Annotated in this window: 225 protein-coding genes and 1 tRNA gene (1 of these 226 only partly in view); 132 read left to right on the top strand and 94 right to left on the bottom strand. The window is 47.7% G+C overall.

Annotated elements, in window-relative coordinates:
* Positions 1-596: the 5' portion of a GGDEF domain-containing protein gene (locus ACN0RF_RS08750; protein ID WP_417438716.1), read on the bottom strand. The gene continues 310 nt to the left of window position 1, outside the view; 596 of the gene's 906 nt are visible here — the first part of the coding sequence; the start codon lies at positions 594-596; the stop codon falls past the left edge of the window.
* 202 nt (positions 597-798) lie between these two features.
* Between ACN0RF_RS08750 and ACN0RF_RS08745 the strand changes: the two genes are divergently transcribed.
* Both ACN0RF_RS08745 and ACN0RF_RS08740 read left to right on the top strand, forming a co-directional pair.
* Complete coding sequence (locus tag ACN0RF_RS08745) at positions 799-3,339, top strand: TonB-dependent receptor (RefSeq protein WP_417438715.1); 2,541 nt, start codon at positions 799-801, stop codon at positions 3,337-3,339.
* A gap of 29 nt (positions 3,340-3,368) precedes the next feature.
* Positions 3,369-5,177: a phytase gene (locus ACN0RF_RS08740; RefSeq protein ID WP_417438714.1), complete on the top strand. Its 1,809-nt coding sequence runs from the start codon at positions 3,369-3,371 to the stop codon at positions 5,175-5,177.
* 42 nt (positions 5,178-5,219) lie between these two features.
* On the opposite strand, the gene ACN0RF_RS08735 is transcribed toward ACN0RF_RS08740, so the two are convergent.
* A complete protein-coding gene (locus tag ACN0RF_RS08735; RefSeq protein ID WP_417438713.1) occupies positions 5,220-5,870 on the bottom strand; it encodes a class I SAM-dependent methyltransferase in 651 nt (216 codons plus the stop codon).
* Between the two features lie 208 nt (positions 5,871-6,078).
* Between ACN0RF_RS08735 and katG the strand changes: the two genes are divergently transcribed.
* Entirely contained in the window at positions 6,079-8,259 is a 2,181-nt protein-coding gene (gene katG / locus ACN0RF_RS08730) for a catalase/peroxidase HPI (RefSeq protein ID WP_417438712.1), read from the top strand.
* A 92-nt stretch (positions 8,260-8,351) separates the two neighbouring features.
* Here katG and ACN0RF_RS08725 read toward each other — a convergent pair whose 3' ends face one another.
* Positions 8,352-10,547 (bottom strand): TonB-dependent receptor, encoded by a 2,196-nt coding sequence (locus tag ACN0RF_RS08725; RefSeq protein ID WP_417438711.1) that lies wholly within the window; start codon positions 10,545-10,547, stop codon positions 8,352-8,354.
* Between the two features lie 294 nt (positions 10,548-10,841).
* On the opposite strand from ACN0RF_RS08725, the gene ACN0RF_RS08720 reads away from it, so the two are divergent.
* The 6 genes from ACN0RF_RS08720 (at position 10,842) to ACN0RF_RS08695 (ending at position 21,941) form a co-directional block, all read left to right on the top strand.
* Positions 10,842-11,516: an SDR family oxidoreductase gene (locus ACN0RF_RS08720; protein WP_417438710.1), complete on the top strand. Its 675-nt coding sequence runs from the start codon at positions 10,842-10,844 to the stop codon at positions 11,514-11,516.
* Between the two features lie 114 nt (positions 11,517-11,630).
* Complete coding sequence (locus ACN0RF_RS08715) at positions 11,631-13,532, top strand: cytochrome c/FTR1 family iron permease (RefSeq protein WP_417438709.1); 1,902 nt, start codon at positions 11,631-11,633, stop codon at positions 13,530-13,532.
* A 240-nt stretch (positions 13,533-13,772) separates the two neighbouring features.
* The gene (locus ACN0RF_RS08710; protein ID WP_417438708.1) at positions 13,773-16,595 is read left to right on the top strand and encodes a TonB-dependent receptor; all 2,823 of its coding nucleotides are present in this window, start codon (positions 13,773-13,775) and stop codon (positions 16,593-16,595) included.
* 3 nt (positions 16,596-16,598) lie between these two features.
* Positions 16,599-18,581 (top strand): metallophosphoesterase, encoded by a 1,983-nt coding sequence (locus ACN0RF_RS08705; RefSeq protein ID WP_417438707.1) that lies wholly within the window; start codon positions 16,599-16,601, stop codon positions 18,579-18,581.
* 79 nt (positions 18,582-18,660) lie between these two features.
* Positions 18,661-19,725: a lysylphosphatidylglycerol synthase transmembrane domain-containing protein gene (locus ACN0RF_RS08700; protein WP_417438706.1), complete on the top strand. Its 1,065-nt coding sequence runs from the start codon at positions 18,661-18,663 to the stop codon at positions 19,723-19,725.
* The gene (locus tag ACN0RF_RS08695; protein ID WP_342487642.1) at positions 19,722-21,941 is read left to right on the top strand and encodes a glycosyltransferase; all 2,220 of its coding nucleotides are present in this window, start codon (positions 19,722-19,724) and stop codon (positions 21,939-21,941) included. The genes ACN0RF_RS08700 and ACN0RF_RS08695 overlap by 4 nt, the downstream gene beginning before the upstream one ends.
* A 2-nt stretch (positions 21,942-21,943) precedes the next feature.
* Here the strand turns inward: ACN0RF_RS08695 and ACN0RF_RS08690 are convergent, their stop codons facing one another.
* Positions 21,944-22,399: a DUF3429 domain-containing protein gene (locus ACN0RF_RS08690; protein WP_110012951.1), complete on the bottom strand. Its 456-nt coding sequence runs from the start codon at positions 22,397-22,399 to the stop codon at positions 21,944-21,946.
* A gap of 273 nt (positions 22,400-22,672) precedes the next feature.
* Here ACN0RF_RS08690 and galE point away from each other — a divergent pair, with 273 nt between their 5' ends.
* The gene (gene galE / locus ACN0RF_RS08685) at positions 22,673-23,680 is read left to right on the top strand and encodes a UDP-glucose 4-epimerase GalE (protein ID WP_417438705.1); all 1,008 of its coding nucleotides are present in this window, start codon (positions 22,673-22,675) and stop codon (positions 23,678-23,680) included.
* Here the strand turns inward: galE and ACN0RF_RS08680 are convergent.
* The gene (locus ACN0RF_RS08680) at positions 23,650-24,207 is read right to left on the bottom strand and encodes a 4'-phosphopantetheinyl transferase family protein (protein ID WP_417438704.1); all 558 of its coding nucleotides are present in this window, start codon (positions 24,205-24,207) and stop codon (positions 23,650-23,652) included. The genes galE and ACN0RF_RS08680 overlap by 31 nt on opposite strands.
* Before the next feature lie 79 nt (positions 24,208-24,286).
* Between ACN0RF_RS08680 and ACN0RF_RS08675 the strand changes: the two genes are divergently transcribed.
* From ACN0RF_RS08675 to ACN0RF_RS08570, 22 genes are all read left to right on the top strand, one after another.
* A complete protein-coding gene (locus tag ACN0RF_RS08675; protein ID WP_417438703.1) occupies positions 24,287-24,955 on the top strand; it encodes a beta-ketoacyl synthase chain length factor in 669 nt (222 codons plus the stop codon).
* Complete coding sequence (locus ACN0RF_RS08670) at positions 24,945-25,781, top strand: lysophospholipid acyltransferase family protein (RefSeq protein ID WP_417438702.1); 837 nt, start codon at positions 24,945-24,947, stop codon at positions 25,779-25,781. The genes ACN0RF_RS08675 and ACN0RF_RS08670 overlap by 11 nt, the downstream gene beginning before the upstream one ends.
* On the top strand, positions 25,723-25,995 hold the full coding sequence (locus ACN0RF_RS08665) for a phosphopantetheine-binding protein (RefSeq protein ID WP_417438701.1): 273 nt from the start codon (positions 25,723-25,725) through the stop codon (positions 25,993-25,995). Before ACN0RF_RS08670 ends, ACN0RF_RS08665 begins: the two co-directional genes overlap by 59 nt.
* Before the next feature lie 11 nt (positions 25,996-26,006).
* On the top strand, positions 26,007-26,258 hold the full coding sequence (locus ACN0RF_RS08660) for an acyl carrier protein (RefSeq protein ID WP_253617159.1): 252 nt from the start codon (positions 26,007-26,009) through the stop codon (positions 26,256-26,258).
* A complete protein-coding gene (locus tag ACN0RF_RS08655; protein WP_417438700.1) occupies positions 26,258-26,806 on the top strand; it encodes a hypothetical protein in 549 nt (182 codons plus the stop codon). Before ACN0RF_RS08660 ends, ACN0RF_RS08655 begins: the two co-directional genes overlap by 1 nt.
* A complete protein-coding gene (locus ACN0RF_RS08650; protein WP_417438699.1) occupies positions 26,784-28,136 on the top strand; it encodes an AMP-binding protein in 1,353 nt (450 codons plus the stop codon). Before ACN0RF_RS08655 ends, ACN0RF_RS08650 begins: the two co-directional genes overlap by 23 nt.
* Before the next feature lie 7 nt (positions 28,137-28,143).
* Complete coding sequence (locus ACN0RF_RS08645) at positions 28,144-28,500, top strand: hydroxymyristoyl-ACP dehydratase (RefSeq protein WP_417438698.1); 357 nt, start codon at positions 28,144-28,146, stop codon at positions 28,498-28,500.
* A gap of 1 nt (position 28,501) precedes the next feature.
* On the top strand, positions 28,502-29,242 hold the full coding sequence (locus ACN0RF_RS08640; RefSeq protein WP_417438697.1) for a glycosyltransferase family 2 protein: 741 nt from the start codon (positions 28,502-28,504) through the stop codon (positions 29,240-29,242).
* Between the two features lie 2 nt (positions 29,243-29,244).
* Positions 29,245-30,189 (top strand): acetyltransferase, encoded by a 945-nt coding sequence (locus tag ACN0RF_RS08635; protein ID WP_417438696.1) that lies wholly within the window; start codon positions 29,245-29,247, stop codon positions 30,187-30,189.
* Position 30,190: 1 nt separating this feature from the next.
* Positions 30,191-31,738, top strand: a complete 1,548-nt coding sequence (locus ACN0RF_RS08630; protein ID WP_417438695.1) for an HAL/PAL/TAL family ammonia-lyase — start codon at positions 30,191-30,193, stop codon at positions 31,736-31,738.
* Positions 31,735-32,145, top strand: coding sequence for an acyl-CoA thioesterase (locus ACN0RF_RS08625; RefSeq protein ID WP_011233398.1), 411 nt, complete (start codon positions 31,735-31,737; stop codon positions 32,143-32,145). The genes ACN0RF_RS08630 and ACN0RF_RS08625 overlap by 4 nt, the downstream gene beginning before the upstream one ends.
* A complete protein-coding gene (locus tag ACN0RF_RS08620) occupies positions 32,142-32,672 on the top strand; it encodes a LolA family protein (RefSeq protein ID WP_417438694.1) in 531 nt (176 codons plus the stop codon). Before ACN0RF_RS08625 ends, ACN0RF_RS08620 begins: the two co-directional genes overlap by 4 nt.
* A gap of 6 nt (positions 32,673-32,678) precedes the next feature.
* Positions 32,679-34,901 (top strand): RND transporter, encoded by a 2,223-nt coding sequence (locus ACN0RF_RS08615; protein WP_417438693.1) that lies wholly within the window; start codon positions 32,679-32,681, stop codon positions 34,899-34,901.
* A gap of 11 nt (positions 34,902-34,912) precedes the next feature.
* Positions 34,913-36,148 (top strand): NAD(P)/FAD-dependent oxidoreductase, encoded by a 1,236-nt coding sequence (locus ACN0RF_RS08610; protein ID WP_417438692.1) that lies wholly within the window; start codon positions 34,913-34,915, stop codon positions 36,146-36,148.
* On the top strand, positions 36,139-36,732 hold the full coding sequence (locus ACN0RF_RS08605) for a DUF3261 domain-containing protein (protein ID WP_231378609.1): 594 nt from the start codon (positions 36,139-36,141) through the stop codon (positions 36,730-36,732). The genes ACN0RF_RS08610 and ACN0RF_RS08605 overlap by 10 nt, the downstream gene beginning before the upstream one ends.
* Positions 36,713-37,906, top strand: a complete 1,194-nt coding sequence (locus tag ACN0RF_RS08600; RefSeq protein WP_417438691.1) for a beta-ketoacyl-ACP synthase — start codon at positions 36,713-36,715, stop codon at positions 37,904-37,906. Before ACN0RF_RS08605 ends, ACN0RF_RS08600 begins: the two co-directional genes overlap by 20 nt.
* Position 37,907: 1 nt before the next feature.
* On the top strand, positions 37,908-38,363 hold the full coding sequence (locus tag ACN0RF_RS08595; protein ID WP_417438690.1) for a hotdog family protein: 456 nt from the start codon (positions 37,908-37,910) through the stop codon (positions 38,361-38,363).
* 4 nt (positions 38,364-38,367) lie between these two features.
* Positions 38,368-39,096: a 3-oxoacyl-ACP reductase FabG gene (gene fabG / locus ACN0RF_RS08590; protein ID WP_417438800.1), complete on the top strand. Its 729-nt coding sequence runs from the start codon at positions 38,368-38,370 to the stop codon at positions 39,094-39,096.
* On the top strand, positions 39,096-40,334 hold the full coding sequence (locus ACN0RF_RS08585; protein ID WP_417438689.1) for a beta-ketoacyl-ACP synthase: 1,239 nt from the start codon (positions 39,096-39,098) through the stop codon (positions 40,332-40,334). The genes fabG and ACN0RF_RS08585 overlap by 1 nt, the downstream gene beginning before the upstream one ends.
* Before the next feature lie 16 nt (positions 40,335-40,350).
* Positions 40,351-40,788 carry an excinuclease ABC subunit A gene (locus ACN0RF_RS08580; RefSeq protein WP_153849437.1) on the top strand — a complete coding sequence of 146 codons (438 nt, stop codon included), beginning with the start codon at positions 40,351-40,353 and terminating at the stop codon, positions 40,786-40,788.
* Between the two features lie 11 nt (positions 40,789-40,799).
* Positions 40,800-42,938 (top strand): prolyl oligopeptidase family serine peptidase, encoded by a 2,139-nt coding sequence (locus ACN0RF_RS08575; protein ID WP_417438688.1) that lies wholly within the window; start codon positions 40,800-40,802, stop codon positions 42,936-42,938.
* 119 nt (positions 42,939-43,057) lie between these two features.
* Entirely contained in the window at positions 43,058-43,972 is a 915-nt protein-coding gene (locus tag ACN0RF_RS08570) for an SPFH domain-containing protein (protein ID WP_417438687.1), read from the top strand.
* An 81-nt stretch (positions 43,973-44,053) separates the two neighbouring features.
* Here the strand turns inward: ACN0RF_RS08570 and ACN0RF_RS08565 are convergent, their stop codons facing one another.
* Genes ACN0RF_RS08565 through sufB form a run of 7 tightly spaced genes read right to left on the bottom strand, consistent with a single transcriptional unit; the run spans position 44,054 to position 50,092 of the window.
* Positions 44,054-44,467 (bottom strand): SufE family protein, encoded by a 414-nt coding sequence (locus ACN0RF_RS08565; protein WP_417438686.1) that lies wholly within the window; start codon positions 44,465-44,467, stop codon positions 44,054-44,056.
* Positions 44,468-44,511: 44 nt separating this feature from the next.
* Positions 44,512-45,045 carry a putative Fe-S cluster assembly protein SufT gene (gene sufT, locus ACN0RF_RS08560; protein ID WP_417438685.1) on the bottom strand — a complete coding sequence of 178 codons (534 nt, stop codon included), beginning with the start codon at positions 45,043-45,045 and terminating at the stop codon, positions 44,512-44,514.
* 14 nt (positions 45,046-45,059) lie between these two features.
* Positions 45,060-45,416 carry a HesB/IscA family protein gene (locus tag ACN0RF_RS08555; RefSeq protein WP_011233413.1) on the bottom strand — a complete coding sequence of 119 codons (357 nt, stop codon included), beginning with the start codon at positions 45,414-45,416 and terminating at the stop codon, positions 45,060-45,062.
* A gap of 16 nt (positions 45,417-45,432) precedes the next feature.
* Positions 45,433-46,650 carry an aminotransferase class V-fold PLP-dependent enzyme gene (locus ACN0RF_RS08550; RefSeq protein ID WP_417438684.1) on the bottom strand — a complete coding sequence of 406 codons (1,218 nt, stop codon included), beginning with the start codon at positions 46,648-46,650 and terminating at the stop codon, positions 45,433-45,435.
* Positions 46,647-47,897, bottom strand: coding sequence for a Fe-S cluster assembly protein SufD (sufD, locus tag ACN0RF_RS08545; RefSeq protein ID WP_417438683.1), 1,251 nt, complete (start codon positions 47,895-47,897; stop codon positions 46,647-46,649). The genes ACN0RF_RS08550 and sufD overlap by 4 nt, the downstream gene beginning before the upstream one ends.
* On the bottom strand, positions 47,894-48,652 hold the full coding sequence (gene sufC, locus ACN0RF_RS08540) for a Fe-S cluster assembly ATPase SufC (RefSeq protein WP_011233416.1): 759 nt from the start codon (positions 48,650-48,652) through the stop codon (positions 47,894-47,896). The genes sufD and sufC overlap by 4 nt, the downstream gene beginning before the upstream one ends.
* A 3-nt stretch (positions 48,653-48,655) precedes the next feature.
* Positions 48,656-50,092, bottom strand: coding sequence for a Fe-S cluster assembly protein SufB (gene sufB, locus ACN0RF_RS08535; RefSeq protein WP_114981736.1), 1,437 nt, complete (start codon positions 50,090-50,092; stop codon positions 48,656-48,658).
* A gap of 359 nt (positions 50,093-50,451) precedes the next feature.
* On the opposite strand from sufB, the gene ACN0RF_RS08530 reads away from it, so the two are divergent.
* Entirely contained in the window at positions 50,452-51,096 is a 645-nt protein-coding gene (locus tag ACN0RF_RS08530; RefSeq protein WP_114981734.1) for a response regulator transcription factor, read from the top strand.
* Positions 51,097-51,102: 6 nt separating this feature from the next.
* On the opposite strand, the gene ACN0RF_RS08525 is transcribed toward ACN0RF_RS08530, so the two are convergent.
* Genes ACN0RF_RS08525 through ACN0RF_RS08505 form a run of 5 tightly spaced genes read right to left on the bottom strand, consistent with a single transcriptional unit; the run spans position 51,103 to position 54,617 of the window.
* On the bottom strand, positions 51,103-51,861 hold the full coding sequence (locus tag ACN0RF_RS08525) for a CsgG/HfaB family protein (protein ID WP_181813908.1): 759 nt from the start codon (positions 51,859-51,861) through the stop codon (positions 51,103-51,105).
* Between the two features lie 12 nt (positions 51,862-51,873).
* Entirely contained in the window at positions 51,874-52,257 is a 384-nt protein-coding gene (locus tag ACN0RF_RS08520) for a curli assembly protein CsgF (protein WP_114981732.1), read from the bottom strand.
* A gap of 11 nt (positions 52,258-52,268) precedes the next feature.
* On the bottom strand, positions 52,269-52,646 hold the full coding sequence (locus ACN0RF_RS08515; RefSeq protein ID WP_114981731.1) for a curli production assembly/transport protein CsgE: 378 nt from the start codon (positions 52,644-52,646) through the stop codon (positions 52,269-52,271).
* Between the two features lie 51 nt (positions 52,647-52,697).
* A complete protein-coding gene (locus ACN0RF_RS08510; RefSeq protein WP_417438682.1) occupies positions 52,698-54,185 on the bottom strand; it encodes a hypothetical protein in 1,488 nt (495 codons plus the stop codon).
* A 24-nt stretch (positions 54,186-54,209) separates the two neighbouring features.
* Positions 54,210-54,617 (bottom strand): curlin subunit CsgB, encoded by a 408-nt coding sequence (locus ACN0RF_RS08505; RefSeq protein WP_114981729.1) that lies wholly within the window; start codon positions 54,615-54,617, stop codon positions 54,210-54,212.
* A gap of 317 nt (positions 54,618-54,934) precedes the next feature.
* On the opposite strand from ACN0RF_RS08505, the gene ACN0RF_RS08500 reads away from it, so the two are divergent.
* Positions 54,935-57,469, top strand: a complete 2,535-nt coding sequence (locus tag ACN0RF_RS08500; protein WP_417438681.1) for a S8 family serine peptidase — start codon at positions 54,935-54,937, stop codon at positions 57,467-57,469.
* An 87-nt stretch (positions 57,470-57,556) separates the two neighbouring features.
* Here ACN0RF_RS08500 and ACN0RF_RS08495 read toward each other — a convergent pair whose 3' ends face one another.
* Both ACN0RF_RS08495 and ACN0RF_RS08490 read right to left on the bottom strand, forming a co-directional pair.
* Complete coding sequence (locus ACN0RF_RS08495) at positions 57,557-59,395, bottom strand: S8 family peptidase (protein WP_417438680.1); 1,839 nt, start codon at positions 59,393-59,395, stop codon at positions 57,557-57,559.
* A gap of 286 nt (positions 59,396-59,681) precedes the next feature.
* The gene (locus ACN0RF_RS08490) at positions 59,682-60,692 is read right to left on the bottom strand and encodes an isopenicillin N synthase family dioxygenase (RefSeq protein WP_287795809.1); all 1,011 of its coding nucleotides are present in this window, start codon (positions 60,690-60,692) and stop codon (positions 59,682-59,684) included.
* A 202-nt stretch (positions 60,693-60,894) separates the two neighbouring features.
* On the opposite strand from ACN0RF_RS08490, the gene ACN0RF_RS08485 reads away from it, so the two are divergent.
* Both ACN0RF_RS08485 and ACN0RF_RS08480 read left to right on the top strand, forming a co-directional pair.
* A complete protein-coding gene (locus ACN0RF_RS08485) occupies positions 60,895-61,611 on the top strand; it encodes a YebC/PmpR family DNA-binding transcriptional regulator (RefSeq protein WP_011233427.1) in 717 nt (238 codons plus the stop codon).
* A gap of 73 nt (positions 61,612-61,684) precedes the next feature.
* Positions 61,685-62,383 carry an OmpW/AlkL family protein gene (locus tag ACN0RF_RS08480; protein WP_011233428.1) on the top strand — a complete coding sequence of 233 codons (699 nt, stop codon included), beginning with the start codon at positions 61,685-61,687 and terminating at the stop codon, positions 62,381-62,383.
* A 35-nt stretch (positions 62,384-62,418) separates the two neighbouring features.
* Here the strand turns inward: ACN0RF_RS08480 and ACN0RF_RS08475 are convergent, their stop codons facing one another.
* The 8 genes from ACN0RF_RS08475 to ACN0RF_RS08440 form a co-directional block, all read right to left on the bottom strand.
* Entirely contained in the window at positions 62,419-62,943 is a 525-nt protein-coding gene (locus ACN0RF_RS08475) for a response regulator transcription factor (RefSeq protein WP_417438679.1), read from the bottom strand.
* Positions 62,944-62,947: 4 nt separating this feature from the next.
* A complete protein-coding gene (locus tag ACN0RF_RS08470; protein ID WP_417438678.1) occupies positions 62,948-64,033 on the bottom strand; it encodes an ATP-binding protein in 1,086 nt (361 codons plus the stop codon).
* 34 nt (positions 64,034-64,067) lie between these two features.
* A complete protein-coding gene (locus ACN0RF_RS08465) occupies positions 64,068-66,170 on the bottom strand; it encodes a TonB-dependent receptor domain-containing protein (protein ID WP_417438677.1) in 2,103 nt (700 codons plus the stop codon).
* Positions 66,171-66,281: 111 nt separating this feature from the next.
* Positions 66,282-66,593 (bottom strand): ArsR/SmtB family transcription factor, encoded by a 312-nt coding sequence (locus tag ACN0RF_RS08460; protein WP_417438676.1) that lies wholly within the window; start codon positions 66,591-66,593, stop codon positions 66,282-66,284.
* Between the two features lie 7 nt (positions 66,594-66,600).
* Positions 66,601-66,819, bottom strand: coding sequence for a DUF2892 domain-containing protein (locus ACN0RF_RS08455; protein ID WP_273024013.1), 219 nt, complete (start codon positions 66,817-66,819; stop codon positions 66,601-66,603).
* 25 nt (positions 66,820-66,844) lie between these two features.
* A complete protein-coding gene (locus ACN0RF_RS08450; protein WP_417438675.1) occupies positions 66,845-68,050 on the bottom strand; it encodes a hypothetical protein in 1,206 nt (401 codons plus the stop codon).
* A gap of 2 nt (positions 68,051-68,052) precedes the next feature.
* Positions 68,053-68,853 carry an outer membrane lipoprotein-sorting protein gene (locus tag ACN0RF_RS08445; RefSeq protein ID WP_417438674.1) on the bottom strand — a complete coding sequence of 267 codons (801 nt, stop codon included), beginning with the start codon at positions 68,851-68,853 and terminating at the stop codon, positions 68,053-68,055.
* Positions 68,850-71,366 carry an efflux RND transporter permease subunit gene (locus tag ACN0RF_RS08440; RefSeq protein WP_417438673.1) on the bottom strand — a complete coding sequence of 839 codons (2,517 nt, stop codon included), beginning with the start codon at positions 71,364-71,366 and terminating at the stop codon, positions 68,850-68,852. The genes ACN0RF_RS08445 and ACN0RF_RS08440 overlap by 4 nt, the downstream gene beginning before the upstream one ends.
* Before the next feature lie 362 nt (positions 71,367-71,728).
* On the opposite strand from ACN0RF_RS08440, the gene ACN0RF_RS08435 reads away from it, so the two are divergent.
* Complete coding sequence (locus tag ACN0RF_RS08435) at positions 71,729-74,164, top strand: bacteriohemerythrin (protein WP_417438672.1); 2,436 nt, start codon at positions 71,729-71,731, stop codon at positions 74,162-74,164.
* A 133-nt stretch (positions 74,165-74,297) separates the two neighbouring features.
* Here the strand turns inward: ACN0RF_RS08435 and ACN0RF_RS08430 are convergent, their stop codons facing one another.
* The 5 genes from ACN0RF_RS08430 to narL form a co-directional block, all read right to left on the bottom strand.
* Positions 74,298-75,470 (bottom strand): acyl-CoA dehydrogenase, encoded by a 1,173-nt coding sequence (locus tag ACN0RF_RS08430; RefSeq protein ID WP_417438671.1) that lies wholly within the window; start codon positions 75,468-75,470, stop codon positions 74,298-74,300.
* 19 nt (positions 75,471-75,489) lie between these two features.
* Complete coding sequence (locus ACN0RF_RS08425; RefSeq protein ID WP_417438670.1) at positions 75,490-76,146, bottom strand: helix-turn-helix domain-containing protein; 657 nt, start codon at positions 76,144-76,146, stop codon at positions 75,490-75,492.
* Positions 76,147-76,264: 118 nt separating this feature from the next.
* Complete coding sequence (locus ACN0RF_RS08420) at positions 76,265-76,462, bottom strand: YfhL family 4Fe-4S dicluster ferredoxin (RefSeq protein ID WP_011233443.1); 198 nt, start codon at positions 76,460-76,462, stop codon at positions 76,265-76,267.
* A complete protein-coding gene (gene yegQ, locus ACN0RF_RS08415; protein ID WP_417438669.1) occupies positions 76,459-77,757 on the bottom strand; it encodes a tRNA 5-hydroxyuridine modification protein YegQ in 1,299 nt (432 codons plus the stop codon). Before yegQ ends, ACN0RF_RS08420 begins: the two co-directional genes overlap by 4 nt.
* A 136-nt stretch (positions 77,758-77,893) precedes the next feature.
* Positions 77,894-78,553, bottom strand: coding sequence for a two-component system response regulator NarL (gene narL, locus ACN0RF_RS08410; RefSeq protein ID WP_417438668.1), 660 nt, complete (start codon positions 78,551-78,553; stop codon positions 77,894-77,896).
* Between the two features lie 248 nt (positions 78,554-78,801).
* On the opposite strand from narL, the gene ACN0RF_RS08405 reads away from it, so the two are divergent.
* A complete protein-coding gene (locus ACN0RF_RS08405) occupies positions 78,802-80,106 on the top strand; it encodes a nitrate/nitrite transporter (protein WP_417438667.1) in 1,305 nt (434 codons plus the stop codon).
* A gap of 19 nt (positions 80,107-80,125) precedes the next feature.
* Here the strand turns inward: ACN0RF_RS08405 and ACN0RF_RS08400 are convergent, their stop codons facing one another.
* The 3 genes from ACN0RF_RS08400 to ACN0RF_RS08390 form a co-directional block, all read right to left on the bottom strand.
* A complete protein-coding gene (locus ACN0RF_RS08400; RefSeq protein WP_417438666.1) occupies positions 80,126-81,922 on the bottom strand; it encodes an ATP-binding protein in 1,797 nt (598 codons plus the stop codon).
* A 74-nt stretch (positions 81,923-81,996) separates the two neighbouring features.
* Positions 81,997-82,272 (bottom strand): hypothetical protein, encoded by a 276-nt coding sequence (locus tag ACN0RF_RS08395; protein ID WP_417438665.1) that lies wholly within the window; start codon positions 82,270-82,272, stop codon positions 81,997-81,999.
* A 75-nt stretch (positions 82,273-82,347) separates the two neighbouring features.
* A complete protein-coding gene (locus tag ACN0RF_RS08390; RefSeq protein ID WP_417438664.1) occupies positions 82,348-84,588 on the bottom strand; it encodes a nitric-oxide reductase large subunit in 2,241 nt (746 codons plus the stop codon).
* 370 nt (positions 84,589-84,958) lie between these two features.
* Here ACN0RF_RS08390 and nrdG point away from each other — a divergent pair, with 370 nt between their 5' ends.
* The 3 genes from nrdG to nhaD all read left to right on the top strand — a co-directional run bounded on the left by nrdG (position 84,959) and on the right by nhaD (position 88,898).
* On the top strand, positions 84,959-85,432 hold the full coding sequence (gene nrdG, locus ACN0RF_RS08385) for an anaerobic ribonucleoside-triphosphate reductase activating protein (protein ID WP_417438663.1): 474 nt from the start codon (positions 84,959-84,961) through the stop codon (positions 85,430-85,432).
* Between the two features lie 2 nt (positions 85,433-85,434).
* Positions 85,435-87,273: an anaerobic ribonucleoside-triphosphate reductase gene (gene nrdD, locus ACN0RF_RS08380; protein ID WP_417438662.1), complete on the top strand. Its 1,839-nt coding sequence runs from the start codon at positions 85,435-85,437 to the stop codon at positions 87,271-87,273.
* A gap of 191 nt (positions 87,274-87,464) precedes the next feature.
* Positions 87,465-88,898 (top strand): sodium:proton antiporter NhaD, encoded by a 1,434-nt coding sequence (gene nhaD / locus ACN0RF_RS08375; RefSeq protein WP_417438661.1) that lies wholly within the window; start codon positions 87,465-87,467, stop codon positions 88,896-88,898.
* Between the two features lie 72 nt (positions 88,899-88,970).
* Here nhaD and hemN read toward each other — a convergent pair whose 3' ends face one another.
* Positions 88,971-90,332: an oxygen-independent coproporphyrinogen III oxidase gene (hemN, locus tag ACN0RF_RS08370; RefSeq protein ID WP_417438660.1), complete on the bottom strand. Its 1,362-nt coding sequence runs from the start codon at positions 90,330-90,332 to the stop codon at positions 88,971-88,973.
* A 34-nt stretch (positions 90,333-90,366) separates the two neighbouring features.
* Positions 90,367-90,864, bottom strand: coding sequence for a ubiquinone anaerobic biosynthesis accessory factor UbiT (gene ubiT / locus ACN0RF_RS08365; RefSeq protein ID WP_417438659.1), 498 nt, complete (start codon positions 90,862-90,864; stop codon positions 90,367-90,369).
* A gap of 93 nt (positions 90,865-90,957) precedes the next feature.
* Here ubiT and ubiU point away from each other — a divergent pair, with 93 nt between their 5' ends.
* The 3 genes from ubiU to ACN0RF_RS08350 all read left to right on the top strand — a co-directional run bounded on the left by ubiU (position 90,958) and on the right by ACN0RF_RS08350 (position 94,136).
* Entirely contained in the window at positions 90,958-91,950 is a 993-nt protein-coding gene (gene ubiU / locus ACN0RF_RS08360; RefSeq protein WP_417438658.1) for a ubiquinone anaerobic biosynthesis protein UbiU, read from the top strand.
* Positions 91,951-91,955: 5 nt separating this feature from the next.
* On the top strand, positions 91,956-92,828 hold the full coding sequence (locus tag ACN0RF_RS08355; protein ID WP_417438657.1) for a U32 family peptidase: 873 nt from the start codon (positions 91,956-91,958) through the stop codon (positions 92,826-92,828).
* 105 nt (positions 92,829-92,933) lie between these two features.
* Positions 92,934-94,136, top strand: a complete 1,203-nt coding sequence (locus tag ACN0RF_RS08350) for an NnrS family protein (RefSeq protein WP_417438656.1) — start codon at positions 92,934-92,936, stop codon at positions 94,134-94,136.
* Here the strand turns inward: ACN0RF_RS08350 and ACN0RF_RS08345 are convergent.
* Positions 94,133-94,525: a YbaN family protein gene (locus tag ACN0RF_RS08345; protein ID WP_417438655.1), complete on the bottom strand. Its 393-nt coding sequence runs from the start codon at positions 94,523-94,525 to the stop codon at positions 94,133-94,135. The two genes, ACN0RF_RS08350 and ACN0RF_RS08345, sit on opposite strands and share 4 nt — an antisense overlap.
* Positions 94,522-96,066: a nitric oxide reductase transcriptional regulator NorR gene (gene norR, locus ACN0RF_RS08340; RefSeq protein WP_417438654.1), complete on the bottom strand. Its 1,545-nt coding sequence runs from the start codon at positions 96,064-96,066 to the stop codon at positions 94,522-94,524. Before norR ends, ACN0RF_RS08345 begins: the two co-directional genes overlap by 4 nt.
* A 158-nt stretch (positions 96,067-96,224) precedes the next feature.
* On the opposite strand from norR, the gene ACN0RF_RS08335 reads away from it, so the two are divergent.
* On the top strand, positions 96,225-96,764 hold the full coding sequence (locus tag ACN0RF_RS08335) for a hemerythrin domain-containing protein (RefSeq protein ID WP_110013002.1): 540 nt from the start codon (positions 96,225-96,227) through the stop codon (positions 96,762-96,764).
* Here the strand turns inward: ACN0RF_RS08335 and ACN0RF_RS08330 are convergent.
* On the bottom strand, positions 96,758-97,948 hold the full coding sequence (locus ACN0RF_RS08330; RefSeq protein ID WP_417438653.1) for a murein transglycosylase domain-containing protein: 1,191 nt from the start codon (positions 97,946-97,948) through the stop codon (positions 96,758-96,760). The genes ACN0RF_RS08335 and ACN0RF_RS08330 overlap by 7 nt on opposite strands.
* A 107-nt stretch (positions 97,949-98,055) precedes the next feature.
* Here ACN0RF_RS08330 and ACN0RF_RS08325 point away from each other — a divergent pair, with 107 nt between their 5' ends.
* From ACN0RF_RS08325 to ACN0RF_RS08305, 5 genes are read left to right on the top strand one after another with little or no spacing between them, the layout of a single operon-like run.
* A complete protein-coding gene (locus ACN0RF_RS08325; protein WP_417438652.1) occupies positions 98,056-100,722 on the top strand; it encodes a M14 family zinc carboxypeptidase in 2,667 nt (888 codons plus the stop codon).
* 9 nt (positions 100,723-100,731) lie between these two features.
* Positions 100,732-101,394, top strand: coding sequence for a potassium channel family protein (locus ACN0RF_RS08320; RefSeq protein WP_417438651.1), 663 nt, complete (start codon positions 100,732-100,734; stop codon positions 101,392-101,394).
* A complete protein-coding gene (locus ACN0RF_RS08315) occupies positions 101,391-102,761 on the top strand; it encodes a TrkH family potassium uptake protein (protein WP_417438650.1) in 1,371 nt (456 codons plus the stop codon). Before ACN0RF_RS08320 ends, ACN0RF_RS08315 begins: the two co-directional genes overlap by 4 nt.
* A 52-nt stretch (positions 102,762-102,813) precedes the next feature.
* Entirely contained in the window at positions 102,814-104,706 is a 1,893-nt protein-coding gene (locus tag ACN0RF_RS08310) for a methyl-accepting chemotaxis protein (RefSeq protein WP_417438649.1), read from the top strand.
* A gap of 26 nt (positions 104,707-104,732) precedes the next feature.
* The gene (locus ACN0RF_RS08305; protein ID WP_417438648.1) at positions 104,733-105,167 is read left to right on the top strand and encodes a DUF4399 domain-containing protein; all 435 of its coding nucleotides are present in this window, start codon (positions 104,733-104,735) and stop codon (positions 105,165-105,167) included.
* Here ACN0RF_RS08305 and dinB read toward each other — a convergent pair.
* Positions 105,164-106,234, bottom strand: coding sequence for a DNA polymerase IV (gene dinB / locus ACN0RF_RS08300; RefSeq protein WP_417438647.1), 1,071 nt, complete (start codon positions 106,232-106,234; stop codon positions 105,164-105,166). The two genes, ACN0RF_RS08305 and dinB, sit on opposite strands and share 4 nt — an antisense overlap.
* An 84-nt stretch (positions 106,235-106,318) precedes the next feature.
* On the opposite strand from dinB, the gene ACN0RF_RS08295 reads away from it, so the two are divergent.
* Positions 106,319-106,744: a c-type cytochrome gene (locus ACN0RF_RS08295; RefSeq protein ID WP_417438646.1), complete on the top strand. Its 426-nt coding sequence runs from the start codon at positions 106,319-106,321 to the stop codon at positions 106,742-106,744.
* 221 nt (positions 106,745-106,965) lie between these two features.
* The gene (locus ACN0RF_RS08290) at positions 106,966-109,566 is read left to right on the top strand and encodes a diguanylate cyclase domain-containing protein (protein ID WP_110013010.1); all 2,601 of its coding nucleotides are present in this window, start codon (positions 106,966-106,968) and stop codon (positions 109,564-109,566) included.
* A gap of 7 nt (positions 109,567-109,573) precedes the next feature.
* Here ACN0RF_RS08290 and rep read toward each other — a convergent pair whose 3' ends face one another.
* On the bottom strand, positions 109,574-111,583 hold the full coding sequence (rep, locus tag ACN0RF_RS08285) for a DNA helicase Rep (protein ID WP_011233470.1): 2,010 nt from the start codon (positions 111,581-111,583) through the stop codon (positions 109,574-109,576).
* Positions 111,584-111,693: 110 nt separating this feature from the next.
* Between rep and ACN0RF_RS08280 the strand changes: the two genes are divergently transcribed.
* The 4 genes from ACN0RF_RS08280 (at position 111,694) to ACN0RF_RS08265 (ending at position 113,706) form a co-directional block, all read left to right on the top strand.
* Positions 111,694-111,939: an accessory factor UbiK family protein gene (locus ACN0RF_RS08280; RefSeq protein ID WP_011233471.1), complete on the top strand. Its 246-nt coding sequence runs from the start codon at positions 111,694-111,696 to the stop codon at positions 111,937-111,939.
* A gap of 9 nt (positions 111,940-111,948) precedes the next feature.
* Entirely contained in the window at positions 111,949-112,689 is a 741-nt protein-coding gene (locus ACN0RF_RS08275; RefSeq protein ID WP_417438645.1) for a ferredoxin--NADP reductase, read from the top strand.
* A 67-nt stretch (positions 112,690-112,756) separates the two neighbouring features.
* Positions 112,757-113,317: a hypothetical protein gene (locus ACN0RF_RS08270; RefSeq protein WP_417438644.1), complete on the top strand. Its 561-nt coding sequence runs from the start codon at positions 112,757-112,759 to the stop codon at positions 113,315-113,317.
* Between the two features lie 245 nt (positions 113,318-113,562).
* Positions 113,563-113,706 (top strand): hypothetical protein, encoded by a 144-nt coding sequence (locus ACN0RF_RS08265; RefSeq protein ID WP_417438643.1) that lies wholly within the window; start codon positions 113,563-113,565, stop codon positions 113,704-113,706.
* 5 nt (positions 113,707-113,711) lie between these two features.
* Here ACN0RF_RS08265 and ACN0RF_RS08260 read toward each other — a convergent pair whose 3' ends face one another.
* The 7 genes from ACN0RF_RS08260 to ACN0RF_RS08230 all read right to left on the bottom strand — a co-directional run bounded on the left by ACN0RF_RS08260 (position 113,712) and on the right by ACN0RF_RS08230 (position 118,436).
* A complete protein-coding gene (locus tag ACN0RF_RS08260; protein ID WP_417438642.1) occupies positions 113,712-113,990 on the bottom strand; it encodes a type II toxin-antitoxin system RelE/ParE family toxin in 279 nt (92 codons plus the stop codon).
* Between the two features lie 9 nt (positions 113,991-113,999).
* The gene (locus ACN0RF_RS08255) at positions 114,000-114,272 is read right to left on the bottom strand and encodes a type II toxin-antitoxin system RelB/DinJ family antitoxin (protein ID WP_054488587.1); all 273 of its coding nucleotides are present in this window, start codon (positions 114,270-114,272) and stop codon (positions 114,000-114,002) included.
* A 107-nt stretch (positions 114,273-114,379) separates the two neighbouring features.
* The gene (locus tag ACN0RF_RS08250; RefSeq protein ID WP_126752205.1) at positions 114,380-114,697 is read right to left on the bottom strand and encodes a CcdB family protein; all 318 of its coding nucleotides are present in this window, start codon (positions 114,695-114,697) and stop codon (positions 114,380-114,382) included.
* Complete coding sequence (locus tag ACN0RF_RS08245; protein WP_417438641.1) at positions 114,697-114,942, bottom strand: type II toxin-antitoxin system CcdA family antitoxin; 246 nt, start codon at positions 114,940-114,942, stop codon at positions 114,697-114,699. The genes ACN0RF_RS08250 and ACN0RF_RS08245 overlap by 1 nt, the downstream gene beginning before the upstream one ends.
* Before the next feature lie 133 nt (positions 114,943-115,075).
* Entirely contained in the window at positions 115,076-115,807 is a 732-nt protein-coding gene (locus ACN0RF_RS08240) for a DsbA family protein (protein ID WP_417438640.1), read from the bottom strand.
* A 30-nt stretch (positions 115,808-115,837) separates the two neighbouring features.
* Complete coding sequence (locus ACN0RF_RS08235) at positions 115,838-116,368, bottom strand: protein disulfide oxidoreductase (RefSeq protein ID WP_417438639.1); 531 nt, start codon at positions 116,366-116,368, stop codon at positions 115,838-115,840.
* Positions 116,352-118,436 (bottom strand): protein-disulfide reductase DsbD family protein, encoded by a 2,085-nt coding sequence (locus ACN0RF_RS08230; RefSeq protein WP_417438638.1) that lies wholly within the window; start codon positions 118,434-118,436, stop codon positions 116,352-116,354. Before ACN0RF_RS08230 ends, ACN0RF_RS08235 begins: the two co-directional genes overlap by 17 nt.
* A gap of 609 nt (positions 118,437-119,045) precedes the next feature.
* Here ACN0RF_RS08230 and ACN0RF_RS08225 point away from each other — a divergent pair.
* A complete protein-coding gene (locus ACN0RF_RS08225; RefSeq protein ID WP_417438637.1) occupies positions 119,046-120,590 on the top strand; it encodes a YifB family Mg chelatase-like AAA ATPase in 1,545 nt (514 codons plus the stop codon).
* Between the two features lie 97 nt (positions 120,591-120,687).
* Here the strand turns inward: ACN0RF_RS08225 and ltaE are convergent, their stop codons facing one another.
* Positions 120,688-121,710, bottom strand: a complete 1,023-nt coding sequence (gene ltaE / locus ACN0RF_RS08220; RefSeq protein WP_417438636.1) for a low-specificity L-threonine aldolase — start codon at positions 121,708-121,710, stop codon at positions 120,688-120,690.
* Positions 121,711-121,838: 128 nt separating this feature from the next.
* On the opposite strand from ltaE, the gene ACN0RF_RS08215 reads away from it, so the two are divergent.
* The 4 genes from ACN0RF_RS08215 (at position 121,839) to ACN0RF_RS08200 (ending at position 124,913) form a co-directional block, all read left to right on the top strand.
* A complete protein-coding gene (locus tag ACN0RF_RS08215) occupies positions 121,839-122,804 on the top strand; it encodes a PLP-dependent cysteine synthase family protein (RefSeq protein ID WP_417438635.1) in 966 nt (321 codons plus the stop codon).
* 29 nt (positions 122,805-122,833) lie between these two features.
* Complete coding sequence (locus ACN0RF_RS08210) at positions 122,834-124,006, top strand: cystathionine gamma-synthase (protein WP_011233482.1); 1,173 nt, start codon at positions 122,834-122,836, stop codon at positions 124,004-124,006.
* Positions 124,007-124,221: 215 nt separating this feature from the next.
* Positions 124,222-124,452, top strand: coding sequence for a hypothetical protein (locus tag ACN0RF_RS08205; RefSeq protein WP_050731324.1), 231 nt, complete (start codon positions 124,222-124,224; stop codon positions 124,450-124,452).
* Between the two features lie 29 nt (positions 124,453-124,481).
* Positions 124,482-124,913 carry a VOC family protein gene (locus tag ACN0RF_RS08200; protein ID WP_011233484.1) on the top strand — a complete coding sequence of 144 codons (432 nt, stop codon included), beginning with the start codon at positions 124,482-124,484 and terminating at the stop codon, positions 124,911-124,913.
* An 18-nt stretch (positions 124,914-124,931) separates the two neighbouring features.
* Here the strand turns inward: ACN0RF_RS08200 and ACN0RF_RS08195 are convergent, their stop codons facing one another.
* Entirely contained in the window at positions 124,932-125,891 is a 960-nt protein-coding gene (locus tag ACN0RF_RS08195) for a threonine ammonia-lyase (RefSeq protein ID WP_417438634.1), read from the bottom strand.
* Between the two features lie 62 nt (positions 125,892-125,953).
* Between ACN0RF_RS08195 and ACN0RF_RS08190 the strand changes: the two genes are divergently transcribed.
* The gene (locus tag ACN0RF_RS08190) at positions 125,954-126,562 is read left to right on the top strand and encodes a YjaG family protein (protein ID WP_417438633.1); all 609 of its coding nucleotides are present in this window, start codon (positions 125,954-125,956) and stop codon (positions 126,560-126,562) included.
* On the opposite strand, the gene ACN0RF_RS08185 is transcribed toward ACN0RF_RS08190, so the two are convergent.
* The gene (locus tag ACN0RF_RS08185; RefSeq protein WP_011233487.1) at positions 126,510-126,812 is read right to left on the bottom strand and encodes a membrane protein; all 303 of its coding nucleotides are present in this window, start codon (positions 126,810-126,812) and stop codon (positions 126,510-126,512) included. The genes ACN0RF_RS08190 and ACN0RF_RS08185 overlap by 53 nt on opposite strands.
* Positions 126,809-127,390, bottom strand: coding sequence for a 16S rRNA (guanine(966)-N(2))-methyltransferase RsmD (gene rsmD, locus ACN0RF_RS08180; protein WP_417438632.1), 582 nt, complete (start codon positions 127,388-127,390; stop codon positions 126,809-126,811). Before rsmD ends, ACN0RF_RS08185 begins: the two co-directional genes overlap by 4 nt.
* A gap of 103 nt (positions 127,391-127,493) precedes the next feature.
* On the opposite strand from rsmD, the gene ftsY reads away from it, so the two are divergent.
* The 5 genes from ftsY (at position 127,494) to ACN0RF_RS08155 (ending at position 131,761) form a co-directional block, all read left to right on the top strand.
* On the top strand, positions 127,494-128,831 hold the full coding sequence (gene ftsY, locus ACN0RF_RS08175; protein WP_417438631.1) for a signal recognition particle-docking protein FtsY: 1,338 nt from the start codon (positions 127,494-127,496) through the stop codon (positions 128,829-128,831).
* Between the two features lie 2 nt (positions 128,832-128,833).
* A complete protein-coding gene (ftsE, locus tag ACN0RF_RS08170) occupies positions 128,834-129,511 on the top strand; it encodes a cell division ATP-binding protein FtsE (RefSeq protein WP_126781222.1) in 678 nt (225 codons plus the stop codon).
* Positions 129,508-130,497, top strand: a complete 990-nt coding sequence (gene ftsX / locus ACN0RF_RS08165; protein ID WP_011233491.1) for a permease-like cell division protein FtsX — start codon at positions 129,508-129,510, stop codon at positions 130,495-130,497. The genes ftsE and ftsX overlap by 4 nt, the downstream gene beginning before the upstream one ends.
* 145 nt (positions 130,498-130,642) lie before the next feature.
* Complete coding sequence (rpoH, locus tag ACN0RF_RS08160; RefSeq protein ID WP_011233492.1) at positions 130,643-131,503, top strand: RNA polymerase sigma factor RpoH; 861 nt, start codon at positions 130,643-130,645, stop codon at positions 131,501-131,503.
* Entirely contained in the window at positions 131,504-131,761 is a 258-nt protein-coding gene (locus ACN0RF_RS08155; protein WP_011233493.1) for a YkgJ family cysteine cluster protein, read from the top strand.
* Here ACN0RF_RS08155 and ACN0RF_RS08150 read toward each other — a convergent pair.
* From ACN0RF_RS08150 to gpmI, 3 genes are read right to left on the bottom strand one after another with little or no spacing between them, the layout of a single operon-like run.
* The gene (locus ACN0RF_RS08150) at positions 131,718-132,473 is read right to left on the bottom strand and encodes a divergent polysaccharide deacetylase family protein (RefSeq protein WP_011233494.1); all 756 of its coding nucleotides are present in this window, start codon (positions 132,471-132,473) and stop codon (positions 131,718-131,720) included. The two genes, ACN0RF_RS08155 and ACN0RF_RS08150, sit on opposite strands and share 44 nt — an antisense overlap.
* Positions 132,473-133,618 carry a murein hydrolase activator EnvC family protein gene (locus ACN0RF_RS08145; RefSeq protein ID WP_417438630.1) on the bottom strand — a complete coding sequence of 382 codons (1,146 nt, stop codon included), beginning with the start codon at positions 133,616-133,618 and terminating at the stop codon, positions 132,473-132,475. Before ACN0RF_RS08145 ends, ACN0RF_RS08150 begins: the two co-directional genes overlap by 1 nt.
* Before the next feature lie 3 nt (positions 133,619-133,621).
* Positions 133,622-135,157, bottom strand: a complete 1,536-nt coding sequence (gpmI, locus tag ACN0RF_RS08140; RefSeq protein ID WP_417438629.1) for a 2,3-bisphosphoglycerate-independent phosphoglycerate mutase — start codon at positions 135,155-135,157, stop codon at positions 133,622-133,624.
* A gap of 165 nt (positions 135,158-135,322) precedes the next feature.
* On the opposite strand from gpmI, the gene ACN0RF_RS08135 reads away from it, so the two are divergent.
* From ACN0RF_RS08135 to gpsA, 3 genes are read left to right on the top strand one after another with little or no spacing between them, the layout of a single operon-like run.
* Positions 135,323-135,754: a rhodanese-like domain-containing protein gene (locus ACN0RF_RS08135; RefSeq protein ID WP_011233497.1), complete on the top strand. Its 432-nt coding sequence runs from the start codon at positions 135,323-135,325 to the stop codon at positions 135,752-135,754.
* 42 nt (positions 135,755-135,796) lie between these two features.
* Entirely contained in the window at positions 135,797-136,300 is a 504-nt protein-coding gene (gene secB, locus ACN0RF_RS08130) for a protein-export chaperone SecB (protein ID WP_011233498.1), read from the top strand.
* Between the two features lie 12 nt (positions 136,301-136,312).
* Positions 136,313-137,314, top strand: a complete 1,002-nt coding sequence (gene gpsA / locus ACN0RF_RS08125) for an NAD(P)H-dependent glycerol-3-phosphate dehydrogenase (RefSeq protein WP_011233499.1) — start codon at positions 136,313-136,315, stop codon at positions 137,312-137,314.
* A gap of 6 nt (positions 137,315-137,320) precedes the next feature.
* Here gpsA and slmA read toward each other — a convergent pair whose 3' ends face one another.
* The 3 genes from slmA to coaBC are packed head-to-tail and all read right to left on the bottom strand — an operon-like array spanning position 137,321 to position 139,654.
* Positions 137,321-137,911, bottom strand: coding sequence for a nucleoid occlusion factor SlmA (slmA, locus tag ACN0RF_RS08120; protein ID WP_417438628.1), 591 nt, complete (start codon positions 137,909-137,911; stop codon positions 137,321-137,323).
* A gap of 48 nt (positions 137,912-137,959) precedes the next feature.
* On the bottom strand, positions 137,960-138,415 hold the full coding sequence (gene dut / locus ACN0RF_RS08115; protein ID WP_417438627.1) for a dUTP diphosphatase: 456 nt from the start codon (positions 138,413-138,415) through the stop codon (positions 137,960-137,962).
* A gap of 18 nt (positions 138,416-138,433) precedes the next feature.
* Positions 138,434-139,654, bottom strand: a complete 1,221-nt coding sequence (gene coaBC / locus ACN0RF_RS08110) for a bifunctional phosphopantothenoylcysteine decarboxylase/phosphopantothenate--cysteine ligase CoaBC (RefSeq protein ID WP_417438626.1) — start codon at positions 139,652-139,654, stop codon at positions 138,434-138,436.
* A gap of 110 nt (positions 139,655-139,764) precedes the next feature.
* Here coaBC and radC point away from each other — a divergent pair, with 110 nt between their 5' ends.
* The 3 genes from radC to rpmG all read left to right on the top strand — a co-directional run bounded on the left by radC (position 139,765) and on the right by rpmG (position 141,025).
* Complete coding sequence (radC, locus tag ACN0RF_RS08105) at positions 139,765-140,439, top strand: RadC family protein (protein WP_011233503.1); 675 nt, start codon at positions 139,765-139,767, stop codon at positions 140,437-140,439.
* Between the two features lie 182 nt (positions 140,440-140,621).
* Positions 140,622-140,858: a 50S ribosomal protein L28 gene (gene rpmB / locus ACN0RF_RS08100; protein ID WP_011233504.1), complete on the top strand. Its 237-nt coding sequence runs from the start codon at positions 140,622-140,624 to the stop codon at positions 140,856-140,858.
* Between the two features lie 11 nt (positions 140,859-140,869).
* Positions 140,870-141,025 (top strand): 50S ribosomal protein L33, encoded by a 156-nt coding sequence (rpmG, locus tag ACN0RF_RS08095; protein ID WP_006953863.1) that lies wholly within the window; start codon positions 140,870-140,872, stop codon positions 141,023-141,025.
* Between the two features lie 63 nt (positions 141,026-141,088).
* Here rpmG and ACN0RF_RS08090 read toward each other — a convergent pair whose 3' ends face one another.
* Complete coding sequence (locus tag ACN0RF_RS08090) at positions 141,089-141,706, bottom strand: 2OG-Fe(II) oxygenase (RefSeq protein ID WP_417438625.1); 618 nt, start codon at positions 141,704-141,706, stop codon at positions 141,089-141,091.
* Positions 141,707-141,863: 157 nt separating this feature from the next.
* Here ACN0RF_RS08090 and ACN0RF_RS08085 point away from each other — a divergent pair, with 157 nt between their 5' ends.
* Positions 141,864-142,331: a hypothetical protein gene (locus ACN0RF_RS08085; RefSeq protein WP_417438624.1), complete on the top strand. Its 468-nt coding sequence runs from the start codon at positions 141,864-141,866 to the stop codon at positions 142,329-142,331.
* A gap of 15 nt (positions 142,332-142,346) precedes the next feature.
* The gene (gene mutM / locus ACN0RF_RS08080; protein ID WP_417438623.1) at positions 142,347-143,159 is read left to right on the top strand and encodes a bifunctional DNA-formamidopyrimidine glycosylase/DNA-(apurinic or apyrimidinic site) lyase; all 813 of its coding nucleotides are present in this window, start codon (positions 142,347-142,349) and stop codon (positions 143,157-143,159) included.
* A 15-nt stretch (positions 143,160-143,174) separates the two neighbouring features.
* Here the strand turns inward: mutM and bioH are convergent, their stop codons facing one another.
* Positions 143,175-143,942: a pimeloyl-ACP methyl ester esterase BioH gene (bioH, locus tag ACN0RF_RS08075; protein WP_417438622.1), complete on the bottom strand. Its 768-nt coding sequence runs from the start codon at positions 143,940-143,942 to the stop codon at positions 143,175-143,177.
* A gap of 36 nt (positions 143,943-143,978) precedes the next feature.
* Here bioH and ACN0RF_RS08070 point away from each other — a divergent pair, with 36 nt between their 5' ends.
* From ACN0RF_RS08070 to ACN0RF_RS08060, 3 genes are all read left to right on the top strand, one after another.
* Positions 143,979-144,668, top strand: a complete 690-nt coding sequence (locus tag ACN0RF_RS08070; RefSeq protein ID WP_417438621.1) for a ComF family protein — start codon at positions 143,979-143,981, stop codon at positions 144,666-144,668.
* 71 nt (positions 144,669-144,739) lie between these two features.
* A complete protein-coding gene (nfuA, locus tag ACN0RF_RS08065) occupies positions 144,740-145,318 on the top strand; it encodes a Fe-S biogenesis protein NfuA (RefSeq protein ID WP_286824108.1) in 579 nt (192 codons plus the stop codon).
* Between the two features lie 115 nt (positions 145,319-145,433).
* On the top strand, positions 145,434-146,819 hold the full coding sequence (locus ACN0RF_RS08060) for a DUF4397 domain-containing protein (protein ID WP_417438620.1): 1,386 nt from the start codon (positions 145,434-145,436) through the stop codon (positions 146,817-146,819).
* On the opposite strand, the gene ACN0RF_RS08055 is transcribed toward ACN0RF_RS08060, so the two are convergent.
* On the bottom strand, positions 146,791-148,113 hold the full coding sequence (locus ACN0RF_RS08055) for an MATE family efflux transporter (RefSeq protein WP_417438619.1): 1,323 nt from the start codon (positions 148,111-148,113) through the stop codon (positions 146,791-146,793). The genes ACN0RF_RS08060 and ACN0RF_RS08055 overlap by 29 nt on opposite strands.
* A 57-nt stretch (positions 148,114-148,170) precedes the next feature.
* Between ACN0RF_RS08055 and ACN0RF_RS08050 the strand changes: the two genes are divergently transcribed.
* The gene (locus ACN0RF_RS08050) at positions 148,171-149,256 is read left to right on the top strand and encodes a polysaccharide deacetylase family protein (RefSeq protein WP_417438618.1); all 1,086 of its coding nucleotides are present in this window, start codon (positions 148,171-148,173) and stop codon (positions 149,254-149,256) included.
* Here ACN0RF_RS08050 and ACN0RF_RS08045 read toward each other — a convergent pair.
* The 5 genes from ACN0RF_RS08045 to ACN0RF_RS08025 are packed head-to-tail and all read right to left on the bottom strand — an operon-like array spanning position 149,253 to position 153,086.
* Positions 149,253-149,867: an SCO family protein gene (locus ACN0RF_RS08045; RefSeq protein WP_034818912.1), complete on the bottom strand. Its 615-nt coding sequence runs from the start codon at positions 149,865-149,867 to the stop codon at positions 149,253-149,255. The two genes, ACN0RF_RS08050 and ACN0RF_RS08045, sit on opposite strands and share 4 nt — an antisense overlap.
* 12 nt (positions 149,868-149,879) lie before the next feature.
* Positions 149,880-150,776, bottom strand: coding sequence for a heme o synthase (cyoE, locus tag ACN0RF_RS08040; protein WP_011233515.1), 897 nt, complete (start codon positions 150,774-150,776; stop codon positions 149,880-149,882).
* 13 nt (positions 150,777-150,789) lie between these two features.
* Positions 150,790-151,779, bottom strand: a complete 990-nt coding sequence (locus tag ACN0RF_RS08035; RefSeq protein ID WP_417438617.1) for a COX15/CtaA family protein — start codon at positions 151,777-151,779, stop codon at positions 150,790-150,792.
* Positions 151,780-151,788: 9 nt separating this feature from the next.
* Positions 151,789-152,334 carry a hypothetical protein gene (locus ACN0RF_RS08030; RefSeq protein ID WP_011233517.1) on the bottom strand — a complete coding sequence of 182 codons (546 nt, stop codon included), beginning with the start codon at positions 152,332-152,334 and terminating at the stop codon, positions 151,789-151,791.
* Positions 152,331-153,086 carry an SURF1 family protein gene (locus ACN0RF_RS08025; RefSeq protein WP_417438616.1) on the bottom strand — a complete coding sequence of 252 codons (756 nt, stop codon included), beginning with the start codon at positions 153,084-153,086 and terminating at the stop codon, positions 152,331-152,333. Before ACN0RF_RS08025 ends, ACN0RF_RS08030 begins: the two co-directional genes overlap by 4 nt.
* Between ACN0RF_RS08025 and ACN0RF_RS08020 the strand changes: the two genes are divergently transcribed.
* Entirely contained in the window at positions 153,064-153,279 is a 216-nt protein-coding gene (locus ACN0RF_RS08020; RefSeq protein WP_016341259.1) for a DUF2909 domain-containing protein, read from the top strand. The genes ACN0RF_RS08025 and ACN0RF_RS08020 overlap by 23 nt on opposite strands.
* A gap of 13 nt (positions 153,280-153,292) precedes the next feature.
* Here the strand turns inward: ACN0RF_RS08020 and ACN0RF_RS08015 are convergent, their stop codons facing one another.
* The 6 genes from ACN0RF_RS08015 to lexA form a co-directional block, all read right to left on the bottom strand.
* Positions 153,293-154,168 (bottom strand): cytochrome c oxidase subunit 3, encoded by an 876-nt coding sequence (locus ACN0RF_RS08015; protein WP_011233519.1) that lies wholly within the window; start codon positions 154,166-154,168, stop codon positions 153,293-153,295.
* A gap of 12 nt (positions 154,169-154,180) precedes the next feature.
* Positions 154,181-154,750, bottom strand: a complete 570-nt coding sequence (locus ACN0RF_RS08010; RefSeq protein ID WP_011233520.1) for a cytochrome c oxidase assembly protein — start codon at positions 154,748-154,750, stop codon at positions 154,181-154,183.
* Positions 154,751-154,756: 6 nt separating this feature from the next.
* Positions 154,757-156,343 (bottom strand): cytochrome c oxidase subunit I, encoded by a 1,587-nt coding sequence (ctaD, locus tag ACN0RF_RS08005; protein WP_110013040.1) that lies wholly within the window; start codon positions 156,341-156,343, stop codon positions 154,757-154,759.
* 10 nt (positions 156,344-156,353) lie between these two features.
* On the bottom strand, positions 156,354-157,475 hold the full coding sequence (gene coxB, locus ACN0RF_RS08000; protein WP_417438799.1) for a cytochrome c oxidase subunit II: 1,122 nt from the start codon (positions 157,473-157,475) through the stop codon (positions 156,354-156,356).
* A gap of 305 nt (positions 157,476-157,780) precedes the next feature.
* Positions 157,781-158,218 (bottom strand): SOS-response cell division inhibitor, encoded by a 438-nt coding sequence (locus tag ACN0RF_RS07995; protein WP_417438615.1) that lies wholly within the window; start codon positions 158,216-158,218, stop codon positions 157,781-157,783.
* Positions 158,215-158,832: a transcriptional repressor LexA gene (gene lexA / locus ACN0RF_RS07990; protein WP_011233524.1), complete on the bottom strand. Its 618-nt coding sequence runs from the start codon at positions 158,830-158,832 to the stop codon at positions 158,215-158,217. The genes ACN0RF_RS07995 and lexA overlap by 4 nt, the downstream gene beginning before the upstream one ends.
* Before the next feature lie 131 nt (positions 158,833-158,963).
* Here lexA and plsB point away from each other — a divergent pair, with 131 nt between their 5' ends.
* Positions 158,964-161,477, top strand: coding sequence for a glycerol-3-phosphate 1-O-acyltransferase PlsB (gene plsB / locus ACN0RF_RS07985; RefSeq protein WP_417438614.1), 2,514 nt, complete (start codon positions 158,964-158,966; stop codon positions 161,475-161,477).
* Here the strand turns inward: plsB and ubiA are convergent.
* Together ubiA and ACN0RF_RS07975 are read right to left on the bottom strand one after the other, a co-directional pair.
* Entirely contained in the window at positions 161,474-162,325 is an 852-nt protein-coding gene (gene ubiA / locus ACN0RF_RS07980) for a 4-hydroxybenzoate octaprenyltransferase (protein ID WP_417438613.1), read from the bottom strand. The genes plsB and ubiA overlap by 4 nt on opposite strands.
* 1 nt (position 162,326) lies before the next feature.
* Positions 162,327-162,908, bottom strand: a complete 582-nt coding sequence (locus ACN0RF_RS07975) for a chorismate--pyruvate lyase family protein (protein WP_417438612.1) — start codon at positions 162,906-162,908, stop codon at positions 162,327-162,329.
* A 78-nt stretch (positions 162,909-162,986) separates the two neighbouring features.
* On the opposite strand from ACN0RF_RS07975, the gene ACN0RF_RS07970 reads away from it, so the two are divergent.
* Positions 162,987-163,385, top strand: a complete 399-nt coding sequence (locus ACN0RF_RS07970; RefSeq protein ID WP_011233528.1) for a flagellar basal body-associated protein FliL — start codon at positions 162,987-162,989, stop codon at positions 163,383-163,385.
* Here ACN0RF_RS07970 and ACN0RF_RS07965 read toward each other — a convergent pair.
* Genes ACN0RF_RS07965 through ACN0RF_RS07950 form a run of 4 tightly spaced genes read right to left on the bottom strand, consistent with a single transcriptional unit; the run spans position 163,379 to position 166,764 of the window.
* Positions 163,379-164,203 (bottom strand): rhomboid family intramembrane serine protease, encoded by an 825-nt coding sequence (locus ACN0RF_RS07965; protein WP_011233529.1) that lies wholly within the window; start codon positions 164,201-164,203, stop codon positions 163,379-163,381. The two genes, ACN0RF_RS07970 and ACN0RF_RS07965, sit on opposite strands and share 7 nt — an antisense overlap.
* A 3-nt stretch (positions 164,204-164,206) precedes the next feature.
* The gene (gene glpE, locus ACN0RF_RS07960; protein ID WP_417438611.1) at positions 164,207-164,530 is read right to left on the bottom strand and encodes a thiosulfate sulfurtransferase GlpE; all 324 of its coding nucleotides are present in this window, start codon (positions 164,528-164,530) and stop codon (positions 164,207-164,209) included.
* A 7-nt stretch (positions 164,531-164,537) separates the two neighbouring features.
* Positions 164,538-165,563, bottom strand: coding sequence for an L-threonine 3-dehydrogenase (tdh, locus tag ACN0RF_RS07955; RefSeq protein WP_417438610.1), 1,026 nt, complete (start codon positions 165,561-165,563; stop codon positions 164,538-164,540).
* A gap of 10 nt (positions 165,564-165,573) precedes the next feature.
* Positions 165,574-166,764, bottom strand: a complete 1,191-nt coding sequence (locus ACN0RF_RS07950) for a glycine C-acetyltransferase (RefSeq protein ID WP_417438609.1) — start codon at positions 166,762-166,764, stop codon at positions 165,574-165,576.
* Between the two features lie 177 nt (positions 166,765-166,941).
* On the opposite strand from ACN0RF_RS07950, the gene coaD reads away from it, so the two are divergent.
* A complete protein-coding gene (gene coaD / locus ACN0RF_RS07945) occupies positions 166,942-167,442 on the top strand; it encodes a pantetheine-phosphate adenylyltransferase (RefSeq protein ID WP_011233533.1) in 501 nt (166 codons plus the stop codon).
* A 6-nt stretch (positions 167,443-167,448) separates the two neighbouring features.
* Here coaD and ACN0RF_RS07940 read toward each other — a convergent pair whose 3' ends face one another.
* On the bottom strand, positions 167,449-168,768 hold the full coding sequence (locus tag ACN0RF_RS07940) for a sodium-dependent transporter (protein WP_417438608.1): 1,320 nt from the start codon (positions 168,766-168,768) through the stop codon (positions 167,449-167,451).
* A 207-nt stretch (positions 168,769-168,975) separates the two neighbouring features.
* Here ACN0RF_RS07940 and pckA point away from each other — a divergent pair, with 207 nt between their 5' ends.
* The 3 genes from pckA to ACN0RF_RS07925 all read left to right on the top strand — a co-directional run bounded on the left by pckA (position 168,976) and on the right by ACN0RF_RS07925 (position 172,823).
* On the top strand, positions 168,976-170,577 hold the full coding sequence (gene pckA, locus ACN0RF_RS07935; RefSeq protein ID WP_011233535.1) for a phosphoenolpyruvate carboxykinase (ATP): 1,602 nt from the start codon (positions 168,976-168,978) through the stop codon (positions 170,575-170,577).
* A gap of 99 nt (positions 170,578-170,676) precedes the next feature.
* Positions 170,677-171,621: an ABC transporter ATP-binding protein gene (locus tag ACN0RF_RS07930; protein WP_417438607.1), complete on the top strand. Its 945-nt coding sequence runs from the start codon at positions 170,677-170,679 to the stop codon at positions 171,619-171,621.
* Positions 171,618-172,823: an ABC transporter permease gene (locus ACN0RF_RS07925; RefSeq protein WP_417438606.1), complete on the top strand. Its 1,206-nt coding sequence runs from the start codon at positions 171,618-171,620 to the stop codon at positions 172,821-172,823. The genes ACN0RF_RS07930 and ACN0RF_RS07925 overlap by 4 nt, the downstream gene beginning before the upstream one ends.
* Before the next feature lie 70 nt (positions 172,824-172,893).
* On the opposite strand, the gene ACN0RF_RS07920 is transcribed toward ACN0RF_RS07925, so the two are convergent.
* On the bottom strand, positions 172,894-174,912 hold the full coding sequence (locus ACN0RF_RS07920) for a S9 family peptidase (RefSeq protein WP_417438605.1): 2,019 nt from the start codon (positions 174,910-174,912) through the stop codon (positions 172,894-172,896).
* A 39-nt stretch (positions 174,913-174,951) separates the two neighbouring features.
* A complete protein-coding gene (fabR, locus tag ACN0RF_RS07915; RefSeq protein WP_011233539.1) occupies positions 174,952-175,572 on the bottom strand; it encodes an HTH-type transcriptional repressor FabR in 621 nt (206 codons plus the stop codon).
* A 153-nt stretch (positions 175,573-175,725) separates the two neighbouring features.
* Here fabR and ACN0RF_RS07910 point away from each other — a divergent pair, with 153 nt between their 5' ends.
* From ACN0RF_RS07910 to ACN0RF_RS07900, 3 genes are all read left to right on the top strand, one after another.
* Entirely contained in the window at positions 175,726-176,865 is a 1,140-nt protein-coding gene (locus tag ACN0RF_RS07910; protein WP_417438604.1) for a fatty acid desaturase, read from the top strand.
* 114 nt (positions 176,866-176,979) lie between these two features.
* Complete coding sequence (locus ACN0RF_RS07905) at positions 176,980-177,297, top strand: flagellar basal body rod C-terminal domain-containing protein (RefSeq protein WP_417438603.1); 318 nt, start codon at positions 176,980-176,982, stop codon at positions 177,295-177,297.
* A gap of 69 nt (positions 177,298-177,366) precedes the next feature.
* Entirely contained in the window at positions 177,367-178,137 is a 771-nt protein-coding gene (locus ACN0RF_RS07900; protein WP_417438798.1) for a putative metalloprotease CJM1_0395 family protein, read from the top strand.
* A 10-nt stretch (positions 178,138-178,147) separates the two neighbouring features.
* On the opposite strand, the gene ACN0RF_RS07895 is transcribed toward ACN0RF_RS07900, so the two are convergent.
* Positions 178,148-180,478, bottom strand: coding sequence for a Tex family protein (locus ACN0RF_RS07895; RefSeq protein ID WP_417438602.1), 2,331 nt, complete (start codon positions 180,476-180,478; stop codon positions 178,148-178,150).
* 63 nt (positions 180,479-180,541) lie between these two features.
* Entirely contained in the window at positions 180,542-181,021 is a 480-nt protein-coding gene (gene greB / locus ACN0RF_RS07890; RefSeq protein WP_417438601.1) for a transcription elongation factor GreB, read from the bottom strand.
* A gap of 361 nt (positions 181,022-181,382) precedes the next feature.
* Between greB and ACN0RF_RS07885 the strand changes: the two genes are divergently transcribed.
* On the top strand, positions 181,383-182,093 hold the full coding sequence (locus ACN0RF_RS07885) for a GDSL-type esterase/lipase family protein (RefSeq protein WP_417438600.1): 711 nt from the start codon (positions 181,383-181,385) through the stop codon (positions 182,091-182,093).
* Between the two features lie 80 nt (positions 182,094-182,173).
* Entirely contained in the window at positions 182,174-183,118 is a 945-nt protein-coding gene (locus ACN0RF_RS07880; protein ID WP_417438599.1) for a hypothetical protein, read from the top strand.
* Positions 183,119-183,185: 67 nt separating this feature from the next.
* Here the strand turns inward: ACN0RF_RS07880 and ACN0RF_RS07875 are convergent, their stop codons facing one another.
* Both ACN0RF_RS07875 and ACN0RF_RS07870 read right to left on the bottom strand, forming a co-directional pair.
* Complete coding sequence (locus tag ACN0RF_RS07875; RefSeq protein ID WP_053953157.1) at positions 183,186-183,476, bottom strand: type II toxin-antitoxin system RelE/ParE family toxin; 291 nt, start codon at positions 183,474-183,476, stop codon at positions 183,186-183,188.
* A complete protein-coding gene (locus tag ACN0RF_RS07870) occupies positions 183,469-183,690 on the bottom strand; it encodes a TA system antitoxin ParD family protein (protein ID WP_058576644.1) in 222 nt (73 codons plus the stop codon). The genes ACN0RF_RS07875 and ACN0RF_RS07870 overlap by 8 nt, the downstream gene beginning before the upstream one ends.
* 188 nt (positions 183,691-183,878) lie before the next feature.
* Between ACN0RF_RS07870 and ACN0RF_RS07865 the strand changes: the two genes are divergently transcribed.
* The 17 genes from ACN0RF_RS07865 (at position 183,879) to ACN0RF_RS07785 (ending at position 196,052) form a co-directional block, all read left to right on the top strand.
* On the top strand, positions 183,879-184,253 hold the full coding sequence (locus tag ACN0RF_RS07865) for a hypothetical protein (RefSeq protein ID WP_417438598.1): 375 nt from the start codon (positions 183,879-183,881) through the stop codon (positions 184,251-184,253).
* A 21-nt stretch (positions 184,254-184,274) separates the two neighbouring features.
* Positions 184,275-184,739 (top strand): GNAT family N-acetyltransferase, encoded by a 465-nt coding sequence (locus tag ACN0RF_RS07860; protein ID WP_417438597.1) that lies wholly within the window; start codon positions 184,275-184,277, stop codon positions 184,737-184,739.
* Positions 184,740-184,783: 44 nt separating this feature from the next.
* Entirely contained in the window at positions 184,784-185,128 is a 345-nt protein-coding gene (locus ACN0RF_RS07855) for a hypothetical protein (RefSeq protein ID WP_417438596.1), read from the top strand.
* Between the two features lie 75 nt (positions 185,129-185,203).
* The gene (gene sugE / locus ACN0RF_RS07850) at positions 185,204-185,521 is read left to right on the top strand and encodes a quaternary ammonium compound efflux SMR transporter SugE (RefSeq protein ID WP_303732060.1); all 318 of its coding nucleotides are present in this window, start codon (positions 185,204-185,206) and stop codon (positions 185,519-185,521) included.
* A 123-nt stretch (positions 185,522-185,644) separates the two neighbouring features.
* Complete coding sequence (locus ACN0RF_RS07845) at positions 185,645-186,544, top strand: lipid kinase (protein ID WP_417438595.1); 900 nt, start codon at positions 185,645-185,647, stop codon at positions 186,542-186,544.
* Between the two features lies 1 nt (position 186,545).
* Positions 186,546-186,986, top strand: coding sequence for a hypothetical protein (locus tag ACN0RF_RS07840; protein WP_417438594.1), 441 nt, complete (start codon positions 186,546-186,548; stop codon positions 186,984-186,986).
* A gap of 291 nt (positions 186,987-187,277) precedes the next feature.
* Complete coding sequence (locus ACN0RF_RS07835) at positions 187,278-188,282, top strand: sensor histidine kinase (RefSeq protein ID WP_417438593.1); 1,005 nt, start codon at positions 187,278-187,280, stop codon at positions 188,280-188,282.
* A complete protein-coding gene (locus ACN0RF_RS07830) occupies positions 188,246-188,968 on the top strand; it encodes a LytR/AlgR family response regulator transcription factor (protein WP_224797761.1) in 723 nt (240 codons plus the stop codon). Before ACN0RF_RS07835 ends, ACN0RF_RS07830 begins: the two co-directional genes overlap by 37 nt.
* Positions 188,969-188,980: 12 nt before the next feature.
* Complete coding sequence (locus ACN0RF_RS07825; protein ID WP_417438592.1) at positions 188,981-190,342, top strand: amidohydrolase family protein; 1,362 nt, start codon at positions 188,981-188,983, stop codon at positions 190,340-190,342.
* A gap of 202 nt (positions 190,343-190,544) precedes the next feature.
* Positions 190,545-191,213 carry a YoaK family protein gene (locus tag ACN0RF_RS07820; RefSeq protein ID WP_417438591.1) on the top strand — a complete coding sequence of 223 codons (669 nt, stop codon included), beginning with the start codon at positions 190,545-190,547 and terminating at the stop codon, positions 191,211-191,213.
* Between the two features lie 76 nt (positions 191,214-191,289).
* A complete protein-coding gene (locus ACN0RF_RS07815) occupies positions 191,290-192,339 on the top strand; it encodes a lipoate--protein ligase family protein (RefSeq protein WP_417438590.1) in 1,050 nt (349 codons plus the stop codon).
* Positions 192,340-192,354: 15 nt separating this feature from the next.
* On the top strand, positions 192,355-192,780 hold the full coding sequence (locus ACN0RF_RS07810; RefSeq protein WP_417438589.1) for a GNAT family N-acetyltransferase: 426 nt from the start codon (positions 192,355-192,357) through the stop codon (positions 192,778-192,780).
* Between the two features lie 44 nt (positions 192,781-192,824).
* Complete coding sequence (locus tag ACN0RF_RS07805) at positions 192,825-193,451, top strand: FMN-binding negative transcriptional regulator (RefSeq protein ID WP_417438588.1); 627 nt, start codon at positions 192,825-192,827, stop codon at positions 193,449-193,451.
* Between the two features lie 51 nt (positions 193,452-193,502).
* Positions 193,503-194,036: a DinB family protein gene (locus ACN0RF_RS07800; protein WP_417438587.1), complete on the top strand. Its 534-nt coding sequence runs from the start codon at positions 193,503-193,505 to the stop codon at positions 194,034-194,036.
* 145 nt (positions 194,037-194,181) lie between these two features.
* Positions 194,182-195,027, top strand: coding sequence for a metallophosphoesterase family protein (locus ACN0RF_RS07795; RefSeq protein WP_227016361.1), 846 nt, complete (start codon positions 194,182-194,184; stop codon positions 195,025-195,027).
* A gap of 171 nt (positions 195,028-195,198) precedes the next feature.
* Positions 195,199-195,603 carry a hypothetical protein gene (locus ACN0RF_RS07790; RefSeq protein ID WP_114982083.1) on the top strand — a complete coding sequence of 135 codons (405 nt, stop codon included), beginning with the start codon at positions 195,199-195,201 and terminating at the stop codon, positions 195,601-195,603.
* 38 nt (positions 195,604-195,641) lie between these two features.
* Positions 195,642-196,052 (top strand): nucleotide triphosphate diphosphatase NUDT15, encoded by a 411-nt coding sequence (locus ACN0RF_RS07785; RefSeq protein ID WP_011233567.1) that lies wholly within the window; start codon positions 195,642-195,644, stop codon positions 196,050-196,052.
* Positions 196,053-196,216: 164 nt separating this feature from the next.
* Here ACN0RF_RS07785 and ACN0RF_RS07780 read toward each other — a convergent pair whose 3' ends face one another.
* A complete protein-coding gene (locus tag ACN0RF_RS07780; RefSeq protein ID WP_011233568.1) occupies positions 196,217-196,948 on the bottom strand; it encodes a FadR/GntR family transcriptional regulator in 732 nt (243 codons plus the stop codon).
* Positions 196,949-197,155: 207 nt separating this feature from the next.
* On the opposite strand from ACN0RF_RS07780, the gene ACN0RF_RS07775 reads away from it, so the two are divergent.
* Genes ACN0RF_RS07775 through ACN0RF_RS07765 form a run of 3 tightly spaced genes read left to right on the top strand, consistent with a single transcriptional unit; the run spans position 197,156 to position 198,394 of the window.
* Complete coding sequence (locus ACN0RF_RS07775) at positions 197,156-197,578, top strand: DUF3617 domain-containing protein (RefSeq protein ID WP_153849525.1); 423 nt, start codon at positions 197,156-197,158, stop codon at positions 197,576-197,578.
* Positions 197,579-197,587: 9 nt separating this feature from the next.
* Positions 197,588-198,052 carry a Cys-tRNA(Pro) deacylase gene (ybaK, locus tag ACN0RF_RS07770; protein WP_417438586.1) on the top strand — a complete coding sequence of 155 codons (465 nt, stop codon included), beginning with the start codon at positions 197,588-197,590 and terminating at the stop codon, positions 198,050-198,052.
* A gap of 9 nt (positions 198,053-198,061) precedes the next feature.
* A complete protein-coding gene (locus tag ACN0RF_RS07765) occupies positions 198,062-198,394 on the top strand; it encodes a hypothetical protein (RefSeq protein ID WP_417438585.1) in 333 nt (110 codons plus the stop codon).
* A gap of 68 nt (positions 198,395-198,462) precedes the next feature.
* Here ACN0RF_RS07765 and ACN0RF_RS07760 read toward each other — a convergent pair whose 3' ends face one another.
* From ACN0RF_RS07760 to ACN0RF_RS07750, 3 genes are read right to left on the bottom strand one after another with little or no spacing between them, the layout of a single operon-like run.
* Entirely contained in the window at positions 198,463-199,770 is a 1,308-nt protein-coding gene (locus tag ACN0RF_RS07760) for an amidohydrolase family protein (RefSeq protein ID WP_417438584.1), read from the bottom strand.
* 13 nt (positions 199,771-199,783) lie between these two features.
* On the bottom strand, positions 199,784-200,521 hold the full coding sequence (locus ACN0RF_RS07755; RefSeq protein WP_417438583.1) for an ABC transporter permease: 738 nt from the start codon (positions 200,519-200,521) through the stop codon (positions 199,784-199,786).
* A complete protein-coding gene (locus ACN0RF_RS07750) occupies positions 200,514-201,239 on the bottom strand; it encodes an ABC transporter ATP-binding protein (protein WP_011233574.1) in 726 nt (241 codons plus the stop codon). Before ACN0RF_RS07750 ends, ACN0RF_RS07755 begins: the two co-directional genes overlap by 8 nt.
* Before the next feature lie 156 nt (positions 201,240-201,395).
* On the opposite strand from ACN0RF_RS07750, the gene ACN0RF_RS07745 reads away from it, so the two are divergent.
* Both ACN0RF_RS07745 and ACN0RF_RS07740 read left to right on the top strand, forming a co-directional pair.
* The gene (locus tag ACN0RF_RS07745) at positions 201,396-202,478 is read left to right on the top strand and encodes a sensor histidine kinase (protein ID WP_417438582.1); all 1,083 of its coding nucleotides are present in this window, start codon (positions 201,396-201,398) and stop codon (positions 202,476-202,478) included.
* Positions 202,475-203,071 (top strand): response regulator transcription factor, encoded by a 597-nt coding sequence (locus tag ACN0RF_RS07740; protein ID WP_417438581.1) that lies wholly within the window; start codon positions 202,475-202,477, stop codon positions 203,069-203,071. The genes ACN0RF_RS07745 and ACN0RF_RS07740 overlap by 4 nt, the downstream gene beginning before the upstream one ends.
* A gap of 25 nt (positions 203,072-203,096) precedes the next feature.
* Here ACN0RF_RS07740 and ACN0RF_RS07735 read toward each other — a convergent pair whose 3' ends face one another.
* On the bottom strand, positions 203,097-204,095 hold the full coding sequence (locus ACN0RF_RS07735) for an NADP-dependent oxidoreductase (RefSeq protein WP_417438580.1): 999 nt from the start codon (positions 204,093-204,095) through the stop codon (positions 203,097-203,099).
* Positions 204,096-204,351: 256 nt separating this feature from the next.
* Between ACN0RF_RS07735 and ACN0RF_RS07730 the strand changes: the two genes are divergently transcribed.
* From ACN0RF_RS07730 to envZ, 5 genes are all read left to right on the top strand, one after another.
* On the top strand, positions 204,352-204,606 hold the full coding sequence (locus ACN0RF_RS07730; protein ID WP_417438579.1) for a DUF4282 domain-containing protein: 255 nt from the start codon (positions 204,352-204,354) through the stop codon (positions 204,604-204,606).
* Between the two features lie 156 nt (positions 204,607-204,762).
* On the top strand, positions 204,763-207,315 hold the full coding sequence (locus ACN0RF_RS07725; protein WP_417438578.1) for an EAL domain-containing protein: 2,553 nt from the start codon (positions 204,763-204,765) through the stop codon (positions 207,313-207,315).
* A 126-nt stretch (positions 207,316-207,441) separates the two neighbouring features.
* Positions 207,442-207,741: a potassium channel family protein gene (locus tag ACN0RF_RS07720; RefSeq protein ID WP_417438577.1), complete on the top strand. Its 300-nt coding sequence runs from the start codon at positions 207,442-207,444 to the stop codon at positions 207,739-207,741.
* Positions 207,742-207,833: 92 nt separating this feature from the next.
* Positions 207,834-208,559, top strand: coding sequence for a two-component system response regulator OmpR (gene ompR, locus ACN0RF_RS07715; protein ID WP_011233582.1), 726 nt, complete (start codon positions 207,834-207,836; stop codon positions 208,557-208,559).
* Complete coding sequence (gene envZ, locus ACN0RF_RS07710) at positions 208,559-209,869, top strand: two-component system sensor histidine kinase EnvZ (protein WP_417438576.1); 1,311 nt, start codon at positions 208,559-208,561, stop codon at positions 209,867-209,869. Before ompR ends, envZ begins: the two co-directional genes overlap by 1 nt.
* Positions 209,870-209,875: 6 nt before the next feature.
* Here envZ and sthA read toward each other — a convergent pair whose 3' ends face one another.
* Positions 209,876-211,294: a Si-specific NAD(P)(+) transhydrogenase gene (gene sthA, locus ACN0RF_RS07705; RefSeq protein ID WP_417438575.1), complete on the bottom strand. Its 1,419-nt coding sequence runs from the start codon at positions 211,292-211,294 to the stop codon at positions 209,876-209,878.
* 127 nt (positions 211,295-211,421) lie between these two features.
* Here sthA and nudE point away from each other — a divergent pair, with 127 nt between their 5' ends.
* Both nudE and cysQ read left to right on the top strand, forming a co-directional pair.
* The gene (gene nudE / locus ACN0RF_RS07700; RefSeq protein WP_417438574.1) at positions 211,422-211,979 is read left to right on the top strand and encodes an ADP compounds hydrolase NudE; all 558 of its coding nucleotides are present in this window, start codon (positions 211,422-211,424) and stop codon (positions 211,977-211,979) included.
* 11 nt (positions 211,980-211,990) lie between these two features.
* Positions 211,991-212,803, top strand: a complete 813-nt coding sequence (cysQ, locus tag ACN0RF_RS07695) for a 3'(2'),5'-bisphosphate nucleotidase CysQ (RefSeq protein ID WP_417438797.1) — start codon at positions 211,991-211,993, stop codon at positions 212,801-212,803.
* Here cysQ and ACN0RF_RS07690 read toward each other — a convergent pair.
* Together ACN0RF_RS07690 and ACN0RF_RS07685 are read right to left on the bottom strand one after the other, a co-directional pair.
* Positions 212,775-213,011 carry a YheU family protein gene (locus ACN0RF_RS07690; protein WP_011233587.1) on the bottom strand — a complete coding sequence of 79 codons (237 nt, stop codon included), beginning with the start codon at positions 213,009-213,011 and terminating at the stop codon, positions 212,775-212,777. The two genes, cysQ and ACN0RF_RS07690, sit on opposite strands and share 29 nt — an antisense overlap.
* Positions 213,008-214,921, bottom strand: a complete 1,914-nt coding sequence (locus ACN0RF_RS07685) for an ATP-binding cassette domain-containing protein (protein WP_417438573.1) — start codon at positions 214,919-214,921, stop codon at positions 213,008-213,010. The genes ACN0RF_RS07690 and ACN0RF_RS07685 overlap by 4 nt, the downstream gene beginning before the upstream one ends.
* An 81-nt stretch (positions 214,922-215,002) precedes the next feature.
* Here ACN0RF_RS07685 and ACN0RF_RS07680 point away from each other — a divergent pair, with 81 nt between their 5' ends.
* The 12 genes from ACN0RF_RS07680 to ACN0RF_RS07625 all read left to right on the top strand — a co-directional run bounded on the left by ACN0RF_RS07680 (position 215,003) and on the right by ACN0RF_RS07625 (position 226,650).
* Entirely contained in the window at positions 215,003-215,206 is a 204-nt protein-coding gene (locus ACN0RF_RS07680; protein ID WP_011233589.1) for a YheV family putative zinc ribbon protein, read from the top strand.
* Between the two features lie 20 nt (positions 215,207-215,226).
* On the top strand, positions 215,227-216,747 hold the full coding sequence (locus tag ACN0RF_RS07675; protein ID WP_417438572.1) for an NAD(P)H-hydrate dehydratase: 1,521 nt from the start codon (positions 215,227-215,229) through the stop codon (positions 216,745-216,747).
* Positions 216,740-217,198 (top strand): tRNA (adenosine(37)-N6)-threonylcarbamoyltransferase complex ATPase subunit type 1 TsaE, encoded by a 459-nt coding sequence (gene tsaE / locus ACN0RF_RS07670; RefSeq protein WP_011233591.1) that lies wholly within the window; start codon positions 216,740-216,742, stop codon positions 217,196-217,198. The genes ACN0RF_RS07675 and tsaE overlap by 8 nt, the downstream gene beginning before the upstream one ends.
* Complete coding sequence (locus ACN0RF_RS07665) at positions 217,195-218,505, top strand: N-acetylmuramoyl-L-alanine amidase (RefSeq protein WP_417438571.1); 1,311 nt, start codon at positions 217,195-217,197, stop codon at positions 218,503-218,505. Before tsaE ends, ACN0RF_RS07665 begins: the two co-directional genes overlap by 4 nt.
* Positions 218,505-220,238, top strand: a complete 1,734-nt coding sequence (mutL, locus tag ACN0RF_RS07660; RefSeq protein ID WP_417438570.1) for a DNA mismatch repair endonuclease MutL — start codon at positions 218,505-218,507, stop codon at positions 220,236-220,238. Before ACN0RF_RS07665 ends, mutL begins: the two co-directional genes overlap by 1 nt.
* Positions 220,231-221,181 (top strand): tRNA (adenosine(37)-N6)-dimethylallyltransferase MiaA, encoded by a 951-nt coding sequence (gene miaA / locus ACN0RF_RS07655; protein ID WP_417438569.1) that lies wholly within the window; start codon positions 220,231-220,233, stop codon positions 221,179-221,181. Before mutL ends, miaA begins: the two co-directional genes overlap by 8 nt.
* Before the next feature lie 177 nt (positions 221,182-221,358).
* Positions 221,359-221,616: an RNA chaperone Hfq gene (hfq, locus tag ACN0RF_RS07650; protein WP_011233595.1), complete on the top strand. Its 258-nt coding sequence runs from the start codon at positions 221,359-221,361 to the stop codon at positions 221,614-221,616.
* A gap of 24 nt (positions 221,617-221,640) precedes the next feature.
* Positions 221,641-222,930: a ribosome rescue GTPase HflX gene (gene hflX / locus ACN0RF_RS07645; RefSeq protein ID WP_034818792.1), complete on the top strand. Its 1,290-nt coding sequence runs from the start codon at positions 221,641-221,643 to the stop codon at positions 222,928-222,930.
* A gap of 44 nt (positions 222,931-222,974) precedes the next feature.
* Positions 222,975-224,129, top strand: coding sequence for an FtsH protease activity modulator HflK (gene hflK / locus ACN0RF_RS07640; RefSeq protein WP_417438568.1), 1,155 nt, complete (start codon positions 222,975-222,977; stop codon positions 224,127-224,129).
* Positions 224,129-225,022, top strand: a complete 894-nt coding sequence (gene hflC, locus ACN0RF_RS07635) for a protease modulator HflC (RefSeq protein ID WP_417438567.1) — start codon at positions 224,129-224,131, stop codon at positions 225,020-225,022. Before hflK ends, hflC begins: the two co-directional genes overlap by 1 nt.
* 102 nt (positions 225,023-225,124) lie before the next feature.
* A complete protein-coding gene (locus ACN0RF_RS07630; protein ID WP_417438566.1) occupies positions 225,125-226,423 on the top strand; it encodes an adenylosuccinate synthase in 1,299 nt (432 codons plus the stop codon).
* Between the two features lie 151 nt (positions 226,424-226,574).
* Positions 226,575-226,650 (top strand) — tRNA-Thr (locus ACN0RF_RS07625).
* Positions 226,651-226,746: the final 96 nt, after the last annotated feature.

Raw genomic sequence — 226,746 nt, 5'->3', positions numbered from 1 at the left:
CCCATTTCATGGTTATACTGGGCGAAGTTCTTGAAATTAACGCTAACCAATACAGTCGACTCTGCTTCGGTGCTGCTTTGTAACGCTATTTCCCGCTCAACCAGCTTGATAAAATAAGGAGTGGTGTATAGCGAGGTTAAAGGGTCGACCCACTGATGAGACCGCAGGTTTTTTTCGCGTACCATAAGTTGTCGCGACAGCATTTTGTTTTCACGCCGCCATTCAGCTGCAGCAAAACTGATGATGATAAGCCCCACAGGGAGCGGAAAGGACTCCAGCCAGCTTAGTAGCCGCAGGGTATCCGGATAACGAAAAAATTCGTCTAATACGTCCAGCGTCATGGAAAAAATAAGCAGTAGACCACCGCTGTAAAAGAGGTTGGTTACATTTCCCCGTGGCCGGTCAGTAACCGTAAAGATAACAATTAAAATGGTCAGGAACAGGGTCGAGCCCTCGCCAAGAATGTCCAACGGGTCAATGATTTCATAGGGCTTAACGACACCCAGTTGACTGCTAAGCAGCAAACAAAGCAGAACCACTACGGCAATGAGCAGAACTCGCCAGTTGCTGATATAGCGTAAATTAATCAATCGCATTGAAGTCTCCGCCTATCCCGGCATTAGAACAAAGACACTCTAACCTCCGGTTGTGACAGTTTGGTGACGCTGACTTCACTTTCTGAGCTTAACTGACCCGCATCAAAAGAGCTCATAAGTGGGTGATATGCATCCTCATATTGTCACTTTTTGCTTTTAAGGTATGTCGCATCAATCAAAAAACGACAGGGTTTGAATGATTATGAAAAAGACATATTTAGCTTGGCTTATTGCCGTTTCATGTGGTGCAACATCGCCACTTATGGCTCAGGAAGCGCAGGACGAGAGCACCGATAAAACAGCCGAAGAAAAGCGCATTGAAGAGGTGCTGACGATTGGCTACAGCGACTCAATAAAACGTGCCGTGCAAGAACAGCGCGAGTCCGGCGGTATTATCAATGTCCTGAAAAAGGACGATATGGGTAACCTAAAGGACGACAGCGTTAGTGACGCGTTGCAGCGAATTCCGGGTCTATCTGTAGAACGCGACCAGGGTGAAGGACGCTTTATTCGCATTCGTGGTTTGGCTCCCGACTTAAACTCCGTTTCATACAATGGCACTTCACTGGCTGCTCCTGAAGCTGGCACCAGGGCGGTAGCATTAGATGTTATTCCCGCAGATTTGCTGGAATCGGTTGTGGTTAACAAAACGCTGACCCCTGATATTTCTGCAGGCAGCCTTGGTGGGAATATTGAACTGAAAAGCATGACAGCCTTTGACCGCGAAGGCTCGTTCTACTCTTTTACTACCGATATTGGTTATAACGAGCAGGCCAGCGAAACGAACCCGAAAGTTTCGGGTGTTGTCAGCAACACCTTTGATGTCGGCGATAAAGCGGACAGTTTTGGTATCGCCTTTGCTGGTAGTTATCAGGACCGTTCTTTTACCACCGACAACGTTGAAACCGGCGGTAACTGGGACCTGGATGAACCGGGCCTGGAAGAATTTGAGCAACGCGCCTACTCCGTTACCCGTGAGCGAACCGGCTTAGCCTTAAACCTGGACTATCGCCCTTCTGATGATTCTGAATTCTACCTGCGCTCGCTGTACAGTGAATTCGCGGATACTGAAATTCGTCAGGGTATTGTGACTGAGTTCTCTGATCCAATTGGCGCAGAAGCTAGTGCCGGCGGCGAAATTGTACGCGAGCTTAAAGACCGTAAAGAAACCCAGGAAATTACCGCAATTGTACTGGGTACCAAACAGAAATTTAACGACTGGGAAGTAACTCTGGAAGCCGGAACGAGCGAAGCCAGTGAAGACCAGCCTTTTGCTATTGGTGGTGCTAAATTTACACAGGAATTCGATGACGGACTGGGCTATAACGGCGTCAAACGTTTAGGGTTAATTGCCCCGGACAGCGCATACCAAGCGTCAGAATATGAAATTGACGAAGTGGAAGTGAGTGACGCCTACACCGAAGAGACTGAAAAGAACGTTAAGCTGGATGTGGCTTATGACTGGTTACAGCCCAGCTACCAGGTCACTTTTAAAGGCGGTATTAAGTTAAGCCAGCGCGAAAAATCAGCAGAAGAAAACATCTTTATTATGGAGGATTTTGCTGATCTGGGTGTTACCGGGCTAACGCTTGCTGACTACGAAACTTCGTCAAATGTTGAGTATGGCCTGGATCAATTTGGTCCCGGAGCTTCCGCCGACAAACTTTGGGATATGATTAATACCTTCGAGTTACAAAACTTCCGAGACGAAGTTGAATCGAGAATTGCCTCTTACGAAATTGATGAAGACATCAGTGCTGGTTACCTGATGGCCGACATGGGCTTTGGTAAATGGCAGGTTATTGCTGGCGCGCGCTATGAACATGAAGAGCGCGAAGGGCGCGGTAACCGTTATGACGACGAGCTGGAAACCTTTACACCGGTGTCGGATAAATTCAGCGATGCAAACTGGCTTCCTAGCGTAGTGACTCGCTACGACTTAAGCAAAGACACTATTGTTCGTGCGGCCTACAGTACAGGTCTTGTCAGACCAAACTTCGAACAGGTTAGATCCAGCTACTATCTGGAAAATGACGACGGCGACCTGAAGGCTGAATTCGGTAATCCGGATCTTGAACCATTAACCACTCAGAACCTCGACTTCGGTATTGAACACTACGACGAAAATCTGGGTGTTATTTCCGCCATGGCGTTTTACAAAGACATTAAAAACTTTGTTTATGAAGCCGATGTTGCCGGGCGTCCGGGTTACGAAAACTTCGATGAAGCCGTCACTTATATCAACGGTGATGACGCTTACGTTTATGGTTTAGAAATCAACTTTGTGCATCAGGTGTCTGGTTTTAATAACTGGCTGGATAATTTCTTAATCAATACCAACCTGACTCTAACCGACTCGGAAGCAACCGTTGACTGGACTGATGATGGTCAGCTTGTGTCACGCGATATTACGCTGCCGAGCCAGTCTGATACCACAGCAAACTTTGCGCTTGGCTACGAAGTTTATGATGTCAGCTTACGTCTGGCAGCTAACTACAAGTCAAAGTATCTCGCCGAGCTTGGTGACGTCGAAGACAGCCGTTACGACATTTACGAAGACGACAATCTGACTCTGGATTTCTCCGCGAAATGGCTAATTAATGACTATGTCAGCCTGAGCTTTGCGGCCAACAACATTACCGACGAACCCTACTATGTTTACACCGGCCAGAAACGATACAACGCGCAGTACGAAAGTTATGGCCGCAGCTTCACTCTGGGTGTGCAGTTAATTAACTGGTAATACGAAATAACGGTATTTAAAGGATAACTATGAGAAATAAAATGATTTTAAGCGCAGTAGCATCAAGTTTGATGCTACTTGCCGCTTGCGGTACGTCAGCGTCAGAAACGAATATTCGTCATAAAGTCGCACTGAATAATGACTACCTGAAAGTTACTGCTGATGGACTAAGCCTGGGCGATAAACGTGTTGCCGAAGGTGACTTTTTCCATCTACGAACTATGCCGTTAAGTAATGGTGAAACTCTGGTTGGCGCTATGGATGGTAACACTCAGGAGCTTTTTCTATGGCGTGCCAGTGGCAAAGATGTACAGCCGGTGTGGAAGGGCGAAATAACCAGTCGCGTGATAGAGGATATCTGCTTTTATGAGAGTAACGAAAACCAGCAGCTGTCTGTATTTCTACTTGGCGGCCGAGGTGGTGCAGAGCAGCGATTGTTAAAGCAGGACGAGCAGTGGTTAAAAGAGCCGCTGGTTGTCCGCAATATGAACGTACCTTTTGACAGCACGGCTTGTGTTGTATCGAATGCGGAACAAAAGCTGTACGTTGCCGAAGCGGATCAGGCTGTGTGGGCTTATAACGCAGAGCCGGAAGTTGATCAGGGGCGCGACTTAATTGCAGCAGCCAAACCTTTTGGTGTTATTGAAGGCGAAGTGAAAGCGCTGGAGCTGCTTGATGATGGCAGTTTGCTGGTGCTTGAAGAAGAGCTGCCGCGGTTGCTGGTGTATCGCCAGAATGAGCAGGGTTTTAAGTTTGATAAAGCCTTTGCAATTGACGGCGCTGAAGCTTTTACCGATGTGTCTGATTTAGGCAATGGCGAGCTATTGCTGACAGAAGAAGACATGACGGCAACGAGCAAGCTGACAATTGATACTCTGGAGTCAAAAAAGCGCTCGGTTAAAAAGCCGGTGTCTCAGGTTGAGGCAACACTGCAGACTGAACCCTCACCGTTACGCGGCGATGCGATTGATGATCCTGCTGTTTGGGTACATCCGGAAGCCCCTGAGAAAAGCCGCATTTTGGCTACAGACAAGCGCACAGGTCTCTATGTTTATGACATGTCCGGTAACATTGTTCAGGAACTCCCTGTAGGCCGGCTGAATAATGTCGATGTCCGTGGCTCCTGGGCAGTTGCTTCCTTGCGTGACAACAACAGCCTGCAATTGTTTGATATTAACGAGGACGGAGAGTTTTCGATTGGTACCAATGCGCTTACCGATATTGAAGAAATTTACGGTCTTTGCATGGGTTATAACGAAGCGACAGAACAGGCTTCCGTTTATGTAAACGGCAAATCTGGTGTTATTCAGCAGTTTGTTATAAGCAACGAAGGCAAGATGGAAAAAGTCAGAGAATTGAGTGTTCCATCTCAGCCTGAAGGTTGCGTGGTGGATGACAAAACACAGCGCTTATTCGTTGGTGAAGAGGACGTCGCGGTATGGTTATTTGATGCTGCAGCGGATGGTTCAACCTCCGGTGAAGCCATTATTAATGTTGACCAACATGAAGAGCTGGTTGACGACATTGAAGGTGTTACCTTCGCAAATGTTGATGGCAAAGATTTATTGTTTGTCTCAAGTCAGGGCAACGACAGTTACATTGTGTTTGAAGGGCAGGCACCCTGGTCGTTGCTTTCGCACTTCCGTATTCGCACCAATACTGAGTTAGCTATTGATGGCGCATCAGAAACCGATGGCATTGACGTAACAACTCAGTCTCTGGGTAAAGGGTTTGAGCAAGGCGCGTTTATTGTTCAGGACGGACGTAACCGTATGCCGGAAGCGGGTCAAAACCTTAAACTGGTGCCGTTAGAGAATATTCTGAAAACCATTAAGTAAGTAGTTACTTCTTATACGCTTACTGATAAAGCCGCCCGGTAGTTAACGCTGCCGGGCGGCTTTGTTCTTAAACAAAATGACTCGGTCGCTAACTACTTCAATGCGTAACTGGAAGCGTTGTGCTATCCATTGCATGGTTTTTGGTGTGTAAAAGCTGATATGGGTGGGGTCCCCTTTGTAGCTCCACAGGTTAAAGTCGTCAGCCGTTTCTTTTGTGAACATGCAGGTCATTACTCCCAGCCAGCCGCCGGGTTTGATCAGGCCAAATAACTGCGCCCAGCTCTTATCGGGCTCCCGAAAATGTTCTGCTACTTCGGTGCAGGTGACAAAGTCATACTGACGACTCAGCTGACCGATATCCGGCGCGTAATAGATGTCATAAACAGACATCTTCATCCCCTTTTCTTCAAGCATCAAATTCAATGTCGGACCCGGGCCGGAGCCAAAATCGAGCCCCTCCATACCCGGAGACAGTTTATCAAGTAAAGGGGTTGCCAGGTTATTTAAAAACTTACGGTAGCCAACATCGTTTGGGCCATTTTCATGATAGTCGTAAATGAGCTTCTCTTCGGCTTGAGACAGCAGGGTGTCAGGGTCTGCGAAAATAAGATCGCACTCCGTGCAGCGAAAATACGGACGCTTTTTATCTGCACAAAAAGGCTTGGATATTGAGGAACATAGAGTACATTGCATGGGGGTATGCTACCTCAGGTCCTCAACCTATGCTAGATCCAAAGATACTTCACCAATCTCGGGGGCATTCCGATCTTTCCCTCTATTTTTCGTGTATCTATAAAACCTATCAAAGCAAACGAAATCTTACCTTTGAGTAAATAACCGGGCGTTGCTATAACTTACATAACGAATATTCAAATTGAGCACAGAAAATAAGGAAGGCTAAATGACTAAATCAAGTGGTGGCGGTAAATGCCCTATCATGCACGGCAGCATGACCTCTGAGAAAAAGACGAACACCCATTGGTGGCCAAACTCGCTGAAGTTGGAAATTCTGCGTCAGCACGACACCAAAGCGAATCCGCTGGATGAAGATTTTAATTACGCGGAAGAGTTTAAAAAAATTAATTTAGAAGAGTTAAAGCAAGACCTGAAAAACTTTATGACCGACAGCCAGGAGTGGTGGCCGGCAGACTGGGGTCACTATGGTGGCTTAATGATTCGTATGGCCTGGCATTCGGCGGGTTCATACCGCTTAGCCGATGGTCGCGGTGGTGGCGGTACAGGTAACCAACGCTTTGCGCCGTTAAACAGCTGGCCTGATAACGTAAGCTTAGACAAAGCGCGTCGCTTATTGTGGCCAATTAAGAAAAAGTACGGCAACAAACTGTCATGGGCAGATCTATTCATTCTGGCCGGTAACATGGCCTATGAATCTATGGGTCTTAAAACCTTCGGGTTTGCCGGTGGTCGTGAAGATATTTGGCATCCGGAAGAAGACACTTACTGGGGTAGCGAGAAAGAATGGCTGGCGGAAACGAAAAACCGTTACAGCTCAGATGAAGAGCGTGATTCACTGGAGAACCCACTGGCAGCAGTGCAAATGGGCTTAATTTATGTGAACCCAGAAGGTGTTGACGGCAACCCGGATCCGCTTCGCACTGCAAAGGATGTGCGTGAAACCTTTAAACGCATGGCAATGAACGATGAAGAAACCTGTGCGTTAACTGCGGGCGGGCATACTGTGGGTAAGTGTCACGGTAATGGCAAAGAAGAAAACTTAGGTCCGGAACCCGAAGCTGCAGATGTTGAAGAGCAGGGCATGGGTTGGCGTAACAGCGGTGGTAAAGGCGTTGGTCGCGATACCGTTACCAGTGGTATTGAAGGTGCATGGACTACGGAACCAACCAAATGGGATAACGGTTACTTTTACTTGCTGTTTAATTACGAGTGGGAGCTGAAGAAAAGCCCGGCTGGTGCGTGGCAGTGGGAGCCTATCGACATTAAAGAGGAAGATAAACCGGTCGATGTGGAAGATCCGTCCATTCGTCATAACCCCATTATGACTGACGCTGATATGGCGATGAAAATGGATCCGGACTATCGCAAAATTGCGGAGAAGTTCTACAAAGACCCAGAGTACTTTGCTGACGTATTCGCCCGTGCCTGGTTTAAACTGACGCACCGCGATTTAGGTCCAAAAGACCGCTACTTAGGTGCCGATGTGCCGGAAGAAGACCTGATTTGGCAGGACCCAATTCCGAAAGTGGACTACACCTTAAGCGAACAAGAAATTGCTGATTTAAAAGAGAAGTTATTAAACACAGAGTTAACGTCTTACGAGCTGATTTCTACCGCATGGGACAGCGCACGTAACTTCCGTTGCTCAGATTTCCGTGGCGGCGCCAATGGTGCTCGTATTCGTTTAGCACCACAAAAAGACTGGCACGGTAACGAGCCGGAAAAACTGCACAAAGTCCTTCGTGTACTGGAAGAGCTGCAGTCGACGCTGGACAAGAAAGTGAGTTTAGCGGACCTGATTGTTTTAGGTGGTACGGCTGCCGTTGAAAAAGCCGCAAAAGATGCCGGTTATAACGTAACGGTTCCATTTGCGCCGGGCCGTGGTGATGCAACCGACGAACAGACCGATGTGGAGAGCTTTGAGCCTTTAGAGCCATTGCATGACGGTTACCGTAACTATCTGAAAAAAGATTACGCGGTACCGGCCGAAGAACTGATGCTGGATCGCACCCATTTGATGGGCTTAACGGCACCAGAAATGACGGTTCTTGTCGGTGGTATGCGTGCTTTAGGTGCGAATTATGGTGAATCTGAGCACGGCGTATTTACTGACCGGGTTGGTACATTAACTAACGACTTTTTCGTTAACCTGACTGATATGAACAATGTCTGGAAGAAAGCGGATGACCACTACGAAGTTCGTGACCGCAAAACTGACGAACTGAAGTGGACAGCAAGCCGCATTGACTTAGTCTTCGGTTCAAACTCTATACTGCGTTCGTACTCAGAGCTGTACGCTCAGGACGACAACCAGGAGAAGTTTGTAAAAGACTTTGTGAAGGCCTGGACGAAAGTCATGAACGCAGATCGGTTTGATTTAGCTTAAAGCTTAATTAGCCGGTTAATGAGAAGGGGCGCATATTTTTAAGCGCCCTTTTTTATAGCGGATTCAGTTTTACTGGATATGCTTTTAGCCTATTAAAACTCAGCCTCGAAACCAACACCAACCACTCTTGGTGCGCCGAATATTGCGTACGGGAGATCCGGGCGAGTGTATTCGATGTAGCCTTTGTCGAAAATGTTGTTCGCAAAAATATAGGCCGACCAGTCGAACTTGTCATAACTGATCTTGGCGTTAACTAAGGTGCGTGATGACACTCTGTTATCTGTAGCGCGGGTTGCCATATTCATGGAGTCGCGATAGTTAGCGTTTACATTCACCGTCCAGTCTCGTGCCGGATATAAGTTCACGCCGAGTGCAGCTGTATGCTTAGGGGCGAAGATGAATTCAGTACCCGCATAGTTTCGGACCTGAGCCTCGGCAATGGCTTCAAACTGATCGTACTGGGTTCTGGAATATGAATACGAGCCGTACCAATCCAGGTATGAATTGACGTATTGGCGCGCTTCAAGCTCAACCCCGTACAAGTGCGCTTTGCCAGCATTCACTGTATGGTTATCAAAACTGTTAAGGCCGAATTCAGCGCTGACTTGTTTATCTTCCCAGTCAATATAATAAAGGTTGCTGCTGACAAAAAGCTTGTTGTCTAACAGCTGACTGCGCCAGGAAAGCTCGTAGTTGGTGGTAAATTCCGGGTCGTAAGCGAAGACTTCGGCACGCGCTATATTGTACGAGCTACCACCGGAACGGTAGGCCCGCTGTACCGTTAAAGCCAGCGAATCGTTGTTATCGTAGTCCCAGCGCACCGCCAGCTTCGGCAAAAAGGCATTAAAGTCGCGGGTACTTTCGGGAACACTGTTACCTGCGCGAGCAACCAGGTTCAGTACTTCCTGATTGATGCCGCTGATAATGCTATGAGGGGCGGTGCCGGGCTCGCCGTAATTTGTTGGGTCGGGTAAGGTTCCGGCAAATTCAGCTTCAGTTAACGACTCGTAAGTATATCGCTCGGTGTCGTAACGAAAACCAGCGATAAGTGCAACATCGTCGGCTAAAGCATACTCAACGTCGGCGAATAAAGCCTGGTTGGTTGAACGGTCGGCAACATCATTACCGTAATCAACAGGGATAGACGGCAGAGCCTGTGAATAACTGTTAGCAAACTGAGTGGCGGTGGCCTCATCTAATCCCATATTTTGTAATGCGCTGACAATAGTTGCTACTGGTGTTGCGACACCACCTAGTTGGTTATCAACGCTGTCTTTCTGACGATCAGACCAGTACCAGCCGAGCAGCCCATGAAAATCGGGGTAGTCAAAGTGTAACCGTAATTCCTGAGAGCGATTTTGATAGTCATGATCCATTCTGCCGTACTGATTATCTTCTGCTATTAAATCAACATCGTATAAGCGCAGGGAGTCCGAATCAGATTGAGACGTGATGGACGATAACGCCCAGTTTTCGTTAAATTGATAACTTAAGTCCAGTGACAAAATATCCGTCGTGATATCAGTCACATTTTCCCGGTTGGAGGTGTTTTCGCGGTTATCAAAATAGTCTTCGATATCGGTGCGGCTATACGTGAAGCGATACGGGTCTTCACGGTCGTCGCGCATAAGTGTTAGTTTTGCGGTAAAGTCTTTCAGTGCTTTGGGCTTCCAAAGCAGCTTGAACCGGCTGGCCATGGAGTCGACAGAGTCTTCCATATCGTTACGCGTGGTGTTTTTGATAAAACCATCAAAATCACGCTTTTCTACTGCAACCCGAAAAGCCAGTTCGTCGGCGATCAATGGGCCACCACCGGCAAAAGCTAAGCGTCTGTCGTTTGGATCTGACCAAATAGCTCTGGTTTTCCAGTTCCAGTCCATAGTCGGATCCTGAGTGCTGATAATAATCGCGCCGGCTAGTGAGTTTTCACCCTGCACCGTTGACTGCGAGCCCCGGAGAATTTCAACCTGAGAAACGTCCCATAAGTCCGATGGACCGGCGTCGTTAATTTCGCTGGGAAGGGCAACTCCATCGACATAGACAGTGGATAATGGGTTAGCTGAATTGCTTTCGTCACTAATGCCCCGAATGGTAAAGCCTGAACCGCCGTACATTTTGGATACATTGGCTGTGTTGTCTATGATATCGCCGAGGTCGAGCAAGTTTTCCTGATCAATTTTTTGTGCTGTTGTTACAGCGACACTACTGGTGGTTTCTGACAGTGATCGCTCGCGTTTTTCACCCTGAACTTTAATAATTTCCAGGCCGTCTTTTTGCGACTGATCCATAGCGTCTTCTGCTGAAACAAGGGGAGGGGTAAAAGCAGCTCCAACAAAAATGAATGCACATAAGCCTGTTATTATTCTTTCATTTTTTCCGGTCACTTTTTTGTTCTCCTTGGTTTCGCTTGTGAGTCAGCTTCAATAAGAACGCTACCTTAATGTAAATGCGAATCAGTATCAGTAGCATTTTGGTTTTTTCATCGAAAGGGTATAAAGCGCAGTGCGTTATTATGCGTCGTTGATCGCTAAGCAAAGTAGAAGAGTACAATAGAAATAGAAACACAAACTTAAGGAGGAAGTATGTCCAAAGTATTATTGATAACAGGTGCTTCAAGCGGCATTGGTGAAGCTACGGCCCGAAAAGCGGCGAAAGAAGGATTAAAACTGATATTAACGGCGCGCCGGAAAGAAAAACTGGATGCGCTGGTTAAAGAGTTTGGTGCGGATAATGCCATTGGCATAGCTGCCGATGCCGGAAACTATGACGAGCTAGCCGAGGCTGTAAAGCAGGGCGTAGATAAGTTTGGTCAGCTGGATGCGGTATTCGCTAACGCCGGAACTGGGGTTTCGACCGCCGGAACAGAAGAGGGCGATCCGGACGAGTGGAAGTCTATGGTGGATGTGAATATCAATGGTCTTCTGTACACGGCGAAACTGACCTTACCGCATTTACGTAAAACCACCGGTCACTTTTTAATGACAGGCTCTGCCGCCGGGCGAATTACGCTAAAAGGTTCGGTGTATGGTGCGACTAAGTGGTTCGTTCATGGCTTTGCTCAAAACCTGGCCGAAGAAATGAAAGAGTGGAACGGACGCTGCACAACTATAGCACCGGGTATGGTCAATACGCCGTTTTTCGACGAACCTAAGCCGGACAAACTGGCTCCTGAAGATATTGCCGATGCGGTATTGTATTCAATCAATGCGAATCCGCGTAATTGTGTGCGCGAAGTGTTCTTAATGCCGGCGTATTGATTTAGCTCAGATTAAGAGACTTTAAAGACAAACAACAATAGTTATCATTTAATACTTCTCAAGGTTCCTGTATAATTTTAAGCCTGATTATGACATGAGCCTTGAGGAGTACTCGTGTTTTCCCGATTCTTGTTTCCTATTGCCTTAATAGGCACATTACTTTTCTCCGGTCAGACTTTGGCCAGTTCTTCAGCGGATACTCAAAGTTCTGACATGCGTCAGTTATTACAGTTGGCGGAATACGTTGGTGTAGATTATTCCGAAGCGGTAGCCAACGGTAAAGTTATTAACCCCGACGAATACAGCGAAATGACCGAGTTTGCCGGCCTTATTGGTGAAAAGATTGAACAGGCGCCGCAGGCGGTGCAACCCGAAATGCGCCAGTTGGTGGACAAGCTCAAGCAGCTGATTAATGACAAAGCCGACCCGGAAGCGGTTGTTGCGCTAACCAGTGAGCTAAGAGATACCCTGTTGTCGGCTCTGCCAAAATTAAGTCTGCCGTCAAAATTGACAAGTGAAACGCAGGTCAAACAGCTATTTCAACAAAACTGCTCAGCCTGTCATGGTGCGAGTGGCCAGGGCGATGGCCCTGCTGCAGCCGGACTGGAACCTGCGCCGACTAACTTTACCGACCGTGAACGCGCCAATAACCGCTCATTACTCGGGTTGTTTGACGCTGTTTCCGATGGCATCGACGGCACGGCAATGGCGTCTTTTAGTCATTTAAGCGAAGAAGAGCGGTGGGCGTTAACTTTCTACGTGGGCAGTCTGGCGTTTAATGACAGCGCTGACTCTGAGCAGAAGGTGGCTTTGAGCGAGTTGATTAATTACAGCCCGAATACCATATTGCAGCGCGGCATTTCGTCTAACGCTATTGATTACTCGCGCACTCACGCCCGTGATTACTTTTCTGAAAGCTCAGTAAACAGCCCTATTGCAATTGCCCGCACAACCCTTGGTCAGGCTTTAAAGGCCTACCAACAGGACAATTATAGCGAAGCTAAGCGGTTGGCTATTTCGGCGTATCTGGACGGTTTTGAGTTAGCTGAAAACTCCCTTAATGCCAAAGCTCCGGAGCTAATGCGAACCATAGAACGTGACATGATGGCGTTGCGTGGGGTTATCAGTAAACCCGGCAAGCTGGAGCAGGTAGAACAAATGACTGCGCAGTTGCAACAGGAACTGGACGTCGCGGCGAATACTTTGTCGGAAGATCAGTTGTCAGAATCCGCATTGTTTGCGGCAAGTGCCGTTATTCTGTTGCGCGAAGGGCTTGAAGCCTTACTCATTGTTCTGGCAATTGGCACAGTACTGGCGCGCTCCGGACGCAAAGACGGCCTGCGTTATGTGCACGCCGGATGGATCACGGCACTAATTGCAGGTGTCGGCACCTGGCTGGTGGCGGAATACTTCATCAGCATTAGTGGTGCCAGCCGCGAGATTATTGAAGGTGGGGCTGCCTTACTAGCCGCCGTCATATTGTTCTATGTGGGTTACTGGATGCACAGCAAAACCCAGTCGCAACAGTGGCAGCGCTTTATTCAGGAAAAAGTGCAGACTCAGCTAAAACAGGGCGCCTTATGGGGTCTTGCCGGTCTTGCCTTTTTAGCTGTGTATCGAGAAGTGTTTGAAACTGTCTTGTTCTATCAGTCTTTACTATTGCAGGCGCAGGACAATGGTAGCAGTGTCGCTTACGGTTTTGTCTTCGGTCTGGTGGTTCTGGCGGTAGTGGCTTGGGCTGTCATTAAATACTCAGTCAAACTGCCAATGAATACGTTTTTCAAGTTCACAACGTACATCATTCTGGCTCTGGTCTTTATTTTGCTGGGCAAAGGCATTAGCGCCCTGCAGGAGGCTGCCTGGTTTAGTCATACGGCGTTTCCAGTGGATGTAACCTTTGACTGGCTGGGTATTTACGCCAGTTGGGAGACCTTAGGTGCGCAACTAGTGTATTTGATTCTTGTGATGGTTTTATTTAAACGACAGATTTCATCAAAATTGAATAAAGTCGTCTAAAAACTGTCATATTTAATCTTTAACATGCACCACAACTTAACATTGTTTGGTTATACTCCCTGGTTAAGTTTTTATGCCCCCAATATTTGGGGGCTTTTTTTTGGCTGTTAGTTGTCATTATATAAGCTTCATAAAACTGTCAGTTAAACGAAATCCTATTGAAACACTACCACACCTATCATACGTGCTTTCGTTTGGTAGCAACCCTGGCAGTCACTCACTATTCATAGGATTTTGTTAATGAAAGCACGAAAATATCGTAATAAAAACTCAGTCAGTAAAAAAACAAAACTGAGTCAGGCAGTACAACAGGTTTTACTGGGTATGGCATTAAGTTCATCGGCCTATGCGCTTCAGGCTCAGGAGTTGAACGAAAATGATAGTGCTGAAAAAGACGATATTGAAGTGATTGCAGTTAGCGGGAGCTACGTTAAAAGTCTGGAAAAAGCGGTTGATATCAAACGCTCCAACATCAGTTTTTCTGATTCGATAGTTGCGACAGATATTGCTGACTTCCCTGAACAAAACCTGGCAGAAGCTTTACAGCGTATGCCAGGGGTGACCATTGAGCGTAACAAAGGGCTGGGTTCAAGAGTCAACGTGCGCAGCTTGCCGACAGAGTTTACCCATGTATCCATTAACGGCCTGGCTACGGCCTCGGGCAGTGGCGGCCGTGATGTCGAATTTGATATTTTCGCATCGGAAATTATCCAGTCAGTAACCGTGAAAAAGTCGCCAACGGCGGCTGATGAAGAAGGTGGTATTGCAGGCTCTGTGCTCATCTCCACTGCCAGACCTTTTGATTACGATGAAACACAGCTTGTGGCCTCGGTAGAAGCCGCTCACAACTCTATTTCAGAAGAGGTTGACCCGAAGTTCTCTGTCCTTGCCAGTGACACATTCGGCGACTGGGGCGCGTTGGTATCGTTTTCGCACAGCGAACGCACCAACCGAACCGATTCTAACTCCGGCATTGATTTCCGCCCACTGTCACGCTGGACCGAAAAATCCGGTGATTCGCAGTGGCAGTCTGACCAGTCGATAGCGGTATTAGAACGGGATACAGGCGTAGTCATTAATGACCCGTTAGATAAAGACGAAACCGGCCGCGTGGTTTTTATGAATAAGGTCGGTGATCGTGCTTATTTAAACGAACAGGAAAAGTGGGGAGCAACAGCTTCGTTGCAGTACAAGCCCAGCAATGAATTTAGCTTAACACTGGATGCCATGTTAGGCGGGTATGACAATACCGAAGACGAGTACGACGCAGCTGCTTATTCTGCCTCCAGCGTCAGTGCTTTAGAACGTATTCACGAATACGATGACACCACCTTCTCTGAGTACGGCATGGTGGTGCTTTCAGATGTGTCTTATGCTGCAACGCAGCACGAATTTTTGAGCAAAGAGAACGTACACGAAACGGACTACAGCCAACTGAGCCTGTCGCTGGACTGGCAGCTTGGCGAATGGACTGTGACCGGGTTGCTGGGATATTCCGGGGCAGAAAAACTGTCTGACCGAACCAACTTAAAACACACTGCTTATGCGCCATCCAGAACGCGTTACACCAGCACGGGCGGTGAAACTATTCCGAGCGATAATCCCGATACTATTGATATGTATAATTCGCCCGGCTCGTATTTGTTTGACTTCTATAATGTTGACCTTGAAGAAATTACCGACGATAAGTACGCCGCACAGTTTGATTTCAGTCGCGGCATTTTCTGGGATGCCTTCCCTGCCTTAGCTAAGGTTCAGTTCGGTGCGCGTTACACAGATAAGTCTAAAGAGCGGAACCTGGGCAATGTTCAGGTAAAAGGACCAACTGCGGATGATAGCTCCTGGAGTGGTGAGCGAACGTTAGAGGACAGCGAGTTGACGCTGATCTCAGATTTAGTACCAGGCGGTGCTTACTTGCCGGAAGTTGAAGGAAAAGGTGGCTGGAGTCAGGTCTCTAATGGCTATGCGCGTAATGAATTTCGTTACGACGGCTTTAATGTACCCTTCCAGGACAACCAGTTTTATCGTGTGGACGAGGAAGTGCTGAGCATATACGCAATGGCGGACTTTGAATTTAATGTCGGCCAGTTCCCGGTGTCTCTGAACACAGGCGTACGAGCTGTCGACACCTCTGTTTTGTCTTTTGGTTACCATCAGGTTCAGATGCCTGACGGCAGCACGGGTTACACAGATGAGCCGATATCCAAAAAAGGTAGTTATACCGACATTCTGCCCAGCCTGAATATGGTGGTTGAGCTAAGCGACAGCGTGTTACTGCGAGCCGCCGCTTCTGAAACCTTTATTCGTCCGGCACTAGGCGATATTGCTTATAAACGAACAGTGAGTGTGAACGAATTCAAATACTTCGATGGTAACCCCGATCTGGAACCAACTTATGCCGACCAATGGGAACTTGGGGTAGAGTGGTACTTAGACAACGGCGGTATTCTGGCCGCTTCCTATTTTGATAAAACTATTGAAGGCGTCGTTCGTGAGTCTTTAACCGGGGTTGTCAAAGACGTTACCAAATACAATGACAACGGCACGCTAGATGGCGTTTATGACTTTGACGTGTACCAGAAGGTGAACGATGAAGGTTCTTACGATGTATCGGGAATTGAATTAATTGCCCAATTCCCGTTAAAAGCGCTGCACTCGTCGTTAGAGGGTTTTGGTATTAACTCTAACTACACCAAGTTGGACAATTCGTTAACGGGGTCGTCTGATTTGGGCATTCCAACGCCACCTCCAGGGTTGGCTGAAACCACCTATAACTTTACCGCTTATTATGAGAATAATAGCTTTGATGCACGGGTTTCATACAATTATAAAGACGAATACGTGGAGCGTGTTGAGCGCAGTATGTATCCAGTTTACCGCGACGACTACGGTCAGGTTGATGTCTCTTTAGGTTACAAAATTAACGACTCAATTAAAGTTGTGGTTGAGGGAATTAACGTGACCGACGAAGCAACCAAAGGCTATACGATGGATCCTAAATTCCCGACCATGTATGAGTTTTCAGGGCGTCGGATAAGCCTGGGCATTCGCGGCAGTATCTAAGCTATGAAGTGTTTATTAAGTACGATGTTACTTGCGCTGCTGTTTATGGCAGCGCAAGTCAAAGCTGACAATAAAGACATTCCGGCAGTTGCTTTTATGCCGGACATTCACTTTCACGATGTTTATGCCGACTTTAACGACGGTTCGTTCAAAGGCTTGCCGAACTCTCGTAGTAAGGATAACGCGACTATCCGCACTATGCAGGCTCAACTGCATTCTACCCGTCTGTTTAACGAAAACTACTTCGCACTGCTTGCCGCGCTAGATGATGCGGCAGCCAGAGGGATTAAACTCATTGCGCTTCCCGGCGACTTCAGCGATGACGGACAACAGGTGCACTTGCGCGGGCTGCAGAAAATACTCAAGCACTATCAGCAGAAGTACGATATGCGATTTTTTGCGGCACCGGGAAACCATGACCCGGTTCGTCCTTTCAGTCGTCCCGCCGGTAAACCGGATTATTTGGGCACAGACGGCCACCGACAGCGAATATTCAGCAAAGGTGCCGCAGAATGTACCGGGTATAAAGGCAAGCAGGCGGTTATTAAAACCGAAAACCCGCTGCCGACCATTTGCACAGAAGAAGTGCAGGAACTCGGGTATAAAGGTGTTTTATCGATATTGGGCGAGCACGGATTTTCGCCGCAGCCGGAATATATCTACTGGGAAACGCCGTTTAGCGGTTACAGCTACGAAGATTATGACTTAGCTAAGGGAAAAGCCAGTGCTGAACTCACTGCAAGACAATACGAAATTTGCAGCAACGGCAGCGGTGGCGAATTTAAGGCTGAAAACGCGGTTAACTGCGGGGAAATTACCGATGCCAGTTATCTGGTGGAGCCGGTTGAGGGTTTGTGGTTACTGGCCATAGACGCCAATGTTTATATTCCTAAAGCGCAGACAGGCAAGAAGTCGTTATCGGCTAATGACTTTCATGGCTCCGGTAACGCTGGCTATAACAAAGTGTTGACGCATAAAAAGCATTTAATGGGCTGGATAAAGGATATTGTAAAACAAGCCGATGAGCGGGGAAAAACGCTGTTAGCTTTTAGCCATTTTCCTATTACAGAGTTTTATGATGGACAGTCTGACACGATATCTGAATTATTCGGTGAGGCGACGTTTCAACTGGCGAGGCGGCCAGATGACTCTGTTAGTAAACTGCTAGCCGAAACCGGGCTCAAAGTACACGTGGGCGGTCATATGCATATGAACGACACCGGCGTTACCCGCAGCGGCGAACAGTTTTTAGTGAATATACAAGCACCGTCACTTGCGGCTTATGTGCCTGCGTATAAAGTTTTAAGGCCTGGTAAGTCGGGCTCGCTAGCAGTTGAAACCATTGTTATTAAAGAGGTTCCGCGTTTTAACGAACTGTTTGAGCACTATAGAGAAGAGTACCAGCAGCTGCTGTCGACAGAGGCGGATAAACTCTGGGACAAAGAGGTTTTAACGGCAAAAAATTATCAGGAATTTACCAGTTGGCATATTCGCGAACTGACCCGTCAGCGTTTTCTTCCTAAGGACTGGCCGGCTGATTTACGTGACTGGGTGTTTTCTTTAAACGGCGAGCAACTGTTGTCGCTATCGCAGCTTACTGAGCAAAGATCCTGGCCGGAGGCCAAAGCCGCGGGCGAGTCTTTAGCCCGCAGTAAAGGCTTCAGGCCGTCAGACTTTTCGCAGTGGACGGGCTTTGAATTTGCGGTCGATTTCTACCGTATTCGTAATGCTGGCCGGTTAGCACTCAAGGACATTTCGGAGTCCCGTTTGCGTCAGTATCAGTTACTTGCCGCTAGCCTTAGCGAGCTCGCGAAAAAGGTTAACGCGCCTGAACAGGTGGTTCAGGAAACCGAGAGTAAACACCGGTTGGCGGCTGCTCTGGCGCATCGTTTCGGACCTGTGCTGGATATTTTTCTTGCGCTGCAAGACGGCGAGCCTGACGAAAACTTTACTATAGACTGGCAGTCGGGTGAGTTAAGGCCCTAATGTAAGGTTTTTGACATCCCCTCCCCACGACTCCATAATCCTTAATCTTTAGGCTTTGTGGGGAGTAAACGGCAGCAAGATGACAGCTTCAGCGGAAGAAGAAAAACAATACAAAGCCTCATGGAAACGCTTAACACTCTTTAGTGTGTTATTTGTTTTACTCACGGCTGCCGGGTTTTACGCTATTTATGACCACTTTTCCGGTCGCAGCCTTACCTTCGATTTTCGTTTATTTGCCCCTGAAGTTTTAAGTGCCGCAGTCTTGCTGTTACTGGTTTACTTTGCCGCCGACGGCTTGCGGCTTTACTACACTTTGCGTGCTCTGGGTTACCGTATTCCCAAAAAAGCCATGGCTAAACTGGTCTTTATTAATATCTTTTTCTCCAATATTACGCCTATGGCCACGGGTGGCGGTTTCGCGCAGGTGTGGTTCCTACATGAGCACGGCGTGCCTATTGGGCGGGCGACGGCGGCCACAACTATTCGTACGGTACTGGCTATTTTCTTTATTTTTTCGCTGACACCGGTGTTCTTGCTGATGCTGGAACCACTGCAGGATAAAGCCATTATCGGTGAAATTGGTACGGCGCTTGCTGTTTTCATTGTGTTGTATCTGCTCTTTTTCGCGGTGGTTTTGCTGCGGGCGCATTGGTTAATTGTGCCGCTAAGCTATTTATGCAAAGCGGTGCATAAACTGAAACTGATCAGTACCGGGCGTCATCTGCGCTGGCAATACAAAACTCGCCGCGAAATGCTGCGTTTTTCCCGTAGTTTTTCGGAGTATTGCCGCGGCTCTAAGGTGGCTATTGCGTTGTCGGTATTGTTCACCTTTATTTTCCTGCTCAGCTTATTCAGCTTTCCCGCGTTGTTAATGTGGGGCTTAGGATACGACGTTGATTACCTTGTCAGCCTGGGACTGCTGGTGGTTACCACCTTTATCATGTACTTCGCGCCGACGCCTGGTGCTTCGGGTATTTCCGAAGGTGTATTTGGTAGCTTTTTCAGTGACATTCTAGCCAGTAGCCATTTACTGTTAGTCACCTTTAGCTGGCGCTTTTTGACCATTTATCTTGGTATGTTACTGGGGCTTTTTATTTTGCAACGTTACTTAGTTCAGTCGGCTAAAGCGCAGGACATACAATGAATAAAACCAAGTTACTGAAAGTCCTGTTTTACCTCAATATTGCGGTTGTGGTTGGGCTTATTGGCTATAAAGTTTATTTGAATCTGGTCACCTCTGAGTTTGAGGCTGAGCATACTGAACAACTCTCAGACATTAGTGCCCGGCTGGAAGGACAGGACAGCTACAGCTTTGCTGTCGTGGGTAATATTAATAATTCGGTGGGTATTTTTGAGCGTCGTATTATTCCTATGTTGAACGACACCGATATTGATTTTTTAGTGTCTGCAGGAAATGCCGTTAGCAGCGGCGGGGAAGACAAATACCGGGCAATAAAAGGTACGCTGTCGCGGCTGGATATGCCGTATTTACTGACCTTCGGTAACAATGAGTACGAAGAGTTTGGCAGCTTTCGCTTTTATGACCATTACGGTCCGCATTTTTTCAGTTTTACCGCCGATGACAGTCGCTTTATTTTCTTAGACAGCACCGGGAAAACGCCATGGCAATGGCAGTTACGCTGGTTAACTGACATTCTTAAAGCCGACGATTCAAAGCATCGCTTTGTTTTTATTGGTCACCCACCTTTAGAGCCGGAAGAAGAGTTCTTTTTAGCCCAGGAGGACGATTTCCTGCAACCTCTGGAGTTTCGTCATGCGTTACTGCAGACAATAAGCAACTTCGGTGTCGATCGCGTATTTTCATCCAATATTTCTATTTACTCAGAGCGTGAGCACGACGGTATTCCCTATATCACTACCGGTGGTGCGGGTGGTCTGGTACTGAATCAGGACGAGAGCTTTTATCATTATGTAAAAGTAACAGTGAATGCCGATGGCTCGGTTCAGCATTCTGTTGAAGAGCTGGAAATTGGTCAGCACCCCATTCTGAAACAGCTGGAAAGCCTGTGGTTCTTTATTCATTCGTTATTTTACGTGGGGTATCTGAATTTTATTCTGCTGGTGAGCCTGTTTTTGGTTATTAGCACTAAACTGTACAATGCGGTATTCGTCGGTAAAGATTACTACCCCGACTATGATATCGACCCGCAGCCCTGGTTCAAAAAGCCGCTGCGCGTGGCCATGTTCACGAATAACTATTTGCCTTTTATCGGTGGTGTGCCAATTTCCATTGAGCGCCTGCGCCTAGGGTTAGTTAAGCTCAAAGATAAGGTATTAGTTGTAGCACCGCGTTATCAACAGAGCAGTGAAAAAGAAGAACATGTTGTGCGTATGCCGTCGCTGTTTTCTTTTGGCGAAAAGAGTGAGTTTCAGTTTGCCAATATCTTTTCCGGTGCAGTGCGTAAAAAGGTTAAAGCCTTTAAACCGGATATTATTCACGTTCACCATCCGTTCTGGATAGGTTCGCTTGGGGTCTTTATTGCGCGTCGGCTGAAAGTGCCGGTGGTGTACACCTATCACACGCGGTTAGAGCACTACGCGCACTTTGTGTTCCTACCCGGTTCGTTGTTCCGCAATATTATTGCGCACTTTTTGGTGCGTCGCTTCGCCAATAAATGCGACGGCGTCATTGTGCCGACACAGTCGACGGAAGAATACCTGCGCATGATAGGGGTTAAGAAGCCGACATTTGTACAGCCAACGGGTATTGAATTTGAGCGTTTCCAGCAAGTTGACGACAAGCAAATAGAAGATCTACGCCAGCAACAAAAGCTAGTCGATGAAACAGTGTTTGTCAGTGTGTCCCGGTTGTCGAATGAGAAGAACATCGACTTTATGATCGAAGCTGTGGCGCAACTGAAAGAGCAAACCGATAAGCCGTTCCGTTTGCTAATTGTGGGAGATGGTCATCAGCGCCATCGGTTACAGCAGCGCATTGATAACATGAAACTGCAGCAGCACATTACCTTGGTTGGCGCCGTTCCGCCTGAGCAAATGGCTGCCTGGTATCAGCTAGGAGACGCTTTCCTATTTGCCTCGCAGTCAGAAACTCAGGGTATGGTGATTCTGGAAGCTATGGCGGCGGGTTTACCCGTGATTGCGGTGCGCTCCAGCGGTATTGACGATGTTGTTGAAGACGGACACAACGGTTATAAAACCCCGGCTAAGCAGGCCTTGTGGTGTGAGCGGGTGAAACAGTTACTGGATGACGAGGCGTTACGCCAGAGCCTTGCGGAAAATGCTCTGGCTTTTGCCCGTGATTACTCGGTGGAAAAGTTCAGTGATGACGTGCGCCACATTTATGCAGAAACTTTGGCGCGGTATCACGAGAAAAAATAGCGCTACAAAATGTGGTTACCAAAGACCAGTAATTGGCAGACAATGACAATGGTCGTTAATAATACCCGTATACGGTAGTAGCCCATATAAGACGTCATAGCCGAACTGCGAGCCAGCTTTTGTTCAAAGTAGAGAACTAAGGCAAAGCCCGCCATCTGCATACCTAATGACCAGGCTGGCGCGTTAATTAAAATTGTAAACCAGGCTGCCAAAGCGAAAACATTACTTAATAACAGTAAACCCGTAGTTTTTTCGCTTTCCGCGCGGTGCAGTGCCCGGCCCCATAAAGTTCCACCCAGAAAACTGAGAATAACAGCACCGTAAGTAATTAAAAATTCTAAAGGTGAAATGCCCCACCAGGTTCCGGTATGCATTAAAGCCGCAAGCGATGATGCCAGAAAGGGAATAAGCCCTAAAAAGCCCAGAGTATAAATTAGCCAGTTTTTACCTTTGTTCATAAAAAATCAGTCCACCAGAAGTCAGTTATTATTATTTTACGGTCATTGTGCAATTTACGTTTAGTCCAATTCTAAATGACTGACGTAATGAATACTAAACAACAACTCGTATTCATTATGGCAGATTATCGGCTAGGCCTATTTGTATTTCGGAATGATTTCAGGGTTGAAGACAACCTGGCGCATGAGTTTAAGTTGCCTTAGGGAAAGTCAGCCGATACTATTTCGGCCCTTTGATTTATAACGGCGTTACGGTTTTTGGGCACATCACCTATGAAGAAACAGATATTGGTTACCGGAGGTTGCGGATTCATTGGTTCGCATACGGTAATTGAGTTGATACTTAGCGGATACCAGGTGATTGTGGTTGATGATCTGAGTAACAGTAACGCCTCGGTAATTGATAAGATTCATAGCGTTACGGGCGAGCGACCCGACTTTCACCAGATTGATATCTGCGATCGGAATGCGTTGACTAACCTATTTAAACAATACGCTTTCGATGCCGTTATGCATTTTGCTGCACTTAAAAATCCTCAGGAAAGCTACCACTTAAAAGAGAAGTATTTTCTGACCAATGTGGAAGGAACTCGAAGACTGCTAGCGGTAATGGAAGACTGTTCAGTTAATCACTTAATTTTTTCCTCATCAGCCGTTGTTTACGGCAACCCGTCGTGCGTCCCTGTTGCTGAATCGGCTTCGGCCGGAGCTACAACCAATCCCTACGGCGAGACCAAATACCGATCCGAGTGTGATTTGGCTGAGTTTTGTGAGAAAAACCCCGCTTTCTCGGCTATAAGTTTGCGTTATTTTAATCCGGCAGGAGCTCATCCGTCGGGAGTTATTGGTGAGCAACCCATTAAACCTGCAGCTAATTTGATCCCGGCCATAGGCAATGTAATAACCCGAAAAACTGACTCTGTTCAGGTTTATGGTTGTGACTATTCGACCTGTGATGGCACAGCAATACGTGACTACATTCATGTTTGTGACGTAGCAAAAGGTCATGTTGCGGCATTGGAAGCGGGGTTTGCCCGCACCGGACACCATATCTTTAACTTGGGAACCGGCAAGGGCGAGTCGGTACTGGGCGTGATCCATGCGTTCGAACAAGCAAGTGGGCAAATTATTCCGGTTAATTTTTCAGAACGTCGCCAGGGCGATGTGGCAAGCTGTTACGCTCAGGCTGATAAAGCACTTCAGGAATTAAATTGGAAGGTCGAACATGATCTGCAGACAATAGCCCGGGATTACTGCCATTGGTTATCGTTATCTAATTGATACAGCAATACAGCGTCTTCTCTCTCAGATGAATCGCTCTGATAAGCACAGAGTAAAAAAGGCTCTATCTGAAAGTATTTTGCTGAGTGCTTTTGTCTGTGAAGAGGCCTCTCTAGTACGCTAAGTAAAGGTACACCCGAGGCTTTCGCGAAAGCTTCAGCCAGAGTCCAGTGATGAAAAAAATCACTTTTAGTTAAGGTACTGCCAGCCAGAAAACCGTCCTTATAATAGTCGCGAATACGATGGTAGTCTTTTCGCGTGTGCACATTCTCCAGGTCAATGCCGATACTACTTATCGTCGAGTAAGCCGCAGCGATACACCCAGATTTATGAGACAAAGAGCAGTAAACAGGGTGCCCATTCACACTTAATAACGGCGCACCTGAATCGCTGTTCTCAATAGAAATTAGCTGAGGTTCAGTCGCAGGCCAATATTTTTTGACAAGCCGCAGCAGCAGATCTTTAGCGGCTGCCGAGACCTGTTTCGTCGATGCTGCTTCGTTGTAGAGTCTATATCCGATAACCATATGCGATGTTATATTTTTGAAATGTCCGCTGAGATTCTGTACTATTCCGCTTCTTTTTTGAGTATCTGCTTAGAATCCTATGCAAGCTTTTGTAGCTGATAGTACATTAGTCGAAACCGAATGTCGTGAGCGGCTGAAGCAAATACCGGCTTCGACCCGGCGGCGACTGAGTTCGTATGCAAAAGTCATAATGACAGCCATACTGGAACTAAGCGACCGGCATCCGCAGTTAAAAGAGACGCCAGTGGTTTTGGCAACACGGCATGGCGACTTGCACCGTACTGAAAAGTTACTACGGGAGTTGGTTCGTGGCGAGGTTTTATCGCCAACGCAGTTTGCGTTATCGGTGAATAATGCTGTGCTGGGGCAATACAGTATGGCAGCAGATAATCGACAGGCTATGACCACTTTGTCTGCTGGTGAGCAAACTTACCCTCTGGGGTGGCTGGAGGCTTTAAGCCAAGTACAAAGCGAAACTAAGCAAGTACTGTTGGTTTATGCCGATGAAGTACCACCGGCTGTATATTCTGGTCAAGTTCATTCGCCAGTGAGAAGCTTTGCGCAAGCGGTTTTGCTCGATAGAGAAAACGGACAGAAACTGATTTTAGATCGCCTTGTTGAAAAAGAAAGTCAGTTACAGGATGACGTCTGGTTAGTTGCCAACGGCGTTCAACAGATGCTCGACTCCTGTAGCGGCAAGGTGGTTAAAGACTATAACGGAGTACGGTGGAGCTGGCATGTTGCTTAGTCTCTGGCAGATAATCAATCGTACCTGGCGGCGTTTTGCGACCGGGCTATGCTTTGCCGTTTTTGGGTTGGGCGGTTTGTTGCTGTCTATTACGGCACTGCCGGCACTGGCGTTACTATCCAATGGTAATGAGAGACAGCGCGAAGTAAGAGCCAGATGTTTGGTGCAAATGACGTTCCGCTGGTTTATTGGAATAATGAAGTGGACTGGCGTGTTCAACTTCGACTTTAACGCCACTGAACAACTTAAAGGAACCCGGGGTCACGTTATTATTGCGAACCATCCGTGTTTGATTGACGTGGTAGCATTAATCTCCTTTGTACCGAATCCGGATTGCGTTGTTAAGTCCCATCTATGGAAAAATCCCTTTATGCGCGGTGTGATCCGCTCAACAGGTTATATCAGCAATGAGGATCCTGAAGGTTTGGTTGCGGATTGTGAGCGCTCATTAGCGCGCGGTAATAACCTAATAATCTTTCCCGAGGGGACACGAACGACACCGGGAAAAGGAATAAAGTTCCAGCGCGGAGCGGCGCATCTGGCATTACGTACCAGGGCAAAAATTACGGCATTGAGAGTAGATTGTTTGCCGGTGACATTGATTAAAAATGAAGCATGGTATTGCGCGCCTGAACGGAAACCGACTTTGTCGGTGCGTTATCTCGGTGAAATCGACTCAGCTTCTTACTGCGATGCTGAAAAGCTCAGTATTGCTGCGCGTCAACTGACTCGCGATTTACAGAATTACTATGAAAAGGTGTTAGAAGATGACGGAAAACCTGAAGCAAGAGATCAAAGTCTTGATTATCGAGTCGCTGGATCTTGAAGACGTAGAGATAGTAGATATTAATGATTCGGCGGCGTTGTTCGGAGAAGATGACGATGGCTTGAATCTTGATTCTATTGACGCGCTGGAGTTAGGTCTGGCGATAAAGAAAAAATATGACGTGAAGCTGGACGCTAATTCAGCAGAAACAAAAAAGCATTTTTACAGTGTCGATACGTTAGCGGATTTTGTCGCTAATAACCGTGGTGAGTGAACGAGGGAACGATGAAGACAAGAGACGAAGTATATGCGCGGTTGACTCAAATTCTGGAAGAAGATTTTGAAATCGATTCTGACGACATCTCTCTGGACGCTAACTTGTATCAGGATCTCGACCTTGATTCGATCGATGCGGTGGATTTAGTCGTGAAATTACGCGAAATTACCGGCAAGAAAATTAGTCCGGACGCGTTTAAAGCTGTGCGCACAGTCGAAGATGTTGTCGAAGAAGTTTATAAACTCGTTCACAGCGACTAATGAAAAACGGTCTGCGCTTATTAATCAGTGGTTTACTGATTGCCTACCCGCTACTGGTTTGGTGGCTGGCGCAGAATGGGCTAACTAACTGGTTACTGCTGGTTCTGCTGGCATTACTGAGTTTAAGTATTATTTCCCAGGGAATTCGTCACCCCAGAAGCTGGCTTACGCTGGCAGTGCTTCTGGTGGTTTCAGTGACAGCTATTTTCGCAGACCAACTGACTGGCGTGCTGTTTTATCCCGTCTGGATGAACAGTGCCTTGTTGCTGGTTTTCCTTGCATCATTATGGCGCAAACCAGCGGTGATAACTCGCCTTGCCATGCTTATGGAAGGCTCATTGCCAGATAAAGCGGTTGCTTACACTGAAAAAGTGACGCTGGTCTGGGCGGTATTTTTCCTCGTGAATGGCACTATTTCACTGGTAACTGCAGTGCATGGTGACCTCAAACTCTGGACGCTATACAACGGTTTTATTTCCTACGTTCTGATTGGTTTACTCTTTGTGATTGAGTGGAGTGTGCGACGTGTTGTTAAACATAAACACTGAGCAATGGCAGTTGCAATGGCAACAGGCAGATACTGAGCTGGCCGTAGTGAAAGAGCAGTCTATAAGCGCATCGGTGTGGCTTAAGGATATTGCGGCAGCAACCCACTGGCTAAGTGAACAAGACGGTGATGCGCTGCTTTATCATCGCGACTGGTATCATTTTAGTGTCTGGCTGTTCGCTTTACTCAATAGTGAAAAGAGAACTGTTCTGCCAGCCAATGATAAGCCGGCAACGTTGTCAGAGCTGTCGTCGCACTATTCGTTCAGAGTCCCGTCTAAATTACCTCAACACGTGAGTTCGGACATACCTGCTTTAACACTGAAAGGCAGCTTAAATTCTCAACTGACATTTTTCACCTCGGGCAGCAGTGGCAAACCCAAAGCCGTCAGAAAAACGCTCAGGCAGTTATGGTTAGAAGTGATTACGCTGGAACAAACCTTTGCGGAGCAATTAGGGCCGGCCAATATACTGACAACGGTCACACATCAGCACATTTACGGACTGTTATTCACGGTACTTTGGCCGCTTGCTGCGCGCCGTCCGGTGACTTTGCCTTTGGTCGATTATCCTGAGCAGTTGCAGCAAATATTGGCGAAAGCTAATTGCCAGCGTTACGCTTTAGTAAGCAGCCCTGCGCATTTGCAGCGGCTGGATAATTTACCTCAGCTTGCTAAGTACAGCCATTCTTTGGCCACGGTCTTCTCATCGGGCGGTCCGCTATCCGATTCTGTTCCTGAAGATTTTGCTGAACATGAGTTAAACGCGCCAATTGAAGTGTATGGTAGTACGGAGACCGGAGGTATAGGCTGGCGTCAGCGCAACCCAGGCTCTAATGAAAATTTTCAGACTCTGGCGGGAGTTGATGCGAGCTGCAATCACAACGGGTTACTGGTTATTCAGTCACCGTATCTGAATAATCCGCAAAAGCCTTACACAACAGAAGATAAAGCCCGGCTTCAGGGACAGGGGAATTTTCAGTTGTTGGGGCGGCAGGACCGAATTGTAAAAATTGCCGAAAAACGAGTGGCTCTGAACGAAGTAGAACAGTTCATTCAGCGCCATGACTGGGTCGAATTAGCTAAAGCTTGTGTGTTACATAGCCCGCGTGTTGAACTGGGCTTAGTTTTAATATTGACGCCTGAAGGCGTTAATCAGCTTAGCACTCAGGGGCGATTTAAAGCGCGACAAGAGTTGAGACACCACTTACTGCAGCGATTCGAAAAAGTGGTTGTACCTAAACGTTTCCGTTATGTGCAGCAGTTGCCATATAACGGTGCCGGTAAAGTGACACAAACCGATTTACAGGCATTGTTCGAAGAGGAAAAGTAACAATAGCATGCAGACTCAATTACCTGATTTTATAAGTTTCTCCGAAGGGCTCAGTGACAAAGAAAAGCCTCTACTCTGCGGTCGGTTTATGCTGGCGGCGGACTGTATTTATTTGCAAGGGCATTTTCCTTCAACCCCGATTCTTCCCGGGGTTGCTCAAATGGACTGGGTCATTCAGTTAGCGGGGCAGCATTGGTCGACACCAACATCCATTCAGCGTATTGAAGTGCTCAAGTTTAACGACATGATTTTGCCTGGTGCGACAGTCGATTTGGTAATTGAGAGAAAGCGCGAAGACTGCGTTACCTTTAAATACTCTGACGGTGATAAAGCGCTGTCTTCCGGACGGCTGGTGTTTAATTAATATGTCTCAGTATTGCTTTCTTATTCCTATTTATAATCACGATAAAACCATTACGGCAACGGTTGAGCGACTGCTGTCTTACGAGTTGCCAATTATTATTGTTGATGATGGCTCAAATGAGCACACCAAGGAAGTTTTAGCGACTTTGGCGGAAGAGCATAAGTCGCTTGTCTTACTGCACACGCTTCCCGAAAATAGCGGCAAAGGTGGGGCGGTTATGGCTGGGTTCCATTTGGCCGCCGAAGAAGGCTTTACTCACGCATTGCAAATAGACGCTGATGGCCAGCACGACAGTAACGATATTCCTGAATTTTTAGCCTTATCAAAGCAAAACCCGGGCGCGCTGATAAGTGGGTATCCGCAATACGATGAGAGCATGCCGACCAGCCGACGCATTGGGCGCAAGATCACTCATTTTTGGGTACATATCGAAACCTTATCGATGCAGATAAAGGATACAATGTGTGGTTTTCGGGTATATCCCTTGTACCAGACGGTCGGCTTAACAAAGCGTCGTCATATCGGCACACGCATGGATTTCGATATTGAAATTATGGTGCGTCTATACTGGGCGGGTACACCGGTTTTGTTTATTCCAACCAAAGTAATTTATCCACAAGACGGACAGTCACATTTTCGCGCGCTGCAGGACAATTTGAAAATTTCCTGGCTGCATACGCGCCTGTTTTTCGGCATGTTGCCGCGCATACCACTTATATTACTGCGCAGGTTTAAAAGCTAATTATGGTGGAGAAGCACTGGGCGAAAAAGAAAGAGCGCGGCAGCTACTGGGGCATCGTTATTGTTCTTCGAGCCTATCAGTATGGCGGCCATTGGCTAATGCGGCTGATTTTAGCGCCAGTGATCACTTACTTCTTTTTGACCGGGGGCGATCCTCGTAGGGCGTCTCTGAACTTCCTTCGTCGGGTACATTCATATGCTGCTGAACGGTCTCCTTTTACTGCTGCGCCGGGTTGGCGCCAAAGTTGGTACCATTTCTGGCAATTTGGTTTGCACGCTATGGCAAAAATTGATGCCTGGGTCGGTAAGGTGTCTAAAAACCAGGTGCGTAACTGTGGTGATACCCACTTTGATGACTTAGAGAAACAGCCTCAGGGCGGCATTCTTATTGGTAGTCACCTGGGTAATCTGGAGGTTGCGCGGGCGCTGGCTTCAAAAAAGTATACCCGGCGTATGAATGTACTGGTATTCACTCAGCATGCGCAGTCGTTTAACCGTGCATTGAAAGACGTAAACCCCAAAGTCGATATCGACCTGATTCAGGTTACCGACATTGATATGGGGTTGACTATCTTGTTGAAAGAGCGCATTGAACAAGGCGAGTTTGTGGTCATTGTCGGCGATCGCACTTCGGTGACTCAGCCGGGACAAACCATAGAGCAGGACTTTTTAGGTAAACCTGCCTCATTTGCCTTAGGGCCTTGGATATTAGCCAGTGTGTTAGAATGCCCGGTGTACTTTTTGTTCTGCTTAAAGAACCCCGACGACGGGCATTACGATTTATATCTCAACCACGCGTGTGACCAACTCAAACTCCCTCGAAAAAACAGGCGGGAAGCTTTGCAGCCAGTGTTGAAAGCTTACAGTGAGATGCTGGAGGAGCTAGTGATGCGCTATCCTTATCAGTGGTTTAATTTTTTTGATTTCTGGAAGAAGGACAGTCAGTAGTATGACGACATCGATTATAGCCTTTGGTGGCCGCCCGCTGACCATAGAAGACGTGGTAGAAATAGCCAATGGCAAAGCGCAGGTTGCGTTAAGCGACGCGCCGGAGTTTGTCGAAAAAGTCGATGCCGGTGTCCGTTTTCTGGATGAATTACTTGAGCAGGACGGTGTTATTTACGGCGTAACAACGGGGTATGGCGACAGCTGCACCGTATCGGTGCCGGAGAATTTGGTTGACGAGTTGCCCATTCACCTGACGCGTTTTCATGGTTGCGGCCTGGGTGACACCTTCGATGAACAGGAAACCCGCGCTATTCTGGCAACGCGCTTAAGTTCGCTGGCTCAAGGTTATTCAGGTGTCAGTTGGGAGTTGCTGGAGCGCCTGGTGGTGATGCTGAACGAAAACATGCTACCGCTTATTCCAAAAGAAGGTAGCGTAGGTGCCAGCGGCGACTTAACGCCATTGTCATATATTGCTGGTGCGCTTATTGGTGAGCGAGATGTGCGTTTTCGCGATAAAGTGATGAACAGCGCAGAAGCCTTTGAGCAGATTGGTATGTCGGTTCACAAGCTGAGGCCAAAGGAAGGCCTGGCTATTATGAACGGTACCGCCGTGATGACGGCTTTGGCTTGCCTTGCCTGGGACAGAGCGGAGTATCTAACCCGGTTATCCAGCCGCATTACTTCTTTGGCGAGCATCGCTTTAGAAGGCAACAGTAACCATTTTGATGACCTGCTTTTTGCCGTGAAACCTCATAAAGGGCAGCAACAGGTCGCCAGCTGGATCCAACAAGATCTGAACCATGTGGAGCATCCGAGGAATTCATCGCGTCTGCAGGACCGGTACTCCATTCGCTGCGCGCCTCATGTTATCGGCGTACTTAAAGACAGTTTACCGTGGTTTAAAGAAACCATAGAAAATGAATTAAACAGCGCCAATGACAACCCCATTATTGATGGCCTGGGAGAACACGTTCTGCACGGCGGTCACTTTTATGGCGGTCACATTGCTATGGTGATGGACTCGATGAAAACTGCTGTAGCGAACCTGGCAGATTTACACGACCGGCAAATGGCGTTGTTAATGGACACAAAGATGAACCACGGTTTGCCCTCTAACTTGTCTGCGGCAGAAGGTGAGCGTAAGTCTATTAACCACGGCTTTAAAGCGGTGCAAATTGGTTGCTCAGCCTGGACCGCTGAGGCATTGAAACTAACCATGCCCGCCAGTGTTTTTTCGCGTTCAACCGAGTGCCATAATCAGGACAAAGTGAGCATGGGTACTATTGCTGCCCGCGACTGCATCCGTATTCTGGAATTGACCGAACAGGTGATTGTTGCCACTTTGCTGGCAGCTTACCAAGGTGTTGAGTTGCGCAAGCGTATTACAGACAAACCGATGAAGCCATCGGCCGGTGTCGTAGAAATGCTTGGAAGTCTGACTGATCAGTTTGAACTGCTGACAGAAGACCGCCAGTTGGAGCCGGAATTACGTTATTGGCTTACCCAGTTGCGGTTAAAAGCATGGAATTTGTATCAGGAGCCAGCATGAAACAAGCCAGTTTAATTATTGATGTTCCCTTTTTTGATGTCGACGCTATGCATGTTGTCTGGCACGGTCATTACATAAAATATATTGAAATGGCGCGTAGCGAGTTACTGCGTACTTTCAATTATGATTACCCCGACATGGAAGCCAATGGCCATTTATGGCCTATTGTCGATTTGCGCTTAAAGTACGTTGCGTCGGCTACATACGGACAACACATTCGGGTGACTGCTACTTTGGTGGAGTGGGAACATCGGCTGAAAATGAACTATGAAATTCGCTGTGTTGAAAGTAACGAGCTATTAACCAAAGCCACCAGTGTTCAGGTAGCCGTGTGCAAAGAAACGCGGGAAATGCTGTTTGAATCTCCTGACATTGTGTTTGAAAAGCTGGGAGTTGAGCGCTCATGATCCGCTTACTTGTAACGACGATTCTATTGATGCTATCAGTAATAGCCGTTGCAAACGACGATGCGACAGCAGAGGCGCTGTCGGCACTTGAAAAGCAATCAGAACCTTTGCCGTTGTCGCTGGAGTTCAGTCAGAAAAAGCAGTTATCGGGGCTGCCAAGACCTTTGGTGAGTGCAGGCCAACTGGATATTAGAAAAGACGAAATAGTCTGGACAACAGAGCAACCACAGCAGCAACAATTGACCATTAACCGTCAGGGTATTTTTGAGCAAGGTAATGAAGACTCGGTCAGTGGCAGTGACACCATTGCGCAATTGTTACTGGCTATTCTGCAGCAGGATGAGGCCGTATTGAAGCAGCAGTTCAGGCTTTCTCTAGAGCAGAATTGCGTGGTGATGGTTCCGGAAGCTGACGCTTTAGCCAGTGTGATTGAAAAAATACACAGTTGCGGTACTGATAGCGTTGAGCTTATAGAGCTGTTTGAGCAAAACGGTAACACCACCCGTATAGAGCTCGACAAAAGGTAACCGCGGATGAGAAGGGTAGGTGGCGTCAACCGTTTAGTACTGCTGTTTGCTTTTATTGCTGTGGTGATAGCCGGGCTTTTGATTCAGCTGTCGAATACCCAGTGGAGTAGTAGCCTGGCCGATGCTCTGCCTAATGAAGTATCCGATTTACAACGCAGTTACTTAGAAAGTCAGCAACCTAATGCGCAGCAACTGTTGTTGGGCTTTGAGTCAAAGCAGTATTCCGACACTGAAATACTGCCTATTGTGCAAGAACAATTAAACTTACTGACTAAAGCTGAGCCGACCATTAAGCTGGCGGAAATGACAAACCCGAAAGCGGTGTTGTCATTTTACCAAAATCAGGCCGGTCGTTTAGCCACACAGAACGACATGCAAGCGCTCCAGAGCGGCGACTACGCAACACTAATAAGTGACGCACAAAAAGCCTTACAAAGCCCCGCTCCTGTTTTAATGCCTTTAGAGCAGGATCCACTATTGCTGACACAGCGTTTTGTACAGCAATTACCGGACTTAATGCCAGGATATAAGAGTCATAATGGACTGTATACCCGCACTTCGGAGTCTATTCATCAGGTATTAGTGCCGCTGCGTATTGAGAGTGATGCGTTAAGCGTGACTCAGTCAGGGCAGTCAGTTCTGGTTATAAATGACTTTATTGCCAAAGTAACTGATCAGTTACCGGGAATTAATGTTTATCGAAGCGGCTTGCTATTCCATTCCGATGCGGCGGCAAAGCAGGCGAAGCTGGAAATGACCTGGTTTGGCGGGCTGTCCCTGCTACTGGTATTAGCTTTATTACTCTGGGTGTTCCGCTCTGGTCAGCAATTGTTTTATACGTTGCTACTACTAAGTGTGTCGGCAGCGACCGGGCTATTAGTCACTTTGTTATTAAGCTCCCGGCCGCATGTGCTGATGTTGGTGTTTGCCACCAGCTTTATTGGACTGTGCATTGACTATGTTATTCATGGCTTTATCGCCCGCAGTCATGGCGCTAAGGCCTGGTCGGCACTGAAGCCGGCTTTGTGGCTTAGCGGGCTAACCACCATTTTCGGTTATATTTTGCTTCTGTTGCTACCGCTACCGCTGTTACAGCAATTAGGTATTTTTATGGCCGTAGCTTTATTCACTGCCATTGTTCTGGTGGTTGTTACTTTACCCTGGTTGCCGCAGCCAGGGGCGTCGCGGCCCGGCTGGCAGCGATTTTGCCATAGCATGGCGCAGCTTTACCGACAGATGCGTCAGCCAGGCACTACTGCATGGTTGAGTGTTATGGCGGTAGCAACACTGGGCCTGTTGCTTTGGTCTTTTACGGCCAATGACAATGTTCGTTTGCTGGCCAGCTCACCCGAGTCCATACTACAACAGGAAAACCACCTGCGAAAAACCACGGACTTTTATTTTCAGCCAGATGTCCTGTTAGTTTCGGGAGAAACCCAGCAGAAAGCATTGGAGCGCACGGGTGAACTGCACGAGATTAAAGGTAGCATCAGCTTCTACGACTATGTGCTACCGGTGTCAGAACAACAGCAACTGCTGCAACAGCAGCAAGAATTATTTAAAAGCCCGCAAGGGAATACTTATCTGCAATGGTTAGGCCTTGGACAGCCGGTATTCGCCAGTGAGCCGCAAGAGCACCCCTTACAGAGTCAATTTTTATATCCAATGGAAGACGGCTGGATGAGTGTTGTTCGGCTAAAGCAGCCCTTTAGCCATGATGATGTCACCGAGAGCCTGGGGAAACTGGAACATTTTAACCCCATTGAGCACGCATCAAACGCGCTTGCCGAGTACCGACATTCTATGCAGTTGTGGCTTATCGCTTTGCTGCTTGTGTCGTTGCCTATACTGGCAATGTTTTTGCGCAATCAGCAAGCTAACAAACGGCGGATTCAAGCTGCGTGGCAGGTTACCTGTGTGATGACATTGTCTGTGTCGACAGCGTTGCTGTTGGCACAGCTGATACAACCACTGAACTTGTTTCATTGCATTGGCGCGATGTTCGTACTGGTGCTCAGTATTGATTACGGCGTTTTTTGCGCCGGACGGTTGAAGCGCGAGCATGCGCTGCAAGCCATTTATTTGTCAGCTTTCACGACTATGGTAGCTTTTGGCGCCTTAAGTTTCAGCTCGACGCCAGCCATTGCGGCTTTTGGAGTTATTGTTTTAATTGGGGTTTTTATGAGCGCCCTGTTCAGTCCGTTGATAATAGAGTCACCTGATAACTAAGGAAAAGAATCATGGAAGAGTCAATTTATGATGTGCTGATTATTGGTGCCGGACCGGCAGGTTCGACAGCAGCAGCGATGTTGGCGAACGCCGGGAAAAGTGTGTTGGTAGTTGAGAAACAAGAGTTTCCAAGGTTTTCTATTGGTGAAAGCTTACTGCCTCAGTGTATGACCTTTATTGAAGAAGCCGGGCTATTAGATGCGGTACTGGATAATGCAGAGCGCCTTGGGTTTCAGTACAAAGAAGGTGCTGCTTTTTATCATAAAGGCAATAAAGTGGACTTTGATTTTCGCAAAAAATCGAGCGAAGGTCCGGGCACAACCTATCAGGTGAAACGCGAACATTTTGATCAGCTATTGGCGCAGGGTGCAGCAGAGAAAGGCGCTGAAATCAGACATGGTGTTGCGCTAGAAGCTATTGATTTTAATGACCCGAATACGGTCAAATTGAGCTTAACCGGCGCCGCAGGAAGAAGTGAAGCAAAGGCACGTTTTGTGCTCGACGCCAGCGGTTTCGGTAGAGTGCTGCCACGCTTGCTGTCGTTAGAATCGCCGTCGGACTTTCCTGTGCGTCAGGCCGTTTTTTGTCATGTAAAATCTGAGCTGGCGGGCGGGAACTTTGACCGCAGCAAAATTCTTATCACTGTGCATCCACAGAACCCTGAAATTTGGTACTGGTTAATTCCTTTTGCCGATGGTACTGCCAGTATTGGTGTGGTTGGTGCGACTGAGTATTTTGCAGAAAGCGACAGCGAGAAAGAAGCATTGTGGAAACTGGTGGCAGATGAGCCTTACCTGCTTGAAGTGTTAGGTGAATACCAGGTCAGTCGTGCTGAGCAACGTATTACCGGCTACTCAGCTAATGTAAATTGCTTGTTTGGTGACCGCTTTGCTTTACTAGGGAATGCTGGTGAATTTTTAGATCCGGTTTTCTCATCAGGTGTGACCATTGCAATGCAGTCTTCATCGCTGGCGGTGCCGTTAGTATTGAAAGAGCTGAATGATGAGCCTCAGAACTGGCAGAAGCTTTACAGTGACCCTTTACGTGTGGGTATTACCACCTTTCGCACTTTTGTTAAGGGTTGGTATGATACCCGCTTTCAGGATGTGATTTTTTATCCACACCAGCAGCAACAGGTTAAAGAAATGATTTGTTCCATTTTGGCAGGTTATGCGTGGGATACAGGCAACCCTTATGTCCGCGAAAGCGAACGCCGCTTGAACGTATTGGCAGAATTATGTGGATAAAGTCGCTAAGAGTCGTGAGTGGCTTAATGCTGGTGTTAATGGTTGCCGGTTGCCAGTCTTTAGGCGGACAGCCAGCTCAGGTTCCTATCGCGGATGGTAGTTACCAGTTGCAGCATAGCTGGCCGCGAGAGCCGGTGCAGCTATGGCAAAAAGTTGAATGGAAAAAAGGCGAGCAACAGCGCATTTTCATGGTGTCGGCAGCTTTTGATAATGAACGATTACTGCTGGTGGCATTATCTCCCTTTGGCAATGAGCTGTTTCGGAGCGAACTCAGTCGTGCAAACGGAGTCACCTTTAAAGGCAGCGAAGCTTTTGACGACTCGCGGCTGGCTATGCAGGTCTGGTCAGATTTACAAATGGCGTTGTGGCCACTTGACAGTATCAATGCCAATTTGAGTGGTGTGAGTTTGCAAGCTACTCAAACCGGACGCGAGTTATGGCGTAATGGGGAATTGCTGTGGTCATCGGTTAGTGAAGATAAGAACCAGCAGCGAGTGATTCAGAACAAACCTATGGGTTATCAATTGACGATAACCACTCTCGAGTACGAGCTATTAGAAACTGATGAAAATCACCTTAAGTGAACCGGGCGCAATTTGCGCGCTGGGTCATAATTGCGAAAGCCTATGGCAGGCTGCACTGGCAGGCGATCAAGCCGGGCTGAAGCCTGCAGCATTCAATACCAACGATGGTACGTCTTTGTTTGCCGGTTCAGTTGCAGATAATAAGTTGCCCGACATTGGTAGTCTGCCGGCAGCCATGCGCACCCGTAATAACCAACTGGTTGCGGCTGCCTTACAACAAATTGAAGAACCCTTGCTGGCGCTGATAGATAGGTTGGGCTCAGATAGGGTGGCGGTCGTGTTGGGGACTAGCACGTCCGGTATTGCCTCTGGTGAATCGGCGTTAGCACATGACGAATCCGAAGGCGGTTTACCCGATACCTTCTATTATGCCATGCAGGAAATGCTGGCTCCGGCAGAGTGTGTGGCCGCGCTAACGGGTATTACCGGTCCGGTTTACAGTATTTCAACGGCTTGTTCGTCCAGTGCCCGAGTTTTTATGAGTGCTCGCTCTTTATTGCGTTTAGGCGTCGTCGACGCGGTGGTTGTCGGCGGTGTTGATTCTCTTTGTCGGCTAACATTAAACGGTTTTAAAGCGCTGGAATCGACCTCGGAAGGGCGCTGCAATCCGTTCAGTGCGAATCGCGACGGCATTACCATTGGGGAAGCTGCTGGGCTTTTTATTGCTACCCGCGAAGAGGACAACCTACAGCCGTCGGAAGTGACTTTAACCGGTGCCTGTGCAACTTCAGACGCTCATCATATGTCGGCTCCTCATCCACAGGGACGAGGGGCGTTGGCGGCAATCCAGGGGGCGCTGACCGATGCTGGTATTACTGCACAGCAACTCGGTTACATTAATTTGCATGGCACTGCGACGCCGTTAAACGATTTGATGGAAGCTTATGCGGTCAATGCATTGGGCGCTGACAAAGTGCCCGCGAGTTCAACAAAAGCGCTGACCGGTCATACCCTGGGAGCGGCAGGAGCAATTGAAGCGGTGTTCTGCTGGCTGACGTTGGCGAAACAAGACGGCTTACCAATGCACGTCTCGGATGGCGTTAAAGATTCTGATTTGGCAGATATCCATTTGTATCAAGGTGGGTCACTGCAATATCCAATAGAGCATTGTCTGAGTAATTCTTTCGCGTTTGGCGGGAACAATGTCTCTCTCGTTTTTAGTAGAGGAAAATAACATGGGGCATGATTTGGCTGAGCTTATCAAACACGAACCGCCGATGCGGTTGATTGATAAGCTGTGCTCGGCTGAACAGGGAAAGGGACAGTGTTGTCTTACGGTGAGCAGTGACAACCTGTTTTACAGTGAGCAGCATCAGGGTCTGCCGGCGCATGTTGGAATTGAACTGATGGCGCAGACTATCGCTGCTGTTGCCGGTTATCAAAGCAAAACCGACGGTGGAGAGATAAAGCTGGGCTTCTTGCTGGGCAGCCGAAAATATCAATGTGATATTGATAGTTTTAAGCTGGGAGAAAGATACGATATTCTTGTTGAAGAACTGCATTTTGAGTCTTCGGGGCTGAGTGTTTTTGAATGTGATATTCGCCATAACGACACGGTCGTTGCACAGGCTCGGCTAAATGTGTATCAACCGCCCGACGAAACAGCATTTATAGAGGAAAATTATGGTTGAAGGTATGGCTGAACGAGTTCTTGTCACGGGTTCCGGTAAGGGAATAGGACGTGCAATCGCCCTGCAACTGGCAAAAGATGGTTTTGATTTGGCCATTCATTGTCGCTCAGACAAAGCTTCAGCAGAGCAAGTTGTGGATGAAGTGAAATCACTGGGTCGACAAGCGTCTTTGCTGGTTTTTGATGTCAGTGATCGCGAGGGCGCACGCAACGCAATTGAGCAGGATATTGCTGATAATGGCGCTTATTATGGTGCGGTTTGTAATGCAGGCATTACCCGTGACGGTGCCTTTCCATCGTTAACCGAAGATGACTGGGACAGCGTTTTGCAAACGAATCTGGGTGGCTTCTATAACGTGCTGCATCCGTTAATTATGCCGATGATTCAGCAACGCCGGGGTGGCCGTGTGGTGACTATTGCTTCAGTTTCCGGTATCGCCGGTAATCGCGGGCAGGTGAATTACAGTGCGTCTAAAGGCGGTGTGATTGCTGCTACTAAAGCTTTATCTCTGGAGTTGGCTAAGCGAAAAATTACTGTCAATTGCGTAGCGCCGGGGCTCATTGAAACGGACATGACTGAAGAGCTGGAACACGGTAAGGAAATTTTGTCGATGATACCCATGCGCCGTGCAGGTAAGCCGGAAGAAGTGGCTGGTTTGGTCGGTTACTTGTTTCAGCCTTCGGCCGCATACATTACGCGCCAGGTTTTCTCGGTTAATGGTGGGTTAGTTTAATGAAACGTGTGGTCGTAACCGGTATGGGCTGTCTGACGGCTTTTGGTGACAACTGGCAGAGCTTCCGCAGTCAGTTGGAAAGTGGCAAGAACGCCGTGGTTAGTATGCCAGAGTGGGAGCGCTTTGATGGCCTGAACACACGCCTGGCGGCACCCATTCGACCGGCGTTTAAAAAGCCTTCGCACTACTCCCGCAAAGCGGTACGCTCAATGAGCACGGTAAGCTTAATGGCAACACGAGCAACCGAGTTAGCATTAACCGATGCGGGGCTGCTAGAGCACCCTTGTATTAGCGACGGGAGCTGTGGCGTTGCTTATGGCTCTTCGACCGGCGATACCGAGCAAATGAAAATTTTCGGCAATATGCTGGAAAGCGGTGATATGACTGGCCTGAACGCCACGACTTACATAAAGAGTATGGGTCATACAACCGCTGTGAATCTGGGCGTCTTTTATAATGTGAAAGGACGGGTTCATACCACCAGCTCGGCCTGTACATCCGCATCTCAAGGGCTGGGGTATGCGTACGAAGCTATTCGTTATGGTCATCAGAAAGTGATGATTGCTGGTGGTGCAGAGGCGTTGTGTCCGTCCGAAGCGGTAGTATTTGATACCTTATTTGCCACCAGCACTCTTAATGACGAGCCACAGCTGACGCCAAGACCCTTTGATAAAAAGCGCGACGGACTGGTTATTGGCGAAGGTGCTGGTACCTTTATTCTGGAAGAGTTGGATCATGCTCTGGAACGTGGCGCGCACATTTATGCTGAACTGGTCGGTTTTGGTACTAACTCTGATGGCGCCCATGTGACTCAACCTACGGCCGATACCATGGCTATTGCTATGAAGCTTGCGCTGCAGCAGGCGCAACTTGAACCGGAGCAAGTAGGCTATGTGAACGCGCATGGCACTGCTACAGACCGGGGCGACGTTGCCGAGTCTCTGGCCACAGCAAGCGTATTTAAACGCTCGGTACCCATCAGTTCATTAAAAAGCTACCTGGGGCATACGCTGGGCGGCTGCGGTACAATTGAAGCCTGGGCCAGCATTAATATGATGCGGGAAAACTGGTTTGCGCCCACACTTAACCTAACCGATATTGACCCGGAGTGTGGTGATTTGGATTATATAACCGAACAGGCACGTGAGCTTGATACGGACTATGTCATGACCAATAATTTTGCTTTTGGTGGCATTAATACTTCATTGATTTTTAAACGCTGGAATGACGCTAACTAATATAAGGAAATAGAAAATGAAAAACCTGTTTGTTGCTACTGTGGTTTTATTGAGTTCGTTTTTGTCACTGCAAGCCGAAGCGCGTGATGACCTGGTAACTCTGGAGCTTAAGCCTGTTATGGAAAGTAGTAAGGCGAAAGAGGCGTTGCTTGATGTTCCGGTTTATTTTGCCGGCCAGTCGCACCCTGAAGTCGCGCAGTCAATGGGGGTTATTACCACCAGCCGTAAAACGAATGCGGTGAATAAGTCCGACCGTGAAGCTTGTGAATGGGTACTGCTTTCGGCACTTAAAGTGCTGCAAGACAACGCGCGTGATAACGGTTACGATGCAGTAATCAATATTAAATCGAATTATGATCATAATGAGTTCAGCAGTGCCGAGGAGTTTCAGTGTGGTGCTGGCTTTTTAATGGCAGGTGTTGCCTTGAAGGGTGAAGTGGTTAAATTCAAATAAGGATAATAACAATGAAATATCTACTGGGAGCAGTTGCAGTCAGTTTGCTGACAGCCTGTTCACAAAATGCTGAAACAGAACAAGAGGCGAATACGCAATCTATGTCGTATCCGGAAACGCGTAAAGGCGATGTGGTTGATACCTACTTTGGTACCGAAGTAGCGGATCCATATCGCTGGTTAGAAGATGACCGTAGCGAAGAGACCGAAAACTGGGTTAAAGCGCAGAATGAAGTTACTTTCGCACACCTTGAGTCCATTCCCTATCGCGAGAAAATTGAAACGCGTCTGACCGAGCTGTGGAACTACGAGAAAATTAGCGCGCCGTTTAAAGAGGGTGATTACACCTATTTCTACAAAAACGACGGTCTGCAAAACCAGTACGTGGTGTACCGCCAAAAAGGTGAAGAAGAACCGGAAGTATTCCTGGATCCGAACACCTTTAGTGAAGACGGAACAACCTCGCTGGCGCAGTTAACCTTTTCTGACGACGGTTCGTTAGCGGCATATTCAATTTCTGAGGGCGGCAGTGACTGGCGTAAAATTCGGGTTATTGACGCCGAAACCAAAGAACAGCTGGAAGAGCCGTTAGTGGATGTGAAGTTCAGCGGTATTTCCTGGGTAGGCAATGAAGGTTTCTACTACTCCAGTTATGATAAGCCAGAAGGCAGTGAGCTTTCTGCAAAGACCGACCAGCACAAGCTGTATTACCACGAGCTGGGTACAGACCAGTCTGATGACAAACTGGTGTTTGGTGGAACGGATGCTGAGAAGCACCGTTACGTTGGCGGCTACGTTACCGATGACGACCGTTACCTGATGATTTCGGCGGCAAACTCCACCTCTGGCAATAAGCTCTTTATTAAAGATCTTACAGAAGAAGACAGTAAGCTGGTCACCGTTCTGGATCATACCGACTCTGATACTCGCGTATTAGATAACGATGGTTCAAAGCTTTACCTTGTGACTAACCTTGATGCGCCAAACCAGCGTGTTGTGACGGTTGACGCGAGTAATCCAGCGCCAGAAAACTGGGAAAACTTTATTCCAGAAACGGAAAACGTGTTGAGCGTATCAACCGGCTCCGGTTATATCTTTGCCGAGTATATGGTGGATGCTGTGGCTCAGGTGAAGCAATACGCCTACAACGGCGATATGGTGCGTGAAGTTCAGCTTCCGGGCGTAGGCAGTATTGGTGGCTTTTCAGGTAAGAAAGAAGCGGATGAGTTGTACTACACCTTTACCAACTACAGCACACCGTCAACGATTTATAAGTTTGACCCGGACCAGGGCGGATCAGAAGTTTATGCTGAGTCTGGTGCCGATTTCGACCCGGCAAACTATGAATCAAAGCAGGTGTTTTATACATCTAAAGACGGCACCGAAGTGCCTATGATCATTACCTACAAAAAGGGCACTAAGCTGGATGGCTCCAACCCGACAATTTTGTATGGTTATGGTGGCTTTAATATCAGCCTGACGCCTTCGTTCAGTATTGCTAACGCAGCCTGGTTAGAAATGGGCGGTGTTTACGCTGTTGCTAACTTACGCGGTGGCGGTGAATACGGCAAAGACTGGCATAAAGCTGGTACCAAAATGCAGAAGCAGAATGTGTTTGACGACTTTATTGCCGCAGCTGAATACCTGATTGATGAGAAGTATACGTCATCTGATCATCTGGCTGTGCGTGGTGGTTCTAACGGCGGTTTGCTGGTTGGCGCAGTCATGACTCAGCGTCCTGAACTCTTTGCAGTTGCATTGCCGGCAGTCGGTGTTCTGGACATGCTTCGCTATCATACCTTCACCGCTGGAGCGGGCTGGGCGTATGACTACGGTACTGCCGACGACAGTAAAGAAATGTTTGAATACTTAATTGGTTACTCGCCTGTCCATAATGTGGAAGAAGGCGTGGCTTATCCGGCAACGCTGATCACTACGGGTGACCATGATGACCGTGTCGTTCCTGCACACTCATTTAAGTTTGCGGGGGAGCTTCAGGACAAAGCGGGCGGTGAAAACCCTCAGCTTATCCGTATTGAAACCAATGCTGGACACGGTGCTGGCACACCGGTTTCAAAAACCATTGAGCAGTATTCCGATATCTTCGGTTTTACTTTGTATCACATGGGGTTTGAAGAGCTTCCTGAGTAACTACTGACCGGTAAAGGCTTCGCCGTTTATGGCGAAGCCTTTGCATCATTCTTTCGATATTTTTCTCGTTTCCCGTTAATCTCTTTGCCCTCCCATTCTCGTACTATGAGGATTCAATAATGAACAATGATTTAAATATTATGTGGGTAGTTGCCGCTGTAGTTGTTTTACTCTTACTGATAGCTTCGGTGCGCATTGTGCCGCAGCAGAACGTGTACTTGGTGGAACTGTTCGGGCGTTATCGGCGTATGTTGACGCCGGGGCTTAACTTTATTATCCCGCTTATTGAGCAGGTTGCTCACAAACAGTCAATGAGAACGCGGCAGCTGGATGTCGATGTTGAGACCAAAACAAACGATAACGTGTTTGTCATTGTCCGGGTGTCAGTACAGTATCGCGTGAGCAATGAAACCTCGGTTTATAATGCGTTTTATCAGCTGGAAAACCCCGAGTGGCAAATGCAGTCTTATGTGTTTGATACGGTACGTGCGCAAATTCCTAAGCAGAATCTGGACGCAGTATTCGACAACAAAGACTCTATTTCTAAAGATGTAAAAGAGCAGTTGCGCGATACCATGGAAGAATATGGTTTTGAGATTATTGCGTCGCTGGTGACAGACATTGACCCGGACCAGTCGGTTAAAGATTCAATGAACCAAATTAACGCCGCAGAAAGAGAGCGTCGTGCAGCAGAACATAAGGCGGAAGCTGAAAAAATTATGCTGGTGAAGCAGGCTGAAGCCGACAAAGAATCGAAAATTTTGCAGGGTCAGGGTATTGCCGGTCAGCGTTTAGCAATAGCTGAAGGTTTGCGGGACTCTATTGCCATGGTTACCGATCAGGCAAACGATATATCCTCTAAAGATGTCATCGATTTGCTGAAATTTACTAACTACGTGGATGTATTGGGTTCTTTCGATACTGCCGCCAGTAAGGTAATTATGTTGCCACAACCAACGGGTCAGCTTGACTCTTTATCCTCGGATATTTTAAGCGCAATGGAAGCGGCTAAAGACACTAAAAAAGATGGCTGAAACCTTTCCGCTGTTGGCAGCTCAACCAATCTACGATAATACCAATCGATTTTATGCGGTTGAGCTGCTGTTTAATACCATTTAAGCCTGGCTGTGTTTCGCTAGTTGCTGAATTTTTCCGACAATAGCACGTAAGCCGTTTCCACGAGTCGGTGTAATGTGGTTTTCTAAGTCCAGCTGAGCAAAATAGCTATCGATATCAAAGGCAAGAATTTGTTCCGGAGTTTTGTCGTGGTAAGCCGCCATAACTAAGGTCAGCAACCCCTGAACAATGACGGCGTCGCTATCAACGTGAAGTACCAGTTTGCCGTCTTTTTCTTCACTAATAAGCCAGACATTACTTTGGCAACCGCGCACCAAATACTCATCTTTATGCTGGCTTTCCGGTAGGCCCGGTAAAGCTTTACCTAAATCAATGATGTACTGGTAACGTTGTTCCCAGTCATCTAAAAACTCTAAGTCATCAATGATTTCATCTGTGCTGGGTAAATTCATGCTTACCAATAACCTTCACTTATAAGTTAAAAGGACAACTAAAGTTAAAAGAAGACGCCTGCTTCAAGCTGAGCTTCTTCGCTCATCATGTCACGTGACCAGGGTGGGTCAAAAACCAGCTCAACCTTCACCTTTTTAACGTGTGGTACCAGAGAAACCCGATATTCAACATCACCCACTAATACCGGACCCATACCGCAGCCTGGTGCGGTTAACGTCATATCAATAGTAACTGTGCCGGAATCTTTATCAACAGCGACTTTGTAGATAAGCCCCAGCGACACTAAGTTGATAGGAATTTCCGGGTCATAAATGGTTTCTAACGCTTCCCAGACCTGATCTTCCGAAACTTCTCCGTTTGCTGGTGGTTCAAAGTCGAGCTTTTCTGGTTTGCGACCAATAGCATCCGCATCCGTGCCATCTATGCGCAGCATGTTACCCTGAAAGGTAACCGTATAGTTACCGCCTAAATCCTGAGTAATAGTAACAAACTCACCTTTAGGAATAACTTTAGGCTCACCCGTTGGCACGCGACGCGCTTTAACTTCACGGGTGGTGGACACCATTTTCTGCTGCATAATTTAAACTTCCGTTACTGCACGTTGAAGCTTTCGCCGCAACCACACTCATTAACAACATTCGGGTTGTTGAATTTAACCACGCCGTTAATGCCTTCTTTTACGTAATCAATTTCGGTGTTACGCACCAGTTCCAGCGCATTAGAGGCAATAGCGACTTTGATGTTGTCGTTAATATCGACCACTTCATCGCCGTCTTCCATCGCATCGACAGAATCAAGTACATAGGCATAGCCCGTACAGCCACTTTGCTTAGTCGACAGGCGAATCAGCTTGCCCGGTTCATCTTTTAAGCGTGACTCAAAGTAACGTACAGCGTTTTCTGTCATCGAAATTAACGAAGACGATGGTACAAATGTTTCTACAGACATGAGTCTCCTCCTGCCATTAGGCTAGCATTAAACGAGCTTTGTTGATGCCTTCAAACAGCTTATCAACCTCGTCTAATGTATTATAAATGGTAAATGACGCGCGCGCAGTACCTGGTACATTCAGGCGTTTCATTAGCGGTTGAGCGCAGTGGTCACCAGTACGAATGGCTATGCCTTGCTTGTCCAGCAAGAAGCCAATATCAGCCGGGTGTGCGCCATCTAAAATAAAGCTTAGCACGCCAATTTTGTTGTCGGCGTGGCCAACAATGGTTAAGCCATCGGTTTGCTCTGCCAGCTCGGTTGCGCGTGCCAGTAAGGCGGTTTCGTGAGCTAGAATGTCGGCTTTATTAAATTGCTGTAACCAGTTTATAGCTGCCGCCAGACCAATGGCACCAGCGATATTTGGCGTACCGGCTTCCAGTCGGTTTGGTAATTCACCCCAGGTGGCGTCCTGGTAACTGACTGTCGCTATCATTTCGCCACCGACTAACCATATAGGCCAGTCTTTTAAAACCTCGTAACAACCCCATAGCACGCCAATGCCGGTTGGCCCGAATAGCTTATGACCGGAAAACGCATAAAAATCACAGCCAATGTCCTGCACATCGATAGCGCCATGTGCAACACCCTGAGCACCGTCTATCATGACCAGTGCGTCTTTGGCTTTAGCGGCAGCGGTGAGTTCTTTAATTGGGTTAATGGTACCCAGCGCATTGGAAATGTGCGGCATTGAAACGAAAGCCGTGTTCTCGCTCAACAGAGCGTGAAACTGCTCGGTATTCAGTGAACCGTCTTCGTTAATGGGTACGACTTTCAATGTGGCGCCAGAACGCTTACACGCCTGTTGCCAGGTTACCAGGTTCGCATGGTGCTCCATTTCGGTCACCAGCACTTCTTCACCGGGTTTTAAGCGCTGAGCAACACCATTAGCGACCAGGTTAATACCTTCGGTGGTGCCGCTGGTCCAGATAACCTCTTCTTGACGATTAGCATGTATGTAATCAGCTACGGTTTTACGTGCGGCTTCGTAGCGACGGGTGGCTTCATCAGAAAGATAATGAGCTCCGCGATGAACATTAGCGTTGCACTGAGTATAGTAATCCGTCAGCGCATCGATGACCGCTTGTGGCTTTTGCGTGGTGGCAGCGTTATCCAGATAAACCAGTGGTTTACCGTTTACCTGCCGTTGCAGTATCGGAAACTGCTCACGAATTTGTGCAACGTTCAGGCTCATTGCTTCTCCATCATACTTTCAAAGCGGGTTTTCAAAATAGGCTGCAGCCAGTCGGCCAGGGCTTTATTTGGCATCTGGAACACCATTTCCTGTACGAAGCCAAAGTTGAGCATAACCAGCGCTTGTTGCCTGTCGATGCCACGCGTTAGCATGTAATACAACGCTTCTTCATCAATTTCAGCAACCGTTGCACCGTGTGCACACTGTACATCGTCTGCGTAAATTTCCAGCTCAGGCTTAGTATTAATTTGCGCACCACGAGTCAGCAGCAGGTTACGATTATTCAGTTCGGCCAGGGTTTTTTGCGCATGGCGGTGAATATGAATGCGGCCATTAAATACTGCTTTTGCCCTGTCACCGATAATGCCGCGGGCGTTCTCTTCGGTCGTGCCGTTAGGTGAGGCATGTTCGATGGTGCTGTGCAGATCGAAGTGCTGGCGTGGAGCCAGTAAATACACGTTATTAAACTTGGCGAACGCATGCTCACCAGCGTGTTCAATATCTACGTCCAGACGCGTTAACTGACTGCCGTAGCCAATTAGGGTGCTGTTCAGTCTGGCGTGATCGTGCAGTTTAAAGTGGCTGCCGCCAATGTGAATCGCTTCGCCTTCGTGCAGGGCAAAACGGTAATGCTCTAAACGCGCTTTTTCGGCTATGTCATATTCAGCAAAGACGGTATTCAGGCTGTTACCTGAGCCGCTGCCGTGCTCAATAATGGTTGCCTGCGCATTTTCACCAACACGTACCAGCGTACGCTGATGAGACTCAATACCGGCAGATGCAAAATTAACTATGCGAATGGGCTGTTCAACTTTAGTGTTAGCTGCAATGTCGATAACAACGCCTTGCTGCGCCAATACGTCGTTCACCAGACCAAACAAATGACGACTGGGTTTTACTTGCGCAAAAATAGCTTCAGCGGGTTCGCTGGGTGCTGAAAGTTCACTAATAGTGATACCTTCAGGTAACTTAAGCTTGCTGATGTCGGTACTAAGCTGACCGTCGACAAACACCAAATCCAGACTGTTTAAGCCTTCAATGACTGGTGCTTCGGCAGTCGCGCTACCGGTGCCGGATTTCAGCTCTAAATCAGCAACCGGATGCAACGACGTATAACGCCAGGCTTCGGTGCGGCGTGTCGGCCATTGCTGTTGCTTTAACGTGTCCAAGGCTTGTGCCCGGACCGGAGATAGCCAATCGTCAACGGTCGAGGCACGCTCTAAAACGTGGTTTAACCATTGACTCATGCATCTGCTCCTTCTGCTTCAGCTAACCAGGCATAACCTGATGCTTCGACTTCTTTAGCCAGTTCAGGACCGCCACTTTTCACTATTTTGCCTTTAGACAAAATGTGAACATAGTCAGGCTCAATGTAGTCCAGCAAACGTTGGTAGTGGGTGACCACAATAAAGCTGCGCTTGCCGTCGCGCTGGCTGTTAACACCCTTTGCGACCACTTGCAGTGCATCGACATCAAGCCCGGAATCTGACTCATCCAGAATCGCAATTTTTGGCTCCAGCATGATCATCTGCATAATTTCGTTACGCTTTTTCTCACCACCGGAAAAGCCTTCATTGACGCCACGCTTTAAGAAGTCGAGCGGTAACTCAACTTGCTTACAGGCTTCTTTGGCTTTTTTCAGGAATTCAGCTGAGCTCAAAGCGCTTTCGCCATGAGCTTCACGCATGGCATTTACAGATTCCTTCATAAATTCCATGTTGCTGACGCCGGGAATTTCAACAGGGTACTGAAAAGCCAGAAATATACCGGCCTGGGCACGCTCTTCCACTTCCATGTCCAGTAAGTCTTTACCGTCCATTTCTACGCTGCCGCTTTCTACTTCGTAGCCATCGCGGCCGGATAAAACGTAACCTAAAGTACTTTTACCGGCACCGTTAGGACCCATAATAGCGTGTACTTCGCCGGGTTTTATTTCCAGATTCAGGCCTTTCAAAATTGTTGTTTCTTCCACACGTGCGTGCAGGTCTTTAATCGATAGCATGTTTTACCCCACTGAACCTTCAAGACTGATTTCAAGCAACTTACCGGCTTCCACCGCAAACTCCATTGGTAGTTCGCGGAATACCTCTTTACAGAAGCCATTTACAATCATTGAGACTGCTTTTTCAGGGTCCAGGCCTCGTTGCCGACATAAGAATAATTGATCGTCACTCACCTTAGAGGTGGTGGCTTCGTGTTCAACAATCGCGGTTGGATTGCTGCTTTCAATATACGGGAATGTGTGTGCGCCGCACTGGTCGCCAATAAGCAGCGAATCACATTCGGTAAAGTTACGCGCGCCCTCGGCACCTGGGCCCATACGAACCAGACCTCGGTAAGCGTTATTACTGCGACCGGCGGAAATACCTTTGGAAATGATGGTCGACTTGGTGTTCTTACCTAAATGGATCATTTTGGTGCCGGTATCGGCTTGTTGTCTGCCGCGGGTTAACGCAACTGAGTAGAATTCCCCAACGCTGTTATCGCCTTTAAGAATACAGCTTGGATACTTCCAGGTAACGGCAGAGCCTGTCTCTACCTGAGTCCAGGAGATCTTCGCGTTTTTCTCGCACAGGCCGCGTTTAGTGACAAAGTTATAGATACCGCCTTTGCCGTTTTCATCACCCGGATACCAGTTTTGCACCGTAGAGTATTTGATCTCCGCGTTATCCAGTGCAACCAACTCAACTACGGCCGCGTGTAATTGGTTTTCGTCACGTTGTGGTGCGGTACAACCTTCCAGATAACTAACGTGACTGCCTTCTTCGGCGACAATTAAGGTACGCTCAAACTGACCGGTATTCTGTTCGTTTATGCGGAAGTAAGTTGATAGTTCCATAGGGCAGCGAACGCCTTTTGGAATATAAACAAACGAGCCATCGGTGAATACGGCACTGTTCAGCGCAGCAAAGAAGTTATCGCCACGGGGAACCACGGTACCTAAGTACTTTTTAACTAATTCAGGGTACTTGTGAAGGGCTTCAGAGATAGGGCAGAAGATAACGCCTGCTTCTTCCAGCTTCTCGCGGAATGTTGTGACCACGGATACTGAATCGAAGACCGCATCAACAGCTACGCCCGCCAGCATTTCCTGCTCATGCAGAGGAATACCCAGCTTTTCGTATGTGCGTAGCAGTTCCGGATCAACCTCGTCTAACGACTTAGGCTTGTCTTTCATACTCTTAGGTGCTGAGTAGTATGAAATTGACTGGTAATCTACCTTAGGATAATCGACGTGTGCCCAGTCAGGCTCTTCCATTTTTAACCAGGTGCGATAAGCCTTCAGACGCCATTCCAGCATCCATTCAGGCTCACCCTTAATGGCGGACAGACGGGCAATGACGTCCTCGTCCAAACCAATTGGGAAAGTTTCTGACTCTATTTCTGAAATGAAGCCTGCGTCGTATTTACGCGCAAGCGCCTGATCAATCTGTTCACTCATGATTTACCCACTCTAAAAGCTGCGGATGGGAGTTTCGCCCGTTACTGACCGACAGTATAAAATACCTGACTAAAACACTCAACTTTATCTGCTGACCAACATTATACGGGATCACAGCCTTTTTGTCGCTTATTTCGCCGGGTGAGGTAAGCCTGTTGCTCTTTATTTTAAATGCTATAAGGTAAATTAGAATGGTTGTTATGTTTTGTTGCATGTTCTAAGGTGCCATGTCTTTTAGTACAAAATCTAATCATATATTGTAAAGAGCCACATCAATCGTTGTAAAAATGTAATATGAGAAGAATATAAGAAGAAAAGTACAGTAATAAAATAAGCTTTTAGGTTTAGGGAGGGCTGTTATGGGACGTTATACGCGGTTAGCTTTAATCGAACACCAAAAACGTACGCAGAACTTAGGGTTGCTGGCAGAATCCTTAGAGATATCAGTCGTCCATCGTGCATTTTCTCAACTTGTTGATCGTTCGCCAGAGCCGGAAACCATGGTGGCTTATTCGCTGGGATCGGAGCAGTTATCTCGTTCCCACATTACCAGTGAAATTGCTGCATTAACCAAAACTTATCCGTTGTTTTTAGTTAATGCGAGAAAAGACGATGTTCGTCCTATTCAGGCTCTGAACCTTGGTGCCCGAGGTATCATCTATGAAAACGACCATTTAGATCGGGTACTGACCGCGATAAAAGTGATTAGCCAGGGGGAGCTTTATTATCCGCGTTCATTGCTTTCAGATAAAATTGAAGAAATGATGCTGCGGCGACAAGCGGATGACTCTTTTACTACTGTGTCTCAAATTAATTCCCTTACGCCACAAGAGTTAAAAATTATAGAGTTGGTTGCTACCGGAGCTCGCAATAAAGAAATTGCTGAGCACTTAAACATCAGTGCCCATACGGTGAAAACACACTTGTCTTCCATTTTTCGAAAGACCGGGGCGCGTAACCGGGTCGAATTACTAAAGTGGTCCAGTTACGCGACATCCGTTTAACTCTGGTTAGCTCTCTGCACGCCAGTACCCCATGTCCAGGCCTTTTTCTATTAACTCTACCAGCGCTCGTTCCATCGCTTGTTTTACTGACAATTGAACCGGTTCGTTGGTTGAATAACCGCCTTCGAATTCGGCCAGACGGTTGAGAGATACATAGCGAAACAGACCCGCCCGGAGCTCCTGTGAGAACACTTTTTTACTTGCCGATACCGATACCAGTACCTGCCCGCTGTAAACGTCTACTGCTCGTAAATAGACGGATACCTGGTCTTCCCGGTAGAGCTCTGATGCACCAATACCAAAATATTCTGCGCCGATGCCGCCAGTGCTGACATTGGTATCGTAGCTTATAATACCGCCTTCCAGCAGCAACCTGGCCTCACTTAACGGGGGCAGCTCTTTATTTTTACTGGAGTTATGTATCTTTCGTTCGGTTAACAAGTTTTGCAGGTTTTCACGCTCCATAGGTAAGAACCAACCTGACTCCAGTAACATTTGAGTGAGCATAGAGGTTGCTCCCTGAGTTACTGCGGTAGAAAAGCTGGAAACATTAGCCTGTGGTTTATACTGCCCAGTTTGGTCCCTAAAGGCATAAACCGATACCGGAATACGGGTCTGGGGTAATGGGCTTTGCTTCAAAGTTGTCATTGTTGAGCTGGGCGCGTCAATTTCAGCGGGCTTTACATTGATGTCCGTTGGCTTGGGCATTAACGCGCAGCCGCTCATAACAAGTGACGCTAAAATGAGGAAAATTTTACGCATGATTATTCTCCTCACTTATATTGAAGGCATGGTGATAACAGTCTGTTCACCGCTGCCGTTATGAGTGATGTAGACAATAACGCTACCGTCTGGCTGACCAACAACTTCAACCGTGTACTCACCTGTGTCATACAGGCCTTCAACAATTTCGCCATCCGCAATACGGCGGGTAAGTGAATTGATGATATTACGCTCTAACGCTTCGCGGAAACGGTCAACAAAAGAGCGGGCGGAATCAGGTGCTGAATGAGCATTCTGACTTTGTGCTTTTTGTAATAAAAAACTCCCGTTCATTGGGTTTCCACCAAAGCTCGGGTTAATAGGTTGATAGACAATTTCAGTTGCTGCGGCATTTACTGCCACAAGCAAACAACCAATGAAGAGCCAACGTAATTTCATAATCTGCGCCTTTAAAAATTATTATCTTGTGGCGTATCAAATACAGAGTCCGCTTTTACTCGCGCGACTTCGTTAATACTGATCAAAATGGCTTTCTCGGCCATTTTCTTGACATCGTTTTGCCGTCTTCCGAAGTAAGTCTGGAATATCTTGGTTTGCTCCATCTCCACCCACAAATAGGTGCCAGCCTGGGGGTAGACCTGCTCGTGAATAACAACGGTAATACCGTTGGTTGAGGGAATGTCACGCCAATAGCTGGTGTAGTAGAAGAAGAAGTCTTTACCGAAACGTGAAATGGTTCGGTCCAGCACCATGCCGCCAAGCTCTATTTCGTCAGCCTGACTAACCGGAGTAAACAGCAGAACGATTAGAATGAGTTTCTTTAGCATAAGGACTAAGAAAGCGGCCGCACAAAGTGGCGCAGCCGCTAACCTTACTTCTTAGTATTGAACAACAGTAGCGACGTTGTAGTCGCCTTGCTGATACACACTCATAGTGTTGCTGTCACTGGCCTGACCGCCGGTAACAACGTTGTAGTCACCTACTTGCTGAATATCGACGCTGCCATTACTGCCGCCAACAATGAACGAGCCGTCATCTCCGGCGATAACGTTGCTGTTACCTTCCTGATAGAAGCTGATTAGGTTCTCATCGCCACCAATAATGGTATCGATTAAGTTAATATCGCCTTGTTGTTCAGAACCTAACGTGTTGCCTGAGGTAGTGCCTGCGTCGTAAGAGTAAGCCAGGGTTACGTTACCGTCACCAACCTGGTTGGACATGACATCGTTGTCGTCGCCCACAAACACAACTTCGGCTGTGTTTGCATCACCGCGCTGACGGCTTTGGATGTCGTTAGAAACGCCCTGTACAGCCACTCCGTTAAAGTTGTCATCACCTCGGCTGCTGACCATAATGTCATTTTGCTCACCGTAAGATTCACCGACAGCAGTGTTGTTATCGCCTGCTTGCTCAAGCTCAACATTATGCATGTCGCCTTCGGTTGCAAACACTGCGTAGTTATTGTCTCCGCGTTGGTACGCATCAATTAAGTTGTCGTTACCAATCATGCCATTCGCAGCTTCAACAACGTTTGAGCTACCTTGCTGCTGAACAACAATAAAGTTAGCTTCGCCCTGAATAGGTTGAATCAGGAATTCGTTGGCTGAACCGTCCTGAAATACATCAACAAAGTTTTCGTTACCCTGTAAGTCTTCGGCAATGAAAATGTTAGATGAACCATATTGCTGAGCATAAACCTCGTTGTCATCACCATCCGCACCAACAACGCCTGCAACGTTGCCGTCACCTTCTTGTGATGCTTCAAAGGTATTGCGGTCACCGGTCGCATTGAAATAGCCTGACTCATTCAGTGAGCCAGACTGTTCACTCAAGAACAGGTTGTCACTGCCTGAAATCTGGAAGTTGCTCCAGTTGGAATCGCCAGACTGGTAAATTTCTGCTGTATTATAGTCTCCGCTGAGATCAATGGCGGCCTCGTTCGCATCACCTGACTGCTCAGCAACTGCGGTGTTGCCGTCGCCCTGAAGGAAAATGCTGGCAGAGTTCAAACTGCCTTCCTGATAAGCTGATAACCAGTTGTCATCACCAACGACATCGGCATTGAAAACGTTCCAGAGTCCAGACTGCTCACCTTCGACCAGGTTGAAGTCGCCGGTAACATAGGCATAAGCTTCCTGCCAGTCGTCAAACTGCAGCAGTGATGTAACGTTATCGTCACCGTATTGGTCGGCATAGGCCCAGTGTGCGGCTCCGGCCTGTTCAACATAGACTTCGTTACCAACTTCAACGGCACCAGCCGATTCTTGATTAATAACGGCAATGTGGTTTTCGGCAACTGCACTACCCGCAAAGGCAATGCCTAAAGCAAGAGCGATAGCACTTTTCTTTATAAGTATTTTCGACATGATTGTTCTCCGTAATTGTTGTAATCAAAACTGCGTGATGGACATTTCAGCTGCAGAGCCTGATTGTTGGATAGTAATAGCATTGTCGCTACCCAGCTGTTGTAGCTGAATAAGGTTGCTATTTCCCAACTGCAGGATGGTTGCTGAATTACCGCGTCCTGATTGTTCTGCAGTGACAGAATTATTGAACCCTTGCTGTTCCAGGCTAAGAGTGTTTTCAAAGCCAGACTGAACCAAATACGCGTAATTTTGCTCGCCCGACTGGATAACTGAAGTGAGGTTATAAGATCCGAGTTGAGCAATTTCTGCATGGTTTGCAAGGGCCTGCCGCTCCAGTAACCCTGCTAATGCAACAGGAATGTCTTTTGCCACTCCGGGGAGTGAGACAAAAAGCAAAACCAATGCTGCTAAAAGTTGTTTTTTGTAAATCAAAGCGGAACACCTTTTGTTAATAATTCCGCTAACAAGAATAAGTGGTTCAGAGGCCTGAACAATCGTATGAAAGGGGTATTTTATATGACTGCTTCGTGATGTTTTTGAATTAAAATATCATTATATTTCAAATGCTTGATTTGTTAATTCTGCTTCTCTGCACCAAACGGCCTAGTCCTTTATTCGTATTTATGATCAGATTTCGTAAAGCTATATCTTTCGAGATACCTTTACGTCAAAAATATGCTAGTTATTTTGTAGTGCTTAAGTTTTAGGCACGACGATAACTCATAAAACAACAAGACAGAGGAAGCAAAATGGCTAATATTAAAAAGTTAGTCGTTGGTATTTCTATGGTGTTAGTCGCGGGTTCAGCTGCAGCGGCAACCGATAAGAAAGCTGATGATGATTCACTGCTGGTTATGTTTAAGCAGTCAGTGACGAAAGAGCAACGACAAGATTTGATTCAAAATGCAGGTGGCAGTTTACGCGCACTTGATGACAGCGGTCGTGATATAGCAATGCGTCATATTGTTGATGGCAGAATTGCGAAAGTTAAGGTGCGCAATGCGAAACAGCGCGATGCGTTAATAAAGCGTCTGTCTCAACACCCCCTGGTTGAGGTTGCTGAGCCTAACTACATTATTAATATTAAAGACTCAAAAGAGCCCGGATTTAATATACTTGCGACTCCAGATGATCCTGGTTTCGGTGATATGTGGGCGCTGGAGAACACCGGGCAGAGCGGCGGTACGCCGGGTGTGGATATTGATGCGCGGCCAGCCTGGGATATTACGACTGGCGACAGTAATATTGTTATCGGTGTCATCGACAGCGGTGTTGACTATACGCACCCGGATTTAGCCGGAAATATGTGGGTTAATCCCGGTGAAATCTGCGACAACGGCGAAGATGACGATGGCAACGGTGTTGTCGATGATTGCTATGGTTACTCGGCTATAACATCCAGCGGTGATCCAATGGATGAAAACGGCCATGGCACGCACGTTGCCGGAACCATTGGTGCAACATCAAACAATGGCGTGGGCGTTACCGGGGTTAACTGGGATGTGCAAATTATAGGTTGTCAGTTCCTCGATGCCGATGGTTATGGTAGTACAGCTGGCGCTATCGAGTGTATTGATTATATGGCCAATTTAAAGGTTAACCATGGGGTAAATTTGGTTGCGACTAATAACTCCTGGGGTGGCGGTGCTTATTCAGAGTCGTTAAAAACAGCCATCAGCGACAGTATTGATCAGGGTATTATGTTTGTTTCAGCGGCAGGGAACGATGGTATCGATGCAGACGTTACGGCAAGTTACCCTGGTGGGTACGATCTTGACGGTATTGTGAATGTTGCTAATACAACGCGTACCGACAGTATGTCCGGAACGTCAACCTATGGTCTGGAGTCTGTTGATTTAGGTGCTCCGGGTACTGAAATTCTTTCCACTTACTTAAATGATGGCTATGCAACGGCGAGCGGAACATCAATGGCCAGTCCACATGTTGCAGGTGTTGCTGCATTAGTCTGGTCAATTGACCCAAGCCTGACAATTGCCGAAGTGAAGCAAATTCTTATGGATTCCGGTGAGAGTATTCCTGCGTTATCGGGTAAAACGGTCTCCGGGAAGCGCCTGAATGCATTAAGTGCTTTAGAGGCTGCCGACCCTGATCCTGCTTACCGGTTAACTTTGTCTCCGGGCAGACAGGAAATTGTCGCTGGTGACAGCACAACCTTTACTCTGGATGTTGGCAGTATTGCAGATTGGTCGGGTACCGTTGATTTAAGTGTTGCGGCTGAGCCTGAACTGGATGTTTCGCTGTCCTCAAGTCAGGCTGACGAAGGAGACAGTGTCGATGTACAGGTGAATACAACCGATGAGACACAATGGGGTGAGTACAGCATCACTGTCAGTGGCTCAGATGTTGAAACGGGCGAAATTACCCGTGAAGTGAGCTCGGCTGTGTATGTTCTGCCGCAAGGTTTGTCAGACTTCTATTATGAAGACGCAGCAAATACGGATATTCCGGATGATGACAATGAGGGTATTTCGCGAGTCATTAATGTGCCTGAAACGGGTGTTGTTTTTGGTGCGGATGTGAGTGTTGATATTACTCATACCTGGCAGGGCGACCTGATTGTCAGCTTAACCTCGCCTGAAGGTACTGAGCATGTATTGCACGACCGTGCTGGTGGTAGTACTGAAGATTTAGTGCGCAGCTGGTCTGTTGATACCTTTAATGGTGAAGATATGACGGGTGACTGGACACTGACCGTTTCAGATAATGCCGGCGCTGATACAGGCACATTAAATCATTGGTCATTAACGTTAACGGCGGTGGAAGAAGATGATGGTTTGCCGGATGCGCCGGTTGCCAGCTTCGAAGCCAGTGTTGATGATTTAACCGTAACCTTTAGCAATACTTCGTCAGACAGTGACGGCGATATTGCCAGCTATTTCTGGGAGTTTGGTGACGGTAGCACATCGACTGAAGCTAACCCGGTTTACGCTTACTCTGAAGCCGGAATTTACGATGTAACATTAACGGTTACAGATGCAACTGAGCTGTCTGATAGCGTAACGCAGTCGGTTAATGTCAGCATAACGGACATTGAACTGAGTGTTTATCGTGCAACTCATTTGCGTAACGATACAACCTTAGTTGATTTACGCTGGAGCGGTGCTGCCGGAGATGTTGATCTTTACCGTGACGGTGAGTTTATCGAAACCCTGGATAATTCAGGTCGATACCGCGATCGCTTTAAGTCAGATGGTAGTGACGTAGTTTATGAACTGTGTGAAACCGGAACAGAAGCTTGTCAGTCAGCTACAGCCAGCTTCTAATGCTGAGTTGAGTTAGGCCAACAGTTGTAACGTATAAAGGGCACCAGTCGGTGCCCTTTTCTATGCTCAATTATACCTGGCGGTTAATTAAGGTTCATAGCGCGCTTCAAGATCGACGCCTGAGTATGCGCTGTAGGCAAAGACACCAATGTGCCAGCGACCTTCCTGAGGGTTGTCGATAGTGCAGACTTCTTCGTTTCCTGCATTATAAGGACGGCAGTCCCAGTTTGACTGAGTCGGCTGGCTGCCCTGACGCAGGTATAGATCCGCATCGCCGCTGCCACCAGTGATGGTTACTGTCAATGTAGACATGCCAGCCGGAACGTCCAGATAGAAGCGGTTCCACTCATTAGTGGACGCTGATAAGTCATCGACAGTGCCACCACCGCCAGATGAGCCGTCATCGCCACCATTATCACCGCCGTTTCCGCCGCCGGAAGCCAGTGCTACTGCCGCAGCGGCATCAACGATACCAGTACCGCAACCGTTGCAACTACCCGGGAAAGAGCGGGCTGAGTTACGCAGAATCTGCTCGATATCATCTGGTGTCGCTGCAGGATCAGCGGCTTTAATTAAAGCGGCCGCGCCTGCTACGTGAGGTGCTGCCATTGACGTGCCCTGGCTGTAGCCGTAGCTATCAGAGCCTGGTGTTGAAGTACCTGTGTTGTAAGTGGACAGCACACCGTTAGGGTCGTTAGCGCTTTGCATTGCACCGCCAGGTGCTGCAACGTCAACATTCGAACCATAATTTGAATAGTAAGCGCGATCGCCATTGCGGTCAGTAGAGGCTACGTTAACAACACCGTTACAGTTACCCGGATTGTAGTTGGTTGAGTTGTCGTTGCTGTTACCAGAAGCCACGACTACTGTAGCGCCGTTATTACGAGCGGTGTTGATTGCATTCTGGGTTGTGGTGGAGCAGGTACCGCTGCCGCCCAGACTCATGTTTAAGACATCGGCCGGGTTAGCATTAGGGCTTGTTCCCGGAACCGAACCGCCTGAGGCCCAGACAATACCGTCGGCAATATCGGCTGTGGTTCCGCCACAGCGACCAAGAACACGTACGGGTACAATTTTAGCGCCATAGGCAACTCCGGCGACACCGGTGGAGTTATTTGTTTCAGCGGCAATGGTTCCTGCAACGTGAGTACCATGCCAGCTAGAGTCTTGATCCTGAGCCGGGTAACCATTACCACAGGCTCCGGCACTGACCCAGTCGCCCGGATCTTGTGCGTCGCTGTCGCGACCGTCGCCGTCATTAGCGATAAAGCTGTCTGAAATCATGTCGTAGCCGGGTAAAATATTACCGGCCAAATCAGAATGTGGGCGATAACCGGTATCGAGTACGGCTACAACAACGCCGCTGCCGTCTACTGAATCCCAGGCAGTTGGGGCATTCAGTCCACCAACGCTCTCATAATAATGCCACTGGTCGTCATAGTTAGGGTCGTTTGGTGTGGCAAAGTGACGGAGAATTTTATTTTCCTCTACGAATTCAACGTCGCTGTCTGCTTTAAGTGACTGAAGGTATTCTTTTGTTTCTTCCGGGCTTAAGCGGCCTTGTGCTTTTACGACGAAGTGTTGTTGTAAAGCCATGGAACGCTCAAAGGCGACACTTTTGCCGGTGCGTTTAGAAAGCACTGAGGTAAAGCCACGCATTTGTTGGGCGACAGCCGCCGCATTTGATGAAGGGTGTTCTGCCGATTGTTGTTGCATTTGCTGCACAACTTGAGAGCCATCTTTAAGCTTAACAATAAAGCTGGTTGCAGGTCCGTTTGACCGCTCTTTCAGTGATGGCTTTGCGCCATTATTGCCGTTATCAGATCCGTTCTTCGATAAGGTTTCAGCTGCTACGCTGGTGCCAGCTAATAAGCCTGACAGTGCGATAGCAATTAACGTCTTATGCTGTTTATTTTTTGTCATCATAAGATTCTCTTTGTTGTTTTTCTGTGAATTTAAATTTAGTGATAAACAGCATCACTAGATACGTAACGTTATGTTACATAAGTAGATTCTGTAGAGAATGTTTAAAAAGTAAACCTTGCTAACAGTATGGAAATATAACTAATATTATGTTTTATGGGTTTTTGTTACCCCATGTTAACGTCTTGAAAGTCAACGTTCACGTAAGTTGACGTCATTTTTAAAAATGACGAATGATTTACACAACTTTACTTATATCGTTTTGTTATATTTTTATAGCAAGACTTGATTAACAGGAGCTGCATTTTTCTTCTGACGCGTAAAAACGCGCTGATACGTCCGGGTGGGAGCGCTTTCTGCCTTTCATCACGTTTTCGCCAACGTTATGCAGCAAAGGGTTGCCCGGATCACTGGTTGGCCCCTTCGCGTGTTTTGCTAAATGGGAAGGGAGTTTTAACACCGGTACCGAAGCATTCAGCTGAGCGGCCATGAAGAATGCCGACGAATAACGAGTAACCCCAGTTTTAGGGCTGCTAACACGATGGTTAGTCGCTTTTAAATAGCCATTAGACGCCAGCTCCAGTAATTCGCCGATATTTACCACAAAAGCGCCGGGGCGCGGAGCCACCTTGTACCATTGTTGCTCGTACTCCACTTCCAGTCCGCTGTTTTCGTCTTGCAGAACTAAGGTGAGGTAGCCCGGATCCTTATGCGCACCAACACCCTGACCAGAGGCTTCTGGGCTGCCGGGGTATTTAATAAGCTTAGTATGACGGTAAGGACCGTTGCTGATGGTTTCAGCCAATGCGTCAGCCGGTTGCTCCAGGCTTTCGCATAACGCCGCCAAAAGCTGCAGAGACACTTCGGTTAGCTTGTCCTGCCAGGACAACAACTGGCTTTTTATGGCAGGCAATTGCCGAGGCCACTGGTTAGGGCCTATGAGTTTTTGCCACTCATGGTGTATAGCGGATGCAGACAGAGCAGGCAATTCGTCCATTATATCAAATTGTTCACGACGATCCGGCCGGCCTGCCGTTAACTCGGAATAGTTTGCTGAGTAGCCACGAAAATGCGGTGAATGAATCATTTGTACCTGTTTCTTTTCGGCATCACTGAGTGCAAAAAAGCTTTTAGCGGTGTCCAGTACCTTCACCTGTTCTGCCAAGGAAATTCCGTGGTCTTCCAGATAGAAGAAGCCAACATCACGCGCAGCTCTACCGAGGTCAGCAATGAATTGCTGGCGGTCAGAGTCACTGAGGTAAAGTTTTCGCATGGATAATACAGGTATCGGGCTTTGCATAATTGACTCAACAGGTTGTTTCTGCGGCTGAGTTTACGTTGTCATGCAGCACTAACTGAAGAATCAAAATCTTCTATGGTAGACAGCTTGGCTATATCAATAATCTGCAATTAAGCCGGTACTTATTTCTGCTAGTACTCGACCCGTAACAGCTGCCTGTGTAAAATCTTTGGGTCTTTAATTAACCAGTGAGAAATTCAGAATGGGTCGCGCCTATCAAAACCGAAAAGATTCAATTGCTAAAACGGCGAATGCAAAGAGCAAAGTCTATAGCCGTTATGGCCGTGAAATTTACGTTTGCGCCAAGCAAGGTGGTGGAGATCCTGATGGCAACCTCGCGCTTCGAGGCTTAATAGATCGGGCGAAAAAAGATCAGGTTCCTGCTCACGTTATTGAAAAAGCAATAGACAAGGCGCAGGGCGGAGCAGGAGAGGACTTTTCTCCGGCGCGTTACGAAGGTTACGGACCCAGCAACTGTATGGTTATCGTCGAGTGTTTAACCGATAACCCGAACCGTACCTTTGGCGATGTCCGGAACTGCTTTACCAAAAGTAAATCAAAAATTGGCGCTCAGGGCAGTGTTGCGCATTCGTTTGATCACTGTGCGATTTTTGCCTTCCGGCATGACAATGAAGACGAAGTGCTGGAAGCCATGATGGAAGCTGATGTTGATGTTACCGACGTCGAATTCGAAGATGGTCTGGTTACCGTATTTGCGCCAAATACCGAGTACGCGGCAGCCCGTCAGGCCTTAACTCATGCGTTTCCTGATATTGATTTTGAAGCCGACGAAATTCAGTTTTTACCTCAGGTAACGACCAGTATAGCTGAAGATGATTTACCAATGTTTGAACGTTTGATGGATATGCTGAACGATTTGGATGACGTTCAAAACATTTACCATAATGCCGAACACTAGGTTGATGCAGATCAACTCGGTTATTCAGTAAACCTTATAAACTTCAGGGGTCTTCATTAACAAGGAGTTCCCCATGAAGCTTAAAGCATTATCGTGCGGTGTATTGTTAGGCTTGCTAAGCACTTCTGCATTAGCAAATGATTTTTCTATCAACGTTGGTGCCATCTCTGTCATGCCTGATGACAGCAGTAGTCACTTGAACGTTGTTGAGTCAGTAGCTGGTTTACCAGAGAACAGTACTGGCGTTGGTGTAAACACGAATACTCAGTTAGGTTTAACTTTTGATTATAAGTTAACTGAAAACTGGACGCTTGAACTGGTTGCAGCAACACCGTTCAGCCATGATATTACCGCAACAGGTTCGTTGGCTGGGCTGAAAATAGGTAAAACCAAGCATTTGCCACCAACCTTGCTGGCGCAATATCATTTTGATATCGACAGTGAAATGTTTAAACCTTTCGTCGGTATTGGTGTTAACTACACAGCTTTCTTTGATGAGCAAGTCGACCCGCAGTTGCGCTCAACGTTAGGCGACCTGGGTGTTGTTACCGACAATGACGATGTCTCTTTAGCGCTGAAAAACAGCTGGGGCTATGCTCTGCAAGCTGGTGTAAATGTCGATTTGAGTGAAAACTGGGGTCTTCACTTCATGGTCAGCCGCATGGATATCGATACCACGGGTGATGTTCGTGTGAACGGTAATACCATTGAAAGTGTTGATGTTGATATCGACCCTTACGTTGCTATGGCCGGTGTTCGCTATAACTTCTAAAGCCTTTGCGCCGCTCGTCCCCGGGCGGCGCATTTTTAATGTGGCGAGCGTTTCGACAATTTGCGCTGTAACGTACGCCGATGCATTCCCAGTTCTCGTGCTGTCTTAGAAACATTTCCCTGATTGTCATGCAAGGCTCTTTGAATATATTCCCATTCTATTTGCCCTGGAGTCATAGGTTTCACTGCTTCTTGTGCTTCTGATTCTATTCCCTTCAAGCGGGCCAGCAATTCATTGAGTGTAACGGGCTTGCTAATGTAATCTGTCGCCCCTCGTTTCATAGCCTCAACGGTTGTGGCTATGCTTGCGTAACCTGTTAACATAATAAAATGGGTGGGTGCAAAGCGGTGTTTCAATTGCGTAATTGAGTCGAGCCCGGACTCATTTCCCAGCATCATATCCAGAATGATGGCGTGCACAGTTTGTTCTGAGGTGGCATTCAAGGCTGCTTTACCAGAAGTGAAGGTTTGAACTTGGTAGCCGCCTTTAAGCTCCAGGCGTCGCTGCATTACGCTTAAGAAGGGTACGTCGTCATCAATAAGTAGAACGGTATCGGTCATAAGTTTACTCTGGACACTCGTCTAAAGGAGAACAAGGCAAAGTTACCAGCGTCACCAGGTTGTCTGACTCACGGAACCAAATAACTTTACCATGAAACTTTTCGATAGTCGCATTACTGACGGTTGCTCCAATGCCATGCCCGGCCGTACTTGGCAGGAAACGTTGTCCCAGCTCCTTTATCGTCTGTTCACTCAACCTATTGCTTCTATTGACTACTTTTATCCGCCATTGTGAGTTAAAAACTTCTGAGTATACGGTGACTTTGGGATCTGATGTATCTACGGCCGCATCACAGGCATTTACAATAATACTGGTTAGGGCGGGAAGTAATGTGCGATCAGCAATCAGCTTGCCGGAGTCATCGAGGTTGTTCGTTTGCCATTGGATTTCCGTTTCTGGTCGGGCTATAGACATCAGATATTTTACTTCTGACCATAGAGGTCCTATCTGAAAATGATCTGATTTCTGCATTCGAATGTCCTCTGCAATAAGACGCCATTCTGACAGCTTTTGATGTATTCGCTGAAACTGCTTCTGCAGAGAAAGTAACCAGTCGGGGGTTGTCGATAACTGCTCAATACCTTCCTCTAACAAGAGTTGTGCGGATTGCACAGGTGTTGCCACTTCGTGGGTGAGTTGTGCGGCAGCAGTTCCTATTGCCAAAAGCTGCTCATTGCGTAATTGTCGTTCTCTAAGCTGCTGAATATCCGCTTCCTTTTTCGATATTTGATATTTGAAGTACAAGGTAACGACAGCAATAATTGCACTGGTTATGACGAAACTAATAATCATGGATTCGAAATGGGCGTTCATTCCGTTGTGTGCGTGGTTTACTGTGGAGAATGGAATAAGCTGCGCTAACTGTCCCCCTACACTGACTAACCATAATAAGAGCGCCGGAACATGGGGAAGCCACATAAAGGAGAGCACAACGGGAACGAGTAAAACAGCATTGAAAGGGTTACTGGCAGCGCCATTGAACGCGATAATGCTATTTAGTATGAGTATTTCCGCGAGTAAAAAAACAAAAATAATGAAGTGAGGAAAGTGGCGATGGCGGGTAAGCGCCATCGCAATAATTAATAGCATAAGAGTTCTCGCGGTGCGTTTTTTATTAGCTTAATTAAAATGAGTAACGAATACCAAAGTTAACTGAGCGCCCTGCGCCGGCTATATTATTAAACCCTTGCTCCGGATTGTTGTTATATTGAGCAATATTAACACCTCCCAAAGGCTGCTGGTAGAAGGTATCAAATAGGTTAGTAACACCCAGTGTCAGAGTCAGTTGTGGCCACTTGTATTGCCCTTGCCAGTTTACCAGATGGTAACTGTCGGTCATATTTTCGAGACGACGAGGATCAACGCGATCCTTTTTAGCAACCCACTCCCAGCTTAAACTTTGCAGCCAATTTCCATTTTCCTGATGTAGGCTTAAGACACTGTTAAGAGGCTTTATTTGGTAGAGGGGCTGCTCATCAATGTCTCGTTCTCCCCGAGTGTAACTGACGCTACCTTGTAGTGATAACAACCCGAGTAATCCAGATGTATTCCAGCTTTTCCCGGCGTTAATATTTACGCCAATCAGCTCAGCATCTTCATTGACCATTTGTAAGATATTACGTTGCCCGGTGGGGATATCGGAGCGATTAAACTGACCAATAACCTCTGCATCAATAGCATCGGAAATTTGGGTGTAATAAGGGCTAATGCTGAAGTCCCAATTGTTGTCGCTATTGTATGCATAGCTTGCACTAAGAGTGTGTGCCGTTTCGGGTTTTAGGTCTATATTTCCAACGTAGCCGTTAGCGTCGCCAAACCAGCCGATCATGGTTGTTGCCATGACTCCACGGCCCCAACTGTAACGTTCATATAGGTTAGGGGCCCGGTTTTTTGTTGCTATTCCAAATTCTAGCGACTGGTTTGAATCTATGGTGTATAAAGCCGTCAGTGTCAGGTCGATAAGCCAGTCAGACTGACTGCGGTTTGACGCGTTAAACTCATCAGCCGCCGCTGCATCAGCGTTAGGCATACCCATCATTGGCATTCGGTTGTAGGGTTGAACGGCTCCGGTGTCTGTATGTACTTGCTCAATACGAACCCCGGAACTGAGTTGCCATTGCTTAGCAGGTTGCCAGTCCAGCTCGGTATAAGCCGCTATTCGGCGACGTTCTCCATCATTAATATTCAGGTAATCGTTAGGCCCCATCATGGCTGATGATTCTAACGCTGGCCAGTAGTCGTCAAGTTGATACAAAAAAGACTCCTGGCCAACGTATAATGTGGCACCGTCAAGAATAGGCCATTGCCATTCAAGTTTGTAGCTAAAGTCATCGGCGTCGGTCAGCATAGGCATCATACCGGGCTTTTCTTGAGTGAAAAATCCCATCTCGTGCTTCACCCCTTGCCAATTCAGTTGGGCCTGAAACTTCCCCTCATTATTTAGCGAACTTTGATAACGCAAAATAACTCCGGTACTTTGGTTATCCGTCATATCCATGTACTGGTTAGCAAACCCCTGAAATGGAATACTTTGATGATTTACCTTAAATGACAACTGCTGTTCAGAGTCTTTCCAGGAACCGATGAGTGAATGGTTTTGCGCTCGATATAAGGTATCCAGTACTCGGTTTCCATTTCCGTCATCGTAGCTTTTAGCATCTTCATAAGCTCCCTGATATTGAATAGTTAAGTCATGGCTAGACCACTCAGCACCAGCACTGGTTAGCCAGTGAGACGCGTTAGATTGATACTCGGCAGCTAAATAACCTTTGTTCCAGGAAAGCTCCTGTGAGTCGGTAAAGTTAGGGTTTATCTGGTCAACCCGGATGACGCCTGCAATATTGTCGCCTCCCATCCGCACAGGGCTGATTCCTGCGATAACCTGAGTTACTTCAATCTGGCTGGACGAAACGTAAGATAAAGGTGGGTTCATCTGATTCGCACAGGAGGCAGTCAGCTCATTGCCGTCGATACTTACTTTTATGCGGTCACCCATCATACCATTAAGGACAGGAAGTGCGGACACGCCCCCGGCAGCCGAAAAGTCGACGCCTTGTTCTTTTAGAAGTTGGCTCGCATCTCCTAGCGCTGACTCGGGTTTTGTTGTCTTAATCTGAATAATTTCATCTATTTTAATCGGCTCTTTGGCGGCAAGCGGAGAAGCCATGCCAACTAAAGTTAAAGCAATAACTGAAAGAGGAAAAATTGAACGTAAGTGCCGGGACATCGTTAGCGGTATCCTTATTCTGAAAGTGAACCCCAAGTGTGAGGTTCATTTTAAGGAGGTTCCGGCAGTTGTTCGATGCGACAAAAGGTAGCATCCCTTTAGGAGTACTACTTAAAGTGAGGGGCAGAATTTATCTTTTAATAACTTCATAAAAGCTTCGGTGTCCGGGTCTTTTATAGAGTAGTACACGGTTTGCGACTCTTTACGAATGCTGACCAACTGCTGCTGACGCAATACCGCAAGATGTTGTGAAAAAGCTGACGGGCTTAAGTCAAAAAACTGGTGAAGTTGACCCACACTTTGTTCACCTAAAGCCAATCGACATAAAATTTGTAAACGGTGGGGGTTACCTAAAGAGCGCAGAAAGCTCGCTGCATTCTGCGCTTCTTCCTGAAGCATCTCTTGTGATTCAGTTGTACTCATAGTGTTTTTATTTTCCTGCTTTTTCTAACTCTCGCTCAGTCTTCAATCCTAACGCTTTTTTCATAAAAATGCTTGCCGGACAAAAGCCAGTGAAAGACTGTTGAAATAGGTTGGCGCCGACAAATACGGTTAGCCATACCCAGTTGGGATGAACCCAATACGTTAAAGCGACTGATAACAGTACCATAAAGCCGGCAAAGGCGGTTAAAGCTCTTTCTACGCTCATCGGAAAACTCCTTCAATTTCTCGCATTAAAAGGCGTACCTCATACGCAGGTACGCATTGTTATTCTCCGTAAACTGACCGAAAAAGGTATTCGGAGTCTGGCGGAAGAACAGGTTAAAACCACCGCTGAATGACCAATTGTCGTCAATGCGGTAGTCAAATGTGGGGCGCAAGTAGCCGTCGTTTTGATTCGGCGATACAAAAGCAAACAGCGACAGATTCAGATCGTCACGCTCGTCGCGCCATGTGAGCCGGGTGGTGAATACTGTGCGCGTTTGGTTGTCGCCTTTCTCAATGTAGGCCTGAAAGCCGCCGGTAAATCGTGTCCACAGCTCTTGCTCATAGCCAACCAGTGCGCGCCAGTGGTCTGCTGCGTCGTGACGGTTGTAATTAGCGACTTCGGTATTCACCAGTCCTGGCCCCAGAGGCATTCGAACGGAGGCGCCAACCACAGTTAAGCGGCCGAAGGTGGGTTGGAAGTTGTCAGTCACTGCCTCCGGGCTTTTGGTAAATCCGTCGTAACCATAGACGGCGTATTCCACACCTTTGTAATTACGGAACAAGCGCAAAGCGTATTCATCGCGCGTAGGCTCAACAAACTGAATGGACGGATCGTTGCCGGTCAACTGCTGGGTTAGCGGATTAAAATAAGAAATGCGTTCACCGCGAATGTAATTGTCGTGGTCAAACTCAGGTGACCAGACAAAGTCGACATTGAACCAGTCGAAGTAGCTGGTCACGCGCAGTGCGTCAGATGGTGCTTTCAAGTATTCCTGGTCACGCCCGACAAAAAAGGATTGCCAGTCTTTAGGGAACAGGTCGTTAAGGAATAGGTAGTCGCCAGTACCCCAGGTGAGTACCTGTCGTCCAACTTTTATATCGGTGTTATCGAAAACCGTGAACTGGGCATTAAGTTCGCGAATTTGGCCATGCCAGCTTTCATCAAATCCGTCGTACCAGCCGTCGGCTTTCGCAGTCCAGGTGGTGTTCTGCCAGCGCTCATCAAACCCCAGCTGTAGTCGAGGCTCAGCAATAGACAGACGCTTGTGATAGGGGGAGGATTCAAACCGCCCGCCTATTGCGGCCTCAACATAACCATAGACATTGACGCTCTGATTTTGTTCCACGCCCCAGTCACTTTCCCATTGTTCGTCGCTCCAGGAGTCCTGTGCAATGCTGCTTTGCGTAACAATGCAAAGGACGGTAAAGAGGAAAAACTTTATGTTTTGCATGGTTAGTCTCTCAGTTGTAACCATTCTGCCGGGGGGTTACGCAGACTGCGCTCGCTGAAAATACTGTCCGGCATGCCAAGATTGTATTGCATAAAGCGGAACTGCATTTCGGTGTTACCGCCATTTTCAAGGTCCGATATGCGCGAGTGCGTCACTGTTGGGTAGCCTTGTACCGTCTCAATTTTTAGTACTTCCATTTTTCGGTAGGCTTCGCCGCTGTCGTTATAAAAGGTGCTTTCTACCGGCAGCATATGCTTTTTATAAATGACTACTTCGTAGTAGCTGAACTCGACGTTGCCAGGGTCTTTCGGTGTACCTTTTAATACGTAACTGTCTTCGTTTTCAGAAATAAGCTCGTAGTTATCCAGCGCCGTATCGCGGCCGGAAACGTCTTCGTAGAAAAAGTGTGACCCCACAAAAGAGGTGCGCTTATCGCCAGCGGATATACGCTTTACTAAATCGAGATCAGGTAAATACAACCAACGGTCATCGTCGTCGTTGACTTGTTTGACCACACGGAACACCGTGTCGCGCACGTCAGCAGGGCGTGAGAAAAATATCATCATGTCTTGTACGCCGCCGTCCTGCTGGTCTTTACGCAAAATGGTGAATTGGCGCATTTGTTGGCGGTCCTGATTATCGGTAATAATCATGCGCGCCGCACTGCGACCGTCATCGCCCGAGTAATAGGCGTTTAATTCAGCTTGTTCGACAATCTCACGAGCGCTTTTTTCAGCGCTAATAGCCTGGCTACTAATGAATAACAACGCAGCCGATACAGCAGTTAAAAATAAAGCTTTCATGATTGACCTCCACGGAATATCAGGCGGCTAAAGGCAGTCATTACCGCCGGGAGCATAATAAGTGTCACTATGGCGGATATCGCCATAATGCTGGCCAGGAATACACCCACTGTAATGTAGGGCACTAACGGTGCGAACAGCAGTGGCGTAAAGCCAATGGCAATGACAATGGCATTGCGCGAAATAGCACGCGCGGGCTCGTCAAACATAACTACCAGAGTGTTTTTCCAGTTGCCGGTTTGCTTGAAGGTAGCGCGGGTACGTTCAATAAAGTGAATGGCAAAGTCCACCGACAGTCCAAGCGTCAGCGACGACAACACCGCAATAGGCATGTCGTAGTCTTTACCTACCCAGCCGATAAGACCATAAATAAAGGCAATGGTCAGACTTAGCGGCAGCATAGCCAGCACACCGAAGACCACCGAGCGGAACAGCAGTACCATCATAATAAACACCACCACAAAAGCGCTGATTAAGCTATCCAGCATGCCTTCGACCATGGCTTCCTGCCACACCACGTTCAGGTAAGCTTTACCGGCCCAGTCTATTTCAATGTTAGCGGGCAATGGATTGTCCTGAATGTAGTTATCGACAGCGTTGACGACCTTGGTTACGTGCTGGTTGTCACCGCTGGTCAGCTGCAGCCACATTAAGCTGCGTTGGTAGTCCGGTGTAACAAAGTGCCAGAGATCCTGCGGACGGTGCGATGACTGGTACTGCAACAGGGTTTGCGCAACGCCGTTGGCATTGTCCGGCAGCTCGTAGTCTTTCGCTTCGCCTGAGCGTAATTCACGGTTAACCGTCTTGACCACGTCGGACAAACTGTTGGATTTCCCCACTAAACCGGTGGTTTGCAAATACGTTTGCATCTCGCTTATGTAAGCCAGTAATTCGGGACTCTGGAACGCTTTGCTGGCGCTATTCAGCTGTTCTAGCTCTGTCATTAAGCTGTCTAATGGTTCTAATTGGTCGGAACCGACGCTGAAGAGCAGATCATCAATAGCGATAATCCACTGGTTAAAGTCGACTTCTTCTTGCTCAAGAAGGGCACCTAAAGCATCGCGCGATGCTTTTGACAACGCATTGTTACTCAACGCATCCTGCACCGCTGACCGCGCCTTCCCTGTTGTATCTAAGGTGTTCTCAAACACAATGTAAGCGTTGTATGTACCGGCAAAGTGGTCATTCAATACTTCGTCCGCAATGCGCACTTCGTGGTCAGGCTTAAACCAACGCACCGGGTTGTCGTTAATGTTAATTTGCTGAATACCGAACCAGGAAAAAACCAAAACGGCCAGGAAAAAGGCTATCCACAATTTGGCGTGGCGAGCCGCGGTAGCTCCCGTTTTTTGCAGCCAACCTTGTTTATGCTCGTCATGAGTCACTTGAGTAAAGCTTTCCAGCGTTGATGGTTTCAGTGCACAAATATAGGCAGGCACGAAAAGCACCGTAATTAAGAAGGCCAAAAGAATTCCGGAGCCAACGAAAGCGCCGAACACCTGCACCGGTGGAATTGGCGTTAGCATCAGCGAGTAAAAGCCAATAGACGAGGTAATTGAGGTAAATAGCATGGGTGTAAACAAGTGCCCCAGCACGTCTTTTATGGTGTCTTTTGCATTACCTTTTTCACGGTATCGGTCCGAAAACTCGGACATAATGTGCACTGAGTCGACTACCGCAATAGGCATCAGGAAAATAGCGATCATCGACGACATAATGTGTACGGTGAACCCGAGGGCAATTAATGCACCCATGGTAATAAGCACAGTAGACATCGCCACTATCATCGCTGCGCTTATGAAGCGCACATTGCGGAAGAAGAGCCAAAGCAGGGCGAAAATTACCGCTGCCGCTAATGGTGCGGAAATGCCCATTTGCACAAACATTTCATACCCAAACTGGTCTTCAGCAACCGGCAGACCGGTAATATGCCAGTCGTCGCCGCTCTCTAAGGTACTGATTTTGTCACGCAGTTGCTCCGCCAGCGCATAGCTCTCGTCTTTACTTTCAATAGGCACATAAATAGCGGCGGCTTTGTTATCGCCAGAGACAATGGTGTTATAAAGCAGAGGCAGATCTTCAACTTGCTGCTGAATGTATTGGGCTTCGGCATCATTTCCCGGAGGTTGCTTCATCATCCATTCAAAGCGGATGGTGCCCGGGCCTTCCTGGGTAATATTGTCAACGTTAGCCAGCGACATCAGGTCGTCACTGATAACGCCATTCATGGATTCCGCGTAATTCGACACGGTATGCAGGTCGGTTAATGTCTGCTGATTATAAACGCTGTTTTCATTTACTACGCCAACGACAATCATGTCATGCATAGCGAAGGTTTCTTTGACTTCGTTATGAAAAACACGCTGCGGATTGTTGTCCGGCAGCATGTTCTCAGGATCGGTATCTATGGTAATAGACGGGATGAAGGCGGCAACAGCAATAGTGATCAGTGTCAACATCCAGAAAACGCTTCTGCGGTAACCTGTCGCTAATTTCATAATGACATCGATCATGTAAATTCCGAATTAACTAATTTAGATAAAAACGAAATATAGTCGATAATTTCTGATTTGTCATCTATCTTGATGAAAAAATAACAAGGCGACTTCTATGACCACACCACACATTTCGGCAAAAGGCGGCGGTTATGACAATTTCTGATGAAATAAGAACGGGCAATGGATGGTCGGCTAATGAAAGACAGACCGCTTTTACTGAAATGACCGAGATGGTTCTAGAAAGTTTACTAGTTTATTGATCACGATCAAGCAAAAGCCACTTGGCAACTAACAACCCTGTATTATGTGTGACTAATGCCGATGAATAGCAGAACAGACCCTTTGTGGTTGTAGATTCTGCCTGTAGTGGAGTGGTTATGAAGTGGCTCGATTGGTTAACTCGCCCTGTCCAAAAGTTATTTAATTTACTGAGTTTTAGACGAAAATTTAGCTTGATTGGTTTTTTACTCTTTATTCCGGTTATTGTATTGAGTTCGTTGATGGTTAATGACTCACTGGAAAAAAGCCATCAGGTTGAACAAAAGCATGAAGCCGCTCAATACTGGCCAGAATTAAGAGGGCTTTTAGAGCATATCGCCATGCACCGGGGAATGACTGGGAGTGAAGCTCAAAAACGAGAGTTTTCCAGTGAAATAAACCGTTCAGTGCAAGCCATTAATCGTCATTTTAGTGCTCTGGATGACCTCCAAAGTAAACCAGGCCAAAGTCATTTGCTGCCAGAATCATTATTGCTGGAGCTGCGCCGTAAATGGCAGGGCTTGAGCGGTTCAACGGACACTTTTCACCAGCATACTGAGCTTTTGGAAAAGGTCCAAAGTGCGTTAAAGCTGCTTGGCAACAACTCCCAACAACTGTTGGAAAATGATTTACCTAGCTTGTTCTTAGCACGTCTTTCTGTTGAAGAACTGCCGCAGTTAGTTGAGCAGGGAGGTCGCTTAAGGGGGTTGGGAGCTCAATGGTTAAGCGGAAAGGAAAGCCCCGAACTACAGCAGGATGTCACCATTTTAAGCTACGTGCTGGAAAACCAGGTTTCCGACTTTGTGGACGTTGTCGAGAGTTTATCCGAAGAAGTTAACGACCAGGGCTTGTTGATGCAGGCTAAGGCAGCCGAACAGCAGTTAAGATTATTTAGTGAAACCGCTTCGAGTAAGTTAATGGAACGCAATATGTCGGCCAGTGACTTCTTCCGTGAAGGAACTGCCGCGACAGGGGCGTTATTTGCTTTTTACGACAGCGTTATTCCGGCTTATCACTCGAGACTTGAACAGCGCCTGACAAAATTAGATACGGTGATTTGGACCAACGCGGCTTTGATTGTCGGGGTGTTGTTATTGCAGTTACTGTTATTTACCAGCTTATATTTAGGAATTTACCGGGCGGTGTCTGCCAATATTAAAATGGCCAAACAGCTGGCAAATGGCGACCTAAATAGTTTGAGCTCGACAGAGGGGCATGATGAGCTGTCGAAAATAACTCATTACCTGAACTCGGTCGCTATTGAGACCAGTTACTCAGTGGATGCTATACGCAAGTCGAGCGACGGCATGGACAGGCTGGGTAACGGTAATTATCAGGCAATTAAAGAGCTGGCCGAACGGGCAAGAGCTCAGGCTTCGCAAATGCAAAGCGCAGCTGCGGCAGTCGAGCAAATGACGTCGGCGATAAGTGAAGTGTCAGAGTCAACTCAGAAAGCCGCAACAGAAGCTGATAACACCTTGATATCCGCTAAAAATGGGCAGCAGGTTGTTCATACCATGGTGACTGCCATTCAGAGACTTGAGCAAGAAGTGTCCGAATCTCAGCGTGTTATAAAAACATTATCTGAAGATAGCCAGTCTATCTCGAAAATATTACTGACCATTAATGACATTGCCGACCAGACTAATTTGCTGGCGCTGAATGCTGCTATTGAAGCCGCCAGAGCCGGTGAGTCGGGTCGGGGCTTTGCGGTTGTAGCTGATGAAGTCAGACAGTTAGCACAACGGGTACAGGCTTCCACTGGCGAAATACAAAGTGTCATTGGTCGGCTGGAGACCAACACAAACAATGCAGTGCAAACCATGGAGCGCAATAAAACCCTGGCGGGCGAAAATGTTGAACAAGCGAACCGGGCTGCAAGTTCATTATCTGACATTGTCGAAAATGTTGGTGTCATTAACGACCTGAATATTCAGATAGCCTCCACAACGGAAGAGCAGTCTGCGGTAACCATAAATATTCAGGAAAACATTAATTCACTTTCTGAAAGTGCACGAATTGTTGATGAACGCTCGCAAGAAGCGTTAGAAAGCTCAGCTCAATTAACGACTTTAGGCGGCGAAATTAAGTCTCTTGGCGACCGCTATTACATTGAAAAAGACGTTATAGAGCGGCGTCTTTCAGAACAAGACGTACTCATTGAATGGTCGCCGAAGCTGGATGTGGGCATTGAAGAAATTAACCGTCAGCACCAGCGCCTAATTTACATTGCTAATGAGCTGTATCGCCTGAAGCTTCGCGATGGTGATCAGCATGCGTTACAGCGTCTGGTGGACTCGTTAATTAACTACACGGCTACGCACTTTAACTACGAAGAGTTGCTAATGGAGCGTAACGGCTATCCTGACTTAGAAAACCACAAGCTTAAGCACCGCGACTTAGTGCAGGATGTGATGCGCTTCAAACACCGGGTTGATAGCCACGAAGACGTGATTGATGAGCTATTGGAGTTCGTAAAAGCCTGGCTCATGAACCACATTATGAAAAGCGATATGGCTTATAAAGGGCATCTCAACAGCAAAGGTATTCACTAGGGAATTTATAGCCCCAGGCTAATTACCGGGGCTTCTTCACTTTCTTGTCGCTGGGTAAAGTCATCTTTACTGGAAAGGTTTCGCCAGTTGGCTGCCACCAGGCTCTGTCTGGCGACCATGATAAGCTTCGCTATTAAAACGCAGGAATGTCGGTCTGTGAACGACCTAAAATTAACGCGTGAATATCGTGAGTTCCTTCGTAGGTATTCACCGCCTCCAGGTTCATAACGTGGCGAATTACATGATACTCATCGGCAATGCCGTTGCCTCCGTGCATGTCGCGCGCCTGGCGGGCAATATCCAGCGCCTTACCACAGCTGTTTCGTTTAATTAGTGAAATGGCGGTTGGGTTTAAGGTGCCGTTATCGAGCTCGCGCCCGGCTTGCAGGCAGCCTAATAAGCCCAGGCTAATTTCTGTTTGCATGTCGGCCAGTTTTTTCTGTATTAACTGGTTAGCGGCCAACGGGCGACCAAACTGGCTGCGGTCCAGTGTATACTGTCGTGCTGCGTGCCAACAGAATTCAGCCGCGCCAAGCGAACCCCAGGCAATGCCGTAGCGCGCTTTGTTCAAACAACTAAATGGGCCTTTTAAACCTTTAACTTCCGGGAAAATGTGGTCTTCGGACACTTCAACGCCATCCATCACAATTTCGCCGGTAATAGAGGCGCGTAGCGAGAATTTACCGTCAATTTTGGGCGCGCTCAGGCCTTTCATGCCTTTTTCCAGCACAAAACCGCGAATTTCGCCGTCGAGTTTTGCCCAAACGACAAAAACGTCGGCAATCGGAGAGTTTGTGATCCACATTTTAGAACCAGACAGAACATAGCCGTTGTCGGTGCGTTTAGCTGTGGTACGCATGCTGGCTGGATCGGAGCCGGAATCGGGTTCAGTCAGACCAAAACATCCAACCCATTCGCCGCTGGCTAACTTCGGTAAGTATTTTTTGCGTTGTGCTTCGGTACCAAAGGTGTAGATAGGGTGCATGACTAAAGATGACTGCACACTCATCGCACTGCGGTAGCCGCTGTCGACACGCTCAATTTCGCGCGCAATAAGGCCATAACTAACATGGTTCACACCGCTGCCGCCGTATTCTTCCGGTAATGTAGCGCCTAGTAGCCCCATTTCACCCAACTCGTTCATAATCTGGCGATCAAAGTTTTCATTGCGGTTAGCTTCAAGTACACGCGGCATGAGCTTTTCCTGAGCGTAATGATGAGCACTTTGCTGAATCATTTTCTCTTCATCTGACAAAGCATTTTGCCAGTTGAGCGGATCGGACCAATTAAAACCAGCGGATGACATGTAACCTCCTGAAAAAGTACTAAGCGACTCGGCTTTCCAGTGCCGTAAAGTCATTAATAGTGAGAATGGACTGCTCGGTGTTAATCAGCTGCTGTTCTTTCAGTGCAGTGAAAATACGGCTAACAGTTTCAACGGCCAAACCCAGGTAATTGGCAATATCCGTGCGCGTCATTGGCAGTCGGTACTCACTACGGGACAATCCATGTTGATGCATATGCGTGCTTATTGAAAGTAAAAAGGCGACAACTTTTTGTTCCGCACTGGTATTCACAATGTTCAGGTAATGCTTGCTGCAGTTTGCCAGCCGTCGGCTCATAAGCTGCAGAAGGTTACTTTCAACTTTAGGAAGTTCCTGGGCAAATAGTTTGCTCAGTTTTAGTTCGCACAGCATAGAGGTTTCCATGGTCTCGCAATATGTGGCGGCTGAACCACTGGCTAAGCTCTCAAGACCGACAATGTCGCCAACCATATGGAAGCTGGTAATTTGCTGTTTACCATTGCTGTCAATGGTGTAGCACTTCACCGATCCGCTTTTTATTGCGAAAACTGAATTGAGTTTTTGTCCTTCACTAAAAACAACATTACGCTTGTTAAAAAGGTGCGGTTCGCGGCTGCATTTATCCAGAATTTCGACATCGGTTGGCACTAAACCGGCGGGTACGCAAATTGATTGCATGCTGCATTGGCTACATTGAATTGGGGTACGCATAGTCATCTCATCTGCTGAATTATTGATCTGGTTCACTATACAAAACCCTTCAGCAAATTTATCTACCTCTAAAGGGAGATGAGAGTTACCCCTTATCTTGTAGAATATCGACAGCCTCTACCGGACATACCGCGTAACAGTTCGGTGTATCGTAATAACCTTCGCACTCTACGCACTTGTCCTGGTTTATCTCGTAAATGCTGTCGCCCATAGAAATAGCTTCGGTTGGGCATTCGGGTTCGCAAACATCGCAGTTAATACAGCCATCGTTAATGACAATCATGCTACTTTCCTCACGGTTGCTTCTTTTATCAGAAAACAGAAGGGAATATCATTTTTCTCTATGCTAACCGGTGTCTGAAGTTTCACTTGATAACCGGAACCGGGCGCGCGGATCATGGCCTCGTTTTTAAGTGACTCCATGCGTGCCAATTGAAACGGATAGTTGCCTTTGGGTGTCATCAGTAGCAGCTCATCACCAATGGAAAAGCTATTTTTCACCTCAACCTCATACAAGCTGTTGTCGGCGGTTGCTGCTGCCAGTTGACCGACCAGAATATGCTCGCCTTCACTGTGCGAGCGTTCATAATTCTGCAAGTCTTGTGGCGTATGGCGTTGTAAGAAGCCTGCAGTAAACCCACGGTTTGCCATACCTTCCAGTTCGCTAAGCAGTTCGTTATTAAAAGGCTTACCGGCCACGGCGTCGTCAATTGCGCGCCGGTAGACCTGAGCGGTTCTGGCGATGTAATAGTCTGACTTGGTACGGCCTTCAATTTTTAAGGAATGCACACCCATCTCAACTAAGTCCTTTACATATTCAACCGCGCGTAAATCCTTCGAGTTCATGATGTAGGAGCCGTGTATGTCCTCATCCAGCAACATTAAGTCCTGCGGACGCTTCGGGTCGCCGAGAAGTACCGGTTCATATTGACCCACAGCGTTTTCCTTTGCTTCGTGCACTTCATAACCCCAGCGACAGGCATTGGTACAGGCGCCTTGGTTTGGGTCGCGCTTGTTCATGTAACCAGACAGCAGGCAGCGTCCGGAGTAGGCCATGCAGAGTGCGCCGTGTACGAATACTTCAACTTCCATGTCAGGCACTTGCTTGCGCATTTCAGCAATTTCTTTGAGGCCCAGCTCGCGAGACAAAATGACTCGTTCAATACCTTGTTGTTGCCAGAACTGAAGTGCAGCCCAGTTGACCGTGTTGGCCTGTACCGATAAGTGCAGAGGTTGTTCGGGAAAGTATTGTTGCAGCAACATAACCACGCCGGGGTCAGACACAATTAAGGCATCGGGCTTCATGTCGACAATGGTGCAAATGTGTTCAACAAACCGGGCTAGCTTGGCGTTATGCGGCGCAATATTGACCACCACGTAAAAACGCTTTCCCTGCTGATGAGCTTCGTTAATGCACTCGCCTAAGTTCTCCAGGGTAAAGCTGTTATTGCGTACCCGCAGACTATAGCGAGGTTCGCCAGCATAGACGGCATCTGCACCGTAAGCAAAAGCCATACGCATAGCTTCGGGGCTACCGGCAGGACAAAGTAACTCTGGACGGAAATCTGCGGCTGACATAAAACACCTGTATCACCAAATTAACGGTGAAGAATAGCAGAATCAGGGAATTGGCAGCTTGACGCAAATCAAGGAGAGGTAGCGAGGGTAGGGCTGACAGAGTCCCCTCGCAATTATGAACGACTATTATCAGTCATTATTGAGTCGCTTTATTGCCCTGTAGGTTAACCATCCATACGGCGGCCTCAACCCGGGAGCGTAATCCCAGCTTTTTCAGTAAGTGTTTTACGTGCACTTTCACCGTGCCATCTGAAATATCCAGTTCGCGGGCAATGACTTTATTACTCATGCCTTTGGCAATTAAGCTTAAAATTTCGTGCTCGCGATTGGTTAAGTTACTCAATTGCGAAGTGGTTGACTGTGTTGGCTGGCGCAGTGCGGTCGCCAGTATTTCGGTAATGGCTTCGCTTAAAACCATTTTTCCGGTAACCGCACGGTGAATCTGTTCCAGCAGCAGCTCTGGTTCCATGTCTTTTAGCAGGTAACCGTCGGCACCATTGGTTATAGCTGCAACCACGTCATCATCAGCATCGCTCACTGTTAACATGATGATCCGCGAGGTGACTCCTGAGTCGCGGAGTCTTTTCAGAGTTTCTATGCCATCCATACCCTGCATGTTCAAATCCAGAACGATTAAGTCAGGGTCATGCTCTGCTGCTAACAACAAGGCGTCCGGGCCATTACTGGCCTCTGCGACAACGGTCATGTCATCTTCCATCGCAATCAACTGCTTTAATCCTTTACGCAGTAGCGGATGATCATCCACTAGCATAATGCTGGCCGCTTCGGTGGTCATAGTGTTCTCCCTTATAAATTTAACCCGGTTAGTTTGACATAGCTTGTGCACAAATTCACCGCAGACAAGCATGACTTACACTTTTGAATAAAATTCTACCCCGAAAGAGGTAGTTGTTTACCCAATAATAAACCCAAAACTAACTCTTGATGTGAGTTGTATCCAAACCCTCGTAGTTGCACAGTCCTTACTTTGTGAATATGACAATGAATTGCAATGTTATGGGTAAAGCTTCGCAAGCGAATACAATGAGCGATTTTCGTGATTACCTCGGTTCTCGCGCGCTTTCCCGTGGGTTAATACTGAGCGTGTTATTACTGGGTGTTACGTTTTGGGCAAGCTGGAGTGTTATCGTTGTCTTGCTGGCAAAATCAAACCTCCACTTAAGCCCGGTGCAGTTGCTGTCATTAGTTGCTATTGCTGGTGCAAGCGGGGCTGTGTCCAAGCTTTTAGGAACTCTGCTGGCAAACATCCTCGGACGGTGGATGCCTACGGTTATTGCCACTCTCATGCTGCTAATCAGTGTTATCAGCTTTGTGCAATTTTCAGCTGTGCAGCTGAGCTATCCAGTATTGGTTGCTTTAGCCGCTGGGTCAGGCATGGGCTGCATGATGTTTGCGCCCGCATTCGACTTAACTCGCCAGTCAAAGATCATGATCCCCTTACCGTTGTCCATGAGCCTGGTTATTGGCATGATGATATTCTCTCTGTTTTTAGCTCAGTTGGTTGTTCCTCTGCTGGCTACCTGGCAGCTGGCTCCGGCAGATTCCGCTCTTATACTTGAACGCAGTAGTGGTCACTTTTTTTCTCGCATTGAGGCAGGCCAGGCTATTCTGTTAAACAATTTCAGTTTTGTCTGGGCAATTCTTTTTGGCCTGACAGCCATTCTGAGCTCAGCGGCTGCTTTATGGTCAAGCGACAAACAGTCATTACCCAAAGTTACCTTAAGAAAGCTACTGACTCACAATGGGCACGTCTGGTATTGCAGTATTTTGTACAACATGACGTTTGGCAGTTTTATCGGCTTTACTATGGCATTGCCGCTGATGCTGGAATTTGTGTTCGGTTACAGCACCTTAATTCTGGTGTGGATGGGGCCTTTTATTGCTCTGTTAGCCCGGCCCTTCGGGCGTTGGCTGGCAACTATTTTTGGTGGTGCCCTGATAACGCAGGTGAGCCTGTTACTAATGATGATATTTGGGGCTCTGGCTGGCCGCTACATGTATTTTGCTCAACATGGTGCCACTGAACTCTACTTTGAGCCTTTCTTCATCAGCATGCTAGGGCTGATTTTTACCAGCGCTTTAGGGAACGGCTCGGTCGTTGTCAGTATGACCAAAGTCTTTCCCAGAACTTATACTCACAGAGTTTTAATTTGGGCGGGCACTATCGCTATGCTGGGCGCGGTTTATTTGCCCTTGCGTTTCGCCTGGGCTTTGCAGTCGAACAATATGGACACCGTTTATATCGATTTCATTGTTTTCTATGTTATCGGGCTTGTGTTAAACGGTTTTGTCTATTTGCGTCGACATGGTCAGTTTTATAACCCTTAAGGGCGGGCTGCGTATTTCTCTATTGCAATAAGTAGTCCGGTGTAAAGGTGAAGCAAACTTCCGTACCGCCGCTTTCCAGTCTTGAGATTTTTATTTCACCACCAAGATTACGACTGCGTTCCTGCATAATGGCTAAACCGTAGTGATTAACCTTTTCCGCATTCTCAGGTAAACCGATGCCATCATCAGTAATTTTAAGTTCCACGTCCTGTCCACTGGGCTGAGATAGGCTAATGTGTACTTCGCTCCCCTGACTATGGTTTACCGCATTCTGACTGGCTTCACGAATAATTTGCAGTAAATGGATCTCTTCATGGGGCACCAGCGGAATATTGTTAAGACGGTAATCCAGGTGTATCGCCATATTACTTTGTTCAGTCAACTGCTTAACCGTCGTTTGTAATGCGCTGTATAGGCCTGAGCCATCAACTTTTAAGCGGAAGGTCGTTAGCAACTCCCGCAACTGTCGGTAGGCTGAGTTTAGGCCTTCTCTCAGTTCGCTACTGACATCATCTATCGTGGCGCGATCGTTCTTCTCAATGCCTTTGTGTAGTCTCGTAACCTGAATTTTTAAGTAGGACAAAGCCTGTGCCAGTGAGTCGTGAAGCTCGCGGGCTATAACGGTACGCTCATGCATTAGCGCAAGCCGGCGCACTTGCTCTTCCTCAGATTTCAGGCTTTGCGATAAGGCCAGCTGGTCGGCTGTAGAGCTCATCAATTGCTGTTGCCAGGTAGCCAGAGGCTGTCCCTGTTCGCAGCGAACAATTAATACACCGTAGTTTTGATCTTCCCGTTTTAGCACAAAGCGATAAACCAGCTTGTCTTCTATTACTGAAGCACCAGGGCCAGCTTTAAGGCAGGTTGCGCAGTCACCGGCTTCACAGGGTTCGTGTGAATTGGGACGCGGTTGCAGTTGCAAAAACGGGCGGTTGCCTTCTTCCGTTAACAGGCATAATTCAATGTCATTTACTTCACCAATTTCGTAGAGCTTTTCGATAACTTGCTGGTAATTATTGTAGTCATAACTGTGTACGATAATGGAGCGGGCGGTATCGTACAGAAAGGACAACACCTTGTTTTTGCGCGACAGCTCCTGAGTTTGTTGCTCTACCCGACGTTCAAGGCCGCCATAAAAGTAGCTGACCGTTTCCGACATTTTGTTCATTGTGCGGGACAGCTGGCCTATTTCATCTTCGTTATCGATTTTTGACTTAGCGGTAAAGTCGCCCTGACCCAAACGTTTGGAAACTGCCAGCAGGTGTCGAAGCGGCTGGTTGATTTTCCGTTTTAGCACGGTAAGTAAAAAGAAAAATATGGCAACGATAAAAAATGAGGCTAAAGCCAGCGAGCTACGAACCGTCTCCATTCGTCTTTCCGAATGCTCTTGTAGCTGGCCGACCAGAGTGTCCAGCTGATTCACATAGTTGTCTATGGCGTTACTTTGTTGCTGAGAAAAGCGAGCAAAATTTTGCTCTGCTATTTCCGAGTGTACCCGCTGCCATTCGGTTCTGGCGTCTTTGGCCAGCTGTTGAATGTTACCGCCGGCTTTGACGAAGTGGCGGTGAAGCAGGGGTTGTTCCCAGAGTGTGTCTATTTCCTGCGCCGTTTTGCTGGCCTGGGCATTCTTGTTTGTGGATAGTTGCAACGCAAACTTATAGGCTTTCATCCGATGTGAGCCCGCAATGTTAATCAGCTCCGCGTCCTGCTCCGATTTTTCTAACAGCCAGAATGCAGATAGCGAAGAGGCGCTGGCAACAATTACGATAAGCGCAAGTGATACTCTGAAGACATTAATTATAGAAGCGTTGCGTATCATTCCGGGCGACGTCCTGAGCGAAAGTTCCGGTACATGATATAGCATTTCGAAAGAGGGGAACAAATAAGTGCAGATTAATTCATCAGGTTATTGCGATGAAGAATTTTCTCGGTTCGGCGTGCTAACTTCTCCATAAAAACTAAGTCTGCTAAGGTTGGCTCTGCGAGTTCGTTGTCCAGGTCGGCCTGCCATTGGCTGACTTCAGCATCCAGCATTTCCATCATTTTTTTAGAGCAACCACGGCAAATACCCTGACACATATCTGCTTCTTTTAAGCCAAAAGGGATGTGCTCGCGAATGACATCGAGTAATTGATACATCGCGGTTTTGGTATCGGGTTTGCGGCTCATACATCCTCCAGTAAACTCCTCACAAAAGAAAAACCAAGCTTCCGCAACAATTGCAGAAGCCTGGTTTATTAAGGGTTAATCAGACTTATGCTTTAGGCCTTTTACAACTTGCCAGCTAATACCTAACGCACCGACGATGAAGACCATGTCGCCAAGGGTACGGAACCAGCGTAGATTCTGTAGTAGAGGCTGCTGCATAAAGGCTTCGCTACGTGCGTACCACAAACCTTCGGTGGCAGCGGCGTAGAACTGGATAAAGCCGACAGGCAGCAAGCTGGTGAAGAGCATCATTGCCAGACCAATGTTCATGGTCCAGAACGCCATTTTCATCAGTTTTTCATCGAACTGCAGGTTCGGGCGAATGTAGCGCAGAATCAACAGGACGAAACCAAGCGCCAGGAATCCGTAAACACCAAATAAAGCTGCGTGTGCGTGAGTTGGTGTAGTGTTTAAGCCTTGTACATAGTACAGCGAAATAGGTGGGTTGATCATAAAGCCCAGCACACCTGCGCCCAGCATGTTCCAGAAAGCAACTGCAACGAAGCACAATAGTGGCCACTTAATGCGTTGCATCCAGGTTGCGCGTTTTTGCAGGCTGTAGTTTTCCCAGGCTTCGTAGCCCAGCACAATCAGCGGTACCACTTCTAACGCTGAGAAAGTAGCGCCCACGGCCATAACTGGCGTGGTTGTTCCGGCAAAGTACAAGTGGTGGAAAGTACCTGGTACACCACCGAGCATAAACAGTGACGCGGAAGCTAACGCAGCCACGGTTGCCATGCGGCGGGAAACTAAGCCCATGCTGTGGAAAATAAAGGCCAGTGACGCAGTTGCGAAAACTTCGAAGAAACCTTCTACCCACAGGTGAACAATCCACCAGCGCCAGTATTCCATAATAGAAATGTGAGTACGCTCGCCGTAGAAGAAGCCGGCACCGTAGAACAGGCCAATGGCAACAACCGAAGCGGTAAATAACGCCAGTAGGTTCTTATCGCCTTTGACTTTAAATGCACCGACAACACAACGCATCATCAGTACCAGCCAGAAAACGATACCCAGGAACTTACCAATTTGCCATAGACGACCTAAGTCGACGTATTCGTAGCCCTGGTGACCTAACCAGAAGTTAAGGTGCTCCGGCATAATTTGCGCAATGGCTAACCAGTTACCGATAAAGGTACCTGCGACAACCAGAACCAGTGCCCAGAACAGGATATCGACACCCAGTTTCTGATACTTAGGATCTTTACCGCCATTAATAATTGGGGCAAGGAATAAACCAGCAGCCAGGAACCCGGTGGCAATCCAGAACATAGCGGCCTGAATGTGCCAGGTACGGGTTAGTGAGTAGGGGAACCACTCTGAAATATTAATGCCGTAGAATTCCTGTCCTTCGACTGTGTAGTGTGCGGTTAAGCCACCCAGTAAAACTTGTAGCGAGAACAGTGCGACCACAATAAACAGATACTTACCTAAGGCTTTTTGTGACGGCGTGAGCTTAATTTTGGCTATGGGATCATGCTCCGGAGCAACAGGGTCTTCTTCGTCGTGTTGACGTAAAAACGCCCATGCCCAGATTAAGAAGCCAACACCGGCAATTAAGAGGATAACGCTGACAATAGACCAGATAATATTTTCCGCGCTAGGCACATTGTCTATTAAAGTCTCATGTGGCCAGTTATTGGTATAAGTAATGTCTGAGTCAAAACGTTCTGTCGACGCGGCCCAGGCTGTCCAGAAGAAAAAGTCGTTCATTACCGCGCGACGCGCTTCTGAAGGAAGCGTATTTTCTTTCATGGCGTAGCTGACGCGGGTAGGTCGCAGCTCCGGGTCATCGCTGAACAGCTTTGAGTAATACTCGCCGGTCTGCTCAATAGCCTGAATGCGTCGTTCGCTTAGAATAACGGTATCTGAAGCTTTATCGTAAGTATTGGTCCGATACTCTTCTTTTAGCTCGTATTCCAGCTGATTTCGCTGTGAACCTTCAAGCTGTTCGTAAGGTTTACCAAAGACTTCGTTGGCGCGAATGTCCAGCCAGGCCAGAAGTTCGCGGTGTAGCCAGTCAGCTGTCCAGTCGGGCGCCTGATAAGCACCGTGCCCCCAAATGGAACCCAGTTGCATGCCGCCAACAGACTGCCAGGCGGTTTGCCCGTCTAAAACCGATTCCTCGGTTGCAATGACTTCGCCATTGGTACTCATGAACTTATCCGGAATAGGCGGGGCTTCCCGGTAAACTTCCGTTCCGAAGTATCCTAAAAGTCCAAAGGTAATTGCGAGAACTGCAATTAGCGTCCACCAAAGCTTACGATACCCGGCCATAATTGACCTCCTTGATGCTGAACAGCTTCATATTGTTACTCCATAGGTTTATGAGCAGAGAATTTTTATTAATTCGCTATGCATTTACCTAGGTGCAATATTAAGGCCATAGTTTAACTATCTGATAAATAAGGTATTTAATACAAAAGGGTATTTATGACTTAAATTTATTAGGTTGTTTTTACTTTTATGGTTAAAAGTACCTTAAAGGTTATTTATACCCTTTAATGGGTATCTCTTTATGACTCCCGCCATTTTTTCCTTCTTGCTTAAATCTTGAGCGTGATCAATGCGCCCGAAATAGACTTAACTATGCTTAAACACAATATGTAGTGATTATTTTTATGTTAATAACAATATATGGTGTTTTATGCCGGTTTCCCTTACAAGCCTACATTACAGTGCGGAGCAAGTTGTCTGGCAAGAAGTGCCGGGGGAAGTTGCCTTAGCCTACACCATTACCGGCTGTCCGGTTGGCTGTAAAGGCTGCCACAGTGTGGATAGCTGGCCCGTGGGAAGCGGGTCGCCTTTAACGCAGGAACACCTGGCACAGCAGCTGCAAAAATACCGTGAGTTAATTAGCTGCGTTCTCTTTCTGGGCGGCGAATGGCAGCCCACAGCACTACTGAAACTATTAAAGCAAGTACGAAACGAAGGGCTGGAAACCTGCCTGTATACCGGCTATGAAAACGTCACTCTTGCTCTTCGCAAACAACTGACTTACTTAAAAACCGGGCCGTGGATTGCTGCCCGGGGCGGGCTGGAAAGCCCAACCACCAACCAACGCTTTTATGATTTACGGACCCGGCAGTTATTGAACTGCAAGTTTCAAACAGGAGAATAATTATGTTGCGCTTAAATGAGGAACAAGTCACTGGCAAAGTCGATTTCATTCACGAGTATCTGCATGCTCAAAACGCGGCCGATGGCTCGAAAATGGACGCAAACGCCAACGTCACACAAAAGAACATAGCAACGCTTGAAGCCGAGTTAATGAAAGACTTTTTTGTGCAGGTTAACCGCAAGCAAGTCAGCAATAAAATCAGTGAGCTTTTTGGTAACGAGCTGGCAAAAGAGTACGTTCGACAAATTGAAGAGCATGAAATATACGTACATGACGAAACCAGCCTCAAACCTTACTGTGTTTCAGTCACTATGTACCCGTTTTTACGTGACGGTTTAACTAAGCTGGGTGGAGAGTCTCAGGCACCTAAGCATTTAGAGTCGTTCTGCGGCACCTTTGTGAACTTTGTTTTTGCCGTGAGTTCGCAGTTTGCCGGGGCTGTTGCAACGGTCGAGTTCTTAACCTACTTCGACTACTTTGCCCGCAAGGACTACGGCGACGATTATTTGAATACGCATCGTCACCAGATTGAAAACCATCTGCAGCACGTGGTGTATGCGTTGAATCAGCCTGCGGCTGCACGCGGCTACCAGAGTGTGTTCTGGAATATCTCTATTTACGACCAGCATTACTTTGACAGCATGTTTGGTGAGTTTGTTTTCCCTGCGGACTTTAATAAACCTGAGTGGAACTCAGTAAGTGCGTTACAGGACTTCTTCCTGAACTGGTTTAATAAGGAACGGGAGAAAACGATTTTGACCTTCCCGGTGGTAACAGTGGCTATGCTGACGGACAACGGAAAGTGCAAAGATCAGCTGTTTGCCGAAAAAATTGCCGGGGAGATGGCAAAGGGGAATTCATTTTTCGTCTACTTATCTGACAATGCCGACTCGTTAGCGTCCTGTTGTCGGCTACGTAGTGAAATTAGCGACAATACCTTTTCTTATACCCTGGGGGCCGGTGGTGTCGCTACAGGCTCTATTAATGTCATTACCATGAACATGAACCGTTTGGTGCAGGATGGCAGAGATTTACAGGAAGAAGTCAGCAAAATTCACAAATATCAGGTGGCTTACAGAAAGCTGATGGAAGAATACAAGGAAGCGGGCTTATTAACCGTGTACGACGCGGGCTTTATTACCCTGGACAAGCAATTCCTGACTATAGGCATTAACGGCATGGTTGAAGCGGCGGAATCTCGGGGAATCATTGCAGGTAACAACCAGGCTTATAAAGACTTTGTACAAAGCCATTTAAAAGTGATTTACGACGCCAATAAAGCGGCGAAAAAAGAATACGGTTATATGTTCAACACTGAGTTTGTGCCAGCAGAAAACCTGGGTGTGAAAAACGCTAAGTGGGACAGAGCTGACGGCTATAAAGTGACCCGTGACTGCTACAACTCCTATTTTTATGCCGTAGAAGACGAAGATGCCAATGCACTGGATAAACTGGTTCTTCACGGAAAAGAATTGATTGAATACCTGGATGGAGGTTCGGCATTGCATTTGAACCTTGATGAAAAGCTCAATAGCTCTGGGTATTTGTCCTTGCTGAACATTGCTGCAAGAACCGGCTGCAACTACTTCTGTATTAACGTCAAAATTACCATTTGTAACGACTGCGGGCAGATTGATAAACGCACCTTGAGCGAATGTTCCAGCTGTGGCTCTGAGGACATCGATTACGGAACCCGGGTGATTGGTTACTTAAAACGAGTGTCTGCTTTTAGCGCAGGCCGTCGAAAAGAGCACCATTTGCGTCATTATCATCGCAAGCAGCCTGCAGAGGTTGCTGTGGGTGCGGCACAATCCAATAGGGTATTGCGCAGAGCTAGCTAAAGTGGCACAAAATGCTTACAGAGAGGGATGAGTTTTCCCTCTTTCTGTAGCTCTCATAATTCGAGTTTTGTGGTAATCTCCGCGCGAAAATTCCTGCCGGAATAATCAACCATTTTCATTCTTAACCACCAACCAACAAGGAGAGTTGGTGCAGTTTATATTTTGGTTCTGAACTGCACTGAAAAAACGCTATGAAAAGATTGCTGTTTACCGTCATTTCGCTGCTGTTTTCGGTATCAGTACTGGCTGCAGAATCCTCTGCTGACCGTATCGATCTCACCTCATCGACCGTTGGTTACGCCGCCATCGTCATTTTTATTCTTGCGTATATTTTGGTGATGGGTGAAGAGAAACTGCACATGAGAAAATCCAAGCCTGTGCTGGTTGCGGCAGGGGTTATCTGGATACTCATTGGGTTTGTTTATACTGGCGACAACGCCGTTCTGGCGGAAGAAGCGTTCAGGGAGAATTTATTAAAATTCGCAGAGTTGATGTTGTTTTTGCTGGTGGCAATGACCTACATCAATGCGCTGGAAGAACGGCGTTTGTTCGATGCGCTCAGCGCCTGGTTGATGAAAAAGGGCTTTACCTATAGAAAACTCTTCTGGATAACCGGCTTTTTAGCGTTTTTTATCTCGCCTATTGCGGACAACCTGACTACCGCTCTGTTGATGTCGGCTGTGGTCATGAAAGTTGCCGAGGGCAATAAAAAGTTCGTCGCGCTATGCTGTTCCAGCATTGTTATAGCGGTTAATGCCGCTGGTGCATTCAGCCCGTTTGGGGACATCACCACGCTTATGGTCTGGCAGTCCGGCAAAGTGGAGTTTACCGAGTTCTTACAGCTGTTTGTGCCCGCGTTGGTGAACTACTTAATACCCGCAATCATCATGAGCTTCTTTATTGAGAACAAAAGTCCGACAACATTGCATACCGAAGTCGAGCTTAAGCGCGGAGCCCTGCGCATTACGTTCTTGTTCTTGTTAACAGTCGCAACCGCCGTTGCATGCCACATTTGGCTGCATTTACCGCCGGTACTCGGCATGATGATGGGGCTGGGCTACTTACAGTTCTTTGGTTACTTCCTGCGTATGACCCTGCCGGGGTCGCTGGCGCGTAAACGAGCAATGGCAGAACGCGAGGGTGACCAAAAACGCCTGCAACAACTTGGTGGTGTTGTGCCATTCGACGTATTCAGCCGGGTTTCCCGTGCCGAATGGGACACCTTGCTGTTTTTCTACGGCATTGTGCTGTGCGTTGGCGGTTTAGGATTTATGGGATACTTAGGTTTACTGTCCGAGTCTCTTTACGGTGGTTTAGACCCAACCATAGCAAACAGTATTCTAGGCGTGGTCTCCGCTCTTGTGGATAACATCCCGGTGATGTTCGCAGTACTGTCCATGGACCCTGAAATGTCCACCGGACACTGGCTGCTAATAACCCTGGCCTGTTGTACCGGCGGCAGCCTGCTCTCTATCGGTTCCGCATCAGGCGTTGCCTTAATGGGACAAGCCAGAGGTTACTACACCTTTATGTCGCACCTGAAATGGACACCGGTAATAGCAATAGGCTACGCAGCCAGCATCCTGCTACACCTATGGCTAAACCAAGCCACCTTCCTCAGCTAGCGGGGATGGGTTTACGGCGTCTTTCTTACCAGCTCTCCAAGCGTAACCGAGGCCGGGTTACCGCCCCAGCCGCTAAACGACTTTGGAGTAGCGGTTCTGGCCGTGATCGAGGTATTCGTCGAAACAGGCGCAGATGCTGCGAACCCAGAGGCGACCTAAGTCAGTGACGCGGAGCTTTTTGTCGGAGACGTCGACTAGACCGTCTTCAATGAATGGTTTTAGTAGTGGTATGGCTTCGGCGAAATGAGCCCAGAAATCGTCGAGATCCCATTGTGCTTTAAAGGCTTCTATATCAAGCTCGAAATGGCAAATAACCTGAGAAATTAATGCGGCACGCAGCTTATCTTCGTCGTTTAACGCCATGCTTTTTATAATGGGTTTTTGTCCGTTATCTATCATTTTGTAGTAGGCCGGTAGCTCTTTTTCGTGTTGCCACAGCACACCGTTCACCTGGCTAATGGATGAAACACCTAAGCCGAGCAGTGCGTCCTGACCGTCGGTGGTGTAGCCCTGGAAGTTACGCTGCAGGCGGCCTTCGCGCTGAGCTATGGCAAGGCCATCGTCTTTTTTTGCAAAATGGTCCATGCCGATAAACTGATAACCGGCGTCGTTAAGCTGTGTAATGGCTTGTTCCAGCAGACTTAGCTTAACCGATGGCTGTGGAATGGATTCTTCCGGTATTTTCTTCTGACCAGCGAAACGCTGGGGTAAATGGGCGTAGCTAAACACTGAAATGCGATCGGGATCCATTTCAATGACTTGCTCAATAGACTTCTTAAAGGTTTCCGGGCGCTGGTAAGGCAGGCCGTAAATAAGGTCTAAGTTAATTGACTCAAAGCCTAGCTCTTTACTGAGTTTTAGCTGATGCGCAATAAGCTCAATGTCCTGTACGCGATGGATCGCAATTTGAACTTTCTTGTCGAAGTCCTGCACCCCGTAGCTGACACGGTTAAACCCCAGTTTACGTAAATGGCGAAGCTTTTCGTCGCTGCAGCTGCGCGGGTCAATCTCTATGCTGACTTCAGGGTTGTCCGCGAAGGTAAAATGCTGATGAACCAGTTCCATTAGGCGGGTCAGTTGCTGTTCAGTCAAAAAGGTTGGGGTACCACCGCCTAAATGAATCTGGCGGATCTTCTTGTCCTTTACCATTGGCTGGTACATCGCCATTTCGCGGGCGAGGTAGTCCAGATACTTATCGGCTTTATGCTGGTGGCGGGTAATTACTTTATTGCAACCACAATAATAACAAAGCTTGTGACAGAACGGTAAATGCAAATACAGACACAGTCCGTCATTTGCATTTTTCAGCGCGGCTTCTATGCGGCTTTCTGAAAATTGTTCGGAAAGCATTAACGCTGTGGGATAAGACGTATAACGAGGTCCATTAATGTTGTATTTTTCTATTAACTCTTTATCCCAGGTAACTGTACTCATAACCACCCCTTGACCCCAGTCAAAAACTATTTAATTAACTTGTCTGTATTGTTTCACCTTTTTCTTTATAAATAAAATCACTAAACCGGTCTCCTATTAAATATAAGGTCCTTGGTAGCTTTTGATTTACCTCAATGGTGTCTAAGAAGTTTTTTAAATGTAACCCTAATTCGGTATTGCCTTTTACCATTAGTTTCCGATTAAAGAATAAAGTGTCGGGGTCAACCTTTCCGTAAATCAGCAAAAGCAGTGCGTCACCGTCTGATGAGAGCTGTACGTCGGGTTCAACGGGGCTCTTAAGGGATTTTAGTTGGTTTCCTTTTAACGTCAAAAATAGAGATAAATCAATGTCTTTAACCTTTATCTCTATTATTTTTCCAGACATAAAATTAAGCTCTCCTGATGAGATTTCTTCCCTAAATAAAAGGTTTAATAACTTTTCAGATCCAAAGTTAATAAATTTATTAGGAATTAACTTATTTATTGGTCGAATTATTCTAGGTATAGAAGATACCCAATTGGTGGTATTCATATTTTGCTCCGTTTGCAACAACACAATAAAAGTTTTGAGCACTATAATGAATTGATAATTAGGGTGCTACAAAATATTAAATAGAGGTTTTAAATGGAACTGCTTTGTCCGGCCGGAAGTATCCCCGCATTAAAAGCGGCTATAGAAAATGGTGCCGATGCGGTCTACGTTGGGCTAAAGGATGAAACCAATGCACGTCATTTCGCTGGTCTGAATTTAAATCAGATGAAGCTAGCAGAAGCAGCGGACTATGTGCATAAATATGGTAGCAAGCTGCATGTTGCCATTAATACCTTTGCGCACGCTAACAGTTGGGAAAAATGGCGAAAGGCGGTCGATGACGCTGTTCTGGCCGGTGCTGATGTATTGATTATTGCAGACCTGGCGGTTCTGGCTTACGCGGCTGAAAGGTACCCCAAAGTTGAAAGGCACTTATCGGTGCAGGCCTCTGCAACCAACGCAGGAGCCATCCGCTTTTACCAGCAATTTGGTGTGTCGCGGGTGGTCTTGCCGCGTGTGTTGTCTATGCAGCAAGTCAGAGCCCTGGCGCGCACTACTGACGTCGAGCTGGAAGTCTTTGCTTTCGGTAGTCTCTGCATTATGGCGGAAGGGCGTTGTTACTTAAGTTCTTATCTGACTGGTGAGTCGCCCAATACAGCAGGTGCCTGTTCGCCCGCGGCTTTTGTGGAGTGGGACGAACAGGACAATAAATTAGAATCTCGACTTAACGGTGTGCTTATCGACCGCTTTGATGAAAACGAAAAAGCGGGTTATCCCACTTTATGCAAAGGGCGTTTTTCGGTTGACGACGAAATTTACAACGTACTGGAAGAACCCACCAGCCTGAATACCTTAAGCTTGTTGCCGCAACTGTATAAAGAAGGCATTGCTTCATTGAAAATTGAAGGTCGGCAGCGCAGTCCGGCTTATGTCTCGCAAATTACCCGAGTCTGGCGTCAGGCTATCGATGCCGTTATGACCGACCCTGACGCTTTTGAAGTCGAAGATAACTGGAGTTCGGTTCTGGCCTCACTTTCTGAAGGCAGTCAAACGACACTGGGCGCGTACCACCGGAAATGGAAGTAACCAATATGAAGTTTTCTCTAGGGCCTATTCTGTATTTTTGGCCGAAACAGCAGGTTTTTGATTTTTACCAGCAAGCCGCGGAGTCAAATGTTGACCATGTGTATTTGGGCGAAACCGTTTGCAGTAAGCGTCGTGAGTTAAAGCTGGATGACTACCTAGCGATAGCGCACATGCTACGAGAAGCCGGGAAAAAAGTAACGCTGTCGACAATGACCTTGCTGGAAGCTCCTGCGGAGCTCCGGGAGCTGGGTAAATATTGCGATAATGGTGAGTTTGATGTCGAAGCAAATGATGTCAGTGCTATTGGGGTGCTGCAGGAGCAGGGGCTGAACTTTACCGCCGGGCCAGCCATTAATATTTATAATCACCAGAGCCTGCGCCGTCTTATTGATATGGGTATGACACGTTGGGTGGTTCCATTTGAACTTTCCCGCGACTGGCTGCAGGACGTTTTACAGCACAACCTTATTGACACCGTGAGGGACTGCTTTGACGTGGAAGTTTTCTCCTTTGGTCATATACCTTTGGCCTGGTCTGGTCGTTGCTTTACTGCCCGCTCAGAGAACCGGCCGAAAGATCAGTGCGAGCTGTGTTGCATAAAGTATCCGGAAGGCCGGGAAGTGAAAAGCCAGGAAGGTCAGCAGGTGTTTGTGCTGAATGGCATTCAGACGCAATCGGGTACACGTTATAACCTGATAAACCAGCTGCCGGGTATGAATGGCCTGGTCGATATTGTGCGCATTAGTCCGCAACCCGGGGGGACTTTCGACTGGCTACAACGCTTCCGCAGTAATATCAATGGGGAACACCCCGTGACCCTGACGAGCAAGGAGAACAATGGCTATTGGTTGCAATTGGCGGGGCTAGCGACAGGCTAGAATCTCTAAATAGGTATTAACCGACTTTTAGTGGTAGAGCGTCGATCTTAGTCAAAATAAAAGGTATATTAAAAATGTATCTTTTATTAATAAGCGGTGACAGTGATGCAAATCACAGACAGACAAAAAGAAGAGCAGTTAACTCCTATTCTGCGGCAGGCATTCCGCCCACTGTTCCTTTTGGGGGCCGGGTTTAGCGCCATAGCGATGCTGCTGTGGGGGTTAGCACTTAGCGGAAAGCTCAGTTTGCCTGTATACGGCAACATTATGTTCTGGCACAGCCATGAAATGATATTTGGCTTCGTTACTGCCATAGTCCTGGGTTTTTTATTAACTGCGGTGCAGAACTGGACCGGACTTAGGGCACCACATGGCAATACTCTGCTTATTCTGACCGTTTTATGGGCAGCCGCCAGGCTAATGTTACTGTTGGGCTGTAAACTGCCGTGGTGGTTGGTTGCAGGCGTGGATGTCAGCCTCTTACCTGTTGCCGCGTTGCTGTTCGGGCGTATGGTGTTAAAAGTAAATCAGACCCGGAATTTATTCTTTGTGCCCATTTTGCTGTTGCTGACGGTGTGCAACTTGCTTATGCATTACGGCTTACACTTTGGTCACTATCATATTCAGGTGCTAGGTGCTTACAACGCAGTATTTCTGGTGACCTTGTTAATGGCCATTATTGGCGGACGAGTGCTGCCAATGTTTACTGCCAACGGGACTCAAACACCTAAAGTAACACCAGTAGTCTGGCTTGATCGCATAGCTTTAGGCAGTTTGTGGCTTATCTTCGCTGTGCACTTTCTGAATCTGCACACGCTGTTGCCTAACCAGATAATGGTTGTTCTATTTGGTGTTTCAGCGGTGGCAACCGGTATAAGAGTTGCGCGCTGGAAAATCTGGATAACCTGGAGAGTACCGCTGCTTTGGTCACTGCATTTAGCTTATTGGTTTATTCCCGTTGGTCTGGCGTTATTTGCATTGCGTTACGCAGGCTTCGACCTGACTCAGAGTCTGGCGCTGCATGCCTTAACCGCAGGAGCTATGGGGAATATGATCCTCAGTATGATAGCGCGCGTCTCGTTGGGCCATAGCGGGCGTCCGTTGCAACCAAAACTTATAATGACCGGGGCATTTTTACTGGTATTAATAGCCGCATTAACCCGGGTCTTCTTAATGTGGTTGGCTCCTGATTTAGCCAGCCAGTGGTTAATGTTTAGCGCTATAGCCTGGACAATGGCTTATGGCATTTATGTTGTGGTTTATTTTAAGGTGCTGACAACACCCCGCGCCGACGGTAACCCAGGTTAAGTTTCTTCCGGAGAGTGGTCGGGGCGCGTGGCCAGCCAGCACCCGACCACAACCAGCACAACGCCGACAATGGCTTTTAACCACACCGGAATCTGTGGAACAAATAACCATAGCACCAGGTACCCGGTTGCCATCATGACTAAGGCTATTATCTTAGACCTACGTTTAATGACCCGGTGGTCGCGCCAGGCTCTTATGTCCGGACCGTATTTAGGATGGTTAAGCAGCCAGGCTTCAAGCCGGGGCCAGCCTTTACTGGCAGCCCACAATGCCGCAATGAGAAAAGGCACTGTGGGCATTACCGGCAGGGCAATGCCAATAATTCCAAGCAATACAAAAAATAGCGCCAGAGCGCGCCACAATAACCGAATTAACAGCTCCCGCGTCACGACTTCATTCCTAATCGGCTGGCCATTTTGTGCAGGTTACTGGCGTCCAGCTGCAGGTCTTTAGCGGCCTGACTCCAGCTGTCGTTATGACGGCTTAAAGCTGCCTCTATCATCTTACGCTGAGTATAATTTACCGCTTCTTTCATCGACACGTTAGCCTGAGGTAAGCTGGTTCCAGCAGAATTTTTTCCAGAGTCGGTGGTGGCTGACAAAGGCAGTTGCACATCCAGATCCAGCATGTCGGGTTCAATGGTGGCAATATCGGTTTTTTCCACACCGTGGCTAAGCAGCTTAATAGCGGCCCGGCTGATAACATGTTCCAGTTCACGCACATTACCCGGCCACTGATACTGTTGTATGGCAAGCTCAGCCTCCGGCGATAAGCGCAAAGCCCGCAACCCCAGACGAGCCCGGTTTAGCTCGAGAAAATGCCCGGCCAGAATAGACACATCGTCACCGCGCTCGCGTAATGGCGGAATTGGCAAAGGATAAACCGAAAGGCGGTGGTATAAATCAGCACGGAAAGTTTCATTACTGACTTGCTGACGCAGGTTGCGGTTGGTGGCGGCTATAAGGCGAACATCTACTTTTCGGTATTTGTCAGAGCCCAAACGCTGAATTTCACCATTTTGCAGTACTCGCAATAATTTAGCCTGTATGGATAGTGGCAGCTCGCCAACTTCATCCAGAAACAGCGTACCGCCGTGAGCGACTTCAAAGCGCCCTGAACGGTCGCTGGTTGCGCCGGAAAACGCCCCTTTTACATGACCAAAAAGCTCGCTTTCTGCAAGTGATTCGGGCAGAGCCGCGCAATTTACATAAATAAGGGGTTTGTCGCTGCGCTGTGAGAGTATGTGCAGTTCACGGGCAAACAGCTCTTTACCGACACCAGTCTCACCCAGCAGCAACACGGGCAAATCGGCACTGGCAACCACTCGCAGTTCTTTCAGCACACTTTCAATGGCTTTGCTGTGCCCGATAATTTCCGACTCGTTTCTTTCTGTGGTGCCGGATTTTGGCATAGTGCGTTGCTGGCCTTGTCGCAGAGCCCTGACGTTTTGCTCCAGCTGGCCAATGCGAACGGCGGTCTCAACGAACAAGCTAAACTTTTGCAGTTCAATCATTGAGTTGTCGGTAAATGTACCGGGTTGCAGTGCGTCTAAGGTCAGTACACCCCAACACTTATTCTCCAGATACAAACTAATACCCATGCAGTCGTGAACGGGCAGCGCATTACCTGGCTGCTCAGCGAGCAGTCCGTCGTAGGGGTCCGGTAATGACGAATCGTGCTCAAACCGCACGGGGTTGCGAGATGCCAGCAATGCCGCTAACCTGGGGTGCTGTGCTACAACAAACCGACGACCCAGCGCTTCGCGTACCAGTCCCTGAATAGCAACTGGTTGCAGCACTTCATTATCCAGCTTTAATAAAACCACTGCGCCACAGTTGAAGTGACTGCGTAAGGTGTTGACTAAATTTTGTAAACGAACCGCTGCAGGCTGCTCGGTAAGCAGGTCTGCTAATAGACTTTCTTGCAACATGGTTAAATTGACTGCCCAGGTTAAAAATACCCTTATTGGTTGGGTTGATAGTACCGTGACACCCCGGAGAGTCAATAATCCTAACGGGGTAGGAGCTGGCCTGTTTGTTGCAGTCCTGACCGGAGTAAGAAACTTTATTTAGCAAACAGGAGTGACCCATGAGTACTTTCGATGACCGTTTACAGACTGCCGAGCAACAATGGCAGGACGCTTCACCCAAGCATTTGATAGAGCATATTTATCTGCGTTTTCATCAGCGCCATCGCGAACAGCTTCCTGAGTTAAAGCAATTGGCCATGCGCGTTGAAGCCGTTCATGGTGATCACCCCGAAGCCCCGGTTGGTCTGACTGAACACCTGGATAACCTGATGCAGGAGCTGGAAAGCCACATGACAAAAGAAGAACAAATTCTTTTTCCTTTGCTGTCTCGTGGTGTTTATCCCGGCGGGCCAATTTCAGTAATGGAAAGCGAACACGTTCAGCATGAAGGTGAACTTAATAGAATTGACGAACTGACCAATAACTTAACGCTACCGGAAGGCGCCTGTGGTACCTGGACAGCTCTTTATAAAGGCTTAAAAGAGCTGCAGGATGATTTGCACGAGCATATTCACCTGGAAAACAACCTGCTTTTTGTTGAAAAGAAAGCATCGGCACCCGAGCACGGTAAAGATTTTTGTTGCGGTTCGTGTCAGTAACCCTGCTTAAAGTACATCACCTTTTCTAAATATCGGCGGCTCTCCGCTAACGGATGCTTAGAAGTTAAGTCCCGGTAAACAATGCCGGGCTGACTTCGGTTTATAATTTGAACCGCGTTGCTGCGGTTGGAAGAAAAGGTTTTCAGCACGTTACCGGCGCCACCATTGTATGCTGAAACAATAGCGTATTCGCGACTGCGCGGGTGTTGCACGCCTTTTAGGTACTGGGTGTTCAAAATGTGCAAATAGGCACTGCCAATATCGATGTTCTGAGCCGGGTCAAACAATTGTTGAGACGTGGGCTGCCCGGGAATTTTACGAACGCGCTCAAACACGTCACGTCCGGCGGTCGATGCCACTACCTGCATTAAGCCGTAAGCGTTAGCGTGGCTCACCGCATAAGGGTTAAAGCTGCTTTCGGTTTCAATAATGGCATAAATAAGCTCAGGCTCCAGGTTATAGCGTCGCGCTGCGGCTATAACGTAGTCGGCATACTGGTTTTTGCGTAGCTCCTGGTGTTCATCGACCAAAGCAATTTGAACCTCATACACCTTGTTGTTTTTAGCGCGCCGGGTGCGCAACTGGTTTTTCACCAAATACTCGGCAAAGCGATTCGCCCGCCATTCGTACTCGACGACCACATTGTCCTGGTCAACAACTTGCCCGCGCAAAAATGGTTTTCCCGTCCGTTCAGGTTCTTTATCGGTAAAAATATCAACGGCAGTGAGGTCGTTTGGCGTTAACAGCGTACGCACAATAGCGGCTTTGAGTTGTTCCCGGGTTTTGGCCGGATCATTGCTGTCATGCAATGTCGCAACACTCAGCAGGCCCTGCTCAAAATCGACAACGGCTTTGGCATGGAAGTTATCGCTGTATTTAACGTATTTTTTCGCGCTGGGAACCGTGTTTTCCTCGTCACCCCATATGGCCTCAGCAACGGCACGCAGGTCGCGCAAGGCATCGCGTAAGTCCTCTATGTCGCTAATAAGCTGTTGCGGGTTGCTGCGGTAGCTGTGCAAACGCTCACGCGCCATAGATTCCACCACGGCGGTTGGGTCGTTACCGCTAAGCACGCCGGAATTGACCACGCGTTTTACGTTATTAGGTGTTATTTGGCATCCCGCCAAAATTAGCGTTGTGGCTATAGCCGCCAGCAGAGTGGTTAATTGAGTCTTTTTATTCATAGCGCCTAAATTGAGCTTCACTTCCCTTGTTCAAGCTTTTACATTAGAGAGACATAAAAAGAAACCCTAAGCACAGTTTAAAAGTGCATAAAACAACAGGAATGAAGATGCGCAGTCTCAAATTTGCGGCGATAATAGCCGCCGTCTCGTGGTTTATTAACCCCTCCTACGCACAGCAGTTGGCTGGCGAAAAGTCATTACTTCCCGAAGCGAACTACGGTAATTCAGAAGTGACCGTTGAGAAGGTCCTGGGTTATCCGCTTGGCACTAAAATTACCAGCCCGGCGGATATGAGCCGTTATTTTGAAGCCTTAAAGCAGGCTTACCCTAAGCAGGTTAAGCTGCTTGAATACGGCAAAAGCTGGGAAGGGCGTACGCTTTATTACGCAGTTATTTCCAGTGAAGACAATATGGCTGACTTTGACGGCTTTATGCAGGGCATGCAGGCCTTAGCTGACCCGCGTAAAACCAACAGCGATAAGGCTGAGCAGTTAATTGACGAATTGCCCGGCAGTATCTGGCTGTCCTATGGCGTTCACGGGAATGAAATTTCTTCTCCTGAAGCGGCAATGATGACTGCTTATCATTTGCTGCATGACCAGCGTGAGCAGACTCAGCGCTGGCTGGACAATACTATGGTGTTTATTGACCCACTGCAAAACCCGGACGGGCGCGCCCGCTTTGTGGACCGTTACTACATGAGTGTTGGGCTGGAACACTCAGGCGATCGACGCAGTGCGGAGCAAAACGAACCCTGGCCTAACGGACGCACGAATCACTATCTGTTTGATATGAATCGTGACTGGATAGCGCTGACTCAGCCTGAAATTAGCGGGCAAATAGATGCCTTGTTAAAGTACTATCCGCTGGTGTTTGTTGATCTGCATGAGATGAGCGGCGATTCCACTTATTACTTCACCCCAGAGGCTCGGCCTTATAATCCACTGATTACCGAGTCACAACGCGAAACGCTGAACTGGATTGGTAAAAATAACGGCCAGTGGTTCGACGAAAAAGGCTTTGATTACTTTACCCGTGAAATTTTCGATGCGTTTTACCCGGGTTATGGTGCCAGCTGGCCCCTGTATCAGGGCTCAGTTGCTATGACCTATGAGATGGCTTCAGCGCGCGGGCATTTGTTTGACCGTACAGACGGTGACGTACTGACCTACGCTGACGGTGTTCAGCAGCATTTTATAGCGTCTATCTCGACGATTCAGACAGTTTCCGAACGCCGCGAAGCCTTATTGCAGAAGTTCTGGGAGTACCGCAAGTCAGCGGTCGAAGCAGGCGAAGACGGTGATGTCCGTTCTATTATTCTACCCGCCAAGGATGACCCGGCCGCCGCACGTAAACTGGCTTCTTTACTGGTTGAACAGGGCGCAGAAGTGAAGCAGGCGGAAAAGGCGTTTGATGTGTGCGGTACTGATTATGAAGCTGGCGCTTATATCATTGATATGGCACAGCCCGCACACCGCATGATACGCACCTTAATGGATAAGCAAGTGGATATGGCGGATGACTTCCTGGCAGAGCAGGAGCAGCGCCGTAACAATAATCTACCGGACCAAATTTACGACGTAACCGGTTGGTCACTGCCGTTGATGTTCAATGTCGACAGCTACACCTGTGATGACTTACCTGACGTAGCCACAGCCTTTGTAGAAGAAGGTCGTATTGAGCCTGGCAAAGTGACTAACCCAGATGCCAAAGTGGCCTTTTTGATTCGTTGGGGTGACATGAACGCAGGACGTTTTCTCACTGCTGCGCTGCGCGAGGGTCTGGAGGTTCGCCAAAGCGAATTAGCCTTTACCCACGAAAGCGCTGGTGAATTCCCAAGCGGCTCATTGATTTTAACCCGAGCTGATAATCCCGATGGCTTGCAGGCGAAACTAAAGAAGCTCGCTGAAGCGTCAGGTGCAACCGTTGAAGGTGTTGATACAAGCTGGATGACTGAAGGGCCTAACTTTGGTTCGCACAACGTAAGCAAACTGGAAGCACCTAACATTGCTATTGCCTGGGATGAGCCGGCTAGCCCATACAGTGCAGGGCATACCCGCTTTGTCATTGAGCGTCAGATGGGGTACCCGGTAACGGCTATTCGTACCATGCAGTTATTGCAAGATGACCTTGATGGGCTGGATGTTCTGATATTACCGGAAGGCGCTTATTCTGGCGTATTTAACGACAAAAGCGTTGAAAAGATCCAACGGTGGGTGTCAGATGGCGGTGTGTTGCTGACCTTAGGCAGGGCTTCTGCCTGGGCGGTTGAAACCGGTCTGCTTAATACCCAGCTGGAACGCAAAGTGCCGGAAGAAGGCGTTACTGAGCCTGATGAAGCAATTAAAGTAGACGGTAAAGTAATTGAAAGCCGCGATCAGTTCTTAACGGAAATAAAACCGCACGGCGCTGATCCCGACTGGGTGCCCGGTGCGTTATTAAATGCCGAAGTGGATACAAAACACTGGTTAAGCGCCGGCGTTAAACCGCAGGTTGTGAGTATTTATAACGGCAATGACGTATTTACCCCCATTGATATTGATCACGGCCGCAACATTGCGTGGTTTGCTGGCGCGGATAGCCTGTTAGCCAGTGGCTTTTTATGGGACGATATAGCTCAGCAATTACCTTACAAGCCACTGTTAATGTGGCAGCCAAGCGGTAAAGGCATGATTATCAGCTTTACTCAGGAGCCCACGTACCGTGCCTATATGGACGGCTTAAATACCTTGCTGATGAACGCCTTGTTCCTGGCACCGGCAAAAGCACAATAGGAGTCTGATATGGCAGAATTTGGTGTCATAGGGTTGGGGCGTTTTGGTGCCCGAACCTCAAAAGAACTGCTCGATCTCGGACATCGTGTCATAGGCGTTGATTCAGATGAAAAAGCCGTTGAAGCGATGGCAGATGTGTTAACGCATTCTGCCATTGCCGATGTGACCGATGAAAAAGCATTGGAAGAATTAGACTTAACTAACTGCGAGGTGGTTCTGGTTGCTATTGGGGAAGATCTGCAAGCCAGTTTATTGTGTGTTCTACACCTGAAAACTATTGGTGTGAAAGAAATTTGGGCCAAAGCGACCTCTAGATCCCACCATCAAATTTTATCGAAACTGGGTGTAAAGCGTATTATTCACCCGGAAGAAGAAATGGGAATAAGGGTAGCGCAGTCGCTGAATTATCCTATGGTGAACGAGTATATGTCGCTGGGTCATAACTGGTTCTGTGTGGAAATCAGTATTGGTGAATATTTAAAAGGAAAAACTCTGGACGACATTATGCCCGACGATAGTGAGTTTTTTCATGTATTGTTAATAAAGCGTCGCGATGAGGTGACTGTGACCCCCTCTTTATCTATGACGCTTGAGGGTAACGAAACCTTGGTGATGGCCGGCAGTTTAAAAGCGTTAAAATCGGTTGCTCCTAAGCTAAAAGAACCTTCATGAAACAGTGGGCTCCTTCAATAGCATGGTTGTATCGTCGTCCCGGGCGTAAAAGACGCAGAGCTTTTAAAGCCAGCCCTCCGGTTATTCTTTCCGGTGGGTTTGCCTGCCTTATTTTATTAGGAACTTTACTCTTAAAGTTACCGTTTTCAACTGAACAACCAATAACCTGGTTAGAGAGTCTATTTACTGCGACCTCCGCCGTTACCGTGACCGGACTGGTCGTTGTCGATACCGGGGCGACTTATACACCGTTTGGAATGAGCGTTTTGGCTCTGTTGATTCAGGCGGGCGGGCTAGGCTTTATGACGTTTGCGGTATTGGCTGCTATTTCGATAGGCGGCCATGTCGGGATTCAGCATCAGGTACTGGCAAAAGAGGCTATGCAGCAAACCAGCCTTGCCAGCATTGGACGTACGGCAAAAGCGGTGGTGTCGTTGGCACTGATTGTTGAGGCTATAGCCGTGGTTGGGCTGACAATAACCTGGTGGCAGGAAAAAGGTTTCGTGGATGCTTTTGCTGAGAGCATATTTTACGCCATTTCCGCTTTTAACAGCGCAGGCTTTGTGCTGTCGCCCAACGGAATTGTGGATTACGCCGACAGCATTCCGGTTAACCTTATTATCAGCATTTTGTTTGTTATTGGTGGTTTGGGCTTTTCGGTTATTACCAACATATACGAAAAGCGGCGTTGGTATAAGTTCTCGGTTTATACTCGCGCTATTTTATGGGCGACATTAATCATTAATGTATTGTCGGTTGCTATTATCTGGCTGCTGGAAATGAATAACCCGGCCACTTTTGCCAATTTAAGCTTTGGTGATCAGGCGATGGCGGCATGGTTTCAGGCTACTACGCCTCGCTCCGCAGGTTTTAATACGGTTGATACCGGAGCAATGACAGAAGCCAGCGCAGTTTATACTATGTTGCTGATGCTAATTGGTGGCGGTTCAATGAGTACGGCCGGAGGCATCAAGCTGGGGACTTTTATTGTCTTACTGGTCGCCACTTATGCTTTTCTTCGTCGTCGTGAGTATGTCACTTTGCTCAACCGCACGGTACCTCAGGAGCTGGTTATGAAAGCTCTTGCGGTCACTTTGGTTACCCTGACTTTGATGTTTCTGGGGATATTTACCCTAATGATTTTGAATCCGCTGCCGTTTATAGATATAACCTTCGAAGTTTTGTCGGCTTCGGCAACGGTTGGATTATCTCGTGGAATTACCGCAGAAGTGACATCGGCAAGTCAGCTAGTATTGGTGTTTTTGATGTTCGCGGGCCGTGTTGGGCCGTTAACTCTGGCGTATTTTTTGGCTACACCGAGAAAACGACATATACGTTTTCCGGAAACCGATATTCAGGTGGGATAGTTTGTTGATGAACGCAAGATTATAAAAAACAACAACAAGAGAAGCTCGCAAGATGCTGAAGAAATTAAAGTTTACGCAAAAGGTTATTATTGTTGCGTCGTTGATACTGGTACTCGTGCTGGGAGTCTTCACGCTGACCAACTTTTTGCAGATGTCGAATCAAACCCGCAGTAATTTGCAGCATCAAATGCAGGCTTTGTCTGACTCAGTATCAAACAATATTTCGCAGTGGTTTGATGATCGCATGAGCATGGTTCAGGCAACCGCCAATGCTTACCGTGTTGATGATTCCACAGACCGTGCGTTAGAGCGCGTTCAACAGTCCAAAGCCGCCGGTAAGTTTAAAAATGTGTATTACGGTTTGCTCGACGGTACTTTTCTGCTCGATGATCCCAGCATCGACCTGCCGGACGATTACGATGCCCGCAGCCGTCCCTGGTATCAACTGGCGGTTGATGAGGGGCAGCCAACCTATACTGCGCCTTATATTGACGTTACCACCAATGAGTTGACCATTACCGCAGTGGTGCCCATGCGTCGTGATGATCGTCTGGTGGGTGTTGCCGGTGGCGATATGATGCTGGATGAGATCTCTAACATTGTTAACGACATCGATTTTATGGGTCTGGGTTATGCCTTCTTAGTTAGCGGTGATCGAAATATTCTGGCACACCCTAACAAAGACTGGATTGAAAAATCTGTGAATGATTACGCCGGCCAGCCAGTTGCTTTTAGTTCTGATTTTTCCGAATACCAGATTGATGGAGCGGACCGCCTCGTGTCATTCCATAAAATAAAAGGTATTCAGGGAGTTGAGTGGTATCTCGGAGTGGTTATTGACCGTGAGCAGGCTTACAGCAACGTGTCATCCTTTGCCTGGACCGCTATTATTTACCTGATTATTGGCATTGTGGCGGTAGTGGTGTCATTAACCTGGTTATTGCGCTTATTGCTGAAACCTTTGCATCGTTTAAATGAGGCTGTAACCGATATGGCTCGCGGAGAGGGTGATTTAACGCAGCGGCTTCCGGTTGAGTCGGACGATGAATTTGGCCTTGTTTCACGCCGTATGAACGAGTTTATTGAGAAAATCCAGCAAGCCTTGCTGGAAGTGAATGCAGCCGCACAACAAGTGGAAGGCAACATTCGCAGCATGGTTAAGGCAAGTGACGATTCAATGGATATAGGCAGTGAACAGGCCGGAAAAGCTAGCTCTGTTGCAACGGCGGTGAATGAACTGGGCGCCAGTGCTAATGAAATTGCCGAAAATGCCGCAAAAGCCTCTGAACAGGCAAGCTTCGGTACCGAAAAAGCGTCATCTGCCCGAGACTCTTTGCAACATAACCGCCAACAAATTCAGCACTTGTCGGAACGTATGGATGCCTCCAGCCAGGCAATTCATACTCTGGATGAAGACACCCAGAACATTGGTAAGATCATTGAGGTTATTAAAGGCATTACTGAGCAGACCAACTTGCTGGCTCTAAATGCGGCTATTGAAGCGGCACGAGCAGGGGAAGCCGGTCGCGGTTTTGCGGTGGTTGCGGATGAAGTGCGCAGTCTGGCTCAGCGGACTTCGTCATCAGCGGGTGAAATTGAAACCATGATAGAACGGGTCAGAGCCGGAACGCGCAGCGTTGTTCAGGTTATTCAGGAAAGTCAGGAAATAAGCAGTGCCTGCGTGTTAAGCGCGGAAGAGTCTGCTGAGCATATGTCCGAAATTAACGCTATCATTGTAACTATTGATGACGTGAATCATTCAGTCGCGTCAGCAACCGAACAGCAGACGTCAGTGATCCAAACGCTTGATCGTGACATTATGGATATTAGCAGTATGAACGATCAGAGTGTCGACAATCTAAATAATACTAAGCGGGCTTGCCGTGAACTGAATACGGCATTTGAACGCTTGGAACAATTGGTGACACAGTTTAAACTGAATTGATCGAAATCAACTATTGGAGCAAACCTATGAACAAAGCATGGATGATTGGCGCCATAGCACTACTTGGCGGACCTGTTCTGGCAACAACGGCGCAGGCAGTAGAACGTACAGAAGCATCAGAGCAAGCTCAGGCTTATATTATTTCTCCGCAAAACGGGGAAGTGGTTGGTAAAACTTTTAAAGTGAAGTTTGGCTTAAGCGGTATGGGTGTCGCGCCGGCTGGTGTCGATGTGAAGAATACCGGACATCACCATTTGCTGGTTGATAAAGACGAACTGCCAGCCATGGATAAGCCTATGGGCGGCGACGTGACTCACTTTGGTGGTGGCCAGACAGAAACTACCGTGACTTTAGAGCCGGGTGAACATACGCTACAAATTATCTTAGGCGATAAGAACCACGTACCGCATAACCCGGCCGTGGTGTCAGAAAAAATCACTGTTACAGTGAAAGAAGACTAATCTAGCTCGAGTTCGAGTTGTAATTGCTCGTTGGGGTCAGGCAATGTTGCGCTGATCCCCAACAGCCTTACCCCTTTACCTTTTCCACGCTGCCACGCTTCGTCTAATAACTGATAAAACAGGCTGGGTGAAATAAACTGAGCACTACGGGAGACCGTTGTTTGTGTGAAGTCGGAGAATTTCAGCTTTAGTGTCTGGCTACGAATGGGCTGCTCACGCCAGTGAGTAATTTTCATTCGTTGACGCAGTTTGGGTAGTAAATTGTCCTGAACATAAGCCTGAGCTGTCGATTCCAATCGCATATCCGTTGCCAGGGTTTGTTCAACCCCGACACTTTTGCGAATGCGCTCTGTAACAACTTCGCGACGATCCCGCCCATGGCAGCGTTCAAATAGTACACACCCGGCTTTATCACCAAGAATGGCCTGTAATTGCTGCAGTTCGATATTCTGGATGTCTTTTCCTGTAGTGAGTCCATAGTTAGTGAGCACTTGCTGACTTTTAGGTCCAACACCGGGGATTTGTTTGAGGTTTAATGCCGCAATGTAGTCCATAACTTCCGCCGGGCGAACTACAAACTGACCATCGGGTTTGCGCTCTTCGCTGGCAATTTTGGCTACCATTTTCTGGTTTGAAATGCCGGCTGAACCAGTAATTCCCAGCGTCTTAATTTGGTCACGAACAAAATCCATAGCTAAAGTCGCACTGCCTTTAAAGCCTTCCAAATGAGTTAAGTCCAGATAAAACTCGTCGATAGAAGCCGGTTCAATGCGGGGTGTGAGTTCATGCAGAATATCCAGAACCTTATTGGACAGTTCGCGGTAGTAGTTGCCGTCAGGTCGTATAAAGGTTAATTGCGGGCACAAACGGCGGGCATGACTACCCGGCATCGCGCTTTTAACGCCAAACTGACGGGCCAGATAATTTGCCGTTGCAACGACCCCTCGTTCACCGCCGCCACCGACAGCAAAAGGGCGTGTTTTCAGGCTTGGATCGCGCAATTCTTCAGCCGAAGCAAAGAACGCATCCAAATCCAGCAAAGCTATTTTGCGAGCAATTTCAGCCAAGTGTTTATCCTTTGCACATTTGTGGTTATAATCGCATCCACTAACTGGGCGTGCAAGAACACCAGCCATTTGTAGGAGAAACCAGTGAAAGCTATGAATTCATTTTTTGTTAAGAGCGTTTTAGGCACCATGTCAATGCTGTTTGCGCTAAGCATTAGTGCGGCATCAGTGCAGGATGATATGTCACGTGAAGCGATCGCTGAGCGTATTAAGCCTTTGGGAAAACATTATGTGGCTGGTGAAAGCAGTGCTGCTGAAGAAAGCAGTGGACCGCGTTCAGGCCAGCAAGTTTATGATAAGTACTGCACAGCCTGCCATACCAGTGGTGTTATGGGAGCTCCAAAAAGAAACAACGCTGCCGACTGGCAACCACGTTTAGACCAGGGCATGGAAACGGTATTGAAGCACGCAGTTGAAGGTTTTAATGCCATGCCGCCTAAAGGAACCTGTAGCGACTGCTCAGAAGAAGAAATTCAAGCTGCAATAAATTACATGACTGAAGAAATTTAGTTTTATTTGCATCTTCAGTAACAAAAGGCCACCACCCGGTGGTCTTTTTTGTGTCAATCGACGTTAATTCGCTCTCTTAACTTCCTTCGCTAATTAATTTTTAACCAGATCTTTTCTATTTTTTGACACAGGTCTATACTGTACGACTGTTACTAAACGCAACAAGTGTTAACAAAATGTATTTCGCGGCAAGGAGTGTCAGTGTCTAAGGGTGAACCTGAATGACAGACCGTACGCATAGCGAGGAACAGCTTCAGAATATAAAAACTGAAAATGAACGCTTGCACAAAGTCATCGCCCGACTAAAGGGGTTGACCCAAAAGTATCGGTCTGCTGAAGTCGTACAAAAAGCGCTGTTCCGAATATCGGAACTGGCGGCTTCTGCGCGCGAAATGGACAACTTTTATCAGTCTCTGCACGAAATTATCGGCGAGCTGATGTACGCCCGTAATTTTTATATTTGCCTTTACGAACCTCAGGAAGAGCTGGTCGATTTTGTTTATTTTGTCGATGAAATTGATCAGGACACCTTATTTGAACGCATTCCTATAGAGCAATTGAAGAAAGGCTTAACGGGTTATGTTTTGCGAAAAGGCCAGTCTTTGCTTTGCCCGCCGGAAGTGTACCAACGCTTAATTGATAACGCCGAAATAGAAGGCTTAGGGGCAGAACATCAGGACTGGTTAGGTGTTCCGTTAAAACGTGGTGACGTGACCATAGGTGTTATGGTGGTGCAGAGCTACAGCGCTGACGTTCGTTATGACGCCTCAGATGAAGATTTGCTTACCTTTGTATCGCAACACGTGGTGAATGCCTTAGAGCGTTTAAAGCAGCGCGACTTAATGCAAAGCGAAATAGAGCACCAGACAGCTGAACTACGCCATGCGAATGAAAGCTTAATGAGCGAGATTACCATTCGTGAAAGGGCTGAGCAGCAAACCTCGGTGCTCTTTGCTATTTCCGAGCTGACCAATACCTCTGACGATATGAACGCCTTTTATCGTCAGTTGCACAGGCAAATCGGTAAATTGATTCATGCCGACAACTTCTTTGTCGCGCTTTTATCAGACGATAAAAAGTTTATACATTTTCCCTACCATGTTGATGAAACAGGCGCTAAAGCCGAACGCCGACGAGTCGGTAAAGGTTTAACCGAATACGTTATTAAGATGCGTGAACCGGCCTTTATCGACGCCCCTGTACGTCAAAAACTGCTGAAGAAAAACGAGATTGAGCTGGGCTACGGTGGCATGAAACTGGCTAAGCAATGGCTCGGTAGCCCCTTAATGATGAACGGGCAGGTGTTTGGGGTTATTGCGGTCCAGACCTACGACGGTGACTTCTTATACCATAGTGATGATTTAGAACTACTGAACTTTGTTTCGCAGCACGTTGCCGTGGCCATTGACAGAAAACGCTCAGCGGAAGAAATTCAGCGAGTAAACCAGTTCCTTGAAAAGAAAGTGGCGGAGCGTACCGAAGAGCTGGTGTCCGAAATAGAACGACGGAAAAAAACCGAATCCAGCTTATTCCACGCAGCGCACCACGATAACCTGACCGGCTTACCTAACCGCATATTGTTCAATGAACGTTTGCAGCAGGCCGTGGCACATAAACGACGGCACCCTGAGCACCATTTTGCGGTGCTATTTGTTGACCTGGACCGCTTTAAAAATATAAACGACACGCTTGGGCACTCTGCCGGCGATGAGTTCTTGCTGGAAGTCAGCAAGCGTATTGGTGACTGCGTACGTGACAACGACATGGTGGCGCGCTTAGGTGGTGATGAATTCGTTATTCTGCTGGATACCATTACCAGTATTGATGACGCTAAAGACGTTGCCAAGCGCATGATCCAGCAAATGAGTGAACCTTTCCATCTGAACGGACAAGAGCATTACTCCGGCGCCAGTATCGGTATTGCCGAGTGTCTGGAAGAGACCGATTCGGCTGAACGGCTGTTACGCGACGCAGATGCCGCCATGTACCAGGCTAAAGGTATGGGGCGCGGGCGCTACGTATTATTTGATGACAGCATGCATGAAAACTTAGTGGACAGTGTTCGTAAAGAAACGGCGCTGCGCCATGCGAAAGTTGAGAAAGATTTCGCTGTCAGTTTTCAGCCAATAGTGAATTTAACAACAGGCGAGGTCAAGGCCATAGAAGCTAAGTTGGAGTGGGAAGACCCACGCTACAGCTTTAACAGTGAAGAGCTGTTACCTCTGGCCGAGCGCACCGGCCTTATTGTGAAGCTTGACCGCTTTGCTTTACGGGCAGCCAGCCAGTGGCTTGTTGAAAATAGTGTCAGTGCTGAAACTATGCTGCACCTGAATTTATCTGTGCGGCATTTATTGAAAACCAGTCACCTGAATGAGCTGGTGAATATTGTGACTGAAAGCGGTGTTAAACCAGAGAACATCGCACTGGAATTTGATGAAACCGACCTGGTCAGAGACGGCCGCCGGGTACTGGCCAGTTTAAGACGGCTTTCCGAATTTGGCTTTAAGCTCGTTATAGACAACTTTGGCAGTGGCTCCGGGCCGCTTCAATTCTTGTATAACTTTCCGTTTACCATACTTAAGCTGGATCACCATTATATTGCTCGTTTGAGCAGCAATAACAGGGCGCAGGCCATGTTAAAGCACATTGTGACCTTGTGTCATGAGCTCGATATTGCTGTTTATGCCGATGGACTGGAAACTGAAACGCAAAAAAATGATGTGGAAAAGCAAGGTGTTATGATGGGGCAGGGCAGCTTCATTGACGAAAACTATGAAGGCACTGTAGCCAAAGACGACGACACCTCTTTCGTATCCGCTTAGCTTGGCACTACTTTTTCAGTGCGTTTTTCAACATTTCCAAACCCTGACTTCGTTGCTCTTCACGTTCCTCGTCGGACTTTTGCTTGCGGTGTTCCCATTCTAAATCGTCCTGCGGTAACTCCAGCAAAAAGCGGCTGGGTTGTGGCTCCGTTTTTTCGCCAAACTGACGGCGCTCTTTAGCCATAGTAAAGACTAACTTATGTTGGGCGCGGGTAATGCCGACGTAAGCCAGGCGGCGTTCCTCTTCAATGTTATTTTCATCAATACTGCTTTGGTGAGGAAGCAGGCCTTCTTCCATACCCACTAAAAACACTTGTGGAAACTCCAGACCTTTGGAAGCATGCAAGGTCATTAGCTGCACCTGTTCAAACTGCTCGTCGTCTTCGTTACGGGACATCATATCGCGCAGTGACAAGCGGCTGACCACCTGATTCAATTCCATGGGTTCATGTTCGGCGTCGCCTTTTAGCATGTCCGATACCCAGCGGTGCAGTTCGTACACGTTTTTAATCCGCATTTCGGCGGCTTTCGCGCTGGGGCTTTGCTCAAACAACCAGTCTTCGTAGCCAATTTCGCTTAGCAGTTGTTTTACTGCGTCACTGGCGTCTTCCTGATGATCGGCTCGGCGGGCCAGGGTATCTATCATGTTGCGGAACACGTCCACATGCTGAAACACACCGGTGCTAAGCTGCGTTTTTAAATGGGGCGACTGACAGGCTTCAAATAAGCTGCAACCTAACTCCTGCGACAAGCGGCCAATACGCTCAACGGTCTGCGGGCCAATGCCGCGCCGCGGGGTATTAATAATGCGCAGAAAGGCGGTGTCGTCGGTAGGGTTCACCAGCAACCGCAGATACGCCATAATGTCTTTGACTTCCGCGCGGGCAAAGAACGACTGACCACCGGTAATTTTATAAGGGATGCGGTTGTTCATCAGCGCTTTTTCAAACAAGCGCGACTGGTGATTACCCCGGTATAAAATAGCAAAGTGATGATACGGCGTTTTGCGAAGGAACCGTTGTTTTACAATTTCGGCAACCACACGCTCTGCTTCATGCTCTTCGTTACGACCAAAAATAACGCTTATCGGCTCGCCGTACTGCATTTCTGAGAACAGCTTTTTCTCAAATACGTGTGGGTTGTTCTCAATGAGAATATTGGCGGCTTTCAGAATACGCCCGTGCGACCTGTAATTCTGCTCCAGCTTAACCACGTCCAGCTGTGGGAAGTCCTGCTTCAACAAGGCCAGGTTTTTAGGCTGCGCACCACGCCATGAATAAATGGACTGATCGTCGTCGCCCACCACGGTAAAGCGAGCGCGTTCGCCCACCAGTAACTTGACCAGTTGGTACTGGCTGGTGTTGGTGTCCTGATATTCGTCCACCAATAAATACTGAAACTTTTTCTGCCAGCGTGCGCGGGCGTTTTCGTTGGTCGCCAGTAACTGCGTCGGCAGGCGGATCAAGTCATCAAAGTCCACGGCATTACAGGCACTCAGGTTGTTTTGGTATTGCTGATAGACCTGCGCGAAGGCCTTTTCCTGATCGTTCGACGCCTTTTGTAGAGCCAGCTCCGGCGACAGCATGGCGTTTTTCCAGTGGCCTATCTGGTGCTGACAGGCTTGAATCAGCGCTTTGTCGCCCTCAAATACCTCTTCAGTCAGGGCGTTAAGCAGGGCGTAGGTGTCCTGGTCGTCAAATAATGAAAAGCCGGGCTTAAACCCCAGAGTGCTGAGTTCCCGACGAATAATATTCAAGCCCAAAGTATGAAAAGTGCACACGGTTAAACCGCGCAGCTGCGCTTTCGGTAAGGTTTGCGCAATACGCTCTTTCATCTCTTTGGCGGCTTTATTGGTAAAAGTTACTGCACCAATTTGCCGGGCGGTGTAAATTTGCTGGCGGATCAGGTAAGCAATTTTCTCCGTTATTACCCGGGTTTTGCCACTACCAGCGCCGGCAAGCACTAATAAAGGGCCCTGGATGTAATGTACAGCCTGGTTCTGGCGATCGTTCAGCATGGGCGCCGCGGAGTTCCTGATTCGTGAAAAAGCTGATAAGAAGCTCGGATTTTACCTGAATCTCCTGCTAAGCTAAACGCATAAGCAACGATTTACACAAAGAGAGACTTATGGACAACAAAACAATAGAGAATATTGCTCGCCAAATTAACGACAGCATGCCTGCCGGCGTGAAAGAACTGGCCGGAAACATGGAACAGCGGGTTAAGCAAACACTGCAATCACAGCTGTCAAAACTCGACTTAGTCACCCGCGAAGAACTGGACGTGCAGCAGCAAATGTTACTGCGTTTGCGCGAGCGCGTTGAACTGTTAGAAAAAGAGCTGGAAGCGACCAAGAACCAGAACAAGGACTAAGTCAGCCGTATGATCCAATGGATTAGTGGAAAAGTTGTCGAGAATTACCGTTGGAGTTCTGGCGTTTTCAGTTTAAGAGTTGTGGCTGAGCCGTTTGATTTTAAGGCTGGACAGTTTGTGCGTTTGGGTTTGAATATTGGTGGTGAACAGTTGTTGCGCGCCTATTCACTAGCCAGCGCTCCGGACGAAGCCATACTGGACTTTGTGATTGCTGAAGTGGAAGACGGCGAGGTCAGTACTAAGTTAGCCAAGCTGCAGCCTGGCGATAATGTGGATATTACCCAGCCCGCTGGTGGTTTTTTCACGTTGGACGAAGTGCCGGACGGCGACAGCTTGTGGATGCTCTCTACCGGAACCGGCATTGGCCCGTTCATTTCCATGCTAAGAACCGAAAAGCCGTGGGAACGATTCAAACGCATTAACCTGGTGCAAGGGGTTCGTGTGGCAGAAGACCTGGTTTATCAGGGAGAAATAGAGCAGTGGCAACAAGAATACCCCGGGCAGTTGGGTTATCAGCCGGTGATTACTCGTGAAAATATTCCCGGAGCTCTATCTGCACGTATTCCTGAACTGATTAGCTCTGGCCAATTAAGCGATGCTCTCAACACGCCGTTAGACATCAGCGCACAAGTGATGCTTTGTGGTAATCCCGACATGATAAAAGAGTCACGCGCCGCGCTGGCTGAGTTAGGGCTTGCCAAAAACACCCGCCGTAAGCCCGGTAATGTGACCTCTGAGAACTACTGGTAATTTTACTTTTGAATATTAAAGTTGCTCGATAATTCGCCGATATAAGGGGTTAACACAGGAGGTGTTTATGAAACCTTTAACCATTAGCGATTTCTCTTTCACCATAAAAAAGCCACCATCGACAGCGGTAGCTGAGCCTGCAAAAAAGCCGGAAGTAAAAGAAGCTAAACCTCCGGAGCCCGCGATTGATAACTCAAAACTTACCGATGAGCAGGCCGAGAGGTTCAAAGGACTGTTGTCGGTTGATCCTGAAAATGCCAAAGACATAACCGTTGAAGAATATATTGCCTTGGCTGAGAGTGTGATGACGTTTAAGGAAGAGACGATAGAAGGGTATAATCGATATAAGGACGATGAAGAGTTGCGTGGTTCAAAAGTTCAGCTCGAATTAAAAATAAGATTCGGTGGATTGGATAGCTCAGAAAATGCAGTTTCGGTTTTCGACCATGCAGTTAATGATAAATCTAAAGGGCACCCTATATATGGAGCGGAAGCACTGCGTATTGCCGAACGATATAAGGAAGCTTCTAAAGAGCTGTTAGATTTAGATTATCTATCAGATCTACAAAGCGACGCGATGGAATATCTAAAAGGAATTAATGCAAAAATGATTGATGAAAGTGTGTAGATAATTGTGCCAAACAATATTTATATAGAAAAGAGGCTCGTTTAAGAGCCTCTTTATGAATAAGATCGGTAGTTGAGAGTTAGCGAGTATAGCCGTATTCATATTCAAATGAACCCGAACCATCACCCCCACCTTGGTTTTCAACAGCCCAATAGTAAGCTCCTGCAGCAGGCTAGCTGGTCTATCAGAGTCAAATAGAGCAGTGGCAACAGGAATACCCCGGGCAGCTAAGCGAAGCACTTGATATGCCATTAGACGTCAGCGCGCAAGTCATGCTTTGCGGTAACCCCGATATGATAAAAGAGTCACGCGCCGCGCTGGCTGAACTGGGACTTGCTAAAAATACCCGCCGCAAGCCCGGTAATGTGACTTCTGAGAACTATTGGTAAGACGCCTACGTAAATGGAAATTGCTGCTTCTCATGCAGCACGCGCAAAATTCGTATGTTGGTCCCGTGAATATCGTAAGGGACAAGCATTGAAACATCGGGGAGGATTAAAAGCCTCCCTTTTATATTCTCGCGTTTAACGCCAATATAGGGTTGCTCAAGCAATGTTTCGACTTTGCTTTGTATCAGTGAATCGGTTTGTTCGGCCACTATGGGGTTAAAATTGTAAAGAAACTCGAAAATCCTTTCTCTGTCTTTCAGGGCATCCTCTTCCCAATAAATCATTTGCGCGCCTTATTTACGAATTTGAGCCTTAAATTTTTCCATGCGGTTTTTTGCTTGTTCGTTATCCATGAACTCAGACTGGCCAGACTCCAACTTCTGGAATGCTTGGTTCACTTGTTCTGTAAGCCAGCTGTCCTGCGATAGTTGCTTTCGACGCTCCGATGCCAGCTGTTCGGCAAGCTGTCGACACGCGTCACTCAAAGTCCGACCTTCACTTTCCGCTTGCTGCTGCGCTAAGTGTTTTGTTTGTTCATCGATACGAAACTGAATTCTTGTTTCCATGATGGTTCTCTTTTAAATATGTACTCACAAATGTTAGTACACGTTGAAGCTCTTATCAAATTATAGCTCTGAATTTATTCGTCAAACCTGGAAACTTGTCACTATCGTTATATTCCAAAAAATAGCAGGTCGATAGCCGCGGTGATTCTATCTCTGTCGTGGGATAGGTCACCGACTGTGTTAGTGAGCTGAGCTTTGGAAATACTCGCCATATCTTGTGTCATCAATGAGAAAGTCTTTCCCTCAACGGTAACATCCGGGTTTAGCTTGGTGAGTTGAAAGGATTCAGCCAGCGCAGTGGGTATCAAAGGTATAACTAAGGTTGTCGATAAGGCTGACAGCAGATCGCTCTGTACATCGATAAGGTAGGGGTAGGTTGTGCGTGTCGCTGTATTGTTATTGGCGTAGACGGTGAATTGAGCCATCAGAATTTTCGCACGCTATCGCTGAATGTTCCGTTGCGCTCTACAAATTGGTTATACGCTTCCATTGCGTCAGAGTTTTCCTTCAGCCACTGCGCTTGTTCTTTTAAACGAATTTGTTCCTTCAATGCAGATTCGAGTGTCGCCGATAAATTGATGTCAAGCGATTTGGCTTTTGCCAGAAGTTCAGCGTTAATACTGACATTTGTCGGCTTCTTTGAAGCAGAAGCGGTTTTGTAAGCAGCCATTTTATCACCTGTTATTAAATATGCGTAATCCATGCGCATTAACCATGCGCATGAATTATAGCAGAGTTAATTTCAGATGGTTAACCCTTTCTCCTTGAGGTTTCACACAAGGCTAGTGATAAAACGACACTGATTAATTCAGATCGAACTGTGTTGTCGCTATTTCTTCCAGCTTGTTATAAGGAATATAACCAGGCGTTACCTGCTGACCAATGATAATGGTCGGTGTGCCGCGAAAGCCCAAGTCGCGAAACGCTGACATATTTTTGCGAATAACCGCCTCGCTCTCGCCGGACGGTGACAAGAAGGCCTCGGTACTCGTGACTTGCGCAACACTTTGCAGTGAATCGGCGGTGTGCATGCCTGACTTTTTCATCATTAAGTTGTGGGCTTCAAAGAATGCCTTAGGGTCATTGCGCCACAGATTCAGCCCATAAAGTGCGGAGTTAGTTTTGAGCCCATCTACCTGCTGTTGGCGTAAAGGCACGAAAATGTTCACGACCTGAATAGACGGGTATTCCTCAATCAGTTTATGAAGGCCTGGCTCTAACTTCTTGCAAAACGGACAGTTGTAGTCGGTAAACACAATGATTTTATGCGGTGCATCTTGGTCACCTAAAATTGGATGTGCCGCCGACTGATACAGCCATTCCTGGTGGTTAGCAAAGGCGTTTTTCTGCTCACTTTGCTGTTCTAAAAAGCGCTGCAAGCCTCTGTGAATGTTTGAAATTAGCTGCGGGTTTTCACGCAATAGCTGTTCGACTTTCTCCAAATCTTCTTCTTGTTGTGGGTTTAAATCTTGCGCAAATACGTTGCTGCTAAAGATAAAAGCAACGATGAAAAACGTTTTATAGATAAAATTCATACAACTTTCCTACTTAAAAAATTAGTGACTTCAAAAAAACTGGTGAAACCAAAGGCGAATAAACAAACCCGGAGGTGTTGTGACCCCGGTTGTCGCCGAAACTATGTCACCGTTTTCAATAATGATGATGGTTGGCGTGGCAGATACCTGCCAGCCGTTTGATACGCGGTTGAGGTTGTCGTTAACAATAGGAAACTCATACCCTTTCGCCTGCGCGTAGCGCGTGAGTTTGTCGTTGTCGCCGGAGCGCAACGCCACGCTAATGGTCGGGTAGTGGTTGCCAACGTAATCAACCGTAGGCGAGACCGCCGGGCAAACAGGACACCAGGTTGCCCAGAAGTACAGCACAACCGGGCTGTCCTTGCTCATTTCGCGTAAGTTATATTGCTCGCCGTTTATGTCCGTTAGTGACGACAGCTCCGCTGGAACAGACTCCGGCACGTCACTATTACGAAAGGCATCGACTATGAAAGCGACGACCGAGAACAGCACAATATAAAGCGCTGCGGTTCGTAGCCGCTTTGCCCACGACGGCTTAGCTTTGCTATTGCTCACGAGCATCCTCCAGCGCGTCCATGACTTTGTCTTTACTGAGCACTACGGGCAGGGTTATACCGTCCGGAGCGCCGGGTCCGTAGACTTTGTTAAAGGGCACACCAAAGGTATTGTTGGTCTTTAAGTATTTGGTAATGCTCTCGTTGGCTTTGGTCCAGTCGCCGCGCAGGCGGGTGACGTGCTTCTCACCTAAGGCTGTAAATACCGGGTCTTGCAGTAATACGCCGACTTTATTGGCCTGACAGGTGATACACCAGTCCGCGGTCACATCCACAAACACGGTTTGGCCACTGGCAACGGCTTCATCAATACGCTGCTGGGTTAGTGGTTGCCATTGGTGGTCCTGCGGCAGTTTGTTGACCCAACGGTCTGCGGTAAGAATTAACGTCGTACCGACAACGGCAGCGAATACCCAAAAGCCACCAATGGATAAAAACAGCGCCTTGCGGCCATGCACTTTACCGATAATCACTAATGTCAGAACCGATAAACCGATGGTTAGCGCCAGGAATACTTCGTTGCTGATAAAGTTTTTCAGCAAGGTTGTCAGCCAGACCGTGGTTGCCAGCATCATAATGGCGAAAACGGGTTTCACCCACTGCATCCAACGACCAGGTTTGGGTAATAATTTGGCGGTTTTAGGGAACACCGCTATAAGTAACCAGGGCAGCGCCATGCCAACCCCAAGAGCGGCAAAAATCAGCAGAATAACCGATGACTCAGCAGCTAATGCAAAGGCTACCGCGGTACCTAAAAAGGGCGCTGTACAAGGTGTTGCCAATACCGTGGCCAGCATGCCTTGCAGGAAGTGCCCTTTGTAGCTGTTATCGCCAGTGGCTGCGGCACTGGTACTCAAAGACGACGGCAATTTAAACTCAAAGGCGCCCATTAAGTTCAGCGCAAATACCCAGGTAATAGCGACTAATGCGGCAATAAAGTAAGGGTTCTGAAATTGAATACCCCAGCCGACAGAACCGCCTGACCAGCGCAGTGCCATAAGCCCCAGGGCAATGACCAGAAACGAACTGATAATACCCAGTGACGACGCCAAAAACTGCTTACGCACCACCTTCGGCTCTTGTGCTCCTGAAAGCATCAGGCTTTGAACCTTCAGGCCTAATACCGGCAACACGCAGGGCATAATGTTCAGAATAAGCCCACCAGCTAAGGCCATAAGTAAAATGGCCCAGAGCGGGGGAGCTTTATTAGCAATGGTGCCTGCGGTTAGCTCGGTCTTATATTCGGCGGCAAACTTTTCATCACTGACCGTAGTGATGAGTTCAGCGCCACTAAGGTCTGGCAGCTCCAGCCAGTGGCTAACGTCAATATTCGCCGTGAGCGTATTGTCTTCCACCTGAATATCTGGTGATGAAAACTCTGCATCGGCCAGAGCTTCGTCGCTGCTGTGTATAAACAGCTGAGGATCTTGCCAGCCACTGTCACGCTCTATAGTCAGTTGAATGCGTTGGTTGGCGTCGGACCAAATAGCCTGCTTGACGTTATTGCTGTCGTACTCCCGAGGCACCTTGCCCATCGCCTGATTAAAGGCAAAGGCACGATCACTGTCGATGGTCAGGGTGTCCAGATCAACTTGCAAGTCAATTGGGTAGTCCGTTAACACACAAACGGTGGTACAGGATGACATAGTCAGCGTACCGCTAATGCGCGCCTGCCGGGCATCCGGGCTTAACTGTATCATTAACGGAAAGGCCAACGACCCCTGATACCCCACGGTATCGATACCCTGAATGCTGTAGCGCGAGGGCACCGGCCAGTGCCACTCAATATCGTTAATATTGGATGACTCAGACCAGTCAAAGGTTGGCGGTATACCGCCTTCGCCCGGTGAACGCCAGTAGGTTTTCCAGCCGTCATCCAGCTCAACATGCAGCAGGGCGGGTAGTAGATTCCGCTCAGCCTCATAGTGGCCGGTCAGTTCCAGCTTCACCGACACCGGCGGATGATCTTTATGACTCAGCCAACCTGTAGATGGCGTTTCTGCTAGGCTTTGCGCGCTGTAAAGCAACAACGCAGCAATAAGCGATACTAGCCATAATGGTAAAATTTTATTCATACATTACTCCTGAAGTTAGTATTCCAACGGTAAAAAACTGTTGGAAGCCTTACTCCAGAAAGCAACAAAATACGGCGTGGGGTCGCCTTTTACAGGGAAAGAGAAAAAGTGGCGGTGCTAGCTGTTTGTTTACAGTGGTCCTCAGCGCCAAAGTCAGAAGAATAAAGAAAGACAGTGCCGCGTAAGTTATGTCGGACTGAAATTGCTGTAATAAATGCGCCGTTTTGTCGCAGTCGGCCTTAGCGCTTTCGTGTTTTGTGCCTGAGTCGGCATGGCTTCCGGCAAGCTGTTCAGCCGCGGGTGCACTCTGATGCTTAGGACAGCCTTCCAGCCAACCGAAGTTTTGTCCCCAACACAGTGAAAAAACCAGTAATAGCAATGGTGCTATATACCGACCTTTTCGACACTGTTGATTCAGTTGGTGGAACATGGCTTTTGGCGTCCGTTGGTTATTCGGTTTGTTCTTAATTAAGGCAAGATGATGACAGAAGTGGGTACAAAAGCAAGTGGAGAAGGAATGATATCGGTCATTGCTTGAAGTGCTTAGCTTACAGACAGGAACTTTTCTCAAGCTTATAGTTACGGCGTTGTTTAGTCATGGAGAGACAGATGGCGTTAGCGCGAGTTTATACCCGGGCATTGATAGGTATTCATGCGCCGGAAATTCGGGTTGAAGTGGATCTGGCAAGGGGAATGCCAGGATTTACTATGGTTGGCATGCCTGCAACTACAGTAAAAGAGGCTCGGGATCGGGTCAAAACCGCCTTGATGAACGCGGGGTTTGAATATCCACCGGCCACGCGTATTACCGTCAATTTAGCGCCGGCCGATATACCGAAAACCGGGGCACGTTATGACTTAGCTATAGCGGTTGGCATTTTGGCGGCTTCGGGGCAGATACCGGACGCTATTCTGGAGCAGGCGGAATTTTATGGTGAGCTGGCGTTAACCGGTGAGTTGCGTGCGGTAAATGGCTTAATCCCAGCCTTGTTGGCGTGTCGTAATAAAAAGCGGCAGGCGTTTGTGCCTATTACTAACCAGCAGGAAGCCGGGTTAGTACGTGAACAAAAGAGCTGGTTGGCGGCTGACTTGGTCAGTGTTTATGAACATTTGCACGATCACCAGCCACTGAGAGAATCAAAGCCGATAAATTGGGCAAAGGAATCATCGAACGATGATGGTGATTTAGCCGATGTTGTAGGGCAGGAGCAGGCAAAACGAGCTTTGTTGTTGTCGGCGGCCGGTAAGCACCACTTGTTGTTCGTCGGGCCACCAGGCACGGGCAAAACCATGCTCGCGCAGCGTTTGAATGGGATATTACCAGCCTTAACTGAGCAGGAAGCTATGGAAATTGCGGCGGTTAAGTCGGTGTCTTTTGATTATCATCATGCGGAGGCATTAACACGGCGCGAGCTGCGAAATCCGCATCATACCTGTACAGCCGCTGCGCTTGTGGGAGGTGGAACGGGTAATTCGATTCGTCCGGGAGAAATATCCTTAGCAAACAATGGGTTATTATTTTTAGATGAGATGCCCGAGTTCAGTCGACATGTATTGGACTGCTTACGCGAACCGCTGGGAAGCGGCGAAATTACGATTAATCGAGCCGGTTACAACGTGAAGTTTCCGGCTAAATTTCAGCTTGTCTGCGCGTTGAATCCATCTCCTTGCGGTCAGTTTGATGGCTCGTTAGCCAACTGCCGTTCCACACCTGACCAAATTCTCAAGTATTTAAATAAGCTTTCAGGTCCTTTGCTGGATCGTATCGATATCCAGGTGATGGTGCCACGAGAAACAGAATCAATGAGTCTGAATGGTGGAGCCAAACGCAATAGCCAAATGACTTCTGCAGAAGCAAAAAGCTTAGTAGAGAAAACCAGGCAGCGCCAAATACAGCGACAGGGCTGTCTGAACAGTCAGGTTAAGCCGAAGGCGCTGAAGCAAATATGCGAGCTGTCAGATAAAACAGAAGCGTTTTTAGCAAAAGCCTCCGAAAAGATGAAGCTGTCCCACCGAGCTTATCACCGGACTCTGCGTTTAGCCCGGACTATTGCTGATTTAGCTGAGAGTGACGCCATTGAGCAGCAGCATTTAGCCGAAGCCCTCAATTACCGAGCCCTAGATCGACTCATTGATCAGGTGCAAAGCTTGTAGCCTGACGCTATTGCGTCAGGTGCGATCTATCCGCCAAAACTCACGCGTAAATAACAACCCTATGGTGGTGTGACCAACACCGCACCTGATGTGAACATCAGGCTACGTCAGTGAGCCACTGTTTAAACAATTCAACAAAGTGCTCCAGGTGTTCGCGGCTGACATCCAGGTGGCATACCAACCGCAGCTTTTGGCCGCCGGGCAGTTTAATGTCGTGTTCTGCCATCAGTTCCCGCAAGCTGTCCGCCGGTAAACTGTCCGGTAGCTCGACAAAGGTCATGTTGGTACCGGAATAGCGGACTTTGGCCTCGGTGCCTGTCAGCAACTCAGAAAGTTGTTGAAACAACCATTTCGCGTTGTCGTGGTCCTGCTGTATACGCTCAAACTGGTGCGTTAAGGCATAATCAATAGCTACCGCAACAAACCCGGCCTGACGCATACCGCCGCCGACCATTTTGCGCCAACGTCGAGCGCGAGCAATTAATTCTTTTGAGCCTGCCAGCAGTGAACCAATAGGTGCGCCCAGACCTTTTGAACAGCACAAAGACACACTGTCGAAAGGCGCGGCAAGTTCCGCCATGCTTCGGCCGCTGGCAATAGCGGCGTTGGGCAGGCGGGCGCCGTCTAAATGCATGGACAAACCGTTTTGGTCGGCCAGAATACGGGCTTTATCAAAATAGTCCTGGTCTATTAACTGCCCGCCGAGGGTATTTTCAAAGGCCAGCAAGCGGGTAATGGGAAAGTGCGGATCGTTGGGTTTTATACGCTTTTCAATAGTTTCAAGCGACAAGGTGCCATCGGCTTCTACTTCAATGGTCTGTGGCACGATGCTGCCTAAAACCGCAGCGCCGCCGGCTTCGTAGCGGTAAGTGTGATACTCCTGACCGACAATGTATTCTTCGCCGTTACGGCAGTGGCTCATTAACCCCAGCAAGTTACTTTGTGTACCGGAGCTGCACAGCAAAGCATCTTCCTTACCGAGCAATTCAGCCACCCGCTTTTCCAGCGCGTTAATTGACGGGTCTTCACCATAAACATCATCACCGACGCTCGCTTCGGCAATGGCGGCGCGCATAGCAGCGCTGGGAAGGGTTACGGTATCACTGCGTAAATCCAGCATAACAGCCTCATTTTGGGGTTGGTTATAACAACTATCATCCGGTTCTAAGCACAAGGTTGTTTAGCGAGCTCAGTCAAGGGATAATGACCCGATATTGAACCAGACACTCGACAACAAAGCGAGCCAATATGAAAGTTTTTAATAATGTAATGGAAATGGTCGGCAACACGCCAATGGTGCGCGTTACCAATATGGACACCGGCCCGTGCGAGCTGTATTTAAAACTCGAGCTGCAAAACCCGGGCGGCTCTATTAAAGACCGTATTGCGGTGGAAATGGTTGAACAGGCCGAAAAGCAAGGCAAATTAAAGCCGGGCGATACCATTATTGAAGCGACGGCCGGTAATACCGGACTGGGTCTGGCGTTAGTGGCGGCGAGTAAAGGCTATCCGCTGAAAATTGTTATGCCGGACAAAATGAGCCAGGAAAAAGTAAACAATCTGCGTGCTATGGGTGCCGAAGTGGTACAGACGCGTTCCGATGTGCAAAAAGGCCACCCTGAATATTATCAGGACATGGCGGCGCGCATGGCGGAAGAAAACGGCTACTACTATGTAAACCAGTTTGAAAACGCCGCAAACGTTGATGCTCATTACAAAACCACAGGGCCGGAAATTTGGGAGCAAATGAACGGCAAACTCGATGCGTTCGTCTGTGGTGTTGGCTCTGGCGGAACCTTAACCGGTGTTGGCCGTTATTTACGTGAACAAAAAAGCGATATCGACTTAGTGCTGGCTGACCCGGCAGGCTCTATTTTAGAACCACTGGTTAACCGTAACGAAGAAGTGGAAGCGGGTAGCTGGTTGGCCGAAGGCATTGGTGAAGATTTTATCCCGACCATTTGTGATATTAAATTAGCCAATACCGCATTTGCCATTTCTGATAAAGAAGGCATGCAAACCGCGCGTAAAGTACTGGAAAAAGAAGGCGTTATGGTGGGTTCATCAAGCGGTACTTTAATTGCAGCGGCGCTGCGTTATTGCCAACAACAAACCGAGCCAAAACGCGTTGTGACGCTAGCTTGTGATACGGGTAACCGTTACCTGTCCAAGCTGTTCAACGACGACTGGATGCGTGAGCAAAACCTGCTGTAATACTTGTTGTAAATTAAGGAACCTGAATCATGGCAAATGAAAAGACAATGAAATTCGCGACGCGCGCCATTCATGGCGGGCAGTCTCCGGAGCCTGTTACCGGTGCGGTAATGCCTCCTATTTTTACCAGCTCTACCTATGCTCAGGAAAGCCCGGGTCAACACAAAGGTTTTGAGTATTCACGCTCACACAACCCAACGCGTTTTGCCTGGGAGCGTTCGGTTGCATCGCTGGAAGGTGGCAAGCAGGGGCTGGCTTTTGCGTCTGGTATGGCAGCAACCTCGACTATTCTGGAGCTGCTGGACAGCGGCGACCACATCGTTGCTATGGACGACTTATACGGCGGTAGCTTCCGCTTATTCGATAAAGTGCGCGGACGCTCTGCTGGCCTGAAATTCTCTTATGTCGACTTAGCTGATTTAAGCGCAGTAGAAGCCAGCATTCAGGACAACACCCGCATGATCTGGGTGGAAACGCCAAGCAACCCGATGCTGAAGCTGGTAGACATTGAAGCCATCGTTAAACTGGCTAAGAAAAAGAACCCGGATATTATTGTGGTTGTGGATAACACTTTTGCCACGCCGTTTAACCAGCGCCCGCTGGAAATGGGCGCAGACATGGTTATGCACTCAGCAACCAAATACCTAAACGGTCACTCTGATATGGTTGGCGGTATTGCGGTTGTTGGCGACAATGACGACCTGGTCGAGCGCATGCTGTTCTTACAGAACTCAGCAGGTGCTATTGCCGGTCCGTTTGACTCATACCTGGCACTGCGCGGCGTGAAGACGTTGGCATTACGTATGCGTCATCACAACGAAGCGGCAATGGAATTAGCCAAGTGGCTTGAGCAACACCCGAAAGTGGAAAAAGTCATTTACCCGGGGCTTGAAAGCCACCCTCAGCACGAGTTGGCTAAAAAGCAGATGCAGGGCTTTGGCGGTATGATTTCTATTTTACTGAAAGGTGATTTAGAAGCGGCTCGCAAATTCCTGGAGTCGGTAGAAGTGTTTGCTCTGGCGGAAAGCTTGGGCGGTGTTGAATCACTGATTGAACATCCGGCTATTATGACTCACGCATCGGTTCCAAAAGAGAATCGTGAGAAGTTAGGCATTCTGGATAACTTCGTGCGGGTGTCTGTTGGCATTGAAGATCTGGATGATCTTAAAGCCGACTTAGACAACGCGCTTAATGCATTTTAATCGCTATTAACGATTAAAAATTCAGTATTTAATATGTAAAACCGGCCTTTTGGTCGGTTTTTTACTTTTAATTTCATAGGCTTATACAAAGTTTTACAGTTTAGTCATAATTGAGTAGTCTTTATCTATCAGTAATTACTTGCGAGTAAAAACTGATTTAGAACAAAAAAACAGAAACGCAAAGACGTTTTTTAAATAACGAAAAGGAAAGACTTATGCTATTGAGCCTCATGGTACTCCAAGGACTCGTAGCCGCTCTATTGTTTTATACTTTAGTGGGCCAGCATCAGAAAAAACCACTATGGAATTTGTTAGCGGTATTAACCGCCGGTTTCATTCCACCGGTAAACTGGGCGCTTCTTGTGTTCGCTATTGGTGTCAGAATGTGGCGTCGTTCGCCGCAAACCAGCACACCACAAAACATAACGGCAAAACTCAGCCATTAAGTGGCTAAAGAGCAAGGCAATTTAGCAGTATGTCAGACACAACTAATGTACGACCCTTTCATTTAGCCATTCCTGTCAGCTCACTCGATAATGCCCGTGCGTTTTATGGCGATGTGCTTGGGCTGTCACAGGGACGCAGCAGTGACGAATGGATAGACTGGAACTTCTTTGGTCACCAGTTTGTGACTCATGTAGCACCCAATGTTGCCGGTTTAAAAAATCACAGCGGCGTTGATGGTCATTCGGTTCCTGTTCCACATTTTGGCGTTGTCTTATTACGTGACGACTGGGAAGCGTTGGCAGAACGTGTGAAAGCTGCGGATATTGAGTTTGTCATAGAACCCTACATTCGCTTTAAAGGTAAGCCAGGCGAGCAGGGCACCATGTTTTTCTACGATTACTGCGGTAATGCGCTAGAATTCAAGACCTTCAACGACGACAGTCAAATCTTCGCAACCTAAGTTTTGATATAGGCTCGACTACTGGCGCAGCTTTATATCTTCCGGCTGCGCTGCAACATTACCACCGCTCAGCACCAACCCCACTCGTTTACCTTCAAATAGCGACTTATTTTGTATAACCGCAGCTAAAGCGATAGCAGACGACGGTTCCACAATAATTTTCAGATGATGCCAAATCAGCTTCATGGCGCTTAGGGTGTCTTCATCCTTCAAGACTAAGATACCGCAGATACGTTGCTGAATAATGGCAAACGGCAATTCACCGATTTGAGTCAGTAAGCCATCGCACAGGCTTTTCGCGGGTAACGCCGGTTGCCGCTCTCCGGCTTTTAATGACAAGAAAGCATCATTCGCTAATTCCGGCTCCGCACCGAACACTTGTATTTCGGTACCGTCGCAGGCAAGACAAGCTCCTGAAAGCAAGCCCCCACCACCCAGTGGCGTTATTACCGCATCCAGTGCGTCAGTTTGCTCCAGTAACTCAAGTGTTGCTGTGCCCTGACCGGCAATAATGTTGGGATGATCATAAGGCGGTATAAAGTGACTTTCGCCTTCGTTCTGCCACTTGGCCACAATGGCTTCACGAGCCGCCATACCCGGTTCTATGTCGGTAATTTCCGCACCACCGGCTTCAATATTTTGCCGTTTTATTGCGGGAGCATTAGTGGGTACCCCCACTTTCACTTTTACACCCAAAGCTTTACCTGCATGAGCTAATGCCGCACCATGATTGCCGGAAGACACGGTGATAACCCCTTGCTGGCGCTGGTCCGGGCTAAGTTTAAGTAGTGCGTTAGTAGCACCACGAAACTTAAAGGCGCCGGTACGTTGCAAATTCTCGCATTTGAAAAATAATTCGCAGCCCAGTTGCTGATTTAACGCAGGGTTTGTCAGCACAGGGGTCTTAACGGTATAGCTATTAATTCTTTGCTGCGCTTGTACGACATCGGCATGGCAGGGGAGCGATAACTTCGGCATAATACGAGCCCTTAATGAATAAAACGACACAGTGATAAGCATACACTGTCTGGAGCCGGAACGTGAGTCAACTCGATACCTTTCAGCGCATACGCGAACTGCCGCGTGAACAGCAAATTGTTATGGCGTTATATTTGTGCGAACGCATGGTTCCTAATTACGACTTCTTCCATCAGTTAACCGGCTTTGGCGACAGTAAACCTTTGCACGGCACGTTAAATGCCTGCTGGGACTGGGTCGCGAATCCGAAGAAAACCAAGGTTAACTTTGCCCGCTGGCAGGAAAAAGTCGACGAGCAAACGCCCAGTGAATACGGGCACGATATGCTGGGTGTCTACCCGGCAATGGATGCCTGCACGGCGTTGAGTACGTTGTTGCAGGGGCTGCTGGACGATAACGGATCTAACTTTCTGGATGTGGCAAAAATATCACAAGCCAGTGTGGCGAAGTTTATTGAACTCAATGACGCCGAAGAAGTGGGCACCGAGCAGTTAAAAGAGCACGTTCAGACACATGAGCTAATGGAATACGAAGTGGCTATTCAGCAGGCCATGATCAACTTTCTTGAACAACAGCCTGCGGTAAACAGAGCTTTGGTAAGCCAGTTAAAAATGATGCTTAACGACGAGGGGGTGTCGAACCTTGGTCTGGCTTTGGACGCTGAAGAATAGACAGCCAGGCGAAAATACCAAAGGCCAGAATTTGCCAGCTGTCGCCTTTGCGCCAGGGGAATGCCTCTTTCATGGTGGCAACAAAAATACCAAGCAGCAGCAAGTGCGTGATAACCATAATGGCTAATAACAAGCTCAGCAAACCAATGGACTGAGTGCTGAGCTCGCCGTTTGCCCCTGCAAGCAGAGCAAAAAGGCCCAGCCAGATAACGGCGAAAACTACTTTGCCCGCAATAATAATAACTTTCATTCTATGTCCTTAGTCAGTAAGCGAAAGCAAACTTGTCCGTGAGTTTTCTCTTTGGACACACGCCAGTTTGCCGGTAATTTCAATGGCCACTCTTTTTCTGTTTCCAGATACACCTGATTGTCGACTGTCAGCCAGTTATTTTCATCCAGCAGCTTTAATGTTTTATCAGCCAGACCTTCGCGAAACGGCGGATCAATAAAAACAATGTCGTAGGCTTTAGCGGATTGAGTTTGCAGCCAGTCGAGTGCGTTATGGGTAACAACCTCAATGCGCTCGCTGTTTAATAAGCTGATATTGTTCTGTAACTGCTGGCTGACGGACTTTACCGCTTCTATTAGGGTCACCTGAGCCGCTCCACGCGATGCGGCCTCGAAACCTAAGCTGCCACTGCCGGCAAATAAGTCCAACACCCGGGCGTCGGTAATGTCCCACTGCAGCCAGTTAAACAGAGTTTCGCGTACGCGGTCTGTGGTGGGTCTTAAACCCGGGCTGTCGGCAACGGGAAGGCGACGACCGCGCCATTGTCCGCCAATAATCCGATAGTCGCCGCTGGCGCTTGTCTGGCGTTTTTGTCTCACTCTGTGGCTTCCTTTATTCAGACCGTCGTCAGTTTGTTAACAGCATGGTAAACTAAAGCCTATAGTTTAACGATTCCTGCGTGTCAGTTCCAAGGAAACCAATATGTCGATGTTTTCGCTGTTTAAGAAAAAGCGTAATGAAAAGGCACCCGAGGCCGAAGAGAAAAAAGAAGATGCAGTAGTAGAAGAACAGGAGCAGCCAGAGCCTGAATCAGAAGTTGATCCTGAATCTAAGCGTCAGGACGAGACGAAACCAGAAAGAACCGAGACACGCGAAGAATTGCCCAGTGCAGTTGACGACTGTGCGCAAGTTACTGCTGAATCGTATGCGGCAAAAACTGCTCCGGAAGCGAGAGAAGCAGCTCAACCTGAAGTGGTCACCGAGCCTGAGTCAGTAGTTGAGCCAGAGTCAGAAACTAAATCCGAAGCTAAACCTGAACCAGAACATAAGCCAGAACCAACCGAAGCCGCACCAAAAGAGAAGGGTGAAAAGAAAGGTTTCTGGGCACGTCTGACTCAGGGTTTACGCAGAACCTCCGGTTCTATCGGTTCAGGTCTTATTGGCGTATTTCGCGGTAAGAAGATTGACGAAGACCTGTTCGAAGAGCTTGAAACTCAGCTATTAATGGCGGATTTGGGTGTCGCGACCACCACCAAAATTATCGATAACCTCACTAAACAAGCCGACCGCAAGCAGTTAAAAGACGCCGAGGCCTTATATGAGTTATTACAAGAGCAGTTAGCTGAAATTTTAAAGCCGGTCGACAAACGTCTGGAAATACCACAATCTGACTCGCCGTATGTGATTCTAATGACCGGCGTAAACGGTGTGGGTAAAACCACTACTATTGGTAAGCTGGCTAAGCAATTTAAAGCCGAAGGTAAGTCGGTAATGCTGGCCGCTGGTGATACCTTCCGTGCGGCGGCGGTAGAACAGTTGCAGGTGTGGGGCGAGCGTAACGACATTCCGGTTGTTGCTCAGCATACCGGTGCCGACAGTGCCTCGGTTCTTTACGACGCCTTGCAGGCCGCTAAAGCACGAGATGTTGATGTGCTTATTGCCGACACCGCCGGGCGCCTGCAGAATAAAGCCAACTTAATGGAAGAGCTGAAAAAGCTGGTTCGGGTCATGAAAAAGCTGGATCCGGAAGCGCCGCACGAAGTGATGCTGACGCTTGACGCAGGCACTGGGCAAAACGCCATTAGTCAGGCAAAACTCTTTACCGAGGCTGTGGGCGTTTCGGGTATTGTGATGACTAAGCTCGACGGCACTGCAAAAGGCGGGGTGATTTTCGCGGTCGCAGACCAGTTCGCCATACCTATCCGCTATATTGGTGTGGGCGAAAGCTTAGAAGATTTACGGCCTTTTGTGGCAAAAGACTTTATCGCGGCGCTATTTGACCGTAACGTAGATGAATCAGAACAGACAACAGCGAGTTAAAGATGATCCGCTTTGAGCAAGTCAGTAAAACCTATCGTGGAGGCCATCAGGCACTGAGCCATGTGGATTTCCATGTACAGCCGGGTGAGATGGCCTTTTTAACCGGTCATTCCGGCGCGGGTAAAAGTACTTTGCTCAAACTCATCAGTTTAATGGAAAGACCAACCGCAGGCCGGGTGCTGATTAACGGGCACGATTTGCGAAAAATTAAGCCATCGCAAGTGCCTTATGTGCGCCGTGACATTGGCATGATTTTTCAGGATCACCGCTTGCTGATGGATAAAACTGTATTTGATAACGTTGCGCTGCCGTTGATTATTGAAGGCTACAGTGTTCAGGAGGCGCGCAAGCGTGTCGTGGCTGCGCTGGAGAAAGTGGGTATAGCCGACAAAGTAAAACATTATCCGAAAATGTTATCCGGTGGTGAGCAGCAACGAGTGGGTATTGCCCGCGCTATTGTGACCAAACCGCCTTTGCTACTGGCCGATGAGCCCACCGGTAACCTCGATCCTAAGCTGTCGATGGAAATTATCCGGCTGTTTGAGGAATTTAATAAAGTGGGTGTTGCTGTCCTCATTGCCACTCACGATTTAGGCCTTATTGCGCGCCTACGCTATCGCACGCTCACTTTAAAAGACGGACGTATGATTAACGATGGTCTGGAGGACAGTGAACTATGAGTTTATTGTTCCGCAACCGCAGCATTGAAAAAGGTGCCAGTAATCGCGGGCGCTTACCCTGGTGGCGCAGACTCGTTATGGTTCCTGTGCATCATGCCCAGCAGGCCATTGCGAGTTTAGGCGAGTTGTGGCGTAATCCTTTTGCTTCTCTTATGACCATGGCGGTACTGGGGCTGAGTCTGACGCTACCGTCGTCACTTTACGTGTTAGTCAAAAATACTACCAGTATTGCTGATAATTGGCAGGAAGCCTCTGAAGTTACCTTGTTTTTAAGGAAGGATCTGCAGCAATCTGAAGTCGATACATTAAAAACGCAAACGGAACTCTCCGAAGGTGTTGAGTCAGTGCGCCTTATTCCAAAAGAGCAGGGGTTGGAAGAGTTTAAGAAAGAGTCGGGCTTTGGTGAAACACTGGATTACCTGTCATCAAACCCGCTGCCGGACGTGTTGGTCGTTATTCCGGCTGAGTCGCATCGATCGCCCCAGCGGGCCGAGGAATTGCTCAACCGGCTGGAAAAACAACGCGAAGTCGCTTACGCGAAAATGGACCTGGAATGGCTTAACCGACTACAGGGAATTCTCAATTTAATTGAAGATATTCTTGGAGCGCTGGCTGTGGTGCTGTGTTTGTCGGTGGTGCTTATTGTAGGGAACACCATTCGGTTAAATATACTGTCCAAACGTGACGAAATTATGGTGATGAAACTGGTCGGCGCGACTAACGCTTTTATTCAGCGTCCTTTTTTATACACCGGTGTCTGGTACGGCATTATTGGCGGGCTGGTTGCCTGGTTGGCAACCGCGTTACTGATCTGGTGGGTCGAGAGCGCCGTAGTAGATTTAACTGAACTTTACGAAACGCCTTTCCAATTAAATGGTCTGACGTTAGGCGAGCTGTTGATTATATGGTTGGTCGCTGTGGGATTAGGTTTAGCAGGTTCTTACTTAGCTGTAAGACGTCATATACAAAGCATAGAACCAGAATAAAATGGGGTTGCGAAAGCCATAGGCTTAGTTATACTGAATTACCTGATCTGCAATGATCATAATGGAACTTTTAGACTCAAAAAGGGTCTTAAAAGCTGACTGAAAAAGCAGTAATTAAGTCGGTATTTTAAGTAGAGGTTGTTAAATGAGCACTGAATTAAACACTATGGCATTATCGGTTCCCCAAGGGGCAGGACTCGACGGCTATATTCAGTCAGTCAACCGTATTCCTATGCTCACCGCCGAAAAAGAAAAGGCGTTGGCAACAAGATTATACGAGAACAGTGACCTTGATGCAGCGAAAGAACTCATCATGTCGCATCTCCGTTTTGTGGTACATGTAGCTCGTAGTTATTCGGGTTATGGTCTGCCGCAAGCCGATTTAATTCAGGAAGGCAATATTGGCCTAATGAAGGCCGTGAAACGCTTTGACCCATCGGTTGGTGTGCGTCTGGTATCTTTTGCTGTTCACTGGATAAAAGCAGAAATTCATGAGTACGTGCTGCGTAACTGGCGCGTTGTTAAAGTGGCAACCACTAAAGCACAGCGTAAGTTGTTCTTTAACCTGCGTAAAATGAAAAAGCGTTTAGGTTGGTTTAGCCAGAAAGAAGTTGAAACGGTAGCTAACGAGTTGGGTGTCAGTACTAAAGAAGTGCTGGAAATGGAAACTCGCATGAGCGCTCACGATCAAGCGTTTGAACTGAGTTCAGACGACGATGACTCGAAAGAGGGCAGTGCCTACTCTCCGGCGATGTACCTGGAAGACAAGCGCTCCGACTTAGCTGCAGAAATTGAAGCGAAAGACTACGAAAACCACACACAGCAGAAACTGCTGGGTGCAATGAGTCACTTAGATGAGCGTAGTCAGGATATCGTCCAGTCTCGCTGGTTATCGGAAGACAAAACGACGCTGCATGACCTGGCAGAAAAATACGAAGTCTCGGCAGAGCGTGTTCGCCAGCTCGAACAAAACGCGATGAAAAAACTTCGTCTCGCAATGAGCTAAATGAAGTGCCGCATTGGCTGCGGCGCTTGCTGCATAGCCCCCTCAATTAGTTCTCCCATCCCCGGTATGCCTAACGGCAAACCGGCGGGTGTGCGTTGTGTTCAACTCGATGATGATAATTTGTGTCGTTTATTCGGGAAGCCAGAGCGGCCGAAAGTGTGTGGCGAGTTTTCTGCCGATGACTATGTTTGTGGTGAAACTCGCGACGAAGCGCTTATTTTGCTGACGTCACTGGAAGAAGATACCCATTGCGGTTAGCCACAGTGGTTAACTCAGATACGAATACCAACTCAATACCCTGTTCTTGTAATTGCGGTAGTTGCTTTTGCAAAAAGCTCAGGGTTTCCGGGTAAGGATGTCCAATACCTATGGCTTGTCCCTGACGTTTGGCTATACTCAGCAGTTGCTCAAATTGCTGCTGTAAATAGGGCTCATCAACCTGGTTATCAAGAAACACATGTCTGTGCGATGTCCGTACGCCAAATTCTCCCGCCATTTGTTCTGCAACGCTGAACTCAGATGTCCGGCTATCAATAAAAAAGAGTTTGCGGGAGGCTAATGTTTCCATCACTGCCTGCATTGGCATGTGTAGCTGAGTTAACTTGCTGCCCATATGATTATTGACACCAGTAACGTAAGGTATTGAGTCCAGGGCATCAACCAGTTGCAGTTTGATCTGTGCATTGTTCATATCTGCCGTAACCACACCGGGACCCGGGCGGTTATTTTCAACGGCTTCCATTGGCATATGCAGTAATATCTGTTTTTTCTGATGATGGCCGCGTAAGGCGAAGGCGCGGGCATAAGGGGTATAGGGCAGCACTGCGAAACTGATATTACCAGGTAGCAGAGCTGCTTTTAAATCGTTTTTATTATTGCCTATATCATCGATAACAATGGCTATCTTAGAGGCATAAGCTGGCGTCATCAGGCACACCAGTAAACCCAAAGAAAGTACAAGCTTCAACATCAGCGTATCCAGTTACTTGGGTTTTGTGGACGCCCCTGATGGCGAATTTCAAAGTAAAGTGCCGCACTATTACGTGAACCAGACTGACCCATCAGTGCAATTTCTTCGTCCTTACGGACTTTATCGCCAACCGCTTTTGTTAATGTCTGGTTGTGGCCATATAAGCTCATATAACTCTCACCGTGGTCAATAACGATGACTAAACCAAAGCCTCGCAGCCAGTCTGCATATACCACGCGGCCGTTAGCAATAGAGCGGACCGGTTGGCCGTTTTGTCCTTCAATGAGCACACCTTTCCATTCAAGCGGACCTTCGCGGCGTTGTCCAAACAAGCGTTTCACATCTCCGTCACTTGGCCAGCGAAGTTGATTCTTGACTGCCTGCAGGCCAACTAGACGAACGTCTTTTTGCTGAGCAAGCGCGGTTTCAATGGCACTTAATACCTGCTCTAATTGCTCCCGGCTTTGCTCCAGTTGATTCACCCGGGACCGGTCTTTACGTTGCAGTTGTTGCAGCTCTGCTAACTTCTCTTCCTGCCGGTGTTGCTGCTGCTCCAGTTGTGCGCGTTGTTCTTGTTGTTCGGCCTGTAAGCTCGCTAACTGGTTTTGTTGCTGCTTAAGTTGTTCTGTCAGCGTGGCAATTTCTTCCTGAGTGCGCCGAATAACCTCAATTTCTTCAACTCTGGCGGCATTCATGTATTGGTAATAGCTCAACATTCTTTCAAATTGGCCGGGATCTTGTTGATTTAACAGCATTTTCAGAAAGTCATGATTACCGTTCATATAAGCGGAAACCAGTTGATCTTCCAGTTGTGCCATCTGCTGCTTTTGTTTTTGCTTAAGCTCTTCGCGGCGTTGTTCTGAGTCAGCTATTTCGGTATTAATTTCTTTAAGTTCGGTTTCAGTCTGGCGCAAAGAACCAGCTATTTCTGAGGTTCTTATTTCCAGATCTCGCAGTTGTCGTTCTGTTGAGTTTAGTGCGCTGCTTCGCTCTTCTATAGCCTGCAAACGCTTAGCCAATTCCTCTTTAACAGCTGCAATTTCGGCCTGAGTCGAGGCTTTATCATCTTCGCTATAGTCCTGCGCTAAACTGTGGCTGATAAAAACCAGCCCCAGCGCCACTGCCCAAAACAGCCTTATTGGCATAAGTTAACCCTGCTCTAACGTCATTAGCGAAGTACCGGTCATTTCGTCCGGTTGCTCCATGCCAATTAAGTGCAGTATGGTTGGGGCAACGTCAGATAAGCGCCCATTTCGGGCTTTAGCCGGTCGACCCACATAAATAAAAGGTACAAGTTCGTTCGTATGAGCGGTATGTGCCTGCCCGGTCATGGCATCACTCATTTGCTCAGCGTTGCCGTGGTCTGCTGTTATCAGACATTCACCACCAACGGCCTCTAATGCTGAAACCACTCGTCCAACGCTGTGGTCAACGGCTTCACAAGCTTTAACGGCGGCATCAAAGTTACCAGTATGACCAACCATGTCGCCGTTCGGGTAGTTGCAAATCACTACGTCAAAGGCCTGAGACTCAATGGCTGCAACCAACTCATCGGTAAGTTGTTCTGAGCTCATTTCTGGCTGTAAGTCGTAGGTTTTAACTTTAGGCGAAGGAATAAGCACACGCTTCTCGCCCTCAAATTCCTGCTCGCGTCCGCCGCTGAAAAAGAAAGTAACGTGCGCGTACTTTTCTGTCTCGGAAATGCGCAGTTGAGTTTTATCATGCTTAGCCAGCCATTCACCCAGAACATTATTCAAAGGCTCGGGTGGGAAGGCACTGGGAGCTTCTAAGGTATCGGCATATTGGGTCAGCATAACGAATTCGCTGATGTCAGCGCGCGGCCCGCGGTCAAAACCGTCGAAGTCGTTGTCGACGAAGGCTTGAGTCATTTCACGGGCGCGGTCAGCACGGAAGTTCATAAAAAAGACGGAATCACCGTCGGCAACTGGTGCTGGCTGCCCAATAACAACTGGCGTGACAAATTCATCGGTTTCGCCGCGCTCGTAAGCGTTTTCTACTGCGTCTGTTGCGTTGGCAGATGTTACCCCTGAAAGGCCGTGATAAACCGCTTTGTAAGACTGTTCAATGCGCTCCCAGCGCTTGTCTCTGTCCATGGCAAAGAAGCGGCCACTTAAAGTGGCAAAACGACCTTTGCCTAAGCGTGCGAATAAGGCCTCAAAACGTTCAATGGAAGGCAGTGCCGATTTCGGTGGTGTATCACGACCATCTAAGAAAGCATGCAGGTAAACGTCTTCTGCGCCTTGCTCAACCGCCATTTCTATCATTGCGACCAGGTGGTCTTCGTGGCTGTGAACACCGCCGGCAGAGAGTAACCCCATAATATGGACTGCACCCTTGGCAGCTTTGGCTTTTTTCAGGGCGTCGCAAAGTATCGTGTTACTGAAAAAACTGCGGTCAGAAATAGCTTTGCTAATGCGGGTGAAGTCCTGATAAACAATGCGGCCAGCACCTAAATTAACGTGACCCACTTCGGAATTACCCATTTGGCCGTCAGGTAAACCAACTGCGCCACCGGAGCCATCGACCAAACAATGCGGGTATTTTTCCCATAAACGATCCATAACCGGAGTATTCGCTTTGGCTATCGCATTATCAGGTGCATCTTCACGGTAACCCCAGCCGTCCAGAATCAACAATACCAAAGGTTTTATCGTAGGAGTCATAATGGGCCTCATTGCTCGGTGTTTTCACAGATGAAATTAGCCAACATTCTACTCGATTTCCAGAGCTTACGCATCCACCCAAGATTTTTCTGGAAACTGCGATTTGTACAGGTATACTCTTGACCCGCAACTCTTTTCTGTTACCGACGAATACTGGTAGGTCTTATGCAAGAAATTATGGAATTTGTCAAAAGCAACCCGATGATGAGTGGTATCTGGGTTGTGCTGCTAGTCGCACTGATTGTGACCACGATTCGCTCGGCTATGTCACCGACAAAAAATTTAGAACCGCAAGAGGCCACGGTATGGGTAAACCGCGGTGATGGCGTTTTTGTTGATATTCGTAGTCCGGATGAATTTAAGAAAGGACACATTCACGGATCGGTGTCATTACCGATGGAAAAAATTAAACAAAAAGAACTTTCCTCTATTGAAAAGTTCAAAGAAGCCCCCATTGTGATAGTCTGTGCAACAGGAATGACGGCAAAATCGGCAGTTAGCCAGCTAACGGCTGAAGGCTTTACTCAAGTTGCTGTGCTGCAAGGTGGTATGAACACATGGCGCAGCGCCAAATTGCCGGTTTCGCAGAAAAAATAATAAAATTCGTCTAATACTTAAAAAAGAATAGGAAGTAAAATCATGGCTGAAGAACAGCAAGCAAACGGCGCAGCAGCTGAAAACCAACAGCAGCAAGTACAATTCGCTATTCAGCGTATCTACGCTAAAGACATCTCTTTTGAAACTCCAAGCTCTCCGGCTATTTTCCGTAAAGAATGGAAGCCTGACCTTAAATTAGACCTGAACGTTAAACACGAAAAAATTGAAGACGGTGTTTACGAAGTGGTACTGACTCTGACGGCAACTAACAAAGTTGAAGACGACGTTGCTTTCCTTTGTGAAGTACATCAGGCGGGTATTTTCACTATTGGTGAAGAAGTTCAGGACGGCCAGCTGGCACACATGCTGGGTTCTTTCTGCCCGAACATTTTGTTCCCTTACGCTCGTGAGTGCGTTTCAAACCTTGTTAACCGTGCGACTTTCCCACAGTTGAACCTGGCTCCTGTTAACTTTGATGCGATTTTCCAGCGTCACATGCAGCAGCAAGCTGAACAGGCTCAGGGTCAGCAAACTGCAGACGCGTAAGCAGATAAAATAATGCAGACACCTCAGGTGACAGTATTAGGGGCGGGCTCTTACGGGACCGCCCTTGCTATTTGTTTTGCCCGTAAAGGTATTCCTACTACCTTATGGGGGCGGGATGCCGATAAAGTTGCTGTTATGCAAACGGCTCATGAAAACGAAGAGTACCTGCCGGCGTGCCCGTTTCCCGAATCATTAAAGGTTACTGCCGACTTAGGCGAAGCCCTTAAAGACGTGAAAAACGTGGTGGTCGTAGTTCCCAGTCATTCGTTTTCGTCCATGCTGAAGCAGGCAAAACCTTTGTTAGCGGAACATGCCCGCGTTGCCTGGGCAACTAAAGGATTAGAGCCGGACAGTGGGCGTCTTTTGTACGAAGTCGCAGAAGAAACTCTGGGCGACGAGCATCCGCTAGCGGTGTTATCCGGCCCCACTTTTGCTATTGAAATGGCTAAAGGCTTACCTACTGCCATTTCGATGTCGTCAACTGATCAGGCCTTTGTCGAAGAGCTTTCCGGGCTTCTGCATTGTGACCGCTCTTTCCGGGTTTACACCAACAACGACTTTATTGGCGTGCAACTGGGTGGCGTGGTTAAAAATGTTATAGCCATTGGTGCTGGTATGGCCGACGGTATTGGCTTTGGTGCTAATGCCCGCACGGCACTTATTACCCGCGGGTTGGCTGAACTCACCCGGTTAGGTCTGAAGTTAGGCGCAAAAAGCGAAACCTTTACCGGTATGGCCGGTTTGGGTGATTTAATTCTCACCTGTACCGACAATCAGTCGCGTAACCGCCGTTTTGGCATGGCTTTAGGTCAGGGTAAAGGGGTTGAAGAAGCGCTGAAGAGTATCGGGCAATCTGTTGAAGGCTACCGTAATACCCGTGAAGTGGTTGCTTTAGCAGCGCGCAACGAAGTGGAAATGCCCATCTGTGAGCAGATATATGCGGTCCTTTATGAAGGTAAAGAACCGCAACAGGCCGCTATCGATTTATTAAGCCGAGAGCGTAAAACGGAGTGATCTGTTTTACGCACTGACCAGCTGTTGTTCCATTACCTGCCACTGAGCCGAGAAATGCTCGGTCGGTAAACGCTTAAAGTTAGAGCGCACAAACTGACTGATTTTGCCATCGGCATAGCTTAGCAATAAATTCGCTAATACCGCTTCGTCCACAATAAAGCGCTGCTGTTCGCGCATCGCTTTCTCGCGCAGTATTTGCTTAATTGAACTCTCTATACGGTTGAACAAATCTTCCATTCGACCACGCAAACGGTCATGCTCACCCATTAATGCATCACCTGTCATAACACGGGTAATACCGGGGTTACGTTCGGCAAACGTCAGCAACAGCTGCAATATTGCGTGACAGCGGGAGAGGGTGTTTTTCTCCTCGTCCATAATCATGTTAATACGGGTTAGCAGGGTGTCTTCAACAAACTCGATAAGCCCTTCAAACATCCGCGCTTTCGATGGAAAGTGACGATATAAAGCCGCCTCTGAAACGCCTAAATTAGCCGCCAGTTTTGCTGTAGTAATGCGCTGTCCCGGGCTGGTTTCCAGCATTGCCGCTAAAGCCTGTAAAATTTCTTCACGACGGTTACGTTTTTGTTCTGCCATGACAGTAGCTTTCCTTATTTGAGAGGCCAGAATGATTAGTTGCTGTAACTACGAACGACCAGAATGACCAAAACCACCTTGACCACGATCCGTTTCGTGGAACTCTTCAACAATCGACATTTGCGCCTGCACAACCGGCAAAATCACTAGTTGCGCAATACGGTCGCCGGGCTCAATGGTGTAAGCCTGGTTACTGCGGTTCCAGCAGGACACTTTAAGCTCGCCCTGGTAGTCCGAGTCGATAAGGCCGACCAGGTTACCCAGCACCAGACCGTGCTTATGGCCCAGCCCTGAACGCGGCAAAATGGTGGCCGCATAATTCGGGTCGCCAATGTACATGGCAATACCGGTGCCTATTAACTGAGTTTGCCCTGGCTCAATGGTTAATGGCTGGTCCAGGCAGGCACGCAGATCCATTCCGGCCGAGCCTTGTGTGGCGTATTCAGGAAGCGGAATAGACTGGCCAATGCGGTCATCTAAAATCTTTACTTCGACTTGCGTCATGGAGTTCTCACTTTCTTATTAATTTGCAGTGGTATTAAAATAACGTTTTGCTATCGCGTCGATAATTGCAATAGCCATATCATGCTTGCTCATTGTTGGAAGTGACTGTTCACTGTCCTTACTCAAAATAATGGCGTTATTGCTGTCGCTGTTAAAACCCAGCCCAACCTGACTAACGTCGTTAGCGACAATCATTTGTAGCTGCTTTCGTTCCAGCTTGCGCAACGCGTTAGCTTTTAGGTTTTCAGTTTCGGCCGCAAACCCAACGGTAAAAGGTGGTTTTTCAGAGCTGGCTACCTGCTGCAGAATGTCCGGGTTTTGCACCAGCTTGAGTTGTGGCGGCTGGTTGTTCTGCTCTTTTTTAATTTTCTGCGAGGCAACTTCGGCAACCCGATAGTCTGACACAGCGGCACAACCAATAAACACATCGCAGTTTGGCAGTTGCTGCTGCACAGCAAGCAACATCTGTTCGGTAGTTTCTACGTCAACACGTTGAACACCGGCGGGTGTGGGTAGTTGCGTTGGCCCCGACACTAAAATGACTTTAGCCCCTGCATGTGCAGCAGCTTCAGCCAGGGCATAGCCCATTTTACCGGAACTGTGGTTACTGATGTAGCGTACCGGGTCGATGGCTTCACGGGTTGGGCCTGCGGTAATAATAAAGGTTTTACCCTGCCAGTCTTGCTTGGCTTCAGGGGCTTTTTTTATTAACGCCTGCACAATCTCTGTAGGGTCACTCATGCGGCCGTAACCGACATCGCCACAGGCCTGTTCGCCACTTTCCGGGCCTATCATTTGCACACCACGGCTGAGTAGCGTTTCAATGTTTTCCTGCACCGCAGTAGCCGCCCACATTTGTTGATTCATTGCCGGAGCAATGGCGAGCGGCGCTTTACTGGCTAAAACCAGGGTACTCAACAGGTCATCGGCAAAGCCGTGAGCAATACGGGCAATGGTGTTAGCCGTGGCCGGAGCAATAAGAATAAGATCCGCCCAGCGAGCCAGTTCAATATGGCTCATAGCGGCTTCTGCTGTCGGATCCAGCAGGTCGTCGCTGACCGTAAAGCCGGACACAGCTTGTAAGCTAAGTGGGGTTACGAAGGCTTTGGCACCGGCAGTCAGCACCACACGAACTTCTGCGCCCTGCTCACGCAAACGGCGCACCAGGTCAGGCGCCTTATAGGCGGCAATGCCACCGGTAATACCTAAAAGTATGTGTTTGTTCTGCAGCTGTGCCATGCGAACCCCTTAGTGTTAAGTCGTGTAAAGATAACATGAGACCCCGTAACTGGGTAGATGGTCGTTATACTTCTCTCTTAAGAATTAAGGTAAGAATTAAGGAGAAAATAATGAGCGTCAAGGAATGGCCCGTTTCAGAACGACCCAGAGAAAAACTGCAGACTCAGGGAGCAGAATACCTGAGTGACGCAGAATTATTAGCCATTTTACTTGGTAGCGGCAGTGGCGGGCAGGACGTTGTCAGTTTTGCGCGTCGTTTACTAAGTGACTTCGGCGGTGTAGGCGCTTTGTTAACAGCCACTCCTGAGCAGCTATTGGCTTGCAACGGCATAGGCCCGGCCCGTGTGAATCAGTTGCGGGTTGTGCTGGAATTGTCACGACGCTACCTGAAATGGCAGCTGGAGCGTTCAGACGGCTTTACCGAACCTACCATGGTCAAAGACTATTTAACCTCACAGTTGCGTCATCAGGGCCGCGAAGTCTTTGCTATTTTACTGCTGGACAGCCAGCACCGGCTGTTACGTTACGAAGAGCTGTTTCAGGGCACCATTAATGCCGCGCCAGTGTATCCACGTGAGGTAATAAAGCTGGTTATGCAGTATAATGCGGCGGCGGTTATTCTGGCACATAATCATCCATCGGGCGTTGCAGAACCCAGCCAGGCTGACCAGAGAGTCACGGAGCGGGTCAAAAAAGCCCTGACTTTAATTGACGTGGCGCTGTTGGATCATTTCGTGGTGGGTGCCGGCGATCCAATTTCTTTTGCAGAGCGCGGATTGTTGTAGTTTTGTACTGGCGGTTTGGTTAAAAATCACGTAAAATCCGCACCGAACGATCGATGACGATCAAATTTCCGTCGTATAAGCTTGATTAGAAGGGCAGTTTGCTGTATAAAATGCGCCCTCGGATTTATAGGCAAGGTCACGTTGGGCGACAGGCGAGCTTGCAGCAATTTTGGAGTAAAGACATGTCACAAGTATGCCAAGTTACAGGTAAGCGTCCGGTAGTCGGTAACAACCGCTCGCACGCACGCAATGCGACTAGACGTCGCTTCCTGCCGAACCTTCAATCGCACCGCTTTTGGGTAGAAAGCGAGAAGCGTTGGGTTAAGTTACGCATTTCTACTAAAGGTATGCGTATCATTGATAAAAACGGTATCGATACGGTATTAGCGGATCTCCGCGGCCGTGGTGTTAAGGTTTAAGGAACTAAATTATGCGCGATAAGATTCGTTTAGTGTCATCTGCCGGTACAGGTTATTTCTATACCACAGACAAAAACAAACGCACCATGCCAGAAAAAATGGAGATCAAAAAATTCGATCCAGTGGTTCGTAAGCACGTGATCTTCAAAGAAGCTAAAATCAAGTAATTGGTTTCAAAGCTTACAAAAAACCCAGCTTCGGCTGGGTTTTTTATTGGGTGGCGTTTGAGTTTATCGTGGCGGGTCAATAATGCCCGAGATGCTGGCATTAATACGGAACCAGCCGGTAATGCTGAAGCGGTCACGTTCCGAGCGTTGTACTTCATGCACAAAGCGGTCGCTTAAAAATACCACTAAACGCCCTTGTTTAGGCAGTACGGTTTCCAGCACCTGTCCCTTGTCGCCATAAATAACCAATTGCCCACCGTCGGCTTCCTGCCATTCGGGGTTCAGATAAAATACCGTTGTGAGCACTCGGTTGCTTCTGCCTTTAAACGCATCCAGATGTTTTTTATAAAACGCGCCTTTAGGGTAATGCGCCAGGTGGCATTCGTAATCGAACAGGCCAAGAAAGAGCTCGCGGTTAAATTCGTGGCGTAACTCATCCATAATGCTTAGGTAGTCTTTATGACGCGGCTCTTCGGACGTTAGCCAGTAAATGCGGTCGTTACGAACCATGGTATTAATGGTCTGGTTTTGCTGGCGGCCTATACCTGCCAGATTCCAGTATTGCGCGGGTAATTGCAGAGCATATTGATACAGAGCCTGCGAACGCAGCGGTTGCAGAAAATCATCGATAATGCAGTAGCCGTGGTCGGCAACTTTGTCGATAATATCAGATAGCACCATAATGCAATAAAGCTCCGTATTTTGTTGTCGCGCGAGAATATAGGGTATTCTGTCTCCAGTAACAAGGAGTACAGCAACAAGAGAATTATTCGAACCTTAGCACAAAGGGCGCAAGCCGATGAAAGTGAATGAGAAGCGAAAAATATTTGGACTGACCATGACCCGAAGAGCATGGAACAACGTTCTGGTTTACGTGATATTAATTATCATGGTGGTGTTCTGGTATGTCGCCCCGCCGGTTAAAGAAGAAGCGGATGATAGCATTACGCAAGAGGCTGAATCGGGCGAAGTCATTGGCTTAATACCGAATGATGGAAACTTGAGAGCAATACAAATTGACCAACTGAAGTTAGCGTTAAATGATGGACAATGGCAATGTCAGTCTCCATGTCGTTTATCGGAAAAAGCGTCCGCCAGCGTTGCTGAAAACTGGTTGGCATTAACCATGACACCAACCGAACAGCCAGCTGAAAATTTAATAACGGAAATTTATTTTGGTTTTGTCGGTGGCGAAGAGGCGCGTATTGAGCTTTATGCAGAGCCAGAGTTGATGATCCGTTTGCCAAATCAGCAGCAGAATTACCGCGTAATAGAATTTACTGCCAGTCAATTACTGGGTCATTAAGGAAGTTTTAGGTTTATGCCAGAGTTACCCGAAGTTGAAGTCAGCCGTTTAGGCATTTCTCCACACATTGAAGGCCGCACAATTAAGTCGGTTAAGGTTCACGATAAGCGCCTGCGCTGGCCAGTCCCTGAAACTGTGCATCAGGTCGAAGGACACGTGCTGCGTTCGGTTAGCCGCCGCTCAAAATATTTGTTGTTACAGACAGATAATGGCTGTCTGATATTGCATTTGGGTATGTCGGGTAAGCTGCGTGTGGTTCCGGCCGAAACAACTCACTACAAACATGACCATATTGATATTGAGTTCGATAACGGACAAACCCTGCGTTTAAATGATCCGCGCCGTTTTGGTGCTTTGTTATACAGCGAGAGTGATGTAAGCGGGCATGAACTGCTAAGCCAGCTTGGCCCGGAACCGTTAACCGACGCGTTTAATATCGACTATTTATTTGAGCGCTCACGCGGGCGTTCGCAGTCGGTGAAAACCTTTCTTATGGATAACAAAGTTGTGGTGGGTGTCGGTAATATTTACGCGAACGAAGCCTTGTTTAAGGCGGGTATCAACCCGAAACGGGCGGCCGGGAAAATCAGTAAAGTGCGCTACCAGAAACTGGTACCGATAATAAAAGAAACACTGGCAAGCGCTATAGAACTGGGCGGCACTACCTTAAAAGATTTCACCCAAGTGGACGGTAACCCGGGCTATTTCGCTCAAAAACTTCAGGTTTACGGGCGTGGCGGTAAGCTTTGCATGGTGTGCAGTAACCGGTTAAAAGAAATTCGCCTGGGTCAGCGCAGCACCGTGTACTGCACCCAGTGCCAGCGCTAGTTTGGTTTTTAACTCTTAGTTCTCAACAACCTTCAGCAATTCACTGACAAAGCGCTCCGGCTCCGAAATAAACGGGGCGTGTGCGCTTTTGGTGAATACCAAAGCTTTTGACTCCGGCGCCAGTGCGGAAATATCGTTGATAGCGCGCTCCGGAACCAGGCTGTCCAGGCGTCCGTAAAAACGGTTAAAGGGCACTTCAATGTTAGGAAGCTGCTGGCGTAAATCTGCGGTTTGCAAAATGGTTAAGGACTGTTTCAGCACACCCTGGTCAGGCATTGGCTTGGCAAATATCAGCTGCTTTACCTGCTTAACCTGTTCGCGTGCGTCCTCGCTGCCCATGGCCTGAATCGCTAAAAAACGCTCAATGGTCTTTTTAAAGTTGCTGTCCAGTTGCTGTTGAAACTGCTCAAGAATGTCAGGTTTGATTCCAGCCCAGTCGTTGCTTTCCACAAAGTGAGGTGACGATGCAACGGTGGTTAAGGACATAACCCGGTCAGAATGCGTCAGCGCAATTTGTGTCGCAATTAACCCGCCTAAAGACCATCCCATTAAATGAAAGCGTGGCGGCAGGGCTGGCATTATTTGTTCAACAAAACTCTCCAGCGACACCTCATTCTCTGATGACCAGACAGAGTCGCCAAAGCCGGGCAGGTCGATGCAGTACAACTGAAAGTGCTCGCTTAATGTCGGTACCACAGGTTGCCAGATATTTGAATTCATTCCCCAGCCATGGAGTACAACAATAGGGGTTCCTGTGCCACAGCACGTTACCGAAAGGCTCACTATACTACCTGTCCGAATTATTAACTAAGGGGTGGTATGCTAGCGTTTTTACAGCGTTTCGCCAATGCTTTTGAGTTGGGCACATGCTGGAGTTGCGGTTATTCTAAGGTGGCCGCTGCAAGCCTTTGCCCTTATTGCGAAGAAGCACTGCCGCGTTGGTATCCGCGTTGTTGTCAGCATTTGTCCGATATTGAGCGGCATTTAGTGGCGGAGCAGAAGCCGTGCCGTTACTGGTACGGTGCATTGCGCTGGGAGCCGCAGGTACAGCAGCTTATTACTCAGTTTAAATTTCGCTATAAAGCCGAGCTGGCCCCTTTACTGGCAAACCAGTTAGCGGCTCATTTACGCCTTTGCTATCGCGAACAGGCACTGCCGGACTGCGTAGTTGCGGTGCCTATGACGCAACAAGCCTGGCGTAAAAGAGGTTTTCACCAGACTGCATTACTGGCGCGGCATGTGTCAGTGGCTCTTGAGTTACCTTACATTGCGGGCGGGTTACGTAAAATACGAGCCGTGCCCATGCAGCATATGGCATCAAAGGCATTACGCTGGGAGAACAGTCGGGGCAGCCAACTCGCTTTACAGGATTTTAGTGGCTGTACGGTAGCGGTTGTGGACGACGTGCTGAGTACCGGCGCCACTATGATGGCGGCGGCTGATGCGCTCTACAAAAAAGGGGCTAGAGCGGTGGATGCGTGGGCGGTTGTCTATAACCAGCACGACTAGAAACTGCAGGGCGTTTCGGTTACACTATACCCTAGTAATTTACTCAGGTATAAGCCGTGAGGTCAGTATTTATGATTCGTATTTCAGAAGCAGCGCAGTCCCACTTTCAGAAGCTATTAGCCGATCAGCCCGATGGCACGTGTATTCGTGTGTTTGTGGTTAATCCGGGTATGGCGAATGCAGAGTGTGGTGTTTCTTATTGCCCGCCGGATTCGGTCGAACCGGACGATGAGCGTCTGCCGTTTAATGGTTTTGATGCTGTAGTGGATTCAGGCAGTGCGCCTTTTTTAGAAGACGCCGCTATTGATTTTGAAGAGCAGGAAATGGGCTCTCAGTTAACTCTTAAAGCGCCTAACGCCAAAGCGCGTAAAGTGGCCGATGACGCCCCATTAATTGAGCGGGTAGAGTACGTTATACAAGCTGAAATTAACCCGCAATTGGCCAGCCATGGCGGTCAGGTAATGATTTCGGAAATTACTGATGACGGCGTTGCTATTCTGCAATTCGGCGGTGGCTGTAATGGTTGCAGTATGATTGACGTAACGCTGAAAAACGGCATTGAAAAAGAGTTGCTTGAGCGTTTCCCGGAAGAAGTGAAAGGCGTGCGTGATATCACTGATCATGAGCCCGGAGAACACTCCTACTACTAGACCTTTCGATTATACAACTTAGTATCTTTCGATTTTTTGATGTTATAAAAATGTGATCCCTTGCACAAAAAATGCTCGTAACGATATTTGCCTAATCAATACGAGGATTTAAATTATGCAAGGGATCAAAAAACTGGGTGTCATAGCGACATCGCTTTTTCTCATCACAGGTTGTGACTGGTTCGACAGTGACAATGACGATACTAACACACCACCTCCTGAAGCTGAATCAAGCTTTGTACGGGTACACCACACCTCTGCCGATTCACCCAACGTTAATGTTTTAGCAGGTGAAACCGCATTATTAGAAAATGTGCCTTACCATACATCTTCCGGCGTTCTGGAAGTTGATGCCGGTGACTATGACATTACGGTTCAGGGTATTTCACCCGATGAAAGTACTGTTGATGCTATTGGTCCGGCGTCCTTAACTTTTGCTGCTGATACTCGCTACGAAGTTTTTGCTGCCGGTCAGCTGGGTGACGAGTCTTTAGAGCCATTGGTTCTTTCTAACCCTGTATCGGATGTTGCGGCAGGTGAAAGCCGTATTCAGGTGGTACATGTTGCGTATGGTGCGCCGAGTGTTGATATGTATTTGACAACTCCGGACGCTGAGTTAAGCAGTGCCTCAGCTACTTTAACGCTTGCTTACGGCGAAGACAGTGGTCAGGTTGATGTGGAAACCGGTGACTACCGCATTCGTTTAACCGGTGCGGGTGACGATGCAGTAATTTACGACTCAGGAACCGTGAGCCTGGCTGACGGTGGTGATTATATTATTGCCGCAACCAATAATTTTGCTGCTAATTCTGCGAATTCACCCGTTACTCTGCAAGTGAGCGACGGTGAAACAACCACCTTAATCAATGATGCAGACGCTGGTGCGGATGTTCGCGTCGTGCACGCCGTAGCTGATGCACCGAATGTTGATGTGACATTAAATGATGCTGCGGATCCTCAAATTGCTGACCTGGCATTTTTAAGTGCAACAGACTACTTAAATCTGGAAGCCGCTGAATACAGTGTTGATGTTGCCGCTGCCGGAGGTTCTCCCGTAGTGCTTGAGGACCTGCCTCTGGAAGTGGAAAACGCAATGAGTTATTCAGTTTATGCTGTCGGTGAACTGAGTACTATTGGTCTGCAAGTGTTGACTGAAGAGCGTCGCAGCGTGGCGACTGCAGCCAAAATACAGTTGGTTCACGCAGCGCCAAGTGCCGGTAATGTTGATATCTACGTTACAGAAACCGATGATATTAGCGGCGCAGACGCTGCTTTTACCGATATTGCGTTTGACGCAGAAGGCCTGGTGAGCACCGGCAACGTTTCGTTAACTCCGGGTGACTACGTGGTTACTGTAACCGCAACAGGCACGCAGGACATTGCTATCCAGACGCCGGTGCTGACTTTAGAGGGCGGTGGTATCTACACGGCAGTTGCGGTTGATGCAACTGACGGAGGTTTGCCACCACAGCTTATCCTGATGGATGACCTGGCGAACTAAAGTATTTAAGCCAAATTGCCTGGGTAATACCACGCATGAATAAAAAGCCGCTGAGAGCTAACCACAGACCGTGGTTCTCCAGCGGCAATCCCGCCCACCATAAAGGCAGAAAGCCAATTAAAGCGCTTAAGATCATCGTATTACGCATACCACGGCTGAACGATAAACCAATGAAAACACCGTCAAACCAATAGCTCCAGTGAGCAATGAGTGGCAACACCACTATCCATGGCAGGTAGTTTTCGGCAACCCGGATGATTTCAGGAATATCGGTAATAAGGCGAATAATTGCACTGCCGGCCAGGGCAAAAACCAACGTATAAACCACAGCAAAGAGTGATGACCAGAGCAAAGTAATTTTGCACCAGTAACGGATTTTATCGTAGCGCTTCTGACCTTTAGCTTCGCCAGCTAAAGCTTCCACAGAATAAGCAATGCCGTCTAAGCCCAGCGATATCAACATAAGAAATTGCATTAGTACGGCGTTAACCGCCACCATGGTACTGCCGTAGCGAGTGGCGTAGCCGGTCATGGTTGCCATACAGAGCTGCAGTATCAGACTGCGTATAAAAATATTACCGTTAACGCCTAAAAACTGACGCAGCTGCTGAAACTTCAGCTGCCAGTGGCGTAAGTGCCAGCCCAGCGCGCGGGCGGTCCAGTAGAAGCCGACAATAGCGGTCACCCACTCAGCACTAAGCGACGCCCAGGCGGCACCTTTTACATTCAGTCCAAAGCCGAGGATTAGTATCACATCCATCACCACATTCACGGCGTTGGTGATTATCACCAGAAGCATGGCTTTGCGGCTGTTTTGTCGGCCTAATAATACCCCCAGAGCGACCAGCGTTATCAGCGAAGCCGGTGCAGACCATAGGCGTATTTCGATGTAATCGCGGGCGTAGCCTTCGAGCTCGGCAGAAGGGGCGATAACCCACATAGCTAAGTCATTAATTAACGGGCTGGCAACCGCTATTAAAACACCTAAACCCAGCGCAATAATAATGCCGTTATTAAAGTGCTGGCGCTGAGCCTGTATGTCATCGGCACCGTACGACTGAGCTATGTAACCGGTTGTGGCCATGCGCAAAAACACCGCCAGCAGATAAATAAAACTGACCACCATGGCGCCAACGGCAACGGCGGATAAGTAGATAGCGTCCGGCAAATGGCCTATGATGGCAGTATCGACCAGACCGAGAAGTGGCGCAGCAATATTGGAAATGATCATTGGTAGGGCAATCGCAAAAACGCGGCTGTGATCAGACAATGAAAACCCAAACAGCTTGTGCATAACTATCCTTAAGTAAACTCGGTTAAAAACGGCTTTTATACTTTATCAGGAGTCAGTATGAAGATGTTGAACAAAATGACGTTGAGTGCCGCGTCGGGGTTATTGCTGGGGTGCTCACCATTAGCTCAGGCAGGCAGCGCCAACAGTGTGGTGGTGTTGCAGTATCACTATGTGAGTGACTCAACTCCGGCTGTTACCTCTATTGACCCGGAGACTTTTCGTGAGCATCTGCAATACCTGCAGGAGCACAACTTTAACGTTATTGATATTACTGACGCTCGTGATGCCATTGAAAAAGGCGAAGAGCTTCCCGAAAAAGCCGTTGTTATAACCTTCGACGACGGCTACCAAAACGTCTATGAAAACGCTGTAAAGGTTCTGGAAGAGTTTGAAATGCCCTATACGGTGTTCGTTAACCCTGAGCTCTTGCGTAAGCACAGCGGCCATTACATGGGCTGGGAAGAGCTTAAAGAAATTCAGCAGAACGGGGCGACTATTGCTAACCACGGGCAGACTCACGCACACCTTATTCGCAAGCAGGAAGGTGAGAGTGGTGAAGAATGGCGCGAACGTATGCATTACGATGTTATTACCGCACAAGAAGCCATTGATGAGAACTTAGGCGAACAGCAGAAGTATTTTGCCTATCCTTACGGTGAGTACAACAACGAGTTGCGAGCTTTACTGGATGAATGGGGCTTTCTGGCCTTTGCTCAGCATTCAGGCCCATGGTCTAAGTGGAGTGAGGATACTGTTATTACGCGTTTCCCTGCGTCGGGTATCTACGCGAACTTAAATACGCTGAAAGCCAAGTTGAATTCGAAAGCCATGCCGGTAAGTGCTTACCAACCGGAAGAGCCTTTAGTCGCACATGAAAATAAGCGCCCAACGATTAGCGTAACGCTGGAAGCGGGCGATACACTAAACGATATGCGTACCGATGCGCTGCAATGCTTTGCCGGAGGTTCAGTCTTAAAACCTGAATGGGAAAGCGATACTCAGTTTAGTGTGACGCTTGAAAAGGACATTAACATTGGGCGCTCACGCGTCAATTGCACGGCACCCAGCGCATCAGAGTCTCGTTACTATTGGTATTCCGTAGCACTTATCCATCCGAACGAGTCAGGCAGTTGGCCTGACTAATTGGCGATAATGGCAAAATCTTTTGCCAGTTGTTCCATGTCGACTACCGGTATTTCCCCACGTTGGTGGTCGGCATTAAATATCGCTTTACGGTGCCCGTTCGGGTTAACCAGAATAATAGCGGCGCTGTGGTTAACCAAGTAATTTTCCTCGCCTTCATCGGGAATGGAATACATTAAGCCTAAATCACGTACGAAAGGGAACAGCTCTTTGTGCTCGGCTCGCACACCAACAAAGTCGTCACCAAAATAGTTAACGTATTGAGTTAAACGTTCAATGTCATCACGCTGAGGGTCAACTGAAATCATCCAGACTTTCACCGGTTTAGACACTTCTTCCTGTAATGAAGGTAGCACTCCTTTTAAGTCTGACATGGTGGTTGGACAGATATCAGGACAGAAGGTATAACCGGTAAAGAGTAAGGTCCACTGACCTTTCAGTGCATCGTTTTCAATAGCGCCGTCGGCTGTGCTGTTTAACTTAAATGATTTTAACGCACGAGGCGGCTCATAAATTAAAGCTTCCGGCTTTTCTTCGGGCCAAAAGTTGTAAACTGCGAACCCTGCAGCAAGGGCGATAAGCGCAGCCAGCAGCGTAACGATACGACTCATGTCTTACTCCAGTTATACGTAGTGATCGACCAGTAAAATCACAAACAGCAGCATGAGGTGCCAGATAGAGAAGGCAAACATGTTAAAGGCTGTTTTCTTGCTGGGCGAGTATTTCAACTTCCAGGCGTAAGCCAGGAAAATAGCATTAAGTACACTGACGCCAACCAGATAAATCATGCCTGTCATGCCAATTAAAAATGGCATAAGGCAAACCACGGTCAGCAAAACGGTGTACAGAAAAATACAGGTTTTGGTGAACTCAATACCATGGGTTACCGGCAGCATTGGCACTTTAGCTCGGGCATAATCTTTAGCGCGGTGTACCGCAAGTGCCCAGAAGTGGGGGGGAGTCCAGGTGAATATGATCATAACCAGCAGCACCGCCGGCGCGTTAATTTCGTTGGTCACCGAGGTCCAGCCCAGTAACGGTGGTGCAGCACCGGCTAAACCACCAATAACAATGTTCTGCGGCGTTGCGCGTTTTAAGAACATGGTATAAACCACAGCGTAACCCACCATACTGGCAAAGGTTAACCAGGCAGTTAATGGATTAACCCAGGCATACAGGGTCACAAAACCAATGACACCTATAGATGCAGCGAACGTGGTGACTTTTGCAGGTGACAAATTTCCCTGAGGCAGCGGACGCCGAAGTGTGCGCGCCATTTTTGCGTCAATATGGCGGTCAACTAGGTGATTAATGGCGGCCGCAGCGGCAGACATGAGTCCAATACCAGTCAGCGCCGGCACTAGTACTTTCAGCGACACCAGTTCTTCAGTGGCCAGACACATGCCAACCACGGCGGTGAGTAACAGCAAGGCGACGACACGGGGCTTGGTCAGTTCAAGGTAGTCCCGCCAATGAGCGTTGCGCGTCTTTGTTATATTATTTGTGGCAACGGATTGCATAGTTTCAACTCCTCTACGCTTTTCTGGACAAGTTGTAGTTCAACGCGACCAGCGACAGCAAAAATAAAGCCCCTACGGCATTATGTGCCACTGCATTCCAAAGCGGTAATTGAAAGACTACGTTACTAATACCCAGCAGAATTTGCAAAGATAATAACAAGCCAATAACAATTAATGAGCGCCGGAAAAAGTGTGACTTCGCTTTTCGCCAGCATTTAAAGAGTAGAGTACAAATCACTAAAAAAGTAATAATAGCGCCCACTCTGTGCATTACGTGCATAGTCATACGGTCGTTGTAGTCATGAGCACCGTATTGATAGGTGTCAGCCTCGGGTATGCTGAAGGCTCCGGCAAAGTCCAGCTGCGCCGTCCAGTTACCTTCGCAAAAAGGTAGCTCAGTGCAGGCTACGGCGGCATAGTTTGCAGCAACCCAACCACCTAAGGCTATTTGACCAATAACCACCAGTAGCGTAAAAAATGCCAGCCCTCGATAGCGCCTGAGTTCCGGGTCACCACCGGCCAGCCGAAATGATGACAGCCGCAGCGAGAGCAGATATAGCAGTGATATAATCGAAAAGCCGCCCAGCAAATGCCCCATAACTATGAGCGGTTGCAGGTTCATGGTAACTGTCCACATACCCAGAGCCGCCTGAAATATTACTAGCCCGAGAAGCAAAGTGGGCAATTTAACCGGAGTCGGGTAATGACTGTAACGACGGCTTTTAACCCAGGAAATAATGGCAATGGTCAATATTAATAACCCCAGGGTGCCAGCAAAGTAGCGGTGCACCATTTCGTTCCAGGCTTTGGCGTGCTCCACAGGTGCATCCGGGAACCTAAGTTCCGCCTGCTGAATGTGCTCCTCCTGCGACGGTACCTTCAAAAAACCGTAGCAGCCGGGCCAGTCAGGACAACCCAGGCCTGCTTCAGTGAGCCGGGTAAAGGCGCCAAGAACAATAACGATAAAAGCAAAAAAAACACTAATTTTTACCAGTAAACGCATGTCATTTCCCTACCCAATTCTGGACAATTTAAGCAGTTTACGAAGATCCGCCAACACGTTTTTACCTTCCGTTATCATTTGCTCTTTGTCCTCATGGGTGGGGTAATACAGCATGACGTTATGCATCGGGTCGATAATAAACAAGGTGTTTTCGGGCAGAGCTGAAAGTTGTTCGATCAGTTCAGGCGTTACCAGCTGGGTAATATGCGGGGCACTATGATTAAAGCCAGCCTGAAGGCTTTCGCTTTGGTGCAACACTACAGGGGTTAGCCTATCGGTGTCTTTGCCAATAGCGACATCGATTTGGTTCATAACGTATAAAGCATTTTCGCAGGTGATTGCACAGTTCTGCGGGGCGATATATCCCACTTGCCAACCTTCTGGTAGCTGTTCGGCTTGTTGTTCTAAGGTAATGGTGGGTTGCAATAAAATGCCTTTATTGGTTCCCGCCTCATACCAGTTTTGAGACAAAAAAAGCCACGCGGCCAAAACGGGGACTATAAAAGCAAGGAAAACAATAATCATGGAACGGCGAGAGCGATTCAGGGAGCTCATCGGGTCTCCTCTTTTTTTGGTTGTTTATTCAGTTTTATAACAGCAAATACAAAAATCACCAAGCATGCAATGGCCAGCGAAAACCACTGAACCGCGTAACCCTGATGTTTTTCGGGCGACATAACCTGAGGTTTCCAGTTACGCTGCCACCCCAGGGTCTCTGGCGATTTTAATAAAAAGGTGTAGTCAGTTAACGGAATATCGAGTTCTTTACTAATGGCATTAGGCTGAAATTCTTGCACTCGTATTCGGTCATCAGCTAACTTGGTTTCATAAGTATTACTGACAAATTTGTTGTTTGAAGGGAAGTACAGGTAACCCGTAAGATTCCGCCTGCCCTCGGCAATATCTATTTTGGGCAGTTCTTGTCGGGATGCCGGAGCCGGTAACCAGCCCATATTAACGGGAATATAATTATCGGGTTTGGCGTCAGCGCGGAACAAGGCAATAACCTGATAACCGACAATACCATCGGTCATCTTATTATCGAGAAAAAAGACCGGTTGTTTAACAAATTCGCCTTCCATTTTAACGAAAAGAAAGCGAGCAGACTCAGAAGATATAGCCCCTAGCTGAGACAGTGCCGTTGCGTCCCCTTTTGATTGTTGCTGTTCGTAATCGGAAAATAGGTTACGTTTTTCTTCTGCGCGCTCTAGTTGCCAAAAACCCAGCTTGACCAACACCGCAATTGCCAGCAGAGTAACTAACGTAGCGATAAGAGGAAAACGTATGTTGGTCTTTTTTAAAATCATTATTGTACTGCTGCTTGGTTATATGGTGGTGAATCTGTTTCGCGCTTTATTTAGTATGCTGCGCAATGACCCGAATAAACCACCCATGTCCCATTACCTGGGGAAGAGGGTGGGAGTGGCCGCCGTTATCCTTGTGATATTGATAGCGGCGACGGTTAGTGGCTTTTTACCTTTAAACCCGCGCCCCTATTAGACGGGGCGTTTTTTTAGAGTATGTAAACCACGACGAACAGGCATAACCAAACGACATCAACAAAGTGCCAGTACCAGCTGGTCGCCTGAAAAGCGAAGTGGTTATCTGGTGTAAAATGCCCCTTCAAAACCCTCAGGAACATGATGATAAGCATCACGGTTCCTAAGGTTACGTGCATACCGTGGAACCCGGTGAGCATATAAAAGGTGTTGCCATAAACACCGGAATCAAGCGTTAGATTTAAATCTTGGTAGGCATGCACATACTCAGCGCCTTGCAGATAGAGGAAAATGCAACCCAGAATAATGGTAACGCCCAGCATTGCGGTTAGCTGTTTACGTTTATTTTGTTCCAGGCCGGTGTGAGCAAAGTGACAGGTCACTGAACTGGCCAACAAAATAAGCGTGTTGATAGCCGGCAGACCATACCAACCCATAGCCTGGGTTTCAGTGCCGCCTGGTGTTTTTACCAACGGCCATTGCGCAACAAACTCTGGCCACAGAACCTCATTGGTCATAGCATTGTTACTGTCTCCTCCCAGCCACTGAACGGCAATAACGCGAGCGTAGAAAAGGGCACCAAAAAAAGCAGCAAAGAACATGACTTCGGAGAAAATAAACCAGCTCATACCTTGTTTGTAGGAGTCGCCGAGTTGGTTACTGTATTTACCGCTCATGGATTCGTTGATTTGGTCACGAAACCAACCAAAGAGCATGACGGCTATAACGACTAAGCCAATGGTCAATACAGTACTGCCATAACCATCCTGCTCTTTGCTCATATCAATAACAGTGTGTCCAGCGCCCCAGGCAATTAAGCCTAGCCCAACTGCACCAACAATTGGCCAGGGACTGGAAGCAGGAACATAATAACTTTGTTGTTCTGCCATAACGTCGTTTCCTTATTCTGTTTTTAACAGCTGAGCAATTGCTTCAGCCGACGTATTGGCTGTCATATCGTACAGCGTGTATGACAGGGTAAAGGTCGTAATATGATCGGGAATGTCCGGGTCCAGATAAAACTGCATTGGCATTTCTGTTTCAGCGCCAGCGGCCAGCGGTTGCTGGTTAAAGCAAAAGCATTCTACTTTGTTCAGGTAAAGAGAGGCTTCCGCAGGCGCTACAGATGGAATAGCCTGAGCGATCATGTTTGAGGAAGTCGGGTTTCCTGCTAAAAAATTAACTACTTTAACTTCACCGGGATGAATCTTGACTTGCTTGATCGATGGCTCAAACTTCCACGGAATACCTTTGGCATTGCGTGTCAGGAATTGCACCGTGACCGTGCGTGATTCATCCACTTCAACCTGTTGATAAACCGCTGCTTCGTTACTGGTACGGCCGTTAAAGCCGGTCACTTCACAAAAAACATCATAAAGTGGTACCAGGGCGAAGCCGAATGCGAACATTCCAGCGACTGTCAGTAACAGTCGCTTAACCAGAATGCTGTTGTCGGGACGCTGTTCAGACATGATTTATCACTCCACTTTGGGCGGTTTTTCAAAGGTGTGATAAGGCGCTGGTGACGGAACTGTCCACTCCAGTCCTTCCGCGCCTTCCCAGGGTTTAGCCGCTGCTTTTTCGCCGCCTTTAACGCACTTAATAGCCACCCAAAGGAAAATAAGCTGTGATAGCCCAAAGGCAAAACCACCGATACTTGCTATCTGGTTAATATCAGCAAACTGCGTGGCGTAATCCGGAATACGTCTTGGCATACCGGCAAGTCCTGCAAAGTGCATAGGGAAGAACAGCACGTTTACGGAAATAAGCGATGTCCAGAAGTGAGTTTTCGCCAGCGTACTGTCGTACATATGCCCGGTCCACTTAGGTAGCCAGTAATAAGCCGCTGCCATAATAGAGAAAATGGCACCTGTGACCAAAACATAGTGGAAGTGGGCGACGACGAAGTACGTGTCGTGATACTGGAAGTCAGCGGGAGTTATAGCCAGCATTAAGCCGGAGAAACCACCTATGGTAAACAGGATCACAAACGCCAGCGCAAACAGCATGGGTGTTTCAAAGGTCATGGAGCCGCGCCACATGGTGGCTACCCAGTTAAAGATCTTCACTCCGGTGGGAACCGCAATGAGCATGGTGCAGTACATAAAGAACAGCTCAGCAAACACTGGCATACCGGTGGTGAACATATGGTGAGCCCACACCAGGAAGGACAGTAAGGCAATGGCCGCCGTGGCATATACCATGGAGGAGTAGCCGAATAATCGTTTGCGGGCAAAGGCCGGGATAATTGCTGAAATGATACCGAAGGACGGTAAAATCATGATGTAAACTTCCGGATGCCCAAAGAACCAGAATATATGCTGGTACATCACTGGGTCACCGCCGCCTGCAGCATCAAAGAAGCTGGTTCCGAAATACTTGTCCGTTAACAACATGGTGACAGCGCCCGCCAGTACTGGCATGACCGCAATCAGCAGAAACGCTGTAATAAACCATGTCCAGACGAATAATGGCATTTTCATGTAATTCATGCCCGGCGCGCGCATGTTCATAATGGTCACTATCACATTGATAGCCCCCATAATGGATGAAATACCCATAATGTGTACGGAAAATACGAACAATGCCGTTGAATCCGAGCTGTAAGTTGTTGAAAGCGGTGCGTAAGCTGTCCAGCCAAATGCCGGGCCGCCACCTTCCATAAACAAAGAACCCAACAAAATCATGAAAGCAAAAGGTAAAATCCAGAAGCTCCAGTTATTCATCCGGGGCAGTGCCATATCCGGTGCGCCAATCATCATGGGGATCATCCAGTTAGCCAAGCCGGTAAAAGCAGGCATAACGGCACCGAAAATCATAACCAGACCATGCACCGTGGTCATTTGGTTAAAGAACTGCGGTTCAACAAGTTGCAGTCCAGGTTGAAACAGTTCCGCTCGAATGATCATTGCCATGGCACCGCCCACCAAAAACATGGTGAAGCTGAACCATAAATACATTGAACCAATATCTTTATGGTTCGTTGTAAATAGCCAGCGACCAATACCAGACGGCTTATGATCGTGGTGTGTATCGTGATGTGTCTCTTCCACTACAGTGCTCATCACCGTCTCCTTATTGATTCATGACTTCGTTAATATCGGCGGCCTGAATCAGGTCTCCGGTATCGTTACCCCAGGCATTACGCTCGTAGGTGATAACTGCGGCTAATTCGCGCATTGAAAGCTGACTTCCAAAGGCTTGCATAGCCGTGCCGGTAACGCCGTTAACAACGGTGTCGATGTGTTTGTCTACGGCTTCAGGGTCTACCGCAACGCCTGAACCAGCAAGTGCCGGGAACACGCCGTTTACGCCTTGACCGTTAGCCTGGTGACAAGCTGCACAAGTACTGTTGTATACTTTTTCACCGAGATCCATGAGTTCATCTTCTGACATTTCCATAGCAAGCAACTCTTGTTCACGTTCGCGTGCTTTGCGTTGCTCTTCTTCTTTCTCGGTAATCCATTTTTCGTATTCAGCGGGCTCCTTCGCTATAACAACGATTGGCATGAAGCCATGGTCTTTGCCACACAGTTCGGCGCATTGACCACGATAAATTCCGGGCTCGTCGACCTTAGTCCAGGTTTCATTAATAAAACCGGGGTTCGCGTCTTTTTTGATGGCGAAGTCCGGAACCCACCAGCTGTGAATAACATCGTCTGAAGTGACCAAGAAGCGCACTTTCTTATCAGTTGGAATAACCAATGGACGGTCCACTTCTAATAAATAGTTTTCGCCTTTCTCAAATTTATTATCAATTTGTTCTTGCTGAGTGGCTAAACGGCTGAAGTACTCGACCTCATTTTCAAAGTATTTGTAGTGCCATTTCCATTGCGATCCAGTGACTTGCACCGTTACATCCGCATCTGATGTGTCTTCCATGGCAATTAGTGTCGTGGTTGCGGGTACAGCCATGCCGGCAAGTATCAACAGAGGCACTATAGTCCAGGCTATTTCTACTTTGACGTTTTCATGGAAATTGGATGGGGTTGGGTTCTTCGACTTCCGGTGTCGGATCATCGAAATAAACATGAGACCAAATACAATCACGCCGATGACACAGCAGATGTAGAAAATCGTCATGTGGAGATCGTAAACCCGGTTACTCACTTCAGTGACACCTTGGGTCATATTGAGACGCGACTGAGCAGCAGCCGGTAGACTCGTTAGCGCCAATAGTGCCCACAAAGGCTTCATTTTCACGTGGCTTCTCCTCTTATTCTTCAATGAGACAGCAAAGCAAGTTTTGCTAGCCTGAATTAGAAGAACAAAGAGGTAAGCAGAAAAAGGTACAGCTTCTCCCCAGAAATCGCTTTCTCTACTGACTCTTTGTTGTAGTTATCGTTGTTATATTATTTTTATATTCGGGTACTGCATTTATTAACGAATTTACAACGAAAGATCCAGATCAAATTAGACGAACGAACAAAAAATAAGCGGATCTGTTAAAAAAAGGCTGCAAAAGCAGCCTTTGGGAAGAAAACACACTAACAAAGGTGGGGTTAATGCAGGTGGGATGTCAGTGTGTTTTTATCAAACAGAAAATATTGTGTCTCGCTCAATTTACTGGCCATTTTCGCACGCTGCCATGTACGACTGGAAACAGAGTCAAGATAACCGATAACCATACTGCTGGTACCAGCCAGTAGAGCTTGCTCCAGCGCCCATTCACAGCGCTCAACTGAGTGACTCCGTAACCAGCGGATTTGAGATTCAGCTACGCCACAGGCAATAAGTTGCTGAATGACGTTTTTATCGCCACCAATAACGGTTATCCACTGGCTGGGTTTTTGTTGCAAAGCCTGCTGTACAACCGGAGACAGGCTATCGACGTCAAATGAATCCTGACTGCTTTTCGCGTCTACAGGGAAAGGCGACACCGGCGCTTCGGCAGTCCACAAACCCGGGTGATGTAGTTTTTGCTGATATTGAGTTTTCATAAGGTCGCTCCGTTTCTGATCACACCCACCGCAAGCCCTTCAATGGCAAAAACTTGCTCGGCAAGGTTGACAGTAATAGTAGAGAAATCTTCATTTTCAGGATGAAGCAAAATAGTTTTTCCGCGCTGTTCAAAACGCTTTACAGTGACTTCGTCTTCAACTCGTGCAACGACTATTTGTCCGTTACGTGCTTGTTCGGTTTTATGTACAGCCAGTAAGTCACCGTCTAAAATGCCAATGTCTCTCATGCTCATACCGTTTACTTTTAGTAAAAAACTAGCGGCAGGATGAAACAGTGACTCGTCAATTTTGTAATGGCCTTCAACGTGTTGTTCAGCCAATAAAGGTTCACCGGCTGCAACCTGACCGATTAACGGTAGGCCATCGGCGATATCGTAGTCATCGCCGACGAGGCGAATACCACGCGACATGCCGGGCAGTATTTCGATAACGCCTTTACGGGCCAGCGCTTTCAGGTGCTCCTCTGCCGAGTTGGCAGAGCGGAAACCCAGCTTATGGGCAATTTCGGCACGAGTCGGCGGCATGCCGGTTGCGTGCAGATTATCCTTAATAAGCTCAAGAATTTCAGATTGTCTTGGTGTTAACGGGCGCATAATGTACCTGTTTATTTGTACAGTGATACTGTGAGTATATACAGGTAAATTGATTTCGCAAGTAATTTCTTGAACGACATTTTTACACGAAGTTGGTATCCTGTATTTCTGTTTAAAACAGAGGTCTCTATATGAAAGGAATAAGCCGCTTTTTCCCTATTTTTAAATACCCGTTACGCTGGTTAACGCGTTTTCAGGAAATTTGGGATGGCACTGAAGAAGAGCATTCAGCAACTGTTGGAAAGCCAATTGTCTATGTAATGCGTTCAACCTCTAAAGCGGATCTATCCATTTTGCAGCGGGCGGCGCACAAGCGCGGTTTGCCAGACCCTGTCGACCCTCTTGTGGTTAATGGTAAAACCTATAACCGAATCATGTACCTGGAAGAGCTGGCGAATGAGGTCTCGGATCAAACGGTATCTGAATTTCACCAGCTATTAACCTTGCATAAAGACCAGCCGGAACTGGATGTTCAACTGATACCCGCGGGCGTATTCTGGGGCCGTCAGGCAGGAGAAGAGGCGCATGCCGGTAACACCATGACCGGTGACTTAGATAACCCCGGGCATTGGCGCAAATTCTGGCTGGTAATTTTTTCTGGTCGACAAGTGTTGCTGCGCTTCTCTCGTTCGGTGAGCCTGGGCACTATGGCGCGTGACCACGGCACCGATATGCGTATTGCACACAAATTGGCGCGGGTAGCGCGAGTTCACTTCGTACGTATGCGCCATGCCGTTGCCGGACCTAAACTGAGTCAGCGCAAAGAACTGATGTCAGCATTAATTAATACCCCGGCGTTAAAAAAGGCCGTATCGGATGAAGCCAGAGGCAAGAAAATTAGTGAAGAAGCCGCCCGGAAACGCGCTTTATCTTATATCGATGAAATCGCCGCCAACTATAATTCAACGCTTATCCGGGTTCTAGATCGTTTTATGACCTGGATGTGGAACCGGATTTACAACGGAATTCATGTAAAAGGCGGGGATACAATTAGGCGACTGGCGCAACAAGGGCACGAGGTCATTTACGTGCCTTGCCACCGCAGTCACATGGACTATTTGCTGCTCAGCTATGTTATTTATAAAGAAGGCCTTGTACCGCCGCATATAGCCGCTGGCGTGAACCTTAACTTTTTCCCTGTCGGAGGTATTTTCCGGCGTGGCGGTGCGTTCTTTATTCGCCGCAGCTTCCGGGGTAACAAATTGTACTCCGCTGTTTTTCGTGAATATTTGTGCTGGTTGTTCCAAAAGGGCTACCCGGTGGAATACTTCAGTGAAGGCGGCCGCTCCAGAACTGGCCGCTTATTACCGCCTAAAACCGGTATGCTGGCAATGACTGTGCAGGGCATGTTGCGGGACCAGCAACGCCCAGTATCGCTGGTGCCAGTGTACCTTGGTTACGAGCATATTATGGAAGTGGCTACTTACTTGAAAGAGCTTAAAGGTAAGGACAAAGAAAAAGAGTCGGTTTTTCAAATTCTGAAAACTGTGGCCAAGCTGCGCAATTTTGGCCAGGGCTTTGTGACTTTTGGCCAGCCTATTAATTTAAAACACCATTTGGACAAAGTGGCGCCTAACTGGCATGAGTCGGTCACCCGTGGGGCACAGGAACCGGAACGCCCGGGCTGGTTGAACCCGGTGGTAGGTGGTTTAGCCGAGCAAGTTATGCAGGGCATTAACGATTCAGCGGCGGCAAATAGCGTTAACCTTACCGCATTGGCGTTACTGAGTTCAGAGCACCACGCGCTGATGAAAGAAGAGTTGTTGGCTCAGCTGGAGGTTTATCTGGGCGTGCTGCGCGAAGTGCGATACAGCAATATGATGAGCGTGCCGGAGGAGACACCGGAAGAGCTCTGGCAACAGGCACTGCGCACCGACAAATTTACGGTTGATAGCGACACCATGGGCGAAGTCGTGTCGCTGGAGCGCATGACAGCCATAGCAATGACGTATTACCGGAATAACATTCTTCATTTGATGGTCGTTCCCGGTATTGTTGCGTCAATTATCATGGCTAAGAAGAAAGTCAGCGTGGCTGAAATTGCGGCGCGGACACAGGCAATTTATCCGTCTTTAAAAGCAGAGCTCTATTTGAGTCATAATGTTGAAGACTTGCCGCTCTGGACGGAAGCTCTTGCCGAAGAGTTGGCGCGACAACAGTTAATTACTCTGGAAGACGGTGTTTGCACCATAGCGCAACGGGAAAGTGCGCAGTGGTATCGGCTGAGGTTATTGGCCAACAGTGCCAGCGAAACCTTGCAACGTTACTGTATTGTACTTGAATTGCTGCAACAGGCGCAGCCTATTATGCGGGCGGATCTCGAAAAGCAGTCTATTACCCTGGCAGAACGTTTAAGCTCCATTCACGGTATTGATGCCCCGGAATTTTACGATAAGAAAGTTATGTCGACGCTCATTGCCAGTTTAAAACAGCAAGGCCTGGTAGAAATTAATGACGACGGCCAGCAAATTGCTGCCGAGCCGGTGGGCGAGCTCAGCGATCAGGTCGATGAGCTCATTGACGGCCCTGTGCTACAAACCATTCGTCAGTCGGTTGAGCAGTTTGTTCAGCAGCTAAAAGAGCAGGCAGAACATGAACAAAAAGAAGCACCCAAAGAAGAGCAAAAGCCGACTGAGAGTGATTAGAACCAGTAATGCACGGCTAAGCCAATAGCGAATACCATGCCAATATAATGGTTATGCAGAAAAGCCTGGAAGCACTTTCCGGGCTCTCTGTGCCGTATTAACCAGTGCTGGTATGCAAACAACAGAAAAATAGCCGCTAATGCCAGCCACACCCAAAGTTCAACGGTAATTAAGTGCAATACCCAGCCCAATAAGGCCAGAGTCGCGAGTTGCAACAGGCCAATAGCCAGACGGTCGAAGCGGCCAAACAAAATTGCCGTGCTCTGCAGGCCTATCTTTAAGTCGTCTTCGCGGTCCGCCATGGCGTATTCGGTATCGTAGGCGACCGTCCAGAGAATATTGGCAAGAAATAGTAAGCCAGCAATAAACCATTGGTCAGATTCTAGTGCGGTAAAGGCCATGAGAATGCCGAAACTAAAGGCGATGCCCAGCACTATTTGTGGCAAATGCGTCCAGCGTTTACAAAACGGGTAAAGTGCCGCTACGCCGGCAGCGAAAAAGCTGAGCATGACCGTTTCAGTGTTCAGCTGCATAACCAGCCCGAAGGCAATGGCTAACAGCGCGATGAAGCCTATCATTGCTTCAGTTGCCGATATTCTTCCCGCCGGGATAGGACGCTGACGGGTGCGGCGTACGTGACCGTCATAATTGCGGTCGGCAAAGTCGTTAATAACACAACCGGCAGAGCGCATGACAAAAGTACCGAGCAAAAATATGACAACTATACGCAGGGGCGGCTCGCCGGCTCCGGCTATCATGAGTGCCCAGATAGTTGGCCAGGCAAGTAGATAGGTACCAATGGGTCTGTCCGCACGCATTAACTGCCAAAAAGCGACTAACTTTTGCATACTAACTCCTGTTATTCGGCGAAGAGTACAGTGGCGAGGGCTGCAGAAATACTTCACTGACTAACAGTTGCTCACCGCCCGTTGAAAATATTCGGCGTCTGCTGAGCAGCCTCTGGTTTATCCCAAACCACTGCTGATTAAGCCGAGCAACCGGATGTTCCAGAGCAACTTCTGCCACTTCTATGTCTCCGCAGTATAAATCGCTACGGGCAAATAAAGACTCGCCCAATGACTGATTCCCCAGTTGTTGTAAATTCAGTGTATCGGCGTTTTCGGCGCTGGGAGAAAATAGACTGCGCGCAAAAACCCAAGGCTTTTCATTACAGTATAGTAGAACTTCACGGATAACGGCTTGGTCTTTACCTTTTAACCTTTGCTTTTCTTCCGTGTTAGGGGCAAGTAACTGCTGACCGAGTAACTTAACGGAGAACTGCTGACCTACCTGCTTCAGGCGTTCTGTAAGCGAACCCTCGTAAAGCAGCCAGTCGGCTTGTGTTGGGGTTAATTCAAGTTGTTCAGGCGGTGTCCATTGCAGCGCTTTGCTAACTGGAAAAGCCGGGGTGGCATAAAACTCTGTTGTCATATGTGTTGGCGTTATTAAGCTCTGTCGCTATGATAGCAGAGAGAACTTAATTGAACAGCAATCGGGCCGGGTAGGGCTATGAAACTTCTGATAACAGTATTCGCCAGTATTTTTCTTTGGTTCAGCAGTGTAACGGTAGCGTCGGCAGACGACGTTTCGTACTACGGTTTTGAGCCTGATATCACCACCAATTACCTGAAAGAAGGCAATGATTACCGCTTGGGCTTTATTCGGGTTGCTATTGAAGTGATGGTGCCGGATCCCAGTTACGTTAGTGTGGTAGAGCACCATGCGCCTTTGTTGCGTAATGCCTTTGTGACAATTTTAAGTACCGCGACCGAACGTCAGGTGCGAACCATGACGGGACGCGATCAACTTCGTTTAAAATGTATAGAAAGAGCAAAAGAACTGATGCAGCAGGAAACCGGCAATCCGGTTATCCGCGATGTTCTTTTCACCAAGTACATTTATCAGTGAAGCTGCCGCATTTTAGGGTTTAACCAACGCACTACCAAGCCTGCGAAACAGCCAGAAAGCAGCCCGGCCAGATGGGCTTCGTTAGCAACATTAACCCACAGCATGTCGGTGTAGCCAATTACTAACCACAGCAGCATAAAGATAATGAGCCCCGGTGGCAGATAAAGCGGCGTGGGGCGGTTGAAGCTGTATATCCAGCAGAAGCCAAGCAAGCCATAGACCACACCGGACAGCCCACCAAAGTTAGGGCCATTGAAAAGGTACTGAATAACGTTTGCAGTAATACCGCAGAATAACAGCAGAGCCAGTAACCAGGATATTCCCAGAGAACGTTCAATACGACCGCCCAGATACCACCACCAGAAAATATTAAATACCAGGTGAAGCAGCGTAAAGTGCATCAGCACCGGTGTAATAAAGCGCCAGGGTTGATCATAGGGAAGCGCCGAAAAATATTGGCTGATTCTCAGTGTTTCCAGCACCGCTTCGGGGTACATTTGCACCATCCCGAACACCAGCAACGCCATAGCCGCGACAATTCGGGTCAGCCAACCGCTTTGCTGTAGCAAACTAAAAGACAGTGATGATGAACCTCGTTCCGAAGTTCGCTGTTCCTTTACGGGCTCAGCGGCAAGTTCGGGGTTATCTTTAAACTGTTGAATCAGTGTTTTAGCGGCAGCCTCATAACTGCTCTGATGTAACCATAATTCCAATTGCTCACCGCGTTCAGTAACGCTGACTGGCATGCCTTGCTGACGTAAATACTGATACAGTTTGTGCATCCAGTCTGAGTCGCGGCTGCTGAGCAATCGTCGCATGGTTTAGTTCCTCTCAGTGTGTTCAGGAAAAGACATGGACCAGGCCGTATAGCCGCCGTCCATGCTGTGCACATCAGTAAAACCGTTGCCTGCTATGTAATCAGCAGCACCCTGACTGCTAATGCCATGGTAGCAAACCACAATCACTTTTTGGCTTCTATCAACCGAACTCAGGAACTGCGGCAGGTTGCTGTTATCCAGATGCTGAGAGCCCGGAATGTGGCCCGCAGCAAATGACTGCGGGTCGCGGATATCAACAAAAACCGCATCGCCATTTTGCCAATGCTCAACGGCGATGGGTAATTCCATTAGCTGATAATTGCTCATTTACGCGTTAATCCCAGTTCAGTATGACTTTGCCGGACTGGCCTGAAATCATGGTTTCAAAGCCCTTCTCAAAGTCATCAATAGGCATTTCGTGCGTTAAAATAGGCGAAATATCCAGCCCTGACTGCAGCAAGCTGGCCATTTTGTACCAGGTTTCAAACATCTCGCGGCCATAAATGCCTTTAATAACCAAACCTTTAAAAATAACCTGGTTCCAGTCTATAGCGATGTTTTCTGGCGGAATACCCAGCATGGCAATTTTGCCACCATGGTTCATGGTTTCCAGCATTTGTGAAAACGCAGACGGAACACCGGACATTTCCAGACCCACATCAAAGCCTTCTTTCATGCCCAGCTCGTTCATAACGTCAGAGAGCTTTTCTTTGCTCACGTCCACTGCGCGGGTCACACCCATTTTACGGGCTAAGTCCAGACGGTATTCGTTTACGTCGGTAATAACCACGTGGCGTGCGCCAACATGACGGGCAACGGCTGCTGCCATAATACCAATAGGGCCAGCGCCGGTAATCAGCACGTCTTCACCTACCAAGTCAAAAGCTAGCGCGGTGTGAACCGCATTACCAAACGGGTCAAATACAGCTGCCATTTCATCAGTAACGTCATCTGGCAGTTTAAAAGCGTTTTCAGCTGGTAGTGACAGGTATTCTGCAAAAGCTCCCGGACGATTAACACCCACACCATAAGTATTGCGGCACAAGTGACGACGGCCAGCACGGCAGTTACGACAGTGACCACAGGTAATGTGGCCTTCGCCGGAAACACGGTCACCAATTTCAAAGCCGCGAACACCGTCGCCCATAGCGGCAACTTCACCCACGTACTCGTGGCCGACTACCATAGGCACCGGAATGGTTTTCTGCGACCAGTCGTCCCATTTATAAATGTGAACATCGGTGCCGCAAATGGCGGTTTTCTTTATTTTAATCAGTAAATCGTTGTAACCGCATTCCGGTTTTTCAACGTCGGTCATCCAAATGCCGGGTTTTGCGTGCAGTTTTGACAAAGCTTTCATTCTTTACTCCTTAAATCACACCCAGCTCTTTACCAATACGGGTAAAGGCTTCAATGGTACGATCCAGTTGTTCACGTGTGTGGGCCGCAGACATCTGCGTGCGGATACGGGCTTTGCCTTTAGGAACGACAGGGAAGGAAAAGCCGATCACATAAATATCTTCTTCTAACAGTCGGTCTGACATTTCAGAGGCCAGTTTGGCGTCGCCGACCATCACCGGAATAATGGCGTGGTCTGCGCCGCTTAAGGTGAAGCCTGCGTTCGTCATTTGCTCACGGAAGTAGCTGGCGTTTTCCCACAGTTGACTGCGCAACTTGCCGCCTTCGGCCAGCATATCCAGTACACGAATAGAAGCCTGCACAATGGCCGGTGCTACTGAGTTAGAGAACAGATAAGGGCGTGAACGCTGGCGTAACCAGTCAATGACTTCTTTTTTACCTGAAGTGTAACCACCAGAAGCACCACCCAGCGCTTTACCCAAGGTACCGGTGATAATATCAACACGGCCAATAACGTCGCAGTATTCGTGCGTACCTTTGCCATTTTCGCCTAAGAAACCGGTGGCGTGGCAGTCGTCCATCATGACCAGCGCGTCGTATTTGTCGGCCAAGTCGCAAATACCTTTTAAGTTGGCAATAACGCCGTCCATTGAGAACACACCGTCGGTTGCAATTAACTTGTGGCGTGCGCCGTCTGCGTCAGCTTGTTTAAGCTGAGCTTCTAAGTCTTCCAGATTGTTGTTTTTGTAGCGGAAGCGTTTCGCTTTACTCAAGCGAATACCGTCAATAATGCTGGCGTGGTTGAGCTCGTCACTAATAATAGCGTCTTCGGGGCCCATTAGAGTTTCGAACAAACCGCCGTTGGCGTCAAAGCATGATGAATACAAAATGGTGTCTTCAGTACCTAAAAACTTGCTAAGTTTTTGTTCCAGTGTTTTATGAATGTCCTGAGTACCACAAATAAAACGCACCGAAGCCGTACCAAAACCGTGTTCGTCCAGGCCTTGTTTGGCGGCTTTAATTAAGTCCGGGTGGTTGGCCAGACCCAGATAGTTGTTTGCGCAGAAGTTGAGTACCTTGCGGTTATTCACCGTAATTTCAGAGCTTTGATCCGAACTGATAATACGTTCTTTCTTGTACAGGCCTTCGGCTTTGGTTTCGGCCAGTTGGTCGGCCAGTTGCTGATAAAAGGCTGAGCTCATTTTTTACTCCACTATTTGAAAACGTAAGTTACCCTCTAGTTTACTGATGTTAGTCGCAACTCGCATCCTTAATTTGAATATCGGGCTTTTGTTTAGTGTGCACTTGCGTGTACTCTTTAGGCCAAATGAAAAGCGTGCAAATAAAGTGCTTGCACAAATAACGGTTTAGGAGACTCTATGCACCGTCGAGCAATTTATCCGGGAACCTTTGATCCTATTACAAATGGCCACGCCGACTTAATTGAACGGGCCGCCAACTTGTTTAGTGAAATTGTTGTGGGCATTGCAGAAAGCCCCAGTAAAAAGCCGCTGTTTAGCCTGGAAGAGCGGGTTTTGCTGGCGCAGCAAGTGACTGAAAACCTGGATAATGTCACTGTCGTTGGTTTTTCCGGACTGTTGGTGAACTTTGCCAAAGAATACGAAGCAACAGTGCTTATTCGCGGGTTACGCGCGGTGTCTGATTTTGAATACGAATTTCAGCTAGCGAATATGAACCGACGCTTGGCGCCGAATCTGGAAAGCGTGTTTCTGACGCCAGCAGAGGAAAACTCGTTTATTTCTTCCTCCTTGGTAAAAGAGGTGGCATTGCATGGTGGTGACGTTTCCGGTTTTACTGACGCCCGGGTGGCGTCAGCACTGGAACAGAAGTTTTCCGGCAAGCGTCCGGGCAAAAGTTAACCCGGCTTAGCTAAAGGCTACGTGATAAAACACGATGCTCATCAGTATCGGACAGAGATAACGAATATGCCAGCGTAACAAGGTTAAACCGACACTGCCCGCAGCAATAGCTTTCAGGTGATTGCTGCGGCGCCATAGCCAACCCACTACCAGCAAATAGAATAAGCCTGACAGCGGCAACTGGAACTGTGTGACCGCAGTAACAACCCAGCCAAACAGCGGTTCAAAGAACAGTATTAGCAGCAGCGAAAATACCGCAATAACGCTCAGTGACAGGGCTGTTGCTACTGGCCGTTTCAGTTTGCGCTCTTCTATGCAGTAAGACACCGGCACTTCGGCCTGAGCAATGGTCGAGGTTAGAGCGGCAATACTCAGCAACATGAAAAATGCAAAAGCCACAAAAGGACCGGCAATGCCCATACTATTAAATAGCTCTGGCAGTACCGCAAAAATGAGCTGGCCTTCGCCAATGAGTTTAGAGCCGTCGCCGACATTAACTCCCAGATGAATACCTGCGTACAGAGCCGGAATAATTAACAGCCCCGCCAGGAACGCGATAAAAGTATCCAGCGCGGCAACTGATAAGCTTAAACGACCTAAGTTAGCACCCGGTTTCAGGTAGGAGCCGTATATCATCATGCCGCCCAAACCAATAGAGAGCGAAAAGAACGCCTGGCCCATAGCGGCCACCAAAATGCTGGTGTCAGTCATTAGGCTGAAGTCGGGGACAAGATATTTCTTCAGGCCTTCGTCGGCGCCGGGTAAGGTCAGCATGTAGGCAATTAACGCCACCAGCAAAACGACTAAGGTAGGCATCAGGCGCTTAGACCAGCGCTCTATGCCCTTTTCCACACCCTGAAAAACCACGTAAGCGGTGGCGAGTAAAAATACAGCGGTGAAAATTAAGTCGCGGGTTAGTGAGCTGTTCAGCAAAAATTCGGCAGCAGGTTCAACACCAAAGCCTCGAGCCAGAAAGCCTAAGGCGTGAACTAGCATCCAGCCGGCCACCACATGATAAAAGCTGAGCATTAAGCAGGAGCCCAGCACATTAAGGTAACCCATTAAGCGGCCAATAGGGCGGGCGCGTCCTTCGGACAGCTGCGTTAAGGAGCGAACCGGATTCGCCTGTGCACTATGGCCTATCAGCATTTCGCTGTACAAAGCGGGTATGGCAAGTATAAAGATTACGCAAAGATACACCAGCAGGAAGGCGCCGCCGCCGTGGTTCGCAACCTGAGTCGGGAAGCCCCAAATATTCCCCAGGCCAACGGCAGAGCCCGCGGCTGCTAATATAAAGCCAATTCGGCTGTGAAAGGAATCACGCATAAATGATCAGAAACCCACTGCTGCATACAAAAGTCAGGCGGGCATTCTAACGAACTGGCAAAATTTTGCCCTATCTTTTTTTACACAATCAGGTTAATATTCGCGCCCTGAAAATTAGCCAGTAACCAAACTGTAAAACAGGATTTTTTACGCTGTGTTGCTGCTGTTAACGTTAACGAACGACCGTAATCTCAGGAGCCTTACGTCATGCCTAATCTGGATCTGAGCCGCTACGGCATCACAGATGTCGAAGAAATTGTCCATAATCCGTCCTACGACCTGCTATTCGAAGAGGAAACTCGCGACGACCTGCAAGGTTATGAAAAAGGAACGGTAACGGACCTGGGTGCGGTTGCTGTCGATACCGGAATTTTCACCGGACGTTCCCCTAAAGACAAATACATTGTCCGCGATGACACAACTCGCGATACCGTCTGGTGGGCTGACCAAGGCAAAAACGACAACAAACCACTGTCGACCGAAACCTGGAATGAACTGAAAGGTTTGGTCACTGAGCAGTTGTCGCACAAACGTTTGTTTGTGGTTGATACCTATTGCGGTGCTAACGAAGACACTCGTCTTGCAGTTCGCTTCATTACCGAAGTGGCATGGCAGGCGCACTTCGTGAAAAACATGTTCATTCGCCCAAGCGAAGAAGAGCTGGAAAACTTTGAGCCAGACTTCGTTGTCATGAACGGTGCTAAGTGCATTAATCCTAAGTGGCAAGAACAAGAGCTGAACTCTGAAAACTTTGTGGCGTTTAACTTAACGGAAAAAATTCAGTTAATTGGCGGCACCTGGTACGGCGGCGAAATGAAAAAAGGTATGTTCTCAATGATGAACTACTTCCTGCCGCTAAAAGGCATTGCTTCTATGCATTGCTCTGCCAACGTTGGTCAAGAAGGCGACGTGGCTGTTTTCTTCGGCTTGTCAGGCACGGGTAAAACCACCCTGTCGACTGACCCGAAACGCGCACTCATTGGTGACGATGAACACGGTTGGGATGACGACGGCGTATTCAACTTTGAAGGCGGTTGTTATGCGAAAACCATTAACCTGTCGAAAGAAGCGGAACCGGATATTTACAACGCGATTCGTCGTGATGCTTTATTAGAAAACGTTGCTGTTGATGACAACGGTGTTGTCGACTTTGATGACAACTCGAAAACCGAGAACACTCGCGTGTCTTACCCTATTTACCACATTGACAACATTGTTAAGCCGGTGTCTAAAGCGGGTCACGCGAAGAAAGTTATTTTCCTGACAGCCGATGCCTTTGGCGTATTACCGCCGGTGTCTAAGCTGACTAAAGAACAGGCGCAGTATCATTTCTTGTCCGGCTTTACTGCTAAATTAGCCGGTACTGAGCGCGGTGTCACCGAGCCTACGCCAACCTTCTCAAGCTGTTTTGGCGCGGCGTTCTTAAGCCTGCACCCAACGCAGTACGCGGAAGTTTTAGTTAAGCGTATGGAAGCGGCTGGCGCAGAAGCTTACCTGGTTAACACTGGCTGGAACGGCACTGGCAAGCGCATTTCTATTAAAGCGACGCGCGCTATTATTGATGCCATTTTAGATGGTTCAATTGAAGACGCTGAATTTGTGCAGTTGCCTCACTTTAACCTCGCTATGCCAACTGAGCTGGCCGGTGTTGAGGACAGTAGCATTCTGGATCCACGTAAAACATACGAAGATGACGGTGAGTGGGACGTTCGTGCGAAAGACTTAGCCGAACGTTTTGTCGCAAACTTTGAGAAATTTACTGATACTGATAACGGTAAAGCGCTGGTTGCCGCAGGCCCTCAGTTGTAAATTCATAGTTTGAAACAAATTAAAGGGCTCGTAACACTTGTTACGGGCCCTTTGTCTTTCTAAGATAGGCGCTTCTTAAGCAAATAACAGAAAAATAACATGCGCCTTTCAGTTAATAATGTCACTAAGCGTTACCGCACCGTAACGGCGGTAGACGCTATCTCCCTCGATATTCAGCCCGGCAAGATTCAGGCGTTACTCGGTCCTAACGGTGCCGGGAAGTCGTCCCTGGTTCGTATGCTGGTTGGCCTCACTCAGCCCGATGAGGGTGAGATCCTCGTTGAGAATAACGGCGAGAGTATTGAGCTGACCTATCACGACTTTGCTTACCTGCCTGAAGACCGTGGTTTGTATCAGGACCGAACCATACTGGATAACTTGAATTACATTGCCAGTTTGCGCGGGTTGAAGCTAAGCGATATACGCAGCGATATTGATAGCTGGCTGGAGCGGTTTGAACTGACTGATCGTAAAGACGAGCCTTTGCGTCAGATGTCTAAGGGAAACCAGCAAAAAGTACAACTTATTGCCACGCTGCTGCACGACCCTCAACTGGTGATTCTGGATGAGCCCTTTTCGGGTTTAGACCCGGTAAACCAGGAGCATGTACTGACGGTATTAAACGAGTTGCGCGAACGCGGCAAAACGGTGGTGTTAAGTGCACACCAAATGGAGCTGGTTGAGCGTTTAGCCGACACCATGTTGTTAATGAATAAAGGACGCGCGGTAGCTCAGGGCAGCTTGCAGGAAATACGCGATACCTTGCTGCCTAAGCCGGTTTACCGGGTAACAACCAATGCTCAGCTTGCGTTAGATAGCTGGCAGGGCGTGGACCAAATAGAGTCCATGCGTAAAGTGAATGACGAGCAAGTTGAGATAACTTTTGATGCGGATGCCGGTATAGATCAGTTGTGGCCACAACTGGCGCAGCAGGTTCCGATTAAAGCCTTTGCGCCTATTCAGCCCGGATTACACGATTTGTATCTGAATACGATTCGTCGGCAAGCGAGTGATGAGAAAAGCAGCGAGGAGGCGCAGTCATGAAACAGACGAGTCCGGGTTACTTTAAGCAGTTAAAAGCTATTTCGTGGTGGGAGTTTAAGCGCTTTTTTAAATGGAAGCAGGAACTTTTGTCTATTGTCATTTTGGTCGCCATTTTTGTCGTGAGCACTGGCTGGGGCGCAATAGCTCAACTTTTGTCGGATGAATATCACGGAGCTATTTTCTATGAAGAAGGCAAACCCCAGTCTTGGGAGTTTGAGGCCCCAAAAGACTTAAACCTTCGCAGTGCTGGCACCATGGAAGTAAAAAAGTGGAAAGCACAATTACCAGAAGAGCTAGATACATTAATTGTCATAACACCTGAATTAACCGCAAAAGTCTGGGTTAAGAAGTCTCAGACCTGGCAACAGGAATTGCGTAGCGAATTACAGGATCAACTGCAGGATCTGCGTATTCAGCAGTTACCACTGGCTCCGGAAGAAAAAGCGGTTATTGATGAAAAGCCGGATATAGCGTTTTCTATTGAAGAGAGCGAAGAAGCTTCTATTGATGATGCTACTGACAGCTCAGCCAGCATGTTACTGGTGGTTATAATGGTTGGCGTTTTTACCGGCTTCGGTTTGATGATGATGTCGATAACGGCAGAGAAACAACAGCGTGTAACTGAGCAGTTGCTGACTATCGTGACACCGACTCAGTGGATGGATGGCAAAATTATCGGCATTACCTTGCACAGCCTGAAATCGATGCTCTTTATTGGTTTAATGATTTTGGGCGTAAGCCTGGTGGTTGCGGCACTGTCCGATAAGAGCGGTTCAGGTCTGGACTGGGGTGTTGGCACGGGTCTGTTGAGTCTTATTTTTGTTTTATTGGGCACGGTCTTAATTAACGCCTTACTAGCGGGCTTTTCCGCAACCATCGATGACCCTAACCACTCATCCCGAAGCACGGTGATGCTGGTACCGATGTTGCCAATATTTCTGAGCTTTAGTGTGGTAAGTACACCTGACTCGACCTTAGCTACCGTAATGAGCATTCTGCCGATTAGCTCCTTTGCCATGATGCCGGCGCGTTTGTTGCAAACTGATGTCGCGGTATGGGAATGGTTGCTGAGCCTGGTATTACTGGCGGCCTTTGTATACTGGATGCGAAATGTAGCGGGGCGCTTGTTCGCTATGGGTATTCAGTATTACGGAAAAGAACCGGGCTGGAAGGAAATTTGGCAGGCCGTTTCTGGTAAATAACAAAGTTTCAGAGACAAAAAAGCCGGGAGCTTCAAAATGAAGTGTCCCGGCTTTTTATTAGGAACTGGCTTTATTTAAGCTGCTCAGCGTGTGGCAGCTCAAACGACGGTTTTTCCTCAGCTTTTTCTACCAGGAAGGTATCCATCCAACGCATAAAACGCATGCTGTAGTCCAGCTGTGCCGCTACTTTGCGGTTGCCGTGGCCTTCGCCGGGGTACAACACTAAGCGAACCGGCACCTTGCCGTGAGTTTTCAGATAACGGTACAATTCCATGGACTGTGATGGATGAACGCGGGTGTCTTCTTTACCATGCATAATAAGAATTGGCGTGCGCGCTTTTTCTGCGTGATAAATTGGGCTGCGCTCTAAGTACCATTCCCACTTGTCCCACGGATAGCTGCGGGCATGAACAGCGTGCATTTCTTTGGCAATGTCGGTGGTACCAAACTTAGATAAGTTGTCGCTGATACCCACAAACATAACGCTGGCTGCAAAGTGTTCGGTCTGTGCGGTTGCGCCCCAGGCCGAAGCGTAACCACCGTAAGACCCGCCGGTAATACCTACGCTCGACTCATCGGCTAAACCAATATCAACCAAGTGTTTTTTCGCATCAACAATGTCGTCGAACTCTTTACCCGCGTAGTCATTCTGACCCAGCTTAGAGAACTCGACACCACGACCGGTGCTGCCACGGTAGTTAGGGAAGAACAGGGCATAACCCTTGGCTGCGGCATGCTTAACCGGCGATGCGTAGCGGTCTAACCAGCCATTGCTGTAATGCGATTCAGGGCCACCGTGAATTACCATCACGGTTGGGTAGGTTTTACCTTCTTCGTAGTCTTTAGGGTAGACCACAATGCCTTCCAGCTTAAGCCCGTCGCGCGCTTCATAGGTCATGGTTTCCTGACGTGGCATATCAATGTCATCCAGCCAGGGGTTAGAGTCGGTTAAACGCTCCAGACGGCCGTTGCTGTATTTAAACGCTTCGCTCGGGTGGCTAGGGCGGTGGCCTGTTAAAACAAACTCTGATTTACCGGCTTCAGCGTCCAGGCTGGTGAAAATGGCTTCACCCAACTCTAACAGGCTGCGGCTTTCTAAAAACTTAAGCGTTAATGCCTGAACTTCGGTTTCGGTACCGCGGTGGCCTAACCAGATAATTTCTTCATCGGTACGCCAGCTAAAATCTTTGATAGAGCCTTTGTAGTCGGGCAACACGTTGCGGTGTTCTTGCTCGCGAGTGTCGTAAACAAATAAAGAACCAGCAGAAGGATCGTTGTAGTCAGCAGCACGGATCATGGCCAAATAACGACCGTCCGGTGAAAATTCTGCACGACCAAGCTTGCCCTCGCTGTCAAAAGAAGTGACTACTTCGCCGTCCAGACTAATAAGCTGATATTGGCTGCTCATGTAATTGTCATCGATAAGCGAAGTTGGTGCGGTACGAACCAGTAATTGTTCGTTATTCGGGTGGAAGCTAACCGAAAGCGCGTGCTGGTCGTTGACAGTAACTGCTTTAGCTTCGGCGTCTTCCTCACCCAGTGACACGTGGTAAACCTGCGTATAGGTTAAGTCTTCTTCGTAGACTTCGGCTTTAAAACCTTTTTTGGAAAGCTTTTCTTCATCGCTGTCTTTCGCGCCTGAAGACAAAAAGACAAGTTGCTCGCCGTCATCGCTTAACGCGTAGCCGCCAATATTACCGTCAAATTCAAACACCGACTGAATACCGCCGCCGTGCACAGGCATGCGGTAAAGCTCCTGATACTCATCGCCTTCTGCTTTAGCGGTAAAGTACAGGTATTCGCTTTGCGGACCAAAGCTGACCCGGCCGAACTTTTTGTCTTTACTCAGGTAAGACGTTTCTTCGCCTTCAGCATTAATAAGCACTAACTCACTGTAGCTGGAGCCGTCGTCGTCTTCGTACGGGGTACGGGGTGTTGAGCGGATAACCGCAGTGAATTGACCATCCGGCGACAGTTGAGCCGAACGAATGGCTTTGGTGGTTACGGTTTCCATTAGCGTCATCTCGCGGGCATCAATATCTGCCGCCCAGACCGCTAATGCCATACCGCCTACAGCACGTAAAAGCATAATGTTCTCCAGTCTCTTGTTCTGATTAAGATTGTTTTTTTATGACTCTCGTTTTAGTAATCGGCGAGTCGCTTCGGCGCCCCGGGCAACTAAGCGAACTTGCAGAATCGTTTTTTCGGTAATAATTTCGCGTTCTTCTTCGTCTACGTCAAAGCAGTCGGCTCCGGCGCTGAATACAATTTTGGCAATAGTGTCCGACTGTAACTCGGCCAATTCTCGGCTAAACGACTGTTCGTTCACTAAATAGTCTTCCAGTTCTGCCTTGAAGTGATCTATTTCGCGCACTACCGCCAAACGGAAACTGCGTGAACGACCGGAACGCTCCTGCAGCAATAATCTGAAGGTGGCAGTATTGTTTGCCACAAATTGCATAAAAGTTTCTATAGATACCCGAATAATAGAGCCGCCGGATTCAATGCGCTGACGCGCCTGGCGTAATAGTTGGCGTAAAGCCAGGCCGCATTCGTCGACCAAAGTGAGTCCTAACTCATCCATGTCACGAAAGTGTCTGTAGAATGACGTGGGGGCAATTCCGGCTTCGCGCGCGACCTCTCTCAGGCTCAAACTCGAGAAACCGTTTTCGGCGCTTAATTGGTTCATTGCCGCGTTAATTAACGCCTGTCGGGTTTTCTCTTTCTGCTTTGCGCGAATTCCGGCCATAGTCGTATAGTCATCTTTGCGTGTATATTAAGAATGATAACACAGCTTTTTACACTTTTACCGCTTGTAATTTGAACACGAAACACGTACATTCAGCGTACAGGTGTACGCTATTAGACGCCTGCCTTTATTTGAATGTTTTAGGTTATATGCATGCAACAAATTTCTGAAAAGCCCCCCATTATCTGGTTAAACACCTTGGTTTTTGCCATTACCTTTATTGTCGCCATTGTTGGCGTACCCTTATATGCGTACAGCGTTGGTATTGGCGCTGCATTCTGGTGGGTTATGTTAGGTACGGCATGTTTTGCCGGTTTATCTATTACAGCGGGCTATCATCGCCTGTGGGCGCACCGGACATACGATGCTAACCCCGTAATTCGTTTTATTTTTGCCATTGGCGGTGCGGTTGCGCTGCAGAACAGTGCGCTTCACTGGTCTTCTGACCACCGTGAGCACCACAAGCACGTTGATGACAACGACAAAGACCCGTATTCGGCTAAGCGCGGTTTCTGGTACTCACATATTGGCTGGATGATCCGTGAATATCAGGCGAGCCGTTATACTGACTACGATAACGTTAAAGACCTGCAGAAAGACCCAATTGTTATGTGGCAGCATAAGTATTACCTGCCGCTAACCCTGTTTGTGAACTTTGGCTGGCCAATTGCCGCCGGTTTCATGCTGGGTGACGTGTGGGCCGGATTACTGGTTATTGGTGTACTGCGTTTGGTGCTGAATCATCACACTACCTTTTTTATTAACTCGCTGGCGCACATATGGGGCAAGCAGCCTTATACCGACAAAAATACCGCACGAGACAACGGTGTTCTGGCCTTTTTGACCTTTGGCGAGGGTTATCATAATTACCACCATATTTTTGCTGCGGATTACCGTAACGGCATTCGCTGGTGGCAGTTTGACCCAACCAAATGGCTTATTGTGGTCAGTAAATGGCTTGGGCTTGCGAAGAATTTGAAGCGCAGCTCACCGTATCAGGTGGAGCGGGCGAAACTACAAATGCAGCTAAAGCGCGCACAGCAAAAAGCACAAGCAGCACCAGACTCGTTATTTGAGCGAGCTCAGGAGCATTATGAGCAAATGGGTCAGCATTTGAAGGCTTATTATCAGGCTCGTAAAAAGCTTCTGGATACTAAAGCTAAAGCCTTGAAAGAACATGTGCATCACGATATTGATGCGTTGAAGCGTCAGGTTGATGAAATGAAGGCTTCGCTGGAAATGCAAAAACGCTCCTGGAAAGCGCTATTAAATCAAATTCAGCAGCACGCGTAATTATTGGTTGAAATTGCGACGAATGGCATTTGTCAGTACTTGAAAATGTTTAAAATATAACCGATACTGACAAATACATTCGTAGTAACACGTTTTAGCGTGTGGGAGGAAACGATGGAAATTGGTGCCGCAATGAACTCAGGCCTGCAGGGTATGCAACGTGCAAACCAACAGGTATCACAAGCGAGTCAGGAAATTGCGTCTGCTTCAACATCGGGTCGTAATGATGTTCAGCAGCAAAGTAATGCCGTTGCAAATGGTGCTCAGGCCGCAACTGAAACTGCCTCTGAAACCAGCCAAAGCGTTACGGCCACCAACACAACTGACTCTCTGGTTTCATTGAATCAGGGTCAGACCAACCTTGAGTCAAACACCCGTACGGTAGAAACTGCCGACGAGATGTTGGGCACAATGATTGATACCAGCGCTTAATGTTCTAACATGAATATCTCACCAGCGTTACCGCCTATTCCTGTAACGTCGGCACCACCTGCGGAGTCGATGAATAGGGATAATTTGCAGCGGCCGCTGGTGAATGAACCTGCCAAATCTGATCAATCCAGTAATAAAGCCGATACCCAGGCCGACAGAAAACCCGACGCGAAAGCGGATGGAAAGTCTGACAGCAAAAAAGCCACCGACAAAGCTACCGACAAAGCCAGCAAAGAAGTTACTGACAATGCTGAAAAGAATCAGCAGAAGCTCAGTGAAGAAGAAGTTGAAAAAGTCGATGAGCTAAAAAGCCGTGACCAGGAAGTTCGAGTTCATGAGCAGGCTCATGCAGCGGTTGGAGGTCAGTATGCTGGTTCTCCTTCCTATGAGTACGAGCGCGGCCCTGACGGTAAGTCTTATGCTGTGGGCGGCGAAGTTCAAATAGATGTAAGCCCGGTTAATGGTGACCCGCAAGCGACCATTCAAAAAATGCAGTTAGTGCGTCGTGCGGCATTAGCGCCGGCTCAACCTTCCGCTGCCGACCGTTCAATTGCTGCCGAGGCGGCTAATAAAGCTACTCAGGCGCGGGCAGAGCTGGCTCAGCAACAAGTGAGCTCGGGTGAAGAAGGTGACAAAAAAGGCGTTCCTGATATCAGTATTAATGCGCCGTTTAATAAAAGCTTAGAGGGCGAGGAAGGCAGCCAGTCAGCGTCTTCGGACGTGGCGCCTGAAGAGCTGGGTAAAAAGACGTTGTCGTCGCCTGAACGAGGCGAGATGATAGCTTCTTTCTACGATAAGCGCGTTCGTCCGTCCGTGGACTCTTTCAGCGCTACCGCTTAATCATTCCTGTTTAATTTTTCTTCGCTTTTGCAAAGGCGTCTGCTAATGCACTGCCCATAGCCGAATTTTGTGGCTGCGGCGTACGACCGCCATTACCTGAAGGTTTTTTCTTAGGTCCAGTTCCGGTTTTGGCTTTAGGCTTGTCGCTGCCTGCTGTATTCGTCGGGGCTTCATCGCTCAAGCGCATGGTTAAGCCAATACGTTTACGTTCAATATCCACTTCCAGCACTTTTACCTTCACAATGTCGCCGGCTTTAACCACTTCGCGCGGGTCGCTGACAAACTTGTCCGCCAGTGCTGAAATGTGAACCAAGCCGTCCTGATGCACGCCAACATCAATAAAGGCACCAAAGTTCGCCACGTTAGTTACTACACCTTCTAGCAACATGCCGGGCTTTAAGTCGCTGACTTTCTCAACGCCTTCTTTAAATTCTGCCATTTTGAATTCTGGACGCGGGTCACGGCCCGGCTTTTCCAATTCAGACAAAATGTCGGTAACCGTTGGTAGACCAAAGCGCTCATCGGTGTAGTCTTTAGCGTTCAAAGATTTAATCAATTGCTGATTACCAATAAGTTCCTGTACCGGTAGCGAGTTCTCTTTAGCAATGCGTTCAACCACGGTATAAGCCTCGGGGTGAACTGAAGACGCATCCAGTGGCTGCTCGCCGTTACTAATGCGTAAGAAGCCTGCCGCCTGTTCAAAGGCTTTTGGTCCCATGCGCGCAACATCCAGCAATTGCTTACGGTTACGGAACGCACCATGAGCATCGCGGTGCTCAACTAAGTTCTTCGCCAAAGTTTTCGATAAGCCGGATACGCGCTGCAGCAACGCGGCAGAAGCCATATTGGCATCCACACCCACTGCGTTTACGCAGTCCTCAACCACCGCATCCAGACTCTGCGCCAGTTGCGACTGACTAACGTCGTGCTGGTACTGCCCGACACCAATAGACTTAGGTTCAATTTTAACCAGTTCTGCCAGTGGATCCTGCAAGCGGCGGGCAATAGAGACTGCGCCACGTAGCGACACGTCCATATTCGGAAATTCCTGCGCAGCCAGTTCTGACGCCGAGTAAACCGAAGCACCGGCCTCGTTTACTATAACCTTTGTGGCTTTAATGTCGTTGTGCTGCTTCAGCATGTCGCCGACCATTTTGTCGGTCTCGCGCGAGTGAGTGCCGTTACCAATGCTGATAAGCTCAACTTTGTATTGCTTGCACAAGGTAGCCAGCGTTCGCATGGCTTTATCCATTTGGTTCTGCGGCTGGAACGGGAATACCGTGTTAGTGGCAACCGCTTTACCGGTTTCGTCTACCACGGCAACCTTCACGCCGGTGCGAACACCCGGGTCTAAGCCCATAGTGGTTTTAGCGCCGGCAGGTGCCGCCATCAACAAGTCTTTTAAGTTGCTGGCAAATACCTGAATAGCAGCTTCCTCGGCACGTTCGCGCACGCGAGCCATAAGTTCAGTTTCCATATGCAGCGACAACTTCACCCGCCAGGTCCATTGAATAACCTGACGCAACCAGTCATCGGCAGCGCGGCCTTTATGCTCAAAGTTCAGGAAATCAGCAATAATCACTTCGCAATGTGAGCCCGAGGTTGTGTCTTCACTGCCAGGATCCGCGTCCATAGACAGCTGCAAAAAGCCTTCGTTACGACCGCGCAGCAACGCCAGTGTACGGTGCGACGGAATGGTTTTAAACAGCTCAGAGAATTCAAAGTAGTCGCGGAACTTAGCGCCTTCTTTTTCTTTGCCCGGCGCAACGGTGCTGGTTAAGTGCGCGTTCTGCCACAAGTGAGAACGCAAACGCTTCAGCAGCTCCGCCTGCTCGGCAAAACGCTCCATTAAAATGGCGCGAGCGCCGTCTAACACTGCTTTAACATCGGCAAAGCCTTTGTCGGCGTCAATGTATTCTGCTGCAGCCTGCTCCGGGTTCTGTGTTGGGTCTTTCCACAGCAAGTCCGCCAGCGGTTCAAGTCCCGCTTCAATCGCAATTTGGCCTTTAGTACGGCGCTTAGGTTTGTAGGGCAGGTATAAATCTTCCAGCTCGGTTTTCGAGTCGGCGGTTTTAATGCTTTGAGCCAGTTCGTCGGTTAACTTACCTTGCTCGTCAATCGACTTCAGTATCACCTGACGGCGGTCGTCCAGCTCGCGCAGGTAATTCAGTCGCTGATGCAGCTGACGTAATTGAGTGTCGTCTAAACCGCCGGTGACCTCTTTACGGTAACGGGCAATAAAAGGCACCGTCGAGCCTTCGTCCAGCAACTGGATAACAGCGGCAATCTGACGCTCGTCGACCTTCAGTTCATTAGCAAGTAATTGCGGTATCTGGCTCATAGTACATCTCTTGGTTTTAAAACGTTACGACAAATAATGGGGACGAATACTATCACGAATTGACTACGCGGGCTGTTGGTAACTTATCTTATTAATGAACCAGGTCTTAGTACCCTGTGGCGTACGAACCTCGGCCTCGTCGTCTACCTCTTTTTTCAGCAACGCCCGCGCCATGGGCGAGTCGATAGACACCGCGTCTTTGCGATCATAAATCTCGTCCGGACCGACAATTTGAAAGGCGCGCACGTTTTCGTCCTCGTCCTCAATTTCCACCCGGGCACCAAAAAACACCTTACCGTCCTGTTGTGGCGAATAATACACCACCTTTACCTGCTCCAGACGCTTGGTTAAATAGCGAATACGACCATCAATTTTACGCAGCTTCTGTTTATTGTATTTATAATCTGCGTTCTCAGAGCGGTCGCCCAGGCTCGCCGCCCACGACACCTTCTCCACGGTTTCGCGCCGCTCAACCCGCCACAGGTGTTCAAGCTCCTGCTGCAACTTTTCATAACCGCCAAGGGTAATTAAATTGGTTTTCATACGCTGATTCGTTGTGCCTGCGTTGAATGATCAGGGGATTTTACTGGATTATGGGTTCGAGGGAAATGGGCATGGGGCCGATCATAACTTATGACTCACGTTTGTAAGCAATATCGCATAGTTTGTTGTTGTATTACTTATTTAACTCGTTTAATGTCAATTACATAATAAAAACGTAAAGTTAGATATTGTGCACTTGTTAGAATGGAAATAAGCATGCTCGAATTGGATTGCTTGTTTTTGGTGTGGGTCTGAAAAATCAAACAGACTCTCAGAGGGTTACTAAGAAAAAGCAATAATTTGATGAGCGCATAGAATGCGCATGCACAATATACAAATGTTATGCAGTAGAGGAGTAGTGATGCGAACTTCAAGGAAATTGGGAGTAGTCTATCTCTTCATGCTCCACGTCCTCTTGGCGCTTGTGCTGGCCAAGTCCGATTTCATTGAGAAAGTGGGGTACAAACTCGGCGTTTCTACCACTCCAGAATTGTCTGCCTACTATGACCGGATCACTACCTATCATTTCCGCATGGACGGCAACGTACCAGATGGTGCCACATTATTTATTGGGGATAGCATTACCCAGGGCTTGGCAACTTCGGCAATAGCAAATCCGTCAGTTAACTACGGCATCGGCAGCGATACCACACTTGGAGTGTTAAACCGGATTAGAAAATATGAGTCATTAAATAGAGTAGATACAGTAGTGCTTGCTATCGGAGTCAATGACCTTCGCCGGAGAAGTGATGAAAAAATCGTCACCAACTACAAAAAGATACTGGATTCAATTCCAGAGGAGATCCCGGTCGTCGTGAGCGCAATACTCCCAGTGGATGAAAGAGTCCAGCGAGTAAACTCAGAGAATAATCGAATTTCAAAAGTAAACAAATTGCTTCGTGACCTGTCCTTAAAATATGAGAATGTGACCTTTTCCGATGCGGGGAGTTCGCTACGTGGCCCGGACAATAACTTAAAATCGGATTTTCACGTTGGTGATGGGGTTCATTTGAGTTCTGCTGGCTACCAAGTTTGGATTCGAGAATTGAGGCGAGCACTGAACAATGCATAACAATGCTATGCACCGGATGCCAAAACCTTCGCTCCGCTACGGCTTTTGCACCGGTGATGGCTGGCATATTTTGAGGAAGCATGAGCGTAATTAAGCGTGGACCCTTCAAGGTTCCTAAATTAACAGAAGATCATCCTTTGTATGGGCGCCTGCTCGCAAGAGAAGCTGAGAAGCTTGTCTCCCTTCCTGATTTTTCCAAAGACAAAGGATTGTTTATCCTTTCAGATTTTGGTGGTGAGCACAAAGGTGCAGACTTTACTACATACTCCATTTTGATTTGCTCCGCTGACAAGAAGGTTGTTTTTGAAGAGAAAACCAAAGAATTGAGGGTCAAACACGGACTAAACGATCCGTGGAAAGAGTTCGGTTTTAAAGATCTAAGCTATGGTCCCATATCCAGGTCGCTGGAGGAATATCTTAGTCTTGCTGATAATTTCATTCATGGTGCTTTGATTACCATTTCTGTAGATCAGAGAATCCCGAGTCTTTTTGGCCTTGAGAAAAAAGAGGCTCACGATCAAATTGTAGAGCTATTCCGAAAGAACGATTTAGGAGAATGGAAAGGGAAGGAGTCAGAAAAAGTTCTTCGTGTATGCCATGCAATAAGTGTTTTTATGTCACTTGTTGCTTTCTCAGATCAAAAGATTTTGTGGCTATGCGATCATGATTCTATAAACGTCGATGGTAAGAGGCGCGATTTTACGCATACACAAAAGATATTTGGACAGTGCCTTGCAATGTACAGCGACAATCTTTACGAGATATATGGATTTGCAAAACCGTTCAAAAATGATGCAGGAACAACAGATTTACTCAGCTTGGCTGATTTCTCAGCGGGCATTATACAAGAGATACTTCAAAGTGAAGTGGCAAAGAAAAATGTAGAGCTTTCCGATGAGAAGGCAAGTCTGGCAAGATGGATGGGAACTGAGAGTGCCTTCCTCACTAAAGTGAACTTGGCTTTCGTCCAACAAGGTGATGGGGATTGGGGCGTTGGATCCGTCAACATTCAAGCAAAAATATAACAATCGCAAGCATCGGAACAATTTTTCGCTGCGTTACAAATTGTCCGGTGTTGCGGGCGTTACAACCTTAGAAAATTCGTTTCACATCACGATAAAAGTTTTCATGGCTGCCCAAAGTCATAAGTTCTAAAGCAAAAACTCCGTCATCATAACTATAGCCAAGTAAAGTGAGCTGCTTATTCATTTTAAATTTGTGAACCCGTAAAAAACTTAAATCCCCCTTTTTCTGCTGGCCTATAAATGGATCACTCATCAGCTCCCTGATTGCACTGTCGAGATCTTTCTTTTGGTTAGGCTTTAACTTTTTAACGGCCTTCTTAAAAGTTGGCGTTTGTAATACTGTTTTAACTTTAGTCAAAATCGTAACTCTCGAGCTTACCCGCATCTTTTTCAGCTTGCGCAATAATAGCTTGTTTCACAAACTCATATGGTAGCTCTGGGTTATCTTCCATAATTTCACCAATCCTAGCCCAGTGCTCAATTTGTTTAGGCGGCGTTCTGTTATAAGCCTTGGCTATAATAGTAGCTTTTTCTACAAGTTCTTGGTCTAATCTTATGCTGTTTGTAGCCATAATTAGAGCTCCTGTGTCATTTTGCATCAAACGTGGCATATTACCACAAAATAGCAGTTGTAACAAGCGCGTGCACCAAGGACTTAATTTCCGTTAAACCTTTTAGCATTGCTGCGCAATTATATGCCAAAAGGCTCCATTCCAATGAAGCCTGTGACGCGGGCGTCATATAAACAGGAATCACACCGGTGAAAATTAAAAGTAGCTGTATCGTTTTCGCGTTAGCTTTATTCGTATCAGCTTGCACATCGGGGCGTTTGGAGTACCTAACCGCCGAGGGCGAACGAAAGGTTGCATGCAAAACGGAATACACATGGCAGCCGAGTGTTGATAAATATGCGGTTGAATATGTTCTGGCGCATTGCGCTCAAGAGGCGGTATCCAGAGGCTACATTGTTGAAAATACCTCCTTTCTCGAAAAGGATTTGTCGGTTCCGCCCGCTCCCGAAGGAAGAGAGTGGAGCCATGAGCTGGCAAAGCAGCATCATTCAAAAGGGATGCTTACGGATAAAGAATACGGGTATCTCATCGCTTATTTAGATCTCGGTCATGATAGTGATTGAGCGTGAACGGCAAACACCAGCATGATAAACATCAGAAAATATAACGAATCAGATGCGCGTGATTTATGGGCTATTTTTTATCACACCATTCGCAATGTGAACTCACGTGACTACACACAAGCGCAAGTCGAAGCCTGGGCGCCGGATAACGCCTCCCCTGAGGTATGGCAGCAAAAAATGAATGCTATTTCTCCTTTTGTTGCGGAAATTGACGGAGAAATTGTTGGTTATGCCGACCTTCAGGAAGATGGGCTAATTGATCATTTCTTTTGTCACCACGAGCATCAGGGTAAAGGTATCGGGCGTCACTTGATGGAGCACGTATTAAGAGTGGGTGAGTTACAAGGAATCACCAAGTTTTACTCCGAGGTGAGCATCACGGCTCGCCCGTTTTATGAGAAATTTGGCTTTAAAGTCGCAAAAGAGCAAACGATAGAAATTCGTGGGCGGAAGCTGCGTAACTTTGTTATGGAAAAACTCAGCTAAGCGCACTCCCTATTATCGGCCATATCGGTGCATAAGTGTTTAAAATGAAATTCCAAAGATTCCAAAAGCGACAACATACATTTGAATCGTTAGAGCTGGATGTTTCCTATGACCGCCTGACGACAAAGTTCGAGCTAAAAGAAAATGGCACTCTGGTTTACTCAGTCTTTCTTGGCTTGCTGCCGTTTAGAAGAAGTAAGTTAGTCATTAACGATAAGCCTGCGACGCTAACAATATTTTGGATGATCTTTTGGTCTTCTAAATTACAAAATAGTGACGGGTCTGTTGTTCCAGAACTGCTGCCGCAGAGGCGCAGAAAATCGATAGGAGTTTTGGCTTATGTCGTGCTAATAACAACGATAAAAATTAGTATTGGGCTTATGGCATAAACCAAACCGAAGTGAGGACGACCTCACCGCTCAATTTTCATTCGGGGACGGCCCCAAAGTCATGAAGAGGTGCTTATGAGTTGGGTCATTCTATTTATCGCGGGTCTTTTGGAAGTCGCCTGGGCTGTTGGTCTAAAATACACAGACGGCTTCACTAAGCTTTGGCCAACCGTTGGCACTACCGTTGCCCTTGTCGGCAGCTTTGTCTTGTTAGGCTTGGCACTCAAGACTTTACCCGTCGGCACAGCCTACGCCATTTGGGTGGGCATTGGTGCCGTAGGTACAGCGGTTATGGGTATGTTTTTGTTCGGTGAGTCAGCGGACGTTCTTAAACTGGTCAGTTTAGGGCTAATTTGTGCCGGTATTGTGGGGCTTAAATTGGCTCATGGCTGAGGCGAAACAAATTCAAATTGACCTCTCCCCCAAATCACCAACGTAAATATTCCGTCAGTGCTTTGAAGCCTTGGAATAAACCTCTTATATTTAACGCAGTGCATAACAGGAAGAGGTAAGGCATTGCAGCATGCGTTGTTAGTTATCAACCCGAAGAGCCGTAATGGTCATTCCGAGGAGTTAACCGAAGCCACCGACTTGCTCAGAAACTCCGGCATTGAGGTTGAGGTTTGCGTCACTGAAAGTCCATCTCATATGGCCTCATGCATTGAAAGTTACCGTGAGAAAAAAGGAGTGGTAATTGTTGCCGGGGGCGATGGAACCATCAGCTCAGCGTTGGAGTCAATCTATAAAAGCGAGCAAACCTTGGCCATTTTACCGATGGGAACAGCTAACGACTTGGCGCGCTCGCTTGGCATTTCGCAGGACGTTGTTGCAGCTGCTCAGGCTATTGTTAATGACAAGCGAGAACGCATAAACTTGGCAAAGGTGAATCATAGTTACTTTGTGAATGTCGCTCATGTTGGTTTAGGTGTAGAGGTCACCCGCGAGCTGACGTCAGAAATGAAAAAATACTTTGGCGTGTTTGCGTATTTGGGCGCATTTACCAGCGTCATGAAGCGCAACAAGAGTTTTAAAGTTCAAATAGAAGCTGACGGTTGGAAGGAGTCTGTAAAGGCAATTCACCTGGCGGTAGGTAATGGTCGTTACTACGGTGGCGGAAACGTTGTTGATGATGACTCTACACTGCTGGATGGACAACTGAACTTATTTTGTTTGAAACCAATACGGTGGTGGCGGTTGTTATTACTGGGAGTCAATTTTCGTAACGGCAATTTGCAAAAGGCAGAGCGGGTTGTCTGTAAAAAGGCCCGAAAAATTAGCATTAAAACCTCCAGGGCTAAGCGCATTCAGGCCGACGGTGAGTTTAAAACCGATACACCGGCAAATTTCGAGGTAATGCCTAAGGCTATTGAAGCTGTTGTTGGCGATATGCCACTGCCTAACGTAAACAAGGATTAAAATGTCGATATTACGCACAGATAATCAGGCCGATAGTATAGAAATTCTGAAGTTAGTCATTGAGACAACGGATTACTACCGGGAGATAGCGAAAGTGGTTGGGGATGATAACCTCGCCAGTAAGCTTAATGATATTGCCAACGAAAGATCTTCCTATATTGAACCATTTGAGAATGTAGTTAAAGACTTAGGCGAGCTACCAGCTAAACCTGACCCTGATAAAGAGCTGATGCAGATAATTGAGGGGGAACTCACCCAGTTTTTCTCTGCGAATTCTAAAAGCGCCATTTTGGATAAGTGTCTGCAGGAAGATGAAGAACTCGCAACTGTGGTAAAACGCACTGAGCTGGGTGAGAAGTCGGCGGAGTATCAAAAATTACTCGATGCCTTGGCTGAAAACCTAAGTAAGACTCAAAAATCTATTCAGGCGTTAAAAGATTAGTATGTAATACGGAAAGTGATGGCAGGAGGAATCATGGAAAGTCATCAAAAGGCAAGAAGCTAAATTGTCGTCACGGGGCTTCTCTATTGAACTGGAATGGCGAGATGAAAGCTTTGGTATGCGGCGCTTCATGGTAGCTGACACGAACGGCGTTTTGGTTAACGTGTTTCCGTTCCCATGAATGAGCTATTTGCCGCTCAGACCTAAATTCCTACCGTTCACGCATTCCTTGTTTGTATCTATTGCTACGCTGGGCTAGCTTAGCAGTCAGTTTCCTAACGGCACTGACGTATGAGCTTCAATAAAAAAGAAAAGTTATCGATATCGGCGTTGCTGGTTATTCTCTACCTGATACCAGCAGGGTTAGAGTGGATAGAGTTTGATAGCGAACACTTACACCTTATTGCGATCAGCCTGCCAATTTGGCTGGCATTCTTTTACCTCGGCCCGTTTTGGCTATTCTATTGGTTTCAACAGAAGAAGTATGTTGCCCGTATGCACGTAGTCATTCAGGGCGCGTTGTACGTTCTGATGATGTTCGCTGGTGCCAATATTGTCAGTAGACTGCATTCGCTGGCGTTTCCGCAGTATCAGTTTCCGGTAAAGGAGCAGATTCTATCGGCATTCCTGTGGGGCGTGTTTATCTTTTCGATGACGCATATGTATCTTCTGTACCAACGCTTTGTTAACGAACAAAAGCTGCGAAAAGAAGCGCAACTGGCCGATTTGACCAGCCGTTTAAATCCACACTTTCTGTTCAATTCCTTGAATACCATTTCGGCGCTAATTCATTCATCACCCGACAAAGCTGACGATGTACTGCACAAGCTAGCCGACATACTGCGCTACTCCGTTGATCAGCAAAATGAGTGGGTGTCTCTGGAGCAGGAGCTTGCTGTTTGCGAAACCTGTCTAACGGTTGAGAAAGCGAGGTTCACCGATAACTTAAACATTAGTTGGCAAATTGCATCTTCCGTCGACAGGCGACGATTGAAGGTGCCGCCGCTGTTACTGCAGCCGCTGATTGAGAACGTTATGAAGCACGTGAAGTGCCGACCTATTGAGTTGATCATTAGCGTGCAAGTGGAGCAAGGCAAGTTGATATTCAAAGTAAAAGACAACGGTAAAGGTTTTTCTGAGCAGTCGTTGGATGAGCAATCTAGAGCTGGTAAGGGTCTCAATATTGTAAAACAACGTGTTGATATTACAGGTGGTGAGCTGTCGCTTTATAACGATACGTCAGAGCAAGGAGGTGCGGTGTGCGAAATTACCTTACCGATCCACGCTTGCGTGTAGTTATCGTTGAAGACGAAGCGCCCGCGCGCTCGAAGTTAAACACGCAGCTTGCACAAGTGGAAGGCGTTGAGGTCGTTTCTGAATGCGCCGATGCGCCTCAGGCAATACAAGACATTAACTCGCTCAAACCAGATTTGGTTCTGTTAGATATTGAGCTGGGTGAGTTGTCAGGTTTTGACGTTCTGAAAGCAATAAAGCACCCGTGCCATGTGATATTTACCACAGCTTATAGCCAATATGCCGTGAAGGCATTCGAGAAACAGGCATTAGATTATCTACTGAAACCTTTTGACTTGCCGCGACTGCGTCATGCTTTAAAGCGCGTGGTGTTACCAGAGCCTCAGGTTGCAGAGCCCGCCACAGTGCAACTCACCGCGAAAGTCGGCGATAAAATACGGATGCTGAACTCATTCGATATTCGGTTTTTAAAAGCTTCACAGGGCTTGGTGGTAGCGCAATGCCTTGAGCGCGAACACCATTTGGATGGCAGTCTGGAATGCTTGTTGAGCCAGTTGCCATCTTCCTTTTTGCGGGTGCACCGTAACAGCATCGTAAATACCCAACATATTCATCAAATAGAAAAGTGGCAAAACGGAGCGCTTTTACTTCGTTTCGAGGGTGTAAACGACACCATTACGACCAGCAGACGCGGCGCCGTAGCGCTAAGAAAGCATCTAAACCTATAACCGGAGAATAATATGAAAAAGTTATGGTTATTCGTCGCGTTGTTTATAACCACGCAGGCTTTGGCAAATGACTTTGTAATAAACAATGTGTTGTTGCCAAACTTCGAAACACTCGAATTAACGCCCGTTAACATTGAAGTTGCGGATGGTAAGTTTAAACAAATTGTTGATAGCTCGGTGCCCTTGTCGCATTCCGATGTGCGTGACGGTAAAGGGCAAGTAATAATGCCAGCCTTTATCGATATGCATTCCCACAGCATGGGCAATTCATCGCTGGATCGTAGCGACTATCAATACATTGGTATACGCGGCACCGCGAACGCCATGTTGTACGCAGGCGTGCATGGCTGGCTAGATTTATATAGCGATGAGAATGATATTTTTGAGTATCGCGATCAGCAATTTCCACAGGAGCGCGATGAAGCCTACGTATTTGCTGCGGGCCCTTGCTTTACCGTTCCAACCGGGCATTGTGACTTTGGTGAAACGCGATTGATCAGTACGCCAGAAGAAGCGGTTTCGGAATTGCGTGATCTAAGCCCCGCTAAGCCCAATGTCGTGAAAATTGTATTCGATAACGCGGGCAGTAAACCCACCGTTGATGAGGCTACGCTTGAGGCGTTTTTGAACGAAGCTAGGCGTCTAAATATTAAGTCTGTGGTGCATATAGGTTCCTGGAGTGATATTCGCACGGCCTCAGAATTAGGCGCTGATGCTGTTACCCATTTGCCCTGGCACGCTATGCCCGACGATATTCCCGAGCTATTGGTAAAACAGGGAACTGTAATTATTCCTACGGTGAGTGTTATAAACGAGCTGCTGTATTTGCACGACTCAGGCTCCGATGAGCTCGCTGCCTCAGTACTTTCCGTTCCAATGACGGATGCATTAGTCGAGCAAGATCTGTTGAGCGACTACCCAATAACCGCAGAAAATAAGGTGTATTTTGACTGGGTTGCAGGGCTAAAGGCAGATGGCGCTCTCGAAAACCGGAACGATGCGATTAAGCGTTTAGATGCCGCTGGAGTCAATATACTGGTGGGCTCCGACGGTGGAAATTTCGCCGTATTTCAAGGCGTAGGTTTCCATCGAGAAATGTATTTTTTGCAGAAAATGGGGATGTCTCCCTGGGATATTGTTCTGGGATCTACATACAGCGCCTATGATTTTCTTGATGTGGATTGGAGAATTGAAGAGGGTCGTCCTGCGCATTTCACTTTGCACGACAAGCAAATTTTTGAAGACTTAAGTCTTTCAACTGAAGTGGAACAGATTTATCTGCATGGACGAAAAGTGAGTCGAGAACCTTTGCTGGATTACGCCAACCCAGGGTTCTTTCAGTACATGAAGTTGTTTTTTGGGTTTGAGGTGTAGGAGAGCGCAAAAAAGTACTGCAAAACGGTGGATAAAAGGTCAGAATTAGAAGCTACCTGATGTACAAAAATTACCGTTTAGACAGGAAAAAACGTTGTCAAAACAACAAAAACAATACGACATACATTGGCTGACGGGACAGTTTTGCGATTCCAGCAAGGAGTCCCGCCTTGCATAGTTTTCCGCTATGGGTTAATCGGGATTGATATCTAAACTACCTAAATGGATTGAGTATGGGGCGTTTGTGCTGGCGTTCGTAGCCGGCTGTATAAACGCTATTGGTTTGCTTGGTTTTGAACACCAGGCGGTTTCTCATGTTTCAGGTACCGCCACCTTGTTTGGTACCAGTATGCTGTCGGGCTCTTTTGCTGACATGCTGCATTTGGCAGGTGTGTTGTTCTCGTTTTTTGTTGGTGCCGGTCTGTCTGGCTATTTATTGCACGGCACACAGCTAAAGTTAAAGCGTCGCTACGACATTGCTCTTGCGGCTGAATCACTGCTGATATTTGCTTCGTTTTACTTGCTGTCTGAAGGATCATTTTACGGTCATTTCACCGCATCATTAGCCTGCGGTATGCAAAATGCCCTAGCAACGACGTACAGCGGTGCCATTGTACGGACCACGCACCTCACCGGTATTTTTACTGATTTAGGCATTATGTTTGGGTCGGTTATGCGCGGCAAAGCATTCGATAAAAGAAAAGCGATATTGTTCGGATTAATCATTGCTGGCTTTGTTACCGGAGGAGCATCCGGCGCTTATCTGTTCACGTTATTACAATTTCAGGCCTTGTTAGTGCCAGCCGTTATTTGCCTCGCGCTCGCGGTATTGTATCGTTTGCATTATAGAAGATCAGGCCAGCATAAATAACCTCGCCTAAAAGTGGTTATGCGCCGCTAGAGCTTGGGTGGGTTAATATTCTGAGATGAATTAATTGGGGAAAGTCATGCACGGAGAATATAAAGTACCAGGCGGTAAGTTAGTCGTTGCGGATGTTAATTTAGAAAATGGTTGTCTGAGTGAAGTCAGTATTTCAGGCGACTTTTTCTTAGAACCTGATTCTGCGCTAAACTTAATCAATGAGGCTTTAACCGGACTACCCGAAACCTCAAGCCATAAAACGCTCGCTGCCGCAATTGATGAAGCACTTGATGAAGACGTAATGATGTTTGGTTTTTCAGCCGAAGCTGTTGCTACGGCTGTACGACGTGCCTTAGGTAAGGCTAGCAGCTGGCTTGATCATCAATTTACTCTTATTCCGCCAGTAACGCTGCCCGCAGCAGAACATGCCGCGTTAGACGAAGTGATAGCCGATTCAGCTGCCAAAGGTTTACGAGGCCCAACATTACGGTTTTGGGACTGGGACGATTCTGTGGTGGTGATTGGTTCTTTCCAGTCAGTAAAAAATGAAGTGGATATGGCCGCCGCGAAAGAGGCCAATGTCCAAGTTGTACGTCGGGCGACAGGTGGCGGTGCTATGTTCATGGAGCCCGGTAATTGCATTACTTATTCATTAACGGTACCCACCTCATTAGTCGATGGTATGAGCATTGAAAAGTCTTATGAGTTTTTAGATGCCTGGGTTCTGGCGGCATTAGCTGAGGTTGGTATTAAAGCCTACTATAAACCGCTAAATGATATAGCTTCTGCGCAAGGCAAAATAGGCGGAGCAGCACAAAAGCGCTTTGCCAATGGTGTTGTCGTGCATCATGCGACTCTCGCCTATGATATCGACGCCAATAAAATGCTACAGGTATTACGTACTGGGCGTGAGAAACTCTCGGATAAAGGCATTACCAGTGCCAATAAACGAGTTGACCCTATGCGTAGCCAGACAGGCTTAACCAGAACCGCCATTATTGATGCTTTTATGAATCAGTTTACTCAGGCTTATCAAACCCAGGTCGATGACTATTTACCCAAAGAGTTATCCGCGGCAAGGGCTCTGGTAGAGACAAAATATTTAACGGAAGAATGGTTATACAAGGTAACTTAAACATGGGGAATCATCATGATTACCTTCAGACCTGCTAAGAACTTAGCTAGCGCTGCAGAGCTGACCCTTGCCAATATGCGTTCATACTACGAACAGTATTCGGTTGAGTGGGACAGTGTGCAAATCGAGAAAATGACGCGTGAGCTGATGAATTTCGACATTCTATTTGAGGGTGAACCCGTAGGCGTTATCAGACTGTCTTTCGATGATGATGATGGTTGTCACCTGCGAGACTTGCAGGTGGATGGGCGGTATCAGGGGCGGGGAATTGGTTCTCAAGCACTCGCGCAGGCAGAAAAGCTTGCGAGGGAAGAGAAGGTCAATACACTCCGGTTGAAAGTATTTAAAAATAGCCCCGCAGTTCGGTTATATCAGCGTACCGGTTTTAGCGTGAGTAGCGAAGATGAGCGCTTTTACTATATGGTTTGCTTTATCTGCTGAGAAAGCTTAGAAGTTATTGCTTAAACTAATTTGGAACTATAAAAATGTACGTACCGAAGCACTTCGAGGACGATGACAACGTAAAGTTGCACCAGTATATTCGCGACTATGGTTTTGGTGTGTTAATTATTGCCGATGAAGATGGCATTGAGGCAAACCATCTTCCATTTCATTTGAGTTGTGAAGAAGGCGAATCTCTGGGAACGCTTCAGTGTCACGTGGCACGTAATAACCCGGTATGGCAGCGCCTGGAAAATGGAAGCCAAGTTCTTGCTGTCTTCCAGGGGCCGGACGGTTACGTTTCTCCCTCGTGGTATCCCTCTAAAGCAGAAACCGGGCGAGTTGTACCAACCTGGAATTATCTGGCTGTGCATGCGGCAGGTAAAGCTAGGGTTGTTGAAGATGCAACTTGGCTAAAGCAGCATTTAACGAAACTAACAGACCAGCATGAGTCAGGAATGAACGAGCCCTGGCAGGTAGATGATGCTCCTGAGGACTTCACCGGCCGCTTAGTTAAGGCTATTGTTGGTATAGAGATAGAAATTGAAACGCTGACGGGTAAATTGAAAGCGAGCCAGAACTTGCCAGAACGAAATAGAGCAGGAGTTAAAGCGGGTCTTGAAGGCAGTGAGCAACCGCAGAGCTGCGCGATGTCTAAATTCGTTAGTTAGTAAAAGCGGGCTCGTTTGGGTTACTGAAAATAAACCTAAGGAGAAACTCCTGTGCTACAAAACAGTTATGTTTGTCTCATGGCCGAATACAACCAATGGATGAACCTCAAACTCTACGATGCATGCTCTCAGTTCTCTGACGAGCAACTCAGCGAGGACCGGGGAGCATTCTTTGGTTCTATAATAGGCACACTGAATCATCTGGCAGTTGCTGATACCATTTGGTTAAAGCGTATGTCTACCGACTTAAGCCATCACCAGGAACTGGACGCACTTTCCCGGCTATCTATGCCGAAGGCATTGAATACCATTCTCCACCCAAAACTAAAAGATCTGGCTGAATACAGACAACAGCTCGATAATCTATTTCTGTCGCTATCAAAAGTTTTAACGGACAGCGAATTGCAACAAACAATCACCTACAAAAACACCAAAGGCATTGAGTTTAAGAAGGTACTCTTTAGTTTATTGGTTCATGTTTTTAATCATCAAACACACCACCGCGGGCAAACCACTACGTTACTTTCACAAGCCGGTGTCGATGTTGGTGTCACTGATTTGCTGGCTATCATTCCAGACGAATAGTGAAGCGTTAAGCTTGCTGTCATTTAATCGTCATGCCATTGACACATTCATTCGATAGCATCCGGCCTCGTGATTAAACACCAACACAGAGCGTTGCTATATGTCCGTAACCCGAGTCTTATCTGTTATTTCCTTGCTAGTATGCATGACCTTAACCAGCGTTTTTGCTAATGGTGCTGAGGCTTCTCGTTCTGACGACAGTCTGGTATTGAAGTTTGCTGTACTGGGTGATGCTGAGCCTAAACCCAAAGCAGAATTCCCGGGTGTGTCAGCGGCCGTTGATGATGTAAACAAATTGGCGGAAGACGGCACTATGGATTTTGTTGTCGGGGTAGGTGACATTGCGCATAAAGGCACGGTGATTCAATACGAAAACGTGACACCGGTACTGCAGCGCCTGAGCCTGCCGTTCTATCCTATTATGGGCAACGAGGAGCATGGCTCTACTGTAGAGCGCTACCTGAAATATGCGAACTTGTGGAATGACGGTAAAATTTCCATAGAGAAACCAAGCTATGTTCTGGAGCGCGACTCTGTTGCTTTGGTGTTCGCTTCTCCGGATTTCGGTCGGGATTTTGGCGACGAGGGCATTGCCTGGATGAAGGAGCAAATAGAGCGTTTGGCTCCGAAACCTGTACTGCTTGTTGTTCACGGTGCACAAACGGGTGTGTACCCTGAAAATGCAGATAAAGGTGTGACGCACGAAGGGTTTAAAGGCATTGTTGCGCAACCGAATTTAGCAGCAGTGATATCGGGCGATTTGCATATGGATATGGAACGGGTTAATCATTCTAAGCAGATTGATGGTGTTCATTATTTACATATGCCTGCACTGGAACGTACAAAAATACCGGACGAAACTCGTCACACACCGATGTTTCGTGTGTTCAGTATTTTTGATGACGGACAGGTACTGGTAGAAACCTACCAGGTAGACGTTGAAAAACCGCTGGCGCGGCATGAATATCGGTTTGAACTCCCTGATAAATAATGTTTTAAAAAGCCTGTCGGAATAGTTTCCGGCAGGCTATTCTCTATATTTTTTCCCATCAACTAGCCTTTCTGATAAGTTGTAAAGATAAAGCAAACCTTCCCCAAAGTGCCTGAAGTATCGATAATATAAACAACTTCAACTATCTCATTAAACGCACAAGGGATTGTAATGACAGACTTCAAAATGGATGAAAAACTACCTAACTCTTTGCGATGGTTTTTGAGCCAAAACCTGCATAACTTTGCTCCCTGGATCCTGTTGGACAGAAACTCTCAATACGAATTTATTACCGAAGGTGTTGGGGGAGGAGGAGCCGGCACGGGAAAGGTTTATGTTTTTGCTCGCCGTGAAGATAACGGTAATTTTGCCGGGTTGGAAATAATTGCGAATAAAATTACTGATAGAGTGGTTTGCTTTCATCCATATGCTTTGGCCGGCGAATCGGAATTGAGCTGGAACGTCGTTAACGCAGTATACGAGGATGTATTCGTATTTGTGGGGAAGCAAGTTATGCCGGACATGCAGGCGATGGCAAGAGAGAAAGACGCCGCTGATTTATTCTGGAAAGAATAAAGGCGAGCTAACGTATTAACTACAAGGAGGTTTTATTTATGTCTTCACCGCAGGTTGGAGTGGGTGTTCTTATCATTCGAAATGGTCGTGTACTTCTGGGTAAAAGGAAAGGCGCTCACGGCGCTGGTACCTGGTCTGCGCCAGGCGGACATCTTGAATTTGGCGAGTCGATTGAAGACTGTGCACGACGTGAAGTTCTGGAAGAAACCGGGCTGGAACTCACAACTGTTCGGAACGGGCCTTTCACCAACAACGTGTTCCAGGCAGATAATAAGCACTATGTAACCATTTTTGCGCTGGCGGAGCCTTTGAACGGAGAAGCTAAAACTCTGGAGCCTGATAAGTGCGAGGGTTGGGACTGGTTTGACTGGAATACGCTTCCGCAGCCGTTATTTCCGCCATTAAAAACGCTTATTCGTGAGGGATACACTCTTACCGACTGGCTTTGAATTTAAAAGCTGTATGCAGTTGAGCAAAAAAGCTACCAATAATTGGTAGCTTTTTTGTTGTAGTCTGACTTATTCCGTAATCTAAATTAAAACGAGTAACGCACGCCCAATGCAAATGTGCGTGAATAAATGGCGTTATTAAAATTGAACAGATTATCGTTGTCTTAAACCGGTGTTTTGTGCAGTTCCGCCAGTGTGTGCTCCAGAGCATGTCTGGCGTTGACTAAAAGCGTCTGCATTTCTTCACGGGCGACTACCGGGCTCTGCTCTTTAATGGCCATGAACACTGCTTTATGACCGGGTAGTGAATCGACATATTCTTCCGCTATAGCACTGCTTAAACGAAATGAATTTTCCAGAGCAGTTTCAATGGTTACACCTAACGACGCCATAAATTCGTTATTAGTGGCTTCCAGTAAAGCTAAGTGAAACTCTAAGTCGCTTTTGTACACAGCGTCAGTACCAATTTGAGCCTCTTCCATTGCCTGGTAAGCTTCAGTTAATGCGGCTAACTGCTCGTCAGTACGGTGCATAGCTGCCAGACTGGCTGCATTAGGCTCAATAATTTCCCGCATTTCATACAGCGACATGTAAAACTTCGTGTCTGGGTTGCTGCTAAAACACCAGCGCAAAACTTCCGCGTCAAACATATTCCAGTTTTTACGCGGACGGACTCTCGTGCCCAGTTTCGGACGGGATTCGATTAGCCCTTTAGCGGTTAACAGCTTAAAGGCTTCACGTAATGCTGTGCGCGATACACCCAGCTCTGCACCAATGTCATTTTCATTCGGGATATACTGACCAGGCAAATAGACGCCACCCACGATTCGAGAACCCAGTTCCTGAGCAACCCAGGAGTGGATACTTTGTGGTCTGCTTCGGGTTGCGCTTTTCATGTGTCTTCCCTTGCATGTGGTGATGATGCGATTTTGTTCATATTAGCGTTTTTTCTCTGTAAGCGTAACCCGAATGAAATAGTGAGTGTAAATAAATGTAATTTTTGTACCTAAAGCTGGTGTGATGCATGCAAGTTAGTCTAAATACTCTAAGCTTTATCCAAAAAATGACTAACGGGCGTGCGCGCCCACTTAAAGGAGAAAATTATGTCACGGATTTTACTATCAGGCATGCTGCTTCTAGCCTGCTCATTCTCGGTTTTGGCTAATGACCTGAAACCGGGGTTATGGGAAATTACGTCTTCAATGGAAGGAGAGGGTATTCCTAAGCAGCTTACGCGAGAACAAAGCTCGCAGGAGTGTCTCACAGCTGAGGAAGGTAGCGATATGGTCGCTACTATGCGCAAACGTTGGAATGAGACCGGGTGTCAGGATATGGATATCTCCCGGGATGGCGATAAAATTGAAGTTGCGGCGTCGTGCGAAGCCGGTGGGCGTACTACGGAAGTCGATGCATTGATTACGGTGCACAGCAACGAACATTATTCCAGTGAGGTTACAACCACTAACGATAGCTCAGTAACGACCTATCGCGAGGCTTCCTGGGTATCGTCGGAGTGCGAGCAATAAGAGGATGCAATGACTCCTGCAATTGATGTAGCGAAAGAGAATGAAATTTCTTTTAAAGTACACGAATATTCTCATGACCCGGCCAGTGAATCTTATGGTGGCGAAGCTGCCGAGAAGTTGGGCGTTCCGCAGGAACAAGTATTCAAAACCTTAGTTGTCAGCCTTGATGGTAAAGAATTGGCTGTAGGCATCATTCCGGTTTCGTCACGGTTAAGCCTTAAGTTGATAGCAAAAGCTTTGGGTGCAAAGAAGGCTACAATGGCAACTAAAAGTGATGTCGAACGTGCTACGGGTTATGTTCTGGGAGGCGTTAGTCCGCTTGGCCAGAAAAAGCAGCTCAGAACCATAATTGATACCTCTGCAACTTATAACTCCACCGTATTCATAAGCGCCGGGCGTAGGGGGCTAGATATGGAGTTGAATCCCGAGGATTTAAAAACTATGGTGAGCGGGGAGTTTGTTAATATTACTTAATGGAACAGCATGTTCAAAAGGATTCAGCAGCAAAGCCATCAGGTGGCAGATACGCGAATATTGGTATCCTACGATCGCCTGACTAGCCGGTTTAAAATTTCTAATGGAGATGATGTGATATACAGCCGCTCTCTGCTGCTGTTGCCATTTATCCGCTCAAATATCGTTATTTCCAACAGCATTTATTCTTTAAAGGTTATTTCTTTTATTTTCTGGCGCGCAAAGTTGGAGCAGGGCGGGAACATTGTTATTTCTGAGCTACTCCGGCCTCGACGCGCTAAATCCATAGCTTCAATTGCGTACAGCGCAGTAATGAGTGTACTGCGGTTTTTGGCGGGTTAATTGTAAGACAAATAAATTAGCGCGGAGTGAGTGACTTCTGCGCCAGGCGTAGTTTTAACCATAATGTATTAGTAATTATTGATTTGATGGTTACGAGCTGAATCCTTGCTAGAGACTAGATAGCCATTTTTCCATACTCTTAGTGGCTCTAATATGGTTTTCAGATCCTTATAAGGCGATTTTTCAAGCAGTAAAAAGTCAGCTTTCATTCCTTCTCGAATACGACCTCGGTCTTCTAGCGAGAAACTATCTGCGGGTATCGATGTAGCCGACTTCAAAATGGTTTCAGTTGGCATGCCTGCCTCCTGGAAAAGAAGCAGTTCAACTAATAATGACCAGCCATGAGCGGTATTCGGATTGGGTGCATCGCTACCAGCCAAAATAGGAATAGCAGCATTGTGCATACGTTTTGTATTGGTGAGTAAGTTGGTATAAAAGTGTTCAGGAAATCGGCCGCTGTTAGGAAAGTTACGATTGAGTGTCGATTTTGCGCTGGCACTTATTTTTAGCGTTTTGTTATTCAGTAAAATTTCATCATTGATGGAGCCGCGCAGCATCCCCTCATAAACTGTCATTGTTGGAATTACAAACACACCGTTGATTTTTAGAAGGGCGAGCAGTTCGTCAGAAACAGGCTGGTCAAAAAAGCTGTGTACCAAGCCATCGGCTCCGGCTTCAACTGCATCTAGAGCGGAATCATGATCGGCAATATGAACAACGGCTAAATAATTCTGTTTATGCGCAGCCCTAATAGCTGCCTGCAGACCTTGCTCTGAAATTGATGGTGCGTGTGCGTAGGCTGAACCGGTGCGGGTATACACTATCTTGATGAAATCTGAGCCTGCATTAATACGTTGTTTTATCAGTTTTTTGGCGTCTGGTGGTTTGGAAAGCGTAGATACCTCAATACCGTACTGTGTCCCATGTCCATTCGGTGCGGTTATTAGTGATCCGGCACCAAAAATATCAGCCTTACGACTAAACTTCGTTGTTGCTCTCTGGGGTTGATGTTGCCGCAGGAAGTTTGGATGACCAAACATATCAATAACGGTGGTTACGCCTCGTTCAAGGCTTTGTTCTAATGCATCGCCCCAGGCATGCACATGAGCATCGATGAGACCGGGAACAAGCCAACGGTTTTGTCCATCTACTTTCCGTAACTGACTGTCCGGTTGCTCCATGTGCAAGTCTTTGATATACCCATCAAGTACTTCAACATAAGCAGCCTTGGAGATGGTTTCCCCGTCAAAAATGTTAACCGGGCCCAGGATAAAACTGTTACTGTTTTTGGCGCTTTCTTCCCGGGGGGTTGGCAGCGAAAGAATGCTCAAAGCAATAACGGCTACAAAAAGTGCTGCGATAATTTTAATCTTCATTTATCTGAACCTTTTAACGAAAAAGTCGCTGATAACGCCAATAAATTACGGCGATTAATACGCCACAAAAAGCGACAAGATAAAGCCCGTGTAGCCATAAGTTATGGCCCTGATTTGTACCGATAACGGCATGTGCCAGTTGAGAGTAGTGATACGATGGAAGCCCATAAGCGATGTAGCGAACGGTGTCTGGTAAGAACTGAATTGGCACCCATAGACCGGATAAAAACGCCATGGGTAAATAAACTAAGTTGACGACAGCAGGAGCCGCTTTGTCAGACAAGCACAGACCCATAAGTAATCCAATTAAGGCAAATGGCAGGGTTCCTATCAGTAACACAGTGAATAATGTGGCCCATTGCCATAACAAAAGCTGCACGTCGGCAAAAAGTGCTGCCGTAATAAACAACATTAAGGCAATGCAGGCGGCAAACACCAAACTGCTAAAGAATTTAGCGACCACATAAGCAGAAAGAGGCATGGGCGAAATGCGCTTCAGTGTAAGCCAGCCTTGTGTCCTGTCGCTAGCAACAGCTGTTGCGTAGTTAAATAATGCTGGACCCATCATGCCAAAACAGGCGTATGAAACCAGCATATACTCGCCTTGTGCCGCGCTAAAGTTAAAGACAATACCGAAGAACACGTAAAACACGAGTGGAAATAACATGGCAGGTAAAAAGAATGCGGGCGTGCGCCATAAGCTGAGCAAGTCGTAGAGGCTTTCTTTTAAATAAATATCCGAATTAAGCATGAGCGGGTTCCCGAATAAGGTGTAAGTAGGCTGACTCCAGGGAACCGTGATTGGCAATAACCTCGTTGACTGAACCCTGTGCAATAATTTGTCCGTCCCGTAAGACAGCAACACGATCGGCAAGTCGCTCTGCTTCTTCAATGTAATGAGTGGTTAGTACTAAAGCGCAGCCATGCTGTCGACGCTTATTTATCTGCTCCCAAAGCAAGTGGCGCGCTTCAACATCCATCCCTACGGTAGGTTCATCAAGAAAAAGTAAGTCGGGGTTTCCGGCTACCGAGATGGCAAACAGAACTTGCTGACGCTGGCCCCCTGATAACTTACCGAAGCGTTGCTTAGCAATGCCAGTTAAATCAAATTCCCTCAGTAAAACTTCTGGAGTGGCGCCTGACGGATAATAGCTACAAAATAAATCCAGTTGTTCAGCGACGGTCAAGTTTGCGTTTAGGGTACCAAGCTGCATCATAACCCCAACACGCTGACGGATGGTTAACGGTCTATGCTGACTATTGAGTTGAGTTCCCAGAACCTCTAAATGCTGAGCCTCATAATCATGCATGCCAAGTATGCTGTGAATTAAGGTGGTTTTGCCTGCTCCATTTTTTCCAAGTACGGCAATGACTTCACCTGCATAGGCATTAAGGCTGACATTGGTCAGCGCCGCTTTTTCGCCATAGTGTTTATTAAGCGACTGTACTTTAAGGTTTATCTGACTCATTGGCGGTCTCTGTGAATTAATTCGCTGTTAATAAGTCTATTCAGCTAGCCTTTGAGCCGGTAGTTGCTTATGTCACCAATTAGGAATGACATTTGTCACTGGTGTGCTTACCTTGTAGCAGCCATAATAAAAAGAGGAACAGCAAAGAGCAGCGGTATGTCAGATAAGCAGCGGGTACGCGAACAAAAACATGCGTGGATTTACCTATTTAACCTCGGTTTCTATATTTTACCGATGGTGCTTTTTCCGTATCAGGTTTGGGAAATTGCTGTCATGGTGGCGGCGCTGTTGGTTTTTATTGGTCTCTATTACTGTTGTTATTCGGTACCGCGGCAGCAAATGCTGTGGCCAATCCTTGGCATGTACATTATTGCTTGCGCAGTGACGCCACTAAACCCGGGATCTATTGCTCTTTTTAGTTACGCGGGATTTTTTGTTGGCTTTGCCTATAACTGGCGGGTTGCGCTTGCGGCTGTTGCCGGCATTATTCTTACCTTAGCTACATTCCACTTTGGCCCGGGAACCAGCTGGGATCTCTTTTTGCCCTACGGTATCGTCATTGTTGGCACTGTTTCTATTTTTGGTCGGGTTGAACGACTCAGACAGCAACATGCTGAAGAGCAAGAACGTGATGCTGAAGAGATTGAGCGTTTAGCAACCAGTGTCGAACGGGAGCGGATAGCAAGGGACTTGCATGACATTTTGGGTCACACGCTTTCCAGTATTATTTTGAAGTCGGATCTCGCCAAGGCGCAACTTTCTAAGCAGCGTTACGATGAAGCTTCTGAGCAGTTAGTAGAGCTAAGTGAAATTGCTCGCGAATCCCTTTCGCAGGTGCGGCAAAGTGTTTCGGGGTACAAGCATGGAGGGCTACAGCTTGAGCTGAGACGACTTGAGCAGCGTTTGACTGACGGAGGCTTCAGTACTCGGATAACCGGAACACCGCCGATAATAGATGAGCGACGGGAAACCTCATTGGTGTTAGCAATAACCGAATTGGTAACCAATATTATTCGTCACAGCAATGGTCAACAATGCTTGATCCATTTTGACGAAACAGCAAACACTTACTGTATTAAAGTTGTGGATAATGGTCGTTGTCATGACGTGAGTGTGGGCAACGGTTTGAGCGGCGTTGAGCTGAGGGTACAGGAGCTTGGCGGCTCCATGTCCATCTCAACAAACAAAGGGTGTGAGGTGGCTCTCTCCCTACCAAAACTTGCACAGCAACAGTCATGAAAATTCTCTTAGCTGAAGATCAAACCATGGTGAGAACTGCGCTGGCAAGTTTGTTGCGACTGGAGTCTGATTACCATGTTGATGAAGCCGTGGATGGCATTGATGCTCAGAAAAAATTACAAGAATCTGATTACGATGTGTTGCTGAGCGATATTGAAATGCCTAACCTTTCCGGCCTTGAGCTTGTCCAGTGGGCGCAGCAGCAACAACCAAACCTTCGTTCGGTTATTATCACCACCTTTAACCGTGCCGGTTATATTAAACGGGCTATAGACTCAGGTGTTCGCGGGTTTCTACTAAAAGATGCGCCCATTAATGAACTGATCGCGTCGTTGCAACGGGTTTGTCTGGGAGAGCAAGTGATAAGTAATGAGCTTCTTCTTCAGGCTCTCGGACAGCAAGATCCTTTGACAGAAAAAGAGCGTAAAGCATTACGTCTGGCCAGTCAGGGGTTAAGTACTCAAGCTATCGCAGAACAGTTATTCATTGCTCCAGGTACGGCTCGAAATTACCTTTCTGAGGCAATCAATAAACTGCATGCGAGCAACCGGACTGAGGCTGCTCGCATCGCTCATCAAAAAGGCTGGTTGTAATAAGCTATACGCGTTTTTCAAAGGCTTAAAGCTTCACAATCAACTTACCTTTATTGTCGCCGGTAAAGAACATGTTCAGTCCCTCAATGGCTGACTCCAGCCCCTCAAGAATATGCGAACGATGTTTTATCTTGCCCGACATAACGTAAGGCGTCAGTTGTTGCAGCAAGCTTGGAATTTGGTCGAAGTGATCTGGCATAGTAAAGCCCTGAATTGTCAGGCGCTTTTTAATAACAGGCACCCAGCTTGGTCCGGGGCTGGGCACTTCTTTATCGTAGTCGGCTATCATGCCGCAAACCACCACACGACCGTGCGCGTTCATACGTTCAACCACCAGGTTTTGAATAGGCCCGCCGGTATTTTCAAAATATAAATCCACGCCATCAGGAGTCAGCTTAGTCAGTTGGTCATGCAAATCATCGGTTTTATAATTAATCGCGCCGTCAAAGCCTAGTTCATTGATTATCCAATTGGCTTTTTCGTCACTGCCGACAACACCTATCACTTTAAGGCCTTCGGCTTTTGCTATCTGACCGACAATTGAGCCGACTGAACCTGCAGCACCTGTTACTACGATGGTTTCTCCATTTTTAGGCTTACCTACATTAAGTAACCCTTGCGTAGCAGTTAATCCGGGTAAGGCGAATACTGAGAGTACAGTTTCGTCAGGTACGTCGGCCTGAACCTTGTTAATACCTTTACCGTCGCTCAGTGCATATTCCTGCCAGCCCATCATGCCCATAACCCGGTCGCCGACTTCGAAGTCAGGATGATTACTCTCGACAACCTCACCAACACCCGAGCTGCGCATTACTGTGTTTAATTCAACCGGCGGTATGTAGCTCTCTGTATCGGGGCTCATCCAGCCAAACATCGCAGGATCAAGCGACATTTGCCGCTGTTTTATTAATATTTCGCCGGAACCGGCTTTCGGGAGCTCCTTTTCCGTTACTTCAAAAATGTCCGCTGAGACTGGACCTGGCTCAGGGCGCTTAACCAGTTTAATTGCTTTATAAGTCGTCATAGAGTTCCCTCTTTATTAGGTTGTATGTAAGCCATACATGGCTACTCAGGTTACTTAATGAAAGGCCAATGCTGTGAGATTTATTACATTCTTTTGTAAACACTAGTTTCCGGATATTGTGAACTGTACCTAAGTCGATTAATATCAAACAGATAGTTGCTGTTCTGAAAAGGATGTCGGACATTGCGTAAACTCTGTCGGCTTATTCTTTTCTTACTATAAAAACTGTTTACGCCTGTATAACAAGGAGATAAAAATGAAAGACGTTCTATTTTTTAACAATATGCTGACCCCGAAGATAATTACCTTTGTGTATTGGATTTTGCTTTTGGCCGCCGCTGTTGGTGGGATAAGCACTATGTTTATGGGTTATGAAGGTTTTACCTTTGGTAACTTCCTTAAAGGGATATTTTACGCTCTGGCCGGAGGCGTTGGTGCCAGAATTTGGTGTGAGCTTCTTATTGTTCTGTTTAAAATGAACGAAGCTCTGCAGGATCTTCGTAAGAAGTAAATGATAGAAATAAAGACATGTAACGCTTCTAAGTGAAGCTTTCTATAAGTTGCGCGGCCCTCCTGTTGGAGGGCCTTTTATTTTAGGTCTTTTCTCATGACTCAAATGAGCCTATTCTAGGGTTATACAACTCACTAACATCAGGTGCCACCGTTCTTGCGAAACCTTATTGCTATTGCTTTATTGCTACTTGCTTCGGGGTCAATGGCTCAGGATGTAACATTGAAAGTGGGTGTTTATGACAACCCGCCCAAAATCATGTTCGATGAATACGGCCAGTTGAGCGGTATTCATGGCCAGCTTCTTATGGCTATTGCTCAGCGTCACAACTGGCAACTGGTGCCGGTAGAATGTGACTGGGATCAATGCTTAAAGCTTTTGCGCGAAGGGCAAATTGATATTTTCCCGGATGTAGTGAAAAACGATGAAAGAGAGACTTGGGCTAGTTTCCATAATGAGCCTGCTTTATTGAGTTGGTCACAGCTTTATGCGCCGAAAGAAGAGAAAATTACCAACCTTTTAGATTTGAACAACAAACGTGTGGCGGTATTACGGGGCTCTGTTCAGGAAAAGTATCTAAAACAATTAATTGAGAATTTTGATTTAAGCGGTGAGCTGTATCCGGTGAGGAGCCTTGCTGAAGGGTTTGATGCGGTTGTTGCAGGAGAGGTCAATGCCGTTTCGGCAGACCAGCTTTTTGGGAATCGACAGGTGGCAAAATATGACATTGAGATGACTCCCATCATGTTTCTTCCTAATGAGGTGTTTTTTGCTGTTCCTAAAGGTTCTCACCAAGATATTCTGGCAACTCTCGATAAAGAGCTAAAGCGTTTAAAAACCGATGAAAGCTCTGCTTACTATGACATTATTGAGCGCTGGAGTTCAGGCCAAAGTCACTTAACACTTCCTGTTTACGCTTGGTGGTTAATTGCGGTACTGGCTTTGCTGTTTTTGACCGTTATTGGGTTCAATCTGCTTTTGCGTCGCAAGGTCGCCGAAAAAACAAAAGCTTTAGCTGAAAGTAAGTATCGTTTGAATACTATTTTAGACAGTGTTGAAGCCTATATTTTTATTAAAGATAAAGACCTGAAATATCAGTATGCGAACCGGCAGGTTTTAAAACTGTTTAAGTTAAACCTTGATAGCGTCATTGGTAGAACGGACTACGATTTATTTGATAAAAGCACTGCCGATACGCTTAAAGTTTTTGACAACAAAGTAATAAAAAGCGGTAAACGGGCGGCTCAGGAAGAAATGAGCTTTCTGCCTGACAAAAAAAAGCCGCTTCATTTTTGGTCTGTAAAAGTGCCGTTATATGATGCCAATAAGAAGGTTATTGGTTTGTGCGGAATTTGTACTGACATTTCAGAATATCAGAGCATGAAAGAAGAAATTCAGTCTCTTGCGTACTTCGACCCTTTAACCGGCCTGGCGAATAGACGTTTTATGCTGGAGCGTTTAAAAGACGAGTTTTATCGTTACCAGAATGGCGGAGACGATGGTGTGCTGGCAATGTTAAATATCGACCAGTTCAAGAAAGTTAATGACAGCGTAAGCCATGACGCAGGAGACGAGCTTTTGGTTCTGTTTGGCCAGAGACTGGAGTCTGAGCTGCTTCAGACTGAAATTGCCGGGCGTCTGGGTGCGGATGAATTTATGGTGCTGTTAAAGAGTAAAAGCGGTATTAATCTGCTGGAAGATAAGAATTTGCGTCAGCGCCTGCAGGTGTTGGTAGAGCGTTTAAGTGAGCCCTACCAATTAGGTGAAAAAACTGAGTCGGTATCGGTCAGTATGGGTGTCACTTTGTTTTCCGATGCGCAAAACACCGGAGATCTACTTCAGGGAGCCGACCTGGCGCTGTCGCAGGCAAAAGAGACCAATGCATCAAAGCTGCAATTTTTTAATACGGGCATACAGCGTGAGTTTAACTATCGGCAGCAGATGATAGCTGGGTTGCGACAGGCAATAACGACAGAGTCACTGGAAGTGTATTTGCAGCCGCAGTATCAACAGCTAACGGATGAGGCCAGCCAGCGTTGTTTGGGGTTTGAAGCTTTACTCCGCTGGCACGACGAAGAACTTGGCTGGGTGTCTCCCGCGGAGTTTATTCCGTTAGCTGAAAGTCAGGGGCTCATGCCCGACCTGCATCGGTTGGTGCTGAATCAGGTACTGGCAGCCATTCCCAAATTGCCACACGATTTAAGTGATAAAGGCGGGCGTATTGCAATAAACGTCAGTGCAAGTCAGTTTAAGTCCCCTGGGTTTGTAGAAGATATTGAAGCCCGGTTAACGGCGGCCGGTATTCCCGGAAAGTTACTTGAGTTGGAAATAACCGAGAGTTTACTCATTGATGATATTGAAAACACGGCTGCGAATATGGAAAGGCTAAAACGCCTGGGAGTGACTTTTGCGCTTGATGATTTTGGCACCGGTTACGCCTCTTTGGGGTATTTGAAGCGGCTACCCTTAAATTCGTTAAAGATAGATCAATCTTTTGTGCGAGACATGAAAAACGGTAACAGCGATGAAGCTATAGTAAGAACCGTTATAGCACTGGGCAAAAGTCTTGATTTAGCCATTATCGCGGAAGGCGTCGAAACGGAGGAGCACTTGCATAAACTACAGGAAATGGGGTGTTTCTGTTTTCAGGGGTACTATTTTGCCAGACCAGAGCCAAGCCATTTTTGGATGTCTGATAAGCGAGTTTAAGCAATGCTAATTTCCTTTATCTGTAACTCGATTATAGTCGGCTTAGCCGTTATTTTTCACTACGAAGCGCTTAACCGAATAGGCTGGCTTATTACGCACATGAGAGTTTTTAGCCAGGTCAGACTAATGTTCGGAGTGATGTTAGCAATAATTGCACATACCATCGAGGTCGCAATTTTTGCCGTTGCCTACTACTTTATGCACCATGAAAAAGGCTTCGGTATATTAAACGGAAATTTTGATGGCAGTTTTCTGGATGCTCTCTATTTTTCCTTTACCGTTTTTACTACTGTTGGTTTTGGTGACATAGAGCCCGATGGGCCTCTTAAATTCTTAACCGGTATTGAGAGCTTAACGGGCCTTGTCTTGATCACATGGACTGCCTCATTCTTGTACGTTGAAATGCAGCGTTACTGGCACCGTTAACTGAAACATTTGCTAACAGAAGCCTGCTTCTATAAAGCTGTCAGGCGGTGTATCTTTATGGCTGAGGCATACCAGCTTGGAAAACAAAACTGATGATGCAGGAAACATTAAAAATTTTAGTGGTAGATGATGACGCGCGGCTGCGAAGCTTGCTGGAGCGTTATCTTACTGAGCAAAACTTTCAGGTACGGGTGGCGCAGGACTCTGAGCAAATGGACCGCTTGCTGACCCGGGAAAATTTCAATTTGTTAGTACTGGATTTAATGCTGCCGGGCGAGGACGGACTCTCCATTTGCAAGCGTTTGCGTAGCCAGGGGAATAACCTACCCGTCATTATGCTGACCGCAAAGGGCGACGAAGTTGACCGCATTATTGGCCTGGAACTCGGTGCCGATGACTATCTGGCTAAGCCTTTTAACCCTCGAGAACTGCTGGCACGTGTCAGAGCGGTACTGCGCCGGCGGGGTACCGAAGCTCCGGGTGCTCCTTCGCAGGAAGATCAGGAAATAACCTTCGGTGAATTCCGGCTGAATCTGGGTACTCGAGAAATGTTTCGGGGTGACACTCCCATGCCGCTAACCAGTGGTGAATTTGCGGTACTCAAGGCTCTTGTTAATAATGCACGGCAGCCACTTTCGCGCGACAAGTTAATGCATCTGGCTCGTGGTCGTGACTACAGCGCGCTGGAGCGCTCGATTGACGTTCAGGTATCTCGTTTAAGACGTATGCTGGAAGTAGACCCGACTAAACCCCGATATATTCAGACGGTGTGGGGTCTGGGTTACGTGTTTGTGCCGGATGGTCAACTGAAGTCCTGATGAAACTTTTTCCTAAGTCAGCGTTTGCCCGCACGGTAGCGCTGCTGGCTCTGGTGTTGCTTATTAACCAGCTCGTTTCTTACGTGATGGTAAGCAATTATGTTGTCAGACCCTCCATAGAACAAATTAATGAGCTGGTTGCGAAACACATTCGCACCATGTTCATCCCCCGTCAGCATCTAGCTGAAACCGAACGGGAACTGATGACCAGTTATACTGAAGCTACCGGCATCGAAGTCTTTAATGATGAAGCAGCTGACAAGCAGGGGTTAGGTAACTCAACCTATTATGGTTATTTATCGGACGACATGAGCGACATGCTGGGTGGTGAAGCGCAGGTACGGGTAGCTCAGGGCAATAAATTTTATTTGTGGGTAAAACCTCCGCGTGCGCCTGACTTCTGGATACGTGTGCCCCTGGAAAGTATGCAGCAGGGCCGCTTCTCACCATTGGTAATGTATTTGGTTCTTATTGGTTTACTGAGCGTGTTCGGCGGTATGTTATTTGCTAACTGGTTAAACCTACCGTTAAAAGCTCTGGAGGACTCTGCCCGAAGAGTTGGCCGGGGAGAATTTCCTGAGCAACTGCCTGAAAAAGGTGCGACCGAAATTGTGGCGGTGACTCGTGCTTTTAATCAAATGTCGCGCGGTATCCGCGAACTGGAAAATGACCGTAATCTTTTAATGGCTGGTGTTTCTCACGATTTAAGAACCCCCCTTACTCGTATTCGTCTGGCTGCCGAAATGATGCCGCAGGGCGAAGACTGCCTGGCTCAGGGCATTATTGAAGATATAGACGACATGAACGACATTATTGATCAGTTTATTGATTACGTTCGTCTTGATCAGCAGGAGTCGAGCAGCAGAGAGTCGCTGAATGAGCTGATAGAACAAACGGTGGCGAATGTTCCGGATAACTGGCAAAAGCAGTTTGAGCTGGATTTAGGTAAGTTGCCCAGAGTTTGGTTACGTCCCTTGTCTATGAAGCGAGTCATTATTAATTTGCTGGAAAATGCCGAACGTTACGGGAAACATCAGGTGGTGGTCAGCTCCGGGCATGATAAAAAGCAAAAACGTGTTTGGTTCAGAGTAACAGATGACGGCCCCGGCATTCCCGAAGAGCAGCAGGCAACATTATTTGAGCCTTTCACTCAGGGCGATAAAGCGCGTGGTGGTGTTGGTTCTGGTCTGGGGCTGGCTATTATTAAGCGCATTGTCGACCGGCACGACGGCAGTATAAAACTGCAAAACCGCCCGGAAGGCGGCTTGTGCGTGCGGATTGAACTGCCGCTGAATCAGCAACGGCAGTAATCTTGATTATAGCAACAGGCGGTTAATACCGTTAAGAGCCGCAACACGGTAGGCTTCCGCCATGGTCGGATAGTTAAAGGTGGTGTTGACGAAGTAGTCGATGGTGTTACCACCGTTTTTCTGCTCCATAATAGCCTGACCAATGTGGATAATTTCTGAAGCTCGCTCGCCAAAACAATGAAGCCCCAGCAGCTCGCGCGTTTCCCGGTGGAATAACAACTTCAGGCAGCCCACATCGGCACCGGAGATTTGCGCCCGCGCAAGGTGCTTAAACTGCGCACGGCCAACCTCATAAGGCACTTTCATTTCAGTCAGTTCTTCTTCGGCTTTACCAACCGAGCTAATTTCCGGAATGGTGTAAATACCGGTAGGAATATCGCTGATAAGTGCTTTGTCGCAATTACCGTTAATAATAGCGGAAGCACAGATCCGCCCCTGATCGTATGCTGCGCTGGCTAAACTGGGGTAACCAATAATGTCGCCAACTGCATAAATATTATCGACACTGGTCTGGTAGTTTTCATTGACCTCCAGTTGGCCGCGATAGTTGGGTTCAAGCCCCACCGCCTGGCAGTCAAGCTGTTCAATGTTACCGGAACGGCCATTAGCAAAAAGCAGACAGTCGGCAGCCATGGTCTTACCGGACTTGGTTTTCAGCACCACTTTGTCATCATGCCCGGTAATGCTTTCGTACTCTTCATTGTGACGAATGACAACGCCACTGTTGCGCAAGTGATAACTCAACGCATCTGAAATTTCAGCGTCCAGAAAAGAAAGTAGTCGTTCACGTTGGTTTATTAAGTCCACTTTCACGCCCATACCCCGGAAAATACTGGCGTATTCGCTGCCTACCACACCTGCACCGTATATCAGAATGGTTTTGGGCTCATGAGACAAGGACAGTACTTTGTCTGAGTCGTAAATTCGCGGATGCGAAAAGTCGACGTCTTTCGGGTTGTATGGGCGCGACCCCGTAGCGATAACGACATGTTTTGTGATCAAGTCATCGACAGAGCCGTCCAGTTTAGTGACCCTAATACGGTTTTTATCCAAAAAAGACGCGGTACCGTGCACCACAGTAACGTCGTTACGGTCGTAAAACGAACTGCGTAATTTCACCTGTTTACGAATAACCGATTCTGCATAGTGCAAGATGTGACTGAAAGTCATACCGCTCTGCCAGCCAGGCCCGGAAAACAATGGATTATTATTGTATTCAATTAGACGACTGACGGAGTGTCGCAAGGCTTTGGACGGAATGGTTCCCCAATGCGTGCAACCGCCACCAAGGGCTTTATGTTTTTCTACTATGGCAACGTTGTAGCCGCTTTTGGCCAATTGCATGGCAGCGCCTTCGCCGCCGGGACCAGTACCGATGACAACGACATCGAATTCTGTTTCGGTTTCAGGCTTTATTGCAGTCATATTACTCGCTTCACTACCGGTGTACGGGCTTTAGATAGTAGCACTGTATAAGAAAAGCGTAAATTGACACTGTTTTCTGTGCGCAGAGTCGTTATAGTAAAGAGAGACAATGACTTGGAACCGTTGTATGAGTAAAGAAAAACAAGTCCCGCAAATTCTGGCCCGTCGCGTCGTAGCGCAAAGCCGCTTAATGCGTATTGAGGCCGTCGATCTTAAATTTAGCAATGGTGAGCAGCGTCAGTTTGAGCGCATGAAAGGCAGCGGTCGCGGCGCTGTTATGATTGTTCCCTGCCTGGATGAAGAAACTTTGTTACTGATTCGGGAATACGCAGCAGGCCTTCACGATTATCAATTAGGTTTCCCCAAAGGCCTGATTGACCCGGGTGAAACCCCGGAAGAAGCCGCTCAGCGCGAATTAAAAGAAGAAGTCGGTTACGGCAGCCGTCAACTTGAATTCTTAATGGAAGTGTCTCTCGCGCCTCAGTTTTTTTCTGCCAAAATGAGTGTTTTCGTAGCTCGCGACTTATACCCCGAAAGCTTGCCGGGCGACGAACCTGAGCCACTGGAAAAAGTGACCTGGCCATTAGACGATATTGACAACCTGCTGGCTCAACCCGACTTTTCTGAAGCGCGCAGTGTTGCGGCGCTTTTAATGCTTTTGCGTAATTTGAGTGAGGCACAGTAGTGGCAGAGACAATGCTGGAGAGACTGAAGGAAATAGCCTGCGAGGCAGGTGGCGTTATTTTGTCAATGTACGAGCGGCATGACTATAAAACCGCCGAGAAAAAAGACGATTCTCCAGTGACTACCGCCGATCTTGTTGCCAGCGAGCTAATAGAAGATCGACTCAAGCAGTCATTCCCTGAGATTCCGGTTATTTCTGAAGAAAGCGAACACCAGGACTATAATGAGCGCCGTCAATGGAAGGCTTATTTTATTATTGACCCGATAGATGGTACTCAGGAGTTTATTTCCCGCTCCGGGGACTTTGCGGTCAACATTGCTTACGTAGAAAACAACGAACCTGTCATTGGCGTTATTTTCTGGCCGGTCGGCGAAACGCTTTACTATGCTCGCAAAGGCGCTGGCGCCTTTAAACAAAAAGAGAACGAAAAGCAGTCCATAAGCGTGCGCAAGTTTAGTGACCCTCAGGCTGACCCTATTATTATTGCAATAAGTCGCCAACAGGCACGAGAGCCTGTGTTTAATCGTTTGCAGACAAAACGTGATATTCAGCCTTTACCAACGGGTAGCTGTTCACTAAAAGCCTGTTTTATTGCCGAGGGCAAAGCCGATTGTTTTTTACGTCTGGGACCTACCGGAGAATGGGATACCGCTGCATCGCAAGTTATTGTAGGAGAAGCTGGCGGTCGCATAGTGAATGAGAACTTTGAGCCCATTACCTACAACCGCACGGTTAGCCTGCTGAACCCTAACTTTCTGGTTTTGGGCGACCAAAGCGTTCCCTGGGAAGAAGTCTTTATTGCCCGTCAGGCTCGTTTCCGGTAACACTGTCTTTGTTGACTACATCGACACTTTCATGCAGCTCGGAGTAAACAATGACGGCTTCGCCGGACTTCAGGCGTTGCTTCAGTTGCTCCACTTTCGTTTCAAAGCTGAGCTCCTGACTGCCGTAATCGGTTCCTTCGCGCAGTACAATAGATTCCATTAAATTGTTCAGGGTTTCCTGATCAATTTCCTGCCAGGGAATGATCATTTATCCTCCGCTTGCTGCAACTCTTCTGTTAATTCTGCCAGTTCTTCTTCTGCTGTCATCCAGAGGTTTTCCTGTTGTTGCAGATCTTTTTGCGCCTGTGCCTGCTGGTCTAATAGCTTTTGCAATTTGGCTTTATTGGCTTCGTCATAGAGACTACTGTCACTTAATTTTTCGTGAATATCGGCTAGGGTCAGTTCCAGAGCATGAATATTCTTTTCTGCCTTCTCTATTTGCTGGCGTAAAGGCTTGGTTTTTTGCCGAGCTTCAGCTTCTTTGCGTTTCTGCTGCTTGCGATCGTCGCGCTGGCGAGTGGCGGGTTGCTCGCTGCGCTTGTCATTAGCGGCCTGTAGTTGTAGCCAGTCGTGATAGGCATCTAAATCGCCGTCGAAGGTTTCTGCTTTGCCGTCGGCAACCAGACAAAATTCATCTACCGTAGTACGCAGTAAATGTCTGTCGTGCGAAACCACAATTAACGCGCCTTCGTATTCCTGCAAAGCCGCAACCAGTGCGTCACGCAAGCCAAGATCCAGGTGGTTGGTTGGCTCATCCAGCAGTAACAGGTTAGGACGCTGATAAATAATGAGCGCTAATGCCAATCGGGCTTTTTCCCCACCGGACATGGGTTCGACCGACCGTGTGGCCTGATCACCGGAAAAACCAAAGTTACCTAAAAAGTCACGTAACTTTTGTTCAGTCGCTTGCTTATCTATGCGCTGCAAGTGCAACAGAGCTGAGGCTGCCAAGTCCAGAGTTTCTAGCTGATGCTGAGCAAAATAACCAATGCTGAGACCAGGGTTAACTAACCGCTCGCCAGCCATAGGTTCCAATTCCCCCGCCAGCAGTTTAATCAGCGTTGATTTACCGGCGCCGTTTCGGCCAAGCAAGCCTAACCGGGTTCCTGGCACCAAATTTAGCTTAATCTGCTCAAGAATGGTGGTGTCACCATAGCCCGCTTTGGCGTCGCGCAGCGTTAGCAGCGGATTCGGCAGTTTCTCTGGTGTTAAAAAGTGAAAGTCGATACCACTTTCGGCGCGCAGTGGCGCCTGGTTAGGCAGCTTCTCAATAGCTTTTAAACGGCTCTGTGCTTGTTTGGCTTTGCTCGCTTTATAGCGAAAACGGTCAACGTAAGCCTGTAAGTGCTGACGCATAACCTGAGCTTTTTCGTACTCACTTTGTTGCTGAGCCATGTGTTCTGCGCGCTGTCGTTCGAACTGCGAGTAGTTACCGCGGTAGCTGTTGAGTTTTTTATGCTCAATGTGCGTAATGTCGGTAGTGACCGAGTCGAGAAAGTCACGGTCGTGCGATATCAATAGCAGGGTTCCGTCGTACTGCTTCAGCCAGCTTTCCAGCCAGAAAATGGCGTCCACGTCCAGATGGTTAGTGGGCTCATCCAGCAGCATTAAGTCGGCTCGGGCTATGAGTACTTGTGCCAAATTCAGGCGCATACGCCAACCACCGGAAAAGGCTTTTACCGGCTGTTGCAGTTGTTCCTGGGTAAAACCAAGGCCAGCCATTAAACTGGCGGTTCTGGGCTGAATATCATAAGCCCCGATGGAAGCCAGCTTGTCGTGACAGTGCGCAATAGCTTCGCCGTTGTTATCGCTCTCGGCTTGCGCGAGTTGTGCTTCCAGTTGGCGAAACTCGGTGTCACCGTCCATTACGTAGTCGATAGCAGACTTATCCAGTGCCGGAGTGTCCTGCGCTACGCTGGCAATGCGCCAGTCTGCCGGCAGGTGAATATTACCGCTGTCGGAACTCAGTTCACCACGTAACAGGGCAAATAACGACGATTTGCCACAGCCATTGCGACCGACTAAGCCAACGCGATGTCCCGGGAATACTTGTAAGTCACTGTCTTCAAATAAAACATCACCGCCACGCAATAAGGTGATAGCTTCAGCACGGATCATAAACTACTCTTCATTTTGTACAGCTGTTCAGCTGCGGTATCATAGACGTGTTCTGCTCACAATTCTAACACAGGAGCTGTTGTGGCTAGAGAAAAGAAGCGATTTATTGCCGGGGCTGTTTGCCCCAAATGCGATGCCATGGACACACTCATGCTCTTCATCGAAAACGATACCGAACAAGTTGAGTGCGTGCAATGTAAGCACCGGTTTAGTGAACCTAAAGAGCAGGGTGGTGGTAGCCAGCGTCAGTTTGATCAGGTCATTGGGGTGTTTAAGCCAGACTAAACAAATTGTAGGGAACCATTATGACAGACACCGGCGGCAACCGTTTTAGCAATTGTCTTTATCGCGTTGAGCAAGTACAGCAGGGCGAACAAAAAGCCGCTGAAGCCTGTTCAATGAACATGACGCAACTGATGTCGGCGGCCGGGAAAGCAGTTTTTTCTCAGCTGCAGTCGTACTTTCCGGCACCGGCACGCATTGCGGTCTGTTGTGGTGAAGGCAATAACGGTGGTGATGGCTATATTGTCGCCCGGCTGGCTCAGAAGGCCGGCTATCAGGTGCAAGTTTTTGCGCTCAAACCCAATGTTGAATTGCCGGAACCAATGGAGTCTGACGCGCACAAAACCCGCGCTGCGTGGCGTGAACAAGGTGGTAGTGAAAAGCCCTTATTGGATTGCTCGCCCGAGCAGTTTGATGTGCTGGTTGATGCCTTATTCGGTGTGGGTTTGAATCGTGCGCTTGAGGGTGACCCGGTAAGCTGGGTTCAACGAGTGAATGGCAGCACGACGCCGGTGGTTTCAGTGGACGTGCCGTCGGGGTTAAATGCTGATACAGGTCATGTGCCCGGTGCTGCGGTTCGCGCTCATCTTACCGTCTGTCTGGTGGCGTTAAAGCGTGGCTTGCTGACCGGGAAGGCTCAAGAGCATACCGGCGAGTTAAAACTTGAAGATTTAGGTATTGGCAGCGCGTTTAAACAGCATAACGAACCCGACTGGTTCAGAGTCAACGCCGGCCGGGTTGGTGGCTGGCTGGCGCCGCGTTCACGCTGCACTCACAAAGGTGAACAGGGGCATGTGCTAATTGTCGGTGGCCAGCCGGGTATGTCCGGAGCTGTCATACTGGCAATGCAGTCGGCGCTGCGTGCGGGAGCGGGCAAAGTGTCAGTGGCGTGTCATCCGCAGGTGCAGGCAATTGTTGCGGCAGCGCAGCCTGAAGCAATGGTACATGGCATAAAAGAAACCGATTCTCTTGAGCCGCTGCTGCGAGAAGCTTCTGCTGTTGCTTTGGGGCCCGGACTGGGACAAGGCTCCTGGAGTCAGGAGATTTTTTCGCAAGTGATGGAAACCGATGTGCTGAAAGTTATTGATGCCGATGGTTTAAACTTATTAGCGAGTAACCCCGTGCGTTCGCCCAAATTATTACTAACTCCGCACCCCGGTGAAGCTGCACGGTTACTGCAAATGACGACCGACGAAATAGCGTCGGATCGTTTTGCTGCGGCAACAAAACTGCGCGAAAAATACGGTGCGCAGGTATTACTGAAAGGTGCAGGGTCTTTGCTGGTAACCGACAGAGGAAGGTGTTTGATAGACCGCGGTTCTCCGGCAATGGCTTCCGGTGGTATGGGCGACTTGTTAACCGGACTAATCGTGGGCTTATTAGCGCAAAGAATGGCTCCGGCACAAGCGCTTATTGCAGGTAGCCTATGGCATGCTATAGCGGGCGAAGAGGCAGGAAAAGATGGTGAGAGGGGAACCTTAGCTTCGGATCTGTTGCCTCATATACGACAGTTGGTGAATGGATATGGAAGGGACGATGGCTGAGGTACACCAATGTGAACTGGCTAACGAAGAGGAAACGTTAGCACTTGCTAAGAAATTTTCACAAGTTTTACAGGCCCCTTTAGTGGTTTATCTGGAAGGTGAGTTAGGTGCTGGTAAAACGGCATTTTGTCGCGGTGTTATTCAGGCTATGGGGCATTCAGGGGCAGTGAAAAGCCCGACCTATACTCTTGTCGAGCCCTACCAGTTGCAAGGCTGGCGTATTCATCATTTCGATTTATACCGACTGGCCGACCCGGAAGAGCTCGAATATATGGGAATTCGTGATTATTTTTCTGAAGATACGTTAAACTTTATAGAGTGGCCCGATAAAGGCTATGGTTGGCTTCCCGGTGCGGACATTGAGATAAGAATCGAGTATGCTGGCACGGGTCGTAAACTAACTTTCAGTGCGCTAACTGAAGCCGGACAAAAAATAATTAAAACATTATGATGAAGCGATTTTGGGTGTTTTTGTTTGCCTGTGCTCCTTTGTGGGCCTGGGCCGACAACAGTGTAGACAGTGTGCGTGTATGGCCATCTCCGGATAAAACGCGGGTGGTTTTCGACTTGTCGGACACTCCCGACTATTCTTACTTTACTTTGTATCAGCAAAAGCCCTACCGGCTGGTTATTGATTTTAACAACACCTCGTTAAAAGCCGGCCTGGAGAATTTGGGCGAAGAATCGCTGCTGGTCGATAAAATTCGTACAAGTTCGCCTAAAAATGCCAACAGTACCCGTATTGTCATTGAACTGGACTCCAAAAGCGATGCGAACTTGTTTACCCTGCCGGCTAACGAGTCATATAAAGATCGTCTGGTGATTGATCTACCCGGTAAGTCAAAAGAGCGCAGCGGACCGGCAAAATCGGTTTCAGAGCTGAAAGACAGGCGTGTAACGATAGCAATTGATGCCGGGCATGGTGGTGATGACCCAGGTTCTATTGGTCCGCGCGGAACCTATGAAAAACACGTTGTCATTCGTATAGCTACTGCTCTGGCTAAGTTAATTAACGACGATCCGGGTATGCAGGCGTATTTGATTCGCACCGGTGACTACTATGTTGGGCTTAATGAGCGACCGCAAAAAGCCTGGGATGCCAAAGCCGATTTTTTTGTTTCGATTCACGCGGATGCATTCCGGACACCACAACCCAGCGGTGGCTCAGTCTGGGTTTTATCGAAGCGCCGGGCAGACTCTGAAGTGGGTCGCTGGCTCGAGAATCGTGAGCAGCAATCGGAGTTGCTTGGCGGAGTTACCGATATTCTGAGTAAAAACGGCCACGAGCCCTACTTGGCAGAAACCTTGCTGGACATGTCAATGGACAGTTCCATCGCAGGTGCTTACACGGCGGCAAAACATATTATCGATGAAATGTCGACGGTAACCAAAATGCATAAGAAGACCCCTCAGGCGGCGAGTTTAGCGGTGTTAAAGTCACCGGATAAACCCTCTTTGTTGGTGGAAACCGGCTTTATTTCAAACCCAAGGGAAGAGCAACTGTTAACCAGTAATGCTCATCAGCAAAAGCTGGCGCGGGCTCTTTATAATGGTATTCGTCGTTATTTTGTCAGTAACCCAATAGACAACACTTACCTGGCAAACCAGAGCAGCTTTAGCTATACGGTGAAATCTGGCGATTCTTTGTCGGTGCTGGCTCAGCGATATAACACCACAGTGAAAGCTATAAAATCTGAAAATAAACTGACCAGTAACAGTCTGAAAATTGGTCAGAAACTGACAATCCCGAGTCGCTGATGGCCATTCAACAATTACCGATAGAGCTCGCTAACCAAATTGCTGCGGGTGAAGTGGTCGAGCGCCCTTCGTCGGTGGTGAAAGAGCTGGTCGAGAACGCATTAGACGCCGGAGCTACGCAATTAATTCTGGATATTGAGCAGGGCGGTAGTAAGCGTATCCGAATTCGCGATAACGGCGGTGGTATTGTTAAGCAGGAGCTGACACTGGCACTGAGTCGTCATGCCACTAGTAAAATTCAGAGCCTGGAAGATTTAGAGCATATTGGCAGTCTGGGATTTCGGGGCGAAGCCCTGGCCAGTATCAGTTCGGTGTCGCGGTTGCGCTTAATATCCAAGCCTCCAGAGCAGGAAGAGGCCTGGCAGGCGTGGGCTGAGGGTCGGGATATGCAAGTGACTGTTGAGCCAGCTGCACATCCGGACGGCACAACCGTCGATATACAGGATCTCTTCTTTAACACGCCAGCCCGGCGCAAGTTTTTACGCACAGAAAAAACTGAATTCAGCCACATAGATGAAGTTATAAAACGGATTGCGCTTAGCCGTTTTGACGTTGGATTCCAGCTTAATCACAACGGCAAATCGGTAAGAGCGTTTCCTCCTGCACAGACTGAAAAACAGCGGCTACAACGGTTGGCAAAAATTTGCGGCGGTGGATTTGCCGAGCAGGCTTCAGCAATTGACGCAGTTGATGGTGATTTCCATCTAAGCGGCTGGCTAGTCCCGCCGGAGCATTGTCGGCATCAGGGGGATATTCAACACTTTTTTGTCAACGGCCGAATGATGCGCGATAAATTGTTGTCGCATGCGGTACGTCAGGCCTATGAAAGATATTTGCCGAATGAGCGCATTCCGACGTTTGTGCTCTATTTTGACCTTCCCGCAGACGAAGTCGATGTGAATGTGCATCCGGCAAAGCATGAAGTCCGTTTTCACCGCCAGCGACAAGTACATGACTTTATTCTGACCCGTATTGAACAGGCTTTAAACCAGTTGGTTAGCACGGAAAACGAACAACCTGCGATGAGTCATCAGCATTCTTACAGCTCGCAAGGGCGCTCATCAGGAGCCGCGCCGGACTCCCCCCGAGGGGCGTCAGGTGCGAGTTTTCTGGGCGAAAGAAAAGCATCGGGGTCATTGTTGCCAAACGCCGCCAGGGTTCGTCATAGTAGTGGAGGCTCGCAGCTAAATACCGAGCCAGAGGCAGAGTTTAAAGCGGAACAAAACTGGCGTGTGTTGTCGGTATTTAATGGTTTTTATGCTCTTATTCGCAATGAGCACAGTCTGGCCTGGCTGAATTTGGCTAAAGTTCACACTGAATGTGTTAGCAGAAAACTTACTCAGCAATTGCAGGACGGACTTAACGGACAGCCGTTGCTGGTTCCTGTGGCAATCAGTTTGGCAAATTTACCGGGGCCTGCAAGCCAGTGGCCGCAGCAGCAATTAAACCAGTGCGGTGTGGTATATAAAATTCAGCGTGAGCAGGCAATTATTGAACAAATGCCGGAAATGTTACGTCAGGGCAATGTGGTGAGCGGTTTTACCGAGTTATTAACATTACTGACCGAAGACGCAGAGCCTGAACAACTGGCTCGATGGCTGGCACAGTTTGCTGGTCTTGAGTCGTACAGCCTGACTCAGGCGGAGCACTGGCTTATTCAGTGGCGTTCGCAACTGGCTGAAAGCACCGGAGCGTTGCAAAAATTGCCGTTACCCGGAGAGAATAATGCATAGTAAGGACGCCGTCATTGCGATTTATGGACCTACAGCTTCAGGGAAAACTGCATTGTCGCTGGCGCTTTGTGAGCAACTGGACTGTGAGATTATTTCTGTCGATTCTGCGTTAATTTACCGGGGAATGGATATTGGTAGCGCGAAACCCAGCGTCGAAGAGCAAAACTTAGTTCCTCATCATTTGCTGGATATTCGCGACCCGGCCGAAACCTATTCGGCGGCTGATTTCCAAAAAGATGCTCTGGCTTTAATTGATGATATTCAGCAACGTGGCAAGGTACCTTTGTTGGTTGGCGGCACCATGTTGTATTTTAAGGCGCTGCTGGAAGGGCTTTCCCATTTGCCCGAGTCCGATACCAGCGTGCGTGAGAAACTGGCCGCTGAACTGCATGAGAAAGGTTTAACCGAATTGCACAGTCGGCTGCAAAAGGTTGATCCCATAAGCGCAAAACGTATTCACCCTAACGATCCTCAGAGAATTCTGCGAGCTTTGGAGGTTTATGAAATTGCGGGCAAACCCCTGACGGAACTCACCAGAGATCGTCATGGTCAGTTAGCTAAACCCATTTATCAGTTTGCGGTGGCGCCAGTTGAACGGCAAATTTTACATCAGCGTATAGAACAGCGTTTCGACCAAATGCTGGCGCAACCTTTTAAAGAAGAAGTTGAAACCTTGTTTGCCAGACCCGATTTGCATCCGGATCTTCCGTCTATACGCAGTGTTGGCTATCGCCAAATGTGGCAACACCTCGCCGGAGAGCTAAGCTACGATGAAATGCGGGAGCGCGGGATTATTGCGACCCGACAGCTGGCGAAAAGACAAATGACGTGGTTGCGGGGCTGGCCGGGAGTGCACTGGCTGGAAACTGGCGACCTCAATATGCAGGCGAAAGTCATGACAGCAATGCAGCAGCCCGCAAAGATTTTTAATACTAAGGATTGAAATTAGACGACCAAGGCCGCAGATCCAATTCTGAACTAAATGAGTAATTCTTAACGTTTTTCTTATTGCAAAAATTCTTTACTGGTCTAGTGTGTCTTTACAGGGAACTGCAAATTGGCAGTGCTGTAGCTTACTATTTACACATTGGATATTAATAACGATAAAAAGGAATCCAAGATGGCTAAGGGGCAAACTTTACAAGACCCATTCTTAAATGCGTTACGTCGTGAGCGCATACCAGTATCTATTTACTTAGTTAATGGCATTAAACTGCAGGGACAAATTGAGTCTTTTGATCAATTCGTTGTCTTATTAAAGAATACGGTTAGCCAAATGGTATATAAGCATGCAATTTCAACAGTTGTACCTGCGCGTATTCCTCAAAATTATTTGCCGCAACAAGCTGGCGAAGATATGGCTGAAATAGAAGATTAATGGTGAAAGAGAGGTCTGAACAACTTGTTCGATAGGTATGAAGGTGGCGACTACGCAATATTGGTTCATGTGGATTTACCCGCAGAAGTTGACCGAGAAGATCTCTCCGAATTACAACTTTTAGCTGATTCTTCGGGCGTGAAAACTATGGGAGTGATGACCACAAGTCGTAACTCCCCAACCCCCAGATACTTTGTTGGTAGCGGTAAGGCAGAAGAAATTGCCGAGCAGGTAAAACTGCTGGACGCTAACATTGTTATCTTTAATCACGCGTTATCACCAACGCAAGAGCGAAACCTGGAAGCCATTTGCAAGTGTCGGGTGTTAGACCGTACGGGTCTTATTCTCGACATTTTTGCGCAGCGGGCACGGACCCACGAAGGTAAGTTGCAGGTTGAATTAGCACAGCTGCGTCATATATCGACACGACTGGTGCGAGGCTGGACTCACCTTGAGAGACAAAAAGGTGGTATAGGTTTACGCGGGCCGGGGGAAACCCAGCTCGAGACCGATAGACGTTTAATTCGCGGTCGTATTAAAAATATCTTAAAGCGCTTGGAAAAAGTCCAGAAGCAGCGGGAGCAGGGGCGTCGGGCTCGTAAAAAAGCGGACATTCCCACGGTATCCCTGGTGGGTTATACCAACGCCGGTAAGTCGACGTTGTTTAATCGCCTGACGGAAGCTGGCGTTTACGCGGCTGATCAGCTATTCGCAACGCTTGACCCAACCCTTAGAAAGCTTGCCGTAGAAGATATTGGTGAAGTGATTCTGGCCGATACCGTTGGTTTTATTCGTCACTTACCTCATGACCTGGTTGCAGCGTTTAAGGCAACGCTTCAGGAGACTCAGGAAGCCGACTTATTGTTACATGTGGTTGATGTCAGCGACGAACAGCAGCAAAATAATATTGATCAGGTTGCTGAGGTTTTGGAAGAAATTGATGCTGGCGATGTACCACAGTTAATTATTTGTAATAAAATAGATCAAGTAGAGGGGGCAGAGCCCCGAATTGATTACGATGACAACCAAAGGCCAATAAGGGTCTGGGTTTCAGCGCAGCAAGATCTTGGCATTGAGGAAGTACTGGAGGCTTTACGGCAGATACTTGGCCCGCAGATGGTCGAATTGACTCTGAAAATCCCCCACTCAATGGGTAAATTACGTGGTACATTATACCGTTGGAATAGCGTGACATCGGAAGATGTTAACGAAAATGGTGAACTTGCATTGCAAGTGCGCATGTCATCGGTAGACTGGCAGCGTTTACACAAGGCCTATGGCGATCAACTGGACGACTTAGTCGTGCAGCAATAGAATTTTTTATAGCAACAGTTTTCTTAAAAAACTTGGAGCACTCAATGGCTTGGAATCAACCGGGGAACGGGAATAACAACGACCGTGACCCATGGAAAAATCAAGGTGGCCGGGATCAGGGGCCGCCTGATCTCGACGAAGCAGTTCGCAAACTGTTTTCCAAATTCGGTTTTGGTGGAAAGAAAGGCGGTGGTTCGGGGGGCAGTTCCGGCATCCCCAGTAAGGGCATCGGCATTATCGCAATTATTGCGTTAATCGTTTGGTTTATCGCAGGTTTTTACACAGTAAAAGAAGCCGATCGTGGCGTTGTACTGCGTTTCGGTCAGTTCCACTCACTGGTTGAGTCGGGACTTCATTGGCGTCCGGTATTTATTGACTCGGTAGAACATGTCGACGTTAACAACATCCGCTCGGACAAAACCGACGGCTACATGCTGACTCAGGATGAAAACGTGGTTCGGGTTGAACTGGATGTCCAGTATCGCGTTGTTGATCCGCGTTCGTACTTATTCAATGTACAAAACGCTGATGGTGTACTTTCGCGTGCCACAGACAGTGCATTACGCTATGTCGTTGGTCACACAACCATGGATGAAGTTTTGACTCGTGGCCGTGAAGAAGTCAGAGCTAATACTCTGGATATGCTCGAACAAACCATGAACCCTTATACAGTTGGGTTGCAGGTCGTTGATATTAACTTGCTGCCAGCGCGTCCGCCGGAAGCGGTTAAAGATGCTTTCGATGACGCTATTTCGGCACAGGAAGATGAAGAACGATTCATTCGTGAAGCGGAAGCTTATGCCCGCGAAGTAGAACCGCTGGCACGAGGCCAGGTACGCCGTATGTTGCAGGAAGCGCAAGCTTATCGTGAGCAAATTATTTTGGAAGCTCAGGGTGAAGTCGCTCGCTTTGAAGAGCTGCTGCCTCAATATCAAAACGCACCTGAAGTCACACGTCAGCGTATCTATCTTGATACTCTGCAGGAGCTTTATGCGAAAACGCCTAAAGTACTGGTCGACGTCGAAGGTGGTAACAATATGATGTACTTGCCACTTGAAAAACTTCTTCAGAAGCAAGGTCGCAGTACAGATACATTCTCTCCGGCGCGTGTTCCTGAAAACGTTTCAGGCAACTCCACAAGCAGTGGGACAGAGACACAAAATACGCGCAGCAGTAACCGTAGCGGAGGTCGAAACTAATGAAAAACCTAATCGCAATTATTGTTGTGGTCTTGGTCGTTCTGGGTCTTTCCTCCGTTTATGTGGTTAAGGAAGGCGAACGCGCTATCTTAATCCAGTTCGGTAAGGTGGAGCGCAACGCAGAAACCGGTGAAGCTATGGTTTTCGAACCAGGCTTACACTTTAAAATTCCTTTTATTGAACAAGTGAAAAGACTGGATGCACGTCTGCAAACACTAGACGGTGATCCCGACCGCTTTGTCACCAGTGAGAAAAAAGATTTGATTGTTGATACCTATGTAATGTGGCGTATTAACGACTTTTCTACTTTCTACCTGAGTACTAATGGCGGTAACTACCTGCAGGCTGAAGCTCTGCTAACTCGTCGTATTAACAGTGGTCTGCGTAGCGAATTTGGTAACCGGACTATTTCTGACATTGTTTCTGGTGAACGTGATGAGTTGATGCGTGAAGCATTAATTCGCGGCGCCGAAAGTGCTTCCGATTTAGGTGTTGAAGTGCTGGACGTTCGCGTTATGCAAATTAACTTGCCAACAGAAGTTAGTCAGTCGATTTACCAGCGTATGCGTGCAGAGCGCCAGGCTGTAGCAACAGAACACCGCTCTGAAGGTCGCGAACAGGCTGAGTTTATTCGTGCCGATGTTGACGCGCGTGTAACGGTAATGCTTGCTGATGCAAAACGTCAGTCACGTGAATTACGTGGTGAAGGTGATGCTCAGGCAGCGAAAATCTATGCTGATGCTTATCAGAAAGATGCAGAGTTCTTTGCATTTATTCGCAGCATGGAAGCTTATGGCAGTTCCTTCGGTTCTGGCAATGATATGTTAGTGCTTGATGCGAACAGTGACTTTTTCCGTTATTTACAAAATATGATGGGAAAAATCGAAGAGTAATCATGACCGAGCGTCTGATGTGACCATCAGGCGCTCACCTCCGATGTACAAACCCTCCGATTAAAGGTAAGATCGCTCCGATTTTTTTTACGCGGGGCAATCATGAGTCAGAACGTTGTAATTCTAGGCACCCAATGGGGTGACGAAGGCAAAGGTAAAATTGTTGACCTGTTAACCGATAAAGCCACTATGGTTGTGCGGTATCAGGGCGGACATAATGCTGGGCACACATTGGTTATTGACGGTGAAAAAACCGTTCTGCATTTAATTCCTTCAGGTATTTTGCGCAAAAATGTTCAATGCGTTATTGGCAACGGTGTGGTTTTGTCACCCGAAGCACTGATGGAAGAAATGGCAATGCTGGAAGCTCGAAATGTTCCAGTGACTGATCGTTTGCGTATCAGTAAAGCTTGTCCATTAATCCTGCCATTCCATATAGCTCTTGACCAGGCACGTGAGCGTGCGCGCGGTAGCGAGGCTATTGGTACAACGGGGCGTGGTATTGGTCCTGCGTATGAAGACAAAGTTGCCCGTCGTGGTCTGCGTGTTGGTGACTTATTTGATATGAAACGCTTTGGTGAGAAGCTGAAAGAGTTGGTGGATTATCACAACTTCTCTTTAGTTGAATACTACAAAGCTGATGCAATTGATTTCGATACCGTACTGAAGCAATGTGAAGAGTTCGCGGAAGTATTAAAGCCTATGGTGATTGATGTACCGGCTTTACTTGATAAAGCGCGTAAAAACGGTGAGTCAATCATGTTTGAAGGTGCGCAGGGTACCTTGCTGGATATCGACCACGGTACATACCCTTATGTGACCTCTTCCAATACAACGGCTGGCGGTGTCGCAACCGGAGCTGGCTTTGGTCCTCGTTATATTGATTACGTGTTAGGTATTGTCAAAGCCTATACCACTCGCGTAGGTAGTGGCCCGTTCCCGACTGAACTTGATTGCGAAGTGGGCCAGCATTTAGGTGAAAAAGGCCATGAGTTTGGTGCAACAACGGGTCGTAAACGCCGTACCGGCTGGATAGATGCGGTGGCAATGCGGCGCGCTGTACAAATCAACTCTATCAGTGGCTTTTGCTTAACTAAGTTAGATGTATTAGACGGCCTTGAAGAATTAAAGATTTGTATTGGTTATCAGCTCTCCGACGGCAGTGTTACAGAGCATCCTCCGTTGTCTGCAGAAGACTATGAAGTGGTAGAGCCTATTTACGAAACAATGCCTGGCTGGCAGCAAAGCACTGTTGGCATAACCGAGCATAAAGAGTTACCGCCGGAAGCTTTAGCTTATATCGCTCGTATCGAGGCGTTAACCGGTGTACCGGTAGATATCATCTCAACCGGCCCTGATCGTAAAGAAACCATTGTTTTACGTCACCCGTTTGGGCAGTAAGAAAAAGTAGTGTATGTTACTAAAAGACGGTCAGTTTTTATTCGAAGTAGATAAAAACTGACCAGTCGGAACAAAAAACTTAAAAAAATTACGCGCACCTATTGCACTATCAAATCTAGTACCATAGAATGCGCTCCACCTAATCGGTGGTGCCGGCATAGCTCAGTTGGTAGAGCAACTGACTTGTAATCAGTAGGTCCCGAGTTCGACTCTTGGTGCCGGCACCAATTTAAATTGCAAGACACGGGAGGGGTTCCCGAGTGGCCAAAGGGATCAGACTGTAAATCTGACGGCTCAGCCTTCGCAGGTTCGAATCCTGCCCC

The sequence above is a fragment of the Idiomarina sp. genome, assembly GCF_048260185.1.
Lineage (GTDB): Bacteria > Pseudomonadota > Gammaproteobacteria > Enterobacterales > Alteromonadaceae > Idiomarina.
This window is presented reverse-complemented; position numbering and strand designations above follow the sequence as displayed.

Excerpts from the sequence above, each read along its gene's own strand:
- ACN0RF_RS08745 (WP_417438715.1), top strand. The coding sequence starts at position 799 with ATGAAAAAGACATATTTAGCTTGGCTTATTGCCGTTTCATGTGGTGCA.
- ACN0RF_RS08740 (WP_417438714.1), top strand. The coding sequence starts at position 3,369 with ATGAGAAATAAAATGATTTTAAGCGCAGTAGCATCAAGTTTGATGCTA.
- ACN0RF_RS08735 (WP_417438713.1), bottom strand. The coding sequence starts at position 5,870 with ATGCAATGTACTCTATGTTCCTCAATATCCAAGCCTTTTTGTGCAGAT.
- katG (WP_417438712.1), top strand. The coding sequence starts at position 6,079 with ATGACTAAATCAAGTGGTGGCGGTAAATGCCCTATCATGCACGGCAGC.
- ACN0RF_RS08725 (WP_417438711.1), bottom strand. The coding sequence starts at position 10,547 with ATGGATCAGTCGCAAAAAGACGGCCTGGAAATTATTAAAGTTCAGGGT.
- ACN0RF_RS08720 (WP_417438710.1), top strand. The coding sequence starts at position 10,842 with ATGTCCAAAGTATTATTGATAACAGGTGCTTCAAGCGGCATTGGTGAA.
- ACN0RF_RS08710 (WP_417438708.1), top strand. The coding sequence starts at position 13,773 with ATGAAAGCACGAAAATATCGTAATAAAAACTCAGTCAGTAAAAAAACA.
- ACN0RF_RS08705 (WP_417438707.1), top strand. The coding sequence starts at position 16,599 with ATGAAGTGTTTATTAAGTACGATGTTACTTGCGCTGCTGTTTATGGCA.
- ACN0RF_RS08700 (WP_417438706.1), top strand. The coding sequence starts at position 18,661 with ATGACAGCTTCAGCGGAAGAAGAAAAACAATACAAAGCCTCATGGAAA.
- ACN0RF_RS08695 (WP_342487642.1), top strand. The coding sequence starts at position 19,722 with ATGAATAAAACCAAGTTACTGAAAGTCCTGTTTTACCTCAATATTGCG.
- ACN0RF_RS08690 (WP_110012951.1), bottom strand. The coding sequence starts at position 22,399 with ATGAACAAAGGTAAAAACTGGCTAATTTATACTCTGGGCTTTTTAGGG.
- galE (WP_417438705.1), top strand. The coding sequence starts at position 22,673 with ATGAAGAAACAGATATTGGTTACCGGAGGTTGCGGATTCATTGGTTCG.
- ACN0RF_RS08680 (WP_417438704.1), bottom strand. The coding sequence starts at position 24,207 with ATGGTTATCGGATATAGACTCTACAACGAAGCAGCATCGACGAAACAG.
- ACN0RF_RS08675 (WP_417438703.1), top strand. The coding sequence starts at position 24,287 with ATGCAAGCTTTTGTAGCTGATAGTACATTAGTCGAAACCGAATGTCGT.
- ACN0RF_RS08670 (WP_417438702.1), top strand. The coding sequence starts at position 24,945 with ATGTTGCTTAGTCTCTGGCAGATAATCAATCGTACCTGGCGGCGTTTT.
- ACN0RF_RS08665 (WP_417438701.1), top strand. The coding sequence starts at position 25,723 with ATGACGGAAAACCTGAAGCAAGAGATCAAAGTCTTGATTATCGAGTCG.
- ACN0RF_RS08660 (WP_253617159.1), top strand. The coding sequence starts at position 26,007 with ATGAAGACAAGAGACGAAGTATATGCGCGGTTGACTCAAATTCTGGAA.
- ACN0RF_RS08655 (WP_417438700.1), top strand. The coding sequence starts at position 26,258 with ATGAAAAACGGTCTGCGCTTATTAATCAGTGGTTTACTGATTGCCTAC.
- ACN0RF_RS08645 (WP_417438698.1), top strand. The coding sequence starts at position 28,144 with ATGCAGACTCAATTACCTGATTTTATAAGTTTCTCCGAAGGGCTCAGT.
- ACN0RF_RS08640 (WP_417438697.1), top strand. The coding sequence starts at position 28,502 with ATGTCTCAGTATTGCTTTCTTATTCCTATTTATAATCACGATAAAACC.
- ACN0RF_RS08635 (WP_417438696.1), top strand. The coding sequence starts at position 29,245 with ATGGTGGAGAAGCACTGGGCGAAAAAGAAAGAGCGCGGCAGCTACTGG.
- ACN0RF_RS08630 (WP_417438695.1), top strand. The coding sequence starts at position 30,191 with ATGACGACATCGATTATAGCCTTTGGTGGCCGCCCGCTGACCATAGAA.
- ACN0RF_RS08625 (WP_011233398.1), top strand. The coding sequence starts at position 31,735 with ATGAAACAAGCCAGTTTAATTATTGATGTTCCCTTTTTTGATGTCGAC.
- ACN0RF_RS08620 (WP_417438694.1), top strand. The coding sequence starts at position 32,142 with ATGATCCGCTTACTTGTAACGACGATTCTATTGATGCTATCAGTAATA.
- ACN0RF_RS08615 (WP_417438693.1), top strand. The coding sequence starts at position 32,679 with ATGAGAAGGGTAGGTGGCGTCAACCGTTTAGTACTGCTGTTTGCTTTT.
- ACN0RF_RS08610 (WP_417438692.1), top strand. The coding sequence starts at position 34,913 with ATGGAAGAGTCAATTTATGATGTGCTGATTATTGGTGCCGGACCGGCA.
- ACN0RF_RS08605 (WP_231378609.1), top strand. The coding sequence starts at position 36,139 with ATGTGGATAAAGTCGCTAAGAGTCGTGAGTGGCTTAATGCTGGTGTTA.
- ACN0RF_RS08600 (WP_417438691.1), top strand. The coding sequence starts at position 36,713 with ATGAAAATCACCTTAAGTGAACCGGGCGCAATTTGCGCGCTGGGTCAT.
- ACN0RF_RS08595 (WP_417438690.1), top strand. The coding sequence starts at position 37,908 with ATGGGGCATGATTTGGCTGAGCTTATCAAACACGAACCGCCGATGCGG.
- fabG (WP_417438800.1), top strand. The coding sequence starts at position 38,368 with ATGGCTGAACGAGTTCTTGTCACGGGTTCCGGTAAGGGAATAGGACGT.
- ACN0RF_RS08585 (WP_417438689.1), top strand. The coding sequence starts at position 39,096 with ATGAAACGTGTGGTCGTAACCGGTATGGGCTGTCTGACGGCTTTTGGT.
- ACN0RF_RS08580 (WP_153849437.1), top strand. The coding sequence starts at position 40,351 with ATGAAAAACCTGTTTGTTGCTACTGTGGTTTTATTGAGTTCGTTTTTG.
- ACN0RF_RS08575 (WP_417438688.1), top strand. The coding sequence starts at position 40,800 with ATGAAATATCTACTGGGAGCAGTTGCAGTCAGTTTGCTGACAGCCTGT.
- ACN0RF_RS08570 (WP_417438687.1), top strand. The coding sequence starts at position 43,058 with ATGAACAATGATTTAAATATTATGTGGGTAGTTGCCGCTGTAGTTGTT.
- ACN0RF_RS08565 (WP_417438686.1), bottom strand. The coding sequence starts at position 44,467 with ATGAATTTACCCAGCACAGATGAAATCATTGATGACTTAGAGTTTTTA.
- sufT (WP_417438685.1), bottom strand. The coding sequence starts at position 45,045 with ATGCAGCAGAAAATGGTGTCCACCACCCGTGAAGTTAAAGCGCGTCGC.
- ACN0RF_RS08555 (WP_011233413.1), bottom strand. The coding sequence starts at position 45,416 with ATGTCTGTAGAAACATTTGTACCATCGTCTTCGTTAATTTCGATGACA.
- ACN0RF_RS08550 (WP_417438684.1), bottom strand. The coding sequence starts at position 46,650 with ATGAGCCTGAACGTTGCACAAATTCGTGAGCAGTTTCCGATACTGCAA.
- sufD (WP_417438683.1), bottom strand. The coding sequence starts at position 47,897 with ATGAGTCAATGGTTAAACCACGTTTTAGAGCGTGCCTCGACCGTTGAC.
- sufC (WP_011233416.1), bottom strand. The coding sequence starts at position 48,652 with ATGCTATCGATTAAAGACCTGCACGCACGTGTGGAAGAAACAACAATT.
- sufB (WP_114981736.1), bottom strand. The coding sequence starts at position 50,092 with ATGAGTGAACAGATTGATCAGGCGCTTGCGCGTAAATACGACGCAGGC.
- ACN0RF_RS08530 (WP_114981734.1), top strand. The coding sequence starts at position 50,452 with ATGGGACGTTATACGCGGTTAGCTTTAATCGAACACCAAAAACGTACG.
- ACN0RF_RS08520 (WP_114981732.1), bottom strand. The coding sequence starts at position 52,257 with ATGAAATTACGTTGGCTCTTCATTGGTTGTTTGCTTGTGGCAGTAAAT.
- ACN0RF_RS08515 (WP_114981731.1), bottom strand. The coding sequence starts at position 52,646 with ATGCTAAAGAAACTCATTCTAATCGTTCTGCTGTTTACTCCGGTTAGT.
- ACN0RF_RS08510 (WP_417438682.1), bottom strand. The coding sequence starts at position 54,185 with ATGTCGAAAATACTTATAAAGAAAAGTGCTATCGCTCTTGCTTTAGGC.
- ACN0RF_RS08500 (WP_417438681.1), top strand. The coding sequence starts at position 54,935 with ATGGCTAATATTAAAAAGTTAGTCGTTGGTATTTCTATGGTGTTAGTC.
- ACN0RF_RS08495 (WP_417438680.1), bottom strand. The coding sequence starts at position 59,395 with ATGATGACAAAAAATAAACAGCATAAGACGTTAATTGCTATCGCACTG.
- ACN0RF_RS08490 (WP_287795809.1), bottom strand. The coding sequence starts at position 60,692 with ATGCAAAGCCCGATACCTGTATTATCCATGCGAAAACTTTACCTCAGT.
- ACN0RF_RS08485 (WP_011233427.1), top strand. The coding sequence starts at position 60,895 with ATGGGTCGCGCCTATCAAAACCGAAAAGATTCAATTGCTAAAACGGCG.
- ACN0RF_RS08480 (WP_011233428.1), top strand. The coding sequence starts at position 61,685 with ATGAAGCTTAAAGCATTATCGTGCGGTGTATTGTTAGGCTTGCTAAGC.
- ACN0RF_RS08475 (WP_417438679.1), bottom strand. The coding sequence starts at position 62,943 with ATGACCGATACCGTTCTACTTATTGATGACGACGTACCCTTCTTAAGC.
- ACN0RF_RS08470 (WP_417438678.1), bottom strand. The coding sequence starts at position 64,033 with ATGCTATTAATTATTGCGATGGCGCTTACCCGCCATCGCCACTTTCCT.
- ACN0RF_RS08465 (WP_417438677.1), bottom strand. The coding sequence starts at position 66,170 with ATGTCCCGGCACTTACGTTCAATTTTTCCTCTTTCAGTTATTGCTTTA.
- ACN0RF_RS08460 (WP_417438676.1), bottom strand. The coding sequence starts at position 66,593 with ATGAGTACAACTGAATCACAAGAGATGCTTCAGGAAGAAGCGCAGAAT.
- ACN0RF_RS08455 (WP_273024013.1), bottom strand. The coding sequence starts at position 66,819 with ATGAGCGTAGAAAGAGCTTTAACCGCCTTTGCCGGCTTTATGGTACTG.
- ACN0RF_RS08450 (WP_417438675.1), bottom strand. The coding sequence starts at position 68,050 with ATGCAAAACATAAAGTTTTTCCTCTTTACCGTCCTTTGCATTGTTACG.
- ACN0RF_RS08445 (WP_417438674.1), bottom strand. The coding sequence starts at position 68,853 with ATGAAAGCTTTATTTTTAACTGCTGTATCGGCTGCGTTGTTATTCATT.
- ACN0RF_RS08440 (WP_417438673.1), bottom strand. The coding sequence starts at position 71,366 with ATGATCGATGTCATTATGAAATTAGCGACAGGTTACCGCAGAAGCGTT.
- ACN0RF_RS08435 (WP_417438672.1), top strand. The coding sequence starts at position 71,729 with ATGAAGTGGCTCGATTGGTTAACTCGCCCTGTCCAAAAGTTATTTAAT.
- ACN0RF_RS08430 (WP_417438671.1), bottom strand. The coding sequence starts at position 75,470 with ATGTCATCCGCTGGTTTTAATTGGTCCGATCCGCTCAACTGGCAAAAT.
- ACN0RF_RS08425 (WP_417438670.1), bottom strand. The coding sequence starts at position 76,146 with ATGCAATCAATTTGCGTACCCGCCGGTTTAGTGCCAACCGATGTCGAA.
- ACN0RF_RS08420 (WP_011233443.1), bottom strand. The coding sequence starts at position 76,462 with ATGATTGTCATTAACGATGGCTGTATTAACTGCGATGTTTGCGAACCC.
- yegQ (WP_417438669.1), bottom strand. The coding sequence starts at position 77,757 with ATGTCAGCCGCAGATTTCCGTCCAGAGTTACTTTGTCCTGCCGGTAGC.
- narL (WP_417438668.1), bottom strand. The coding sequence starts at position 78,553 with ATGACCACCGAAGCGGCCAGCATTATGCTAGTGGATGATCATCCGCTA.
- ACN0RF_RS08405 (WP_417438667.1), top strand. The coding sequence starts at position 78,802 with ATGAGCGATTTTCGTGATTACCTCGGTTCTCGCGCGCTTTCCCGTGGG.
- ACN0RF_RS08400 (WP_417438666.1), bottom strand. The coding sequence starts at position 81,922 with ATGATACGCAACGCTTCTATAATTAATGTCTTCAGAGTATCACTTGCG.
- ACN0RF_RS08395 (WP_417438665.1), bottom strand. The coding sequence starts at position 82,272 with ATGAGCCGCAAACCCGATACCAAAACCGCGATGTATCAATTACTCGAT.
- ACN0RF_RS08390 (WP_417438664.1), bottom strand. The coding sequence starts at position 84,588 with ATGGCCGGGTATCGTAAGCTTTGGTGGACGCTAATTGCAGTTCTCGCA.
- nrdG (WP_417438663.1), top strand. The coding sequence starts at position 84,959 with ATGCCGGTTTCCCTTACAAGCCTACATTACAGTGCGGAGCAAGTTGTC.
- nrdD (WP_417438662.1), top strand. The coding sequence starts at position 85,435 with ATGTTGCGCTTAAATGAGGAACAAGTCACTGGCAAAGTCGATTTCATT.
- nhaD (WP_417438661.1), top strand. The coding sequence starts at position 87,465 with ATGAAAAGATTGCTGTTTACCGTCATTTCGCTGCTGTTTTCGGTATCA.
- hemN (WP_417438660.1), bottom strand. The coding sequence starts at position 90,332 with ATGAGTACAGTTACCTGGGATAAAGAGTTAATAGAAAAATACAACATT.
- ubiT (WP_417438659.1), bottom strand. The coding sequence starts at position 90,864 with ATGAATACCACCAATTGGGTATCTTCTATACCTAGAATAATTCGACCA.
- ubiU (WP_417438658.1), top strand. The coding sequence starts at position 90,958 with ATGGAACTGCTTTGTCCGGCCGGAAGTATCCCCGCATTAAAAGCGGCT.
- ACN0RF_RS08355 (WP_417438657.1), top strand. The coding sequence starts at position 91,956 with ATGAAGTTTTCTCTAGGGCCTATTCTGTATTTTTGGCCGAAACAGCAG.
- ACN0RF_RS08350 (WP_417438656.1), top strand. The coding sequence starts at position 92,934 with ATGCAAATCACAGACAGACAAAAAGAAGAGCAGTTAACTCCTATTCTG.
- norR (WP_417438654.1), bottom strand. The coding sequence starts at position 96,066 with ATGTTGCAAGAAAGTCTATTAGCAGACCTGCTTACCGAGCAGCCTGCA.
- ACN0RF_RS08335 (WP_110013002.1), top strand. The coding sequence starts at position 96,225 with ATGAGTACTTTCGATGACCGTTTACAGACTGCCGAGCAACAATGGCAG.
- ACN0RF_RS08330 (WP_417438653.1), bottom strand. The coding sequence starts at position 97,948 with ATGAATAAAAAGACTCAATTAACCACTCTGCTGGCGGCTATAGCCACA.
- ACN0RF_RS08325 (WP_417438652.1), top strand. The coding sequence starts at position 98,056 with ATGCGCAGTCTCAAATTTGCGGCGATAATAGCCGCCGTCTCGTGGTTT.
- ACN0RF_RS08320 (WP_417438651.1), top strand. The coding sequence starts at position 100,732 with ATGGCAGAATTTGGTGTCATAGGGTTGGGGCGTTTTGGTGCCCGAACC.
- ACN0RF_RS08315 (WP_417438650.1), top strand. The coding sequence starts at position 101,391 with ATGAAACAGTGGGCTCCTTCAATAGCATGGTTGTATCGTCGTCCCGGG.
- ACN0RF_RS08310 (WP_417438649.1), top strand. The coding sequence starts at position 102,814 with ATGCTGAAGAAATTAAAGTTTACGCAAAAGGTTATTATTGTTGCGTCG.
- ACN0RF_RS08305 (WP_417438648.1), top strand. The coding sequence starts at position 104,733 with ATGAACAAAGCATGGATGATTGGCGCCATAGCACTACTTGGCGGACCT.
- ACN0RF_RS08290 (WP_110013010.1), top strand. The coding sequence starts at position 106,966 with ATGACAGACCGTACGCATAGCGAGGAACAGCTTCAGAATATAAAAACT.
- rep (WP_011233470.1), bottom strand. The coding sequence starts at position 111,583 with ATGCTGAACGATCGCCAGAACCAGGCTGTACATTACATCCAGGGCCCT.
- ACN0RF_RS08280 (WP_011233471.1), top strand. The coding sequence starts at position 111,694 with ATGGACAACAAAACAATAGAGAATATTGCTCGCCAAATTAACGACAGC.
- ACN0RF_RS08275 (WP_417438645.1), top strand. The coding sequence starts at position 111,949 with ATGATCCAATGGATTAGTGGAAAAGTTGTCGAGAATTACCGTTGGAGT.
- ACN0RF_RS08270 (WP_417438644.1), top strand. The coding sequence starts at position 112,757 with ATGAAACCTTTAACCATTAGCGATTTCTCTTTCACCATAAAAAAGCCA.
- ACN0RF_RS08265 (WP_417438643.1), top strand. The coding sequence starts at position 113,563 with ATGCCATTAGACGTCAGCGCGCAAGTCATGCTTTGCGGTAACCCCGAT.
- ACN0RF_RS08260 (WP_417438642.1), bottom strand. The coding sequence starts at position 113,990 with ATGATTTATTGGGAAGAGGATGCCCTGAAAGACAGAGAAAGGATTTTC.
- ACN0RF_RS08255 (WP_054488587.1), bottom strand. The coding sequence starts at position 114,272 with ATGGAAACAAGAATTCAGTTTCGTATCGATGAACAAACAAAACACTTA.
- ACN0RF_RS08250 (WP_126752205.1), bottom strand. The coding sequence starts at position 114,697 with ATGGCTCAATTCACCGTCTACGCCAATAACAATACAGCGACACGCACA.
- ACN0RF_RS08245 (WP_417438641.1), bottom strand. The coding sequence starts at position 114,942 with ATGGCTGCTTACAAAACCGCTTCTGCTTCAAAGAAGCCGACAAATGTC.
- ACN0RF_RS08240 (WP_417438640.1), bottom strand. The coding sequence starts at position 115,807 with ATGAATTTTATCTATAAAACGTTTTTCATCGTTGCTTTTATCTTTAGC.
- ACN0RF_RS08235 (WP_417438639.1), bottom strand. The coding sequence starts at position 116,368 with ATGCTCGTGAGCAATAGCAAAGCTAAGCCGTCGTGGGCAAAGCGGCTA.
- ACN0RF_RS08230 (WP_417438638.1), bottom strand. The coding sequence starts at position 118,436 with ATGAATAAAATTTTACCATTATGGCTAGTATCGCTTATTGCTGCGTTG.
- ACN0RF_RS08225 (WP_417438637.1), top strand. The coding sequence starts at position 119,046 with ATGGCGTTAGCGCGAGTTTATACCCGGGCATTGATAGGTATTCATGCG.
- ltaE (WP_417438636.1), bottom strand. The coding sequence starts at position 121,710 with ATGCTGGATTTACGCAGTGATACCGTAACCCTTCCCAGCGCTGCTATG.
- ACN0RF_RS08215 (WP_417438635.1), top strand. The coding sequence starts at position 121,839 with ATGAAAGTTTTTAATAATGTAATGGAAATGGTCGGCAACACGCCAATG.
- ACN0RF_RS08210 (WP_011233482.1), top strand. The coding sequence starts at position 122,834 with ATGGCAAATGAAAAGACAATGAAATTCGCGACGCGCGCCATTCATGGC.
- ACN0RF_RS08205 (WP_050731324.1), top strand. The coding sequence starts at position 124,222 with ATGCTATTGAGCCTCATGGTACTCCAAGGACTCGTAGCCGCTCTATTG.
- ACN0RF_RS08200 (WP_011233484.1), top strand. The coding sequence starts at position 124,482 with ATGTCAGACACAACTAATGTACGACCCTTTCATTTAGCCATTCCTGTC.
- ACN0RF_RS08195 (WP_417438634.1), bottom strand. The coding sequence starts at position 125,891 with ATGCCGAAGTTATCGCTCCCCTGCCATGCCGATGTCGTACAAGCGCAG.
- ACN0RF_RS08185 (WP_011233487.1), bottom strand. The coding sequence starts at position 126,812 with ATGAAAGTTATTATTATTGCGGGCAAAGTAGTTTTCGCCGTTATCTGG.
- ftsY (WP_417438631.1), top strand. The coding sequence starts at position 127,494 with ATGTCGATGTTTTCGCTGTTTAAGAAAAAGCGTAATGAAAAGGCACCC.
- ftsE (WP_126781222.1), top strand. The coding sequence starts at position 128,834 with ATGATCCGCTTTGAGCAAGTCAGTAAAACCTATCGTGGAGGCCATCAG.
- ftsX (WP_011233491.1), top strand. The coding sequence starts at position 129,508 with ATGAGTTTATTGTTCCGCAACCGCAGCATTGAAAAAGGTGCCAGTAAT.
- rpoH (WP_011233492.1), top strand. The coding sequence starts at position 130,643 with ATGAGCACTGAATTAAACACTATGGCATTATCGGTTCCCCAAGGGGCA.
- ACN0RF_RS08155 (WP_011233493.1), top strand. The coding sequence starts at position 131,504 with ATGAAGTGCCGCATTGGCTGCGGCGCTTGCTGCATAGCCCCCTCAATT.
- ACN0RF_RS08150 (WP_011233494.1), bottom strand. The coding sequence starts at position 132,473 with ATGTTGAAGCTTGTACTTTCTTTGGGTTTACTGGTGTGCCTGATGACG.
- ACN0RF_RS08145 (WP_417438630.1), bottom strand. The coding sequence starts at position 133,618 with ATGCCAATAAGGCTGTTTTGGGCAGTGGCGCTGGGGCTGGTTTTTATC.
- gpmI (WP_417438629.1), bottom strand. The coding sequence starts at position 135,157 with ATGACTCCTACGATAAAACCTTTGGTATTGTTGATTCTGGACGGCTGG.
- ACN0RF_RS08135 (WP_011233497.1), top strand. The coding sequence starts at position 135,323 with ATGCAAGAAATTATGGAATTTGTCAAAAGCAACCCGATGATGAGTGGT.
- secB (WP_011233498.1), top strand. The coding sequence starts at position 135,797 with ATGGCTGAAGAACAGCAAGCAAACGGCGCAGCAGCTGAAAACCAACAG.
- gpsA (WP_011233499.1), top strand. The coding sequence starts at position 136,313 with ATGCAGACACCTCAGGTGACAGTATTAGGGGCGGGCTCTTACGGGACC.
- slmA (WP_417438628.1), bottom strand. The coding sequence starts at position 137,911 with ATGGCAGAACAAAAACGTAACCGTCGTGAAGAAATTTTACAGGCTTTA.
- dut (WP_417438627.1), bottom strand. The coding sequence starts at position 138,415 with ATGACGCAAGTCGAAGTAAAGATTTTAGATGACCGCATTGGCCAGTCT.
- coaBC (WP_417438626.1), bottom strand. The coding sequence starts at position 139,654 with ATGGCACAGCTGCAGAACAAACACATACTTTTAGGTATTACCGGTGGC.
- radC (WP_011233503.1), top strand. The coding sequence starts at position 139,765 with ATGAGCGTCAAGGAATGGCCCGTTTCAGAACGACCCAGAGAAAAACTG.
- rpmB (WP_011233504.1), top strand. The coding sequence starts at position 140,622 with ATGTCACAAGTATGCCAAGTTACAGGTAAGCGTCCGGTAGTCGGTAAC.
- rpmG (WP_006953863.1), top strand. The coding sequence starts at position 140,870 with ATGCGCGATAAGATTCGTTTAGTGTCATCTGCCGGTACAGGTTATTTC.
- ACN0RF_RS08090 (WP_417438625.1), bottom strand. The coding sequence starts at position 141,706 with ATGGTGCTATCTGATATTATCGACAAAGTTGCCGACCACGGCTACTGC.
- ACN0RF_RS08085 (WP_417438624.1), top strand. The coding sequence starts at position 141,864 with ATGACCCGAAGAGCATGGAACAACGTTCTGGTTTACGTGATATTAATT.
- mutM (WP_417438623.1), top strand. The coding sequence starts at position 142,347 with ATGCCAGAGTTACCCGAAGTTGAAGTCAGCCGTTTAGGCATTTCTCCA.
- ACN0RF_RS08070 (WP_417438621.1), top strand. The coding sequence starts at position 143,979 with ATGCTAGCGTTTTTACAGCGTTTCGCCAATGCTTTTGAGTTGGGCACA.
- nfuA (WP_286824108.1), top strand. The coding sequence starts at position 144,740 with ATGATTCGTATTTCAGAAGCAGCGCAGTCCCACTTTCAGAAGCTATTA.
- ACN0RF_RS08060 (WP_417438620.1), top strand. The coding sequence starts at position 145,434 with ATGCAAGGGATCAAAAAACTGGGTGTCATAGCGACATCGCTTTTTCTC.
- ACN0RF_RS08055 (WP_417438619.1), bottom strand. The coding sequence starts at position 148,113 with ATGCACAAGCTGTTTGGGTTTTCATTGTCTGATCACAGCCGCGTTTTT.
- ACN0RF_RS08050 (WP_417438618.1), top strand. The coding sequence starts at position 148,171 with ATGAAGATGTTGAACAAAATGACGTTGAGTGCCGCGTCGGGGTTATTG.
- ACN0RF_RS08045 (WP_034818912.1), bottom strand. The coding sequence starts at position 149,867 with ATGAGTCGTATCGTTACGCTGCTGGCTGCGCTTATCGCCCTTGCTGCA.
- cyoE (WP_011233515.1), bottom strand. The coding sequence starts at position 150,776 with ATGCAATCCGTTGCCACAAATAATATAACAAAGACGCGCAACGCTCAT.
- ACN0RF_RS08035 (WP_417438617.1), bottom strand. The coding sequence starts at position 151,779 with ATGCGTTTACTGGTAAAAATTAGTGTTTTTTTTGCTTTTATCGTTATT.
- ACN0RF_RS08030 (WP_011233517.1), bottom strand. The coding sequence starts at position 152,334 with ATGAGCTCCCTGAATCGCTCTCGCCGTTCCATGATTATTGTTTTCCTT.
- ACN0RF_RS08020 (WP_016341259.1), top strand. The coding sequence starts at position 153,064 with ATGTTGGTCTTTTTTAAAATCATTATTGTACTGCTGCTTGGTTATATG.
- ACN0RF_RS08025 (WP_417438616.1), bottom strand. The coding sequence starts at position 153,086 with ATGATTTTAAAAAAGACCAACATACGTTTTCCTCTTATCGCTACGTTA.
- ACN0RF_RS08015 (WP_011233519.1), bottom strand. The coding sequence starts at position 154,168 with ATGGCAGAACAACAAAGTTATTATGTTCCTGCTTCCAGTCCCTGGCCA.
- ACN0RF_RS08010 (WP_011233520.1), bottom strand. The coding sequence starts at position 154,750 with ATGTCTGAACAGCGTCCCGACAACAGCATTCTGGTTAAGCGACTGTTA.
- ctaD (WP_110013040.1), bottom strand. The coding sequence starts at position 156,343 with ATGAGCACTGTAGTGGAAGAGACACATCACGATACACACCACGATCAT.
- coxB (WP_417438799.1), bottom strand. The coding sequence starts at position 157,475 with ATGAAGCCTTTGTGGGCACTATTGGCGCTAACGAGTCTACCGGCTGCT.
- ACN0RF_RS07995 (WP_417438615.1), bottom strand. The coding sequence starts at position 158,218 with ATGAAAACTCAATATCAGCAAAAACTACATCACCCGGGTTTGTGGACT.
- lexA (WP_011233524.1), bottom strand. The coding sequence starts at position 158,832 with ATGCGCCCGTTAACACCAAGACAATCTGAAATTCTTGAGCTTATTAAG.
- plsB (WP_417438614.1), top strand. The coding sequence starts at position 158,964 with ATGAAAGGAATAAGCCGCTTTTTCCCTATTTTTAAATACCCGTTACGC.
- ubiA (WP_417438613.1), bottom strand. The coding sequence starts at position 162,325 with ATGCAAAAGTTAGTCGCTTTTTGGCAGTTAATGCGTGCGGACAGACCC.
- ACN0RF_RS07975 (WP_417438612.1), bottom strand. The coding sequence starts at position 162,908 with ATGACAACAGAGTTTTATGCCACCCCGGCTTTTCCAGTTAGCAAAGCG.
- ACN0RF_RS07970 (WP_011233528.1), top strand. The coding sequence starts at position 162,987 with ATGAAACTTCTGATAACAGTATTCGCCAGTATTTTTCTTTGGTTCAGC.
- ACN0RF_RS07965 (WP_011233529.1), bottom strand. The coding sequence starts at position 164,203 with ATGCGACGATTGCTCAGCAGCCGCGACTCAGACTGGATGCACAAACTG.
- glpE (WP_417438611.1), bottom strand. The coding sequence starts at position 164,530 with ATGAGCAATTATCAGCTAATGGAATTACCCATCGCCGTTGAGCATTGG.
- tdh (WP_417438610.1), bottom strand. The coding sequence starts at position 165,563 with ATGAAAGCTTTGTCAAAACTGCACGCAAAACCCGGCATTTGGATGACC.
- ACN0RF_RS07950 (WP_417438609.1), bottom strand. The coding sequence starts at position 166,764 with ATGAGCTCAGCCTTTTATCAGCAACTGGCCGACCAACTGGCCGAAACC.
- coaD (WP_011233533.1), top strand. The coding sequence starts at position 166,942 with ATGCACCGTCGAGCAATTTATCCGGGAACCTTTGATCCTATTACAAAT.
- ACN0RF_RS07940 (WP_417438608.1), bottom strand. The coding sequence starts at position 168,768 with ATGCGTGATTCCTTTCACAGCCGAATTGGCTTTATATTAGCAGCCGCG.
- pckA (WP_011233535.1), top strand. The coding sequence starts at position 168,976 with ATGCCTAATCTGGATCTGAGCCGCTACGGCATCACAGATGTCGAAGAA.
- ACN0RF_RS07930 (WP_417438607.1), top strand. The coding sequence starts at position 170,677 with ATGCGCCTTTCAGTTAATAATGTCACTAAGCGTTACCGCACCGTAACG.
- ACN0RF_RS07925 (WP_417438606.1), top strand. The coding sequence starts at position 171,618 with ATGAAACAGACGAGTCCGGGTTACTTTAAGCAGTTAAAAGCTATTTCG.
- ACN0RF_RS07920 (WP_417438605.1), bottom strand. The coding sequence starts at position 174,912 with ATGCTTTTACGTGCTGTAGGCGGTATGGCATTAGCGGTCTGGGCGGCA.
- fabR (WP_011233539.1), bottom strand. The coding sequence starts at position 175,572 with ATGGCCGGAATTCGCGCAAAGCAGAAAGAGAAAACCCGACAGGCGTTA.
- ACN0RF_RS07910 (WP_417438604.1), top strand. The coding sequence starts at position 175,726 with ATGCAACAAATTTCTGAAAAGCCCCCCATTATCTGGTTAAACACCTTG.
- ACN0RF_RS07905 (WP_417438603.1), top strand. The coding sequence starts at position 176,980 with ATGGAAATTGGTGCCGCAATGAACTCAGGCCTGCAGGGTATGCAACGT.
- ACN0RF_RS07900 (WP_417438798.1), top strand. The coding sequence starts at position 177,367 with ATGAATAGGGATAATTTGCAGCGGCCGCTGGTGAATGAACCTGCCAAA.
- ACN0RF_RS07895 (WP_417438602.1), bottom strand. The coding sequence starts at position 180,478 with ATGAGCCAGATACCGCAATTACTTGCTAATGAACTGAAGGTCGACGAG.
- greB (WP_417438601.1), bottom strand. The coding sequence starts at position 181,021 with ATGAAAACCAATTTAATTACCCTTGGCGGTTATGAAAAGTTGCAGCAG.
- ACN0RF_RS07885 (WP_417438600.1), top strand. The coding sequence starts at position 181,383 with ATGCGAACTTCAAGGAAATTGGGAGTAGTCTATCTCTTCATGCTCCAC.
- ACN0RF_RS07880 (WP_417438599.1), top strand. The coding sequence starts at position 182,174 with ATGAGCGTAATTAAGCGTGGACCCTTCAAGGTTCCTAAATTAACAGAA.
- ACN0RF_RS07870 (WP_058576644.1), bottom strand. The coding sequence starts at position 183,690 with ATGGCTACAAACAGCATAAGATTAGACCAAGAACTTGTAGAAAAAGCT.
- ACN0RF_RS07860 (WP_417438597.1), top strand. The coding sequence starts at position 184,275 with ATGATAAACATCAGAAAATATAACGAATCAGATGCGCGTGATTTATGG.
- ACN0RF_RS07855 (WP_417438596.1), top strand. The coding sequence starts at position 184,784 with ATGAAATTCCAAAGATTCCAAAAGCGACAACATACATTTGAATCGTTA.
- sugE (WP_303732060.1), top strand. The coding sequence starts at position 185,204 with ATGAGTTGGGTCATTCTATTTATCGCGGGTCTTTTGGAAGTCGCCTGG.
- ACN0RF_RS07840 (WP_417438594.1), top strand. The coding sequence starts at position 186,546 with ATGTCGATATTACGCACAGATAATCAGGCCGATAGTATAGAAATTCTG.
- ACN0RF_RS07835 (WP_417438593.1), top strand. The coding sequence starts at position 187,278 with ATGAGCTTCAATAAAAAAGAAAAGTTATCGATATCGGCGTTGCTGGTT.
- ACN0RF_RS07825 (WP_417438592.1), top strand. The coding sequence starts at position 188,981 with ATGAAAAAGTTATGGTTATTCGTCGCGTTGTTTATAACCACGCAGGCT.
- ACN0RF_RS07815 (WP_417438590.1), top strand. The coding sequence starts at position 191,290 with ATGCACGGAGAATATAAAGTACCAGGCGGTAAGTTAGTCGTTGCGGAT.
- ACN0RF_RS07810 (WP_417438589.1), top strand. The coding sequence starts at position 192,355 with ATGATTACCTTCAGACCTGCTAAGAACTTAGCTAGCGCTGCAGAGCTG.
- ACN0RF_RS07805 (WP_417438588.1), top strand. The coding sequence starts at position 192,825 with ATGTACGTACCGAAGCACTTCGAGGACGATGACAACGTAAAGTTGCAC.
- ACN0RF_RS07795 (WP_227016361.1), top strand. The coding sequence starts at position 194,182 with ATGACCTTAACCAGCGTTTTTGCTAATGGTGCTGAGGCTTCTCGTTCT.
- ACN0RF_RS07790 (WP_114982083.1), top strand. The coding sequence starts at position 195,199 with ATGACAGACTTCAAAATGGATGAAAAACTACCTAACTCTTTGCGATGG.
- ACN0RF_RS07785 (WP_011233567.1), top strand. The coding sequence starts at position 195,642 with ATGTCTTCACCGCAGGTTGGAGTGGGTGTTCTTATCATTCGAAATGGT.
- ACN0RF_RS07780 (WP_011233568.1), bottom strand. The coding sequence starts at position 196,948 with ATGAAAAGCGCAACCCGAAGCAGACCACAAAGTATCCACTCCTGGGTT.
- ACN0RF_RS07775 (WP_153849525.1), top strand. The coding sequence starts at position 197,156 with ATGTCACGGATTTTACTATCAGGCATGCTGCTTCTAGCCTGCTCATTC.
- ybaK (WP_417438586.1), top strand. The coding sequence starts at position 197,588 with ATGACTCCTGCAATTGATGTAGCGAAAGAGAATGAAATTTCTTTTAAA.
- ACN0RF_RS07765 (WP_417438585.1), top strand. The coding sequence starts at position 198,062 with ATGTTCAAAAGGATTCAGCAGCAAAGCCATCAGGTGGCAGATACGCGA.
- ACN0RF_RS07760 (WP_417438584.1), bottom strand. The coding sequence starts at position 199,770 with ATGAAGATTAAAATTATCGCAGCACTTTTTGTAGCCGTTATTGCTTTG.
- ACN0RF_RS07755 (WP_417438583.1), bottom strand. The coding sequence starts at position 200,521 with ATGCTTAATTCGGATATTTATTTAAAAGAAAGCCTCTACGACTTGCTC.
- ACN0RF_RS07750 (WP_011233574.1), bottom strand. The coding sequence starts at position 201,239 with ATGAGTCAGATAAACCTTAAAGTACAGTCGCTTAATAAACACTATGGC.
- ACN0RF_RS07745 (WP_417438582.1), top strand. The coding sequence starts at position 201,396 with ATGTCAGATAAGCAGCGGGTACGCGAACAAAAACATGCGTGGATTTAC.
- ACN0RF_RS07740 (WP_417438581.1), top strand. The coding sequence starts at position 202,475 with ATGAAAATTCTCTTAGCTGAAGATCAAACCATGGTGAGAACTGCGCTG.
- ACN0RF_RS07735 (WP_417438580.1), bottom strand. The coding sequence starts at position 204,095 with ATGACGACTTATAAAGCAATTAAACTGGTTAAGCGCCCTGAGCCAGGT.
- ACN0RF_RS07730 (WP_417438579.1), top strand. The coding sequence starts at position 204,352 with ATGAAAGACGTTCTATTTTTTAACAATATGCTGACCCCGAAGATAATT.
- ACN0RF_RS07720 (WP_417438577.1), top strand. The coding sequence starts at position 207,442 with ATGTTCGGAGTGATGTTAGCAATAATTGCACATACCATCGAGGTCGCA.
- ompR (WP_011233582.1), top strand. The coding sequence starts at position 207,834 with ATGATGCAGGAAACATTAAAAATTTTAGTGGTAGATGATGACGCGCGG.
- envZ (WP_417438576.1), top strand. The coding sequence starts at position 208,559 with ATGAAACTTTTTCCTAAGTCAGCGTTTGCCCGCACGGTAGCGCTGCTG.
- sthA (WP_417438575.1), bottom strand. The coding sequence starts at position 211,294 with ATGACTGCAATAAAGCCTGAAACCGAAACAGAATTCGATGTCGTTGTC.
- nudE (WP_417438574.1), top strand. The coding sequence starts at position 211,422 with ATGAGTAAAGAAAAACAAGTCCCGCAAATTCTGGCCCGTCGCGTCGTA.
- cysQ (WP_417438797.1), top strand. The coding sequence starts at position 211,991 with ATGCTGGAGAGACTGAAGGAAATAGCCTGCGAGGCAGGTGGCGTTATT.
- ACN0RF_RS07690 (WP_011233587.1), bottom strand. The coding sequence starts at position 213,011 with ATGATCATTCCCTGGCAGGAAATTGATCAGGAAACCCTGAACAATTTA.
- ACN0RF_RS07685 (WP_417438573.1), bottom strand. The coding sequence starts at position 214,921 with ATGATCCGTGCTGAAGCTATCACCTTATTGCGTGGCGGTGATGTTTTA.
- ACN0RF_RS07675 (WP_417438572.1), top strand. The coding sequence starts at position 215,227 with ATGACAGACACCGGCGGCAACCGTTTTAGCAATTGTCTTTATCGCGTT.
- tsaE (WP_011233591.1), top strand. The coding sequence starts at position 216,740 with ATGGCTGAGGTACACCAATGTGAACTGGCTAACGAAGAGGAAACGTTA.
- ACN0RF_RS07665 (WP_417438571.1), top strand. The coding sequence starts at position 217,195 with ATGATGAAGCGATTTTGGGTGTTTTTGTTTGCCTGTGCTCCTTTGTGG.
- mutL (WP_417438570.1), top strand. The coding sequence starts at position 218,505 with ATGGCCATTCAACAATTACCGATAGAGCTCGCTAACCAAATTGCTGCG.
- miaA (WP_417438569.1), top strand. The coding sequence starts at position 220,231 with ATGCATAGTAAGGACGCCGTCATTGCGATTTATGGACCTACAGCTTCA.
- hfq (WP_011233595.1), top strand. The coding sequence starts at position 221,359 with ATGGCTAAGGGGCAAACTTTACAAGACCCATTCTTAAATGCGTTACGT.
- hflK (WP_417438568.1), top strand. The coding sequence starts at position 222,975 with ATGGCTTGGAATCAACCGGGGAACGGGAATAACAACGACCGTGACCCA.
- hflC (WP_417438567.1), top strand. The coding sequence starts at position 224,129 with ATGAAAAACCTAATCGCAATTATTGTTGTGGTCTTGGTCGTTCTGGGT.
- ACN0RF_RS07630 (WP_417438566.1), top strand. The coding sequence starts at position 225,125 with ATGAGTCAGAACGTTGTAATTCTAGGCACCCAATGGGGTGACGAAGGC.